At 70.6% G+C, this 226,091-nt stretch carries 201 protein-coding genes, 1 tRNA gene, 3 rRNA genes, 3 pseudogenes and 1 riboswitch (2 of these 209 running past the window's edge); of the genes and pseudogenes, 70 read left to right on the forward strand and 138 right to left on the reverse strand.

From position 1 onward, the window contains the following. Positions 1-444, forward strand: partial view of a tyrosine-type recombinase/integrase gene (locus ACSHXN_RS18090; protein WP_438303365.1) — the 3' end only. Its footprint begins 924 nt before the window's first position; only the last 444 of its 1,368 coding nucleotides appear in the window; its start codon lies beyond the left edge, outside the window; it ends in the stop codon at positions 442-444. Between the two features lie 163 nt (positions 445-607). On the opposite strand, the gene ACSHXN_RS18095 is transcribed toward ACSHXN_RS18090, so the two are convergent. Next, a tRNA-Tyr gene (locus ACSHXN_RS18095) sits at positions 608-689 on the reverse strand. 221 nt (positions 690-910) lie between these two features. Between ACSHXN_RS18095 and ACSHXN_RS18100 the strand changes: the two genes are divergently transcribed. Next, positions 911-1,399, forward strand: a complete 489-nt coding sequence (locus ACSHXN_RS18100; RefSeq protein WP_059133361.1) for a YajQ family cyclic di-GMP-binding protein — start codon at positions 911-913, stop codon at positions 1,397-1,399. A gap of 82 nt (positions 1,400-1,481) precedes the next feature. On the opposite strand, the gene ACSHXN_RS18105 is transcribed toward ACSHXN_RS18100, so the two are convergent. Beyond that, positions 1,482-1,748 (reverse strand): GlsB/YeaQ/YmgE family stress response membrane protein, encoded by a 267-nt coding sequence (locus ACSHXN_RS18105; RefSeq protein ID WP_059133360.1) that lies wholly within the window; start codon positions 1,746-1,748, stop codon positions 1,482-1,484. Positions 1,749-1,831: 83 nt separating this feature from the next. Between ACSHXN_RS18105 and ACSHXN_RS18110 the strand changes: the two are divergent. After that, positions 1,832-2,359, forward strand: a pseudogene (locus ACSHXN_RS18110) (amino acid permease); the annotation flags it as partial. A 298-nt stretch (positions 2,360-2,657) separates the two neighbouring features. Here ACSHXN_RS18110 and ACSHXN_RS18115 read toward each other — a convergent pair. The 13 genes and pseudogenes from ACSHXN_RS18115 to ACSHXN_RS18175 all read right to left on the reverse strand — a co-directional run bounded on the left by ACSHXN_RS18115 (position 2,658) and on the right by ACSHXN_RS18175 (position 15,378). Beyond that, positions 2,658-3,222 (reverse strand): annotated as a pseudogene (locus tag ACSHXN_RS18115) (SMI1/KNR4 family protein). Positions 3,223-3,434: 212 nt separating this feature from the next. Further along, entirely contained in the window at positions 3,435-3,827 is a 393-nt protein-coding gene (locus tag ACSHXN_RS18120; RefSeq protein WP_355136870.1) for a YccF domain-containing protein, read from the reverse strand. Further along, positions 3,824-4,687 (reverse strand): zinc metalloprotease HtpX, encoded by an 864-nt coding sequence (htpX, locus tag ACSHXN_RS18125; protein WP_355136872.1) that lies wholly within the window; start codon positions 4,685-4,687, stop codon positions 3,824-3,826. Before htpX ends, ACSHXN_RS18120 begins: the two co-directional genes overlap by 4 nt. Before the next feature lie 229 nt (positions 4,688-4,916). Next, a complete protein-coding gene (locus ACSHXN_RS18130; RefSeq protein ID WP_438303366.1) occupies positions 4,917-6,416 on the reverse strand; it encodes an NADH-quinone oxidoreductase subunit N in 1,500 nt (499 codons plus the stop codon). Then, positions 6,413-7,987, reverse strand: coding sequence for an NADH-quinone oxidoreductase subunit M (locus ACSHXN_RS18135; RefSeq protein ID WP_355136876.1), 1,575 nt, complete (start codon positions 7,985-7,987; stop codon positions 6,413-6,415). Before ACSHXN_RS18135 ends, ACSHXN_RS18130 begins: the two co-directional genes overlap by 4 nt. A 6-nt stretch (positions 7,988-7,993) precedes the next feature. Then, on the reverse strand, positions 7,994-9,985 hold the full coding sequence (locus tag ACSHXN_RS18140; protein ID WP_356114330.1) for an NADH-quinone oxidoreductase subunit 5 family protein: 1,992 nt from the start codon (positions 9,983-9,985) through the stop codon (positions 7,994-7,996). Next, complete coding sequence (nuoK, locus tag ACSHXN_RS18145; protein WP_355136880.1) at positions 9,982-10,347, reverse strand: NADH-quinone oxidoreductase subunit NuoK; 366 nt, start codon at positions 10,345-10,347, stop codon at positions 9,982-9,984. The genes ACSHXN_RS18140 and nuoK (ACSHXN_RS18145) overlap by 4 nt, the downstream gene beginning before the upstream one ends. After that, positions 10,347-10,976, reverse strand: coding sequence for an NADH-quinone oxidoreductase subunit J family protein (locus tag ACSHXN_RS18150; protein WP_438303368.1), 630 nt, complete (start codon positions 10,974-10,976; stop codon positions 10,347-10,349). Before ACSHXN_RS18150 ends, nuoK (ACSHXN_RS18145) begins: the two co-directional genes overlap by 1 nt. Further along, entirely contained in the window at positions 10,973-11,485 is a 513-nt protein-coding gene (locus tag ACSHXN_RS18155; protein WP_355137031.1) for a 4Fe-4S binding protein, read from the reverse strand. The genes ACSHXN_RS18150 and ACSHXN_RS18155 overlap by 4 nt, the downstream gene beginning before the upstream one ends. A 107-nt stretch (positions 11,486-11,592) precedes the next feature. Continuing rightward, on the reverse strand, positions 11,593-12,561 hold the full coding sequence (locus tag ACSHXN_RS18160; protein WP_438303369.1) for a complex I subunit 1/NuoH family protein: 969 nt from the start codon (positions 12,559-12,561) through the stop codon (positions 11,593-11,595). Next, positions 12,558-14,279 (reverse strand): NADH-quinone oxidoreductase subunit C, encoded by a 1,722-nt coding sequence (locus ACSHXN_RS18165; RefSeq protein ID WP_438303370.1) that lies wholly within the window; start codon positions 14,277-14,279, stop codon positions 12,558-12,560. The genes ACSHXN_RS18160 and ACSHXN_RS18165 overlap by 4 nt, the downstream gene beginning before the upstream one ends. After that, on the reverse strand, positions 14,276-14,950 hold the full coding sequence (locus ACSHXN_RS18170) for an NADH-quinone oxidoreductase subunit B (protein WP_355136888.1): 675 nt from the start codon (positions 14,948-14,950) through the stop codon (positions 14,276-14,278). The genes ACSHXN_RS18165 and ACSHXN_RS18170 overlap by 4 nt, the downstream gene beginning before the upstream one ends. Next, complete coding sequence (locus tag ACSHXN_RS18175; protein ID WP_355137033.1) at positions 14,941-15,378, reverse strand: NADH-quinone oxidoreductase subunit A; 438 nt, start codon at positions 15,376-15,378, stop codon at positions 14,941-14,943. Before ACSHXN_RS18175 ends, ACSHXN_RS18170 begins: the two co-directional genes overlap by 10 nt. A 318-nt stretch (positions 15,379-15,696) precedes the next feature. On the opposite strand from ACSHXN_RS18175, the gene ACSHXN_RS18180 reads away from it, so the two are divergent. From ACSHXN_RS18180 to ACSHXN_RS18200, 5 genes are all read left to right on the forward strand, one after another. Beyond that, positions 15,697-16,926, forward strand: coding sequence for a sensor histidine kinase (locus tag ACSHXN_RS18180; protein WP_355136890.1), 1,230 nt, complete (start codon positions 15,697-15,699; stop codon positions 16,924-16,926). Positions 16,927-17,160: 234 nt separating this feature from the next. Then, positions 17,161-18,513, forward strand: a complete 1,353-nt coding sequence (locus ACSHXN_RS18185; RefSeq protein ID WP_355136892.1) for a sensor histidine kinase — start codon at positions 17,161-17,163, stop codon at positions 18,511-18,513. A gap of 471 nt (positions 18,514-18,984) precedes the next feature. After that, positions 18,985-19,644: a LuxR C-terminal-related transcriptional regulator gene (locus ACSHXN_RS18190; protein WP_308119955.1), complete on the forward strand. Its 660-nt coding sequence runs from the start codon at positions 18,985-18,987 to the stop codon at positions 19,642-19,644. Between the two features lie 265 nt (positions 19,645-19,909). Beyond that, positions 19,910-21,838 carry a 2-oxoacid:acceptor oxidoreductase subunit alpha gene (locus ACSHXN_RS18195; protein ID WP_356114325.1) on the forward strand — a complete coding sequence of 643 codons (1,929 nt, stop codon included), beginning with the start codon at positions 19,910-19,912 and terminating at the stop codon, positions 21,836-21,838. Beyond that, a complete protein-coding gene (locus tag ACSHXN_RS18200; RefSeq protein ID WP_355136896.1) occupies positions 21,831-22,910 on the forward strand; it encodes a 2-oxoacid:ferredoxin oxidoreductase subunit beta in 1,080 nt (359 codons plus the stop codon). Before ACSHXN_RS18195 ends, ACSHXN_RS18200 begins: the two co-directional genes overlap by 8 nt. Before the next feature lie 33 nt (positions 22,911-22,943). On the opposite strand, the gene ACSHXN_RS18205 is transcribed toward ACSHXN_RS18200, so the two are convergent. After that, positions 22,944-23,354, reverse strand: coding sequence for a winged helix-turn-helix transcriptional regulator (locus ACSHXN_RS18205; protein WP_355136898.1), 411 nt, complete (start codon positions 23,352-23,354; stop codon positions 22,944-22,946). Between the two features lie 91 nt (positions 23,355-23,445). Between ACSHXN_RS18205 and ACSHXN_RS18210 the strand changes: the two genes are divergently transcribed. Continuing rightward, positions 23,446-24,300 carry an SDR family oxidoreductase gene (locus ACSHXN_RS18210; protein ID WP_355136900.1) on the forward strand — a complete coding sequence of 285 codons (855 nt, stop codon included), beginning with the start codon at positions 23,446-23,448 and terminating at the stop codon, positions 24,298-24,300. A 191-nt stretch (positions 24,301-24,491) separates the two neighbouring features. Continuing rightward, entirely contained in the window at positions 24,492-25,442 is a 951-nt protein-coding gene (rarD, locus tag ACSHXN_RS18215; protein WP_383358182.1) for an EamA family transporter RarD, read from the forward strand. Positions 25,443-25,515: 73 nt separating this feature from the next. Here rarD and ACSHXN_RS18220 read toward each other — a convergent pair whose 3' ends face one another. After that, entirely contained in the window at positions 25,516-28,062 is a 2,547-nt protein-coding gene (locus ACSHXN_RS18220; protein WP_438303371.1) for a hypothetical protein, read from the reverse strand. Between the two features lie 480 nt (positions 28,063-28,542). Here ACSHXN_RS18220 and ACSHXN_RS18225 point away from each other — a divergent pair, with 480 nt between their 5' ends. From ACSHXN_RS18225 to ACSHXN_RS18235, 3 genes are all read left to right on the forward strand, one after another. Further along, positions 28,543-29,085 (forward strand): hypothetical protein, encoded by a 543-nt coding sequence (locus tag ACSHXN_RS18225; protein WP_355136906.1) that lies wholly within the window; start codon positions 28,543-28,545, stop codon positions 29,083-29,085. Between the two features lie 2 nt (positions 29,086-29,087). After that, entirely contained in the window at positions 29,088-29,624 is a 537-nt protein-coding gene (locus ACSHXN_RS18230) for an NUDIX hydrolase (protein ID WP_356114340.1), read from the forward strand. Positions 29,625-29,693: 69 nt separating this feature from the next. Beyond that, entirely contained in the window at positions 29,694-30,284 is a 591-nt protein-coding gene (locus ACSHXN_RS18235) for a flavodoxin family protein (RefSeq protein ID WP_355136908.1), read from the forward strand. A gap of 3 nt (positions 30,285-30,287) precedes the next feature. On the opposite strand, the gene ACSHXN_RS18240 is transcribed toward ACSHXN_RS18235, so the two are convergent. The 5 genes from ACSHXN_RS18240 to ACSHXN_RS18260 form a co-directional block, all read right to left on the reverse strand. Continuing rightward, the gene (locus ACSHXN_RS18240) at positions 30,288-31,184 is read right to left on the reverse strand and encodes an ABC transporter permease (protein WP_355136910.1); all 897 of its coding nucleotides are present in this window, start codon (positions 31,182-31,184) and stop codon (positions 30,288-30,290) included. Then, positions 31,171-32,169, reverse strand: a complete 999-nt coding sequence (locus tag ACSHXN_RS18245; RefSeq protein ID WP_355801650.1) for an ABC transporter ATP-binding protein — start codon at positions 32,167-32,169, stop codon at positions 31,171-31,173. The genes ACSHXN_RS18240 and ACSHXN_RS18245 overlap by 14 nt, the downstream gene beginning before the upstream one ends. Positions 32,170-32,200: 31 nt before the next feature. After that, entirely contained in the window at positions 32,201-33,448 is a 1,248-nt protein-coding gene (locus tag ACSHXN_RS18250) for a LolA family protein (RefSeq protein ID WP_356114321.1), read from the reverse strand. Positions 33,449-33,739: 291 nt separating this feature from the next. Continuing rightward, positions 33,740-34,120, reverse strand: a complete 381-nt coding sequence (locus ACSHXN_RS18255; RefSeq protein WP_355136916.1) for a DUF3455 domain-containing protein — start codon at positions 34,118-34,120, stop codon at positions 33,740-33,742. 177 nt (positions 34,121-34,297) lie between these two features. Then, positions 34,298-35,308, reverse strand: a complete 1,011-nt coding sequence (locus ACSHXN_RS18260) for a polyprenyl synthetase family protein (protein WP_355136918.1) — start codon at positions 35,306-35,308, stop codon at positions 34,298-34,300. A gap of 462 nt (positions 35,309-35,770) precedes the next feature. On the opposite strand from ACSHXN_RS18260, the gene ACSHXN_RS18265 reads away from it, so the two are divergent. Both ACSHXN_RS18265 and ACSHXN_RS18270 read left to right on the forward strand, forming a co-directional pair. Further along, positions 35,771-37,762, forward strand: coding sequence for a CocE/NonD family hydrolase (locus ACSHXN_RS18265; protein WP_438306477.1), 1,992 nt, complete (start codon positions 35,771-35,773; stop codon positions 37,760-37,762). Positions 37,763-38,112: 350 nt separating this feature from the next. Then, positions 38,113-38,312, forward strand: a riboswitch (cyclic di-AMP (ydaO/yuaA leader). 2 nt (positions 38,313-38,314) lie between these two features. Next, entirely contained in the window at positions 38,315-38,818 is a 504-nt protein-coding gene (locus tag ACSHXN_RS18270) for a transglycosylase SLT domain-containing protein (RefSeq protein ID WP_355136920.1), read from the forward strand. On the opposite strand, the gene ACSHXN_RS18275 is transcribed toward ACSHXN_RS18270, so the two are convergent. The 3 genes from ACSHXN_RS18275 to ACSHXN_RS18285 form a co-directional block, all read right to left on the reverse strand. Further along, the gene (locus ACSHXN_RS18275) at positions 38,812-39,633 is read right to left on the reverse strand and encodes an HAD family hydrolase (RefSeq protein WP_355136922.1); all 822 of its coding nucleotides are present in this window, start codon (positions 39,631-39,633) and stop codon (positions 38,812-38,814) included. The genes ACSHXN_RS18270 and ACSHXN_RS18275 overlap by 7 nt on opposite strands. A gap of 252 nt (positions 39,634-39,885) precedes the next feature. Further along, positions 39,886-41,088, reverse strand: coding sequence for an FAD-dependent oxidoreductase (locus tag ACSHXN_RS18280; RefSeq protein WP_356114320.1), 1,203 nt, complete (start codon positions 41,086-41,088; stop codon positions 39,886-39,888). Positions 41,089-41,145: 57 nt separating this feature from the next. Continuing rightward, positions 41,146-42,393: a carboxylate--amine ligase gene (locus ACSHXN_RS18285; protein ID WP_438306478.1), complete on the reverse strand. Its 1,248-nt coding sequence runs from the start codon at positions 42,391-42,393 to the stop codon at positions 41,146-41,148. Positions 42,394-42,637: 244 nt separating this feature from the next. On the opposite strand from ACSHXN_RS18285, the gene fahA reads away from it, so the two are divergent. Further along, a complete protein-coding gene (gene fahA / locus ACSHXN_RS18290) occupies positions 42,638-43,852 on the forward strand; it encodes a fumarylacetoacetase (protein WP_356294376.1) in 1,215 nt (404 codons plus the stop codon). A 90-nt stretch (positions 43,853-43,942) separates the two neighbouring features. On the opposite strand, the gene recQ is transcribed toward fahA, so the two are convergent. From recQ to ACSHXN_RS18365, 15 genes are all read right to left on the reverse strand, one after another. After that, complete coding sequence (gene recQ, locus ACSHXN_RS18295) at positions 43,943-45,919, reverse strand: DNA helicase RecQ (protein WP_438303372.1); 1,977 nt, start codon at positions 45,917-45,919, stop codon at positions 43,943-43,945. Positions 45,920-46,126: 207 nt separating this feature from the next. Continuing rightward, positions 46,127-47,776: an NADH-quinone oxidoreductase subunit NuoN gene (nuoN, locus tag ACSHXN_RS18300; protein ID WP_355136932.1), complete on the reverse strand. Its 1,650-nt coding sequence runs from the start codon at positions 47,774-47,776 to the stop codon at positions 46,127-46,129. Then, positions 47,773-49,344 (reverse strand): NADH-quinone oxidoreductase subunit M, encoded by a 1,572-nt coding sequence (locus ACSHXN_RS18305; RefSeq protein ID WP_355801635.1) that lies wholly within the window; start codon positions 49,342-49,344, stop codon positions 47,773-47,775. The genes nuoN and ACSHXN_RS18305 overlap by 4 nt, the downstream gene beginning before the upstream one ends. Positions 49,345-49,349: 5 nt before the next feature. Next, positions 49,350-51,245, reverse strand: coding sequence for an NADH-quinone oxidoreductase subunit L (gene nuoL / locus ACSHXN_RS18310; protein WP_355136936.1), 1,896 nt, complete (start codon positions 51,243-51,245; stop codon positions 49,350-49,352). Between the two features lie 14 nt (positions 51,246-51,259). After that, positions 51,260-51,559 (reverse strand): NADH-quinone oxidoreductase subunit NuoK, encoded by a 300-nt coding sequence (gene nuoK, locus ACSHXN_RS18315; RefSeq protein WP_030742982.1) that lies wholly within the window; start codon positions 51,557-51,559, stop codon positions 51,260-51,262. Continuing rightward, on the reverse strand, positions 51,556-52,398 hold the full coding sequence (locus ACSHXN_RS18320; protein WP_355136938.1) for an NADH-quinone oxidoreductase subunit J: 843 nt from the start codon (positions 52,396-52,398) through the stop codon (positions 51,556-51,558). Before ACSHXN_RS18320 ends, nuoK (ACSHXN_RS18315) begins: the two co-directional genes overlap by 4 nt. Beyond that, positions 52,395-52,985 carry an NADH-quinone oxidoreductase subunit NuoI gene (gene nuoI, locus ACSHXN_RS18325; RefSeq protein ID WP_438303373.1) on the reverse strand — a complete coding sequence of 197 codons (591 nt, stop codon included), beginning with the start codon at positions 52,983-52,985 and terminating at the stop codon, positions 52,395-52,397. Before nuoI ends, ACSHXN_RS18320 begins: the two co-directional genes overlap by 4 nt. Then, positions 52,978-54,342, reverse strand: a complete 1,365-nt coding sequence (nuoH, locus tag ACSHXN_RS18330) for an NADH-quinone oxidoreductase subunit NuoH (RefSeq protein WP_355136942.1) — start codon at positions 54,340-54,342, stop codon at positions 52,978-52,980. Before nuoH ends, nuoI begins: the two co-directional genes overlap by 8 nt. Then, positions 54,339-56,843 carry an NADH-quinone oxidoreductase subunit G gene (locus ACSHXN_RS18335; protein WP_355136944.1) on the reverse strand — a complete coding sequence of 835 codons (2,505 nt, stop codon included), beginning with the start codon at positions 56,841-56,843 and terminating at the stop codon, positions 54,339-54,341. The genes nuoH and ACSHXN_RS18335 overlap by 4 nt, the downstream gene beginning before the upstream one ends. Continuing rightward, complete coding sequence (gene nuoF, locus ACSHXN_RS18340; protein WP_355136946.1) at positions 56,840-58,225, reverse strand: NADH-quinone oxidoreductase subunit NuoF; 1,386 nt, start codon at positions 58,223-58,225, stop codon at positions 56,840-56,842. Before nuoF ends, ACSHXN_RS18335 begins: the two co-directional genes overlap by 4 nt. Beyond that, positions 58,225-59,097, reverse strand: coding sequence for an NADH-quinone oxidoreductase subunit NuoE (gene nuoE, locus ACSHXN_RS18345; protein ID WP_355136948.1), 873 nt, complete (start codon positions 59,095-59,097; stop codon positions 58,225-58,227). The genes nuoF and nuoE overlap by 1 nt, the downstream gene beginning before the upstream one ends. After that, a complete protein-coding gene (locus ACSHXN_RS18350) occupies positions 59,094-60,425 on the reverse strand; it encodes an NADH-quinone oxidoreductase subunit D (protein ID WP_355136950.1) in 1,332 nt (443 codons plus the stop codon). Before ACSHXN_RS18350 ends, nuoE begins: the two co-directional genes overlap by 4 nt. Beyond that, complete coding sequence (locus tag ACSHXN_RS18355; RefSeq protein ID WP_355136952.1) at positions 60,422-61,198, reverse strand: NADH-quinone oxidoreductase subunit C; 777 nt, start codon at positions 61,196-61,198, stop codon at positions 60,422-60,424. Before ACSHXN_RS18355 ends, ACSHXN_RS18350 begins: the two co-directional genes overlap by 4 nt. Further along, positions 61,195-61,749 (reverse strand): NuoB/complex I 20 kDa subunit family protein, encoded by a 555-nt coding sequence (locus ACSHXN_RS18360; protein ID WP_055493096.1) that lies wholly within the window; start codon positions 61,747-61,749, stop codon positions 61,195-61,197. Before ACSHXN_RS18360 ends, ACSHXN_RS18355 begins: the two co-directional genes overlap by 4 nt. Positions 61,750-61,762: 13 nt before the next feature. Then, a complete protein-coding gene (locus tag ACSHXN_RS18365; protein ID WP_007383963.1) occupies positions 61,763-62,122 on the reverse strand; it encodes an NADH-quinone oxidoreductase subunit A in 360 nt (119 codons plus the stop codon). Positions 62,123-62,911: 789 nt separating this feature from the next. Between ACSHXN_RS18365 and ACSHXN_RS18370 the strand changes: the two genes are divergently transcribed. Continuing rightward, positions 62,912-63,715, forward strand: coding sequence for a C40 family peptidase (locus tag ACSHXN_RS18370; RefSeq protein WP_355136955.1), 804 nt, complete (start codon positions 62,912-62,914; stop codon positions 63,713-63,715). A 65-nt stretch (positions 63,716-63,780) separates the two neighbouring features. On the opposite strand, the gene ACSHXN_RS18375 is transcribed toward ACSHXN_RS18370, so the two are convergent. Both ACSHXN_RS18375 and ACSHXN_RS18380 read right to left on the reverse strand, forming a co-directional pair. Next, positions 63,781-65,568 carry a hydroxysqualene dehydroxylase gene (locus ACSHXN_RS18375; RefSeq protein ID WP_438303375.1) on the reverse strand — a complete coding sequence of 596 codons (1,788 nt, stop codon included), beginning with the start codon at positions 65,566-65,568 and terminating at the stop codon, positions 63,781-63,783. Between the two features lie 164 nt (positions 65,569-65,732). Next, positions 65,733-67,022, reverse strand: a complete 1,290-nt coding sequence (locus tag ACSHXN_RS18380; RefSeq protein ID WP_355136959.1) for a geranylgeranyl reductase family protein — start codon at positions 67,020-67,022, stop codon at positions 65,733-65,735. 156 nt (positions 67,023-67,178) lie between these two features. On the opposite strand from ACSHXN_RS18380, the gene ACSHXN_RS18385 reads away from it, so the two are divergent. Further along, positions 67,179-67,685, forward strand: a complete 507-nt coding sequence (locus ACSHXN_RS18385; protein ID WP_355136961.1) for a GNAT family N-acetyltransferase — start codon at positions 67,179-67,181, stop codon at positions 67,683-67,685. 129 nt (positions 67,686-67,814) lie between these two features. Next, positions 67,815-68,126 (forward strand): PASTA domain-containing protein, encoded by a 312-nt coding sequence (locus ACSHXN_RS18390; protein ID WP_355136963.1) that lies wholly within the window; start codon positions 67,815-67,817, stop codon positions 68,124-68,126. Positions 68,127-68,178: 52 nt separating this feature from the next. On the opposite strand, the gene ACSHXN_RS18395 is transcribed toward ACSHXN_RS18390, so the two are convergent. From ACSHXN_RS18395 to ACSHXN_RS18420, 6 genes are all read right to left on the reverse strand, one after another. Then, positions 68,179-68,874 carry a demethylmenaquinone methyltransferase gene (locus tag ACSHXN_RS18395; RefSeq protein WP_355136965.1) on the reverse strand — a complete coding sequence of 232 codons (696 nt, stop codon included), beginning with the start codon at positions 68,872-68,874 and terminating at the stop codon, positions 68,179-68,181. 293 nt (positions 68,875-69,167) lie between these two features. Then, complete coding sequence (locus ACSHXN_RS18400; RefSeq protein WP_355136967.1) at positions 69,168-69,818, reverse strand: hypothetical protein; 651 nt, start codon at positions 69,816-69,818, stop codon at positions 69,168-69,170. 7 nt (positions 69,819-69,825) lie between these two features. Beyond that, positions 69,826-71,025, reverse strand: coding sequence for a cyclic dehypoxanthinyl futalosine synthase (gene mqnC / locus ACSHXN_RS18405; protein ID WP_438303376.1), 1,200 nt, complete (start codon positions 71,023-71,025; stop codon positions 69,826-69,828). Between the two features lie 120 nt (positions 71,026-71,145). Further along, a complete protein-coding gene (locus ACSHXN_RS18410) occupies positions 71,146-71,871 on the reverse strand; it encodes a prepilin peptidase (RefSeq protein ID WP_355136971.1) in 726 nt (241 codons plus the stop codon). Between the two features lie 48 nt (positions 71,872-71,919). Continuing rightward, positions 71,920-73,623, reverse strand: coding sequence for a protein kinase domain-containing protein (locus tag ACSHXN_RS18415; RefSeq protein ID WP_438303377.1), 1,704 nt, complete (start codon positions 73,621-73,623; stop codon positions 71,920-71,922). A gap of 93 nt (positions 73,624-73,716) precedes the next feature. Further along, the gene (locus tag ACSHXN_RS18420) at positions 73,717-74,565 is read right to left on the reverse strand and encodes a menaquinone biosynthetic enzyme MqnA/MqnD family protein (RefSeq protein WP_438303378.1); all 849 of its coding nucleotides are present in this window, start codon (positions 74,563-74,565) and stop codon (positions 73,717-73,719) included. Positions 74,566-74,919: 354 nt separating this feature from the next. On the opposite strand from ACSHXN_RS18420, the gene ACSHXN_RS18425 reads away from it, so the two are divergent. Beyond that, a complete protein-coding gene (locus tag ACSHXN_RS18425) occupies positions 74,920-75,123 on the forward strand; it encodes a cold-shock protein (protein ID WP_043442843.1) in 204 nt (67 codons plus the stop codon). 177 nt (positions 75,124-75,300) lie between these two features. On the opposite strand, the gene ACSHXN_RS18430 is transcribed toward ACSHXN_RS18425, so the two are convergent. The 3 genes from ACSHXN_RS18430 to ACSHXN_RS18440 form a co-directional block, all read right to left on the reverse strand. Further along, positions 75,301-76,506: a cytochrome P450 gene (locus tag ACSHXN_RS18430; RefSeq protein WP_355137039.1), complete on the reverse strand. Its 1,206-nt coding sequence runs from the start codon at positions 76,504-76,506 to the stop codon at positions 75,301-75,303. A gap of 390 nt (positions 76,507-76,896) precedes the next feature. Continuing rightward, positions 76,897-78,831, reverse strand: a complete 1,935-nt coding sequence (locus ACSHXN_RS18435; RefSeq protein ID WP_355136977.1) for an AMP-dependent synthetase/ligase — start codon at positions 78,829-78,831, stop codon at positions 76,897-76,899. Between the two features lie 199 nt (positions 78,832-79,030). Further along, positions 79,031-80,320: an acetyl-CoA C-acetyltransferase gene (locus ACSHXN_RS18440; protein ID WP_438303379.1), complete on the reverse strand. Its 1,290-nt coding sequence runs from the start codon at positions 80,318-80,320 to the stop codon at positions 79,031-79,033. A 95-nt stretch (positions 80,321-80,415) separates the two neighbouring features. On the opposite strand from ACSHXN_RS18440, the gene ACSHXN_RS18445 reads away from it, so the two are divergent. Together ACSHXN_RS18445 and ACSHXN_RS18450 are read left to right on the forward strand one after the other, a co-directional pair. Continuing rightward, positions 80,416-81,753, forward strand: a complete 1,338-nt coding sequence (locus ACSHXN_RS18445; protein ID WP_438303380.1) for a 3-oxoacyl-ACP reductase — start codon at positions 80,416-80,418, stop codon at positions 81,751-81,753. A gap of 53 nt (positions 81,754-81,806) precedes the next feature. Next, complete coding sequence (locus ACSHXN_RS18450) at positions 81,807-82,616, forward strand: MaoC family dehydratase (protein ID WP_438303381.1); 810 nt, start codon at positions 81,807-81,809, stop codon at positions 82,614-82,616. A 66-nt stretch (positions 82,617-82,682) separates the two neighbouring features. On the opposite strand, the gene ACSHXN_RS18455 is transcribed toward ACSHXN_RS18450, so the two are convergent. The 6 genes from ACSHXN_RS18455 to ACSHXN_RS18480 all read right to left on the reverse strand — a co-directional run bounded on the left by ACSHXN_RS18455 (position 82,683) and on the right by ACSHXN_RS18480 (position 87,031). Continuing rightward, a complete protein-coding gene (locus tag ACSHXN_RS18455) occupies positions 82,683-83,375 on the reverse strand; it encodes a TetR/AcrR family transcriptional regulator (RefSeq protein WP_355136985.1) in 693 nt (230 codons plus the stop codon). Between the two features lie 43 nt (positions 83,376-83,418). Beyond that, entirely contained in the window at positions 83,419-83,718 is a 300-nt protein-coding gene (locus ACSHXN_RS18460; RefSeq protein ID WP_355136987.1) for a DUF4229 domain-containing protein, read from the reverse strand. A gap of 129 nt (positions 83,719-83,847) precedes the next feature. Further along, a complete protein-coding gene (locus ACSHXN_RS18465; RefSeq protein ID WP_355136989.1) occupies positions 83,848-84,372 on the reverse strand; it encodes a GNAT family N-acetyltransferase in 525 nt (174 codons plus the stop codon). 112 nt (positions 84,373-84,484) lie between these two features. Next, positions 84,485-85,648 carry an aminofutalosine synthase MqnE gene (gene mqnE / locus ACSHXN_RS18470; RefSeq protein WP_059130185.1) on the reverse strand — a complete coding sequence of 388 codons (1,164 nt, stop codon included), beginning with the start codon at positions 85,646-85,648 and terminating at the stop codon, positions 84,485-84,487. Positions 85,649-85,730: 82 nt separating this feature from the next. Beyond that, positions 85,731-86,186, reverse strand: coding sequence for an Lrp/AsnC family transcriptional regulator (locus ACSHXN_RS18475; RefSeq protein ID WP_059130184.1), 456 nt, complete (start codon positions 86,184-86,186; stop codon positions 85,731-85,733). A gap of 152 nt (positions 86,187-86,338) precedes the next feature. After that, positions 86,339-87,031: a UbiX family flavin prenyltransferase gene (locus ACSHXN_RS18480; protein ID WP_355136992.1), complete on the reverse strand. Its 693-nt coding sequence runs from the start codon at positions 87,029-87,031 to the stop codon at positions 86,339-86,341. 88 nt (positions 87,032-87,119) lie between these two features. Here ACSHXN_RS18480 and ACSHXN_RS18485 point away from each other — a divergent pair, with 88 nt between their 5' ends. Further along, positions 87,120-87,710, forward strand: coding sequence for a rhomboid family intramembrane serine protease (locus ACSHXN_RS18485; RefSeq protein WP_438303382.1), 591 nt, complete (start codon positions 87,120-87,122; stop codon positions 87,708-87,710). Positions 87,711-87,757: 47 nt separating this feature from the next. On the opposite strand, the gene mqnP is transcribed toward ACSHXN_RS18485, so the two are convergent. After that, positions 87,758-88,660 carry a menaquinone biosynthesis prenyltransferase MqnP gene (gene mqnP, locus ACSHXN_RS18490; protein WP_355136999.1) on the reverse strand — a complete coding sequence of 301 codons (903 nt, stop codon included), beginning with the start codon at positions 88,658-88,660 and terminating at the stop codon, positions 87,758-87,760. Beyond that, complete coding sequence (locus ACSHXN_RS18495; RefSeq protein ID WP_355137001.1) at positions 88,657-90,114, reverse strand: menaquinone biosynthesis decarboxylase; 1,458 nt, start codon at positions 90,112-90,114, stop codon at positions 88,657-88,659. Before ACSHXN_RS18495 ends, mqnP begins: the two co-directional genes overlap by 4 nt. A gap of 88 nt (positions 90,115-90,202) precedes the next feature. Here ACSHXN_RS18495 and ACSHXN_RS18500 point away from each other — a divergent pair, with 88 nt between their 5' ends. Together ACSHXN_RS18500 and ACSHXN_RS18505 are read left to right on the forward strand one after the other, a co-directional pair. Beyond that, on the forward strand, positions 90,203-90,595 hold the full coding sequence (locus tag ACSHXN_RS18500) for a PLD nuclease N-terminal domain-containing protein (RefSeq protein ID WP_383358156.1): 393 nt from the start codon (positions 90,203-90,205) through the stop codon (positions 90,593-90,595). 143 nt (positions 90,596-90,738) lie between these two features. Continuing rightward, positions 90,739-91,191: a nucleoside deaminase gene (locus ACSHXN_RS18505; RefSeq protein ID WP_355805072.1), complete on the forward strand. Its 453-nt coding sequence runs from the start codon at positions 90,739-90,741 to the stop codon at positions 91,189-91,191. 224 nt (positions 91,192-91,415) lie between these two features. Here ACSHXN_RS18505 and ACSHXN_RS18510 read toward each other — a convergent pair whose 3' ends face one another. The 9 genes from ACSHXN_RS18510 to hemL form a co-directional block, all read right to left on the reverse strand. After that, complete coding sequence (locus tag ACSHXN_RS18510; protein ID WP_355137007.1) at positions 91,416-91,850, reverse strand: SRPBCC domain-containing protein; 435 nt, start codon at positions 91,848-91,850, stop codon at positions 91,416-91,418. A 38-nt stretch (positions 91,851-91,888) separates the two neighbouring features. Further along, complete coding sequence (locus tag ACSHXN_RS18515) at positions 91,889-92,515, reverse strand: CU044_5270 family protein (RefSeq protein ID WP_356114756.1); 627 nt, start codon at positions 92,513-92,515, stop codon at positions 91,889-91,891. Positions 92,516-92,634: 119 nt separating this feature from the next. Beyond that, on the reverse strand, positions 92,635-93,717 hold the full coding sequence (gene ccsB, locus ACSHXN_RS18520) for a c-type cytochrome biogenesis protein CcsB (RefSeq protein WP_355137011.1): 1,083 nt from the start codon (positions 93,715-93,717) through the stop codon (positions 92,635-92,637). Then, positions 93,714-95,510 (reverse strand): cytochrome c biogenesis protein ResB, encoded by a 1,797-nt coding sequence (resB, locus tag ACSHXN_RS18525; RefSeq protein ID WP_355137013.1) that lies wholly within the window; start codon positions 95,508-95,510, stop codon positions 93,714-93,716. Before resB ends, ccsB begins: the two co-directional genes overlap by 4 nt. A 3-nt stretch (positions 95,511-95,513) precedes the next feature. After that, positions 95,514-96,287: a cytochrome c biogenesis CcdA family protein gene (locus ACSHXN_RS18530; RefSeq protein WP_355137015.1), complete on the reverse strand. Its 774-nt coding sequence runs from the start codon at positions 96,285-96,287 to the stop codon at positions 95,514-95,516. Between the two features lies 1 nt (position 96,288). Then, a complete protein-coding gene (locus tag ACSHXN_RS18535) occupies positions 96,289-96,924 on the reverse strand; it encodes a TlpA family protein disulfide reductase (protein ID WP_355137017.1) in 636 nt (211 codons plus the stop codon). Between the two features lie 66 nt (positions 96,925-96,990). Continuing rightward, on the reverse strand, positions 96,991-98,295 hold the full coding sequence (locus ACSHXN_RS18540; RefSeq protein ID WP_356114757.1) for a hypothetical protein: 1,305 nt from the start codon (positions 98,293-98,295) through the stop codon (positions 96,991-96,993). A gap of 222 nt (positions 98,296-98,517) precedes the next feature. Then, positions 98,518-99,192 carry a histidine phosphatase family protein gene (locus ACSHXN_RS18545; RefSeq protein WP_356114758.1) on the reverse strand — a complete coding sequence of 225 codons (675 nt, stop codon included), beginning with the start codon at positions 99,190-99,192 and terminating at the stop codon, positions 98,518-98,520. Continuing rightward, a complete protein-coding gene (gene hemL / locus ACSHXN_RS18550; RefSeq protein ID WP_438303383.1) occupies positions 99,189-100,508 on the reverse strand; it encodes a glutamate-1-semialdehyde 2,1-aminomutase in 1,320 nt (439 codons plus the stop codon). The genes ACSHXN_RS18545 and hemL overlap by 4 nt, the downstream gene beginning before the upstream one ends. 139 nt (positions 100,509-100,647) lie before the next feature. Here hemL and ACSHXN_RS18555 point away from each other — a divergent pair, with 139 nt between their 5' ends. Continuing rightward, the gene (locus ACSHXN_RS18555) at positions 100,648-101,310 is read left to right on the forward strand and encodes a hypothetical protein (RefSeq protein ID WP_355137025.1); all 663 of its coding nucleotides are present in this window, start codon (positions 100,648-100,650) and stop codon (positions 101,308-101,310) included. 135 nt (positions 101,311-101,445) lie between these two features. Here ACSHXN_RS18555 and ACSHXN_RS18560 read toward each other — a convergent pair whose 3' ends face one another. Continuing rightward, positions 101,446-101,859 carry a hypothetical protein gene (locus ACSHXN_RS18560; RefSeq protein WP_355137027.1) on the reverse strand — a complete coding sequence of 138 codons (414 nt, stop codon included), beginning with the start codon at positions 101,857-101,859 and terminating at the stop codon, positions 101,446-101,448. Between the two features lie 521 nt (positions 101,860-102,380). On the opposite strand from ACSHXN_RS18560, the gene ACSHXN_RS18565 reads away from it, so the two are divergent. Further along, positions 102,381-104,336, forward strand: a complete 1,956-nt coding sequence (locus ACSHXN_RS18565; protein ID WP_438303384.1) for an amino acid transporter — start codon at positions 102,381-102,383, stop codon at positions 104,334-104,336. Between the two features lie 186 nt (positions 104,337-104,522). On the opposite strand, the gene ACSHXN_RS18570 is transcribed toward ACSHXN_RS18565, so the two are convergent. The 4 genes from ACSHXN_RS18570 to ACSHXN_RS18585 all read right to left on the reverse strand — a co-directional run bounded on the left by ACSHXN_RS18570 (position 104,523) and on the right by ACSHXN_RS18585 (position 108,977). Continuing rightward, positions 104,523-106,019: a HAMP domain-containing sensor histidine kinase gene (locus ACSHXN_RS18570; RefSeq protein WP_383359003.1), complete on the reverse strand. Its 1,497-nt coding sequence runs from the start codon at positions 106,017-106,019 to the stop codon at positions 104,523-104,525. Positions 106,020-106,078: 59 nt separating this feature from the next. Further along, on the reverse strand, positions 106,079-106,792 hold the full coding sequence (locus tag ACSHXN_RS18575) for a response regulator transcription factor (RefSeq protein WP_355140625.1): 714 nt from the start codon (positions 106,790-106,792) through the stop codon (positions 106,079-106,081). A gap of 386 nt (positions 106,793-107,178) precedes the next feature. Continuing rightward, the gene (locus ACSHXN_RS18580; protein WP_355140626.1) at positions 107,179-107,862 is read right to left on the reverse strand and encodes an FMN reductase; all 684 of its coding nucleotides are present in this window, start codon (positions 107,860-107,862) and stop codon (positions 107,179-107,181) included. After that, positions 107,859-108,977, reverse strand: coding sequence for an LLM class flavin-dependent oxidoreductase (locus ACSHXN_RS18585; protein ID WP_355804479.1), 1,119 nt, complete (start codon positions 108,975-108,977; stop codon positions 107,859-107,861). The genes ACSHXN_RS18580 and ACSHXN_RS18585 overlap by 4 nt, the downstream gene beginning before the upstream one ends. Positions 108,978-109,085: 108 nt before the next feature. On the opposite strand from ACSHXN_RS18585, the gene ACSHXN_RS18590 reads away from it, so the two are divergent. Beyond that, positions 109,086-109,892 carry a helix-turn-helix transcriptional regulator gene (locus ACSHXN_RS18590; RefSeq protein WP_356114679.1) on the forward strand — a complete coding sequence of 269 codons (807 nt, stop codon included), beginning with the start codon at positions 109,086-109,088 and terminating at the stop codon, positions 109,890-109,892. 81 nt (positions 109,893-109,973) lie between these two features. On the opposite strand, the gene ACSHXN_RS18595 is transcribed toward ACSHXN_RS18590, so the two are convergent. Beyond that, on the reverse strand, positions 109,974-110,432 hold the full coding sequence (locus ACSHXN_RS18595) for a hypothetical protein (protein WP_355140629.1): 459 nt from the start codon (positions 110,430-110,432) through the stop codon (positions 109,974-109,976). A 148-nt stretch (positions 110,433-110,580) separates the two neighbouring features. Between ACSHXN_RS18595 and ACSHXN_RS18600 the strand changes: the two genes are divergently transcribed. From ACSHXN_RS18600 to ACSHXN_RS18610, 3 genes are all read left to right on the forward strand, one after another. After that, the gene (locus ACSHXN_RS18600) at positions 110,581-110,919 is read left to right on the forward strand and encodes a YnfA family protein (protein WP_355140630.1); all 339 of its coding nucleotides are present in this window, start codon (positions 110,581-110,583) and stop codon (positions 110,917-110,919) included. 138 nt (positions 110,920-111,057) lie between these two features. Continuing rightward, positions 111,058-111,834, forward strand: a complete 777-nt coding sequence (locus ACSHXN_RS18605; protein ID WP_355140631.1) for an SDR family NAD(P)-dependent oxidoreductase — start codon at positions 111,058-111,060, stop codon at positions 111,832-111,834. Further along, positions 111,831-112,016: a hypothetical protein gene (locus ACSHXN_RS18610; RefSeq protein WP_355140662.1), complete on the forward strand. Its 186-nt coding sequence runs from the start codon at positions 111,831-111,833 to the stop codon at positions 112,014-112,016. Before ACSHXN_RS18605 ends, ACSHXN_RS18610 begins: the two co-directional genes overlap by 4 nt. A gap of 39 nt (positions 112,017-112,055) precedes the next feature. Here the strand turns inward: ACSHXN_RS18610 and ACSHXN_RS18615 are convergent, their stop codons facing one another. Next, the gene (locus ACSHXN_RS18615; RefSeq protein ID WP_356114680.1) at positions 112,056-113,249 is read right to left on the reverse strand and encodes an RtcB family protein; all 1,194 of its coding nucleotides are present in this window, start codon (positions 113,247-113,249) and stop codon (positions 112,056-112,058) included. Between the two features lie 191 nt (positions 113,250-113,440). On the opposite strand from ACSHXN_RS18615, the gene ACSHXN_RS18620 reads away from it, so the two are divergent. The 3 genes from ACSHXN_RS18620 to ACSHXN_RS18630 all read left to right on the forward strand — a co-directional run bounded on the left by ACSHXN_RS18620 (position 113,441) and on the right by ACSHXN_RS18630 (position 116,835). Continuing rightward, positions 113,441-114,283 carry a DUF3558 domain-containing protein gene (locus ACSHXN_RS18620; protein WP_438303385.1) on the forward strand — a complete coding sequence of 281 codons (843 nt, stop codon included), beginning with the start codon at positions 113,441-113,443 and terminating at the stop codon, positions 114,281-114,283. A gap of 124 nt (positions 114,284-114,407) precedes the next feature. After that, on the forward strand, positions 114,408-115,289 hold the full coding sequence (locus ACSHXN_RS18625; RefSeq protein ID WP_356114681.1) for a DUF3558 family protein: 882 nt from the start codon (positions 114,408-114,410) through the stop codon (positions 115,287-115,289). Between the two features lie 193 nt (positions 115,290-115,482). Then, the gene (locus ACSHXN_RS18630; RefSeq protein WP_438306479.1) at positions 115,483-116,835 is read left to right on the forward strand and encodes a DUF2637 domain-containing protein; all 1,353 of its coding nucleotides are present in this window, start codon (positions 115,483-115,485) and stop codon (positions 116,833-116,835) included. A 71-nt stretch (positions 116,836-116,906) separates the two neighbouring features. Here ACSHXN_RS18630 and lysS read toward each other — a convergent pair whose 3' ends face one another. Continuing rightward, positions 116,907-118,649, reverse strand: a complete 1,743-nt coding sequence (gene lysS, locus ACSHXN_RS18635) for a lysine--tRNA ligase (protein WP_355140635.1) — start codon at positions 118,647-118,649, stop codon at positions 116,907-116,909. 223 nt (positions 118,650-118,872) lie between these two features. Here lysS and argS point away from each other — a divergent pair, with 223 nt between their 5' ends. Beyond that, positions 118,873-120,639: an arginine--tRNA ligase gene (argS, locus tag ACSHXN_RS18640; protein WP_438303386.1), complete on the forward strand. Its 1,767-nt coding sequence runs from the start codon at positions 118,873-118,875 to the stop codon at positions 120,637-120,639. Between the two features lie 67 nt (positions 120,640-120,706). Here argS and ACSHXN_RS18645 read toward each other — a convergent pair whose 3' ends face one another. Next, the gene (locus tag ACSHXN_RS18645) at positions 120,707-122,083 is read right to left on the reverse strand and encodes a transcriptional regulator (RefSeq protein ID WP_356114683.1); all 1,377 of its coding nucleotides are present in this window, start codon (positions 122,081-122,083) and stop codon (positions 120,707-120,709) included. A 225-nt stretch (positions 122,084-122,308) separates the two neighbouring features. Between ACSHXN_RS18645 and ACSHXN_RS18650 the strand changes: the two genes are divergently transcribed. Further along, complete coding sequence (locus ACSHXN_RS18650) at positions 122,309-123,073, forward strand: DUF4232 domain-containing protein (protein ID WP_438303387.1); 765 nt, start codon at positions 122,309-122,311, stop codon at positions 123,071-123,073. On the opposite strand, the gene ACSHXN_RS18655 is transcribed toward ACSHXN_RS18650, so the two are convergent. Continuing rightward, positions 123,063-123,485: an ATP-binding protein gene (locus tag ACSHXN_RS18655; protein WP_355140639.1), complete on the reverse strand. Its 423-nt coding sequence runs from the start codon at positions 123,483-123,485 to the stop codon at positions 123,063-123,065. The genes ACSHXN_RS18650 and ACSHXN_RS18655 overlap by 11 nt on opposite strands. 113 nt (positions 123,486-123,598) lie before the next feature. Between ACSHXN_RS18655 and ACSHXN_RS18660 the strand changes: the two genes are divergently transcribed. From ACSHXN_RS18660 to ACSHXN_RS18670, 3 genes are read left to right on the forward strand one after another with little or no spacing between them, the layout of a single operon-like run. Continuing rightward, complete coding sequence (locus tag ACSHXN_RS18660) at positions 123,599-124,426, forward strand: helix-turn-helix domain-containing protein (protein ID WP_356114684.1); 828 nt, start codon at positions 123,599-123,601, stop codon at positions 124,424-124,426. Next, positions 124,423-124,620, forward strand: a complete 198-nt coding sequence (locus tag ACSHXN_RS18665) for a DUF397 domain-containing protein (RefSeq protein WP_356114685.1) — start codon at positions 124,423-124,425, stop codon at positions 124,618-124,620. The genes ACSHXN_RS18660 and ACSHXN_RS18665 overlap by 4 nt, the downstream gene beginning before the upstream one ends. A gap of 35 nt (positions 124,621-124,655) precedes the next feature. Then, positions 124,656-125,474, forward strand: coding sequence for a DUF4253 domain-containing protein (locus ACSHXN_RS18670; RefSeq protein ID WP_355804504.1), 819 nt, complete (start codon positions 124,656-124,658; stop codon positions 125,472-125,474). 10 nt (positions 125,475-125,484) lie between these two features. Here ACSHXN_RS18670 and ACSHXN_RS18675 read toward each other — a convergent pair whose 3' ends face one another. After that, positions 125,485-126,690, reverse strand: coding sequence for a PLP-dependent aminotransferase family protein (locus tag ACSHXN_RS18675; protein ID WP_355140643.1), 1,206 nt, complete (start codon positions 126,688-126,690; stop codon positions 125,485-125,487). 163 nt (positions 126,691-126,853) lie between these two features. On the opposite strand from ACSHXN_RS18675, the gene ACSHXN_RS18680 reads away from it, so the two are divergent. Beyond that, on the forward strand, positions 126,854-127,786 hold the full coding sequence (locus ACSHXN_RS18680; RefSeq protein ID WP_355140644.1) for an aminoglycoside phosphotransferase family protein: 933 nt from the start codon (positions 126,854-126,856) through the stop codon (positions 127,784-127,786). Positions 127,787-127,921: 135 nt separating this feature from the next. Here the strand turns inward: ACSHXN_RS18680 and hemB are convergent, their stop codons facing one another. The 6 genes from hemB to ACSHXN_RS18710 all read right to left on the reverse strand — a co-directional run bounded on the left by hemB (position 127,922) and on the right by ACSHXN_RS18710 (position 134,832). Then, complete coding sequence (gene hemB, locus ACSHXN_RS18685; RefSeq protein ID WP_355140645.1) at positions 127,922-128,914, reverse strand: porphobilinogen synthase; 993 nt, start codon at positions 128,912-128,914, stop codon at positions 127,922-127,924. Between the two features lie 138 nt (positions 128,915-129,052). Continuing rightward, complete coding sequence (locus ACSHXN_RS18690; RefSeq protein ID WP_438303388.1) at positions 129,053-130,759, reverse strand: uroporphyrinogen-III synthase; 1,707 nt, start codon at positions 130,757-130,759, stop codon at positions 129,053-129,055. Further along, positions 130,756-131,721, reverse strand: a complete 966-nt coding sequence (gene hemC / locus ACSHXN_RS18695) for a hydroxymethylbilane synthase (RefSeq protein ID WP_438303389.1) — start codon at positions 131,719-131,721, stop codon at positions 130,756-130,758. The genes ACSHXN_RS18690 and hemC overlap by 4 nt, the downstream gene beginning before the upstream one ends. Further along, on the reverse strand, positions 131,718-133,490 hold the full coding sequence (locus tag ACSHXN_RS18700) for a glutamyl-tRNA reductase (protein WP_356296206.1): 1,773 nt from the start codon (positions 133,488-133,490) through the stop codon (positions 131,718-131,720). Before ACSHXN_RS18700 ends, hemC begins: the two co-directional genes overlap by 4 nt. Beyond that, positions 133,487-134,245, reverse strand: coding sequence for a redox-sensing transcriptional repressor Rex (locus ACSHXN_RS18705; RefSeq protein ID WP_331265841.1), 759 nt, complete (start codon positions 134,243-134,245; stop codon positions 133,487-133,489). Before ACSHXN_RS18705 ends, ACSHXN_RS18700 begins: the two co-directional genes overlap by 4 nt. 311 nt (positions 134,246-134,556) lie before the next feature. Further along, on the reverse strand, positions 134,557-134,832 hold the full coding sequence (locus ACSHXN_RS18710) for a glutaredoxin family protein (protein WP_355140649.1): 276 nt from the start codon (positions 134,830-134,832) through the stop codon (positions 134,557-134,559). Between the two features lie 182 nt (positions 134,833-135,014). Here ACSHXN_RS18710 and ACSHXN_RS18715 point away from each other — a divergent pair, with 182 nt between their 5' ends. From ACSHXN_RS18715 to ACSHXN_RS18725, 3 genes are all read left to right on the forward strand, one after another. Continuing rightward, on the forward strand, positions 135,015-135,941 hold the full coding sequence (locus tag ACSHXN_RS18715) for an HAD family hydrolase (protein WP_355140650.1): 927 nt from the start codon (positions 135,015-135,017) through the stop codon (positions 135,939-135,941). Between the two features lie 662 nt (positions 135,942-136,603). Beyond that, positions 136,604-137,380: an ECF subfamily RNA polymerase sigma factor, BldN family gene (locus tag ACSHXN_RS18720; RefSeq protein WP_355140651.1), complete on the forward strand. Its 777-nt coding sequence runs from the start codon at positions 136,604-136,606 to the stop codon at positions 137,378-137,380. Positions 137,381-137,624: 244 nt separating this feature from the next. Next, positions 137,625-138,875 carry a DUF5667 domain-containing protein gene (locus ACSHXN_RS18725; RefSeq protein WP_355140652.1) on the forward strand — a complete coding sequence of 417 codons (1,251 nt, stop codon included), beginning with the start codon at positions 137,625-137,627 and terminating at the stop codon, positions 138,873-138,875. A 77-nt stretch (positions 138,876-138,952) separates the two neighbouring features. Here the strand turns inward: ACSHXN_RS18725 and ACSHXN_RS18730 are convergent, their stop codons facing one another. The 12 genes from ACSHXN_RS18730 to ACSHXN_RS18785 all read right to left on the reverse strand — a co-directional run bounded on the left by ACSHXN_RS18730 (position 138,953) and on the right by ACSHXN_RS18785 (position 151,983). Next, positions 138,953-139,999, reverse strand: a complete 1,047-nt coding sequence (locus ACSHXN_RS18730) for a lysophospholipid acyltransferase family protein (RefSeq protein WP_355140653.1) — start codon at positions 139,997-139,999, stop codon at positions 138,953-138,955. Between the two features lie 14 nt (positions 140,000-140,013). Continuing rightward, positions 140,014-141,075, reverse strand: coding sequence for an NAD-dependent epimerase/dehydratase family protein (locus ACSHXN_RS18735; RefSeq protein ID WP_355140654.1), 1,062 nt, complete (start codon positions 141,073-141,075; stop codon positions 140,014-140,016). A gap of 325 nt (positions 141,076-141,400) precedes the next feature. Further along, positions 141,401-141,499, reverse strand: a complete 99-nt coding sequence (locus ACSHXN_RS18740; protein ID WP_003948845.1) for a 30S ribosomal protein bS22 — start codon at positions 141,497-141,499, stop codon at positions 141,401-141,403. A 142-nt stretch (positions 141,500-141,641) separates the two neighbouring features. Continuing rightward, the gene (locus tag ACSHXN_RS18745) at positions 141,642-141,854 is read right to left on the reverse strand and encodes a helix-turn-helix domain-containing protein (RefSeq protein WP_004984898.1); all 213 of its coding nucleotides are present in this window, start codon (positions 141,852-141,854) and stop codon (positions 141,642-141,644) included. 129 nt (positions 141,855-141,983) lie between these two features. Then, positions 141,984-142,799, reverse strand: a complete 816-nt coding sequence (locus tag ACSHXN_RS18750; RefSeq protein ID WP_438303390.1) for a phosphatase — start codon at positions 142,797-142,799, stop codon at positions 141,984-141,986. A 124-nt stretch (positions 142,800-142,923) separates the two neighbouring features. Beyond that, positions 142,924-144,096, reverse strand: coding sequence for an acetoin utilization protein AcuC (locus tag ACSHXN_RS18755; RefSeq protein ID WP_355140656.1), 1,173 nt, complete (start codon positions 144,094-144,096; stop codon positions 142,924-142,926). Beyond that, the gene (locus ACSHXN_RS18760; RefSeq protein WP_356296200.1) at positions 144,047-145,258 is read right to left on the reverse strand and encodes an MFS transporter; all 1,212 of its coding nucleotides are present in this window, start codon (positions 145,256-145,258) and stop codon (positions 144,047-144,049) included. The genes ACSHXN_RS18755 and ACSHXN_RS18760 overlap by 50 nt, the downstream gene beginning before the upstream one ends. 66 nt (positions 145,259-145,324) lie before the next feature. Then, a complete protein-coding gene (locus tag ACSHXN_RS18765) occupies positions 145,325-146,026 on the reverse strand; it encodes a VC0807 family protein (protein WP_438303391.1) in 702 nt (233 codons plus the stop codon). Positions 146,027-146,130: 104 nt separating this feature from the next. After that, positions 146,131-146,775, reverse strand: a complete 645-nt coding sequence (locus ACSHXN_RS18770; RefSeq protein WP_355140659.1) for an HAD family hydrolase — start codon at positions 146,773-146,775, stop codon at positions 146,131-146,133. Between the two features lie 71 nt (positions 146,776-146,846). Next, positions 146,847-146,963, reverse strand: a 5S ribosomal RNA gene (gene rrf / locus ACSHXN_RS18775). Positions 146,964-147,052: 89 nt separating this feature from the next. Next, positions 147,053-150,155 (reverse strand): 23S ribosomal RNA (locus tag ACSHXN_RS18780). 304 nt (positions 150,156-150,459) lie between these two features. Beyond that, positions 150,460-151,983, reverse strand: a 16S ribosomal RNA gene (locus ACSHXN_RS18785). The 16S, 23S and 5S rRNA genes sit together here, the layout of an rRNA operon. Before the next feature lie 817 nt (positions 151,984-152,800). On the opposite strand from ACSHXN_RS18785, the gene trpS reads away from it, so the two are divergent. Next, positions 152,801-153,799, forward strand: coding sequence for a tryptophan--tRNA ligase (gene trpS / locus ACSHXN_RS18790; protein WP_356109280.1), 999 nt, complete (start codon positions 152,801-152,803; stop codon positions 153,797-153,799). 45 nt (positions 153,800-153,844) lie between these two features. Here the strand turns inward: trpS and proC are convergent, their stop codons facing one another. The 3 genes from proC to ACSHXN_RS18805 form a co-directional block, all read right to left on the reverse strand. After that, on the reverse strand, positions 153,845-154,654 hold the full coding sequence (gene proC / locus ACSHXN_RS18795; protein WP_355131004.1) for a pyrroline-5-carboxylate reductase: 810 nt from the start codon (positions 154,652-154,654) through the stop codon (positions 153,845-153,847). 118 nt (positions 154,655-154,772) lie between these two features. Next, positions 154,773-155,546, reverse strand: a complete 774-nt coding sequence (locus tag ACSHXN_RS18800; RefSeq protein WP_355131006.1) for an ABC transporter permease — start codon at positions 155,544-155,546, stop codon at positions 154,773-154,775. Further along, positions 155,543-156,355 (reverse strand): ABC transporter ATP-binding protein, encoded by an 813-nt coding sequence (locus tag ACSHXN_RS18805; RefSeq protein WP_438303392.1) that lies wholly within the window; start codon positions 156,353-156,355, stop codon positions 155,543-155,545. The genes ACSHXN_RS18800 and ACSHXN_RS18805 overlap by 4 nt, the downstream gene beginning before the upstream one ends. Before the next feature lie 233 nt (positions 156,356-156,588). Here ACSHXN_RS18805 and ACSHXN_RS18810 point away from each other — a divergent pair. Beyond that, positions 156,589-157,949 (forward strand): annotated as a pseudogene (locus ACSHXN_RS18810) (SulP family inorganic anion transporter). Here ACSHXN_RS18810 and ACSHXN_RS18815 read toward each other — a convergent pair. The 4 genes from ACSHXN_RS18815 to ACSHXN_RS18830 all read right to left on the reverse strand — a co-directional run bounded on the left by ACSHXN_RS18815 (position 157,913) and on the right by ACSHXN_RS18830 (position 159,992). Next, the gene (locus tag ACSHXN_RS18815; RefSeq protein ID WP_355131010.1) at positions 157,913-158,689 is read right to left on the reverse strand and encodes a class I SAM-dependent methyltransferase; all 777 of its coding nucleotides are present in this window, start codon (positions 158,687-158,689) and stop codon (positions 157,913-157,915) included. The pseudogene ACSHXN_RS18810 and the gene ACSHXN_RS18815 overlap by 37 nt on opposite strands. Positions 158,690-158,766: 77 nt before the next feature. Then, positions 158,767-159,258 (reverse strand): EamA/RhaT family transporter, encoded by a 492-nt coding sequence (locus ACSHXN_RS18820; protein ID WP_355131012.1) that lies wholly within the window; start codon positions 159,256-159,258, stop codon positions 158,767-158,769. Between the two features lie 46 nt (positions 159,259-159,304). Further along, on the reverse strand, positions 159,305-159,592 hold the full coding sequence (locus ACSHXN_RS18825) for an SH3 domain-containing protein (RefSeq protein WP_355131014.1): 288 nt from the start codon (positions 159,590-159,592) through the stop codon (positions 159,305-159,307). A 79-nt stretch (positions 159,593-159,671) separates the two neighbouring features. Beyond that, positions 159,672-159,992: an SH3 domain-containing protein gene (locus ACSHXN_RS18830; protein WP_355131016.1), complete on the reverse strand. Its 321-nt coding sequence runs from the start codon at positions 159,990-159,992 to the stop codon at positions 159,672-159,674. Positions 159,993-160,171: 179 nt separating this feature from the next. Between ACSHXN_RS18830 and ACSHXN_RS18835 the strand changes: the two genes are divergently transcribed. Beyond that, entirely contained in the window at positions 160,172-162,256 is a 2,085-nt protein-coding gene (locus ACSHXN_RS18835; protein ID WP_438303393.1) for a serine/threonine-protein kinase, read from the forward strand. Positions 162,257-162,304: 48 nt separating this feature from the next. Here ACSHXN_RS18835 and ilvD read toward each other — a convergent pair whose 3' ends face one another. The 4 genes from ilvD to ACSHXN_RS18855 all read right to left on the reverse strand — a co-directional run bounded on the left by ilvD (position 162,305) and on the right by ACSHXN_RS18855 (position 167,015). Continuing rightward, complete coding sequence (ilvD, locus tag ACSHXN_RS18840) at positions 162,305-164,158, reverse strand: dihydroxy-acid dehydratase (protein WP_355131020.1); 1,854 nt, start codon at positions 164,156-164,158, stop codon at positions 162,305-162,307. Positions 164,159-164,306: 148 nt separating this feature from the next. Further along, positions 164,307-164,936, reverse strand: a complete 630-nt coding sequence (locus ACSHXN_RS18845) for a TetR/AcrR family transcriptional regulator (protein WP_355131022.1) — start codon at positions 164,934-164,936, stop codon at positions 164,307-164,309. A gap of 16 nt (positions 164,937-164,952) precedes the next feature. Beyond that, complete coding sequence (locus ACSHXN_RS18850) at positions 164,953-165,777, reverse strand: sugar phosphate isomerase/epimerase family protein (RefSeq protein WP_355131024.1); 825 nt, start codon at positions 165,775-165,777, stop codon at positions 164,953-164,955. A 305-nt stretch (positions 165,778-166,082) separates the two neighbouring features. Next, positions 166,083-167,015 carry a Ppx/GppA phosphatase family protein gene (locus ACSHXN_RS18855; protein WP_355131026.1) on the reverse strand — a complete coding sequence of 311 codons (933 nt, stop codon included), beginning with the start codon at positions 167,013-167,015 and terminating at the stop codon, positions 166,083-166,085. Positions 167,016-167,086: 71 nt separating this feature from the next. Between ACSHXN_RS18855 and ACSHXN_RS18860 the strand changes: the two genes are divergently transcribed. Continuing rightward, positions 167,087-167,926 carry a hypothetical protein gene (locus ACSHXN_RS18860; protein ID WP_355131028.1) on the forward strand — a complete coding sequence of 280 codons (840 nt, stop codon included), beginning with the start codon at positions 167,087-167,089 and terminating at the stop codon, positions 167,924-167,926. 42 nt (positions 167,927-167,968) lie between these two features. On the opposite strand, the gene ACSHXN_RS18865 is transcribed toward ACSHXN_RS18860, so the two are convergent. After that, positions 167,969-169,708, reverse strand: coding sequence for a BACON domain-containing protein (locus ACSHXN_RS18865; RefSeq protein ID WP_438303395.1), 1,740 nt, complete (start codon positions 169,706-169,708; stop codon positions 167,969-167,971). A 369-nt stretch (positions 169,709-170,077) separates the two neighbouring features. Between ACSHXN_RS18865 and radA the strand changes: the two genes are divergently transcribed. From radA to ACSHXN_RS18880, 3 genes are all read left to right on the forward strand, one after another. After that, positions 170,078-171,487, forward strand: coding sequence for a DNA repair protein RadA (gene radA / locus ACSHXN_RS18870; protein ID WP_355131031.1), 1,410 nt, complete (start codon positions 170,078-170,080; stop codon positions 171,485-171,487). Between the two features lie 82 nt (positions 171,488-171,569). Further along, entirely contained in the window at positions 171,570-172,694 is a 1,125-nt protein-coding gene (disA, locus tag ACSHXN_RS18875) for a DNA integrity scanning diadenylate cyclase DisA (protein WP_355131033.1), read from the forward strand. A 122-nt stretch (positions 172,695-172,816) separates the two neighbouring features. Then, positions 172,817-173,176 (forward strand): DUF6204 family protein, encoded by a 360-nt coding sequence (locus ACSHXN_RS18880; protein ID WP_355131035.1) that lies wholly within the window; start codon positions 172,817-172,819, stop codon positions 173,174-173,176. A 7-nt stretch (positions 173,177-173,183) separates the two neighbouring features. On the opposite strand, the gene ACSHXN_RS18885 is transcribed toward ACSHXN_RS18880, so the two are convergent. Further along, positions 173,184-173,996, reverse strand: coding sequence for a hypothetical protein (locus ACSHXN_RS18885; protein WP_355131037.1), 813 nt, complete (start codon positions 173,994-173,996; stop codon positions 173,184-173,186). A gap of 643 nt (positions 173,997-174,639) precedes the next feature. Between ACSHXN_RS18885 and ACSHXN_RS18890 the strand changes: the two genes are divergently transcribed. The 5 genes from ACSHXN_RS18890 (at position 174,640) to cseC (ending at position 179,238) form a co-directional block, all read left to right on the forward strand. Beyond that, complete coding sequence (locus tag ACSHXN_RS18890; protein ID WP_438303396.1) at positions 174,640-175,590, forward strand: A/G-specific adenine glycosylase; 951 nt, start codon at positions 174,640-174,642, stop codon at positions 175,588-175,590. Positions 175,591-175,983: 393 nt separating this feature from the next. Then, on the forward strand, positions 175,984-176,523 hold the full coding sequence (locus tag ACSHXN_RS18895) for a SigE family RNA polymerase sigma factor (protein WP_059132318.1): 540 nt from the start codon (positions 175,984-175,986) through the stop codon (positions 176,521-176,523). Positions 176,524-176,573: 50 nt separating this feature from the next. After that, on the forward strand, positions 176,574-177,176 hold the full coding sequence (locus ACSHXN_RS18900) for a hypothetical protein (protein ID WP_438303397.1): 603 nt from the start codon (positions 176,574-176,576) through the stop codon (positions 177,174-177,176). A gap of 9 nt (positions 177,177-177,185) precedes the next feature. After that, on the forward strand, positions 177,186-177,890 hold the full coding sequence (gene cseB, locus ACSHXN_RS18905; protein ID WP_355131043.1) for a two-component system response regulator CseB: 705 nt from the start codon (positions 177,186-177,188) through the stop codon (positions 177,888-177,890). Between the two features lie 7 nt (positions 177,891-177,897). Next, positions 177,898-179,238, forward strand: coding sequence for a two-component system sensor histidine kinase CseC (gene cseC / locus ACSHXN_RS18910; RefSeq protein ID WP_355131045.1), 1,341 nt, complete (start codon positions 177,898-177,900; stop codon positions 179,236-179,238). A 37-nt stretch (positions 179,239-179,275) separates the two neighbouring features. On the opposite strand, the gene ACSHXN_RS18915 is transcribed toward cseC, so the two are convergent. The 3 genes from ACSHXN_RS18915 to ACSHXN_RS18925 form a co-directional block, all read right to left on the reverse strand. Continuing rightward, positions 179,276-179,719 (reverse strand): VOC family protein, encoded by a 444-nt coding sequence (locus ACSHXN_RS18915; protein ID WP_383354098.1) that lies wholly within the window; start codon positions 179,717-179,719, stop codon positions 179,276-179,278. Between the two features lie 58 nt (positions 179,720-179,777). Continuing rightward, positions 179,778-180,200, reverse strand: a complete 423-nt coding sequence (locus tag ACSHXN_RS18920) for a helix-turn-helix transcriptional regulator (protein ID WP_355131337.1) — start codon at positions 180,198-180,200, stop codon at positions 179,778-179,780. A gap of 114 nt (positions 180,201-180,314) precedes the next feature. Further along, on the reverse strand, positions 180,315-181,898 hold the full coding sequence (locus ACSHXN_RS18925; RefSeq protein WP_355131049.1) for an MDR family MFS transporter: 1,584 nt from the start codon (positions 181,896-181,898) through the stop codon (positions 180,315-180,317). A 171-nt stretch (positions 181,899-182,069) separates the two neighbouring features. On the opposite strand from ACSHXN_RS18925, the gene ACSHXN_RS18930 reads away from it, so the two are divergent. After that, positions 182,070-182,666, forward strand: a complete 597-nt coding sequence (locus ACSHXN_RS18930) for a TetR/AcrR family transcriptional regulator (RefSeq protein WP_355131051.1) — start codon at positions 182,070-182,072, stop codon at positions 182,664-182,666. 7 nt (positions 182,667-182,673) lie between these two features. Here ACSHXN_RS18930 and ACSHXN_RS18935 read toward each other — a convergent pair whose 3' ends face one another. Both ACSHXN_RS18935 and ACSHXN_RS18940 read right to left on the reverse strand, forming a co-directional pair. Further along, entirely contained in the window at positions 182,674-183,363 is a 690-nt protein-coding gene (locus ACSHXN_RS18935; protein ID WP_059132341.1) for a M23 family metallopeptidase, read from the reverse strand. Positions 183,364-184,186: 823 nt separating this feature from the next. After that, the gene (locus ACSHXN_RS18940) at positions 184,187-186,712 is read right to left on the reverse strand and encodes an ATP-dependent Clp protease ATP-binding subunit (RefSeq protein WP_355131055.1); all 2,526 of its coding nucleotides are present in this window, start codon (positions 186,710-186,712) and stop codon (positions 184,187-184,189) included. A 430-nt stretch (positions 186,713-187,142) separates the two neighbouring features. On the opposite strand from ACSHXN_RS18940, the gene ACSHXN_RS18945 reads away from it, so the two are divergent. Next, positions 187,143-187,736: an SCO3374 family protein gene (locus ACSHXN_RS18945; RefSeq protein ID WP_438303398.1), complete on the forward strand. Its 594-nt coding sequence runs from the start codon at positions 187,143-187,145 to the stop codon at positions 187,734-187,736. Here the strand turns inward: ACSHXN_RS18945 and ACSHXN_RS18950 are convergent. The 10 genes from ACSHXN_RS18950 to ACSHXN_RS18995 all read right to left on the reverse strand — a co-directional run bounded on the left by ACSHXN_RS18950 (position 187,715) and on the right by ACSHXN_RS18995 (position 196,168). Then, positions 187,715-188,053 (reverse strand): histone-like nucleoid-structuring protein Lsr2, encoded by a 339-nt coding sequence (locus tag ACSHXN_RS18950; RefSeq protein WP_331265875.1) that lies wholly within the window; start codon positions 188,051-188,053, stop codon positions 187,715-187,717. The genes ACSHXN_RS18945 and ACSHXN_RS18950 overlap by 22 nt on opposite strands. Before the next feature lie 251 nt (positions 188,054-188,304). Then, positions 188,305-188,838, reverse strand: coding sequence for an amino-acid N-acetyltransferase (locus ACSHXN_RS18955; RefSeq protein WP_115975989.1), 534 nt, complete (start codon positions 188,836-188,838; stop codon positions 188,305-188,307). A gap of 9 nt (positions 188,839-188,847) precedes the next feature. Continuing rightward, positions 188,848-189,360, reverse strand: a complete 513-nt coding sequence (locus tag ACSHXN_RS18960) for a BlaI/MecI/CopY family transcriptional regulator (RefSeq protein WP_438306480.1) — start codon at positions 189,358-189,360, stop codon at positions 188,848-188,850. A gap of 202 nt (positions 189,361-189,562) precedes the next feature. After that, positions 189,563-189,742 carry a hypothetical protein gene (locus tag ACSHXN_RS18965; RefSeq protein ID WP_355131063.1) on the reverse strand — a complete coding sequence of 60 codons (180 nt, stop codon included), beginning with the start codon at positions 189,740-189,742 and terminating at the stop codon, positions 189,563-189,565. Positions 189,743-189,830: 88 nt separating this feature from the next. Further along, positions 189,831-190,484, reverse strand: coding sequence for a hypothetical protein (locus tag ACSHXN_RS18970; RefSeq protein ID WP_356296190.1), 654 nt, complete (start codon positions 190,482-190,484; stop codon positions 189,831-189,833). Positions 190,485-190,697: 213 nt separating this feature from the next. Next, positions 190,698-191,495, reverse strand: a complete 798-nt coding sequence (locus ACSHXN_RS18975; RefSeq protein ID WP_059133668.1) for a type III pantothenate kinase — start codon at positions 191,493-191,495, stop codon at positions 190,698-190,700. 5 nt (positions 191,496-191,500) lie between these two features. Then, entirely contained in the window at positions 191,501-192,478 is a 978-nt protein-coding gene (gene nadC, locus ACSHXN_RS18980) for a carboxylating nicotinate-nucleotide diphosphorylase (RefSeq protein WP_355131067.1), read from the reverse strand. A 5-nt stretch (positions 192,479-192,483) separates the two neighbouring features. Continuing rightward, positions 192,484-194,238, reverse strand: coding sequence for an L-aspartate oxidase (locus tag ACSHXN_RS18985; RefSeq protein WP_355131069.1), 1,755 nt, complete (start codon positions 194,236-194,238; stop codon positions 192,484-192,486). Next, the gene (gene panC / locus ACSHXN_RS18990) at positions 194,235-195,251 is read right to left on the reverse strand and encodes a pantoate--beta-alanine ligase (RefSeq protein ID WP_356296193.1); all 1,017 of its coding nucleotides are present in this window, start codon (positions 195,249-195,251) and stop codon (positions 194,235-194,237) included. The genes ACSHXN_RS18985 and panC overlap by 4 nt, the downstream gene beginning before the upstream one ends. Further along, positions 195,248-196,168: a Rossmann-like and DUF2520 domain-containing protein gene (locus ACSHXN_RS18995; RefSeq protein WP_355131073.1), complete on the reverse strand. Its 921-nt coding sequence runs from the start codon at positions 196,166-196,168 to the stop codon at positions 195,248-195,250. The genes panC and ACSHXN_RS18995 overlap by 4 nt, the downstream gene beginning before the upstream one ends. A 207-nt stretch (positions 196,169-196,375) precedes the next feature. On the opposite strand from ACSHXN_RS18995, the gene ACSHXN_RS19000 reads away from it, so the two are divergent. Then, a complete protein-coding gene (locus ACSHXN_RS19000; protein WP_383354105.1) occupies positions 196,376-197,644 on the forward strand; it encodes a threonine aldolase family protein in 1,269 nt (422 codons plus the stop codon). 434 nt (positions 197,645-198,078) lie between these two features. Continuing rightward, positions 198,079-199,185 carry a DUF5937 family protein gene (locus tag ACSHXN_RS19005; RefSeq protein ID WP_355131076.1) on the forward strand — a complete coding sequence of 369 codons (1,107 nt, stop codon included), beginning with the start codon at positions 198,079-198,081 and terminating at the stop codon, positions 199,183-199,185. Between the two features lie 19 nt (positions 199,186-199,204). Here the strand turns inward: ACSHXN_RS19005 and ACSHXN_RS19010 are convergent, their stop codons facing one another. The 3 genes from ACSHXN_RS19010 to ACSHXN_RS19020 form a co-directional block, all read right to left on the reverse strand. After that, positions 199,205-199,837, reverse strand: coding sequence for an AAA family ATPase (locus ACSHXN_RS19010; RefSeq protein WP_355131078.1), 633 nt, complete (start codon positions 199,835-199,837; stop codon positions 199,205-199,207). Between the two features lie 46 nt (positions 199,838-199,883). After that, a complete protein-coding gene (locus ACSHXN_RS19015; protein ID WP_355131080.1) occupies positions 199,884-200,555 on the reverse strand; it encodes a response regulator transcription factor in 672 nt (223 codons plus the stop codon). A 62-nt stretch (positions 200,556-200,617) separates the two neighbouring features. Continuing rightward, on the reverse strand, positions 200,618-201,823 hold the full coding sequence (locus ACSHXN_RS19020; RefSeq protein ID WP_355131082.1) for a sensor histidine kinase: 1,206 nt from the start codon (positions 201,821-201,823) through the stop codon (positions 200,618-200,620). Positions 201,824-202,051: 228 nt separating this feature from the next. On the opposite strand from ACSHXN_RS19020, the gene ACSHXN_RS19025 reads away from it, so the two are divergent. After that, the gene (locus ACSHXN_RS19025; RefSeq protein ID WP_438303399.1) at positions 202,052-203,077 is read left to right on the forward strand and encodes an SAM-dependent methyltransferase; all 1,026 of its coding nucleotides are present in this window, start codon (positions 202,052-202,054) and stop codon (positions 203,075-203,077) included. Here ACSHXN_RS19025 and ACSHXN_RS19030 read toward each other — a convergent pair. Then, positions 203,042-204,193: an NADH-quinone oxidoreductase subunit D gene (locus tag ACSHXN_RS19030; protein ID WP_355131086.1), complete on the reverse strand. Its 1,152-nt coding sequence runs from the start codon at positions 204,191-204,193 to the stop codon at positions 203,042-203,044. The two genes, ACSHXN_RS19025 and ACSHXN_RS19030, sit on opposite strands and share 36 nt — an antisense overlap. A gap of 31 nt (positions 204,194-204,224) precedes the next feature. Between ACSHXN_RS19030 and ACSHXN_RS19035 the strand changes: the two genes are divergently transcribed. Both ACSHXN_RS19035 and ACSHXN_RS19040 read left to right on the forward strand, forming a co-directional pair. Then, positions 204,225-204,716 carry a PH domain-containing protein gene (locus ACSHXN_RS19035; protein WP_355131088.1) on the forward strand — a complete coding sequence of 164 codons (492 nt, stop codon included), beginning with the start codon at positions 204,225-204,227 and terminating at the stop codon, positions 204,714-204,716. After that, entirely contained in the window at positions 204,713-206,041 is a 1,329-nt protein-coding gene (locus tag ACSHXN_RS19040) for a PH domain-containing protein (RefSeq protein WP_355795203.1), read from the forward strand. Before ACSHXN_RS19035 ends, ACSHXN_RS19040 begins: the two co-directional genes overlap by 4 nt. A gap of 69 nt (positions 206,042-206,110) precedes the next feature. Here the strand turns inward: ACSHXN_RS19040 and ACSHXN_RS19045 are convergent, their stop codons facing one another. Continuing rightward, positions 206,111-207,577: a hypothetical protein gene (locus tag ACSHXN_RS19045; RefSeq protein ID WP_438303401.1), complete on the reverse strand. Its 1,467-nt coding sequence runs from the start codon at positions 207,575-207,577 to the stop codon at positions 206,111-206,113. A gap of 441 nt (positions 207,578-208,018) precedes the next feature. Beyond that, a complete protein-coding gene (locus tag ACSHXN_RS19050) occupies positions 208,019-209,146 on the reverse strand; it encodes an alpha/beta hydrolase (protein WP_438303402.1) in 1,128 nt (375 codons plus the stop codon). 203 nt (positions 209,147-209,349) lie between these two features. On the opposite strand from ACSHXN_RS19050, the gene ACSHXN_RS19055 reads away from it, so the two are divergent. From ACSHXN_RS19055 to ACSHXN_RS19080, 6 genes are all read left to right on the forward strand, one after another. After that, on the forward strand, positions 209,350-211,236 hold the full coding sequence (locus tag ACSHXN_RS19055; RefSeq protein ID WP_355795197.1) for a phosphatidylglycerol lysyltransferase domain-containing protein: 1,887 nt from the start codon (positions 209,350-209,352) through the stop codon (positions 211,234-211,236). Positions 211,237-212,009: 773 nt separating this feature from the next. Further along, on the forward strand, positions 212,010-212,870 hold the full coding sequence (gene folP / locus ACSHXN_RS19060; RefSeq protein WP_355131096.1) for a dihydropteroate synthase: 861 nt from the start codon (positions 212,010-212,012) through the stop codon (positions 212,868-212,870). Next, the gene (locus ACSHXN_RS19065; protein WP_356109235.1) at positions 212,867-213,370 is read left to right on the forward strand and encodes a nuclear transport factor 2 family protein; all 504 of its coding nucleotides are present in this window, start codon (positions 212,867-212,869) and stop codon (positions 213,368-213,370) included. The genes folP and ACSHXN_RS19065 overlap by 4 nt, the downstream gene beginning before the upstream one ends. A 300-nt stretch (positions 213,371-213,670) precedes the next feature. Beyond that, the gene (gene folB, locus ACSHXN_RS19070) at positions 213,671-214,030 is read left to right on the forward strand and encodes a dihydroneopterin aldolase (protein ID WP_355131100.1); all 360 of its coding nucleotides are present in this window, start codon (positions 213,671-213,673) and stop codon (positions 214,028-214,030) included. Continuing rightward, positions 214,027-214,638: a 2-amino-4-hydroxy-6-hydroxymethyldihydropteridine diphosphokinase gene (gene folK, locus ACSHXN_RS19075; protein WP_355131102.1), complete on the forward strand. Its 612-nt coding sequence runs from the start codon at positions 214,027-214,029 to the stop codon at positions 214,636-214,638. The genes folB and folK overlap by 4 nt, the downstream gene beginning before the upstream one ends. A gap of 83 nt (positions 214,639-214,721) precedes the next feature. After that, positions 214,722-215,207 carry a DUF3180 domain-containing protein gene (locus tag ACSHXN_RS19080; protein ID WP_355131104.1) on the forward strand — a complete coding sequence of 162 codons (486 nt, stop codon included), beginning with the start codon at positions 214,722-214,724 and terminating at the stop codon, positions 215,205-215,207. Positions 215,208-215,226: 19 nt separating this feature from the next. Here the strand turns inward: ACSHXN_RS19080 and folE are convergent, their stop codons facing one another. From folE to dacB, 6 genes are all read right to left on the reverse strand, one after another. Beyond that, complete coding sequence (folE, locus tag ACSHXN_RS19085; protein ID WP_059133648.1) at positions 215,227-215,832, reverse strand: GTP cyclohydrolase I FolE; 606 nt, start codon at positions 215,830-215,832, stop codon at positions 215,227-215,229. A 146-nt stretch (positions 215,833-215,978) separates the two neighbouring features. Next, on the reverse strand, positions 215,979-218,003 hold the full coding sequence (gene ftsH / locus ACSHXN_RS19090) for an ATP-dependent zinc metalloprotease FtsH (protein ID WP_355131106.1): 2,025 nt from the start codon (positions 218,001-218,003) through the stop codon (positions 215,979-215,981). Between the two features lie 222 nt (positions 218,004-218,225). Then, positions 218,226-218,786 carry a hypoxanthine phosphoribosyltransferase gene (gene hpt, locus ACSHXN_RS19095; protein WP_059133646.1) on the reverse strand — a complete coding sequence of 187 codons (561 nt, stop codon included), beginning with the start codon at positions 218,784-218,786 and terminating at the stop codon, positions 218,226-218,228. A gap of 233 nt (positions 218,787-219,019) precedes the next feature. Beyond that, a complete protein-coding gene (gene tilS / locus ACSHXN_RS19100) occupies positions 219,020-220,048 on the reverse strand; it encodes a tRNA lysidine(34) synthetase TilS (RefSeq protein ID WP_059133645.1) in 1,029 nt (342 codons plus the stop codon). Between the two features lie 191 nt (positions 220,049-220,239). Next, complete coding sequence (locus tag ACSHXN_RS19105) at positions 220,240-221,364, reverse strand: zinc-dependent metalloprotease (protein WP_355131109.1); 1,125 nt, start codon at positions 221,362-221,364, stop codon at positions 220,240-220,242. Between the two features lie 92 nt (positions 221,365-221,456). Continuing rightward, entirely contained in the window at positions 221,457-223,079 is a 1,623-nt protein-coding gene (gene dacB, locus ACSHXN_RS19110) for a D-alanyl-D-alanine carboxypeptidase/D-alanyl-D-alanine endopeptidase (RefSeq protein WP_356292681.1), read from the reverse strand. A 79-nt stretch (positions 223,080-223,158) separates the two neighbouring features. Here dacB and ACSHXN_RS19115 point away from each other — a divergent pair, with 79 nt between their 5' ends. Further along, positions 223,159-223,650 carry an inorganic diphosphatase gene (locus ACSHXN_RS19115; protein WP_059133642.1) on the forward strand — a complete coding sequence of 164 codons (492 nt, stop codon included), beginning with the start codon at positions 223,159-223,161 and terminating at the stop codon, positions 223,648-223,650. A 129-nt stretch (positions 223,651-223,779) separates the two neighbouring features. Further along, a complete protein-coding gene (locus tag ACSHXN_RS19120; RefSeq protein WP_356292680.1) occupies positions 223,780-225,537 on the forward strand; it encodes a threonine/serine ThrE exporter family protein in 1,758 nt (585 codons plus the stop codon). 46 nt (positions 225,538-225,583) lie between these two features. Here ACSHXN_RS19120 and ACSHXN_RS19125 read toward each other — a convergent pair whose 3' ends face one another. Further along, positions 225,584-226,091, reverse strand: partial view of a VTT domain-containing protein gene (locus ACSHXN_RS19125; RefSeq protein ID WP_438303403.1) — the 3' portion only. The gene runs 692 nt beyond the window's last position; 508 of the gene's 1,200 nt are visible here — the last part of the coding sequence; its start codon lies off the right edge, out of view; it ends in the stop codon at positions 225,584-225,586.

The following is a 226,091-nucleotide window of genomic DNA, read 5'->3' on the forward strand; positions in this document are numbered from 1 at the left end:
TGGACGGACAGCGGTGAGGCTCACGACCGGCGAGGGCTCAAGCATCGGCCCCGGAAGGCGGTCCGCACCGTGCCGATCCCTCCCGATCTCGTGAACCTGCTGCGGTGGCACGTCATGGCGTATGGCGTCGCCCCCGACGGGCGGCTGTTCCGGACGCAGCGGGGCGGGCTCATCCAGGACACCGGATACGGCGAGGTGTGGGCGGAAGCCCGTGCGCGTGCTCTCCCGCCCGCTCAGTACGCGTCGCTGCTGGCGAAGCGTCCATATGATCTTCGCCATGCCGCCGTGTCCACGTGGCTCAGCTCCGGGGTGGAACCGCAGGAGGTGGCCGCACGCGCCGGCCACAGCGTGGCCGTGCTGTTCCGGGTGTACGCGAAGTGCCTGGACGGCGGCGCCGCCACGGCGAACGCCCGAATCGAGCGGGCGCTGAAAAACGGCAGCTAAGGGGCCGAAAGCTGCCCCACGCCTGCCCCACACGGGCTGGTCAGCACCCGAATCAGGGTGAGACACACTGGGAAAAAGCGCCTATAGCGACCAGGCCGCGCCCGAGAACGACGAAAGGGTCTGTGATCAGCATTGCTGCTGGTCACAGACCCTTTCGACTATGTGGCGGCGCCAGGATTCGAACCTGGGAAGGCGAAGCCGGCAGATTTACAGTCTGCTCCCTTTGGCCGCTCGGGCACACCGCCGGGGTTTGCTGCCGTAGGCCCGCTTTTCTGCGGTGCCCCTTGGCAACGACGTAAACGATACCTGATGCGGGGGGGTGCTTCGCCACCGGATAGATCGGCGTCCTGAGGGGCGAGGTGGCTAGGCTTAGCCGGATGCGGCCCGGGATCGACGCCGGGCCGGGCGGCCGCGCTCCCGCACGCCGATACGCACCGATCCATCCCGATACAAGGAGCCACAGGACATGGCCGACTCCAGTTTCGACATCGTCTCGAAGGTCGAGCAGCAGGAGGTCGACAACGCCCTCAACCAGGCCGCCAAGGAGATCTCGCAGCGCTACGACTTCAAGAACGTCGGCGCCTCGATCGCCTGGTCCGGCGACAAGATCCTGATGCAGGCCAACTCCGAGGACCGGGTGAACGCCATCCTCGACGTCTTCCAGTCGAAGCTGGTCAAGCGAGGGGTCTCCCTGAAGTCGCTGGACGCCGGTGAGCCCCAGCTCTCCGGCAAGGAGTACAAGATCTTCGCGTCGATCGAGGAGGGCATCTCCCAGGAGAACGCGAAGAAGGTGGCGAAGATCATCCGTGATGAGGGTCCGAAGGGCGTCAAGGCTCAGGTCCAGGGCGACGAGCTGCGTGTCAGCTCCAAGAGCCGCGACGACCTGCAGGCCGTGATCGCTCTGCTGAAGGGCCAGGACTTCGACTTCGCGCTGCAGTTCGTCAACTACCGGTAGACGACCCGGCAGTACGAGGAAGGGTGGGCACCCCGGCCGGGGTGCCCACCCTTCTGTACCGCTGGCTGCGGCTCGGGGGTGCTCAGCGCCGTGAGTCACCGAACAGGACGCGGTAGATGATCAGCAGCACCAGCGACCCGCCGATCGCGGCCGCCCAGGTGGGGCCGTCGTAGAAGTGCTTGCTGATCGGGTGGTGCAGCCAGCGCGACGAGATCCAGCCGCCGATGAAGGCACCCGCGATGCCGATGAGGGTCGTACCGATGAAACCGCCGGGGTCCTTGCCCGGCAGCAGGAACTTGGCGATGGCGCCCGCCAACAGCCCCAGAACGATCCAGCCGACGATGCCCATGCCGTGAACCTGCCTCTCCGCGCTGTGCCTGTGCTGTGCTCCTGCTCCGGCCAGGCCGTGTTCATTCCTGGACCCTGCCCGTCATGACGGTCGCACTCGCCCCTGCTTTCCGTGTGCGGGCCGTCGTCGGAGAGGACGCCTCCGCCGCAGTGGCCGGTTGCAGCGGGTGGCCGACGGTCCTCGCTTCCGTCGTCGTGGTGTGTCTCGGATCCGGGGCGGCCGACACCGCGCACCTGGACATCGGCGCCTCCGGTGGTGCCGGCGGGGTACTGCAGGCAGCCGTGCTGCTCTTGTTCGCCTTCCCTGGGTGTCCGCGGATCGCCGCCCTCGGCGAAGAGGTCCGGGATCCGGCGCGCACCATCCCGCAGGCGATCCCGCTCGCGCTCGGGGTCACGCTGGCCGTGTGCGCGGCAGTGGCCGTCTCCCTCCTTTCCGTGATGGGTGCCGATGGGTTGAGGCGCGCGGCTGCTCCGCCGGCCGGCGCGGTGCGGGCGGAGGTGCCCGGTCTGGCCCCGGTGGTGCGTGTGGGAGCCGTTTCGGCGGCACTGGGCTCGCTGTCGGTACTGATCCTGGACGCCTCGCGGACCACGCCGGCCATGGCCCGCGACCGCCGTCTGGTGCCGCACCGGGCCGAGCCGGCCGTGGGCGTCGGGGTGGCCGTCCTAGCCTCGACCGTGGGCGTGTGCGGCCTGATCCATTTCGCCTCCTTCGGGGTGCCGGCGTACTGCGCCGTCGCCCATTCCGCTGCCTGGACGCTGCATGCGATGCCGGCATCGCGCGTCGTACCGGCGGGCGGGCTGCTCGGGTGGTGTCGTGTCGGCGTTCGCGCTGCCATGCGCGTCGGTAGGTGTCGAGGCAGCCGTACTGGGCCTGGGTGCGGCGGCCTACGGCACCCGAGGGATGTGCCTGTCACGAGGCGCGCGCCGTGCCCGTGCGTATCGGGAAGTCCGGCCACGGCGGCAGGTCCATGCCGTCGTTGGACTCCTCGTACCAGCCGGTCCCGTCGAGCCAGGTGTGCAGCCAGTCCACCAGGCCGGGGGCGTCCACGTACCAGGCGTGTCCGTCGTTGTCGGCGTTCGGCTCGTAGAGCAGGACGGTGCCCTGCGGGGTACGGCAGTCCACACACGCATACATGCCGCAGCCCCAGTGGGATATCGGCAGGACGCCCTCGGGCCACGGCCGGTCGGGGTCCTTGCGGCCGCTCGCGCGGTTCGCGAGGTACTGCGGGACGGCAGCGGGCTCGCCGGACGGCGGGCCGTCGAGCAGGGGCAACAGACCGTACGACGGGCCGAATCCACCGTCTCCTATCCGCAGATACAGCGTCGCGAGCAGCGGGGGCAGGGAGAAGCCCAGGGCCGCCTCGGCGCGGGTGCGCGGCCTCCTCCACGGGCTCGGGAAGCGAAGCCCAGCCCCACGGCCGGATGGCGCGGGCCTGTTGCGCCACCCTGCCCAGCAACTGCTCGTACTCGGTCATGGCTTCATGATGCAGGCAGCCACCGACAATCGGGCGGCCTGTGGACAACCCGCCCGCTTCACACGGGACGGACATCGATACGTCGTTCGGTGAAGTGGTCCGGCGGTTCCGGGGAAGGCTGCGGCAGGGGCGCGGACGAGGCTGTCGGCAGCCCACCCTTCGCCGTGCTGGCGAGGACGTCGTACGTGCCACGTGCGGGAGCGGGCGGCTCGTCAGCGCGTGGCGAACGGCTCGTCCGTGGACACGATTTCGCGCCCCAGAGGGAGCAGCGAGACCGGGATGAGTTTGAAGTTGGCGATACCGAACGGGATGCCGATGATCGTGACGCACAGGGCGATGCCGGTCACGATGTGGGCGAGGGCCAGCCACCAGCCGGCCAGGATCAGCCACAGGACGTTGCCGATACAGGAGGGCGCACCCGCGTCACGGCGCTCGACCGTCGTATAGCCGAAGGGCCACAACGCGTACACGCCGATGCGGAAGGCCGCGATGCCGAACGGGATGCCGATGATCGTGAGGCACAGCAGCACGCCGGCGAGCAGGTACCCGAGAAACAGCCAGAAGCCGCTCAGGACCAGCCAAATGACGTTCAGGATTGTCTTCACCGGTGACGACCTGCCATCTGTTCGAGCCGGGCGATGCGCTCCGCCATCGGCGGGTGCGTGGAGAACATCTTTGCGAGTCCCTGGCCGGCGCGGAAGGGGTTCGCGATCATCATGTGGCTCGCCGTCTCGAGGCGCGGCTCGGGCGGCAGGGGCAACTGCTGCGTGCCCACTTCCAGCTTGCGCAGGGCGCTCGCGAGTGCCAGCGGATCGCCGGTGAGCTGGGCGCCGGAGGCGTCGGCCTCGTACTCCCTGGAGCGGCTGATGGCGAGCTGGATGAGGGTGGCCGCGAGCGGGCCCAGAAGCATGATCAACAGCAGCCCGAAGATGCCGGGGCCCTCGTCGTCGTCCGAGCGGCCGACCGGGATCAGCCACGCGAAGTTCACCAGGAACATGATCACCGAGGCGAGCGCACCGGCCACGGAGGAGATCAGGATGTCGCGGTTGTAGACGTGGCTCAGCTCATGCCCGATGACACCCCGCAGTTCACGCTCGTCCAGGAGGCGGAGGATGCCATCGGTGCAGCACACGGCGGCGTTGCGCGGATTGCGGCCGGTCGCGAAGGCGTTCGGCGCCTCTGTCGGCGAGATGTACAGGCGGGGCATGGGCTGACGGGCCTCGGTCGAGAGCTCACGGACCATGCGGTACAGAGCGGGGGCCTCGAACTCGCTCACCGGGCGCGCGCGCATCGCGCGTAGAGCCAGTTTGTCGCTGTTCCAGTACGCGTACGCGTTCGTGCCGATCGCTACGAGGACCGCGACGATCAGGCCCGTACGCCCGAAGAGGCTGCCGATGACGATGATGAGTGCGGACAGTCCCCCGAGGAGTACTGCGGTCCTGAGCCCGTTGTGCCGGCGGTGCACGGTACGCCCTCCAAGTGGTGCGGCAGGGGAACCCTTTGTCTGCGAATGCTGTTGACTCCACTTCTCAGTGGACCCTCCCGCACTGGTCAACGCCAGGCGGGGAGCTCAAGTTCCCTTGTGCGTGCATCGGAGCGTGTGAGCCGTCCGGGTGAACGGCGACGCCCTGCACGCGCGTGTGCAGGGCGTCGCGTACAGGGCATCCGTCACAAAAGGCCGGTGGCCGCATCCGTCAGAAAAGTCCGGCGGCCGAGAAGCGCAGCACGAGCTGGGGCGCTCCGGACAGGGCGACGCCCAGCACGGCGGTCAGGGCGATGGCGGCCGTGAGCGGGGCGGGCACCCGGTGCTTCTCGGGCTCACCGTCGGGAGCGCGGAAGAGCAGGGCCGTCCACTGCAGGTAGTAGAAGAGCGCGATCACCACGTTGACGGCCATCACCACGGCGAGCCACCCCAGGCCCGCGTCGACGGCCGCGGAGAAGACGGTGACCTTGGCGAAGAGGCCGATGATGCCGGGCGGGAGGCCGGCCAGACAGAGCAGGAAGAACGCCAGGAAGAGGGCGGCGAGCGGGTTGGAGGCGTACAGGCCGCGGTAGTCGGTGATGCGGTTCAGAGTCCTCGTACGGCCCACGAGCGCGGCCACCGCGAAGGCGCCGAGGTTCACCGCCGCGTACATCAGGGCGTACGCCACCGTGGAGCCGATCGCCTTCTGGGCGTCCTTGGAGTAGCCGGCCGCCGCGATCGGCACCAGGAGGTAGCCGGCCTGGCCGACGGAGGACCAGGCCAGCAGGCGTACGGCGCTGTACGCGCGCGTGGCCTGCTGCCGCAGCGCGCCGACGTTGCCGACGGTCATGGTGAGGCAGGCCAGCGCGGCGAGTGCCGGGCCCCAGACGGCGGAGTAGGACGGCAGGGCGACGACGGTGACGAGGATGAGGCCGGAGAAGCCGACCGCCTTCCCCACCACCGACAGATAGGCCGCGACCGGCAGGGGCGCGCCGACGTAGGTGTCGGGGACCCAGAAGTGGAACGGGACGGCGGCGGTCTTGAAGGCGAAGCCCACGAGGGTGAGGACCACACCCGTCTGGGCGAGAACGTGCAGCTGGCCGTCCACGTGCTGGATCCGGTCGGCGATCTGCGTGAGGTAGAGCGAGCCCGTGGACGCGTAGACGAAGCTGATGCCCATGAGGCTGACCGCGGTGGCTGTGACGGACGACAGGAAGAACTTCAGGGCCGCCTCGGAGGACCTCTTGTCGCCGTATCGCAGGCCGACGAGGGCGAAGGCGGGCAGGGAGGCGACCTCGAGGGCGACGACGAGCGTCGCCAGGTCGCGGGAGGCGGGCAGCAGGGCGGCGCCGGCCGCGGAGGACAGCAGCAGGAACCAGAACTCCCCCTCGGGGATCCGCCTCTCGGCGTCCTCGAGGGCGGTGACGGACAGAAGGGCCGCGAGAAGGGCGCCGCCGAGCACGAGGAACTGGATGACGAGGGTGAAACGGTCCGCCGTGTAACTGCACAGGTGCGGGTCGCCGGACATGCAGAAGGTGGCCCGGTCGCCGTCAAGGAGCGGCAGCAGCATGAGCGCCGCGACCGCGAGGCCCGCCACGGAGACCCAGCCGAGGAGGGCCTTCCTCCGTGCATCGAGGAAGAGGTCCGCGACAAGGACGACGAGCCCGACGACGGCCGCGATGGTGGGCGGCGCGACGGCCAGCCAGTCGACGGACTGGACGAGGGAGCTCATCGGGTGCCTCCTGCGAGGAGTTGCTGCACGGCCGGGTCGGTCAGTCCGAGGAGGGCCCTGGGCCACAGGCCGGCGGCGACGGTGAGGGCGACGAGCGGCGTCCAGGCCGCGAGTTCGTACGTGTGTACGTCGGCGAGCTGCGGGGCGTCCTGCGGGGTGGCGCCCATGCACACCCTCCGCACCACGATGAGCATGTACGCGGCGGTCAGCAGGGTGCCGAACGCGGCGATCGACATGAATGTCAGGAACGCCGGGCGGCTGAGGTCCGCGGCGGGCTTGAACGCGCCGAACATCGCGAGCATCTCGCCCCAGAAGCCGGCCAGCCCCGGCAGGCCCAGCGACGCGACCGCGCCGAAGGCGAGCAGACCGCCGAGGCGGGGCGCCTTGCCGTAGAGGGCGGCGCCGGACTTCTCGGCGAGGGTGTCGAGGTCGGTGGTGCCGGTGCGGTCCTTCAGCGCGCCGACCAGGAAGAACAGCAGACCGGTGATGAGGCCGTGGGCGATGTTGGCGAAGAGCGCGCCGTTCACGCCGGTCGGGGTCGTCGACGCGATCCCGAGCAGTACGAAGCCCATGTGGCCGACGGAGGAGTAGGCGATGAGCCGCTTGAGGTCGCCCTTCGCTCCGCGCTTGGCCAGGGCCAGGCAGGCCAGGGACCCGTACACGATCCCGACGACGGCGAACGCGGCGAGGTACGGCGCGAAGGTGTGGAATCCGTCGGGCGCGATCGGCAGGAGGATTCGGACGAACCCATACGTACCCATCTTCAGCAGGACACCGGCCAGCAGCACCGAACCGACGGTCGGCGCGGAGGTGTGGGCGTCCGGCAGCCAGCTGTGCAGCGGCCACATAGGCGTCTTGACCGCGAGCCCGATCCCGATCGCCAGAACGGCGATGACCTGCACGGATACGGTGAGTGACCGGCCGTTGTCAGTGGCGAGTGCCACCATGTCGAACGTGCCCGCCTTGAGCCCGATCAGGAGCAGGCCGAGCAGCATGACGACGGAGCCGAGCAGCGTGAAGAGGATGAACCTCCAGGCCGCCCGGGTCCGCCCCTCGCCGCCCCAGCGGGCGATGAGGAAGTACATCGGGATGAGCACCATCTCGAACGCGAGGAAGAACAGCAGCAGATCGAGGACGGCGAAGGTCGCGAGGGTGCCGGACTCGAGGACGAGCACCAAGGCGACGAAGGCCTTCGGGGACGGACCCGCAGGCATCTTGAAGTACGAGTAGAGCGCGCAGAGGAAGGTCAGCAGCGCGGTCAGGACCAGAAGGGGGAGGGAGATGCCGTCGATGCCGAGGTGGATCCGCACATCGAGTGCGGGGATCCAGCTGATGTCGGTGGTGGCCTGCATCTTCGACGGCTGGTCGTGGTCGAAGCCGAGCGCCAGGACGATCGCCGCGATGAGCACGACACCGGTGACGGTCACGCCGTGCCGCAGCACGGCCTGCTCGGGCGACTTCCCCTTCAGCCCCGGCGGGGCCGGCAGAAGGGCGGCGAGCGCGCCGATGAGCGGCACGCCGACGATGAATGCCAGAAGGAACTGCATCACGGACTCGCTGATATCGATCACGCCTGCTCACGCTCCCGTGGCGACGAGGAGGGCGGCCACCGCCAGGACGACGGTGCCGGCGAGCAGCGCGCTCACATAGGTCTGCACATTGCCGGTCTGGGCGCGCCGTACCGCGGCCCCCAGCAGGCGGGGTAGGGCGCCGGCGCCGCGTACGTAGGTCTCGACGACCTCACGGTCGAGGAACCGGACGAGGCTGGCCCCCGCCCTGACCGGACGGACGAAGAGCGCGTCGTACACGGCGTCCAGGTGGAAACCGACGGCGGCATGGCGGTGCAGCGGGCCGAGCAGGAGACGGCCCGGGTCCGCGGGGTCGTGTGCGTAGGCGACCGCTCCGTACGCGGGCTCGTGGCTCGCGATGGCCTCGGCCTCGACCAGACCCGCGTCCGCCTCGGGGTGGGCCGCGACCGCTCCCAGGGGAACGCGGCCGGCGAGCGCGGTGGTGTGGCGCCAGGCTCCGTAGGTCACGAGTCCGCCGACCAGGGCGAGGCCCGTGCCGAGGACGGAGGTGATCAGCGTCGGCGTCAGGTCACGGCTGTCGAACCAGTCGGGGAGTACGCCGTAGGTCAGTCCGAAGGCCAGCGACGGAACGGCGAGCACCCACAGCACGGCGTTCATGACGAAAGGCTGCCTGCCGTGGTCCGGCGCCTCGGCACCGTGGCCCCGGAAGGCGAGCAGCCACAAGCGGGTCGCGTACGAGGCGGTGAGCAGCGCCGTGAACAGGCCGACCAGAAGGACGATCCAACCCGCGGCACCGGGGGCGTGCTCGGTGTGCCCCGTGGCGACGTGCTCGGCGGCACCGAGCACGGACTCCTTGGAGAAGAAGCCGGCGAAAGGCGGGATCGCGGCGAGAGCGAGCAGTGCCACGGTCATCGTCCAGTAGGCGTCGGGGACGCGGGCGCGCAGGTCCTTCATGCGGGACATGGCGGCCAGCGAGTTGGTGCCGGCGGCGTGGATGATCACGCCGGCCGCGAGGAAGAGCAGCGCCTTGAAGGCGCCGTGGGACAGGAGGTGGAAGACGGCGGCCCCGCGCTCGCCGACGGCGAGGGCACCGGTCATGTAGCCGAGCTGGCCGATCGTCGAGTAGGCGAGCACGCGCTTGATGTCGTCCTGGGCGAGCGCGGCGAACCCCGAGCCGGCCATCGTCACCGCGGCCATGACGGCGAGGACGACCATCGCGGCCGAGGATGCCTGGAACACCGGAAGGAGGCGGGCGATGAAGTAGATACCCGCCGCGACCATGGTCGCGGCGTGGATCAGCGCGGAGACGGGTGTCGGGCCGGCCATCGCGTCGGGGAGCCAGGTGTGCAGCGGGAACTGCGCCGACTTGCCCGCCACACCGGCCAGGAGCAGCAGCGCGATCAGGGTCGGGTGGTGCAGGCCGCCGCCGGCGACGGTGTCCAGGATCTTCGTGATGCGGAAGGAGCCGGCGTCGGTCCCGAGCGCGAACAGACCGATGAGGAAGGGGACGTCGCCGAGCTTGGTGACCAGGAAGGCCTTGATGGAGGCAGCACGTGCCTCCGGGGTCTCCCAGTAGTGACCGACCAGGAAGTAGGAGCAGATGCCCATGACTTCCCAGCCCACCAGCAGCACGATCAGGTCGCCCGAGTAGACGACCAGGAGCATCGCGGAGGTGAACAGGGAGACGAGAGCGGCGTACGAGGGGTAGCGCGGGTCGTCGCGCAGATAGCCCGTCGAGTAGATCTGCACGCACGAGGCGACGAGGCCCACCAGGACGGCGACGAGTGCGGCGAATCCGTCGATGTGCAGCGCGAGCTCGATCGGGACGGAGCCGGTGGGCGTGAGTTCGGTGGCGGAGTCGACGGCCCGGCCGCCGCCCTGACGTGCCGCGACCAGCACGGCCAGTACGAACGCCGCGAGGGTCGGCAGGACGGCGACCGGGCGGACGAAGCCGGGGGCGGTGCGGCCGAGCAGCAGCCCGGCTGCGGCACCGAGGAAGGGAAGGAGAGGGACGAGGACGGCGAGGGTGGTCGTGGTCACGCGGTGGCCTCAGCCTTCTCAGCCTCGGGGGCGTCGCTTTCGTGGCCCTCGGCGGTGTCGCGGAGTCTGTCGATGTCCGAGGTGCCGCGGTTGCGGTGGACGGCGAGGACGATCGCCAGGCCGATGCCGATCTCGGCGGCGGCGATGGCGATGGTGAACAGGGTCAGCGCCTGGCCGGAGTGCAGCGTCTCGCGGGCGGTCCTGTTCAGCCAGACGTCGAAGGCGACGAGGTTGAGATTGACGGCGTTGAGCATCAGCTCGACCGACATCAGGACGAGGATCGCGTTGCGGCGGGCGAGCACGCCGTACAGGCCCGTCGAGAAGAGGAGGACGGAGAGGACGGCGGGATAGACGAGGTGCATCAGCGGACGTCCTCCTTCTCGCTCCGGCTGCCCGGGACGGCCGGGGCGCCCGTGGTGGAGGCCGCCGCGTCCGCCTTCGCCTTGCGGGAGAGGACGATCGCGCCGACCAGGGCGGCGAGGAGGAGAACGGAGAGGGCCTCGAAGGGGAGTACCCAGTTCTGGAACAGGCTGGCGCCCGTCACCTTGGTGGAACCCGAGGGTGCGCCGCCGAGGTCGATCCAGGTCGTGCGGAACGCGTCGACGACCACCCAGACGAGGGCGGCCGCGGCCGCGACGGCGACGGCGAGCGCGGCCCAGCGGTTGCCGGAGTCGGCGTCCGGTGAGCGGCCGATGGGTGCCTTGGTGAGCATCAGCCCGAACAGAAGGAGGACGACCACGGAACCGACGTAGATGAGGACCTGCATCCACGCGATGAACTCGGCGGTGAGCAGCAGGTACTCGACGGCGAGGCCGCCGAGGGTCACCACGAGCCACAGGGCGGCGTGCACCAGCTGCCTGGTGGTGACGGTGACGAGTGCGGCGCCGAAGGTCACCAGCCCGACGAGGAGGAAGGCGATCTCGGCGCCGGTCGGGGAGAGGAAGCCGTGCGGTGCGGCGGCCGTGGTCGCCAGTGCGGCGGCGGGGCTCACGACGGTCCCTCCTGGGGGTCGGTGGGCTCGGTCGGCTCGGCCTGCGCGGCGGCCAGCTTCTCGGCGGTCTTGCGAGCGGCGGCGATCTCCTTGGGCTCCTCGGCACCGGGGTCGAGGGCGGGCGGGGCCGGCACGGTCCACATCCACTCGCGGAGCTTGTCGCGCTCGTGGGTGAGGTCACGGATGTCGGTCTCGGCGTACTCGAACTCCGGGGACCAGAAGAGGGCGTCGAAGGGGCACACCTCGATGCAGATACCGCAGTACATGCAGAGGGAGAAGTCGATGGCGAAGCGGTCGAGCACGTTGCGGCTGCGCTCCCGGCCACCCGGGGCCGCCGCCGGGACCGTCTCCTTGTGGGAGTCGATGTAGATGCACCAGTCCGGGCACTCGCGGGCGCACAGCATGCAGACCGTGCAGTTCTCCTCGAACAGGCCGATGACGCCGCGGCTGCGCGGCGGAAGGGCGGGCTGCGTGTCCGGGTACTGCTCGGTGACGGACTTCTTCGTCATCGTGCGCAGGGTGACGGCCAGGCCCTTGGCGAGACCGGAGCCCGGGACGGACCGGCGGGGCCGCTCGGAGGGCGTCGTCGCGGAGTGGTCGGGCGACGGGCGGGACACTAGGAGATCACCACCTTGACGATGCCGGTGAGGGCGATCTGAGCGAGGGAGAGGGGGACGAGGAGGGTCCAGGAGAGCTTCTGGAGCTGGTCCTCCCGCAGGCGGGGGTAGGTGACGCGCAGCCAGATGACCACGAACGCGAGGACCGCGGTCTTCAGCAGGGTCCAGACCCAGCCGAGGCCGTCCGCGCCCCAGGGGCCGTGCCAGCCGCCCAGGAAGAGAACGGTGGTCAGGCCGCACAGGACGATGATTCCGGCGTACTCCGCGAGCAGGAACAGGGCAAATCGGAGCCCCGTGTACTCGGTGTACGCGCCGAAGATGATCTCCGAGTCGGCGACGGGCATGTCGAAGGGCGGGCGCTGCAGTTCCGCGAGACCGGCGACGAAGAAGACGATCGCGCCGACGATCTGCCAGGGCAGCCACCACCAATGGAAGGCGTCGACGATGCCGGGGAGGGAGACGGTGCCCGCCGCCATCGCCACCGAGGCGGCGGCGAGCAGCATCGGGAGTTCGTAGGCCAGGAGCTGCGCGGCGGTGCGCAGACCGCCCAGGAGGGAGAACTTGTTGGCGGAGGCCCAGCCGGCCATGAGCGAGCCGAGGACGCCCACACCCATGACGGCGAGGACGAAGAAGATGCCCGCGTCGACCACCTGCCCGACCGCGCCCTCGCCCGGGCCGATCGGGATGGCGAGGAGGACGAGGAGGTACGGCAGGAGGGCGACGGCGGGGGCCAGTTGGAAGACGCGTCGGTCCGCGCCCGCCGGGACGACGTCCTCCTTCTGCGCGAACTTCACTCCGTCGGCGACGAGTTGCGCCCACCCGTGGAAACCGCCCGCGTACATCGGGCCGAGTCGGCCCTGCATATGGGCCATGACCTTGTGCTCGGTCTGGCCGACGATCAGGGGGAAGGTGAGAAAGACGACGAACACGACCAGGAGTCGCAGGCCGACGTCGAGAGCGCCGTTCACCGCGTGCCTCCGGTGGGGTCGTCGGGAGTGGGGGGTTCGTCGGAGTTCGGTGACGGGGACGGGGACGGCGATTCGGAGGGCGGATCGTCCGGGCGACGGGTTTCGCCACCGGCCGCCTCGGTCCCGGCCCCCGCTTCGGGCGTGGCCTCGGTTTTCGGCTCGGTCGCACCTTCGGCCTTCGCGTCGACCTCGGCCTTCGGCCTGGTCGCATCATGGGCCTCGGGGACGGCATCGTCCCCAGGCCCTGCCTTGGCCTCGGCTTCGGCGTCGCCCCTCGGCCCTGCCTTGGCTTCGGGTGCGGACTCCTGTTTCGGCGCGGCCTCGCCTTGCGGCGCGCGCGTGCCGTCCGATGCGGTCCGGGCCTCGGCCTGCTGCCCGGTCCGGGCCTCGGCTTCCCGCCCGGCCGCAGCCACGTCCTCGGCCTTCTGCCAGGCCGCGCCCTCCGCCTTCGGCTCGGCGTCAGTCTCCGGCTCGGCCCCCGCTCCGGCCTCGGCCGCGGTCCCTGCCGAGGCCGTGCCCTCGGCCGCCTCCCCCAGGTCCGCCGTGTCCGTGGTGTCGGCCCTGTCCGCCGCATCCGCCGTATCCGTGGCGTCCGCCGTATCCGTGGCGTCCGCCGTATCCGTGGCGTCCGCGCTGTCCTCCCCGGCGGGCCGTTCCGGCGCGGAGGTGGGCTGCGAAGGCTCGTCGAACGCCGGACGGGCGTGGTGCCAGGGGGCGTCCGAGCTGCGCGCCGCGGTGGACGGTTCGGGGGTCGCGCCTGTGTCCGGGGCTTCGGAGGCGCCCGCACGCTGCGAGGCCGATCCTCCGGATGCACTGCGATTACGCCGGGCACCGGCCGCCGGTCCGGCAGCGGCACCCTCCGTCCCGGCCGCCTGCGCACGCTGTGAAGCCGAGCCCTCCGACGCGCTCCGCGCCCGACGCGGACCAGCCGCAGGACTCGGGGAACCGGCACCCGCCTCAGCCTCACGCTGCGAAGCCGAACCCTCCGACGCACTCCGCGCCCGACGGGGCTGGGGCGCGGGCTGCGTGGGCTCGCTCGCGGCGGGGGCCTGGGTCGCGGAGCCCTCCGCTGCCGTGCGAGTGCGGCGGGCGGGGCGGTCGCCGGTCGTACGTCCGGCGGCACGGGCCGTACGGGCGGGGGCCGGGGGAAGCTGTCCCTTGAGCGGTCCCCACTCGTTCGGGTCGGGCACCCCGGGGGGCAGCATCTGGCGGCGCCTGGGGCCGCCGTGGTCGGACTCGCCCGGTTCCTTCGCGCCGGGCCAGGCCTTGGCGACCCGGGCCGCCAGGACGAAGTCCTTGCGCAGCGGGTGCCCCTCGAAACCCTCGGGCAGGAGGAGGTGGTCCAGCCCCGGGTGGCCTTCGAAGGCGACGCCGAACATCTCGTGGGTCTCGCGTTCGTGCCAGGCGGCGCCCGCATAGACGTCGACGGCGGAGGGGAGGACCGGGGCGTCGTGCGGGACCGTCGTGCGGACGAGCAGACGGCGGACCGGTGTCAGGGCCACGACGTGGGCCGAGACGCGCATGCCCGTGCCGGGGTCGTCGACCGCGCTCAGCCAGTCGAAGAACGTGCAGCCCAGGTCGTCGCGGGCCACCCGCAGCGCCGAGATCCAGTCTGCGGCGGGTACGTCGACCGTCAGGACCTCGTACGACTCCTCGACCGTGGCCTCCGCGCCGAAGAGGTCCTCCACGGGCGCGGGCAGCCAGCCGCCCCCGGTCATCGTGCCACCCCCGGGCCGGCCCCCTCGTCCGCGGCCGGCCCGCCCGCGGACGTCGCCGCGGCCGGTGGCTCGACCAGGCCGCTCTGCAGGGCCGCGGCGGACGGCCGCGTCGAGCCGTACCGCTCCCCCAGCGACTCGCGCGCGATCTTCTCCTGGAGTTTGAGGATGCCCTGGAGCAGCGCCTCGGGCCGCGGCGGGCAGCCGGGGACGTAGACGTCCACCGGGATGATCTGGTCGACGCCCTTGGTGACGGAGTACGAGTCCCAGTAGGGGCCGCCGCAGTTCGAGCAGGCGCCGAAGGAGATGACGTACTTCGGCTCGGGCATCTGCTCGTACAGTCGTTTGACGGCCGGGGCCATCTTGTCCGTGACCGTGCCGGACACCACCATCAGGTCCGCCTGGCGGGGGCCGGGCGCGAACGGGATCACTCCCAGGCGGATGAAGTCGTGACGGGCCATCGAGGCGGCGATGAACTCGATCGCGCAGCAGGCGAGACCGAAGTTGAAGACCCACAGCGAGTAGCGGCGACCCCAGTTCAGGATCACCTTCATCGGCTCCGGAGCGAGCCGGGAGAGCACGCCGAGCCTGCCCCTGCCTTCGGCTGAAAGGACCTCGGGCTCCGGCAGCAGCACCGGCTCCGCGGCCGACGGGGTCGAGGGGTTCACGTCCATGTGAGGACGCCCTTCTTGTATGCGTAGAGCAGTCCCACGGCCAGGAAGCCGAGGAAGATGAACATCTCCACGAGCGTCGTCGCGCCGTAGCCGGGGGCGGCGAAGACCGTCGCCCAGGGGAACAGGAAGATCGAGTCGACCGCGAAGATCACGTACAGGAACGCGTAGACGTAGTAGCGGACCTGGGTGTGCGCCCAGCCCTCGCCGACGGGGTCGACGCCGCACTCGTACGTCAGGAGTTTCTCGGGTGTGGGCACGACGGGCCGCAGCAGGCGGCCCGCGCCGAAGGCGACGGCGACGAACAGCACGCCGACGACGGCGAGCAGCCCGACGACGGAGTAGGACTGGAAGTAGTCCGCCGCGACGACGTTCCCGGTGTGCACGGCACTCGCCGTGCTTCCGCTCCCCACGTTCCCGGTCTCCGCCATGACAGCGACGGCGGTCGGATCCGGCACGTCAGCCCCTCACTCCCTGGCCCCGTGACTCTGATGAACCGTGTGTTCGACGATCTGTACGCACGGGAGTCTAGGCCCTGCTAAAGAAAGGGTAAGCAGCCCGTCGCACCCCGAGAAGCGCGGTGCTCCGCTCGCGGCTTGGATCCCGTGCCCCGGGCAGGGCTCCGCTCTCTCCGCCGCGGAAGCCGTGGGGGTGGGGTTTGCCCCACTAGGCCTCGGCGGTCCGCCTCATGGCGTTCCCGGGGGCCGGGTTGGCAGGCTGGCGGACATGACCGAACGAGGCCGGAAGACATGACCGAACGCATCACGAGCTCCGGCGCCCCGCACGGCAGGCGCCCGCCGCCCCTTTCCACCGATTCGGACGGGGAGCGGCCGCCACCTGCGCGCATGGCCCTGGGCGGGCACACCTGGCGGGAGATCGCGCATCTGCTGGCCAATCTGCCGGTGTCACTGGTGGGCTTCACCTACGTGGTGACGGTGCTGTCCACAGGTGTGGGGATGACGGCCACCGTGATCGGCCTGCCGCTCCTGGCCCTCGGACTGCTGGGCGCACGGCAGCTGGGCAAGCTGGAGCGGGCGCGGGCCAGGGCGCTGCTCGGGGTGCGGGTGGAGGAGCCGAGCCCCCTGCCGTTGCGCAGGGGCGGCGGGACGCTCCAGCGGATGTGGCTGGCGTTGAAGGACCCGGTGGGCTGGCGGACGGTCCTGTACGAATTCATCCGGCTGCCCTGGGGGATCGCGACCTTCACGGTGACGTTGGTGTCGCTGTTCGTCCTGTGGCCGGTGCTGCCGTTCATCACCCGCGGGCTGACGAACGTGGACCGCGCCATGGTGCGCGCACTGCTGTCCCCCTCGGACGAACTGGAGCGGCGGATCGCGGAACTGGAGTCCGACCGCGGGGTGGTCGTCGACACCGCGGCGGCGGATCTGCGGCGCATCGAGCGCGATCTCCACGACGGGGCACAGGCCCGCCTCGTGAACCTGGCGATGGGGCTCGGCCTGGCCAAGGAGAAGCTGCTGGAGGACCCGGACTCCGCGGCGGCGATGGTCGCGGAGGCGCACGGCGAGGTGAAGCTCGCGCTGCAGGAGCTGCGGGACCTCGCGCGCGGCATCCATCCTGCGGTGCTCACCGACCGCGGTCTGGACGCGGCGCTGTCGGCGGTCGCCACGCGCTGCACCGTGCCCGTGAAGGTGACCGTCGATCTGGAGGCGAGACCGGCCGCGGCGATCGAGGGCATCGCCTACTTCACGGTCTCGGAGCTGCTGCAGAACATCAGCAAGCACAGCGGGGCGAAGGCCGCCTCGGTCGACGTCTGGCGGACCGACGAACGGCTGCTCATCCAGGTGCACGACGACGGCCGGGGCGGCGCAAGCCTCGACGCCGGCAGCGGTATGGCGGGGCTCGCGGAGCGGCTCGGCGCGGTCGACGGCCTGTTCGTCGTCGACTCCCCGGTGGGCGGCCCGACGACCGTCACGGCGGAGCTGCCGTGGCGGGGCCGGGAGCACGAGGGGCGGCGCGGCTGAGAGGCCGGTGCACGGGGACGGCGGGGCGGTCGTGCGCGGGAGCGTACGGCCGCCCCGGCGTATCGGGGTCCTGGGAGGACCGGATGTGCGGGGTGGGGAAAACCCCCGGTCCAAGACGCCGACGCGCTCCATGGCCGGGCGGGCACCGGGACACCAGGGTGGAGGTACGAACCTGCGGCGGGCCGAGCGGGCCCGCCGCGCAGGGGTGGATGACGAGGAGAACGGACGACGCCGATGGCCACGCAGTACGGGCAGGGGTACGGAGAATGGGACGGCCCCGGATCGGGCGCTGCAGAGGGGCGGAAGTACCGGCTTCCCCTGGCGCTGCGGGCGCCGATCGAGGGACGCAGCTGGGGCGAGTTCTGCTACCTGCTGCTGAGCCTGCCGATCGGCATCATGATGTTCACCTACAGCGTCACGATGTTCTCGCTCGGAGCGGGGCTGCTGGTGACGTTCCTCGGGATCCCGGTGCTCGCGGCGGCGCTCGCGGGAGCCCGTGGGTTCGGTGCGCTGGAGCGGGCCCGGGCGCGAGGGCTGCTGGGGCTCGAGGTGGCCGACCCCGAGCCGCTGCGGCTGAAGCGACGCGGCGCGATGGCCTGGGTCGGGGCGATGCTCAGGAGCGGGACGTCGTGGCGGCACATGCTCTACACGGTGCTCCAGTTCCCGTGGGCGGTGTTCTCGTTCACTGTCGGGGTCACCTTCTGGGTCTGCGGATGGTCCCTGCTGACGTATCCGCTGTGGTTCTGGGTGTTCCCGCTGTACCTCGGGCAGAACGGCATACAGCTCTACGGCGACGAGACGCACCACGTCTATGTGGACAACCCGTTCGAGATCACGGTGACCGCGCTGCTGGGGCTGCTGATCACGCTGGCCACGCCGTGGATCGTGCGGGGGCTGACGACCGTGGACCGGGTGCTGGTGCACGGGCTGCTCGGGCCCTCGCGGCTGGCGGCGCGGATGGTGGAGCTGGAGTCGGACCGCGGGGTCGTGGTCGACACGGCGGCGGCGGACCTGCGGCGCATCGAGCGGGATCTGCACGACGGGGCCCAGGCCCGCCTGGTGGCGCTGGCCATGGACCTGGGACTGGCGAAGGAGAAGCTGACCGAGGATCCGCAGGCGGCGGCGCGGATGGTGGACGAGGCGCACGGAGAGGTGAAGACGGCGCTGCAGGAGCTGCGGGACCTCGCCCGCGGCATCCATCCGGCGGTGCTCACGGACCGGGGGCTGGACGCGGCGCTGTCGGCGGTGGCCTCGCGGTGCACCGTACCGGTTCAGGTGGACGTGGACCTCGCGTCACGGCCGGCGCCGGCGATCGAGGGCATCGCCTACTTCACCGTGTCGGAGCTGCTGCAGAACGTCAGCAAGCACTCCCGGGCGACACGGGCGACGGTGGACGTGTGGCGGGTGGAGGACCGGCTGCTGTTGCAGGTCGCCGACGACGGGATCGGGGGTGCGGACACCTCCGCGGGGTCGGGGCTGGCCGGGCTGGCCGGCCGCCTCGATGCCGTGGACGGGGTGCTGGTGGTGGATTCCCCGGCCGGGGGGCCGACCCGGATCACCGCCGAACTGCCGTGGCGGTCGGCCTGACGGCGGCCGGGCGTCGCCCCTGACGCGCCGCCCCCGTCCGTGCGGCGGGGGCGGCGCGGCGCGGCTCGTCACCCGGACGGCTCATCGGGCCTTCGGACGGCCGCCGCCCGTGATGTACGGGACGCCCGGCGCCCCTGCCGCACGGAACCGACCCAGCCGCGCCCCGTCCCGACCGCGCAGGACGTCGGCACGACCGTCCCGCGCACCCCGCCGGCGCCTTGCCCGCCGGCCCGGGCGGAACCCCGCCCCCATGGGACCCGGTCCCTCCCCGTTCCTCCCCCGGTGCAGACTCCCCAGGCCCGCCGGGCGGAACACGGCCGGTTCAGTTGTCCACAGGCCCCGGTGAGAATGCGTGGACGGCGCAATACTGAGGTGCCGAGGGGCGGCCTCACGACGCGGGCCGCCCAGGACACCGCCGGTACACACGGCTGGAGACGAAGGGCACGGGGGCCGAGGATCGTGGAGGACAGGGTGCGGGTGGTCATCGCCGAGGATTCAGTGCTGCTCAGAGAGGGCCTGACGCGGCTGCTGACCGATCGCGGGCATGAGGTCGTCGCCGGTGTCGGTGACGGCGAGGCGCTGATCAAGACCATCACCGAGCTGGCGGACCGCGGCGAGCTGCCCGATGTCGTGGTCGCCGATGTGCGGATGCCGCCGACCCATACGGACGAGGGGGTCAGGGCGGCGGTCCAGCTCCGCAAGGCGCACACGGGGCTCGGCGTGCTGGTGCTGTCCCAGTACGTCGAGGAGCGGTACGCCACCGAGCTGCTGGCCGGTTCCAGTCGCGGGGTCGGTTATCTGCTCAAGGACCGGGTCGCGGAGGTGCGCGAGTTCGTGGACGCCGTGGTGCGGGTGGCCCAGGGGGGTACGGCGCTGGACCCGGAGGTGGTCGCACAACTGCTCGGACGCAGCCGCAAGCAGGACGTGCTGGCCGCGCTCACACCGCGGGAGCGTGAGGTCCTAGGACTGATGGCCGAGGGCAGGACGAACTCCGCGATCGCCCGGCAGCTCGTCGTGAGCGACGGAGCCGTCGAGAAGCACGTCAGCAACATCTTCCTGAAGCTCGGTCTGTCACAGAGTGACGGGGATCACCGGCGTGTTCTGGCCGTCCTCACCTACCTCAACTCCTGATCGACTGACACTGTGTCACGAAGCCGGAACCGGCAGTGCCGGGTACTCCGGAAGCACCAGTACCAAAGGATGAACAAGGAGCGTCTTCAAAAGCATCGCCGGGGGGCTGGAAAATCATGACAAGTCAGGGCGTCGGATCGTCTCGCCATGATGTCCATCATGCGAGAGACCGAGGGAAGGCGACCCTTACCGACGTAGGGTTGATCCTGGGAAGGCCGGTGGGCCGGCCCCTCCCGGTCAGCCGCCTCGAGGGAGGTCCAGTTCAGTGACCAGCCAGGTCAGCAGTCCAGCGGAGCAGGCAGACGGAGCCGTCGTAGGGGAACAGCGCAAACCGGCGGGCGCGAAGGATGTGCAGAGGCTCGACCGGGTGATCATCCGTTTCGCGGGGGATTCCGGTGACGGGATGCAGTTGACGGGTGACCGTTTCACGTCGGAGACGGCGTCGTTCGGGAACGACCTGTCGACGCTGCCGAACTTTCCCGCCGAGATCCGTGCTCCGGCAGGCACGTTGCCGGGTGTCTCCTCGTTCCAGCTGCACTTCGCCGACCATGACATCCTCACGCCGGGCGACGCACCGAACGTGCTGGTGGCGATGAACCCGGCCGCGTTGAAGGCGAACGTGGGCGATCTGCCGCGGGGCGCGGAGATCATCGTCAACACGGACGAGTTCACCAAGCGGGCGATGCTGAAGGTCGGCTACGACACCAGCCCCCTGCAGGACGGTTCACTGGAGGGCTACCAGGTCCATCCGGTGCCGCTGACCACGCTGACCGTGGAGGCGCTCAAGGAGTTCGACCTCAGCCGCAAGGAGGCCGAGCGCAGCAAGAACATGTTCGCGTTGGGTCTGCTGTCGTGGATGTATCACCGGCCCACCGAGGGCACGGAGAGCTTCCTGCGGGCGAAGTTCGCGAAGAAGCCGGACATCGCGGCGGCCAACATCGCCGCGTTCCGGGCGGGCTGGAACTTCGGTGAGACCACGGAGGACTTCGCGGTCTCCTACGAGGTCGCCCCGGCCACGGCGGCGTTCCCGGTGGGCACCTACCGCAACATCTCGGGGAACCTGGCGCTGGCCTACGGGCTGATCGCGGCGTCCCGGCAGGCGGACCTGCCGCTGTTCCTGGGCTCGTATCCGATCACACCCGCCTCGGACATCCTGCACGAGTTGTCCCGGCACAAGAATTTCGGGGTGCGTACCTTCCAGGCGGAGGACGAGATCGCCGGGATCGGGGCCGCGCTGGGCGCGGCGTTCGGCGGGTCGCTGGCGGTGACCACGACGTCAGGTCCGGGGGTGGCGCTCAAGAGCGAGACGATCGGTCTGGCCGTCTCCCTGGAGTTGCCGCTGCTGGTGGTGGACATCCAGCGCGGTGGCCCCTCGACGGGGCTGCCGACCAAGACCGAGCAGGCCGACCTGCTGCAGGCGATGTACGGCCGCAACGGCGAGGCCCCCGTCGCGGTGATCGCCCCGTGCACCCCGGGGGACTGCTTCGACGCGGCGCTGGAGGCGGCCCGGATCGCGCTGGCCTACCGCACCCCCGTCTTCCTGCTGTCCGACGGCTACCTGGCCAACGGCTCCGAGCCCTGGCGCATCCCCGACCTGGAGGAACTGCCGGACCTGCGGGTGCAGTTCGCGCAGGGCCCCAACCACACCCTGGCCGATGGCACCGAGGTGTTCTGGCCCTACCGGCGCGACCCGCAGACCCTGGCCCGCCCCTGGGCGATCCCCGGAACCCCCGGCCTGGAACACCGCATCGGCGGGATCGAGAAGCAGGACGGCACCGGCAACATCTCCTACGACCCCGCCAACCACGACTTCATGGTGCGCACCCGCCAAGCCAAGATCGACGGCATCACCGTGCCCGACCTCGACGTCGACGACCCCCACCACGCCCGCACCCTGGTCCTGGGCTGGGGCTCCACCTACGGCCCCATCACCGCCGCCGTCCGCCGGCTGCGCACCGGCGGCCAGTCCATCGCCCAGGCCCACCTGCGCCACCTCAACCCCTTCCCCGCCAACCTCGGTGACGTCCTGCACCACTACGACACCGTCGTCGTCCCCGAGATGAACCTCGGCCAGCTCGCCACCCTCATCCGGGCCACCTACCTCGTCGACGCCCGCTCCTACACCCAGGTCAACGGCATGCCCTTCAAAGCCGAACAACTCGCCACGGCTCTCAAGGAGGCCATCGATGGCTGAGACGTCCACGGAAGGCACCGGCACGATCGAGGCGCTCTCCCTCGTCCCCAAGGCCGTGGCCCGGCAGACCATGAAGGACTTCAAGTCCGACCAGGAAGTACGGTGGTGCCCCGGCTGCGGCGACTACGCCGTCCTGGCCGCCGTCCAGGGCTTCATGCCCGAACTCGGCCTGGCCAAAGAGAACATCGTGTTCATCTCCGGCATCGGATGCTCCTCCCGATTCCCGTACTACATGAACACCTACGGCATGCACTCCATCCACGGGCGCGCACCCGCCATCGCCACCGGCCTGGCCACCTCCCGCCGCGACCTGTCCGTCTGGGTCGTCACCGGCGACGGCGACGCCCTGTCCATCGGCGGCAACCACCTCATCCACGCCCTGCGCCGCAACGTCAACCTCAAAATCCTGCTCTTCAACAACCGCATCTACGGCCTCACCAAGGGCCAGTACTCCCCCACCTCCGAGACCGGCAAAATCACCAAATCCACCCCCATGGGCTCCCTCGACGCCCCCTTCAACCCCATCTCACTCGCCCTCGGAGCCGAAGCCACCTTCGTCGCCCGCACCATCGACTCCGACCGCAGACACCTCACCGACGTGCTGCGCCAAGCCGCCGCCCACCCCGGCACCGCCCTCGTCGAGATCTACCAGAACTGCAACATCTTCAACGACGGCGCCTTCGACACCCTCAAGGACAAGCAGACCGCCGACGAAGCCGTCATCCGCCTCGAACACGGCCGGCCCATCCGCTTCGGGCCCGACCACAGCCACGGCGTCGTGCGCGACCCCCACACCGGCGACCTCAAAACCGTCACCGTCACCCCCGACAACGAAGCCGACATCCTCATCCACGACGCCCACGCCACCACCCCCACCACCGCTTTCGCCCTCTCCCGCCTCGCCGACCCCAACACCCTCCACCACACCCCCATCGGTGTCCTGCGCTCCATCCACCGCCCCGTCTACGACACGCAGATGGCCGACCAGCTCGACACCGCCATCGAGCACAACGGCAAGGGCGACCTCACCACCCTCCTCCACGGCAGCGACACCTGGACCGTGGTCGGCTAGGACGTCACGGGATCAGGCGGGACATCAGGCAACTCACGAGGCCCGGGCTTTCAGTGCCCGGGCCTCGTCGTACGCCCGGCGGGCCTCCTCGACGTCGGACATGCGTTCCTGCGTCCACAGCGACAGGGCCCGCACCTGCTCGGCGGCCTCACGTCCCAGGTCGGTGAGGGAGTAGTCGACCCTCGGCGGGATCACCGGCTTGGCGTCGCGGTGGACCAGGCCGTCGCGTTCCAGGATCTGGAGCGTCTGCGTGAGCATCTTCTCGCTGACGCGGGCCACCTTCCCGATCGCCCGCCGCAGCTCGCTGAAGCGGTGCGGCCGGTCGAGGAGCTCGATCAGCACCAGGACGCCCCAGCGGCTGGTGACATGTTCGAGCACAAGTCGATAGGGGCACCGCGCTGCATCGGTGTCGCCTGCGCCGGCGACCTCACTACTTACTGCCATGCCAGTACCTTACTTGAAGGTGGGTACTTTCCAATGGTTAGTACCCCTCCTAGGGTGAGTGCTACACGCACCCCACAAGGAGATCCGAACCATGAGCATCGTCGTCACCGGAGCCACCGGGCATCTCGGCCGTCATGTCGTCGAGCAGTTGCTGGAGAAGGTTCCGGCCGACCAGATCACCGCGGTCGTCCGTACCCCCGAGAAGGCCGCCGACTTCGCGGCGCGCGGCGTACGGATCGCGGTCGCCGACTACAACTCCCCCGAGACCTTCGACGGCCTCTTCTCCGCGGCGGACAAAGTGCTGCTCATCTCCAGCAGCGAGGTCGACAAGGACCGTGTCGCCCAGCACAAGGTCGTTCTCGGGGCGGCCCAGGCGGCCGGCGTGGCGCTCCTCGCCTACACCAGCGCGCCGGGCACCCTGACATCCGCCCTCGCCGACGACCACCGCGCCACCGAGGAGGCAGTCCTCGCCTCCGGTGTGCCGTATGTGCTGCTGCGCAACGGCTGGTACCACGAGAACTACACCGAGCAGCTCGCCCCCGTGCTGGAGCACGGTGCCGTCGTGCACGCCGCGGGCGAGGGCCGGCTCACCTCCGCCGGCCGCGCCGACTACGCAGCGGCCGCCGTCGCGGTGCTGACCGGCGAGGGGCACGAGAACAAGACGTACGAGCTGAGCGGCGACGAGGCATGGGGCTTCGCCGAGTTCGCGGCCGAGGTGGCACGGCACTCCGGCAAGGAGATCGCCTACACCCCCGTCTCCGTCGAGGCCTACACCGGCATCCTCACCGGGGCCGGGCTTCCGGAATTCGCCGCCGCGATCTTCGCGGGTGTGGACGTGTCCATCGAGAAGGGCGAGCTGGCCGTCCTCACCGGCGACCTTTCGCGGCTGACCGGCCGCCCGGCCATCACCATCGCCGAGTCGATCGCCGCCGCCCTCAAGGGCTGATTCAGCGGCCCCGGGCACACGGTCCTCGCCTGTCATGACCGTATGGCGATACGGGCATGACAGGCGGGGGCGCTCGCGCTACCTTCGTGGATGCTGCACGGGAGCAGTCGCGCGAGAAGGAGGGGCCCGTGGCCGAGAAGTCGAAGATCGAACAGCGGGCAGGTCTGCTGAACGGCTTCGCGGCGTATGGGATGTGGGGGCTCGTCCCCCTCTTCTGGCCGCTGCTGAAGCCCGCCGGAGCGATGGAGATCCTCGCCCACCGGATGGTCTGGTCCCTGGTCATCGTGATCGCCACGCTGCTGGTCATGCGGCGCTGGGCCTGGGCGGGCGAGCTGCTGCGCCGGCCGCGCAGGCTGGGGCTGGTGACGATAGCCGCGGCGGTCATCACCGTGAACTGGGGCGTCTACATCTGGGCCGTCAACAGCGGCCACGTCGTGGAGGCCTCGCTCGGCTACTTCATCAACCCGCTCGTCACCATCGCGATGGGCGTACTGATCCTGAAGGAGCGGCTTCGGCCCGTCCAGTGGGCGGCGGTCGGGGTCGGCTTCGCCGCCGTGGTGGTCCTGGCGGTCGGTTACGGTCAGCCGCCGTGGATCTCGTTGTGCCTTGCCTTCTCCTTCGCCACATACGGCCTGGTGAAGAAGAAGGTCAGCCTGGGCGGCATCGAGTCGCTGGCGGCGGAGACCGCCGTGCAGTTCGTGCCCGCGCTGGTGTATCTGCTGTGGCTCTCGTCGCACGGATCGACCTTCACCGCCCACGGCTCCGGGCACGCGGCGCTGCTCGCCGCGACCGGCGTGGTCACCGCGCTGCCCCTCGTCTGCTTCGGCGCCGCCGCGATCCGCGTGCCGCTGTCCACGCTGGGACTGCTCCAGTACCTGGCACCGGTCTTCCAGTTCCTGCTGGGCATCCTCTACTTCCACGAGGCGATGCCGCCCGAGCGCTGGGCCGGCTTCGCGCTGGTCTGGATCGCGCTGGTGCTGCTGACCTGGGACGCGCTGCGCACGGCGCACCGGACGGCCCGCACGCTCAGGGCGGGGCTCGAGACATCCGGTGCGGTCGTGGCCACCGGAACGGTGGGCGCCACGCCCGGGGCGGACGACGTGGTGGCGGGTTCCGACCAGCCGGTTCAGGCCCGGCCGTAGACCGGGACCGTCCCGTCGTCTGCCTGCCGATGTGCGGGGGCCAGGGCCGTCAGCGGCTCAGGCCCCCTTCGGTTCACCGGGGGTGGGGCGGTTCGCCGCCGGCGGCGACGCGGGCCCGATCGGCGAGTCGGCCCATCCGGTTGCGGGCCTGTTCGAGCTGGTCGAGGTCGTCGGCGGCGGGCCCCTCGGAGGCGGCGAGTTCGCTCCAGACGGCGATCAGGTCACGGCCGAGATGCAGCCCCTGGATCGGGTCGCGGACGGCACGCCAGGCGGCGGCCGCGCTCTGCACGTTCCCGTACGCGCCCCGCGAGTCGCCCAGCCGGTGGCGGAGCCGGGCCAGCTCCAGCGAGAGATGGAAGGAACGCAGGACGTCGGTGGCCAGGTAGGCGATGTAGGCGGTGAGTTCGCGCAGGCGCAGAACGTCGGGATGGTCGTCGCCGAGACTCGCGGACGCCTCGGCGACGGTCCGCTCGGCCAGGGCGGCGGCCTCCTCGATACGGCCCTGCTTGACCGCGGCGTTGATCCGGGCCATGGGCTCCGCGATCGGCCCGCCCGCACCGTCGGGCGGCACGGCACCGGAGTCGGGGGCGAGCACCGCCTCGGCCATCGAGTCGAACTCCCGCACGGGGGGCTCCTTGGCCTCCTCCTCGACCTCGGCGACCGGAACGGTTTTCGGGGGCGCGGTGGGTTTCCAGTCGGGAGCGGAGTAGCGGTCCGGTTCGGAATCCGCGTCCGTGGCGGGAGGCGCGAGCACCTCAGGGGTCTCCACGGACGAGGGAGCGGCGGCGGGCCAGGCGGGCGGGGGCGCGGCGGCGGACGGCGAGGGCGCGCCCGTCGTTGCGCGCCGGGAGAGCGGCGGCGGAGCCGGGGTGGCCTGCGACGAGGACGGCGCGAGGGGCCCGGCGGGGATCACCGGCGGCGGGCCGAACGTCCCCGTGGGCGCGGAGACGGTGCCGGGGGCCTGCGCCGCGGGTGCCGGTTCCGGGCCGGTCGACGTCGGCCGGCCCCGGTCGGCGACTCCCGCCGGCAGCGCCTGAGCGGGCCCGGACTCGGCACTGATCAGCGCGGCGTCCTCGGGAACGGCCCGCAGGACGAAGGTGGAGACGGTCCCTCCGGGACGCGCCTGCGCGACGTCCCGGCCGGCCTCGCGGGATTCCGGCCGAGGAGCGGGGCCCTGGCCGGACGAGGGTGCGGCGGCCGGCGGCCGGGGGGCGGAGGACGACGAGCGGACCGACGACGCGGCCGCCGCGGACGCGGGCCGGCCGGGCGGGACGGGACCGGTGGCCTGCGCGACGTCCCGGCCGGCCTCGCGGGATTCCGGCCGAGGAGCGGGGCCCTGGCCGGACGAGGGTGCGGCGGCCGGCGGCCGGAGGGCGGAGGACGACGAGCGGACCGACGACGCGGCCGCCGCGGACGCGGGCCGGCCGGGCGGGACGGGACCGGTGGCCTGCGCCGTCGCCGGCGCGGCCGGGGCGGCCGGGGCGGCCGGGGCGGGCTGAGGACCGGGCGCGGGCACCGACGGCACAGCCGGCGGCAGCACCGGCCGATCGGGCGAGACGGGCGCCGAGGCCCAGACCACCGCCGGGGGAGCCTGGGCGGGCTGCGGAGCCGTGGATGCCGACGCCCCGGTCCCCGCGGGCGCCACGGGCGGCGCCGTCGGCGTGGTCGGACGCATCGCGGGGACGGGCGGTGGCACCGACGGCGAGCCGGAGCTGGAAGTGGCGGGGCGTACGGGACGGGAGCCTGCCGACTCCGGTCCGGCGCCCGGAGCGGACGTACCGGCCCCGCCACCCGACGACCGCACACCCGCCACACCCACCGGAGGCACAGGACCCGATCCCGTCGACTCCGAAGCAACACCCGGAACGGACGTACCGGCCCCGCCACCCGACGACCGCACACCCGCCACACCCACCGGAGGCACAGGACCCGATCCCGTCGACTCCGAAGCAACACCCGGAACGGACGTACCGGCCCCGCCACCCGACGACCGCACACCCGGCGCGCCCACCGGAGGCACAGGACCCGATCCCGTCGACTCCGAAGCAACACCCGGAACGGACGTACCGGCCCCGCCACCCGACGACCGCACACCCGCCACACCCACCGGAGGCACAGGACCCGATCCCGTCGGAGGATGCGGTGCCGACGGTCCGCTCGGCTCACGTACCGCCGTCAGTGGGAACGTCGGGGCCGAGGCGCCCGGCGCCGGCTGCTCGGCGTCCACCGGCCGCCGGTCGTGCGTGGGCTCGTCACGGCGCGGGGCCTGCGGCGCATCCGCCGTCCCGGTCGTACCCATCTGCACCGGCTCCGCCGCGTACTCGCTCGACCCGTCCACGTAGACCCGGATCACGACGACGTAGCCGATCCGTTCGTCGTGGACCGTCGCGACGACGGGGCGGCCCGTGGCGAGGGCACGCCGATGGAGGTGGTCCAGGACGACCTCCTGGGCCTCCTCGCCCGGCCGCACGGACACCGGAGCCCCGCCCACGGTCGTCTCCGCGCCGGGCGCCATCGGCACCCGGACCTCGATCGGCGCCGTCCCGGTCTCGGCACCGCCCTCGGACACGGCCCCCGAAGCGGAGCGCCCCCGCTTCTGATCGCGGCTGAGTCGAGTCATCATTCCCTCACTCGGGTCGGTCGGTGGAGGAAAGGGTGGCGGAGGCGGAGGAAGCAGTCGTCGCTGCGTCCCCCACAAGGCGCTCACAGGCGCCCAGCGTACGCGGACCGGCCGTCGTAGGGGCGACGCCGTGCCCGGCCGCCCGCACGGTTCCGGCATCCCGCTGCTCCGCCGCGTCCCGGTCGGCGCTCGCGCGCGCCCGTCCCCCCGGCGTCCCGTCAACGGCCGTGCCCGCACCACCGGTTCGGCCCGGCCCGGCCTTCTTCACCGCGATCCTGGCCCCGTTCGACATCGGCCCCCCAGGCCTCCGGCTCCGGACATGCGTACGGAGACGTACCTACGCACCAGAGTCTGCCGTTCCCGTCCCCCCGCGCGCGTCACCGCAGCGTCACAAGCTCGTCCCAGGTACCGCCGGCCCGTTACCCGATGCGCGTACCGACGTGAAGATCGGGGTGCGGCGAGCGAACGAGGAGCGTGGCGATGCACGGGATCGCACAACAGGGGCCCTCCGGGCCCGGGATCTGGCTTCGCGGGCCGGTGGCCGACACCGGGCCCTGGCCGGAGGGCGCCCAAGGCATCGCAGGCCCACGGACGTTCGCGTGGATGGCCACCCACGGCGGCGCCGGGGCGTCCACCCTCGCCACCGTGTTCGGCGGCTTCGACGCGGGCCGCGACTGGCCACGCCCGGCGCAGGGCGAACCGTCCTCGGTGCTCCTGGTCGCCCGCACCCATGCGACGGGCCTGCGGGCCGCACTCGGGTTCCTCGACGCCTTCCGGCGCGGCGAGGCGCCGCCCGGCCTCGATCTCGACGCCGTCGTGCTGGTCGCGGACGCACCCGGCCGGCTGCCCCGCCCGCTCGGCCGGCACGTCACGCTGCTGGAGTCGCTGATCGACGTCTACCGCGTGCCGTGGGTACCGGCCTGGCGCACCGGCGACCCGGCCGGCGGACCTCCTCGCGGGTGCGAGCAACTGGCCCGGCTGACAGGAGTGTTCGCACGCACCGGTGCCCGACGGGAGCGATGAGCGTGCAGTGGGCCGTGCACGGGGAGCGCGCGCTGTACGACACGCCCTGGGTGCGCTTGCGCGCCCTGGAGGTGGAACAGCCCGACGGGGAACGCTGCGAGTACCACGTCGTCCGGTTGCGCGACGTCGCCGTCACCGCGGCCGTCGACGAGGGTCAGCGCGTGCTGATGATGTGGCGCCACCGCTTCGTCACCGGCACCTGGGCCTGGGAGTTGCCCATGGGGCTCGTCGAGGACGGCGAGGAGCCCGTCGCCGCGGCCGCGCGCGAGCTGGAGGAGGAGACGGGCCTGCGCGCCGGTTCGCTCAGGCCGCTCGTCCGCGCGGAGCCCGCGGCCGGGATCACCGACTCCCGCCACTTCGTCTTCCGCACGGACGACGCCGTGCACGTCGGCGAACCGGTCGAGCGCAACGAGTCGGACCGCCTGGAGTGGATCGCGTTGCCTCGGGTGCGCGCCATGATCCAGCGAGGGGAGATCGTCAGCAGCGCGACATTGGTCGCGGTGATGGCCCTCCTGCTCGACGTCACGATGGACAGCTAGTGCGCATGCATTTAATGTATGTGCATGTAATGGCCCGTCAGGGCTCGGGTGTGCATCCAGGGGGGTCTCATGAGCCGGCGTTTCCTCTTCGTCCTCGGCAGCTCACGCGGCGGCGGCAACACGGAGCTGCTGGCCCGCCGCGCCGCCGAGCACCTGCCCGCCGACGTCCCGCAGGAGTGGATCGGGCTCGCGGAGCACCCCCTCCCCGACTTCGAGGACCTGCGGCACGCCGACGACCACCGCCGCCCCACCGAGGGCACCGTCGCCCTGCTGCTCGACGCCACGCTCGCGGCGACGGACATCGTGATCGCGTCGCCGCTGTACTGGTACTCGGTGTCCGCGCACACCAAGCGCTACCTGGACCACTGGTCGGGCTGGCTGCGGACCCCCGGCCTCGAGTTCAGGAAGGAGATGGCGGGGCGCACTCTTTGGGGCGTCACCGCGCTCGCCCACGAGGAACGGGAGGTCGCCGATCCCCTCGTCGGCGCACTCGGCAACACGGCCGCCTATATGCGCATGCGGTTCGGCGGCGTACTGCTCGGAAACGGCAGCAGGCCCGGGGACGTGCTGAGGGACACCGACGCCCTGGACCGTGCCGGGACGTTCTTCGCGCAGGACACGCCACTCGCCCGCTTCCCGTACGAGACGGCGCTCGTGTGAGCCCTACGCGGTGATGTCCTTGGCGGTGAAGCGCGCCCACGCAGCCGAGCCGAAGACGGCCGCGTAGAGGGCCTGCAGGCCCAGGTTGCGGGTCAGGTCGTGCCAGTAGACCGGCTCGCGCATCAGGTCGGCGAAGGACAGCCAGTAGTGCGAGAAGAAGTACGGCTGCAGGGCGTGCAACTGCGGTATCTGGTCGAGGATCTGGACCGTGATCAGCAGGCCGACCGTCGTCGCCATCGCCGCGATGCCGCTGTTGGTGAGGGTCGAGACGAACAGACCCAGGGCCGCCACGCCCATCAGCGACACGGCGACGACCAGCGCGATCAGCAGGGCCCGGGCCAGACCGTCGGCGAAGCTGATGCGGGTGCCCGAGATCGTCGTCAGATCGCCCAGCGGAAAGAGCAAGGCGCCCATCGCGAGCGCCGAGAGCGCGACGACCAGGGTGGCGACGACGCAGAAGGCCATCGTGGTCGCGTATTTGGTGAGCAGCAGCCGGGTGCGGCCGGCGGGCGCGACGAGGAGGTAGCGCAGCGTCCCGGAGTTCGCCTCGCCGGCGATCGCATCCCCCGCGACCACTCCGACCGCCATCGGCAGGAAGAACGGCAGGGTGGCGGCGAGCGCCGTGAAGACCAGGAACAGCCCGTTGTTGGTGATCTGCGTGATGAACGCCGGGCCGCCCCCACCGCCCTGTCCGCCGGCACCGGAGCCGTCACTCGTCTCGATCTTGACGGCGATCCCGACGAGGATCGGCACACCGGCCAGCACGGCGAGCAGGGCGAGCGTGCGCCAGCGCCGGAAGGTCGTCACCAGCTCACTGCGCAGCAGGCCGAAGGTCCACAGCGGACTCGGCCGCCGGAAGTCCGCGGCCCGCGCCACCGCGACCCGCTCACCCTGCGACATCGAAGCCCTCTCCCGTCAGCGCCACGAACGCGTCCTCCAACGAGGCCCGCTCCACTCCGAAGCCGCGGACACGGACCCCGGCGGCGACCAACGCGGCGTTCACCTCGCCCAGTTCATGGTCCGGAGGCTCGCCCGTCACTCTGCCCTCCTCGACCGCCACGTCGGCCACACCCTGCTCCTTCAGGGCACGGGCGGCGTCCGTCACGTCCGGAGTCGTCACGACCAGCCGTCCGCGCGCTCCGGCGGCCAGGTCCGCCACCGCGCCCTGCGTGATCAACCGTCCCTGGGCCATCACCGCGGCGTGCGTGCAGACCTGCTCGATCTCGTCGAGCAGGTGGGAGGAGAGGAAGACGGTCGTACCGTCGGACGCCAGTTCGCGCACCAGGGAGCGGATCTCGCGCATGCCCTGGGGGTCGAGGCCGTTGGTCGGCTCGTCCAGGACGAGGAGTCTGCGGGGCTGGAGCAGCGCGGCCGCCAGTCCCAGGCGCTGCTTCATGCCCAAGGAGTACGCCTTGGCCTTCTTGCCGCCCGCCGCCGTGAGGCCCACCCGGTCCAGCGCGGCCGCGACCCGTGCACGCCTGGTGCGCGGGTCGGCGGTGGGGTCGGCGGCGTCAAGGCGCAGGAGGTTGTCGCGGCCGGAGAGGAAGCCGTACAGGGCCGGGCCCTCGATGAGGGCGCCGACCTGCGGGAGCACGGTGCGCGAGGCCCGCGGCATGGGCCGCCCCAGCACGCGCGCCGTGCCCGAGGTGGGTGCGATCAGGCCCATCAGCATGCGGATGGTGGTGGTCTTGCCGGAGCCGTTCGGTCCGAGGAAGCCGAAGACGCTCCCGGCCGGAACGGTCAGATCGAGCCCGTCGACGGCGAGCTGCCCGCCGCGGTAGCGCTTGGTGAGGGCGCGGGTGGCGATGACCGGGGCGTCCGGGTCGCCCGGCGCCGTCCCCGGCGCCGTTTCCGCCCCCGCTTCCGCGGTGGACAGCTCCTCCATGGGCTCTCCTGTCCGTACCGTCCGTGCGGAACTACTTGCCGGCGTCCGCCGCCTTCACCAGCGCGTCCTTGGTCACCGCGCCGACGTAGACCTTGCCGTCGTCCGTCATCAGTGCGTTGACCAGACGGGTCGAGAAGACCGTGCCCGAGCCGAACTTGCCCTTCACCTGGTCGCCGAGGGAGCCCAGGAACCCGGCGGCCGCGCCGCCGTCGGACGCGGCACCCGAGGGCACCCCGCCCTTGCTGCCCGTGTCGAACACGGCGATCGCGTTCCAGCCCTCGCCGATGGTCTTCGGCCCGGTGCCCTCGGCGCCCTTCTCCATCCCCTTGGGCAGGGCCTTCTCCATGCCCTTGGGCTGGACCTTCCCCTCGTGCGCCTTCATCTCGTCGCCCTGGGTGACCTTCGTGCCCCTGGGAGGCGTGAAGTCGAAGGTCGAAGCGGCCGGCCTGGCGAACGAGACCTCCGTGAAGCCCACGTCCACGACGGCCGCGCCGCCCGACGCCGGGGTCAGCGTGAACTTCAGCGGCATCCCGGTCTTGGCGTCCACCGCGATGCTGATCGCGCCGACCGTGGTGCCCGACTGCTTGGGCCTGATCAGCAGCTTGTAGGCGTCCCGGCCCGCGACCTGGGCCGTGCCGTCGACCGTCACCGAGGTGGTCTTGTCGCCCGCCTTCAGTGCCTCTTCCGCGAAGTCCTTCGGCGTGGCGGGCACCTCCTCGGGTGCCGCCGTCGATCCGTGGCGGTCGCCCGCACCGGTCGCGTGGTACGCCTGGTTGGAGGCGCTGTCGTAGGCCCAGACGTCGTCGCCGTTGCGGATGACGCTGTACTCGGCGGCCTTCTCGATGAGCGAGAGCTTCTGCTTGTTGTCGCCGTCGGCCGCGACGCGCAGCGTGTGCGTGCCGGAGGCCAGTTCGAGCAGCTTGGAGCTCGGATCTGCGGCCGAGCCGTCCTTGTCGCCCGCGCCCTGGGAGAGTGCACCCGAGGCAAGGCTGTCCTGGAGGCCGCCCAGGTTCGGCAGGCCGAGGTCCGTGCTGATCTTCACCGTGCCGGACATCTGCTGGACGTCCGACTCGGCGATCTTCTTGACGAGCTGCTGGGCGCTGATCTTGGGCAGGTCGGGGTCGCCGGAGCCGGCGAACGCCGGGACGAGCCCGATGGTCGCCGCCGCCACTCCCACCACCGCTGCGGGGACCACGTACCGTGCGGCCGTGCGCCGCCCGTCGCGTACGTCCTCGGCCTCCCCTGCGGGTGCGCTGTCGTCGGATTCGTACGGTGCCATGTCTGCCTAACCTCCGTCGTCGGCGGCCATCAACCGTCCGAGCACTCTCCACCCGAGTTCTCGACTTCCCTCGAGCGGGGAGGTGCCACCACCCCTGTGCCGCCATTCTCACCCGAACTCCTGTGAGGTGGTGTCTCCCATCTGACCAAATCGAACGGGGAGAAGCGTCAGCCCGCGGACTCAAGTCCGCGTAATCCTGGGGTATGACATGCCGGGGCGGCGTCTCGTCCGACCCGTAGGGGTCGGACGAGACGCCGCGTTCCGGGAGTCCCGGGTTGCCGGATCCGCGGATCAGTGCTGTACGAAGACGTAGTCCGCCCGGTAGCGGACGCCCACGACCGTCCCCGGGGTGCGGGAGCCCGTCGGTGCCGCACCGCCGACCGTGTTCGGCCGCAGGATCTCGGCGGTGTCCGCGAGCAGTCCGTGGCGCCGGCCGGACCGGGCGGCCTTCAGGTCGAGTGCGGGGGTGTTCCCGTCGCCGTTCGGGGTCTTGGTCAGGACCGTGCCGGTGACGGCGCTGCGGTCGGGCGCGACCCGCTGCGGCGTACCGGAGCCGGGCTTCACGAAGGAGTGCAGGATGCGGCCGCCGAGCAGGGCGGCCACATCGCGCTGCGCGAAGGCGTGGCCACCGCCGGCGGCCGGCTTGCACTCGTGGAGCGCGTGATCGGACATCTCCCCGTATCCGGGCCGGCGCCCCTGCGCCGGCTTCCGGGCAGGGATGCGGACCGGTTCCGAGCCCGGACTCCATCCAGGCTTGTGACCTGAATCACACTTTTGGAACGCCTGACAGGGCGATCACGAATGTGCCAGGCGTATCACAGAAGGCCGGAACGACTCCGGCCCGGCCCGTCAGCCGGCGCGGTGCACCACCGCGTCGCACAGCTCGGTCAGCGCCGCCTTCGCGCCGCACTCCGGCAGCGGGGCCAAGGCCGAGCGGGCGTCCTCCGCGTAGCGGATCGTGTCACGCCGGGCCTGCTCCAGGGCCGGGTGGACACGGAGGCGGGCGAGGGCCTCCGCGTGACGGGCGTCGTCGGTGAGGTCCGAGTCCAGCAACTCGCACAGGGCGATGTCCTCGGGCAGGCCCAGGCGCTCCACACGCTCACGCAGGCGCAGGACCGGAAGGGTGGGGACACCCTCGCGCAGGTCCGTCCCGGGCGTCTTCCCGGACTCGTGCGAGTCGGAGGCGATGTCCAGCACGTCGTCGGCCAGCTGGAACGCCACGCCGAGCCGCTCGCCGTACTGGGTCAGCACGTCCACGACCGTCTCGTCGGCGCCCGACATCATCGCCCCGAACCGGCAGGCCACCGCCACCAGTGAGCCCGTCTTGCCGCCGAGGACGTCGAGGTAGTGCTCCACCGGGTCGCGGCCGTCCCGGGGGCCGGCCGTCTCCAGGATCTGACCGGTGACCAGCCGCTCGAAGGCCTCCGCCTGGATGCGGACCGCCTCCGGGCCGAGATCGGCCAGGATGTGCGACGCCCTCGCGAAGAGGAAGTCACCGGTGAGGACCGCGACGGAGTTGCCCCAGCGGCTGTTGGCGCTGTCCACGCCGCGCCGCACCTCGGCCTCGTCCATCACGTCGTCGTGGTACAGCGTCGCGAGATGGGTCAGTTCCACGACCACGGCCGAGGGCACGATCCCGGGTGCGTACGGATCGCCGAACTGCGCCGAGAGGGTCACGAGCAGCGGCCTGAAACGCTTCCCACCCGCATGGACGAGATGCTGCGCCGCCTTCGTGATGAAGGGCACCTCGCTCTTGGTGGCCTCGAGCAACCCCTCCTCGACAGCCGCCAATCCGGCCTGGACATCGGCTTCCAGAGCCTGGTCCCGCACGCTCAGCCCGAACGGCCCGACGACGGTCACGTGGGGTCTCCTGTCTGCTGACGTCTGCTGACGATCACACGGTTGGTCTCAAGGACGGTCACTTCGTCGATGACGTTGTCTGCCGACCCGACTCATCGAGTTTGTCGATCTGTCGTTGCCATCACTCAAGTCAGCGTATCCGGTCACGTTTCGATCACTGCGAGCGCCCACAGTTCCAGGCCGGGCGGTATCGGATCACGAGCGGTATGTTCGTGATCAGGCGATACGAACATCCATTCATCCACAAACCGGAAAAGCACCTCCCGCAGCAGGTACCGGCCCCTCATCTCCTCTCGTGTACCCCGGCGGACGCGTCCCATCGGACTCGACGACCCGGGTCGCGGGGCACCGGCCGCCGTCACCCGGGCGGGCGCAGACACGCGGGTGCCCTCCTCACGTCCCCGTAACCGCAACACGGACCGGTCCGCTGCGGACGTCGTCGAGGAGTTCGAGGCCATGCGCATGCACATCCGTACCTCCTTCCCTCACGAAACGACTCACGACGACTTCTGGATCCCACTCCGGGACGGCACCCGTCTGTATGCGCGCGCATGGCGACCGCGGACCGAGGAGCCCGTCCCCGCCCTGCTCGAGTACGTCCCCTGCCGGCTCACCGACTCGACGGCCGCCCGCGACTGGCAGCGGCACCCGTGGTACGCGGGCCACGGCTATGCCTCCGTGCGCGTGGACGCGCGCGGGCACGGCAACTCGGACGGCGCGCCGACCGCCGCGCATGCGGCGATCGCCCTGTCGGACGGGGTCGAGGTGCTCGACTGGCTGGCCGCACAGCCCTGGTGCGACGGCAGCGTGGGCCTGTTCGGCATCGGGCGGGGCGGCTTCACCTCGCTGCGGCTCGCCGCCCTCGCACCGGCCCCGCTCGGGGCGGTCGTCGCGGTCTGCCCCACCGACGACCGCCCCGGCAACGACGTGTACGACGTGGGTCGTTCCGTCCTGGCGGCGGGCCTGCCCGCCCGGTCGGCGGCACTGCTCGCCCTCGCGGCCCGTCCGCCCGACCCGGCGTACGTGGGCACGGTGTGGCGGGACGTCTGGACCCGGCGCCTTCAAGGGCTGGACCCGCTCGTGGACTCCTGGCCGGTACAGCCGGAGCGCGGGGAGGCCCGGCAGCCCGACGGCGCTCCCGCCGACCATGACGGGCTGCGGGCGCCGGTGCTCGCCGTGAGCGGCTGGTTCGACCCGTACCGGGACACCGTGCTCGGGATCCTGGAGCATCTCCCCGCCGATCGCGTCCGCGGCCTGATCGGGCCCTGGTCGCACCACTATCCGGACCACGGGCTGCCCGGACCGGCGATCGGCTTCCTCCAGGAGACGCTCCGCTGGTGGGACCACTGGCTCAAGGGCGAGGACACGGGGATCATGACGGAGCCGCTGCTGCGGGCCTACATCACGGATCCGCACCCCCCGGCGACGAGCTACGACGTACTGCCGGGCCGATGGGTCGGCGAGCCGTCCTGGCCGTCGCCGAACGTCAGCCGTGTCCCGTACGCGCTCCAGGGCGCTCCGGTGCTCGTACGGTCCCCGATGCACACCGGTCTCGACGCGGGCCGCTTCGTCCCGCGGGGGGACGACGCGGACCTGCCGCCCGACCAGCGCGAGGAGGACGCGAGATCGGCATGCTTCGAGTTCGCGGCGACCGAGGAGACCTGGGTGCTGGGGCGACCCCGGGTGCGGCTGCGGATCGCCTGCCCGGTGGAGCACGGCCAGGTGGCCGTCCGGCTGTGCGACGTGGCGCCCGACGGGTCGTCGACGCTGGTCACCCGGGGCACCCTCAATCTGTCGGCGCGCCGGGGTCCCGGTCGGGCGGTCCCCTGGATCCCCGGGGCGGCCGAGGACGTGGAGTTCGAACTGAGCGGCATCGGCCACGCCTTCGGTCCCGGCCACCGCATCCGCCTCGCCGTCTCCTCCGCGTACTGGCCCTGGCTGTGGCCGCAGCCGGAGTCGGCGGCCGGCTTCGCGCTGCACCCGACCGGCAGCGCGCTGGAACTTCCGGTTCGTGTACGGGAGTCGGGAGCGGGCATCACCTTCGAGGAGCCCGAGCAGTCCGCGCCGCTCGGCGTCAGCGCCGCAACCGTGCTCGACGAACCGCGTCCGGAGCGCCTGTCGGTGCGGGACATGGCCAAGGGCGAATGGCTCCTGGTGGTCGACCCGCGCCGCAACGGCACCCAGGTGTATCCGGACGGCTTCGAAGTGACCGAGGACGCGCTGGAGGCGTACACCGTCGAGGACGCGGATCCGTCGACCGCCCGCATCCGCTGCGACTGGTCGATCCGGCTGCACCGCCCGGAGCGGGGATGGGACGCGAGGGTGGAGGCCCACTCCGAGATCACCTGCACCGCCGCCGACTTCGTCACCTCGAACGAGATCGTCTGCAAGGACGGCTACGACATGGTGTTCCACCGGACATGGCAGAGGCGGATCCCTCGCACGACGGACTAGCCGTCGCTCGACATCGCTCCCCACATTCACCCTTTGTGTAGTGAAATGCCCGAATTGCCCAAGCGTGAGCTTCGGGCAAGCAGGCAGGGCAGGCATTTCCTTAAATCGGGACATATAGCGCAAAACAACCCGTCACCCCTTGAGGCGGTCAGGGTGAAATGGGTCACTTGCCCGCTGTTGTGACCCTTCGAGGCGCCTCCATCAACGGGCCATTCGCAACAAGCGAGTTGAGCCCGCTCCAGCAAAGTGGATCAAACCGCCTATTCCCGATCACCAGGGTCAATTCGGTCAGGAAGTGATTTCCAGGCTTGTTCCTGACATGTGCGTTCGCATACCTTCCATTCGACCCGAGCGGAACGCCGAATCCTGCCACCGCTCGAGAAGCCTTCGACCCCATAACGGCAGGAGCGGGGGACCCAGGTAGGCCGCCGAACCGGACATCGCACCGGAACGGCTCGGGGTAAAGCCGTGCCTCGGCAGCGAGGACACGGCCGGGCACCTCCCCGCCCGAACCCGACAGCTCACCTCGCAGGCGACGGAGAGGAATGCAACGTGTCCGCTTTCGCCCTGCCCACACGCCGTCGAAACCGCAACTCCAAGGCCTCCCGCCTCACCCGCACTCTCGCAGTCGCGGGTACCGGAGCAGCCGTTCTCGCCCTCCCCATCCTGGGTGCGACCTGCGCCTCCGCCGCCCCCTCGGCGGCTCCGGCCAAGGTCACCAGCGCTGCGTCCCGCGCCGGTTCCCTGGACAGCTGGATCCGCCAGTCCCTGGCGATCATGGCCGAGCGCGGAATCCCCGGCAGCTACAACGGCATCTACCGCAACGTGATGCGCGAGTCGTCCGGCAACCCGCGCGCCATCAACCTCTGGGACTCCAACGCCCGCAAGGGCATCCCGTCCAAGGGACTCCTGCAGGTCATCGACCCGACCTTCCGGACCTACCACGTGCCGGGTACCGCGTTCGACCCGTACGACCCGGTCGCGAACATCACGGCCGCGTGCAACTACGCCGCCCACCGCTACGGCTCGATCGACAACGTCTACAGCGCCTACTGAGATCGGCCTTCAGGGAACAGTCGCTCGAGGACGACGGCGATGCCGTCGTCCTCGTTCGACATCGTGATCTCGTCGGCTACCGCCTTCAGTTCGGGGTGGGCGTTGGCCATCGCGACGCCGTACGCCGCCCACTCGAACATCGGGATGTCGTTCGGCATGTCACCGAAGGCGACGGTGTCCGAAGGACTCAGGTCCAGGAAGCCGGCGGCCAGCGCGAGCCCCGTCGCCTTGGTGACGCCGCACGGCTGGAGTTCGACGGTGCCCGGCCCCGACATGGTGACCGTCGCCAGGGACCCCACGGCTCCCCGGGCCACCGTCGCCAACTCGTCGTCCGACAGGGCGTGATGACGCAGCAGCACCTTGCTGATGGGCGCGCACCACAGGTCGTCGCGGCGATCGACCCGCACCGCGGGAAGTGTGGGGTGCGGCATCAGATAGCCGGGCTCGATGAGTGTGAGCCCGTCCACTCCGTCCTGGTCGACGGCCGCGTACACCTGCCCCACCTCGGCCTCGATCTTGCCCAGCGCGGTCTCGGCCAACTCCCGGTCCAGGGTGACCGAGAACAGCAGCCGGTCCGCGCCGGCGTCGTACACCTGCGCGCCCTGTCCGCACACCGCGAGCCCCTTGCTGCCGAGGTCCTCGAGCAGCGGCCGCACCCTGGGCGCCGGGCGGCCCGTCACCACCAGGTGCTGGGCGCCGCCCGCGGCGGCCCGCCGCAGAGCGTCCCTTGACCGGTCGGAGAGCGTGTCGTCACCACGGAGCAGCGTTCCGTCCAGATCAGTGGCGATGAGTGAGTACGTGAGGGGTGCGGCCATGATCAGAGAATACGGATGGAAACGCACCCGCGGTTCAGCGTGAACCGGACCACGACCGGTATCCCGTGCACGGCGTGCCGCACTCAAAAGCCGCCCCGCACCACCGGCGTCCGGCATCTCCCCACGTGGGCCCGACTCCGGTGCGCCGGGCGGCACTTCGCCGAAGCGGGCCCTCGTGCCGCATGCGGTCCGGGCCGCGGTACACCGTCCGGATCGGCGGGGACGCGACGGTGTCGCGCCCCCGCACTCCGGTCAGGCGTGGGCCGCCGCCAGATGCTTCGCCAGCCGCGGGGACGCGAACTCCGTCCCGCACACGAAGCGCATCACCGGGCCGTACGAGGCCGCAGCCGGGAGGCCCGTGAAGTACAGGCCGGGGACGGAGGACACATATCCCGCGCCGAGCCTCGGAGCGCCCCGGCTCACCGCGAGCCGGGTGCGCAACTCGTGCCCCAGGAAGTCCATCGCGGCGATGTCCACGCGGTAGCCGGTGGCGGCGATGACATGGTCGGCGGTCAGTTCCTCCGTACCGCCCGCATGGGTCCGGACCGTCAGGGCCGGGCTGCCGTCGGACGCGGAAGCGCCGACGACGCCGGCGACCTCACACACCTCGACCTTGCCGTCGAAGCGGTCCTTCAACCACCAGGCGCCGAGCGGACCGAGAACGCGGCGGACCAGGTAGTGGCGGGTCGGTTCGGGCAGGAAGCGGTACGGGTGCGGGTAATAGGTCAGCGCCCACAGCGACCAGGCGCGGCCGAAGGGTGATTCGGGTCGCAGCCTGGGCTGGTTCCACGGAGGGGCGCCGAAGGCGACCCTGCCGTGACCGCGTGAGACCACACGCACCCGCGCACCAGCCTCCGCCGCCAGCGCCGCCGTTTCCAGCGCGGACTGCCCCGCCCCGATGACCGTCAGCTCCTTGCCGGAGAACCGGGTCAGATCGTGGTGCTGGGAACTGTGGGAGAACGGGCCCGTGGGCGTGGGCCCGTCCGCCGTGGCCCCCGCCAGCTCCGGCGGCAGATGCGCGAGCCCCGACAGGCCCGTCGCCACCACGACCGCCCGGGCGGCGAACGTCTCGCCCGAGTCGAGCTTCAACTCGAAGCCGCCGCCCGGCCGCCGGTCCACGGAGACCACCCGGACCTGCTCGAGTTCGGGCACCAGCTTCTCCTGGAACCACCGCCCGTACGCGATGAACGTCTCGACGGGGACGATGTCCTCGTCCGTCACCAGCCGTGGGATGCCGGCGGCGTCGCAGTAGTCGACCAGGTTGTGCCCGCGCTGGGGGGCGTCGAGGTTCGAGGCGGCCGGGGTGGACTTGAGGAGCATGCCCTCCGGCATGTGGTCGCGCCAGCTCACCATGGGGTCGCCGAAGACGCGTACCGGGATTCCGCGCGCCCGCAGATGGGCGGCGGTGGACAAACCGAACGGCCCGGCGCCGATGATTGCTACCGGTTGAATCACGAAGTCCCTCCCCAGGACGCTACGTGCCTACTTCGTGGTGGAGACGGCCGAGCGGGGCTAACCGCCCGGACTCGTGGTGCTGCCGCGGCGATGGGTCCGCCACAGCTGATACAGGTGCTTCGCGCCCGGCCGCACGAAGCGAGCGAGCATCGTGAAGAACGGCCGCACGTCGTCACGCGCCAGCCAGGCGAGCTCCGTACCGCTCGCACGGGCCGGTGCGTGCGGCGTCGTATAACCGCTGCGGCGGTACGCGAGCAGAGCGGGCAGGTCGATGTTCTCCACGATGTAGCGGTGACCGGCGCGCTGTTCCCCCTCCGGTACGGCGCGGCCGGTCAGGTCCAGGTGCATGGCGCGGACGACGTCCACCCCCGACTCGTTCTCGAAGAGCCGGAACTGCGCGCCCATGCGCGGGTTGAAGTCGAGCAGTTTGTACCGGCCGTCGCGGCGGTCGAAGCGCAGGTCGAGGTCGATGATGCCGGTGAAGCCGATCTGCTTGATGAAACGCGCGGCGAGGTCGGCGAGTTCGGGATTGTCGACGACGTACGCATTGGCCGTCATGCCCGCGTGCGGCGGCCACGAGCGGACCTTGACCCCGGTGAACAGGGCGAGCGGCGTCGAGTCCTGGTCGAAGTACGCGTGCACGATCCAGTCCTCGGCCTCCTCTCGCGGCAGGTATTCCTGGAGGATCACTCCGGGGTGCTCGCCCCAGTCGCGGGCGAGCGTCAGCAGGCCCTCACGGGTGGCGATCCTGGTCGTCCCGTTCACGGCGGGCTGCGAGCGGCGCACGAACGCCTCGCGGTTCTTGGCCACGAGCGGGAAGCGCGCCTTCTCGGCGAAGGCGACGATGTCGTCGTAGGACTGCGGGAAGGCGGCCGCGGGACTCGGGATGCCGTGTTCCACGCACAGTTCGTGCAGCCCCTGCTTGCTGGCCAGACGGCGCGGGAGTTTGGCATCCACCTTCGGGAAGAGGAAGGGGCCGCCCAGGACGTCCTGGTGCTCCGCGATCAGGACCGCGGCCTCCTCGTCGGTGGGGACGAGCACCGTCGGCCGGCCGATGCTGCGGCCGATCCGCAGCAGGCCCTCCACCAGCCGCTCGGGTTCCTCCGTGCCGGTGGTCGGCCACACGAAGGAACGCCGCAGATAGCGCGAGAGGGCGGCCGGTGTGTAGCGGTCCTCGGTGATCGCGTACATCGGTATGCCGAGCCGGCCCAGGCTGCGGATGGCACCCACCCCGCCGTGGTGCAGCGGATAGTCGCCGAACTTCACGATGAGCCCAGGTACGTCGCGGTCCGCGTCGAACGGCACGCCGGCGGTACTCCTGGCCACGGGTCCCCCCACGTGTCCCCCCTATGGACCGGACCCACCCCGTCCGTGTCCCCCAAAGGACGCTAAGCCGGAATTGGCCCCTCCGACAAGGCTTATCCGGACATTGCGAACTCTTTAGACATCGCCCGGACAGGCTTCTCACCCGTAACGTGTGCGGCGACCACATGGATCACACCCCCATGCACGGCACACCCTGAAGTGCACGAAAGCGAGGCAGCATCCGATGCCCCCCTTCGACGTTCCCGAGGGCGACCCCTTCGGCCCGCACAACCTTCCCTATGGCGTGTTCTCACCGTCCGGCTCCGACGAGCGGAGCGTCGGCGTCCGGCTGGGCGACCACGTGCTCGACGCGGGCGCGGCGGCGCACGCTCTCGGCTCCCCGTACGCCTCGCTGCTGGCCCGGCCGTCGCTGGGCCCGCTGCTGGCCGCCGGTCGTACCGCCTGGTCCGACGTGCGCCGGGCGCTGACCGCTTGGGTGACGGTGCCCGCGCACCGGGAGACCGTCGAGCCCCTTCTGCACCCGCTCTCCGAGGTGACGCTGCATCTGCCCTTCGAGGTCGCGGACTACGTCGACTTCTACTCCTCCGAGAACCACTCCCGTAACGTCGGGCAGATCTTCCGTCCGGACGCGGCGGACTCCCTGACCCCCAACTGGAAGCACCTGCCCATCGGTTACCACGGCCGGGCGGGGACGGTGGTGGTGTCGGGCACGGACGTCGTACGTCCGCGGGGCCAGCGCAAGGCCCCCACCGACCCGGCGCCGGTCTTCGGGCCCTCGGTCCGCCTGGACATCGAGGCCGAGGTGGGATTCGTGGTGGGCGTGCCCTCGCAGCTGGGCGAGTCCGTGCCGTTGTCGGCCTTCCGCGACCACGTGTTCGGGCTGTGCCTGCTCAACGACTGGTCGGCTCGGGACATCCAGGCATGGGAGTACGTGCCGCTCGGGCCGTTCCTCGGAAAGTCGTTCGCCACGTCCGTCTCGGCCTGGATCACCCCGCTGGACGCGCTGGAGGAGGCGCGGACGGCGCCGCCGGAGCGCACACACCCGCTGCTGCCGTACCTGGACGACGCACAGGAGGAACCGGCCGGCTACGACCTGCGCATCTCCGTCGCGATCAACGGCCATGTGGTCTCCGAGCCGCCCTTCTCCACGATGTACTGGACGGCGGCCCAGCAGCTGGCGCACATGACCGTGAACGGTGCCTCCCTGCGGACGGGCGACCTCTACGGCTCGGGCACCGTGAGCGGGCCGACGGAGGGTGAGCGGGGCTCGCTCCTCGAACTGACCTGGAACGGACGCGACCCGCTCGAGCTCCCGGACGGCAAGCGGGCGTTTCTGGAGGACGGGGACGTGGTGACGCTGACGGCCTGGGCGCCGGGACCGGACGGGACCCGGGTGGGGCTCGGGGAGGTCACCGGCCGGGTGGTACCGAGTCCCTGAACGAGCCTTTGAGTCACACCGGCCGCCCATGAGTCGCGGTGCTCCTCGTGGGCGGCCGGACCCGGGGGAACCGCTGCCTGCGTCGCGCTTCTAGGCCCAGTCCTCCGGCTCGGGCTCGTCCTCAGGCTCCGGCCACTCGGGATCCGGAGCCGCGTCCGGTACCGGGCCGCCGTCCCCGGCGCCTGAGCCGGGACCGGCGAGCACCGCGAGCACCCCCTCGCCGTACGTGACGAGTTTCTTCTCCCCCACCCCGCTGATCGTGCCGAGCTCCGCCACCGACTTCGGACGGACGGCGGCGATCTCGCGGAGCGTCGCGTCGTGGAAGATCACGTATGCCGGGACGCCCTGTTCCCTGGCCTGAGCGGCGCGCCAGGAACGCAGGGCCTCGAAGACGGGCAGCAGCTCCGGTGCCAGCTCGACCGCGGCCTTCGGGGACCGCTCCCCCTTCGATGCGGCGGACCGCGCGACCGTGGGCTTCGGCGGCTCCTTGCGCAGCGGCACCTCGCGCTCCCGCCCCAGCACCGCCCCGCTCGCCTCGGTCAGCACCAGCGTCCCGTACTCGCCCTCGACCGCGAGCAGGCTCTGCGCCAGCAACTGCCGGATCACGCCCCGCCATTCGCCCTCGGTCAGCTCCTCACCGATGCCGAACACCGACAACTGGTCGTGGTCGAACTGGATCACCTTCGCCGTGCGCCGCCCCAGCAGGATGTCGACGATCTGCAGCGCGCCGAACTTCTGGCGTCGCTCCCGGTCCAGCCGCCACACCGTGGACAGCACCTTCTGCGCCGCGACGGTCCCGTCCCAGGTCTCGGGCGGCGTCAGGCACGTGTCGCAGTTGCCGCAGCCGCCCGGCTCCGGATCCTGGCCGAAGTAGGAGAGCAGCCCGCCGCGGCGGCACTCGGCCGTCTCGCACAGTGCCAGCATCGCGTCCAGGTGCGCCTGGGCCCGGCGGCGGAACGCCTCGTCGCCCTCACCGGACTGGATCAGCTTGCGCTGCTGTACGACGTCGTTCAGCCCGTAGGCCATCCAGGCCGTCGACGGCAGTCCGTCGCGACCCGCCCGGCCAGTCTCCTGGTAGTAGCCCTCGATCGACTTCGGCAGGTCCAGATGGGCGACGAACCGCACGTCCGGCTTGTCGATGCCCATCCCGAACGCGATCGTCGCGACCACCACCAGGCCGTCCTCGCGGAGGAAACGGGCCTGGTGCGCCGCGCGGGTGCCCGCGTCCAGGCCCGCGTGGTACGGCACCGCCTCGACGCCGTTGCGGGTCAGGAACTCCGCGGTCTTCTCCACCGAGTTCCGCGAGAGGCAGTACACGATGCCCGCGTCACCCGGGTGCTCCTCACGCAGGAACGCCAGCAGCTGCTTCCTGGGGTCGGCCTTGGGGACGATCCGGTACTGGATGTTGGGCCGGTCGAAGCTCGCCACGAAGTGGCGGGCCCCGGGCATGTCCAGCCGCTGGGTGATCTCCTGGTGGGTGGAGTGCGTCGCGGTCGCCGTGAGAGCGATGCGCGGGACGTCCGGCCAGCGCTCGCCGAGCACGGACAACGCGAGGTAGTCGGGCCGGAAGTCGTGGCCCCACTGGGACACGCAGTGCGCCTCGTCGATCGCGAACACCGAGATCTTGCCGCGCGAGAGCAGATCGAGGCTGGACTCCAGACGCAGCCGCTCCGGCGCCAGGTAGAGCAGGTCGAGCTCACCGGCCAGGAACTCCGCCTCCACCACACGCCGCTCGTCGAAGTCCTGGGTGGAGTTGACGAAGCCGGCACGCACACCCAGCGCCCGCAGCGCGTCCACCTGGTCCTGCATCAGCGCGATCAGCGGGGACACCACCACGCCCGTACCCGGTCTGACCAGGGCCGGGATCTGGTAGCACAGCGACTTGCCGCCGCCGGTCGGCATGAGCACAACGGCGTCACCGCCGGCCACCACATGCTCGATGATCACTCCCTGATCACCGCGGAAGGTCTCGTAGCCGAAGACCCGGTGCAGCGCGGCCTGCGCCTCGCTTCCGCCACCCGGCGCCGGAATCACGCCCGCCTCGGTCATCACACCTGTCCCGTCCATCGCCCGTCCCCCGTGCGTCGTCCCTCGACCACGACGTCCACCATAGGGGGCCGCGCCGACAGGCTCCGGAGTTGTCCACAGGTTCCCCGTCCACCCGGGTCGACGGCTCCTTGATCGTTCACTGGGGACGCAGCGGCCCGGCCGTCACAGCACGACGACCCGGCACCCCCCGAGCGGGCACCGGGCCGTCCTGTGCGGCGGGGCTCGTCAGCGGACGAACACGCCCGCCTGGTTCGCCAGATCCAGGAAGTACTGGGGCGCCACACCCAGGACCAGCGTGACCGCCACGCCCACCGCGATCGCCGTCGTCGTCAGCGCCGAGGGCACCGCAACGGTCGGGCCCTCGGGATGCGGCTCGCTGAAGAACATCAGCACGATCACACGGATGTAGAAGAACGCGGCGATCGCCGACGAGATCACGCCGATCACCACGAGCGGCATCGCCCCGCCCTCGGCCGCCGCCTTGAACACGGCGAACTTCCCCGCGAACCCTGAGGTCAGCGGGATGCCCGCGAAGGCCAGCAGGAACACCGCGAACACGGCCGCGACCAGCGGCGACCTGCGCCCGAGCCCCGCCCACTTGGACAGGTGCGTCGCCTCGCCGCCCGCGTCGCGGACGAGCGTCACGACGGCGAAGGCGCCGATCGTCACGAACGAGTACGCGGCCAGGTAGAAGAGAACCGAGGACACTCCGTCCCGTGACGTCGCGATGACACCGGCGAGGATGAAGCCCGCATGCGCGATGGACGAGTAGGCCAGCAGCCGCTTGATGTCGGTCTGCGTGATCGCGACGATCGCACCGCCCAGCATGGTGACGATCGCGACCGCCCACATCACCGGCCGCCAGTCCCAGCGCATGCCCGGCAGGACCACGTACAGCAGCCGCAGCAGGGCGCCGAACGCCGCCACCTTGGTCGCCGCGGCCATGAAGCCGGTCACCGGGGTGGGCGCGCCCTGGTACACGTCCGGCGTCCACATGTGGAACGGAACCGCGCCCACCTTGAACAGCAGCCCCATCACGACCATCGCGGCGCCGATCAGCAGCAGGGCGTCGTTGCCCATGGTGCCCGCGAGTGCCGGGTCGACATTGGTGACCGTGCCGTCGACGACCTGCGCGATCCTCGCGTAGGACACCGAGCCCGCGTACCCGTAGAGCAGTGCGATGCCGAACAGGGTGAACGCGGAGGCGAAGGCCCCGAGCAGGAAGTACTTGACCGCGGCCTCCTGTGACATCAGCCGCTTGCGGCGGGCCAGGGCGCACAGCAGGTACAGCGGCAGCGAGAAGACCTCCAGGGCGACGAACAGCGTCAGCAGGTCGTTCGCCGAGGGGAAGACGAGCATGCCGCTGACCGCGAACAGCAGCAGCGGGAACGCCTCCGTCGTGGTGAACCCCGCCTTCACGGCGGCCTTTTCGCTGTCGCTGCCCGGCACGGAGGCCGCCTGCGCGGCGAAGGAGTCGACCCTGTTGCCGTGCGCCAGCGGGTCCAGATGCCGTTCGGCGAAGGTGAACACCCCGAGCAGGCCGGCCAGCAGGATCGTCCCCTGAAGGAAGAGGGACGGCCCGTCGACCGCGATCGCGCCCATGGCCGCGATGTGTGCCTTCGTGGTGCCGTAGCCACCGGCCGCGAGCGCCACCACCGCGGCGAACGCGGCGGCGAGCGTGACGGCCGAGAGGAACGCCTGCGCGTAGTAGCGGGACTTGCGCGGGACGAACGCCTCGATCAGCACACCGATGAGCGCTCCACCGATGACGATCAGGGTCGGGGACAACTGTCCGTATTCGATCTTCGGCGTCTCGATCTTCGAGATCGGATCGGCCGCGGTTGTCCACAGGCTGTGGACGGCTGCTGCGCTCACTTGGCCGCCTCCACCTCGGGCTTGGGATCGGTCTGGTGTACGTCGGACATGGTCTGCTTGACCGCCGGGTTCACGATGTCGGCGACCGGCTTCGGGTAGACACCCAGGAAGATCAACAGCACGATCAGCGGGGCGACCACCAGGACCTCACGCACGCGCAGGTCCGGCATCTCGGCGACCTCCGGCTTCACCGGGCCCGTCATCGTCCGCTGGTAGAGGACGAGGGTGTAGAGCGCGGCGAGCACGATGCCGAAGGTGGCGATGATGCCGATCACCGGATGGCGGCTGAAGGTGCCGACCAGGACCAGGAACTCACTGACGAACGGTGCGAGTCCGGGCAGGGACAGCGTCGCCAGACCACCGATCAGGAAGGTGCCGGCGAGCACGGGGGCCACCTTCTGCACGCCTCCGTAGTCCGCGATCAGGCGCGAGCCGCGACGCGAGATCAGGAAGCCCGCCACCAGCATCAGGGCGGCGGTCGAGATCCCGTGGTTGACCATGTAGAGGGTCGCGCCCGACTGGCCCTGGCTGGTCATCGCGAAGATGCCCATGATGATGAAGCCGAAGTGCGAGATGGACGCGTAGGCCACCAGCCGCTTGATGTCACGCTGGCCGACGGCGAGCAGAGCGCCGTAGACGATGCTGATGAGCGCCAGGACGAGGATGACGGGCGTCGCCCACTTGCTGGCCTCCGGGAACAGCTGGAGGCAGAAGCGGAGCATCGCGAAGGTGCCCACCTTGTCGACGACCGCCGTGATCAGCACGGCGACCGGGGCGGTGGCCTCCCCCATCGCGTTGGGCAGCCAGGTGTGCACCGGCCACAGCGGCGCCTTCACCGCGAAGGCGAAGAAGAAGCCGAGGAACAGCCAGCGCTCGGTGCTCGTCGCCATGTGGAGCGAGCCGTTGGCCCGGGCCTGCACGATCTCCTGCAGTGAGAAGGTCCCCGCCTGCGCATAGAGGCCGATCACGGCGGCCAGCATGATCAGACCGCCGACCAGGTTGTACAGAAGGAACTTCACGGCGGCGTACGACCGCTGGGTGGACGCCACCTTCTCGCCGTGCTCGTGGGCACGGTCCCCGAAGCCGCCGATGAGGAAGTACATCGGGATGAGCATGGCTTCGAAGAAGATGTAGAAGAGGAAGACGTCGGTGGCCTCGAAGGAGAGGATCACCATCGCCTCGACCGCCAGGATCAGGGCGAAGAAGCCCTGAGTCGGCCGCCAGCGGCGACTGCCGGTCTCCAGCGTGTCGGCGTCGTGCCAGCCCGCCAGGATCACGAACGGGATCAGCAGGGCGGTCAGCGCGAGGAGCGCCACCGCGATGCCGTCCACGCCGAGTTCGTACCGCACCCCGAAGTCCTTGATCCAGGCGTGGGACTCGGTGAGCTGGTAACGGGAGCCGCCCGGTTCGAAGCGCACCACGACCAGGGCGGCGAGCACGAGCGTGGCGAGCGAGACGACGAGCGCCAGCCACTTCGCGGCGGTGCGCTGCGCGGCCGGTACCGCGGCCGTGGCGATCGCCCCCGCGGCCGGGAGCACCACCGTCGCTGTCAGGAGAGGAAAGGACATCGCTATCAGACCGCCCTCATCAGCAGGGTCAGGGCGACGAGCACCGCCGCACCGCCGAACATCGAGACCGCGTACGACCGTGCGTAGCCGTTCTGCAGTCGGCGCAACCGACCGGACAGGCCGCCCACGGAGGCCGCTGTGCCGTTGACGACGCCGTCGACCACCGTGTGGTCCATGTACACCAGGGAACGCGTGAGGTGCTCACCGCCGCGGACGAGGACGACGTGGTTGAAGTCGTCCTGGAGCAGGTCGCGCCGGGCGGCCCGGGTGAGCAGCGAACCGCGCGGGGCGGCGACCGGGACGGGACGGCGGCCGTACTGGACGTAGGCGATGCCGGCGCCCACGAGCAGCACCACCAGGGTCGCCCCCGTGACCACTGCGGCACTGACGGGCGGGTGGCCCTCCTGGTGTCCGGTGACGGGCTCCAGCCAGTGCAGGAAGCGGTCCCCGAAGGAGAAGATCCCGCCCGCGAAGACCGACCCGAAGGCCAGCACGATCATCGGGATCGTCATGGACCTGGGCGACTCGTGCGGATGCGGCTCGTGGCCGTGCTCGTCCGGCTGCCAGCGCTTCTCACCGAAGAAGGTCATGATCATCACGCGTGTCATGTAGTACGCGGTGATGGCCGCGCCCAGCAGGGCCGCGCCACCGAGGATCCAGCCCTCGGCACCGCCCTTGGCGAAGGCCGCCTCAATGATCTTGTCCTTGGAGAAGAAGCCGGAAAGGCCGGGGAAGCCGATGATGGCGAGGTAGCCGAGGCCGAAGGTGACGAACGTGACCGGCATGTACTTCCGCAGGCCGCCGTACTTGCGCATGTCGACCTCGTCGTTCATGCCGTGCATGACCGAACCGGCGCCGAGGAACAGCCCGGCCTTGAAGAAGCCGTGCGTCACCAGGTGCATGATCGCGAAGACGTAACCGATCGGGCCGAGGCCCGCGGCGAGCACCATGTAACCGATCTGCGACATGGTCGAGCCGGCCAGCGCCTTCTTGATGTCGTCCTTCGCACAACCGACGATCGCACCGAAGAGGAGCGTGACGGCACCGACCACGGTGACGACCAGTTGGGCGTCGGGCGCTGCGTTGAAGACGGCGCCGGAGCGGACGATCAGATACACGCCCGCGGTCACCATCGTGGCGGCGTGGATGAGGGCGGAGACCGGGGTCGGGCCCTCCATCGCGTCCCCGAGCCAGGACTGCAGCGGCACCTGCGCCGACTTTCCGCACGCGGCGAGCAGCAGCATCAGGGCGATGGCGGTGAGCTTGCCCTCGCCGGCCCCGCTCACGTCCGCGAAGACCGGCCCGAAGGCGAAGGTCCCGAAGGTCGTGAACATCAGCATGATGGCGATCGACAGGCCCATGTCGCCGACGCGGTTGACGAGGAACGCCTTCTTCGCGGCGGTCGCCGCGCTGGGCTTGTGCTGCCAGAAGCCGATCAGCAGGTACGAGGCGAGACCGACGCCCTCCCAGCCGACGTACAGCAGCAGGTAGTTGTCGGCAAGGACGAGCAGCAGCATCGCTGCGAGGAACAGGTTCAGATAGCCGAAGAAGCGGCGCCGGCGCTCGTCGTGCTCCATGTACCCGACCGAGTACAGATGGATGAGCGAGCCGACACCGGTGATCAGCAGGACGAACGTCATCGACAGCTGGTCGAGCCGGAAGGTGACGTCTGCCTGGAAGCCGGACACCGGGATCCAGCTGAACAGGTGCTGCGTCACGGTCCGGTGGTCGGCGGCCTTCCCCAGCATGTCGGCGAAGAGGAGGGCGCCGAACACGAAGGAGAGGCCCGCGAGCAGCGTGCCGATCCAGTGGCCGACCGCGTCCAGCCTTCTGCCGCCGCACAGCAGGACGGCCGCTCCGAGCAGAGGCGCCGCGATCAGCAGCGCAATCAGGTTCTCCACGATTCAGCGACCCCTTACAGCTTCATCAGGCTGGCGTCGTCGACCGAGGCCGAGTGGCGGGTACGGAACAGCGACACGATGATCGCCAGCCCGACCACGACCTCCGCGGCGGCGACGACCATCGTGAAGAAGGCGATGATCTGGCCGTCGAGATTGCCGTGCATCCGGGAGAAGGTGACGAACGCGAGGTTGCAGGCGTTGAGCATCAGCTCGACGCACATGAACACCACGATCGCGTTCCGCCGGATCAGCACGCCGGTGGCGCCGATCGTGAACAGCAGGGCGGCGAGATAGAGGTAGTTGACCGGGTTCACTTCGACGCCTCCTCGGTCCTCTTCAGGGCCGGTCCCTCGTCCTCGGCCCGTTCCAGGCGCTCCGCGGCACGCTGCTCCAGGGCCTTCAGATCGGCGATCGCCTGGTCGGACACGTCACGGATCTGACCGCGGTCGCGCAGCGTCTTGTTGACGGTCAGCTCGGACGGAGTGCCGTCCGGCAGGAGACCGGCGATGTCCACCGCGTTGTGCCGGGCGTAGACGCCGGGGGCGGGCAGCGGGGGAAGGTGCTTGCCCTCGCGTACGCGCTGCTCGGCCAGCTCACGCTGGGTCTTGGCGCGCTCGGTGCGCTCGCGGTGCGTGAGCACCATGGCGCCGACCGCGGCCGTGATGAGGAGGACGCCGGTGATCTCGAAGGCGAACACGTACTTGGTGAAGATGAGGGCCGCCAGGCCCTCGACATTGCCGTTCGCGTTCGCCTTGCCGAGGCCGTTGAAGTCCTGCAGGGAGGCGTTGGCGATGCCGGCGAGCAGCAGCACGCCGAAGCCGAGCCCGCAGACAAGGGCCAGCCAGCGCTGTCCCTTGATGGTCTCCTTCAGGGAGTCCGCCGCGGTGACACCGACGAGCATCACCACGAACAGGAACAGCATCATGATCGCGCCGGTGTAGACGACGATCTGCACGATGCCCAGGAAGTAGGCGCCGTTGGCGAGATAGAACACCGCCAGCACGATCATGGTGCCGGCGAGGCACAGCGCGCTGTGCACGGCCTTCTTCATGAACACGGTGCACAGGGCGCCGATCACCGCGACCGTACCGAGGACCCAGAACTGGAAGGCCTCACCGGTGGAGGTGGTGTAGGCGGCGAGCTGCGGGCTCATGCCTCAGCCCCCTTTTCTCCCTTGGACACGGCCACTTGGCGCTCCGTGCCGGGAGCGGCCTCCGTGACCAGGCCCCGGTAGTAGTCCTGCTCGTCCATCCCGGGGTGGATCGCGTGCGGCGAGTCGACCATGCCCTCTTCGAGACCGGCGAGCAGCTGCTCCTTGGTGTAGATGAGGTTCGCGCGGCTGGAGTCCGCCAGCTCGAACTCGTTCGTCATCGTGAGCGCGCGTGTGGGGCACGCCTCGATGCACAGGCCGCACAGAATGCAGCGGGCGTAGTTGATCTGGTAGACCCGCCCGTACCGCTCACCGGGCGAGTAACGCTCCTCGTCGGTGTTGTCCGCGCCCTCCACGTAGATCGCGTCGGCGGGGCAGGCCCACGCGCACAGCTCACAGCCGACGCACTTCTCCAGGCCGTCCGGATGGCGGTTGAGCTGGTGCCGTCCGTGGAACCGCGGAGCCGTGGTCTTCTTCTGCTCCGGGTACTGCTCGGTCAGCCGCTTCTTGAACATGGCCTTGAAGGTCACGCCGAAGCCGGCCACGGGGTTCTGGAAACCGGGCTTGGTCTCCTTGGGTTCCTCAGCCATCGGACGCCTCCTTTCCATCCGTAGATCCGTCACTGACAGTGTCCGACCCGCCACTGACAATCAGCTCCCGCTCCCTGCGCGGGCGGCGGCGGGGAACGGGCGGAAGGGTCTGCCCCGGCAGCGGCGGTACGGGGAATCCGCCCGCCATGGGATCGAAGGCGGCGGGCTCCTCGGCGGGCTGCGCCGGTTCCTTCGCCTTCTCGCGGAACATGTCGATCACGAACGACAGCAGCAGCAGCGCGAGGACGCCGCCTGCCACGTACAGGGCGATGTCGCTGAAGGCGTAGTGCTCGTTGCGCAGCACCCGCACGGTCGCGACGAGCATCAGCCAGACCACGGAGACCGGGATGAGGACCTTCCACCCGAGCTTCATCAGCTGGTCGTAGCGGACGCGCGGGAGCGTGCCGCGCAGCCAGATGAAGAAGAACAGCAGCAGCTGCACCTTGATCACGAACCACAGCAGCGGCCACCAGCCGTGGTTCGCACCGGCCCAGAAGGTGCTGATCGGCCAGGGCGCCCGCCAGCCCCCGAGGAAGAGCGTGGTCGACACGGCGGAGACCGTCACCATGTTCACGTACTCGGCGAGCATGAACATCGCGAACTTGATCGACGAGTACTCGGTGTTGAAGCCACCGACCAGGTCGCCCTCGGACTCCGGCATGTCGAAGGGGGCGCGGTTGGTCTCACCGACCATCGTGACGATGTAGATGATGAACGAGACCGGCAGCAGCAGGATGAACCAGCGGTCGTGCTGCTGCTCGACGATCCTCGACGTCGACATCGATCCCGAGTAGAGGAACACGGAGGCGAAGGCGGCACCCATGGCGATCTCGTAGGAGATCATCTGGGCGCAGGAGCGCAGCCCGCCGAGGAGCGGGTAGGTGGATCCGGAACTCCAGCCCGCAAGCACGATGCCGTAGATGCCGACCGAGGCGACCGCGAGGATGTAGAGCATCGCGATCGGCAGGTCGGTCAGCTGCATCGCGGTGCGATGGCCGAAGATCGAGATCTCGTTGCCCGAGGGCCCGAAGGGGATCACCGCGATCGCCATGAAGGCCGGGATGGCCGCGACGATCGGCGCGAGGACGTAGACCACCTTGTCCGCGCGTTTGACGATGACGTCTTCCTTCAGCATCAGCTTCACGCCGTCGGCGAGCGACTGGAGCATGCCCCAGGGGCCGTGCCGGTTGGGGCCGATGCGCAGCTGCATCCAGGCGACGACCTTGCGCTCCCAGACGATGGAGAACAGCACGGTCACCATCAGGAAGGCGAAGCAGAAGACCGCCTTGATGACGACCAGCCACCACGGGTCGTGGCCGAACATGGAGAGGTCTTCAGCGGCGAGGTACGGGCTCATGCCTCCACCTCCTTGGGAGCGTCGGCGGAAACCGTCGCCGGGCCGATGTGGACGAGGGTGCCGGGCAGCGCCCCGGTGTCGGAGCCGACGCCGCCGCCCGTGGAGTTCAGCGGAAGCCAGACGACCCGGTCGGGCATCTCGGTGATCTGCAGCGGGAGTTCCACGGTCCCTGCGGGGCCGGTCACGGCCAGGAGGTCGCCGTCCTTGATGCCCGCCTCGGCGGCCGTGGCCGCGGACACACGCGCGCGTGCCGCGTGCCGTGTGCCGGCGAGGGCGTCGTCGCCTTCCTGAAGGCGGCCCTGGTCGAGCAGCAGCCGGTGGCCGGCGAGCACGGCCTCCCCGGCGGCGGGTCGCGCCAATTGCCCGCCGATCTCCAGGGGGTTGTCCGCGCGGGGGCCGTCCCACGCCCCGAGCCGGTCCAGCTCCGTACGCAGCGTGTGCAGATCCGGAAGCCCCAGGTGGACGTCCATGGCGTCGGAGAGCATCTGGAGCACACGCACATCGGTGGGTGCCAGGCGGCGGGACATCTGGTCGGGCTTGAGCGCGGCGTCGAACAAGCGGGCGCGGCCCTCCCAGTTGAGGAAGGTCCCCGCCTTCTCGGCGACCGCCGCGACGGGCAGCACCACGTCCGCGCGCTCGGTGACCTCACCGGGGCGCAGTTCGAGCGAGACCAGGAAGTCCACCGCGGAGAGCGCCTCACGCGCGCGTGCCGGGTCGGGCAGGTCGGCGACCTCGACACCGGCGACCACGAGGGCCCCCAGCTCGCCGGTGGCCGCGGCCTCGATGATCCGGCCCGTGTCCCGGCCGTAGCGGTGCGGGAGTTCGGCGACGCCCCAGGCGGCCGCGACCTCCTCCCGCGCACGCGGGTCGGTGGCCGGGCGTCCGCCCGGCAGCAGCGACGGAAGCGCGCCCACCTCGACGGCGCCGCGCTCCCCGGCCCGGCGCGGGATCCACACCAGGTCGGCTCCGGTCGCGGCCGCGGTGCGGACGGCGGCGGTCAGTCCGCCCGCCACACCGGCGAGGCGCTCGCCGACGACGATCACCGCGCCCTCGGTGCGCAGGGCCTCGGCGGCGCGTACGCCGTCCTCCTCCAGACCGACCTTGCCGGCCAGCGCGTCCAGCCACTCGGTCTCGGTACCGGGCGCGGCGGGCAGCAGCGTGCCGCCCGCCTTCTCCAGGCCCCTGGTGGCGTGCGTGGCGAGCGAGAAGACCTGCTGCCCGTGCCCGCGCCAGGCCTTGCGCAGCCGCAGGAAGACGCCGGGCGCCTCCTCCTCCGACTCGAACCCGACGAGCAGGACGGCGGGCGCCTTCTCGAGGGAGGTGTACGTGACCCCCGTGCCGTCCAGGTCGCGACCGCGTCCGGCGATCCGGGCGGCCAGGAAGTCGGCCTCCTCGGCGCTGTGCACCCGCGCGCGGAAGTCGATGTCGTTCGTCTCGAGGGCCACCCGCGCGAACTTGCTGTACGCGTAGGCGTCCTCGACGGTGAGCCGGCCGCCGGTCAGCACTCCGGCCCGGCCCCGCGCGGCCAGCAGACCCCGGGCCGCCGCCTCCAGCGCCTCGGGCCAGGACGAAGGCTCCAGTTCACCCGACTCGCCCCGCACCAGCGGCGTCTGCAGCCGGTCCCTCATCTGCGCGTACCGGAAGCCGAACCGCCCCTTGTCGCAGATCCACTCCTCGTTGACCTCGGGGTCGTTCGCCGCGAGGCGCCGCATGACCTTGCCGCGGCGGTGGTCCGTCCGGGTCGCGCAGCCGCCGGAGCAGTGCTCGCACACGGACGGCGACGAGACCAGGTCGAAGGGCCGGGAGCGGAACCGGTACGCCGCCGACGTGAGCGCGCCCACCGGGCAGATCTGGATGGTGTTCCCGGAGAAGTACGACTCGAAGGGGTCGCCCTCGCCGGTGCCGACCTGCTGGAGCGCGCCCCGTTCGAGCAGCTCGATCATCGGGTCGCCCGCGATCTGGTTGGAGAACCGGGTGCAGCGGGCGCACAGAACGCACCGCTCCCGGTCCAGCAGCACCTGGGTGGAGATCGGGACGGGCTTCTCGTAGGTGCGCTTCCTGCCCTCGAAGCGGGACTCGGCGCTGCCGTGCGACATCGCCTGGTTCTGCAGCGGGCACTCGCCGCCCTTGTCGCAGACCGGGCAGTCCAGGGGGTGGTTGATGAGCAGGAGCTCCATCACACCCTTCTGGGCCTTCTCGGCGACCGGCGACGTGAGATGGGTCTTCACGACCATCCCGTCCGTGCAGGTGATCGTGCAGGAGGCCATGGGCTTGCGCTGGCCCTCGACCTCGACGATGCACTGGCGGCAGGCGCCGACCGGGTCGAGGAGGGGATGGTCGCAGAAGCGGGGCACCTCGATGCCGAGCTGCTCGGCGGCGCGGATGACCAGGGTGCCCTTAGGCACGCTGATCTCGATGCCGTCGATCGTCAGCGTCACGAGGTCCTCCGGCGGGACCGCCGCTTCTCCCCCTCCCGAGGGAGCGCTGGTGGTCACGGTCATGCGGTCACCTCCGTGGGCTTGTCAGCCCAGGCCGTGGACTTGGCCGGGTCGAAGGGGCAGCCCCGGCCCGTGATGTGCTCCTCGTACTCCTCGCGGAAGTACTTGAGGGAGGAGAAGATCGGCGAGGCGGCGCCGTCGCCGAGGGCGCAGAAGGACTTGCCGTTGATGTTGTCGGCGATGTCGGCGAGCTTGTCGAGGTCGGACATGCTCCCCTTGCCCGCCTCGATGTCGCGCAGCAACTGGACGAGCCAGTAGGTGCCTTCGCGGCAGGGTGTGCACTTGCCGCAGGACTCGTGGGCGTAGAACTCGGTCCAGCGGGTGACGGCGCGGACCACGCAGGTCGTCTCGTCGAAGCACTGCAGGGCCTTGGTGCCGAGCATGGAACCGGCGGCGCCGACGCCCTCGTAGTCGAGCGGGACGTCGAGGTGCTCGTCGGTGAACATGGGGGTCGAGGAACCGCCCGGTGTCCAGAACTTGAGGCGGTGGCCGGCCCGCATCCCGCCGCTCATGTCGAGCAGCTGGCGCAGGGTGACGCCGAGCGGGGCCTCGTACTGGCCCGGGTTCGTGACATGGCCGCTGAGCGAGTAGAGCGTGAAGCCCGGGGACTTCTCGCTGCCCATCGAGCGGAACCACTCCTTGCCCCGGTGCAGGATCGCGGGAACGGATGCGATCGACTCGACGTTGTTCACCACGGTCGGGCACGCGTAGAGGCCCGCGACCGCGGGGAAGGGAGGACGCAGTCGTGGCTGGCCCCTGCGGCCTTCGAGCGAGTCGAGCAGTGCGGTCTCCTCACCGCAGATGTACGCGCCGGCGCCCGCGTGCACGGTGAGTTCGAGGTCGAGTCCGCTGCCCTGGATGTCCTTGCCGAGGTAGCCCGCCGCGTAGGCCTCCGCCACGGCAGCGTGCAACCGCCGCAGCACGGGGACGACTTCGCCGCGCAGATAGATGAAGGCGTGCGACGACCGGATCGCGTAGCACGCGATGACGATGCCCTCGATGAGACTGTGCGGGTTGGCGAACAGGAGCGGGATGTCCTTGCAGGTCCCGGGCTCCGATTCGTCGGCGTTGACGACCAGGTAGTGGGGCTTGCCGTCTCCCTGGGGGATGAACTGCCACTTCATCCCCGTCGGGAAGCCTGCGCCGCCGCGCCCGCGCAGCCCCGAGTCCTTGACGTACGCGATCACGTCGTCCGGCGACATGGCGAGGGCCTTGCGCAGCCCTTCGTACCCTTCGTGCCTCCGGTAGACGTCCAGCGTCCAGGGCTTCTCCTCGTCCCAGAAGGCGGACAGAACGGGCGACAGCAGCTTCTCGGGGCTGACCTCTCCCCCGCCCTCGAACTTGCCCGGGCGGGCGGTCCCCCCGTCCTCGGTGGTCACTGTCATCACTCCCCCTCCTCCGTGACGGGACCCGCCGGGTGGGCCGGGTCGGAGGCCGATGTGTCCTGCGGCGCGTCGTGCGAGCCGAGGTGCTCGGCCGGAGACGGCTCGTGCACGGACCCCGGTCGCGGCTCGTCGTGCGGTCCGCCGTCGCGCGGGTGCACCACGCGCGCGGTGGGGGTCTCGCCCTTGGACAGCCGGAGCCCGACCAGCGAGGCGGGGCCCGCGCCGCCGCTCGCGTCGACGGCACCCTGCCGTTCGTCGGGGAAACCGGCCAGCATCCGGGCGGTCTCCTTGAAGGTGCACAGGGGCGCGCCGCGGGTGGGTTCGACCTGCCGTCCCGCCCGCAGGTCGTCGACGAGGCTCCTGGCGCTCTCGGGGGTCTGGTTGTCGAAGAACTCCCAGTTGACCATCACGACCGGCGCGTAGTCGCAGGCCGCGTTGCACTCGATGTGCTCCAGGGTGACCTTGCCGTCGCCGGTGGTCTCGCCGTTGCCGACGCCCAGGTGCTCCTGGAGGGCGGAGAAGATCGCGTCACCGCCCATCACGGCGCACAGCGTGTTGGTGCAGACACCCACCTGGTAGTCCCCGGAGGGCCTGCGCCGGTACATGGTGTAGAAGGTCGCGACCGCGGTGACCTCGGCCGTGGTCAGGCCGAGCATGTCCGCGCAGAACTGCATTCCGGTGCGTGTGACATGCCCCTCCTCCGACTGCACGAGGTGCAGCATCGGCAGCAGGGCGGAGCGCGAGTCCGGGTAGCGCTCGACGATGTCGCGCGCGTCCCGCTCGAGCCGGGCCCGCACGTCGTCCGGGTAGTCGGGCGCGGGCAGCTCGGGCATCCCGAGGCTGATGCCGCGCTCCGAGGAACTGGTGGTCACCGGTCGACGCCTCCCATCACGGGGTCGATGGACGCGACGGCGACGATCACGTCGGCGACCTGGCCGCCCTCGCACATCGCCGCCATGGCCTGCAGGTTGGTGAAGGACGGGTCCCGGAAGTGGACCCGGTAGGGGCGGGTGCCGCCGTCGGACACGACGTGCACCCCGAGTTCGCCCTTGGGCGACTCGACCGCCGCGTACGCCTGTCCCGGCGGGACCCGGAATCCCTCGGTCACCAGCTTGAAGTGGTGGATCAGGGCCTCCATGGAGGTGCCCATGATCTTCTTGATGTGGTCGAGGGAGTTGCCGAGCCCGTCCGGCCCGAGGGCCAGCTGCGCGGGCCAGGCGATCTTCTTGTCGGCGACCATGACCGGTCCGGGCTGCAGCCGGTCAAGGCACTGCTCGACGATCGCGAGCGACTGGCGCATCTCCTCGAGACGGACGAGGAAACGGCCGTAGGCGTCGCTGGTGTCCGCGGTCGGGATCTCGAAGTCGTAGGTCTCGTAACCGCAGTAGGGCTGGGCCTTGCGCAGGTCGTGCGGCAGCCCGGCGGAGCGCAGGATCGGGCCGGTGGCGCCGAGGGCCATGCAGCCGGCCAGATCGAGATAGCCGATGTCCTGCATACGCGCCTTGAAGATGGGGTTCCCGGTGGCGAGTTTGTCGTACTCCGGGAGGTTCTTCTTCATCTTCTTCACGAACTCGCGGATCTGGTCCACCGCGCCCGGCGGCAGGTCCTGGGCGAGTCCGCCCGGGCGGATATAGGCGTGGTTCATCCGCAGACCGGTGATCAGCTCGTAGATGTCGAGGATCAGTTCCCGGTCACGGAAGCCGTAGATCATGATCGTGGTGGCGCCGAGCTCCATGCCCCCGGTGGCGATGCACACCAGGTGGGAGGACAACCGGTTGAGCTCCATCAGGAGCACTCGGATGATCGTGGCGCGGTCCGGTACCTCGTCCTCGATGCCGAGGAGCTTCTCGACCGCGAGACAGTACGCCGTCTCGTTGAAGAACGGCGTGAGGTAGTCCATGCGCGTCACGAACGTGGTGCCCTGCGTCCACGTGCGGTACTCGAGGTTCTTCTCGATACCGGTGTGGAGATAGCCGATGCCGCAGCGGGCCTCGGTGACGGTCTCGCCCTCGATCTCCAGGATGAGCCGGAGCACGCCGTGCGTGGACGGGTGCTGCGGGCCCATGTTGACGATGAGGCGTTCGTCGTCGGCGCGGGCCGCGGACTGGACGACCTCGTCCCAGTCGCCGCCGGTGACCGTGTAGACGGTGCCTTCGGTCGTCTCGCGCGCGGAGGCGGAGGACGGAGTCTGCGTGCTCATGAGTACGACCTCCGCTGGTCCGGAGCCGGGATCTGGGCGCCCTTGTACTCGACGGGGATTCCGCCGAGGGGATAGTCCTTGCGCTGCGGGAACCCCTGCCAGTCGTCGGGCATCATGATCCGCGTCAGCGCCGGGTGGCCGTCGAAGATCAGGCCGAAGAAGTCGTACGTCTCGCGCTCGTGCCAGTCGTTCGTGGGATAGACGGGGACGAGCGACGGGACGTGCGGGTCGGCGTCGGGCGCGCTGACCTCCAGGCGGATCAGCCGGTTGTGGGTGATCGAGCGCAGGTGGTAGACGGCGTGCAGTTCGCGGCCCTTGTCGCCGGGATAGTGCACTCCGCTCACGCCCGTGCACAGTTCGAAGCGGAGCGCCGGGTCGTCACGCAGGGTCTGGGCGACGGCGACCAGGTACTCGCGTTCGATGTGGAAGGTCACCTCGCCCCGGTCGACGACGGTCTTCTCGATGGCGTTGCCGGGGACGAGGCCCTGCTCCTCGAGTGCGCCCTCGAGTTCGTCGGCGACCTCGTCGAACCAGCCTCCGTAGGGCCGCGTCGCGGCGCCGGGGAGACGGACGGAGCGGACCAGGCCACCGTATCCGGAGGTGTCTCCGCCGTTGTTGGCGCCGAACATGCCCCGCTGGACGCGGATCTCCTCGCCGTGGTCGCCGCGCATCCCCGGCAGGTTCGCGGCGCCGAGGTCCTTCTCGGGGTTGACGCCGTTGCCGTTCGCGCCGTCGCCCGGCGTGTTCGCGCCGTTGCTCTTCGCATCGCTCATCGCAGCAGCCCCTTCATCTCGATCGTCGGGAGTGCCTTGAGCGCCGCTTCCTCCGCCTCACGGGCCGCCTCCTCGGCGTTGACGCCGAGCTTCGAGGTCTGGATCTTGTGGTGGAGCTTGAGGATCGCGTCCATCAGCATCTCGGGCCGCGGCGGACAGCCCGGCAGATAGATGTCGACGGGGACGATGTGATCCACGCCCTGGACGATCGCGTAGTTGTTGAACATGCCGCCCGAGGAGGCGCAGACCCCCATGGAGATCACCCACTTGGGGCTCGGCATCTGGTCGTAGACCTGCCGGAGGACCGGCGCCATCTTCTGGCTGACACGGCCCGCGACGATCATCAGGTCCGCCTGCCGGGGCGAGCCGCGGAAGACCTCCATGCCGAAGCGCGCCAGGTCGTAGCGGCCCGCGCCGGTGGTCATCATCTCGATGGCACAGCAGGCGAGGCCGAAGGTGGCGGGGAAGACCGACGCCTTGCGCACCCAGCCCGCGGCCTGCTCGACGGTGGTGAGAAGGAAACCGCTCGGCAGCTTTTCTTCGAGTCCCATGACTAATGGCCCCTCAGTCCCATTCCAGGCCGCCGCGCCGCCATACGTACGCGTACGCGACGAAGACGGTGAGCACGAAGAGCAGCATCTCCACGAGCCCGAAAACGCCGAGGGCGTCGAAGGTGACGGCCCACGGATAGAGGAAGACGATCTCGATGTCGAAGACGATGAAGAGCATCGCCGTCAGGTAGTACTTGATCGGGAAGCGCCCGCCACCGGCCGGCGTGGGGGTCGGTTCGATACCGCACTCGTACGCCTCGAGCTTGGCGCGGTTGTACCGCTTCGGACCGATCAGCGTGGCCATGACCACGGAGAAGATCGCAAAGCCTGCCCCGAGGGCTCCCAGTACGAGGATGGGCGCATACGCGTTCACCGCTCCTCGCTCCTCTCAGTCGGCACTGACTGCTGGCGGTTGTGCCGGGTTCACGGCCACCCCACCTGTCCCACGAACCCCACTCGCCCCAGCGAAGATCGCGTACATGTGAAGCAGGTCACAAGCCCAACTGCCCCGCATCTTATGCCCGCCGGTATGTGATCTGCGACACGGGGGTCATCACGTACTTTGTGATCTCCACCACCAGGCGAAGGATCATGAAGTCGGATGAGCGGTGATCTTCGTACGCGAAGCAGTCGAGCGATCACCAAGAGGTGACATTTTCGCTCGTCGTCGCTGGTCGGAGCCGTCTCGCACTATCAAACGGGAGTCGCTCGAAGCAAATTCGCCCTGGGCACGATCCCTTGATAGTGGACTCCGTTCACACGTCAGTGGGAGGCGTGTGGACGGATGTGGACGTGTGCACGCGTTCACGAGCCGGGGGCAGACCTCGAGGGGAACGGGGTGGTGCGCATGTGGATGGACGCGGAGGGCACCCCTCGCGCACGGGACGCCGCCGCAGCGGTGACCGTTCCGTGACCTGCACCACATCGGCAGATGATCCGATAAGCGGGGCTTGGCCACCCGGGCCGACCGATGGTAGGCGCAGAGCAATCCGGACGTAACGACGAAAGGCCGTGATCACAGGCTTGATCACCACTGTCCACAATGTCCGTTACGGCGTCAATAAGGATTGACGCGAAGGATATTTGAGGTGTCGATTGAACAACTGTGGCGCACCACACGTTTCTTGAAGGTATGGAGGAGCCCCTGATACCGCTTGTACTCATGTCCCACACCGCTCACATACGCAGCCACCGGAAGTCCCGCAACCGCAGCGCGTCGACGATCGCGATGCGGGCCGGGGTTGCCGGGGGCGTCCTCGGTCTGGCCGCCGCCGGAGCTTCGGCCACGGCGAACGCCGCCGAGCCGGTGACGCAGACGCTCGAACTGCCCACCCTGACCAGCGACCTGGCCCAGCAGGTCGCGCAGTCCGCGGCCGCCACCCAGCAGGCCGCGGCCAACTACCAGTTGCAGGCCGAGCGTGATGCGGCCGCCGCAAAGGCCGCAAAGCAGGCAAAGGCGGACCTCGCCGAGGCCAAGAAGAAGGCCGCGGAGGCCAAGCGCAAGGCCGAGGCCGCGCGCAAGTCCGCGGCGGCCGCCGCCTCGCGCAGCGCCGAGCGCACCGTCCTCACCGCCGCGTCGAACAGCACCGCGACGAGCACCTCCACGGCGACCGGTTCGGCCGCCGCGGTCATCGCCTTCGTCAAGGCGCAGATCGGCGACTCGTACGTCATGGGCGGCACCGGCCCCAACTCGTGGGACTGCTCCGGTCTCGTGCAGGCCGCGTTCAAGCAGGTCGGCGTCAGCCTCCCGCGCGTCTCCCAGGGCCAGTCGACCGCCGGCACCCAGGTCTCGCTCAGCAATCTGCAGCCGGGCGACATCCTCTACTGGGGCGGTGCGGGCAGCGCGTACCACGTCGGCGTGTACGTCGGCGACGGCATGTTCGTCGGCGCGCAGAACCCCTCCACCGGTGTGGTGGAGAAGCCGCTGTCGTACGACCCGCCGTCCGGCGCGGTCCGGGTGCTCTGAACGAGCTGCCGGGAAGTCGTGGGGAGTGAAGGGCCGCAGCCGCTCGGGGGCAGCGGCCCTCCTCCTCATCCGAGGTCGAAGGTGTTCGGCAGGCCGAGCCGGTAGCGCACCTCGTCGACGCGCTTGAGGGGCTCCATCTCCGGCGGTCGGTACAGCTCCCAGATCCGGCACCGTTCCGCCTCGGAACCGTCCCGGTCGAGCAGCGCGTTGACGGCGCGGCGCGCCGACTCGTTGGCGCCTTCCATCGTCGCCAGGTCCACATCGGTGCGGACGTAGTCGCCGGCGAGGAAGAAGTTCGGCACGGCGGTCCTCGCCGACGGGCGGTTGTAGAGCGTGCCCGTGGGATGGATCAGGAGTGGCTCGCGGTTCTGCGGATCGGGGCCGCCGAGCCCCGTCACGGCCGGATCCATGAACCAGCCGAGCCGGTCGGCGTCCGTCAGCACCGTCTTGCCCGAGTCGTTCAGCGCGTCCTTCAGCTGCGCCCAGCACTCCTCGACGATCTCCTCGCGTGTGCACTCACGGGCCTTCTTGCCGTACAGGATGCCCGGCTTGTCCCACTCCGAGACGATCACGGACAGGCAGTCGTGGGCGCGCCCGTCGCCGTAGTCCTCCGAGAAGTTCCGGACGTCCCAGAACTGCGCCTGCCCGATCCCCGTCACCGACCAGGGTGAGTCGAGGCAGTTGATGTGCCCATGGACGACGGGCGTCGGCGTGCGCAGGTAGAACTGCACACCGGTCATCCAGTCCGTCTGCAGCGCGTCGCACCGGGCGAGCTGCGGGTCGGCCGCGCGCAGGGCGGCACCCCAGGTGCGCCGGGCGTGCTCCACGGGCATGGCCGAGACGTAGCGGTCGGCCGTGACGGTGCGTTCGCCGCCGCCGTCACGGGCCGCGACCCTGACACCGCTGACCTGCCCGCCCTCGTACAGCACCTCCCGCACCTCCGTGCCGAGCACGAACCCGACGCCCAGCGAGCGCAGGTGCGCGGACCAGGGGTCGATCCACGCCTCGCTCGTCGGGGCGTCGAGCACCCGGTCGATGTCCGCGTCGCCGTCCATGCCCCGGCCGAGCAGACCCCACAGCAGCAGCGCCTCGATGATGACGCGGCCGACGGTACGGGTGGAGGCGATCTCGGCACGGGTGGCGACGAGGTTGCGCGTCTGTCCGACGCCGAGGAGGGTGCCGTACTCCTCGCTCATCCGCTCGGCGCGGATGAAGTCCCACCAGGTGGTCTTCTCCCACTGGTCCTCCCGGCGCGCGTCACAGCTGGTGAGGTGGACGAGGACGCGGTCGGCGAAGTAGGCGGCCTCGTCCGCGGGCAGCCGGCTGCCCAGGTCGAGGACGGAGAGGATCTGGTCGCGGAGCCACGACGGCGTGATGTCGCCCGGCGCGGGCGGCGTGGTGACCCGCCGCAGCGGGAAGTGGAGATCCGGACGGCCCGCCTCGCGGGCGAAGAGCGCCTCGGTGCCGCCGCGGAGGTTGTCGTGGACACCGTTCGCGTTGCCGGGGAAGGGGATGCGGCGCAGGGTGTCCGGCAGGTTCCGGTAGAAGCCCGGGAAGAAGCGGAAGCCGTGTTCGCCGGGCAGCGGTCTGCGACCGCCCGTGCCCGTTCCGGGGACGTCCATCGAGCGGGCCTTGCCGCCGAGCACGTCGTAGTACTCGTAGACGGTCACGGTGTAGCCGCGTTCGGCGAGTTCCTGGGCGGCGCTGAGTCCGGAGACGCCGCCGCCGAGGACGGCGACCTGCCGGCCGGTGGAGGCGGCGGCGGTGTCCGGCCATAACGCGAAGGCCCCCACCGCACTCCCGGCGCCCGCCAGGAACCGTCTGCGGGTCGTTCCCTGGTGTTCTGTTGTCATGGATACGGGAGGGTAGGGAGGGCGGGCACCACGACGACAGGGCCCGGTCGGGTCACCCACCGCATCCTCACAACCGTGCAGGATTCACCCGAAAGGGAACACAGGCGTGACGACGGGTGCCGGACCGGTTCCCATGGCCGTCCGGCACCCCCCGTACCGCGGGGTCAGGCCTTCGGAGCCACCTTCGACAGACCGTTGATGACCCGGTCCATCGCGTCGCCGCCGGTCGGGTCGGTCAGGTTGGCGAGGAGCTTCAGCGTGAACTTCATCAGCAGCGGATGGGTCAGGCCCCGCTGTGCCGCGACCTTCATCACCTTCGGGTTGCCGATCAGCTTCACAAAGGCGCGGCCCAGCGTGTAGTAACCGCCGTAGGTGTCCTTGAGGATCTTCGGGTAGTTCTGCAGGGCCATCTCGCGCTGGGCGGGGGTCGCGCGGGCCAGGGCCTGGACGATGACGTCCGCCGCGATCTGGCCCGACTCCATGGCGTACGCGATGCCCTCGCCGTTGAAGGGGTTCACCAGGCCGCCCGCGTCGCCGACGAGCAACAGGCCCTTGGTGTAGTGCGGCTGGCGGTTGAAGGCCATGGGGAGGGCCGCGCCGCGGATCGGGCCCGTCATGTTCTCGGGGGTGTAGCCCCAGTCCTCGGGCATCGAGGCGCACCAGGCCTTCAGCACCTCGCGCCAGTCCAGCTCCTTGAAGGCGGCGGAGGTGTTCAGGACGCCCAGGCCGACGTTCGAGGTGCCGTCGCCCATGCCGAAGATCCAGCCGTAGCCCGGCAGGAGCCGCTCCTGGCCGCCGCGCCGGTCCCAGAGCTCAAGCCAGGACTCCAGGTAGTCGTCGTCGTGGCGGGGGGAGGTGAAGTAGGTGCGCACCGCGACGCCCATGGGGCGGTCCTCACGGCGGTGCAGGCCCATCGCCAGCGACAGGCGCGTGGAGTTGCCGTCGGCGGCCACCACCAGCGGGGCGTGGAAGGTCACCTCGCGCTTGTCCTCGCCCAGCTTGGCATGCACGCCGGTGATACGGCCGGTGCGGTCGTCGACGACGGGCGCGCCCACGTTGCACCGCTCGTACAAGCGCGCGCCGGCCTTCTGCGCCTGTCGCGCCAGTTGCTCGTCGAAATCGTCGCGCTTGCGGACCAGACCGTAGTTCGGGTACGAGGCGAGGTCGGGCCAGTCCAGCTGGAGCCGCACCCCGCCGCCGATGATGCGCAGGCCCTTGTTGCGCAGCCAGCCGGCCTCCTCGGAGATGTCGATGCCCATCGCCACGAGCTGCTTGGTGGCACGGGGCGTGAGGCCGTCGCCGCACACCTTCTCGCGCGGGAACGCGGTCTTCTCCAGCAGCAGGACGTCGAGCCCGGCCTTCGCCAGGTAGTAGGCGGTGGTGGAACCGGCTGGTCCGGCCCCGACGACGATCACATCGGCGGTGTGTTCGGTAAGGGGCTGGGGCTCGGTCACGGCGGGTCTCCCCAAGGCTCGACGACGGCAACGGCGACTCGCGCACCGGCAGCGGCGAATGCGCCGACATCATCGGCGAAAACGGTGTGCTGACGGGCACGGGACATGGGCAGTCTATTCAGCGGTATCGATCCCCCGGCTGAAGGGCTGCCCTCCGTGAACCGAGCTCTCCCCGACGTGCTGCTCCGCGTTCCCAGCGACGAGGACGCCTTCGCCTGGCACAGGGTCTTCGACGACCCCGAGGTCATGAAGTTCCACGGCGGCCGGGCCGCCGAGCTGTCCGTGTACGAGGAGCTGACCGCACGCCAGCGCAGACACGACGCCGAGCGCGGCTTCTGCCTGTGGACCATGCTCGACGACTCGGGCGAGGTCATCGGTTTCACGGGCGCGCAGCCGTGGCCCGGCGGGTGGGGCCCGGAGGGCGAGATCGAGATCGGCTGGCGGCTCGGGCGGGCCCACTGGGGCAGGGGCTATGCCACCGCGGCGGCGCACGCCACGCTGGAGCGCCTGCGGGCGGCGGGCGTGCCCCGGGTCGTGGCGATGGTCCTGCCCGCCAACGAGCGGTCCGTCGCGGTGACCCGGCGCCTGGGCATGGAGCTGGCCGAGGTGTTCACGCACCCCACCCTGGGCGGACCGGCGCACTGCTACCGACTCGATCTGTGACGTTCGGTAGTCGACTGTTGCAGAAAGGCACGTGGCGCTTCCGGGTGGCACCCTCGGCCGGTTACCCTTCCAGTACCGCTGGGGGTGACATCTGTGCGCATAACACCCAAACCACACGAAACGCCCGAAGTGCGTGTGCCGCGGCTGGTCGGCCTGATGGCGATGGACGCGCGCGAGGCCGCCGCGAAGCAGGGCGTGCTGCTGGCCGCACCCGATCGGCCGGAATTCCATCTCATCGTCGTCGACTACGTCGTCCGTCAGTACCCCTTGCCCGGTGCCGAGGTTCCGCGCGGTGCGGTGGTCACCGTGTGGTTCGACCTCGGCGAGGGTGAGGGCGGCGGGGGCGCCGGGGTCCGCGAGCCACGGCTGCCCATTCCGCCACCGGGCGGACTGCGCCGTGAACTCGACGAGCCGGGCAGTGCCTTCGAGGTGCTCAGGTGACCTGACGCCGCCCTGCGCGAGGTCGGATCCGGGGTTCTCGGCGCGGGGAGTCTCAGATCTCCTTGAAGCCGCGGTGCAGCGCCACGATCCCGCCCGTGAGGTTCCGCCACGCCACCGACGACCAGCCCGCCGTGCGCAGCCGCTCGGCCAGGGCTGGCTGGTCGGGCCAGGCGCGGATGGACTCGGCGAGGTAGACGTACGCATCGGGGTTGGACGACACCGCCCGGGCCACCGGCGGAAGCGCGCGCATCAGGTACTCGGTGTAGACCGTGCGGAAGGGGGCCCAGGTCGGGTGTGAGAACTCGCAGATCACGACCCGCCCGCCGGGCTTGGTCACCCGGTGGAGCTCGCGCAGCGCCGCTTCCGTGTCCTGCACGTTCCGCAGTCCGAAGGAGATCGTCACCGCGTCGAAGACGTCGTCCTTGAACGGCAGCCGTGTCGCGTCGCCGGCCGTGAACGGCATCCAGGGAAGCCGCTTCTTGCCGACCTGGAGCATCCCGAGCGAGAAGTCGCAGGGGACGACGTACGCTCCCGTGCGCGTGAAGGGAAGGGACGACGTCGCCGTACCGGCGGCGAGGTCCAGGACCTTCTGCGCGGGGCGCGCGTCCACGGCCCTCGCGACCTCCTTGCGCCAGACCCGGTCCTGTCCGAGCGACAGCAGGTCGTTCGTCAGGTCGTACCGTTCCGCCACGTCGTCGAACATCGAGGCGACTTCGTGCGGCTGCTTGTCCAGGGATGCGCGGGTCACGGTCTCCATTGTGGCAGTACGGGGTGGCCGGGCCCGAGGCACCCGGCCCGTACACCGGGCATCCCGGTCCGGTGGCATGACCGAACCCGTCGAAGAGGGCGCCGGGGGACGTGCACGGCACCACGTGCTGCACCTGTCCCGGCCCGTGCAGGAGGTCCGGCCCGCTCCGGCGACTGCGTCGCGCCCGCGGGGCGGCGGCCGGCGAGCCGTTCGAACCGCGGCTCGGCGGTCAACGGCACGGGGGCGAAGCGGGGTTCGGACACCTCGCCCGGCGCCGCTGACGGGCCGGCCCGTCAGCGGCGCCGGTACACGAGCCGCCCTGCGAGGACCGTCGCCACACAGGTCCCCGCTCCGCGCCCGGCCAGCGCGGCCTCGTCCGGGACGTCGAACACGGCGAACGTCGCGTCCCGGTCCGCCACGCCCTCGGGCGGAAGCGGCGAGGCCATCGCCTCCGCCGGGCTCCGTCCGGCCAGCGGGTCGAGGGACGGCGGGCCCGCGGGACGCTCCGAGCGCTCCTGCCGCCGCAGCCCCGCGCGGTCCACGGCGTCCACCACGGCGGGCCGCGACAGCCGGCCGGCCACGGCGACGGTTCCGTGCGCCAGCATCCGCTGCACCCCGCGCCGCGCGCTCGCGCCCCAGCGTGTGTCGCCGACCGCCAGAGCCGCGAGGGCCCCACCCGTGATCGGCTCGGTGCCCAGCTCGTCGGCCTCGCGCGGATCGGGGTGGTATGCGGCCTCCAGCAGCTCGGGCCCGCACGGATTCAGCAGCCCGGGCGTGAGGAGTCCCGGCCAGCGCCGCACCCGGGCCGTCGGGTGTGCCGCCGCCAGTTCCTCGTACGCGCCGACGCCCGCGCAGCGTCTGCCGTCGACGAGCACCGCGCCACCGGGCACGGGAGGCCGCCGGTCCCCCGTGATCAGGAGGCCGGCGGCATGGATCGTCAGCACGCGCGGGCTAGTTGGAGGCGAGAAGCTTCAGTTCGGGATGGGCGGTTCCGCCCTCGATCGCCGTCGACGAGATATGGGACATGACGCGCTCGTCGACCGGGTCGTCCGCCGGGTCGTCGTGGACGGCGAGGTGCTCGTACGTCGTCGAACGCTGGGCCGGGACGCGCCCTGCCCGGCGGATCAGGTCGATGATCTCGAGCCGGTTGGACCGGTGCTTGGCCCCCGCGGACGAGACCACGTTCTCCTCGAGCATGATCGAGCCGAGGTCGTCCGCGCCGTAGTGCAGGGACAGCTGACCGACCTCCTTGCCGGTGGTCAGCCACGAACCCTGGATGTGCTGGACGTTGTCGAGGAACACGCGGGCGATCGCGATCATCCGCAGGTACTCGAAGAGGGTGGCCTGGGTGCGGCCCTTCAGATGGTTGTTCTCGGGCTGGTAGGTGTACGGGATGAAGGCCCGGAAACCGCCCGTGCGGTCCTGCACGTCACGGATCATCCGCAGGTGCTCGATGCGCTCGGCGTTGGTCTCGCCGGTGCCCATGAGCATGGTGGACGTGGACTCGACGCCCAGGTTGTGCGCGGTCTCCATGATCTCCAGCCAGCGCTCGCCGCTCTCCTTGAGCGGGGCGATCGCCTTGCGCGGCCGCTCGGGGAGGAGTTCGGCACCGGCACCGGCGAAGGAGTCCAGCCCGGCGGCGTGGATGCGCGTGATGGCCTCCTCCACCGAGACGCCGGAGATCCGCGCCATGTGCTCGACCTCGGAGGCCCCCAGGCTGTGGATGACCAGCTGCGGGAAGGCGTCCTTGATGGCGCGGAAGTGCTTCTCGTAGTACTCGACGCCGTAGTCCGGGTGGTGTCCGCCCTGGAACATGATCTGCGTGCCGCCCAGCTCGACGGTCTCCGCGCAGCGGCGCAGGATGTCGTCGAGGTCGCGGCTCCAGCCCTTGGCGGTGTCCTTGGGAGCCGCGTAGAAGGCGCAGAACCTGCACGCCGTCACACAGACGTTCGTGTAGTTGATGTTGCGCTCGATGATGTACGTCGCGATGTGCTCGATACCGGCGTACTTGCGGCGGCGCACGGCGTCCGCCGCGGCACCCAGCGCATGCAGCGGGGCGTCGCGGTAGAGGGCGAACGCTTCTTCGGGAGTGATCCGCCCACCGGCGGCGGCGCGGTCGAGGACGGACTGAAGGTCGGCCTTCTCGGTCACCGGGCGTCCCTTTCGTAAGGGTGAGGAAATCGGGCGCGAGGCCCATTCGAAGCAAGGGGGTGGTGGGAGACGGGTGGGCGGACCGAACCAGCCTACGCCAGCGGTTTCGCGGGCCCCGCGTCAGGCCGCGTACGCCCCGATCAGCAGCCCGACGAAGGTACCGGCGATGAGGAACGGCCCGAACGGGATCGCTGTCCGGCGCCCGGCCCGGCGGGCGAGGACGAGCCCGAGGCCGTACAGCCCGCCGAAGAGGAATCCGGCGAACGTCCCGAGCACCACGGTGGGCAGGCCGTACCAGCCGAGCACCGCCCCGAGCCCCGGCGCGAGTTTGACGTCGCCGAACCCCATGCCGTTCGGGTTGACGAGGAAGAGCAGGAAGTACGCGACGCCGAGCACGAGCGCGCCGAGGAGCGCTGAGGGCCACCTCCCCGCGTGCTCGGGCAGGGCCGCGGCGGCACCGAGCAGAAGCGGGGCGAGTCCGGCCAGCGGCAGGGTGAGGACGTCCGGCAGCCGCTGCACCCGGAAGTCCACGATCGTCAGCAGGACGCCGACGGGGGCGATCAGCAGCCAGACGAGCAGTTCGGGACGCGTACCCGTGGCGAGCGCGAGCACCGCGCAGACCAGCGCGGTGGCCCCGCACACGAGCGCGGTCCCGGGGCCGTACGGCCGTCCGTCCGCGCACCGCGCCGGGCCGACCCAGCCGCCGATCGGATGCCCGTCGGGACACCGGTCCCGCCAGGGCTGCTCGGGCTCGACGGAGAGCCGGTAGGCGACCCGGGGCACCAGGACCCCGGCCGCCGCACCCCACAGCACGGCGCCGACGGTCACCCAGAGGTCCAGATCCACGCCGACAGGGTAAGCGCCGGAGCCCGCCCGACTCCGGCGAACCGTGGGTCAGCCGACCTTCGCCAGGCGCGAGGTCGGGTTGCCGGCGTCCGGGTTGTCCGTCTCGTACTGGAGGTCGGCGCCGGCCGGCGTCAGCCGCACCTCGTGCCGTCCGGTGGTGCACGTCGGCGGGTTGGAGGACTCCTTGGCCACGCTCGTGGCGACGAGCTGACGGTCTGTGACCCGCTTGAGGAGGAGTACGTCGTCGCAGGTGCCGCCGAGTTGGTCGGTGGACCGGAAGAGCCCGATCTCCTCACCCACCCCGGCCTGTTCGATGGTGACGCGGAAGGTGCCCGCGGGCAGGGTGCCCCCGAGGGCCGTCGCGGCGCCCTCCCATGAACCGAGGTAGGCGGCGGGCACACCGGAACCGCCGGTGCCCGGGGTGGCCGAACCATGGGTGGGCGCGCCCCCGGCCGCGGTGTCCTTGTCCGTGTCGTCCTTGTCGAACATCCCGAGGAGAAACGCCGAACCGACCGTCACCGCGGCCAGCGCGCCCGCGACCGCCAGCGCGATGGTGCAGCTCATGCGCCGGCCGCGACCGCCGGTTCCCGGCACGGAGGTGGTGGCGAGGCTGACGGAGAGTCTCCCGGGGCCGTCGGCGGCGGAGGGCACGGCGTCCTGCGGCTCCTGCCGTACGCCCGGCCGTGGCACGTGGGTGGAGGGCGCGCCGGAAGCGGTCATCACGGGCGGCGGGCCGAAGACCCCCGCGGGCACGGGCGCTTCGGACCCGGCCGGGGCCACGTCCATGCGTGCACCGGCCGCCGACGGCACGGCCGTCGGTGCCCCACCGGATCGGGCCGGCCCCGAAGGAGCCGCCTCCGCCTCCAGGTTCAGCAACTGCACGGCCTTGCGGCTGACCTGTTCCACCAGCGGGCCGGGCAGCCAGCCCCCGGACACCAGGCGTGCCGCGCCCTGCGGGGCGAGGTGTCGGGCCACCTCCGCAGGAGCGGGACGCTCCGCCGGGTCCTTGGCGAGGCACACGGCCACCAGTTCGCGCAACTCGTCGTCGAGGCCGTCGAGTTGCGGCTCCTCGTGGACGACCTTGTACAGCAGTGCCGCGGACGAGTCACCGGGGAAGGGCGGCCGCCCCGTCGCCGCGTAGGCCAGTACCGCGCCCAGTGAGAAGACGTCCGCCGCTCCCGCGACGCCCTTGCCGAGGATCTGCTCGGGCGACATGTAGCCGGGCGAGCCGATGGAGACGCCCGTGGAAGTGATGGACGCCGTGCCGTCGATGGCGCGCGCGATGCCGAAGTCGATGAGGACCGGGCCGTCCAGGGTCAGCAGGACGTTCGAAGGCTTCACGTCCCGGTGGACCAGGCCGAGCGCGTGCACCGCCACGAGGGCCTCCGCGAGCCCCGCGCCCAGCGCCCGCACCCCCGGGAGCGGCAGCGGGCCGGCGTCCGTCACCGCCGAGGTCAGGGAGGGACCCGCCGCGTACCCGGTGGCCACCCACGGCACCGGCGCGTCCGGGTCCGCGTCCAGGACCGGTGCCGTCCAGGCACCGCCGACCCGCCGCGCGGCGTCCACCTCGCGGCGGAACCGGGCACGGAACTCCTCGTCCAGCGCGAAGTGCGGATGCACGACCTTGACCGCGACCGTGCGCCCGCCGGCGCTGCGCCCCAGGTAGACGCGGCCCATTCCGCCCGAGCCGAGTCTGCCGAGCAGCCGGTAGGGCCCCACGACGGCGGGTTCCCCGGCCTCCAGAGGCTGCATGCCCTCCACCCCTCCCCCGTACGACTCCCAGCAGCGTAGACCCCGGGGGCGTACGGACGGTGTCCTGCGTCCCGGGAGCCAGGAACAACTTCCCTACGGCTGGAGGAGCTTCACCTTCACGTCCGGCGGGAAGCCGGTCGTCGGCCCGACCCGCCGCGCGAACTCGGCGACGGCGGCCAGCTGGGCGTCGCCGAAGCGGAAGTCGAGCGTCGTGAAGTACTGCTCCAGGACCCGCTCGTCGAAGGACTCCCAGCGGGCCGCCTGCTCCGCGACCTTGCCGACCTCGTCCAGCGAGAGGTTGCGGGAGGCGAGGAAGGCCTCGTGGACCTGGCGGGTGATGAGGGGCTCCCGGTCCAGGTAGTCGCGCCGTGCGGCCCACACCGCGAAGACGAACGGCAGCCCCGTCCACTCCTTCCACAGCGTGCCGAGGTCGTGCACGGCGAGGCCGTAGCGCGGCCCGTCGTGGAGGTTCGCGCGCAGTGCGGCGTCGCCGATCAGCACCGCCGCTTCGGCCTCCTGCATCATCAGGCTGAGGTCGGGCGGGCAGGTGTAGTAGTCCGGCGTCACCCCGTACCGCTCGGCGAGCAGGAGCTGGGCGAGGCGTACGGAGGTCCGCGAGGTGGAGCCGAGGGCGACCCTGGCGCCGTCCAGCTGCTCCAGGGGCACCTGGGAGACGATCACGCAGGACATCACCGGTCCGTCGCAGCCGACCGCGATGTCGGGGAAGGCGACCAGGTCGTCTGCGTTCTTGAGGAACTCGACGAGGGTGACGGGCCCGATGTCGAGGTCACCCCGCACCAGCTGCTCGCTGAGCTTCTCGGGGGTGTCCTTGGTCAGCTCGAAGTCCAGAAGGGTGCCGGTTCTCGCGAGCCCCCAGTAGAGGGGCAGGCAGTTCAGGAACTGGATGTGGCCGACGCGCGGCCGGGTGCGAGAATTGTCCACATCGCGAGACTAGACCCCATGCGGTACCGTGACGGCCCCAGGGTCCCCGAAGGGCCTCGTGAACCGCCTGGACCGCTGTTGTCCACCTTTGGGACTACCATGTGATGCGGCGACGTCAATCCGCCCTCCACCCCGCTGGAACGTTCGGGTGAAGCGATCTTGACCTCTGTTGCTTTCGGCTGCCCCCGTGCTAGGCTCGCCGCAAGTTGCAGTTTGGTTTCCTTGCAGTACAGAGCCTGCGGAGCATGTGACCGCGGGCTCTCGTCGTTTTCAGAGACGTGCAGTTGTGCGGCGCTTAGTTTTCACACTTGCAGGTTCTGGAGCAGGGCAACCCTTTGGGCCCAAGGAGGGCTTATGGCTACCGGAACCGTGAAGTGGTTCAACGCCGAAAAGGGCTTTGGCTTCATCGCCCAAGAAGGCGGCGGCCCCGACGTCTTCGTCCACTACTCCGCGATCAACGCGAACGGCTTCCGCTCGCTTGAGGAGAACCAGCAGGTGAGCTTCGACGTGACCCAGGGCCCGAAGGGCCCGCAGGCGGAGAACGTCACCGCCATCTGAGTCACCGGTCTCGGAGATTCGGTCTTCGGTTCCAGGCCTTCGGCTCATCGAGTCCGATCGCTTCGATCCGGAACGGACAGCAGTACCCAAGGAGCCCCGTGCGCCGCTCGGCGCAAGGGGCTCCTGCTTTTTCGGTCGGTAGCCCTGGGCAGCACGTGATAGGGCCGTGCCGCGCAGTCACCAGGTCACGGGCAGCTCGAGCGGGAAGCGGCGGATCGTCTCCGTGTCCCAGCGCACGTCCTCCGGCGGCACCGCGAGCCGGAGGTTCGGGAACCGTTCCACCAGCCGCCCGACGGCCACCTCCAGTTCCGCCATGGCGAGCGGGACAGCGATGCACCGGTGCCCGCCCCAGCCGAAGGTCATGTGCGGCGCGGACGGACGCTCCGGATCGATCACGTCCGGATCCAGGTAGCGCTCGGAGTCCCGGTTCGCGGTCAGGTACGACACATGGACGAAGTCACCCGCCCGGATGAGCACGCCGTCGAACTCCACGTCCTCGAGGGCCACCCGGGGAATGCCGACCCCCTTGCGGAACGGGATGATGCGGAGCATCTCGTTCAGGACGTCCGTCAGGGTCTCGGGCCGGCTTCTGAGGTGCTTCATCAGCTCGGGCCGGGTCAGCAGGAGGTAGGAGATGTTGCTGATCTGGCAGGTGGCGGTGTCCTGACCGCTGAGCACGAGCGTCAGCGCCATGACCGCCAGCTCCTGGTCGTCGAACACGTCCTCGCCGTCCTTGGCCGCGGCCAGCGCGCTGATCAGGTCCTTGCCCGGGGTGCGCCGCCGCTCCTGGATCAGTTCGCCGAAGTACTCCCGCAACCGGGCCTTGGCGTTCGCGGCCGTCTCGCGCCCGTCCTGGCCCGTGGCGAGCAGCTGGTGGGCGTACTCCTGCATCCGGGGCCAGTCCTCCCGGGGGATCCCGAGGACGTCGTAGATCGTCTGCTGGGGAAGCCGGTTCGACAGGTGCTGGACCAGATCCGCCGGCGGCCCCTGTTCGGCCATCTCGTCGAGCAGCGTGTCCGCGAGCCGGACGATCTTCCGGCGCATCAGCTCCACATGCCGCTTGGCGAAGGCCTGCGACGCCAGTCGGCGCAGCCGGGTACTGTGCGGCGGGTCCATCACATTGATCGACTCCGGGGAGACGATGGGCTCCGGCGTCAGCCGCGGATAGTCGAACCCCATGATCCCCGCGCGGCTGAAGCGCTGGTCGGTGGTCACCTGCCGCACTCCCTCGAATCCGGTGACCAGCCAGGCGTCGGCGTCGCCGTACGGCAGCCGGATGCGGGTGATGGATTCGCGAGCCATGAGCGCCGCGAGCGTGGGATCGAACTCCAGTGCCGTGCTGAAGTCGAACGGACAGGTGATTGCTTCGCCGCTTGAGGTCATGGCGCAGTACTCCCTTTCCAGCCGCTTTCGCCGCTGTTCCATGCATACGCCCTTTCGTGCGACGCGGCTGTCGGGATACCTCCACATGTGCGATCCGGGCCTGCCGCTCACGGCACCGCAGGCGAGGAGGTCGGCAGGGCCGGTCGACGGCGCCGGACACGGCACCGCCCCGATGGCGTGCACGGCGACGCGCGGGCTCCGGGCGGGTGCGTCCACCTCGGCCACGGCCCGGCTTCGACGTCACTCGGGGTACTGCGGAAGCCGGTCGCCGCCCGCCGTGCGGCCCCCCGGCCGGACGCAGACGCAACGGACCGCCGGAACTACGGCCGAGCGGGTGAATCGGCCGTCGGCCGATACCGCCGCGCGGCGCGGGCCGTGCGGCCGGGACCGCTACCTGTACAGCTCGTCCACCTGCGCGGCGAAGTCCCGCATGATCACCGCGCGGCGCAGTTTCATCGACGGGGTCAGGTGGCCGGCCCGTTCGGTGAAGTCCACGGGGAGGACGGCGAAGCGGCGGATGGACTCGGGGCGGGAGACCATCTTGTTGGCCTCGTCGACCGCCCGCTGCAGCACCGCGAGCAACTCCGGGTCGTCCACCAGCAGTTCCGCCGGCACCGGGTGCTTGCCGTTCATCTGGCGCCAGTGGACGATGCCCTCCGGGTCCAGGGTGAGCAGGGCGCTGACGAAGGGGCGGCGGTCGCCGAGAACCAGGCACTGGGAGATGAGCGGGTGGGACCGCAGCCAGTTCTCCAGGGGCGCCGGAGCCACGTTCTTCCCCCCGGCGGTGATCAGGATCTCCTTCTTCCGCCCGGTGATCGTCAGATAGCCGTCGTCGTCCAGGCGCCCGATGTCGCCCGTCGGGAGCCAGCCGTCCGGCGTGGAGGGAACCACCCCGCCCGCATGGGGATCCCAGTAGCCCCGGAACACCTGGCCGCCGAGGACCAGCACCTCACCGTCCGCGGCGATCCGCACCTTTGTGCCGGGCAGTGGCCAACCGACCGTGCCCAGACGGGGTTTGAGCGGAGGGGTCACCGTGGCCGCACCGGTCGTCTCCGTCAGGCCGTACCCCTCGTAGATCTCTATGCCCGCGCCCGCGTAGAACGCCGCCAGGTCCCGGCCCAAGGGGGAGCCGCCGCAGATGACATGGCGGACCCGGCCGCCCAGGGCATTGCGGATGCGGCGGTAGACGAGCGGGTCGTGGAAGGCGCGGGCCGCCTTCAGGGCCGCGCTCGGGCCGCGACCCGTGCCGTGCTGCCGGGCCTCCTGTGCCTCGCCGTAGCGACGGGCCACGCTCGCCGCGCGGTCGAACAGCGACGCGCGGCCGCCTCGTTCGGCCGTCGCCCGCGCGTTGTTGAAGACCTTCTCCAGCATGTACGGGATCGCCAGCAGGAAGGTCGGCCTGAAGCTCGCCATGTCGGCGATCAGATCCTGCGCCTGCAGGCTCGGCGCATGGCCGAGACGCACCCGCGCACGGATGCAGGCGACCGCCACCATACGACCGAAGACGTGCGACAACGGCAGGAACAACAGCGTGGACGGAACACCGTTGATCTTCGCCTTGAACACCGGGTGGAGCAGTTCGATCGCGTTGTCGACCTCCGCCAGGAAGTTGCCGTGCGACAGGGTGCAGCCCTTGGGCCGGCCCGTGGTGCCCGAGGTGTAGATGAGCGTGGCCAGCGTGTCCGGGCCGAGCATGCCCCGGCGTACGGAGACCTCCTGGTCCGGTACCGCGTCACCCAGTTCGGCCAGGCGCTCGACATGACCCTTCTCCATCACCCACAGGTGACGCAGATCGGGCAGCAGGCTGCGTTCCGGACCGATGGACGCCGCCTGTCCGGCCGTCTCCGTCACCAGGGCCACCGCGCCGGAGTCCTGGAGGATCCAGCGGGTCTGGAAGACCGAGGAGGTGGGGTAGACGGGAACCGTGACCAGGCCGGCCGCCCAGGCCGCGAAGTCGAGCAGCGTCCACTCGTACGTGGTGCGGGCCATGATCGCGATCCGGTCGCCCGGCATCAGGCCCTCGGCGATCAGGCCCTTCGCCAGGGCCAGTACCTGGTCGGCGAACTGAACCGCCGTCACGTCCGTCCAGCCGCCGTCCGGGTCGCGGCGGCTGAGCACCGGGTGGCCGGGCACCGCGCTCGCGTTCTCGAACGGCACGTCGGCGAGCGAGCCGTGCGTGACCGGCGGCACCAGCGGGGGTACGTACGCCTCCCGCACCTCGCCGTTCAGCCGCCGTGTCTCCGGCGCCACGAGCACGGGCCCGCCGTCGTGGTCGAGATCGGCCGGGGCGGTGGGAACGGGCGTGGTCGAGTACGAGATGGGCATGGGGCAGCTCCTCGGGACCGCAGCTGTGCACTGCTCTGCTGCATGAGTACGCAACATGCGCATGCAGACGTTCAGCGGTCGGTGCGACTCGCTGTTACCGCCGGTTGGAACCGCGATCGTACGTCCCCCTCGTGGGGAGTCTGTGCGGGTTCCGGGATGGAACGGCGCCGGGGCTGTGCAGCCTCCTCCCCCACGGCCGTCAGGCGCGTTCGAGGATGGCGGTGACCCCCTGTCCCCCGGCCGCACAGATCGAGATCAGGCCGCGGCCCGTAACGTCGCGTTCGGCGAGAAGTGCCGCGAGCGTCGCGACGATCCGTGCGCCCGTCGCGGCGAAGGGGTGGCCGGTGGCCAGGGACGATCCCGCGACGTTCAGCCGCGCGCGGTCCACCGGGGCGAGTCCCCGCTTCTCCCAGGCGGCCAGCGTCGCCAGCACCTGGGAGGCGAACGCCTCGTGGATCTCGACGAAGTCGAAGTCCTCGATGCCGTGCCCGGTCCTCTCCAGCATGCGCGGGACCGCGTACGCCGGCGCCATCAGCAGTCCGTCCTCGCCTCCCGCCACGTCCCCGCCGACGAAGTCGACGGCCGCGGTCTCGTACGCCGTCAGATACGCCAGAGGCTCGAGTCCGCGCCGGCGTGCCCAGTCCTCGCTCGCGAGCAGCACGAGAGCGGCGCCGTCCGTGAGCGGGGTCGAATTGCCCGCGGTCATCGTCGGGCCGGGTCCGCCGGTGCCGAACACCGGCTTGAGACGGGCCAGTTTCTCCGGTGTCGAGTCGGGGCGCAGGTTCTGGTCGCATTCGAGACCGCGGAAGGGGACCATCAGATCGGCGAGGAGGCCCCGCTCGTACGCCGCCGCCAGCCGCCGGTGGCTCGTGGCCGCCAACTCGTCCTGCGCCTCGCGTGTCACTCCCCAGGCGCGGGCGGTCACCGCCGCGTGCTCGCCCATGGACAGGCCGGTGCGCGGCTCGGCGTTGCGCGGGATGTCGGGAACCAGGTGGCCCGGACGGATCCTCGCCAGCGCCCTGAGCCGGGCGGCGGTCGAGGTGGCCCGTCGGACCTCCAGCAGGATGCGGCGCAGCGCGTCGTTCACGCCGAGGGGCACATCGCTCGCCGTGTCCGCGCCGCCCGCGATCGCGGACTCCGTCTGCCCCAGAGCGATCTTGTTGGCGGCCGCGATCACCGCCTGCAGCCCGGTGCCACAGGCCTGCTGGACGTCGTACGCGGGCGTACGCGCGTCCAGCCCGGAGCCCAGCACCGTCTCCCGGGCGAGGTTGAAGTCGCGGCTGTGTTTGAGTACGGCTCCGGCGACCAACTCGCCGACCGCGCCGGGACCGTCCAGACCGTACCGCGCGACGAGCCCGTCCACCGCCGCCGTCAGCATCTCCCGGTCGGAGGCGGTGGCGTAAGGGCCGTCCGAGCGCGCGAAGGGGATGCGGCTGCCGCCCACGACGGCGACGCGCCGCACCTGCGTGCTGGTGGGGGGACTGCTCATCTCGACCTGCTCCTCATGCCCGACGGGACTTACCCTGGGTAACCTTACTCCAGAGTAAGAGACCGGAAACGGACGAGCGAGCTGGGAGCTGGACCATGGCCGACCGCTATCTGCGCTTCACGAGGACCGCGCCAGGTAGCTTCCTCACCCGGCGGCTGGGCCTTCCGCAACCGGTGGTGCTGCACCGATGGTCCGTCGAACGCCCCACCCTGGGCGGCCCGTTGCTGCACCTCACCGCGGGCGGGTCCACGCTGGACCTGGCGCCGGTACTGGCCCGCACCGGGCTGGCCGCCGGTGCCGAGCGGCCCGCCGCGATCGTCCTCGACGCCACCGGCGTACGGGACGTCGACACGCTCGCCGAGGTGCACACGGCGCTCCACCCCGTCGTACGGTCGGTCGCCGAGAGCGGCCGCGTGGTGGTGCTGGGTTCACCGCCGGACCCCACCGACCACCACCAGGCGGCGGTGCAGCAGGGCCTGGAGGGGTTCACCCGGTCGCTCGGCAAGGAGTTGGGGCGAGGGCGGACCGTCACGCTCGTCCGGCTGGCCGACGCCGAGGCCGCCGAGTCGACGCTGCGCTTCCTGCTCTCACCGAAGTCCGCGTACGTGAGCGGGCAGGTCGTCGAGGTGGGGAGCGGGGACGTCATCGCCCCCGAGGACTGGGCGCGGCCGCTCGCCGGGCGGATCGCGCTGGTCACCGGGGCGGCGCGCGGAATCGGCGAGGCGGTCGCCGGGACGCTGGCGCGGGACGGCGCACACGTGGTGTGCCTGGACGTGCCGGCGGCCGAGGCGGATGCGCGACGGGTGGCCGAGTCGATCGGCGGCACCGCGCTGACGCTCGACATCACGGCTGCCGACGCGGGCGCGCGCATCGCCGACGCGCTGCCCGAAGGGCTGGACGTCCTCGTCCACAACGCGGGGATCACCCGTGACCGCACGCTCGCCAACATGGCGGCGGAGCGCTGGGGTTCGGTGCTCGACGTGAACCTCGCGAGTGTGCTGCGCACGACCGACGTCCTGCTGGCGCGCGGGGTGCTGCGCGGACCCGGTTCGCCCGAGGAGGGGCGGGGCGGCGGGCCCGGAGGCGGGCGGATCGTGGTCACCTCGTCGATCGCCGGGATCGCCGGGAACGTCGGGCAGACGAACTACGCCGCGAGCAAGGCTGGGGTGATCGGGCTCGTGCGGGCGCTGGCACGCGCGCAGGCCGAGCACGGGGTGACGGTGAACGCGGTCGCACCCGGGTTCATCGAGACGCGGATGACCGCGGCGGTCCCGCTGTTCGTCCGGGAGGCGGGGCGCCGGATGAACTCGCTCGGGCAGGGAGGCCTGCCGGTGGACGTGGCCGAGACGGTGGCATGGCTGTCCGGTCCCGGGTCGGGCGCGGTGAACGGGCAGGTCGTACGGGTCTGCGGACAGAGCCTGCTCGGGGCGTGATCCCCCGCCGCGAGCACCTGCGCCCCTTCCTTCCCACATCCCGGAGACCACCCATGCTGCTTCCCGTCCTCCTGCGCGGCGCCCTCCTCTCCCCCTTCAAGCGCCCCGGACCCGATGCCGGCTTCCCCCGCGGCCGACTCTCGCTGCCCGGGTTCCGGGTCGACCCCGCCCGTCTCGCCGCGTACGAGCGCGTCTGCGGATTCCCCGTCGACGCAGGCGCGTTGCCGGTCACCTATCCGCATGTCCTCGGCTTTCCGCTCGCCATGCGGATCATGGCGAGCCGGGAGTTCCCCCTCCCCCTGCTCGGGCTGGTGCACACCTCCGTCGAGGTCACCCGGCGGGAGGACCTCGTCCCGGACGGCACGTACGACATCGGCGTATCGATCAGGGAACTCGTGCCCCATCGGCGCGGCACCGAGGCCGTCGTGGTCACCGAGGTCCGCGCCGGGAACCGGACGGTGTGGGAGTCGACCAGCACCTATCTCGCCCGGCACCGCACCGACGCCCCCGCCGGGGCACGGCCCGTGGACCCACGCCCCCTCCCCGTGTCGGCCGAGTGGCGGCCGGCCGGGGACGTCGGGCGGCGGTACGCGGCGGTCTCCGGGGACCGCAACCCCATTCACCTCCACGCCCTGACCGCCCGCGCCTTCGGCTTCCCGCGCGCCATCGCCCACGGCATGTGGACCCTCGCCCGGTGCCTGGCCGAGCAGCCGGCCCCCGTCGCGGTACGGGTGCGGGCACGGTTCAGGGCGCCGGTCCTGCTGCCGGGCACCGTGACGTACGGGGCCGAGGGCGGACTGTTCGAACTGCGCAGCGGGGAGCGGCTGCATCTGACCGGTGAGACACGTCCACTCGACCGCTGAACGCCCCGCGGGCACCACGCGGGACGTCTCACCGTCGGGGTCGTTCGCCGCGGACTCCGGCCGGGCCTAGGGCCGGTCGGGCTCCGGGGGCGACCAGGACCGGCCCTCCATGAGGTCGCCGAGACCTGCCCACGCGAAGTTCATCAACGTCGTGGCCGCCTGGCGGGCGGAGACACCGGGTGTGGCGTTGGCCCAGGCCGCGAGTGACTCGGCGGCACCGACCAGGGCCTCCGCGAGTCCGGCGGCCTCGCGCTCGGGCAGGTCGGGGTCCCGACGGTCGCCCGGCGTGCCCCCTTCGTTCGAGCAGGGGCTCCCCCTGTCGCGTGCGGCGACCGCGATGAGCCGGGTCACCAACGTGACGATCTCCTTCCGCATCGCCGCGACCTCGACCGCGAACGTCTCGCCGTGCGTACGCGCCTGGAGATGCAGGATCGACCAGCCGTCCGGGTTCTGCGCCGTGTGCGTGAAGAACGCGCGCAGCCCTTCCCAGAGTTGGCGGTCCGCGCCGAGCCCGGGGCGGACGCCCGCGCGCACGGCCTCGGTGAGCGCCGCTGCCTCGCGCCGGATGCAGGCGGTGAAGAGTTCGTCCTTGGAGTTCAGGTAGAGATACACCAACGGCTTGGACACGCCCGCCAGTTCGGCGATCTCGTCCATGGACGCGGCCGTGTAGCCGCGCTGCCCGAAGGTCTGCACGGCGGCGTCGAGCATCTGCCGTTCACGGACCGCCCGCGGCATCCGCCTGGTCTTCACGGAACCCATGTGGGCAAGGGTACGTTCAGCCCGCGAAAACCGGGTCCGGCCTTCAGGAGGCCTGGCTCTGCTTCCTGGCGACGTCGTCGGCCACGTCCTCCTGGGCACGGTTGGCATCGAGGTTGGCCTTCATGCGGTCCACCCGTCCGACGATCTGCACGGAGGCCCGTTCGCGCTCCCCCCGCAGCAGGACGAAGCTGATCGGCGCCGAGACCACCAGGGCGAGCAGCACGATCCAGATGCCGTTGGAGTCGCCGAGGCCGCGCGGGACGAGACCGGAGTAGACGAGGCCCCAGACGACCACGAGGCAGCCCGCGAGGATACCGAGGCGCATCAGTGTGTAGCGGAACATCTCAATCCACTCTTCCGTTCCGTGGAGGTCCTGCCGGCCGGGCGATGCCGACGACGCCACGGGACCTCTCCAAGTGCATCCTCCAGTGAAGCACGCCGGGCACCCGATCTTGCACGGGGGTGCGGCGGCTCAGCCCAGGGGCAGCAGCATGATGATGTCGTCGCGGTCGTCATGGGGTGCCACCCGGATCGCCCCGGGCACGCGGCCGACCTCCTTGTAGCCGCACGAGCCGTAGAAGTGCTCCAGACCGTGACCGCCCCGGCAGGTCAGCCGTATGGCCTCGATCCCCTCGAGGCCGCGGACCGCCTCCGCGGCGGCGGCCAGCAGATCACGCCCGTACCCCTTGCCCTGGTGACGCGGGTGCACCATCACCGTGTAGAGCCACACCCAGTGCTTCATCAGCCGGTGCGTGTTGAAGGTGACGAACGCGGTCGCCGCCACCTGCCCGTCCTCGTCGTGCCCCACCAGCAGCCGGGTACGCCCCTCGGTCATCGCCGCCAGGTGCTTCACCAGCTCCGGGCGTATGTCCTCGCGTGCGACCGGCGGCACGAAACCCACGGATCCGCCGGCGTTGGACACGTCCGTCCACAGGTCGAGGACGCCGTCGCGAAGAGCGGGGGTCATGGCCGGATCGAGCGTGAACGTAAGGGGCATAGGTGGAGAGTAGTTATTACCGGCGCCTGGACTCAAGGCCTTTCGATGTCCTCTGCGCCACACCGGCGAGCCCCGGCCGTGGCCGGGGCTCGGTCGGGTTCGTGAGGGCGGGTCAGACGCGCATGGGCTGCGGCTCGTCGCGCCGGGCCGGGTCCGGGCCGTCGTACTCGCGGATGATCTCGTAGCGCGTGTTCCGCTCGACCGGCCGGAAGCCCGCGTCGCGGATCAGGTCGAGCAGGTCCTCGCGGGTCAGCTTGTTCGGCGTGCCGTAGTTGTCGGCGTCGTGCGTGATCTTGTACTCGACGACCGAGCCGTCCATGTCGTCCGCACCGTGCTGGAGGGCCAGCTGCGCGGTCTGGACGCCGTGCATGACCCAGAACACCTTCACGTGCGGGACGTTGTCGAACAGCAGGCGGGAGACAGCGAAGGTCTTGAGCGCCTCCGCGCCCGTCGCCATCTGCGTCCGCGCCTGAAGCCGGTTGCGGATCTTGCCGTCCTTCATGTCCACGAAGTCGTGCTGGTAGCGCAGGGGGATGAAGACCTGGAACCCGCCGGTCTCGTCCTGGAGTTCACGCAGCCGCAGGACGTGGTCCACGCGGTGCCGCGGCTCCTCGATGTGGCCGTACAGCATCGTGCACGGGGTCTTCAGACCCTTCTCGTGCGCCAGACGGTGGATCCGCGACCAGTCCTCCCAGTGGGTCCTGTGGTCGACGATGTGCTGCCGGACCTCCCAGTCGAAGATCTCGGCGCCACCGCCGGTCAGCGACTCCAGGCCGGCGTCGATCAGCTCGTCCAGGATCTCGGAGGCCGAGAGACCGGAGATCGTCTCGAAGTGGTGGATCTCCGTCGCCGTGAACGCCTTCAGCGAGACGTCCGGCAGCGCGGCCTTCAGCTCGCGCAGCGACCGCGGGTAGTAGCGCCACGGCAGGTTCGGGTGCAGGCCGTTGACGATGTGCAGTTCGGTGAGGTTGTCCGACTCCATCGCCTTGGCGAGGCGGACGGCCTCCTCGATGCGCATCGTGTACGCGTCCTTCTCACCGGGCTTGCGCTGGAAGGAGCAGTACGCGCAGGACGCGGTGCACACGTTCGTCATGTTGAGATGACGATTGACGTTGAAGTGGACCACGTCGCCGTTCTTGCGGGTCCGCACCTCGTGCGCGAGACCGCCGAGCCAGGCGAGGTCGTCCGACTCGTACAGCGCGATGCCGTCCTCGCGGGTCAGCCGCTCACCGGCCCGGACCTTGTCCTCCAGCTCCCGCTTGAGCCCGACATCCATGCTTCTGCCTCTCCCTCGACAAACCCCCCCAACGGTACCCCCGGCCTCCGGGCGGCCGACGCCCCCGTCCGGTACCGCGCGCCTACTGCTGTTCGGGCAGCTCGCCCACCCGGTTCTCCCACTTCGTGGACAGCACGATGGTCGTGCGCGTACGGGAGACGCCCTTGGTGCCGGACAGCCGGCGGATCGTCTTCTCCAGGCCGTCCACGTCCGACGCGCGCACCTTGAGCATGAACGAGTCGTCGCCGGCGATGAACCAGCAGTCCTCGATCTCCTGAAGGTCCTTCAGCCGGTGCGCCACGTCCTCGTGGTCGGCTGCGTCGGAGAGCGAGATGCCGATCAGGGCGGTGACGCCGAGGCCGAGGGAGGCGGCGTCGACCGTGGCGCGGTAGCCGGTGATGACGCCGGCCGCCTCCAGGCGGTTGATCCGGTCGGTGACACTGGGCCCGGAGAGGCCCACGAGCCGGCCGAGCTCGGCATAGGAGGCCCTGCCGTTCTCGCGCAGGGCCTGGATGAGCTGCCTGTCAACGGCATCCATAGATCCGCAGCCTTTCATTGTTCGGCGTTACCGCAAGTTTACGTATGGAACCAAGGCGCGCAGGATCCGACCCCTGAGAATCTCTCACAGGATGCGCGACGGGCCGACGCCCCGGCGCGCCACCGGGAAACGCGCCCCCACCGCTCGGGCGCCTACTCGTCGGGGCGGGAGCCACCCCCGAGCTCACCCTGCCAGCGGCGGTACAGCCGGTGCGGCACCCCCGCCGCGTCCAGCACCCGCCCCGCGACGAAGTCGACGAGGTCCTGGATGTGCGTGGCGCCCGCGTAGAACGCCGGCGACGCGGGCACCACGACCGCGCCCGCCTCGTCCAGCGCCACGAGTTGCTTGAGGGTCTGTCCGCTGAGCGGAGTCTCCCGCACGGCGACGACGAGCGGCCGCCGTTCCTTGAGCGTGACGCTCGCGGACCGCTGCAGAAGGTCCTTGGAGAGCCCGAGTGCCACACCCGCCACACAGGCCGTGGACGCGGGCACGATCAGCATCCCTTTCGCCGGGTACGAACCGGAGGACGGCCCGGCGGCCAGATCACCGGCGCTCCAGTACCGCACACGGTCGCCCTCGACGCCCACCGCGAACGTCCCCGGTTTGCCGTCGGCACCCCGGCCCAGCCACTCCCGCAGGTCGTCCCGCCAGTGCGCGTCCCGGAAGGCGATGCCCGTCTCGTCGAGCAGCGTGAGCCGCGAGGCGCGGGAGACGACCAGATCGACGCTCTCGCCCGCGGCGAGGAGAGCACGCAGCACGGCCGCGGCATACGGAGTGCCGGAGGCGCCGGAAACCCCTACGATCCAAGGCGTACGCGGCGTCTCTCCTGGCTTGACTGGGTTCACGACACCGAGCCTATCCGGCGCCGCGGGGCGGGATCCGGTCAAGGGGGCCGAGGCCGATCCCGAGGGGGCGGACGAAGGGTGGGGTGCCATGTCGAGCACGGAGCCGCAGTGGTCGCAGGCTGACCGCGCGAAGGCGGCGGCCAAGCTGATGGCGGGCTGGGTGGCGCTGCTGTGGCTGCTCGAAGTGATCGACGTGACCACCGGCCATGCTCTGGACGACTTCGGCATCGTTCCCCGCAGGGCCTCCGAACTGGTCGACGTCGTTCCGGCCGCCTTCGTCCACTTCGGCTTCGCCCATGTCGCGTCGAACAGCGTGCCGCTGCTGGTGCTCGGCTTCCTCGCGGCCCTGGGCGGTCTGCGCCGGTTCGCCGCGATCTGCGCGCTGATCACCGTGGCGGACGGTCTGGGTGTCTGGCTCGTGTCCCCGGCGCACACCAATACGGCGGGCGCCTCCGGCCTGGTCTTCGGGCTGTTCGGCTTTCTGGTGGCCACCGGCATCGTCGAGCGCCGCCCGCTCGGCATCCTGGTCGGTCTGCTGGTCGCCGCGATCTGGGGAGGCTCGATCCTGCTGGGTCTCTCCCCCGCGCAGACGCACATCAGCTGGCAGGGCCATCTCATCGGCCTGGCGGCGGGCGTCGCGGCGGCGTTCCTGTTCCGCCGCCGTACGGCGACGCCGTAGCGGGGCGGCAGGGTGCGGGATGCCCACCCGGGCCGCCCGCACCGGCCTCACACGCTCAGGCCGCGCACCAGGAGATCCAGCAGCGCGCACACGAACAGGGCGATCCCGATGAACCCGTTGACGCTGAAGAAGGCGCGGTTCACACGGCTCAGGTCGTGCGGCCGGACGATCGTGTGCTCGTAGACGAAGGCGCCCGCCACGATCACCAGGCCGAGCCAGAAGAAGGCACCGGCACCGGTGACGACGGCGTACCAGACGAACAGCGCCGTGGTCACCGTGTGGCAGGCGCGGGCCCCCCAGATCGCCGCCGGGACGCCGAAACGGGCCGGCACCGACATGACGCCGATCTCCCGGTCCGTCGCCACGTCCTGGCAGGCGTAGATCAGGTCGAAGCCGCCGATCCAGACGCCGACGGCGAGGCCGAGGATCACCGCGTCCCAGTCCCAGGTGCCGCTGATCGCCAGCCAGCCGCCGACCGGACCCATCGCCTGCGCCAGGCCCAGGATGGCCTGCGGGAAGTTGGTGAACCTCTTGCCGTAGGGGTACACCACCATCGGGATCACCGCGATGGGGGCGAGCGCCAGGCACAGGGGGTTGAGCAGGGCCGCGGCGCCCAGGAAGAAGACCAGCGCGACCAGCGCGCCCGTCCAGGCGTGCCGCACCGACATCGCACCGGTGACCAGCTCGCGGTGGGCCGTGCGCGGATTGCGTGCGTCGATCTCGCGGTCGATGACCCGGTTCGCCGCCATGGCGAAGGTGCGCAACCCCACCATGGCCACGGTGACGAGGAACAACCGTCCCCAGTGGATGTTCCTGTCCCACTGGAACATCGCGGTCAGCGCGGCGATGTACGCGAAGGGCAGGGCGAACACGGAGTGCTCGATCATCACCAGGCGCAGGAACGCCTTGGTGCGTCCCGGCTGCGGGATCGCGGCGGAGGCGCTGCTCACAGGCCGTACTCCTTCCAGCGGCTCGTCACCTTCGCCGCCGTCTCCGGGTCGGACAGGACCATCTCGGGCCAGCCGCCGTCCCTCGTGTAGCCCTCCTCGGGCCATTTCCTCGTTGCGTCGATGCCCGCCTTGCCGCCCCAGAACTGCTGGTAGGAGGCATGGTCGAGATGGTCGACCGGGCCTTCGACGACCGTGAGGTCGCGGGAGTAGTCGGTGTTGCCGAGCGCCCGCCAGGCGACCTCGTGCAGATCGTGCACGTCGCAGTCGGAGTCCACGACGACGATCAGCTTGGTCAGGGACATCATGTGCGCCCCCCAGACGGCGTGCATCACCTTCTGGGCGTGCTTCGGGTACTTCTTGTCGATCGAGACGATCGCGCAGTTGTGGAAGCCGCCCGCCTCCGGCAGGTGGTAGTCCACGATGTCCGGCACGATGATCTTGAGCAGGGGCAGGAAGAACCGTTCGGTGGCACGGCCGAGGGGCCCGTCCTCCGTCGGGGGGCGGCCCACCACGATCGACTGGAGCAGCGGCCGGCGGCGCATGGTCACGCAGTCGATCCGCAGGGCGGGGAAGGGCTCCTGCGGCGTGTAGAAGCCGGTGTGGTCGCCGAACGGGCCCTCGGGGAGCGTCTCGCCGGGCTCCAGCCAGCCCTCCAGGACGACCTCGGCGTTCGCCGGCACCTGGAGCGGGACCGTCTTGCAGTCCACCATCTCGATCCGCCTGCCCGCGACGAACCCGGCGAAGAGGTACTCGTCGATGTCCCCGGGGAGCGGCGCGGTGGAGGCGTACGTCACGGCGGGCGGGCACCCGAAGGCGATCGCGACCGGCAGCTTCTCACCGCGCCTCGCCGCCACCTGGTAGTGGTTGCGGCTGTCCTTGTGGATCTGCCAGTGCATCCCGATGGTGCGCCGGTCGTGTCGCTGGAGGCGGTACAGGCCGAGGTTGCGGACCCCGGTCTCCGGGTCCTTGGTGTGGGTCAGCCCGAGGTTGAAGAAGGAGCCCCCGTCGTCGGGCCAGGTGAACAGGGCCGGCAGGGCGTCGAGGTCGACGTCGTCGCCGCGCAGAACGACCTCCTGCACCGGCGCGTTGTCGGATTTGACCTTCTTCGGCGGTACGTGGGCCATCGCTCCGAGCTTGCCGAAGGCCTCGCGCACACCGACGAACCCGTGCGGCAGTTCGGGCTTGAGCAGTCCGCCGATCCTGTCGGAGATGTCGCCGTACGACTTCAGGCCGAGGGCCTTCAACAGCCGCCGGTCGGTGCCGAACACGTTCATGGCGAGCGGCATGCTCGAGCCGCGCACGTTCTCGAAGAGGAGCGCGGGCCCACCGGACTTCTGCACCCGGTCGACGATCTCCCCGACCTCCAGATACGGGTCGACCTCGGCTTTGATGCGCTTGAGGTCTCCCTCGCGCTCCAGCGCCCGGAGCAGGGACCGAAGATCGTCGTAAGCCATGCGATCCAGTATCCGGCACCCGCTAACCTTGCCCCGTCACCGGGGCCCTCTCACGCTCCGTCGCCGACTCCTGGGGGATCGCACCACCATGTTCAGGTATCTGCCCTACCTGCTGGTCCTGGCGCTGTGGATATACGCCTTCATCGACTGCCTGAACACACCCGAGGAAGAGATCCGGGGGCTGCCCAAGGTGGTCTGGGTCATCATCATCCTGCTCTTCGGCGAAGTACTGGTGGGCCCGATCGCCTGGCTCGTCGCCGGCAAGGTGCGCCACTCCCCGGTGAACGGCTCCACCCCCTCCGAGTGGCACCGCAACCATCGCATGGACTGGGTCGCGCCCGACGACAACCCGGCGTTCCTCACGTCCTTGAAGGAGGAGAACAAGAAGGACGAGGCGCTCCTGAAGGACTGGGAGGCCGACCTGCGCCGCCGCGAGGAGGAACTGCGGCGTCGTGAGCACGGCGAGGGCTCCAAGGACTGAGCCCGGGGGACCGGGCGCCGGAGACCGGCAACTCCCCCGCGCGCAGGTGACGTACCGCGGCTGACGGGCCCGGTGCAGCCGAGGCGGCGGACGTCCGCCTTCCCCACGTTGCCCGGACGATACGGCGGGCGGAGAGTGAAGGCATGGACCGGGCACAGGCACACGAGTGGCTCGCCACCGCCGTCGCGGAGGCCCGCACCGGCCTGGCCGAGGGCGGCATCCCCATCGGTGCCGCGCTGTACGGCGCGGACGGCGTGCTCCTCGGCCGCGGCCGCAACCGCCGTGTCCAGGACGGCGACCCGTCCCTGCACGCGGAGACGTCCGCCTTCCGTGCGGCGGGCCGCCGGCCCTCCTACCGGGGCACGACGATGGTGACCACTCTGTCCCCCTGCTGGTACTGCAGCGGCCTGGTCCGCCAGTTCGGCATCTCCCGGATCGTCGTCGGCGAGGCGACCACGTTCGTCGGCGGTCACGACTGGCTGGCGGAACACGGGGTGGAGGTGGTCCTCCTCGACGACCCCGGGTGCAGGGCGTTGCTGCATGCGTTCATCGACAGGAACCCGGCGCTGTGGAACGAGGACATCGGACGCGGCTGAGCCCCGTGTCGCCACCACCGGTCCGTCCGTGGCGGAAGCGGCCTCGGCGCGCGCATCGGCGCCCGGGGCGTCGGTGTGCCGGAGCCCGGTCGGTTGCGCATCGGCCCGCACCGGGCTCCGGCAGCGTCACCGTCCTCGGCCCACGCGCGGGCAGGGGCGGTCCCCTGTCCTCATGGACGAATACGTCCGGCAGGACGCGCCGTCCGACCTGGCGGCGCTCCGCGTCAACGCCGGTGATCCGACGGCCGATCGGCCCCGTCGCCCTCCACCTGGGCGAGCAGGCGCTCGAAGCGCTGCCGCCAGCCAGGGTCCCGGTCGTCGCCGGTCTCGTGGGTGAATCGCACCGTCGTGCCCTGCGGCCTGCCCGGTTCCAGATGGAAGCGGATGCGGCCGCGGTCCTCCACCGTGTATTCGGCGACCCGTTCCACGTCCCATGCCGTGATTCGGCCCCGGGCCGTGCCGTCGGGCAGCCGGAGTCCCACCGCGCCGCCGAGCCGCGGTTCGAACGGCTCGGCGGCGGCCAGCCACTGCCGCAGACCGGCGGCAGTGGCCAGAGCGCGCCAGACCTCCTCCACGGGCCGGGACAGGTGCAGCACGTAGTGCCGTACGTGCAGGTCCCCCCGGTGCTCGGCGGTGCCCTCTTCGATGGGATCGGTCATGACACCAGCCTGGCGCGCGACCGGGGGATCCGCACGTGTTACGGGCGCTCGCCCGCCTTGTCGACGACCGTCCGCTCCAGAATGGCGCTGCCGCCCGTGACCTGGTCCTTCGCATCGAGCTGCCGTTCCCCGAGGAAGGCGTAGGTCTTCGGATCGAAGATCAGCCGGTCGCTCCCGTCGCCGCTCCCCCGGGTGACCGCGACGCCCTCCCGGCCCGCCGAGTCCTTGACGTGCCGGACCAGCGTGACGCCGGGGATCCTGGCCGCGGCCCGGTACAGCGCGGCGCTCACCTCCGGCGGCATCAGGGACTCACGGATCAGATCACCGAGCAGGACGAAGGCGGCGTAGTCCTGGTCCGGGCGCTCCTTGTCCACCTCGCCCGCGCCGACCTCGTAGAGCCGGTCACGCATCTCGTCGGGGTCGGTCGGCAGCTTCGACAGCGCACGGTGGTCGGCGGCTCTCCCGCCGCCCGGAGAGGTGGGCTCCGGCGTCACGTGCTCGTTCCCCTGCCGGTCCTCCTTCAGCAGCCCCGGGTGGCGGCCGTCCACCGACAGCCGGATCTCACGGTCGTGCACGGGGTCGAGCCCGGCGGGCCCGGCGCCGGCGCGGATCGGACCGTGCGTACGCGTCGAAGAGCTCTCCGAACGCGCCGGGATCGCCCGCACGGATGCGTGGCCTCAGGTGCGTGTCCACGTCTCTCGCCTGTCCGTACGACGAAGGCCGGTTCCGGTGACGTGGGTCACCGGAACCGGCCTCCGTGGCAGGGAGCTCACGCGGCAGGGGCTTACACGCCCGCGTACGAGTGCTTGCCGCTCACGAAGATGTTCACGCCGTAGTAGTTGAACAGCCAGCACCCGAAGGCGATGAGCGCGATGTAGGCCGCCTTGCGGCCCTTCCAGCCGGCCGTGGAACGGGCGTGCAGGTAACAGGCGTACGCGACCCAGGTGATGAAGGCCCAGGTCTCCTTCGGGTCCCAGCCCCAGTAGCGGCCCCAGGCGGACTCGGCCCAGATGGCACCCGCGATGATCGTGAACGTCCACAGGGGGAAGACCGCCGCGTTCACGCGGTAGGCGAACTTGTCGAGGGACGACGAGGCGGGCAGCCGCTCCAGCACCGAGGTGGCGAAGGTGCCGGGCTTGCCGCCGGCGGCGAGCTTGCTCTCGTAGGAGTCCTTGAACAGGTAGAGGATCGTGCCGACCGCGCCGACGTAGAAGACCGCGCCGCAGAGGATCGCGGTGGACACGTGGATGTACAGCCAGTACGAGTGCAGGGCCGGGACGAGCTGGTCGCTGGCGGTGTACAGGACGGTGACGGCGAGACCGAGGTCGAGCAGGACGGTGGTGACCAGGAACAGGCCCAGCCACCGCACGTTCTTCTTCAGGGCCAGCAGCACCAGATACACACCCACGGCGACCGTGGAGAAGGTGATGTTGAACTCGTACATGTTGCCCCACGGAGCCCGCTGCACGGAGGCCGCGCGGGCGACGACGCCGGCGAGTTCGACGACGAAGGCCAGCACGGTGAGCGACACGGCGACGCGGCCGAAGAGGTCGCCCTGCTCGTCACCTCCGTGGGCGCCGGGGCCGTCCGGTACGTCACGGGCACCGGCCGCGGAGCGGGTGACGACCTTGGGCCGCTCGAGCACCGCGGTGCCCCCGGCCTTCCTGACCGTGACGGCGGGCGCCTGCGCCCTCTTCACGCCGTCGGTGGTGAGCGCGTTGGCCGTACGGGCGACCCTGCTGCGGCTGCCGAAGAGCCATTCGGCGATGTACGCGAAGAAGGCCAGGGTGTAGACGGCCATCGCGGAGTAGATCAGCGTATTGCTGAGCTGCGCGAGGTGTTCGTTGGTGGCGGTGGCGAAGGTCACTTCTTCTGGGCCCCTTCAGCGGCAGGTACGGGGGTTGTGGCGCCCGGCTCCTGATCGGGGTCGGCGTCTTTCTCGTCGGTCCTCGTGGGTGCCCGGTCGTGCACGAGCGCGGCCAGATCGCCCAGTTCCTCGGGCAGTTTCGCGGACTCGCTGCGGCCGAGGCCCGCCATCTCGACGACGGTCACACCGTCGGCGCCCGTGGTGGCGCGCACCCAGACGCGGCGGCGGTGGATGAACAGGGAGCCGGCCAGTCCGAAGATCGCGGCGATCGCACCGCCGAGCGCCCAGCCGTTGCCCGGCTGCTGCACGACCTGGAAGCCGGCCCACTCCTTGATGTCCTTGTCGAACGTGATGGAGCCGTTGCCCCCGGGCAGCGTCATGGTCTCGCCGGGCAGCAGCCGGACCGCGAGGATGTTGCCCTTGGCGTCCTTGAACTGCTTCAGGTTCTTGGTGTTCAGCTGGTACACGTTCTGCGGGATGCCCGCATTGACGCCCAGGTCCCCGTGGTACGCGTTGAGCATGAGCACCGGGTAGTCGAGTGCCGGGAACTGCGAGAACATCGTGCCCTTGCCGACGCCCGCGAAGGTCGGCACGAAGACCGCCTTGAAGCCGAGCTGGTCGTGCACCCCCTGGGCGTTGCGGTAGCCGTCGTAGACCTTGACGGCGCCCTGCGAGGTCGCGTTCGAGTCGAGGGGCAGCAGTGGCACGGCGCCCTGGAAGACGACGTTGCCCTTGCCGTCCCGGACGGTGACGGTCGGGGCGTACCCGTGGCTGACGAGATACACCTTCGCGTCGCCGATGTTCAGCGGCTCGTTGACCCTGATGGTGGTCTTCTTGTCCTTGCCGTAGGCGCCCACGCTGTACGTGATGCCCGCCTCGTACGTACGCGGGGTGCCCCTGTTCGGGCCGTTGCGCTCGTACGTGCCGGTGAACTCGTTCAGTCTGAAGCTGAACGGCACCAGGTCGTCGTCGGTGAACAGGCTGCCGGACTTGAAGTCGTCGTACTGCGTGAGCGTGTTGGAGAACCCGTCGCCCTCGACGACCAGCTTGTTGCCCTCGGACTTGTAGAGCTGTCCCCAGGCGAAGGCGATCAGCAGCACGATGAGGGCGACGTGGAAGGCGAGATTTCCGGCTTCGCGCAGATAGCCCTTCTCGGCGGCGACCGCGTCCCCGGCCATGTGCGCGCGGAAGCGGCGTCGCTTGAGGACCTTCAGTGCGGCCTCGCGTACCTGCTCGGGGTCGGCGTCGGTGCGCCAGGTCGCATAGGCGGGCAGCCGGGTCAGCCGCTTGGGCGCGCCCGGCGGGCGGCCCTTCAGCTGGCCCACGAACTGCCAGGTGCGCGGCACGATGCAGCCGATGAGCGAGATGAACAGCAGGATGTAGATCGCCGAGAACCACACCGAGCTGTACACGTGGAACAGCCCGAGCTTCTCGTAGACCGGCCCCAGTGTCGTGTGGCTGTCCATGAAGTCCTGCACCTTGAGCGCGTCGGTGCCGGACTGCGGGATCAGCGAACCGGGGATCGCCCCGAGCGAGAGCAGGAACAGCAGGAGCAGCGCGACCCGCATGGAGGTCAACTGCCGCCAGAACCACCGGCCCCAGCCGATGATCTCGCGTGCGGTCCAGCTGACCCAGCCCTGGAGTCCGGGGGCGCGGGAGCCGCCGAACGAGCCGGGCACGGCCGTCTCGGTGGGCGCGGTGGACAGTTGCGAGCCGGCCTCGCCGAGGTCGGCCTCGGAGCCGTTCGCGGGGCTCTCGTCGCTGTGCACGTCGGTGCTCCGTGTGTCGCTCATGGATCAGATCCCCACCGTGAAGCCGTTGGACCAGCTCTGCATCTGCTGGACGATGCCGTCCCAGGCGCCCGTCAGCAGCAACAGGCCGGTCACGATCATCATGGTGCCGCCGATCCGCATCACCCAGACGTAGTGGCGCTTGACCCATCCGAAGGCGCCGAGCGCCTTGCGGAAGGCCACGGCGGCGAGGACGAAGGGCACGCCCAGACCGAGGCAGTAGGCGACGGTCAGTATGGCCCCGCGTCCGGCGCTCGCCTGGTCGGAGGAGAGCGCCAGCACGGAGGCGAGGGTGGGACCGATGCACGGAGTCCAGCCGATGCCGAACAACGCGCCGAGGAGGGGTGCGCCCACCAGGCCGGTGGTCGGCCGCCTGTGGAAGCGGAACTCGCGCTGGGTGAGCCAGGGCATCAGCCCCATGAAGAACACGCCCAGCAGGATCATCAGGGCGCCGAGCACCTTGGACAGGGTGCCGTTGTGCTCCTGAAGGGTCTGGCCGAAGTAGCCGAACAGTGCGCCGCTGGAGACGAACACGGCCGTGAAGCCGAGCACGAACAGGGAGGCACCCGCGACCATCCGGCCGCGCCGGGCCTCGGCGAGGTCGGTGCCCGTGACACCGGTCACGTAGGAGAGGTAGCCCGGGACGAGCGGCAGGACACACGGGGAGAAGAAAGAGACGAGGCCGCCGAGGAGGGCGACGGGCAGCGCGACCAGAAGCGCCCCGTTGAGGACGGTCTGGTTCGGGTCGGTGGCCGCGGCGAGCGTGGACACTGCGCTCACGTCACTTCTCCGCGACGACCGGGGCGAGCATCCCGCGCAGTTTGTCCTCGCTGAGGGCCTGGAGCGTGCGCGCGGCGACCTTCCCCTCGCGGTCGATGACCAGTGTGGAGGGGATCGCCTGCGGGTTGAGCGTGCCCTTCGCGAAGCGGAGCATCAGCTTGCCGGTCGGGTCGTACAGGCTCGGATAGGTGACCCCGTACTGTTTCTCGAAGGCACGGGCCGGCTGTGTGCTGGTGTCACGGGTGTTGATGCCGACGAACTGGACGCCCTTGCCCTCCATGTCCTTGGCGACCTTGACGAAGTTCGACGCCTCGGCGCGGCACGGCGGGCACCAGGAGCCCCAGACGTTGATGACGACGACCTTGCCCTTGTAGTCGGCGACGTCGAGCTGCTTGCCGTCGATCGTGGTGCCGGACAGATCCGGGGCGGCGGCCCGCTCGCCCTGCTTGACGGTCGCGATGCCGTCCTTGCCGGTGATGAAGTTGGTGTTGCCGGAGCCCCCGGACGTGCCGCCGGATCCACAGGCCGACAGGACGAGCGCGGCGACGGCGGCTCCGGCGGTGGCCAGGGCGGCGCGTCGACGGCTGCGGCCACGCGTGTGGTTCAGGCGCTGGGGGGTGCGGCGGGCGGCACTCATGTGAAAAGTTTCGCATGTCCGATCCGGGGATCTTGCGCACCCCCCTTGCGGGTGGAAAACCGCATTTCAGGCGGCGTTCGACGGGGTACTCGAGGCATCCGCCCCGGCGTCCGGGAGGAACGCCTTCCAGCCACCCGCCGGCTGCTGTCCCACGTCCAGGGCCTGCAGCTTGCGCACGGTCTCGGGCTTCTGGACGTCGAGCCAGTCCGTGAACTGCCGGAAGGACACGAGCCGTACGTCGCCGCCCTTCTCCTTCTCGCGCGCGATGTACTTGAACGCCTCTTCGACGGCGTCCATGTATATGCCGCCGTTCCAGTGCTCGAAGTGGTTGCCTATGAAGTAGGGCGCGCGGTTCGTCTCATATGCCCGCTTGAATCCGTTTATGTAGGCGTTCGCCGCCTGAGTGCGCCAGCCCGGGTAATTGTACGAGGGCGCCTGTGTCGTCCTGATCGACTGGTTGGCGAGCATGTTGTAGTCCATCGACAGGACTTCGAAGGTGTGTCCGGGGAACGGGATCAGCTGGAGCGGGAAGTCCCACAGTCCCTGCCGCTTCACCGGCCAGCGCTGCCGGCCGCCGGGCGAGGAGGCGTCGTAGCGCCAGCCCAGCTCGCGGGCCGTCGGCAGCAGGTTGTCCTGGCCGAGGAGGCAGGGCGTGCGACCGCCGATCAGTTCCTTGTCGTAGTCGAAGGGCAGCGCCGGCAGGTCCGTGAAGCCGGTGTTGGTGCGCCACTCCTTGACGAAGGACTTGGCCTGGTCGATCTCGCTGCGCCACTGCTTGGGCGTCCAGTTCCCGACCGTGCCGAAGCCGGAGCAGAAGTGGCCGTTGAAGTGGGTGCCTATCTCATGGCCCTCGAGCCAGGCACGGTGGACGTTCTCCAGGGTGGCGCGCACGTGCGCGTCCGTCAGATAACCGATGTCGGAGGCGCCCGGCGCGTTGTTCGGAGGCAGGTACAGACGCTTCTTCGACTCGGGCAGCAGATAGAGCCCGGAGAGGAAGAAGGTCATGTGGGCGCCGTGCTCCTTGGCGAGGTCCAGGAAGCGCGGGAAAAGACCGTTGCCGACCTCGCCGGCGCCGTCCCAGGAGAAGACGACGAACTGCGGCGGCGCCTCACCCGGTTCCAGGGGCCGCGGCTCGTCCGGCTGGTTCGGCTGGTTGCCGGTGTCGGAGGTGGAACCGTCGCCGAGGGGACGCGCGGTGGCGGTGGGCCTGGGGCTCGGGCGGGAACTCCCGGCGTCGACGGAGCCCCCCTTGCCGGAACCGCGCCCCGGGCCGGAACCGTCACGCGATGGGGAGCCGCACGCGGCCAGTCCCATGGCGGCCGCCGCACCGGCACCGAGTCCCATCAATCCCCGGCGGCTTATCTCCCGCATCCCGTCCTCGTCTCATAGCGCGCTCTCAGCGGTCACACAGTGAGAGGGTGCGACGGAGACGAAGGTTCCGCTCAAGCCGCTGGTGTGTCGCAGATTTTACGAAGATACGACTGGATGACGGACTTGGGTACGACTTGTGACGAAACGTACGTCCTGGTGTAGAGCGTGCGCCCGACGGCGCACGCCTCCACCACCCGGCCCCGGTCGGGGCCGCCGTACGGCTCAGGCCCCGAAGGCCTTGTCCTTGCCCTTCACGGGCTTGGCCCCGGCCAGCAGATGGGCGGGAACCAGGTCCCGGGCCGGCTCGGTGTAGCCGACCGACACGATCTTGTCGCCCTGGTACGTGAACGTGGTCAGCGAGGCGAGCGTGCACTGCCGTTTGCGCGGATCGTGCCACAGGCGCCGCTTCTCCACGAAACTGCGCACGATCCAGATCGGCAGCTGATGGCTGACGCAGACGGCCTCGTGCCCGCGCGCCGCGTCCTTGGCGGCGTCCAGCGCCCCGATCATCCGCACGACCTGCTCCACATAAGGCTCGCCCCAGGACGGCTTGAACGGGTTGACGAGGTGCTTCCAGTTCTCCGGCCGCCGCAGCGCGCCGTCCCCGACACCGAAGGTCTTGCCCTGGAAGACGTTCTCGGCCTCGATGAGCCGCTCGTCGGCGGCGAGGTCGAGCCCGTGCGCCTTGGCGATCGGGGTGGCCGTCTCCTGCGCCCGCTCCAGCGGGGAGGCGACGACATGGGTGATGTCACGGGAGGACAGGTGCTCGGCGACCCGCTCCGCCATCTGCCGCCCCAGCTCGGACAGGTGGTAGCCGGGGAGCCGCCCGTACAGGACGCCGTCCGGGTTGGCGACCTCCCCGTGACGCATCAGGTGGACGACGGTGATGTCACTCATGCTGCCGTGGCCTCCGCTGTTGCACGGGCCGCCGCGGGAAGGGCGTCGGCGATCCGCTGGATCGCGCGCTCGTCGTGGGCGGTGGAGACGAACCAGGATTCGAAGGACGAGGGTGGCAGATAGACACCCTGCGAGAGAAGGGAGTGGAAGAAGGCCGTGAACCGGAACGACTCCTGGCTCTTGGCGTCCTCGTAGTTGTGCACCGGGCGATCGGTGAAGAACACGGAGAACATGTTGGACGCGCTCTGGAGCCGGTGCTCCACGCCTTCCTTGGTCAGCGCGTCGGTGACGAGCGTACGGATCTCGGCGGAGACCGCGTCGACGGTGTCGTACGCGGCGTCGTCGAGCAGCCGCAGCTGGGCGAGGCCGGCGGCGGTGGCGACCGGATTCCCGGAGAGGGTGCCCGCCTGGTAGACGGGTCCGGCCGGGGCGAGGTGCGCCATGACGTCCGCACGTCCGCCGAAGGCCGCGGCGGGGAACCCTCCGCCCATGACCTTGCCGAAGGTCATGAGGTCGGGCTCGACCCCGTCGATGCCGTACCAGCCGGCCCTGCTGGTGCGGAATCCGGTCATGACCTCGTCGGAGATGTACAGGGCGCCGTTCTCCCGGCAGAGGTCCTTCAGCCCCTGGTTGAACCCGGGCAGCGGCGGCACGACGCCCATGTTCCCGGGAGAGGCCTCGGTGATCACGCAGGCGATCTCTCCGGGGTGCGCGGAGAAGGCGGCGCGGACGGCCTCGAGGTCGTTGTACGGGAGAACGACGGTGTCCCCGGCCTGGGCGCCGGTGACTCCGGGGGTGTCGGGCAGGGCGAACGTGGCCACTCCGGACCCGGCGGCCGCCAGCAGCGAATCGACGTGCCCGTGATAACACCCGGCGAATTTGATCACCTTGGCGCGGCGGGTGAATCCGCGGGCCAGCCGGATCGCCGACATCGTGGCTTCCGTCCCGCTGGAGACGAGCCGTACCTGTGCCACGGGCGCCACCCGGGCGACGATCTCCTCGGCGAGCGCGACCTCGCCCTCACCGGGCGTGCCGAAGGAGGTACCGCGCAAGACCGCCTCCTGCACGGCGGCGATCACCTCCGGGTGGGAATGCCCGAGAATCATGGGCCCCCAGGAACAAACAAGATCAACATATTCGCGCCCGTCGGCATCGGTCAGATAGGGACCACTACCGGACACCATGAACCGGGGCGTACCGCCCACGGCGCGGAAGGCGCGCACCGGAGAGTTCACGCCGCCGGGCGTGACGGCCGACGCGCGCTCGAAAAGAGTCTGCGAAACTGGGGCTTCGTACGGATAGCTCACACAAGCCATGGTGTCAGAGCCCGCAAAGATCCCGCGGAGAGGTGTTTGAACGCACGTTTCGGCGAGCGGCCGTGGGGGAGGTCACTGACACGATGATCGGGTTGCGCGGCGGGGGCCACGCGTCCTAGAAAAGCACTCGGGTGGAGATATGCATCGCGGTGGCGGACTGGGCGAGGGGACCGATGACCTCGGTCCTCGGCGTGCCCGGCAGGGAAGGCACCGGCGCGACGCGGAAGAGACGAGCGAGAGACGCCAGGCGCAGAGCGCGCAGGGCGGACCTGAGCGGATCGACCGGCTGTCACGTATGGATGACATGGACCATGCGAACCGTAGGGTTGATCGACTCGGGTCTGGGAGCGGGAATGGTGGCCGGGTGGGGGTGACGTACAAATACTTCGGTGCGCCGGACGGCGCCACCGCGGCCCGGGTCCCGATCTCGATGCGTCCCGAGGAGCTCGGCGGCGACGAGCTCGGCATGGGCGGCATGTTCACCAAGATCAAGCCGGAGACCATGGCGGCGATGGTCCTCACGGGCATCGAGGGCGTCCCGCTGCACAAGGTCCCGCCGCTGGAACTGGTGGTCCTGCACCCCGATTACGCGGTGGTCAAGCTCCCCATGACGGTCGTGGACCCCCTGCGCGGCATAGGCGAGGAGGCGGTGGGCGCCGCGGCGTTCATCTGGTCGACGGTCCCCGACCGGGGCGGGCCGCGGGACGCGTTCAACGTCTACCAACTGCTGCACGAGTGGCAGGATTTCAGCCATCGCCTGCACGAGGCGGGGCATCAGCCGTACTGCCTGGTGTGGCCCTGATCCGGGGCTCCTGAACATCCCGCCCCGACGCCGGGCCTGACGGTGCCGGTCCACGGAGGAGGGGCGCCCCGATGACGGGACGCCCCTCGACCTCGTGGCGTCACTTCACGGTGACGAACACCGTGCCGTGTGGCGTCACTTCACGCTGACGATCACCGTCGGCGAAACCGTCGTGCCATGGCTCACCCGGAACCTCTCCGAGCCCCTGGTGGTGAGCTTCGTGGCCATGAAGGTGTAGTTGTTGGCCTGGTCGACCTTGACGGTCTTGACGGTCACCCACCTGGTGCCGTCGTACCGCTGGAGCGACAGGGCGTCACCTATCTTCAGACCCGTCGCGGCGCCCGTGAACGTCACCGACTCACCGGACTGGAGTTCGGTCCTGGAGGCGTTGACGCTGATCGAGACCATCGTCGCGGCCTTCACCGTGGTCACGCTGTGCTGTGTCGCCGGGGCGGCGAAAGCGCCGGCAGCACCGGTGGCCAGCAGCGCGACGGACAGCGCACCAACGGGGAGCAGACGGGCGGAACGGGTGCGAAGTGAGGACTTCACGGTTGTCTCCTGTACTGTGACGGATCCCCCACTGACGGATTCCCCCACCTTGCGCGCACCACTGAGGCTTCCACGGAGCCGAGCGGGCGGCGACCCGTCTGTCACTGGATTGCAGTAACGAGACCGGCCCGAAGATCGCCACTTTAAGTGATTTCTCCAGGTCGTTCGGGTAATCGTGACGCCCGACTTTCTTACGTCGGTTTCACTTCACAGCGGCCGCCGACGCCCTCGGCGCGAGCGTGCGGGCCGCCTTCTGCACCTCGACGGATCCATACGCCGCAGGTCGGCGCCGGTGCTCGCCCGCCACGGAGGCCAACTGGGCCGCACCCGAGGGCGGTTGTCGCCGCCACGGAACACGCCTCGGGTCACGGCGGCCGGCGGGGCGCATGCCGCCGGTCCCGGCCCACCGCACCTCGGATGACGCCATCCGGGCGCTGTCCGCAGGCCCCCGGATCGGACTCTGCCTACGCTGGAATTCGGTCTCTTCGTCGGCCGGAACCGTACGCCAGGAGAGCGCGCCGATGGCCACCACCGATCACCCACCGCCCGCGAGCCGGCTGCGGGCGTGGATGCTGGAGGGGCTGTCCGACATGGGCAGGGGCTCCGCGCAGCAGCCGCCCACCGAACCCGAACCCCCGCACAAGGGCCAGCCCTGGTGGCGGGTGATGTGCCTGACCGGCGTCGACTACTTCTCGACCCTCGGCTACCAGCCCGGCATCGCCGCCCTCGCCGCCGGACTCCTCTCCCCCATCGCCACCGTCGTCCTCGTGATCGTCACCCTCGCCGGCGCCCTCCCGGTCTACCGCCGCGTCGCCAAGGAAAGCCCCCACGGCCAGGGCTCGATCGCCATGCTCGAACGACTGCTCTCCTTCTGGAAGGGCAAGCTCTTCGTCCTGACCCTGCTCGGCTTCGCCGCCACCGACTTCCTGATCACCATCACCCTCTCGGCCGCCGACGCCTCCACCCACCTCATCGAGAACCCCCACCTCACCAGCACCCTCCACGGCCACCAGATGGTCATCACCCTGCTCCTGATCGCCCTGCTGGGCGGGGTGTTCCTCAAAGGCTTCCTCGAAGCCATCGGCGTCGCCTTCACCCTGGTCGGCATCTACCTCGCACTCAACGCCGTGGTCGTCGTCGTCGGCCTGTGGCACGTCGCCACCGCCGGCCACGTCGTCACCGACTGGACCGGCGCACTGACCACCGAACACGGCAACGTCTTCGTCATGGTCGGCCTGGCACTGATCGTCTTCCCCAAACTCGCCCTCGGCCTGTCCGGCTTCGAGACCGGCGTCGCCGTCATGCCCCACGTCCAGGGCGACCCCGACGACACCGAGGAAAAACCCACCGGCCGCATCCGCGACACCCGGAAGCTGTTGACCACGGCGGCCGTCATCATGAGCGGTTTCCTCATCACGACCAGCTTCATCACCACCCTGCTGATCCCGGAGAGGGAGTTCCGGTCGGGGGGCGCCGCCAACGGCCGTGCGCTGGCCTATCTGGCGCACGAGTACCTGGGCAACGCCTTCGGCACCGTCTACGACGTCTCGACCATCGCGATCCTGTGGTTCGCGGGCGCCTCCGCGATGGCCGGACTGCTCAACCTGATGCCCCGCTATCTGCCCCGCTACGGCATGGCCCCGCACTGGGCGCGCGCCGTGCGGCCCATGGTCATCGTCTTCATCCTGGTCGCGTTCCTGGTCACCTGGATCTTCGACGCCGACGTGGACGCGCAGGGCGGCGCCTACGCCACCGGCGTGCTGGTGCTGATCAGCTCCGCCGCGATCGCGGTGACCATCGCCGCCCGCAAGGCCGGCCAGCGCAACTGGACCGTCGTCTTCGCGGTGATCTCGGCCGTCTTCCTCTACACCACCGTCGTGAACGTCATCGAGCGCCCGGACGGTGTGAAGATCGGCGCCTGTTTCATCGCCGGCATCATGCTCCTCTCCCTGCTGTCCCGGCTGGCCCGTGCCTTCGAGCTGCGGGTGACCAGCGTGACCCTGGACACCATGGCGGAACGGTTCGTCCGCGACATCGCCAGCCGCAAGATCCGGTTCATCGCCAACGAGCCCGGCAGCAGGGACGCCGCCGAGTACCGCGACAAGATCGAGCAGATCCGGGCCGACCACGACCTCCCTCAGCAGGAGGACTTCGTCTTCCTCGAGGTGACGGTCGGCGACCCCTCCGAGTTCGAGACGTGCCTGACCGTGCGCGGCGAGGTGCTGCACGGCCGCTATCGCGTACTGACCCTCGAGTCGTCCTCGATCCCGAACGCCCTCGCCGCGCTGCTGCTGCACGTCCGCGAGACCACCGGCTGCACCCCGCACATCTACTTCGAGTGGACCGAGGGCGACCCCTTCCGCAACTTCCTCCGCTTCTTCCTCTTCGGCCAGGGCGAGGTGGCACCGGTGACCCGCGAGGTGCTGCGCGAGGCCGAACCCGAGCGCCGGCGCCGGCCCCGGGTGCACGTCGGCTGAGCGGGCTCAGGCGGTCGCGGCCGCCGCCACGAACAGCCGCTTCGCCATGCCGATGTGCTCATGGACGGCGACGGCGGGGGTGTTGTCGGCGTCCACCATGAGGACGGCGCGGCCGTGCCGCCGCACCCCGCCCGGCCCCCTGGGCGGCCCGGACGAGATGGGTGCCCGGATCGGCCGGCCGCCCTGTCACCGGCCCCGGGCCCGCCCGCAGCCGACCGTGAACCCGATGATCGAACCGCCGCCCTCGCGCCGGCACGCGAACGCCCCTCCCCCGTGCGACGTGGCCACCTCCTGCACGATCGACAGGCCGAGGCCCGAGCCGGGCAGGCTTCTCGCATCCGCGGCGCGGTAGAAGCGGTCGAAGATGCGCATCAGGTCGCCGTCCTGGATTCCCGGCCCGCGGTCGAGGACCTCCACGCGCACGCTGCCCGGCGGCGCCCCGGTGTCCGGCTCGTCGGAGTCCTCCAGCTGGGGCGGGTGCTGGGTGCCCGTGACGACGATCTCGATGGGCGCCTCGCCGCCCCGGTCGAACTTCGCGGCGTTCTCCAGCAGATTGGACACCGCCCGCTGCAGAGCCGTGAGCCGTCCGTCGACCGTCGTGTCACCGCTGACCCGGACGCGGATCTCGCGGCCCGTGCGGCGGCGCACGATCGTCGCCGCGTCCTCGGCGACGTCGGCGAGCATGAGCCGCTGCACCGGCTCCGTGTCCGACTGGCCGGCCGCCAGGTCGACCAGTTCGTTGACCAGGTCGGTCAGCTCGCGTGACTCCTGGGCGAGGTCCGCGACGAGTTCCTCGCGCGCGGCGGACGGCAGCTCGTCGATCCGGCGCAGCAGCGAGATGTTCGTCCGCAGGGAGGTCAGCGGGGTACGCAGTTCGTGGCCCGCGTCCTGCACCAGGCGCCGCTGGTCGTCCTCGGACTGGGCCAGGCGCCCCAGCATGCGGTCGAACGAGCGGCCGAGCCGGGCCACCTCGTCGTTCCCGGTGACCGGCACCTGGATGCCGAGCTGCCGGGTGCGCGCCACGTCCTCGGCCGCACCGGCCAGCCGCACAAGACGCCCGGTGATCCGCCGGGCCAGCCACCAGCCGAACAGCCCGGCGGCGATCACCACCGCGCCCATCAGCAGGGCGGTGCGCTGCTGAAGGCTGCGCAGCAGGTCCTCGGTGCTGCTCAGTTCCTGGGCGACCTGCACCGCGCCCTGGCCGCGGCCCAGCGCGACGGTGGCGACGCGGTAGACATCGCCGTCGACGTCGACACTCTTGTGTTCCACCAGCCTGGCCGCGGTGGCGGCCCTGGCGATCCGCTGGTCCTCGGTGCCGACGGGCAGCGCCGGGTTGGAGTGGTCCACGACCACTCCGCCGGGCCCGAGCACCTGCACGACCGTGCGGCTGGGCCGGATGATGTCGTCGCGCGGGGTGTCGTGGTCCTTGTCGGACATGGCGAAGTCGTCCGGCATCAGCTGCTTCTGGCGGACCTGGCCCTGCAGATCGGCGACGACCTGGGCGAAGACGGTCTGCTGGTCGACCCGTACGAGGCGGGCGGCGGCGTCGTAGCTCAGGAAGCCGACGAGGACGGTGACTCCGGCGGCCACGGCCGCGAACGACACGGTGAAGGTGGTCCGCAGCGAGGACACCTGCCGCAGTCTGGACCGCAGTCGGAGCCTGCGGCGCAGCCCGCGCGGCAGGCGCTGCCACAGGCCTGTCCCGGCACCGGTGTCGACGTCCTGGCGGGATGGTGGAGGCACTAGTCCTCCCTCAGCACATACCCCACGCCACGCACCGTGTGGATGAGCGCCGGGGCCCCCGGCTCGTCGAGCTTGCGCCGCAGATAACCCACGTAGACGGCGAGGTTCTTGGATCCGGGCCCGAAGTCGTAGCCCCAGATGCGGTCGTAGATGGTGGCGTGGTCGAGCACGATCCCGGCGTTGCGCGCGAGCAGCTCCAGCAGGTCGAACTCGGTCCTGGTGAGCTCGAGCTCGCGCTCGCCCCGCCAGGCGCGGCGGGCCTGCACGTCCATCCGCAGCCCCGCGACGGACAGCTGACCGGTGGGGATCCTCTTCTCCTCCTCCTTGGGCACCTCGAAGGAGGTTCCGTTGGTGCGGCGGAGCAGGGCGCGCAGCCGGGCGAAGACCTCCTCGACGTCGAACGGCTTGACGACGTAGTCGTCGGCGCCCGCGTCCAGGCCCGCGATCCGGTCGGCGGTCTCCACCAGCGCGGTGAGCATCAGGATCGGGGTGCGGTCGCCCTCGGCGCGCAGCACCCGGCACACCTGGAGTCCGTCGATGCCGGGCATCATCACATCGAGAACGAGCACGTCGGGCTGGGTCCGGTGGGCCTGAGCGAGAGCCTCGACCCCGTCGGCCACCGCGGTCACCTCGTAACCCTCGAGCGTCAGTGCGCGTTCCAGGGCGTGTCGGATGGCGCGGTCGTCCTCGGCGAGCAGCACTGTCTGGGTCACCCCACCAGTCTGCCAAGGCCAGAGCGGTGCTCTGCCGGTCAGCCGGGGAGCGAGCGTCCTTCTTACCCGCCTCTCACCGCTGCGTGCGTGGCGATTTACCTGCCGGGGCCACTGTGTCGGCCAGGTCACGTCGCACACACCGCGACGTCGGCCGACGTACGCAGCGGAAGTCTCGGCGCGGCGCCGTCCAGGACGCCGGCCCGGAGCCCACCCGGCCCGCCGTCCCAGGGCACGGCCGGGTGATGGGACCGCGCGGCCGGCCCGGAAACCCCCCGGTCCGGTAGCAGGCCGACGCGGAAGGGGTGGGCCGGAAACGGTAGACGGTGGCGGCCCACCCCTCACCCACCCGGGGAGCGGGCGTACGGACCCGCCCCGGTCCGCCCGGCTCAGCGGTGCAGTGCGGCCAGCTGGTCCTCGAAGGGGATCACCTGGAAGCCGTGCGAGCGGGTGACGGCGGCGCCCGGGGCGGGCGCGCCGTCCGCCCGGGCCTCGCGGTCCGGCCCGGCGGGCTTCGGCGGGGAACCGTCCGGTTCGCGGACGGCCGCGGTCAGCGGCGCGGTATCCGCGCCCATCAGCCGCACCAGTTCGCCCGCCCCGCGGTCGATCCGCTCGGCCAGCCCCTCGGCGCCCCAGTCCTCGGAGGCCGCGTACACACCGGTGGGGACTACCACGGCCCGCAGGTACGAGAAGAGCGGACGCAGGGCGTGGTCGAGGACCAGCGAGTGCCGGGCGCTGCCTCCGGTCGCCGCGATCAGGACCGGCTTGCCGGCCAGCGCGTCCTTGTCGAGCACGTCGAAGAACGACTTGAACAGTCCGCTGTACGACGCCGAGAACACCGGTGTGACGACGATGAGCCCGTCGGCCTCCGTCACCGCGTCCAGCGCCTCGGCGAGCGCACGCCCCGGGAAGCCGTTGGTGAAGTTGTGCGCGATCTCCACGGCGAGGTCGCGCAGCTCCACGACCCGGATGTCGACGGGGGTGTGCCGGTCCACGGCGGCGGCCAGCCGGTCGGCGAGCAGCCGCGTGGACGACGGGACGCTCAGCCCCGCCGAGACGACCACGAGTTTCATGCGACGTCCACCTCCTGGGAAACGTCCTCGGCGCCCTTGCGGGCCTCCTCGGCGGCGAGCAGCGACTGGTGCGTGGGGGCGTCCGGGACGTTCGCCGGGCGATTCTTCGCGAACTCCTCGCGCAGCACCGGGACGACCTGTTCGCCCAGCATGTCGAGCTGTTCCAGCACGGTCTTCAGGGGGAGACCCGCGTGGTCCATCAGGAACAGCTGGCGCTGGTAGTCGCCGGCGTACTCGCGGAAGGCCAGGGTCTTCTCGATCACCTGCTGCGGCGAGCCGACGGTCAACGGGGTCTGGTCGGTGAAGTCCTCCAGGGACGGCCCGTGCCCGTAGACCGGCGCGTTGTCGAAGTACGGCCGGAACTCGCGCACGGCGTCCTGCGAGTTCTTCCGCATGAACACCTGTCCGCCGAGACCGACGATGGCCTGCTCCGCCGTGCCGTGCCCGTAGTGGGCGTAGCGCTCCCGGTAGAGCTCGACCATGCGCTTGGTGTGGTCGGCCGGCCAGAAGATGTTGTTGTGGAAGAACCCGTCGCCGTAGTACGCGGCCTGCTCGGCGATCTCCGGGGAGCGGATGGAGCCGTGCCAGACGAACGGCGGCACACCGTCCAGCGGGCGGGGCGTGGAGGTGAAGCCCTGCAGCGGGGTGCGGAAGCGGCCCTCCCAGTTCACCACGTCCTCGCGCCACAGCCGGTGCAGCAGCGCGTAGTTCTCGATGGCGAGGTTGATGCCCTGACGGATGTCCTGCCCGAACCACGGGTAGACCGGGCCGGTGTTGCCGCGCCCCATGATCAGGTCCACCCGGCCGTCCGCGAGCTGCTGGAGCATCGCGAAGTCCTCGGCGATCTTCACCGGGTCGTTGGTGGTGATGAGCGTGGTGGAGGTGGACAGGAGCAGCCTCTCCGTCCTCGCGGCTATGTAGCCGAGCATCGTCGTCGGCGAGGACGGCACGAACGGCGGGTTGTGGTGCTCGCCGGTCGCGAAGACGTCGAGTCCGACCTCCTCGGCCTTGAGCGCGATGGCGACCATGGCCTTGATCCGCTCGCGCTCGGTCGGCGTCCGTCCCGTGGTCGGGTCCATGGTGACGTCGCCCACGCTGAAGATCCCGAACTGCATACCCGCTCACACCCTCCAAGTTTGTTGATGCTTCAACTATACCTTGGGAACGGCGTGGCCCCCGCAGCTATTCCGCCCGCTGTCGGTCTGCGCTTCTACGATCCCTGTATGGCCGCCCCACGCCGTGACACACGAGGCATCGTCGACGCCGCGGAACTCTTCTCCCGGGTCACCTTCCGCCGCCACGAGCCGGCCGCACCCCTGCGCCCGTATCTCGAGCACTACTGGCTGATCGACTGGGACCTCCCGGAGCCGTACGCCTCCCACGTCGTCCCGCACCCCTCCGTGAACGTCGTCTTCCAGCAGCACGGCGACGAGGCGCCCTGGGGCGAGGTGGCGGGCATCGGCCTGGCGCTGTTCACACAGAAGCTCCGGGGCAGGGGCCGGGTGTGCGGGATCCAGTTCCGCCCGGGCGGCTTCCGCCCCTTCGCGCCCGACCACCCGGTGGCGCACTGGACCGGCCGCCGCGTCCCGCTGCCCGAGGTGTTCCCCGACCCGGATCCCGCGGCCGTCCTCGCCCCGGACGAGGACCACGGCCGCATGGCCGCCCTGGACGCCTTCCTGCTGGGCCTCTGCCCGCACCCCGACCCGCAGGCCGATCTCGCCATGACCCTCGTCGACCGCATCCGCACGGACCGCACGATCCGGCGCGTCGCCGACTTCGCACGGTCGGAGGGCCTGTCCGTGCGGCTTCTGCAGCGCCTGTTCGCGGCCTACGTGGGCGTGGGCCCGAAGTGGGTCGTCCTGCGCTACCGCATCCACGAGGCCCTGGAGCGCGCGGAGACCGAGCACGCGGTGGACTGGGCGGGCCTGGCCGCGGATCTGGGCTACGCGGACCAGGCCCACCTGGTCCGGGACTTCACGGCGACAGTGGGGGTGCCGCCGACGGCGTACGTCCACCATCGCACCCCGTGAGAGGCACAGGGCCGGGTCCTGATCGCCGACGCGGCGCGGGTGAGCCCGTGCGGGAGAGGAACGAGGCCTCTTCCACGGCCGTCAGAAGGTGTACCGGTCCCCGGTGGCGAGGACCAGGACCTGCTGGCGGCGCTTGCCCGGATCGCGGACCATCTCGTCGTCGCCCCACACCGAGTCGATCTCCAGGCGCACCTCGTCGGTCGCCGTGTCGGCGAGGCGCAGGCGCAGATGGATCTCCCGCCCCTTGCCGTGCGCGGTGAGCTCGCCCGTGCTGCACACCACCGTGCTCACGTCGTGGCGGGCACAGCCCGCCGGCAGCTGCTGCACCTTCGCCAGCGGCTTGGACCAGTGCAGCCGGACCGTGGCCTCCTCGATGCCCGGACCGAGGTTCGTCGGGGTGAGCCGGACGTTCACCTCACCGCGCCCCATGGCCACGTACCCGTGGTAGGCGACGTCCACCTCGGAGCCCAGAGCCGTCGCGGGCATGGCCGCGCCCACCACCACGGCCGCACCCAGTGCGCCCGACATCCACTTCCTCATCGCCACTTCCTCCGCATCGGCCCGGACATCACGGCATGTATCCCACCTGGACGGCACGGCAGACACCGCCGGGCAGGTGACCGGCGCCGCGCGGTGCCGCCCGCGGCTCCCGTACGGCGTACCCGGGGCGTCGTGCGAGGGTGACGGCATGCTGATTCTGCGATCCGCCGCTCTCTTCGTCGTCGCCGCGCTCTTCGAGATCGGCGGCGCGTGGCTGGTGTGGCAGGGCGTGCGTGAACATCGCGGCTGGATGTGGATCGGCTCGGGCGTGATGGCCCTCGGTGTCTACGGCTTCGTCGCCACGCTCCAGCCGGACGCGCACTTCGGCCGCATCCTCGCCGCGTACGGAGGTGTCTTCGTGGCCGGCTCGCTGGCCTGGGGAATGGTCGCCGACGGCTACCGACCGGACCGCTGGGACGTGACGGGCGCGCTGATCTGCCTCGCCGGAATGGCCGTGATCATGTGGGCCCCACGGGGCCACCACTGACCGCCGGTCGGGCACCGGGGCGGCCGCCTCCAGGGCGCCCCGCCGGGCCTGTGCCCCGGCCACCTATCCTGGGCAGAGGTCGCCCGTACGCCCGTACACGGACCGCAGGACCGAGCCCGCCGCCCGAGGAGCCGCCCCATGACCGCCGCCGTACCCCCCGCCGCCTCCCGCATCGCCGTGGTCACCGGGGCGAGCAGCGGCATCGGCGCCGCAACGGCCCGGCAGCTCGCCGGGGCGGGCTACCGCGTTGTCCTCACCGCCCGCCGCAAGGACCGGATCGAGGCGCTGGCGGAGGAGCTCACGGCGGCCGGCCACTCGGTGACGGCGTACGCGCTGGACGTGACGGACCGCGCCGCGGTCGACGAGTTCGCGTCGGCGTTCAGGACGATCGGCGTCCTGGTGAACAACGCCGGCGGCGCGCTCGGCGCCGACCCGGTCGCGACCGGTGACCCCGAGCAGTGGCGCCGGATGTACGAGACGAACGTCCTCGGCACGCTGAACGTCACCCAGGCCCTGCTCCCCGCCCTGACGGCGAGCGGGGACGGCACGGTGGTGGTCGTCTCCTCCACTGCCGGTCACGGCACGTACGAGGGCGGCGCGGGCTATGTCGCCGCCAAGCACGCCGAGCACGTCCTGGCCGAGACCCTGCGCCTGGAGATCGTGGGCACGCCGGTGCGGGTGATCGAGGTCGCCCCCGGCATGGTGCGGACGGAGGAGTTCGCGCTGACCCGCTTCGACGGGGACGCCGAGAAGGCGGCGAAGGTCTACGAGGGGGTCGCCGAGCCCCTGACGGCCGACGACGTGGCGGACACGATCACCTGGGCGGTCACCCGCCCCAGCCACGTCAACATCGACCTGCTGGTGGTACGCCCGCGGGCTCAGGCATCGAACACGAAGGTGCACCGGGAGCGATGACAGCGATGACAGAGGAATCGACGCCGGCCCCGGCCGACGAGCCGGATCACGCCGGGGAGCGGGAACGCCTCTCCCTGGAGAAGAAGCGCGAGCGCTTCGTCTGGTACTACCTCGCGTACTTCCTCTTCGGCATCCATCTCGTGGCCTTCGTGATGATCTACGCGGTGCGGCACGCGAAGTGAACCACCGAAGGCCCCCGGCGACCGGGGGCCTTCGCGACGTCAGCCCTTCACGCAGACGACCTGCTTGAGCTTGGCCACGACCTCCACGAGGTCGCTCTGCTGCTCGATGACCTGCTCGATGGGCTTGTAGGCACCGGGGATCTCGTCCACGACGCCGGAGTCCTTGCGGCACTCCACGCCCTGGGTCTGGTCCTGAAGGTCCTTCGTGGTGAAGCGGCGCTTGGCCGCGCTGCGGCTCATGCGCCGACCCGCGCCGTGCGACGCCGAGTTGAAGGACTTCTCGTTGCCGAAGCCCTTCACGATGTACGAGCCGGTGCCCATCGAGCCCGGGATGATCCCGAACTCTCCGGAGCCCGCGCGGATCGCACCCTTGCGGGTCACCAGCAGGTCCATGCCCTCGTACCGCTCCTCCGCCACGTAGTTGTGGTGACAGGAGATCTCCGGCTCGAACGTCGGCTTCGCCTTCTTGAACTCCTTGCGGATCACGTCCTTCAGCAGCGCCATCATCAGCGTGCGGTTGTACTTCGCGTACTCCTGCGCCCAGTACAGGTCGTTGCGGTACGCCGCCATCTGCGGGGTGTCCGCGACGAACACGGCGAGATCGCGGTCGACGAGGCCCTGGTTGTGCGGGAGCCTCTGGGCCACGCCGATGTGGTGCTCGGCCAGTTCCTTGCCGATGTTGCGGGAACCGGAGTGCAGCATCAGCCACACGGCACCGGTCGTGTCCGTGCACACCTCGACGAAGTGGTTGCCGCCGCCGAGCGTGCCCATCTGCTTGGTGGCGCGCTCCGCGCGGAACCTCACCGCCTCGGCCACTGCGTCGAACCGCCCCCAGAAGTGGTCCCATCCGGAGGTGGGCACCCCGTGGAAGCTGCCGGGGTCGACGGGCTCGTCGTGCATCCCCCGGCCGACCGGGATCGCCTGCTCGATCTTCGACCGCAGACGGGACAGGTCACCCGGAAGGTCGTTCACCGTCAGCGACGTGCGCACCGCCGACATGCCGCAGCCGATGTCCACCCCGACCGCAGCCGGACACACCGCGTCCCGCATGGCGATGACGGAGCCGACCGTCGCCCCCTTGCCGTAGTGGACGTCCGGCATGACCGCCAGTCCCTTGATCCACGGCAGAGTCGCGACGTTCTGCAACTGCTGCATCGCGGCGCCCTCGACCGACGCCGGGTCCGTCCACATACGGATCGGGACCTTCGCGCCCGGTACCTCTACATACGACATCGCTTACTCAACCCCCCGAAAGGCACCACAAGTCTTTTAACGCAAAAACCGTCACCAAGGTCGACGTATAGGACAACGGACCGGCGTTCACGGCAGTGCGTGCGATACACATTGTCTCCAGGGGTCCGCCCCACGCGGCAACCGATTAACCAGCGGACACACACCGCAGGACCGTCGAGAGGAGCCTCACCGTGCAGCGGAAGGCGTACGCACCGGGCGCCGTCGTGCTGCTCGCGGCCCTGCTGGCCGCCTGCACCGGCAGTTCCGGCAACGGCGATGCGGCGGAGGACTCCAAGGCGGGCGGCGTCACCGCGAGCGCGACGGCCGCGCAGCCCGGCAAGTACCGCACCCTCTCCGACGCCTGCGGCACGGTGGACCACGACATCCTCGACTCGCTCCTGCCGGGCATCAAGCAGACGGCGGACCAGGAGCAGCGGGACAAGTCGTACCAGGGCGAGGCCGTCCCCACGTACAACAACGACCGCCGCTCCGGCTGCCGCTGGAAGGCCGAGTCGACCGGCGCCACGGACCGTCTGTACGTCGACCTCGAGCGCGTGGTGTCGTACGACAACGCGGTCTCCGACGACAATCGCGCCCACGACGTCTACTTCATGAAGGAAGAGGCCGCGAACCTCCCGGAGCCGATCTCGGGGGCGGCCGGCGGTTCCGCGAACGACGGACCGGCGCCGACCACGAGTGCCCCGCCGAGCGCCGGCGTCACGCCCTCCGGGACGGCCACGGCCTCGCCCCCGGCGTCCGCGTCCGCCCCCGCCTCCGGGAGCCCGTCGGCCACCGGGACCGCGGCCGACCTGCGGCCCCGCACACTCGACGACCTCGGGGACGAGGCGTTCCTCGACGACCGGCTGAGCACCGCCGAGCAGCGCACCGTGACTGTGGTGTTCCGCACGTCCAACGTGATCGTGACCATCGAGTACGACGAGCAGCCGAGCGGCACCGCTCAGGCGCCGGACAGCAAGGACATGCAGGACAGGGCCCGGAAACTGGCTCGTCAGCTGGCCGGTTCGCTCGGCTGACGAGGGCTCCGGAGCAGCCCGGGCAAAGGAACCGATCCCGAACCGCATGCGTCCCCACCGCGTACCGTGGCCCCTCGGACCCGATCCGACCGCACGATCCACGAGCGTCATGAGTGAAGGAACCATGCACCGACCTGCACAGCGAGACCATCGAGATCAGCACGATCAGGGGGAGCGTCAGCCGGGCCGCCGGAACGCCCGCCTCGGCCGACTCCTCGTCTGCGCGGCCGCCGTTCCGGCGGTGCTCGTCGTCGCCGGCTGCTCCTCCTCGGACTCCGGCTCCGCCGCGGGCGAAGACGCCGCGCAGCAGCAGACCCCGGCCGCGAAGCCGTCACAGAGCGCCTCGGCCAATGCCGTACAGCCGGCCGCGTACTCGACGCTGCCCGAAGCCTGTGCCGTCCTGTCCGGCGCGACATTGGGCGATTTGGTGCCGAAGGGGACGAAGTCCGGCAAGGAGGGCACTACGGACGACACCGCGACGCGTGCCAGCTGCTCCTGGAGCAGCCTTCAGAACAACGGCGTCAAGGGCTCCCAGTTCCGCTGGCTCAACGTCTCCATGCTGCGCTTCGAGTCGAACGCCACGCGCGGCGCGGGCGACAAGCTCGCCAAGGACTACTACGGCCGGCAGGTGCAGGACGCCCAGTCCGTCGACGGCTCGAAGAACACCAAGCCCGAGCAGCTCACCGGGGTGGGCGACCAGGGGACCGCAATACGCTACGACCTGAAGAAGAAGGAAGGCACCTTCAAGCAGCAGACGGTCGTGGCACGCGTGGAGAACGTCGTCATCACCGTCGACTACAACGGCGCGGGCCTGGCCGGCGACACGACACCGAGCGCCGACGACCTGACCAAGGCCGCGGAGAAGGCCGCCAAGGAGGCCGTGTCCGCGGTGACGGCGGCGAACCACGACGGCGGAGCCTCGCCTTCGAAGCCGGCGTCCGAAAGCCCTTCCGGGAGCGCGTCGAAGGGCGCGTCCCCCTCCGCGTCCGCGTCCAAGAAGAACTGAGCGGATCCCGGAAAATCGGCCGGGCCGTCGAACACATGGTGCCACCAGGGAAGTTACCGAAATCCGGTCCCGTCGGGACCGGGCTCTCGACGGACCGGCCACCCATGCGCCGCACGCGTATGCCACCCTGTTGCGCGCAACAACACGCATGGGGAGGGGAGTAGAGGTGGCCGCGCCACTGCAGCTGACACGGATGCACCGGATTCTCATCGGTGTGGTCGTGTCAGGGGCCGTCATCATCGCCGGGATCGGCTTCGCGGGCTCCTACGCGGCCGTACGCGAGCTGGCCATCAAGAAGGGCTTCGGGAACTTCGCCTACGTCTTCCCGATCGGTATCGACGCGGGCATCTGCGTCCTGCTGGCCCTGGACCTGCTGCTGACCTGGATCCGCATCCCCTTCCCGCTCCTGCGCCAGACGGCGTGGCTGCTGACGGCGGCGACGATCGCGTTCAACGGCGCGGCGGCCTGGCCGGACCCGCTGGGTGTGGGTATGCACGCGGTGATCCCCGTGCTGTTCGTGGTCGCCGTCGAGGCGGCCCGCCACGCGATCGGCCGGATCGCGGACATCACGGCGGACAAGCACATGGAGGGCGTCCGCCTGACCCGCTGGCTGCTCTCCCCCATACCCACGTTCCTGCTCTGGCGCCGGATGAAGCTGTGGGAGCTCCGCTCCTACGACCAGGTCATCAAGCTGGAACAGGAACGTCTCGTCTACCAGGCCCGCCTGCGCTCCCGCTTCGGCCGCGCCTGGCGCCGCAAGGCGCCGGTGGAGTCGCTCATGCCTCTGCGGCTGGCGAAGTACGGCGTCCCGCTGATGAACACCGCCCCCGCGGGCCTGGCGGCGGCCGGGATAGAACCGGCCCTCATACCCCCGTCGCCGGAGCCGGCCGCGGCTCCCGCGAGTCGAGCCGTGGAGACCGGGCCCGTCCCCCAGCAGGCGGCGCCTCCCGGCGAGCCGCGCCCCGAGCTCGAGGGCCGGCAGCACCCCGAACAGTCCGTCCGGGCGGAGGACCCCGAGCAGAGCCCCTGGTTCAACGCCCAGCAGCAGCCGCCGGACTACCACGGCGGATACGACCCGGGCTACGAGCCGGAACCTCCCTACGCCGGCGAGGAAGAGCACTGGCAGTTCTACGAGGGGCAGCAGCCGGCGGAGCAGTACCAGAACCCCGCCCAGGAGATCCCGGAGCAGTACCGGAACCAGATCCCCGAGCAGTACCCGAGCCCGTTTCCGGACCAGTACCAGAACCCCGTCCCGGAGCAGCCCCGGGAACCCTCTCCGGAGGACACCGGGAGCTTCCCCATCCCCGTCACCGGCAACCGCGTGCGCGAGCTCGGCGAGGGCGGCGGCACGCCGGAGCCCGACGAGGAGTCGTACTACCAGGTCTTCAAGCAGTCGATCAACGGCAGCTATCCGACACCGCGCGAGTTCATCGACAACGTCGAGGCGGAGTTCCGCAAGAGCCTCACCTCGGACGAGGCCAAGCGCCTGGTCAGCCGCTTCACGAACCGCCATACCGCGGAACTCGAAGAGGACCACATCGCCTGACGCCCCGGCGCGTACGACGACGGGGGCGCCCGGTGCCATCACCGAGCGCCCCCGTCGTCGTACGGCAGGTCCTACTCCCCGAGCAGCGTGCGCACCCGGTCCTGTCCCACCGCGAGCAGCAGGGTGGGCAGCCGCGGGCCGGTGTCACGGCTCACGAGCAGGTGGTACAGCAGCGCGAAGAACGATCGCTGCGCGGTCTTGATCTCCGGCGGCAGCTCCTTGGGCGTCGCGTCGGCGGAGAACCCTGCCTGCACCTTGGGCACGCCGTACACGAGGTGGGTGAGCCCGTCCAGGGACCAGTGCTCCGCGAGGCCCTCGAGCAGCAGCCGCAGCGACTGCTGCCCCTGCTCGTCGAGGGACTTCAGCAGTTCGACGTCGGGCTCGGCGCGGACGATGGTGCGCTGGTCGGCCGGCACCTGGGTGTTGATCCAGGCCTCGGCCCTGTCGTACCGCGGCCGGACCTCGTCGACCGAGGTGAGCGGGTTGGCCGGGTCGAGGTCGGACAGGATGCGCAGTACCTGGTCCTGCTGACCGGCGGTGATGTCGGCGACGGACGCCAGCGTGCGGTAGGGCAGCGGGCGCGGGGTGGCGGGCAGCGGGCCTGCTGCCGTGCCGGTGGCCCGGGTGTATCCGGCCACGTCGCCCGGCAGCGCGGAGTCGTCGGCGACCTTGAGCGCCAGCTTGTCCCACTCGTCGTAGAGCCGCTGGATCTCCTGGTCGAAGGCGATCTTGAAGGACTGGTTGGGCCTGCGCCGGGCGTAGAGCCAGCGCAGCAGCTGGGGCTCCATGATCCGCAGCGCGTCGGCCGGCGTCGGCACCCCGCCCTTGCTGCTGGACATCTTGGCCATGCCGCTGATGCCCACGAAGGCGTACATGGGGCCGATGGGCCGCTCGCCGCCGAAGATCCCGACGATCTGCCCGCCGACCTGGAAGCTGGACCCCGGGGAGGAGTGGTCGACGCCCGAGGGCTCGAACACGACGCCCTCGTAGGCCCACCGCATGGGCCAGTCGACCTTCCAGACCAGCTTGCCGCGGTTGAACTCGCTCAGCCGCACCGTCTCGGTGAACCCGCAGTCCGAGCACGAGTACGTCAGCTCGGTGGTGTCGTCGTCGTACGCCGTCACGGTGGTGAAGTCCTTGCCGCACCGGCCGCAGTAGGGCTTGTACGGGAAGTACCCGGCGGAACCGGAGCTGCCGTCGTCCTCGCCGGCCGCACCGGAGCCCTCGGCGGCCTCGAGCTCGGCCTCGTCGACGGGCTTCTGCTGCTGCTTGGCGGCGGCCTTGGGCTTGGTGCGGTACTGCGCGAGGACGGCGTCGATCTCGCCGCGGTGCTTCATCGCGAAGAGGACCTGCTCGCGATAGGCGCCGGAGGTGTACTGCGCCGTCTGGCTGATGCCTTCGTGCTCCACGCCCAGTTCGGCCAGCGACTCGATCATCGCGGCCTTGAAGTGCTCGGCCCAGTTCGGATGGGCCGAGCCCTTGGGGGCGGGCACGGACGTCAGCGGCTTGCCGATGTGCTCGGCCCAGGACTCGTCGACGCCCGGCACCCCGAAGGGCACCTTGCGGTAGCGGTCGTAGTCGTCCCACGACAGGACGTGGCGCACCGTGTACCCGCGCCGCCGGATCTCGTCGGCGACGAGATGGGGCGTCATGACCTCCCGCAGGTTCCCCAGGTGGATGGGGCCCGACGGGGAGAGTCCGGACGCGACGACGACCGGTTTGCCCGGGGCCCGACGCTCCGACTCCTCGATGACCTCATCCGCGAAACGGGAGACCCAGTCGGTGGTCTCGGTGCTCTGAGCCACGATCGGCACGTCCTTCTTTCTCCATGGGCAGCCGGTACGGTCGCACGGCTGACCGCTCCATTGTCCCAGGCGGGGCCGCCACGACGAAAACGGCTTTTCACGGCCCCGCCACACCCTCGGTGACGCCCGGACGCAGGCGGGCGTGCGGCCCGCGAACGGAAAAATCGCTTTGCCCCGCATGGGATACTGGCCGTGTCCATCTATACGCACGAGGAGAACGGCACCCACTCCTATGGCCTCGGTCACGTCCCTCACCGACTCCGTCCAGCAGCGCCTCGCGAACGCCCTCTCGGCCGCCCTGCCCGAGGCCGCCGACGCGGACCCGCTGCTGCGACGAAGCGATCGGGCGGACTACCAGGCCAACGGGATCCTGGCACTGGCGAAGAAGGCGAAGGCGAACCCGCGCGAGCTGGCGACCCAGGTCGTGGACAAGGTCGTCACGGGTGACCTGATCAAGGACGTCGAGGTCTCCGGGCCCGGCTTCCTCAACATCACGGTCACCGACAAGGCGATCACCGAGAACCTCGCCGCCCGGGCCGCCGACCCCGACGGCCGCCTCGGCGTGCCTCCCGCCGAGAACGCGGGCACCACGGTCATCGACTACGCCCAGCCGAACGTGGCCAAGGAGATGCACGTCGGCCACCTGCGTTCCGCGGTGATCGGCGACTCCGTGGTCAAGCTCCTGGAGTTCACCGGCGAGACGGTCGTCAGGCGCCACCACATCGGCGACTGGGGCACCCAGTTCGGCATGCTCATCCAGTACCTGGACGAGCACCCGCACGAGCTGGACCACAGGGCCGCCGAGGTCACCGGCGAAGAGGCGATGTCGAACCTCGACCGGCTCTACAAGGCGGCCCGCAGGCTCTTCGACTCGGACGAGGAGTTCAAGACGCGGGCCCGGCGCCGGGTGGTCGATCTCCAGGCCGGCGACGCGCGCACGCTCGCCATGTGGCAGAAGTTCGTCGACGAGTCGAAGATCTACTTCTTCTCGGTCTTCGACAAGCTGGACATGGAGATCCGCGACCCCGACATCGTCGGCGAGTCCGGCTACAACGACATGCTCGAGGAGACGTGCCGCCTGCTGGAGGAGTCCGGTGTGGCGGTCCGCTCCGAGGGCGCCCTGTGCGTCTTCTTCGACGACGTCAAGGGCCCGGACGGCAAGCCGGTGCCACTGATCGTGCGGAAGTCGGACGGCGGCTACGGCTACGCGGCCACGGACCTCTCCGCGATCCGCGACCGCGTCTTCAACCTCAAGGCGAACTCGATCATCTACGTCGTGGACGCCCGCCAGTCGCTGCACTTCAAGATGGTCTTCGAGACCGCGCGGCGGGCCGGCTGGCTGAACGACGACGTGAAGGCGTACCAGCTCGCCTTCGGCACGGTCCTCGGCAAGGACGGCAAGCCGTTCAAGACCCGTGAGGGCGAGACGGTCCGCCTGGTCGACCTTCTCGACGAGGCGATCGAGCGCGCCTCCGCCGTCGTGCGGGAGAAGGCGCAGGACCTGTCCGAGGAGGAGATCGCCGAGCGCGGGTCCCAGGTGGGCATCGGCGCGGTGAAGTACGCGGACCTGTCGACGTCGGCGAGCCGGGACTACAAGTTCGACCTCGACCAGATGGTGTCGCTGAACGGCGACACGTCCGTCTACCTCCAGTACGCCTACGCCCGTATCCAGTCGATCCTGCGGAAGGCCGGCGAGGTGCGCCCGGCCGCGCACCCCGAGCTGGAACTGGCCGACGCCGAGCGCGAACTGGGCCTGCACGTGGACCAGTTCGCGGAGACGGTGGCGGAGGCCGCCCGCGAGTACGCGCCGCACAAGCTGGCGGCGTATCTGTACCAGTTGGCCTCGCTCTTCACGTCCTTCTACGACAAGTGCCCCGTCATCAAGCCAGCGCCGCCGAAGGACATCGCGGAGAACCGCCTGTTCCTGTCCGACGTCACGGCCCGCACCCTGCACGAGGGCATGGCGCTGCTGGGCATCAGGACGCCCGAGCGGCTCTGACACCGCGCCGCCGTCAGGAAGAGCCCCGCACCCCGGGCCGGTGCCCGGGATGCGGGGCTCTCCTGCGTCAGCCGCCCTGCCGGGTGATCCACCCAGCGCCGCCGAGCGGGAAGTCGTAGCCCGGCCGTCCCGTGTCCCCGCTCGTCCGGAACGGCTTGCCGTGGTCGTCGATCCGGACGGTGCCGTGCCGTGCACCGCTGGACCACTCCAGTTCCAGATACCAGCGCACATCGTGCGCGGCGCTGCGGGCCAGGACGTGGAAGACCTCGGGATCGGACTCGCTCACCTTGAACGGGAAGTCGCGCCGGCCCTGCGCGGGCACCGCGGACGGACGGCCCGCGTCCAGGTCCACGCCGAACGCCTGCGTTCCCACACCGCCGCCGCAACCGACGGCCATGGAGTAGTCGTTCCAGGCCAGGGGCGCGTCCGACGAGACCACCCGGACCCTCAGGTCCTCCAGCACCACGGTCCGGCTGCCGGTGCCCTGGACCGTGAGGGAGACGTACTGCTCCCCGGACGACACCGCGCCGAGGGCGGACACCCAGCCCGGGGCGTCCTGTTCGGTGGGCGGTGGCGGCACCTGCTGCGCCGAACGGTCGATCAGATAGTGCTGGCTGCACTGGTCTTCCCAGGCGTACGGGCGGGTGTTGACCGTCAGCGGGACGGCCGGGGCCGCGTCTGCCCGGCCGGTCGCCGGGGGGCTCGAGTCCGGCGAGCCGGCAGCCGGTTCGGGGCTCCGGCCCGCGTCGGCCGCCGCGTTCGCTCGGTCGCCGGACCGCGACGGCGCGGGAGCCGTCGGGCCCGCGGTGCCGAGGCCGACCGCCGTGCCGCGCCCGCCCACGGTCGACGACGCGCCCGGCGGACTCGGGACGCCGCTCCCCGCGGTGCCGGAGAAGGGGTTCCACGCGAGCGTGGCGGCGCCCAGGACCGCGAGGGCACCGACCGGGACGAGCACCGCGGAGCGGATGCGCCGACGGGTGCCGGAACGCGCGCCCGTGACCGGCTCCTCGTGGACGACCCCTTGATCGTCCTGCGGCGCCGGCTCCATGGCGGCGCCGGACCCGGCTGCTCCGGCACCCCCGGCCCCCGGTTCCGCGTTGTTTCCCGCCGAGTCCTCGCCCGCCCGCTCCTGCCCCGGCCCGGCGTCCGCGCCCGGCTCGGCGGGGCGCGCGGCCTGTACGGCGGCCGTCCTGCCCTTCCTCTCCCGCACGGCGTCGGCCAGCACCCATCGGCGGTGCAACTCGACCAGTTCTTCGGGTGACGCCTTGCACAACCGGGCCAGCCGCTCCACGGGCGCGTAGTCGGTCGGCACGACATCCCCGTTGCAGTAGCGGTGCAGCGTCGACGTGCTCATGTGGAGCCGCTTGGCCAGCAGCCCGTAACTCAGTCCGGAACGCTCCTTCAACTCCCGCAGCGACTGCCCGAACGCGTCTGCCGCATCCACCCCCGACACCGTTCCTCCGCTTCCCACGTCCCGTCCCTGCATCCCAGAGACACCTCGTTCCCCCAGCTCAGAGCTACTGCGGGCGTTCCAGTGTCCCTGATGGTCAGCCGGTCGTAGCGGCTGGGACACATCGCCCCGCAGGCTTCAGGCCATCCAAGCACGCCGCTCCCGCCGACCGGCCCGGCGGCGTGCGTCATCCCGGAACCGCGAACGAGGTATCCAGCCATGCGCACCTTCCGCACCGCCCGCCCCCGCACCGCACTGCTCGCCACCACCACGGCCGCGCTCGCCGTTCTGGCCCTGACGGCGTGCCAGAGCGGCATGGGCACGCAGGACGAGGGCAAGGCGCCGTCGACGCCGACCGTGTCCTCCGCCGCGCACAGCCCCGCCGCACAGAACACCGGGTACTCGCAGGCCGGTTCGGGCTCCGGGTCGTCGACCGCGCAGGGGTCGGACGCGGCGTCCCACACGGGCACGGGGACCGGCACGGGCAAGGAGGCCGGCGCGGGTTCCGCGGGCGGCGGCTCCGGCTCCGGCAAGGGCAGCGGGACGACGAGCACGTCCCCTGTCCTGTGCAACGGCGCCAACACCCGTGTCACCGCCCAGGAGGTGTCCCGTCCTGTCGACCACATGCTGATCACCGCCACGAACACCGGCTCGCGGCCGTGCGCCCTGACGTACTACCCCTTCCTGCGGTTCGACGAGATGCAGTGGGCGCCCGGGGCGTTCGAGGAGAGCCGACCGCAGGCCGTCACCACACTCGCCCCCGGTGAGTCCGGCTACGCGGGTGTCCGTCTCTCCGCCGCCGACGGCAGCGGGGAGAACGGCACCACGGGGCACAAGCTGACCGTCCTCTTCCAGGGGCGCACCCCGCGCAGCGACGCCGGACCCACGGCCGAGGTGAAGCTGCCCGCCAAGGGCGTCCACTACGACAGCCGGCTGACCGCCACGTACTGGCAGACGACCGCGGCCGACGCCCTCACCTGGTGAGGTCCCCGGGTGGTGGGGAGGCGAACTCGCACCACACCACCTTGCCGAGTTCCCGCTCGCCGACACCCCACTTGTCGGCGAGCGCGGCGACCAGCAGCAGCCCGCGGCCGCCCTCGCCGGCCTCGTCGAGGACACGGGGGACGCCTGGCCCGCTGTCGTGCACCTCCACCCGCAGCAAGGCACCGTCGTACCGCAGGAAGAGACGGAAGTGACGGCCGGGCGGTACCCCGTGCAGCAGCGCGTTGGTCGCCAGTTCGCTCACACACAGCAGGATGTCGTCGCTGCGCCCGGCCTCGGCGAGGCTCCAGCCGGTCAGTGTCTCCTGGGCGAACCGCCGGGCGGCGGGAACGGATCGGCGTTCGCGCCGGAAGAACCGCTCGCGCAGGGGCGGGAGTTGGATCGTCTCGTTCACGGGACGAGTGTTGCGGAGGGTGACTACCTTTGATCACAGGGTGAGCCCGTACGGATTTTTTGTACGGGTTCGTTCGGGGTCGCGTACGGGCAGGCGTGGGGAGTTGGTCCAGCATGAACTCCAGGAAGCTTCCGCGGAAGAAGAACTTCTCGGCGATGAAGATGCTGGGTGTGCAGCTCGGCACGGCACGGCGGGCGGCGGGCCTGACCCAACGGGCCCTCGGGGAACGGCTGATGCTCGACGAGGAGACCATCGCGTCGATCGAGCAGGGCCGACGTCCGCTGAAGCCCGACCTGGCCGCGTCGCTGGACGAACTCCTGGGGACCAAAGGCATGTTGTCGGCCGGGGTGGCGAACCTTCCGGAGATTGACCAGTTCCCGATGTGGGCGGAGCTCTATGTGCAGCACGAGCGTGAGGCCATCTCATTGTCCTGGTACGACGCTCTGGTCGTCCCCGGCCTGCTCCAGACCGAGGCTTACGCCCGGGCGCTGCTGGCCGGTCGTGTCCCGCCTTACGAGGACGATGAGTTGGAGACAAAACTCGCCGCACGCATCGGCCGCCAGGAGCTCCTGCATCGCAAGGTGCCGCCGACGCTCAGCTTTGTCGTCTGGGAGCCCGCGCTGCGCACGCCCACGGGCGGGCGCGAGACGCATCACGAGCAGCTGCGGCACCTGGGCGAGCAATCCCGCCTACCCGGTCTGTCGCTCCAGGTCCTGCCGCTGGACCGTACGTCGCACGCCGGCGATGCAGGCTCGTTCACCCTGCTCGAGACAGCGGATCACCAGCACCTCGCCTACGCCGAATCTCAACGCGGCAGCCAATGGGTCTCCGATCCGAACGAGGTGTCCATCCTGGCGCGCAAGTATGCGATGCTGCGGACGCAGGCCCTCACCATCGAGGACTCAAGAAGCTTGCTGGGCCGTCTGCTAGGAGAACAATGAACACCGCACTTAAGTGGTTCAAGTCGACCTACAGCAGCAGCGAAGGCGGCCAGTGCCTCGAAGTCGCGTTCGCAGGCGATGAGTTCGGTCCCGCCCGCACGGTCCACGTCCGCGACTCCAAGAACCCCACCGGGCCCGTCTTCACCGCCTCTCCGGAGGCCTGGGCCGCGTTCACGGACTACGCGACCCGCTAGAGCCGTTGTCAGTGGCTGCCCCTACAGTCACCGGCATGGCGACACTTCCCAATCCGCTGCCCCGGTTGGCGGCCGATCCGAGCGGGCGCGCGCTCGGGCTTGAACTCCCGCCCGGGAGTCTGATCGACGCGACCGACGACGGGCCGTGGCACGAGCCGCTGCTGTGGCATGCCGGGCGCACCGCGTCCTCCGGCAACTGGGCGCGGCTGGGTTCGCCCGGGGCGCGGGCGGGCCTCCTCCCGGTGCTCGTCGACGTCGGCGGCACCCAGGGCGGGCCCGAGGAATGGGAGTTGATGCCGGGCGAGATGTCGTACCCCGGCGATCACGACGCCGAGGAGGTGCTGGCCGAGTTCTGGGGCGACGAGGACGCCGACGACGAACTCGTCGAGATGCTCGCTCCCTTCGGCCCGCAGTGGCCGGGACTCGCCGCCGCCCCCCGGCTGACGGCCGACCCCGACGCGCGCGCCGCCGAGGTCGCCGACTCCCTGCTGGAGGAGGGCTCCTGGTTCAAGGAGCCGCGCCTCGCCCTGGTCCCGGCCCGTCGTTCCGCCGACATACCCGCGGCCATCGGCTGGGGCGGGCCCCTGAACCACGAGAACGACACGGCCCGTCTGTGTGCCGTGCTCCGCTCCTGGGAGGACCGCTTCGGCATACGGGTCGTCGCGCTCACCTTCGACCAGCTCGTGCTGTCGGTCGCAGCGGCGCCGACCACCGCCGCCGAGGCGGAGGAGGTGGCCGCCGAACACTTCGCCTTCTGCCCGGACAACATCACCCAGGGGCACCGCAACACACTGCGGGAGTACGCCGAACACGACGTCCTGGGCCGGCGGATCTGGTCCTTCTGGTGGGACTGACCCGCTCGCCCTAGCGCAGTGCCCTCCCCAGGCGCCGCAGTCCCTCGGCGATCTCCTCCGGGGTGTGCGTGACGAAGCACAGCCGCATCGTCGACCGATCCGGTGCGCCCGCGTAGAAGGGCGCACCGGGGACGTACGCCACGTCCCGTTCGACCACGCGAGGCAGCAGGGCCGTCGTGTCGTACGCCTCGGGAAGACGGGCCCACAGGAACATGCCGCCCTCGGGACGGTTCCAGACCGATCCCTCCGGCAGCGCATCCGGAAGTCCGGCGAGCATGGCGTCCCGTCGCTCGCGGTAGGCGGCGGCCACCCGGACCACATGCCCGTCCAGATCACGGTCGCCCAGGTAGCGGGCCGCGGCCAACTGGTTGACGGTCGGCGTGTGCAGGTCGGCGGCCTGTTTCGCGACCGCGCACGCCCGCCGCAGGGCCGCCGGTGCCCGCAGCCAGCCGAGCCGCAGACCCGGCGCCATGACCTTGGAGAAGGAACCGAGCAGCACACTGCGGTCGCCCGCGTCCTCGTAGGAGGAGATCCAGGGCACGCGCTCGCCCTCGAAACGGAGTTCGCCGTACGGGTCGTCCTCGACGATCCACAACCCGTGCCGGGCGGCGACCCGCGCGACCGCGGCACGGCGGTCGGCCGGCAGGGTGCGGCCGGTGGGGTTCTGGAAGGTGGGGACCGTGTAGAGCAGCTTGGGGCGCTCCCCCACCACCAGTTCCTCCAGAGCGCCCGGATCGATCCCGTCCGCGTCGCCGGGCACGGGGACGATCCGGGCACCGGCGAAACCGAACACCTGAAGGGCCGCGAGATAGCAGGGGCTTTCGACGAGGACCGTGTCACCGGGGTCCAGCAGGGCCGTCGCGAGCAGGGACAGCGCCTGCTGCGAGCCGGTCGTGACGAGCAGGTCGTCGGCGGCCGTGGCCAGGCCGCGCACGGAGGTGCGGTCCGCGAGCGCGGCCCTGAGCCCGGGCTCGCCCTCCGTCGTGGAGTACTGCAGCGCCTGCCGCGCGGCCCCGGTGAGCACGGCGTGGAAGGCGGCGGCCACGCCCTCCGAGTCGAAGAGACCGGGAGCGGGCAGTCCACCCGCGAAGTTGACGACGTCGGGACGAGCGGTGACGGCGAGGATGTCCCGTACGGGAGAGCCGCCGACGGAGGCGACCCGGGCGGCGAACGCGGGCGGCGGCGAACTGGTGATCGCACTGTTGATGAAGGTCACGGCGGCGGCTCCTTGTGTGACACCGGCGCCCGCACGGCGAGGAACCCCCGTCGGCACACCGCTCGAACCCGTCTCGCTTCGCGCGCCCGGGGGCATGGCTGCCCCATGCAACAACCTCGTATCGTCATGCGGACGACCGTTCTTGGGCTCTAGCATGCGGCCCATGCTGCCCAGCGTGGACACGATCGACGAGTTGGAAGCGATGGTCTCGGACGAGTCGGTGCTGCGCCCGGCCGCACTCGACGTCTGCGACCGTCTCGGGCTCGTCGGGCTGCCGTTGCGGCGCTTCGACGACGGTTCGCTCCCCGTGTACGCGGTCGGCGGCGATCTGGTACTGAAGCTGTATCCACGGTTCGAGACGGCGGAAGCGATCAGGGAAGCGCGGGTGCTGGCCCACCTCTGGGGTCACCTTCCGCTGCCCACCCCGCGGTTGCACGCCACGGACGAGTACGCCAACGGCTGGCGGTTCGTACTGATGTCCCGGCTGCCCGGCCTGAGCCTCGCCGAGGCCTGGCCCCGTCTCACAGCGGCCGAACGGGACCGGATCGTCACGGAGTCGGCCGAGACGCTCGCCGCCCTGCACGCGATGAACCATGCGCCGCTGACGGACGTCCTGGGCCCTACGGACTGGGGTGCGTTCCTGGACCGGCAGCGCGCCCGGGCCACGGAGCACCACACGGTCAACGGCGTGAGAGAACCCTGGCTGAGCCTGATCCCCGAGTTCCTGGACTCGGTTCCGCTGCCCGCGTCGACCGACCTGGTCCTGCTCCACACCGAGTTCATGCCGGAGCACCTGACCATCGACATGCGCGACGGCCGCCGGCTGACCGGACTCTTCGACTTCGAGCCCGCGATGATCGGCGACCCCGCGTACGACTTCGTGAACGCGGGCCTGTTCGTCACGCGCGGCGACCCGCGCCAGTTCCGTCGCTTCTACGAGGCCTACGGGCGCTCACCGCACGACCCGTACCAACTGCTCGCGTACACGCTGCTGCACGTGTACAGCGACCTCCCCTTCTGTCTGCAGGAGCTTCCGTCCCCTTCCGAACCGCGCATCGACGCGCTCGCCGAGCTGTGGTTCGGCACGAAGGGATGACCGGCGCCGGGTGATCCGGTCCGGGTGCGGACTCCTCGCCCCGCCCGCGAAGGACGCCACACCGCGTGCCTCCCCGGTGCTCTCCCCCACGCGCGCCCCCGACGGCCCCCGCGACCGAGCCGAGGGCGGGTGGGGCTAGCGCAGTTGCCGTGCGACCTCGGTGGCCCAGTACGTGAGGATGGAACGCGCCCCGGCCCGCTTGATGCCGGTCAGGGTCTCGAGGATCGCGCGGTCGCGATCGACCCAGCCCTTCTCCGCGGCGGCCTCGATCATCGCGTACTCACCGGAGATCTGATAGGCGGCGACGGGCACGTCGACCGCGTCCGCCACCTTCGCCAGGATGTCGAGGTAGGGGCCGGCCGGCTTGACCATCACCATGTCGGCGCCCTCCTCCAGGTCGAGGGCGAGTTCCCGCAGGGACTCCCGCCAGTTCGCGGGGTCCTGCTGGTAGGTCTTGCGGTCGCCCCTCAGGGACGAGGCGACGGCCTCGCGGAACGGGCCGTAGAAGGCGGAGGAGTACTTGACGGTGTAGGCGAGGATCGCGACGTCCTCGCGCCCGATCTGGTCCAGCGCGTCCCGGACGACCCCGATCTGGCCGTCCATCATGCCGCTGGGTCCGACGACATGCGCACCGGCGTCGGCCTGCACCTGTGCCATCTCGGCGTACCGCTCGAGGGTGGCGTCGTTGTCGACCCGCCCCTGGGCGTCGAGCACACCGCAGTGGCCGTGGTCGGTGACCTCGTCCAGGCACAGGTCGGACATGACGAGGAGGTCGTCCCCGACCTCGGCACGCACATCGGCGATGGCGACCTGGAGGATCCCTTCCGGGTCGGTCCCCGGCGTGCCCACGGCGTCCTTCTTCGAGTCCTCAGGCACACCGAAGAGCATGATCCCGGAGATCCCCGCCTCCGCCGCCTCCACGGCCGCCTTCTTGAGGCTGTCCCGCGTGTGCTGCACGACGCCGGGCATCGTCGAGACCGGCACGGGCTCGGTGATGCCCTCCCGCACGAACGCCGGGAGGATGAAGTCGGCCGGGTGCAGCCGGGTCTCGGCGACCATGCGGCGCATGACGGGGGTGGTGCGCATACGGCGGGGACGCGTACCGGGGAAGGATCCGTACTTCGTCATGCCGTCTACGCTACGCCCGGCCGGGGCGAGCCTTTGCCGACGCTATGTCGGGCTATGGGCCCCCGCCCGACGCCGACACACCTCAGGGGTGCTCCGCGAACCGGAGCACCCCTGAGGCGCAAGAACCGACCGGCCGGATCAGGTGGTCGACCTGCGCCGCCGCGCCCCCGGGCGCCGCTCGCTGGGACGCGTCACCGGGTCCCCGGCCTCCAGGGCGGCCGCACGCCGCTTCAGGCCGAAGTCCGCCAGCGCCTGGGCCAGCTTGTGGACGGACGGCTCCGGAGCCATGACGTCCACCCGCAGCCCGTGCTCCTCCGCCGTCTTCGCCGTGGCGGGACCGATACAGGCGATGACCGTCACATTGTGGGGCTTGCCCGCGATACCGACCAGGTTCCGGACCGTGGAGGACGACGTGAACAGGACCGCGTCGAAGCCACCGCCCTTGATCGCCTCCCGGGTCTCGGCCGGCGGGGGCGAGGCGCGGACCGTGCGGTACGCGGTGACGTCGTCCACCTCCCAGCCGAGCTCGATCAGACCGGCCACCAGCGTCTCCGTGGCGATGTCGGCACGCGGCAGGAACACCCGGTCGATCGGGTCGAACACCGGGTCGTAGGGCGGCCAGTCCTCCAGCAGGCCGGCGGCGGACTGCTCCCCGCTCGGCACCAGGTCCGGCTTCACGCCGAAGGCCACCAGCGCGTTCGCCGTCTGCTCGCCGACCGCGGCCACCTTGATGCCCGCGAAGGCGCGCGCGTCGAGCCCGTACTCCTCGAACTTCTCCCGGACGGCCTTCACCGCGTTGACCGACGTGAACGCGATCCACTCGTACCGGCCCGTCACCAGGCCCTTGACCGCCCGCTCCATCTGCTGGGGCGTGCGCGGGGGCTCGACCGCGATCGTCGGCACCTCGTGCGGCACAGCGCCGTACGACCGCAGTTGGTCGGAGAGCGTCACCGCCTGCTCCTTCGTACGCGGGACGAGGACCTTCCAGCCGAACAGCGGCTTGGACTCGAACCACGACAACTGGTCGCGCTGGGCGGCGGCGGAACGCTCACCGACCACGGCTATCACCGGACGGCCGCCCTCGGGAGACGGCAGCACCTTCGCCTGCTTCAGCGTCTGCGCGATGGAGCCGAGCGTCGCGGTCCAGGTGCGCTGCCGGGTGGTCGTACCGGCGACGGTCACGGTCAGCGGCGTGTCCGGCTTGCGGCCCGCGGCCACCAGCTCGCCGGCGGCGGCCGCCACCGAGTCCAGGGTCGTGGAGACCACGACAGTGCCGTCGGAGGCACCGACCTCGGTCCAGCAGCGGTCCGAGGCGGTCCTGGCGTCCACGAACCGTACGTCCGTGCCCTGTGCGTCCCGCAGCGGCACACCCGCGTACGCAGGCACACCCACGGCGGTGGCGATACCCGGCACGACCTCGAACGGAACGCCGCCCGCGGCGCACGCCAGCATCTCGCCGGTCGCGTAGACGTCCAGGCCGGGGTCCCCCGTCACCGCACGGACGACCCGCCTGCCGCCCCTCGCGGCCTCCATGACAAGATGTGCGGCATCCCTCGACGCAGGGACACCAGCGGCTGTCGACTCAGCGTCAACGACCGCTAGTTGAGGCGTGCTCGTGCCCGGATGCGTACCCCTGGCGGGGTCCGGGCCCGTGGTGACGACGGCGACGCCCGATCTGGCATGCGCGCGCACAACGGCGAGCACGTCCTGCTCGCCGACGATGACGTCCGCGTTCGCCAGCGCCTCGACGGCGCGCAGTGTGAGAAGTCCCGGATCTCCGGGTCCGGCACCGAGGAAGGTGACGTATCCGGGTTCAGGGCCGGCGGGAAGGGTGGTGGGGCTCAATGTGCTCGCTCCCCCATCAGACCGGCCGCGCCCTGGGCAAGCATCTCGGCAGCGAGTTCGCGACCGAGCGTCATCGCCTGGTCGTGCGTCTCGGGCACGGGACCGGTGGTGGACAGCTGCACCAGCGACCGGCCGTCGGGGGTCCCGACGACGCCGCGCAGGCGCATTTCCTTGACAATCTGCCCGTCGGCCAGCAGGTCGGCCAGTGCGCCCACCGGGGCGCTGCAGCCGGCCTCCAGGGCGGCGAGCAGGGACCGCTCGGCGGTCACGGCGACCCGGGTGAAGGGGTCGTCGAGCCGGGCGAGCGTGGCGATCAGGGCCGCGTTGTCGGCGGCACATTCGATCGCCAGTGCCCCCTGGCCGGGGGCGGGCAGAACCGTGTCGACCGACAGGAAGTCGGTCGCCTCGTCTATCCGGCCGATGCGGGTCAGTCCGGCGGCGGCGAGGACCACGGCGTCCAGCTCGCCGTCACGGACGTATCCGATCCGGGTGTCGACATTGCCGCGGATCGGCACGGTCTCGATGTCGAGGCCGTGGCTGCGCGCGTAGGCGTTCAGCTGCGCCATGCGGCGCGGCGAACCGGTGCCGATGCGCGCACCGCGGGGCAGGTCGGTGAACTTCAGGGCGTCACGCGCGACCATCACGTCGCGCGGGTCCTCCCGCACGGGGACGGCCGCCAGCACCAGCTCCTCGGGGTGCGCGGTCGGCAGGTCCTTGAGCGAGTGCACCGCGAAGTCCACCTCGCCCCTGTGCAGCGCGTCGCGCAGCGCCGTCACGAACACACCCGTGCCGCCGATCTGGGCGAGGTGCTCGCGGGAGGTGTCGCCGTACGTCGTGATCTCCACGAGCTCCACGGGCCGTCCGGTCATGCGGCTCACGGCGTCCGCTACCTGCCCGGACTGGGCCATGGCCAGCTTGCTGCGCCTGGTCCCGAGCCTCAATGGCTCGCGTGGCTCACTCATGCTCGCCCTCGGTTCTTGGCGTTCTCGGTGTTCTCGGTGTCCGCGGCCCGGGAGACGGAGGCGACCGTCTCGGGGTCGAGGTCGAAGAGGGTGCGCAGCGCGTCCGCGTACCCGGCGCCGCCGGGCTCGGCGGCCAGCTGCTTGACCCGTACGGTCGGCGCGTGCAGGAGCTTGTCCACCACGCGCCGCACGGTCTGGGTGATCTCGGCCCGGTGCTTGTCGTCGAGCTCCGGGAGCCGCCCTTCCAGGCGCGCGATCTCGTTCGCCACCACGTCGGCGGCCATCGTGCGGAGCGCGACGACGGTCGGCGTGATGTGCGCCGCGCGCTGGGCGGCGTCGAACGCGGTGACCTCGTCGGAGACGATCCGCCGCACCTGATCGACGTCGGCGGCCATGGGCGCGTCGGCGGAGGCCTCGGCGAGCGACTCGATGTCGACCAGGCGCATCCCGGGCAGGCGGTGCACGGCCGCGTCGACGTCCCGCGGCATCGCGAGGTCGAGGATCGACAGCACGGGTGCCGGCCGGGGGGCCGGCAGGACGGGCTCGGGACGCCGGCGCTCGGGGATCCGGCCGGCCGTCGCCGCGGTGGCGGCGAGTGCGGTGATGAGTTCGGCCTCGGCCTCGGGGTCGACTCCGCCGGCCGGACGGCCGCTGCGCTCCTTGTCGCCCTTGTCGACCCAGGCCGCGTGCTGCTCGAGCTCGGCGGCGCCCATCCCGGCGACGGCCGCCTCGCCCAGCACGGAGAACCCGGCGGTGCCCTGCACGGCCGACAGGTCGAGCGGGCAGCCGTCCTCGGCGCCGAGGCTCGTGGGAGGAAGTTCGTCGCCCGCCCCGGCCGAATCCGCCGGTGCCTCGGCGGCACCGACCGACCCGGCGCCCGCGAGGGGAGCCGGGATCACGGGTGCGAGGGGGGCGGAAGAGCCGTCCACGCGCCCCTCCAGCGCCTTTGCGACCGCCTGGGCCGTGAGGACCAGCCCGGTCGCGCCCGTGCAGGAGACCACGACGTCGGCACGTGTCAGCTCGTCCGGCACCGTGTCCATCGGTACCGCACGTGCCGGCACGTCCGTGCCGTCGTCCTCCGTCAGGATCTGCGCGAGTCGCCGGGCACGCTCGAGCGTCCGGTTGGCGATGACGACCTCGCTCACCCCGGCGCGGGCGAGGGTCGCGGCGGCCAGGGAGGACATCGAGCCGGCGCCGATCACGAGGGCGCGCTTGCCCGACGCCCAGGTCTCCACCGGCCTACCGTCAGCCAACTGCTCGAGGCCGAAGGTCACCAGCGACTGGCCCGCCCGGTCGATGCCCGTCTCGGAGTGGGCGCGCTTCCCGACCCGCAGCGACTGCTGGAACAGGTCGTTCAGCAGCCGTCCGGCCGTGTGCTGCTCCTGCGAGACGGCCAGGGAGTCCTTGATCTGGCCGAGGATCTGGCCCTCGCCGACGACCATCGAGTCCAGACCGCAGGCCACCGAGAACAGATGGTGGACGGCCCGGTCCTCGTAGTGCACGTAGAGGTGCGGGGTGAGCTCGTCGAGGCCGACCCCGCTGTGCTGGGCGAGCAGGGTGGACAGCTCGGCGACACCGGCGTGGAACTTGTCCACGTCGGCGTACAGCTCGATGCGGTTGCAGGTGGCGAGTACCGCGGCCTCGGCGGCCGGCTCGGCGGCGACCGTGTCCTGGAGCAGCTTGGACTGGGCGTCCGCGCTCAGCGCGGCCCGCTCCAGGACGCTGACGGGAGCGCTCCGGTGGCTCAGCCCTACGACGAGGAGACTCATGCCGGCATCACGGCGGGGACGTCCCCGTCGGGTCCCTGGTCGGCGGAGTCGGTGGCCGCCGCGGCGGTCGGCAGGCCGTCGGGCAGGGCCTCCTCGCCCGCCTTGCGCTGCTCGTGGAAGGCGAGGATCTGCAGCTCGATGGAGAGGTCCACCTTGCGCACGTCGACACCGTCCGGGACGGACAGCACAGTCGGCGCGAAGTTCAGGATGGAGGTCACACCCGCCGCCACGAGCCGGTCGCAGACCTGCTGGGCGGCGCCCGCGGGGGTGGCGATGACACCGATGGACACGCCGTTGTCCTCGATGATCTTTTCCAGGTCGTCCGTGTGCTGCACGGGAATGCCGGCGACGGGCTTTCCGGCCATCGCCGGGTCGGCGTCGATGAGCGCCGCGACCCGGAAACCGCGCGAGGCGAACCCGCCGTAGTTGGCCAGCGCCGCGCCGAGGTTACCGATACCGACGATCACAACCGGCCAGTCCTGGGTCAGGCCCAGCTCACGGGAGATCTGGTACACGAGATACTCGACGTCGTAGCCCACGCCCCGGGTCCCGTAGGAGCCGAGGTAGGAGAAGTCCTTGCGCAGCTTCGCGGAGTTGACGCCCGCGGCGGCGGCCAGCTCCTCGGAGGAGACCGTGGGTACCGAGCGCTCCGACAGTGCGGTCAGGGCTCGGAGGTACAGCGGAAGCCTGGCGACGGTGGCCTCGGGAATCCCTCGGCTGCGGGTCGCCGGTCGGTGAGTTCGGCCAGTTGCCACGGTGCTCCTGCGGGTAGCGCGGGGCTGCAGGCGGTCATGCGTCCCCGGACCGCCCCGTCGAATGCAGGCTATGTCTTTGTGAACGCGTGCACAAAGATGGTGTCCGATTTGCCCGGCCAACGTGACCGGGGTCACGCACACCCGGCGCATGGGTACGGAACCGGCACACAGACCCCGCCGTTCCTTGCGATCTGGGGGCAAAACCGCACACTCTCCTCAACGATCCACGCCCCCGAGACCATTCGCCATCGATCCTAAGCGACTTTCCGGATCAGTTGGACTACTCAGTCAGGTCACGCGGGCGCCGGGTCCTAGGCCAGGGCCTTGCGCAGGCGCTCCTCGTTCACACGCCAGAACGTGTGCTGCTCGCCGTCGACCAGTACGACGGGGATCTGCTCCCAGTACCGGCGATTGAGCTCCTCGTCCTCGGTGATGTCCTTCCGCTCCCAGGACACGCCGAGCTCTCCGCAGACCTTCTCGACGACGATCTGTGCGTCGTCGCACAGATGGCAGCCGGGCTTGCGGATGAGGGTCACGATCCGGTCGCGGGGGTCCTGGCCGGTGCTGCGTCGAAAGATGGGACTCATGTCGGCCATTCTCGCCCCGCAGGGCGGGAGGCGGAGCCCCAGCGCCATAACCCGGCACCCCGGGCCGCCGGCCCGCCGCCACGCCGACGGCAGCACTTCTTTAACGACACGGTCGCGGAGAGTTCACAGCCTCCAAACCTCTCGACTCCGGAACCACCGAACAGACTGGCTATGCTCACGACATGGCCGCTCTCGGATGGCTCACTCCCCGTAGGCGCTCCGCCACGGCGCGGAGCGTTTTGGCAGGCGAGGCCTCGGCGGAGGCCGCGCGCAAGTCCTCGCAGGACACCGCGCCGCAGGACGTCTCCGACCAGGAGCCGGACTTTCCGGTGCTCGGGGACGACAAGGCCGCGGCGTTCTTCGACCTGGACAACACCGTGATGCAGGGCGCCGCCCTGTTCCACTTCGGCCGGGGCCTGTACAAGCGGAAGTTCTTCGAGACGCGCGACCTGGCCAAGTTCGCCTGGCAGCAGGCGTGGTTCCGGCTGGCCGGGGTGGAGGACCCCGAGCACATGCAGGACGCCCGCGACTCGGCGCTCTCGATCGTCAAGGGCCACCGCGTCTCCGAGCTGATGTCGATCGGCGAGGAGATCTACGACGAGTACATGGCGGAGCGGATCTGGCCGGGGACCCGGGCGCTGGCACAGGCGCACCTGGACGCGGGCCAGAGGGTGTGGCTGGTCACCGCCGCACCCGTGGAGATCGCCACGGTCATCGCGCGCCGCCTGGGCCTGACCGGGGCGCTCGGCACGGTGGCGGAGTCGGTCGAGGGCGTGTACACGGGCAAGCTGGTGGGCGAGCCGCTGCACGGACCGGCGAAGGCGGAGGCGGTACGCGCGCTGGCGACGGCGGAGGGCCTGGACCTCTCACGCTGCGCGGCGTACAGCGACTCCCACAACGACATCCCGATGCTCTCGCTGGTGGGCCACCCCTACGCGATCAACCCGGACACGAAGCTGCGCAAACACGCCCGCGCCCAGGACTGGCGCCTGCGCGACTACCGCACCGCCCGCAAGGCGGCGAAGGTCGGCCTTCCCGCGGCGGCCGGCGTGGGCGCGGTGGCGGGCGGCACGGCGGCGGCCATCGCACTGCACCGCCGCCGCCGCTGAACGACGCACCCCGCGGAACCGCACCGCACCGCCGCGCAGGCACCGGACAGGTGCGCGCCGGGCGACCACTCCACCCCCGGCACGGGACACGTGTGCACCGGGCGACCACGCCTCCGACTGCACCGAACGAGTGTGCAGCGGGGGACCACTCCTCCTGCGGGGGCGGATCGGGCGGGCGCCCACGACAGCGACCCGTACACCCTTCCCCGCCGGCCCGGGCGGGCAGCGGTGCCGACGGTGCCGGGCGCCTCGGCGCGCCCATGTGACTGTGCGTGACGGCGGACCGGTCGGACGGACCGGCGCGATCCCGTCCGTACCTGGCGGCAGTTGTCCACTCACGCGCCTCGCCCGGGCCGCGGGCACAGTTCCGGGGTCATACCCCCGCACCCTCCCCACCACACCGCCTTCGCTCATCCGGCCACAACACGCCCCGCACCGAGACGGAAGACGGACTCATCCGATCAACAAGTGGTCACTCTGCGGCACTTGAGTGGGCGTCAATCGGTTACAGAAGCGACGTAATCGATTGTTTGAGCAACTGGGTGTAGCGCCGCCTGTACTAAGCGTTATTCTCCTCAGACGCAATCCGGCACCTCTCCGTCGCTACGACGGGTGAACGGTTCCGTACTGCACGTGATGGAAGCTCTGCCTCTGGGAGTCTCGTGTACCCACACGTCGGGGTTGACGCCTCGGGCCTGGCTACGCTGCGCGCAACGGTCCTCGACCTGTTGCGCGGCTTCGTCCCCACCGCGTACGCCGCGCCCGCTTTCGCCACCGCCGCACCGATCGGCCCGTGCTACGCACTGGCCGACGGCAGCGCTGCGGTCGGTGGCCGACGGGGCCGCTCCGGCTCGGCCGCCACCACCACACGCCGCCCCGCTGCGGACAGTGACAGCGCCCGCATGATGGACCTCGTGGAGCGCGCCCAGGCCGGCGAGGCCGATGCGTTCGGGCGCCTGTACGACCAGTACAGCGACACCGTGTACCGGTACATCTACTACCGGGTGGGCGGCAGGGCGACCGCCGAGGACCTCACCAGCGAGACCTTCCTGCGCGCCCTGCGCCGGATCGGCACCTTCACCTGGCAGGGCCGCGACTTCGGCGCCTGGCTCGTCACGATCGCGCGCAACCTCGTCGCCGACCACTTCAAGTCGAGCCGCTTCCGGCTCGAAGTCACCACCGGGGAGATGCTCGACGCCAACGAGGTCGAGCGGTCCCCCGAGGACTCCGTCCTCGAGTCCCTCTCGAACGCCGCGCTGCTCGACGCCGTGCGCCGGCTCAACCCCCAGCAGCAGGAGTGCGTGACGCTCCGCTTCCTCCAGGGCCTCTCCGTCGCCGAGACCGCCCGGGTGATGGGGAAGAACGAGGGCGCGATCAAGACCCTCCAGTACCGGGCCGTCCGCACCCTGGCCCGGCTGCTGCCCGAAGACGCCCGCTGAACCCGCACGCTCCGCACACGCTCGGCAACGCTCAACTCACCCTGCGTACACGGCCTTTGAGTTCGCGGTCCGATCATCCGCCGTCCGTAACCCAAGTGCCGAGCCGCTCGTTGTGCGGGATACAGGCTCCCTGTAGTCACCCCTGACCGTCCCCCGGCCACCCGATCGTGTGGATGTGGTCAGTGCGTGCAACCCTCAGGATCCCCTGGGGAGTCGACCGTCATGATGAGAGGAGGTGCCGCCAGTGATCGCGAACGTATCGGCGCACCGGCGGGCGAACGCCTTCGCCCAGGCCTTGGAGGACCAGTCCGACGACCGGGGCACGGCGGCAGAGCCGCCCGGAGGTTCGGCTCCGGCCCCGGCTGCTGCGGAACGGACCGAGCAGGCCTGCCTGTTGGCCCTCGCGACCCGACTCGACGAGCTGCCGAGGCCGGAGCTCGACCCCGAGGTGAAGGTCGTCCAGCGCGCGCGGTTGGTCGCCGCGATGGAGGCCATGCTTCAGGAGGGCACGGCCCTGGGGGGCGAAGCGGCGGACCCTTCGGTGCCCGGCCAGAAGGGCAGCGTGGCGACGGGGCCGCGGTCCCACCGGGCTCGCGGCGCCCACCGGGCAAGCCCGTTGGGGAAGTTCCGCCCGCGCACACGGCTCACCAAGGGCCTCGCCGCCGGCGGGCTGGGTGTCGGAGTGGCCGCCGCGTCCTTCGGCGGAGTGGCCGCTGCCAGTTCCGACGCGCTGCCGGGTGACTCGCTCTACGGCCTCAAACGCGGCATCGAGGACGTCAAACTCGGCATGGCCGAAGGGGACAACAACCGCGGACGGCTCTATCTCGACCAGGCCTCCACCCGGTTGAACGAGGCCCGTCGGCTGATGGAGCGCGGCCGTACCGGGCAGCTCGACCACGAGTCCGTGGGCGAGATCCGGCGCACCCTGTCCGGCATGCAGCACGACGCCTCCGAAGGTCACCGTCTGCTGCACGAGGCGTACGAGCGGGACGGTTCCCTCGCCCCGATCCAGACCCTCTCCACCTTCTCCCAGTCGCACCGCGAGGCGTGGGGCGCTCTGCGCGACCGGCTTCCGGTCCAACTCGGCGACGTCAGTCAGCAGGTGACGTCGGTCTTCGACGCCATAGACCAGGAGGTCGCCCCGCTGCAGTCACTGCTGCCGCAGGCGCCGTCCCAGGGCGGCTCCGGCCGGCCCCGCAGCTCCGCTCCGGGCGCCACCGACTCCGCCGGCACGGACGCACCCGCGCCCAGCGCCACCGGCGGCTCCGCCTCCGGCAGCCGCAGTGGCGACACGCCCGAGCCGTCCGCCTCCCAGAGCGGCAGTGACGGCCTGCTCGGCGGCAACACGGGCGGTCTGCTGGACCCGCCGAAGGACACCGGCAGCAGCTCCCCGTCGTCGAGCAAGAGCCCCTCGTCGGGGACGAACGTGACGCTGCCGCCGCTGCTCCCCGGTCTTCTGCCCGGCCTGGGGATCGACAGCGAGGAGAACAGGTAGGGCCCGTAGCGACACACACGACGGGGCGCCCCTGATAACAGGGGCGCCCCGTCGTCGTATCCGGCACACCGGCAGGATCAGAAGAACACCGAGCGGCGCTGCACGAGCAGCTTGTACAGCGTGTGCTGGATCTGCTCCCTGACCTGGTCCGTCAGGTTGAACATGAGCATCGGGTCCTCGGCGGCCTCCGGCGGATAGCCGTCCGTGAGGATCGGCTCGCCGAACTGGATCGTCCACTTCGTCGGCAGCGGGATCGCACCCAGCGGACCCAGCCACGGGAAGGTCGGAGTGATCGGGAAATACGGGAAGCCCAGCAGCCGGGCCAGGGTCTTCGCGTTCCCGATCATCGGGTAGATCTCCTCGGCCCCGACGATCGAGCACGGGATGATCGGGGTGCCTGCGCGCAGGGCGGTGGAGACGAAACCACCGCGGCCGAAGCGCTGCAGCTTGTAGCGCTCGCTGAACGGCTTGCCGATGCCTTTGAAGCCCTCCGGCATCACACCGACCAGCTCCCCGCGCTCGAGCAGGCGCTCGGCGTCCTCCGCGCACGCGAGGGTGTGCCCCGCCTTGCGGGCCAGTTCGTTGATCACCGGGAGGACAAAGACCAAGTCGGCCGCGAGAAGCCTGAGATGGCGGCCCGCCGGGTGGTTGTCGTGCACGGCGACCTGCATCATCAGGCCGTCCAGCGGAAGCGTGCCGGAGTGATTGGCGACGATCAGCGCCCCGCCCTTGGCGGGGATGTTCTCGACGCCCTTCACCTCGACGCGGAAGTACTTCTCGTACACCGGCCGCAGCAGCGACATCAGGACCTGGTCGGTGAGCTCCTCGTCGTAGCCGAAGTCGTCGACCTCGTACTCGCCCGTGAGACGGCGGCGCAGGAAGGCCAGCCCCCCGGCGATACGTCGCTCCAGCCCGCCCTCCCTGGGGGCGGCCTGCGGCTTTTCCTCAGGCGTCACAGGAACATCATCCTGCGGAATCTCCCTGCCGGGCAGAGGCTGCACCTCGCGGACCGACGCGGGTTCGCCCTTGCGCCGGTTCCCCGCGCTCCGGCGGCGCTGCGGCCGCTGCGCGGCAGCCCCGCGGGACCGGTCGTCGTCGAACGGAATGACCTTGGCGTCCGCCATTGTTGATGCGCTCCTCAGTTGGCGCTCTGCGTCGGGAGGTGGCCACCGCCCAGGACGGGCAGTGCGGCGATCCGGTCCATGGCCCCCGCGAGGGCCTGCGGCGGCAGCAGTCCGGGGCCACGGCTGTGGACGAAGTCCGCGAACGTCTCCGCAGTGGTGTACTTGGGCTCGTACCCCAGTGTCCCGCGCATCTGCTCCGTCTCCACCACCCGCCCGTGGGTGAGCAGCCGGATCTGTTCGGGGGAGAAGTCCGTCATGCCCAGGGTGCGCATCGCCGAGCCGACCCAGGTGACCGCCGGCAGCAGCAGGGGGACCGTCGGCCGTCCGAGGCGCCGGGCGCACTGCGACAGCAGCAGCACCCCCTCGCCGGCCACGTTGAACGTGCCGCTGTTGAGCGTGCCGCGCTGCGGCTCGTGCGAACCGATACGCAGCACCTCGATCACGTCGTCCTCGTGCACGAACTGCAACCGCGGGTCGTAACCGAGGACGGTGGGCAGCACAGGCAGCGAGAAGTACGAGGCGAGCGGCGAGTCGGCCATCGGGCCGAGGATGTTGGCGAAGCGCAGGACGCAGACCGCCACATCGGGCCGGCGCCGCGCGAAGCCGCGCACATACCCCTCGACCTCGACGGTGTCCTTGGCGAAGCCCCCGCTGGGCAGGGACTTGGGCGGGGTCGTCTCGGTGAAGACGGCCGGATCGCGGGGTGCGGACCCGTACACGTTCGTGCTGGACTTCACGACCAGCCGCTTGACCGTCGGGGACTTCTGGCAGGCGCCGAGCAACTGCATCGTGCCGATGACGTTGGTCTCCTTGACCGTGGTCCGGCTGCCGCTGCCCAGCGGGGTGCCGGTCACGTCCATGTGGACGACCGTGTCGACGGAGTGCTCCGCGAGCACCCGGGCGATGGTGGGCTGGCGGATGTCGGCCCGGATGAATTCGGCGGCGCCCAAATGGTGCTCGGGCGGGACCGCGTCCACCGCGATGACGCGGTCGACCTCCGGGTCACGCTGGATCCGTCGTACGAACCGGCCGCCGAGTCGGCGGGCCACCCCGGTCACGAGCACGACCTTGCCCAAGATCAGCGCCTCTCTTCCCTCGCGTCCAGTCGTGGACGTCGCTCTGCCCGTCAGCCTGCCGCTTTCCCCGTATGCGGCCAACTTAGCGGTTCGATGTTGCGCTGTGATGGCCACCCGATGCACGAAGTGACGACACCTGCGAACGTACAACCGGGACCGAGCCATGTGATCCACGGACATACGCACAGCCGGACCCGGCCACCGGATGGCATGCCGGGACTCCAGCGGCGCGTCGCCCGAAGACGACAAGAGCCCCCCACCGATGGTGGGGGGCCAAGGCGCAGACGTATGCGCGGAGCAAGGGCGCCCCTTTCGGGGCCGCGCCTTACTTCTTGTTGCGACGCTGAACGCGCGTCCGCTTGAGCAGCTTGCGGTGCTTCTTCTTGGCCATCCGCTTGCGCCGCTTCTTGATAACAGAGCCCACGACTACCCTCGCTCACTTCTCATCACTCGGTGCTGGGCGCCATGGGCCCATACGACCTACGAGGGGCTAGCCTACCCGCCCGAGCGCTGAGGTCGTAATCGAGGTGACCCGGGAGGCCCCAGGGGACCTCGCCGGGCCGCCGTCAGGCCGTCTCCACCCCCACGTAGCTCTCGCGGAGGTACTCGTGAACCGCTTGCTCCGGCACCCGGAAGGACCTCCCCACCCGGATCGCCGGCAGGTGACCGCTGTGCACCAGCCGGTACACGGTCATCTTCGACACTCGCATCACCGAGGCGACTTCCGCCACGGTCAGGAACTGAACCTCGTTCAGAGGCCTCTCGCCAGCTGCAGCCATGACACACCTGAACCTTCCGCACTCGACGGCCACCGGCTTCCCCTTCCGGTGACTCTTCGTCGCTGCGTGCTCACTCCCCAATGTAGGTGCGTGTGGTGCGAGTGGGGAAGAGGGGATGGCATCGGCGGCCTACTGTGACAGACACGCTCGATTGAGTACATAGCGAGTAAGCGGTCGGTAGTAATCAGACCGCACAGCGTCATCAAGTGGAACGACGACGGACACACGCCCCTCTGCCTCCCCGACGAAGAGCGCAGGATCGTCCGTATCCGCCAGACCGATGGCCTCGAACCCCAGCTGACCTGCCCCGCAGACCCAGCCGTGGTCTCCGATCACCAACTCCGGCAACGGCCCGCCGGACTCCGCGGCCGCGGCGAGGGCGGTGCGAACCGGCAGCGGCGAGTGCGAGTGCGCGCCGGGCTCACAACCGGCGCCTTCGGCCCCCGGTTTCCGTACGAGGGCGACTCCCCGTACGTAATCAAGGTTGTACGTGCGTAGACCGAACCGGGTCGTTATGTCGACACGGCGACCCTGCGCAGGGGTGAGGACAGTACATCCCGCCGCCGACAGCGCGTCCGCGATCGCGGCGTAGAAGTCGAGCAGTCGGTGCGGATGACCGGTGCCGAGAAGGACCGTGCCCCTGTGCCGCGCCGCCTCTTTGATCCGCTGGGCGAAGGCGTCCAGACCCTCCAGCGTGCGTTCCGGGTCGATCACATCATGCCCGGAGGTGCACCGGGGATCGGCCGAGACACCGCACTTGTCCGCCATCAGTTCGACCAGATCCCGTTGCCCCCACGACCATTCGGGATCGAGTCCGATCAGTAAACGGGGATCGCGGGCCGCGAAGAGCCGGTAACTGCGCAGGCTCTCCTCACGCGACGTGGCCACGGGGCCGGCGAGCCGGGCGGCCAGCAGATGTGCACGCAGTGCTCCGGTGCTCAACACGTCAGCGATGCTGGCCCATCACCGCCCCTCGCGCGTACAGAACGGGGGAAACACCCCACAGTCGGCGTAATCGTGCGACCCTTCCCCTCGCCTGCGCTCCGCGCCCCGTGGGAGAGGCCAACCGCTAGGCGAGCAGCCCCCGCAACGGGAACGCCGCCTTGCGCGCCGCGATCACCGCCTGGTCGAGACGGTCGGCGGGGTCGTATCCCGACGCCCAGTCCGCGTAGGCCACCGGCCACCGGCCGTCCGTCATCCGCCCCGGCGCCAACTGGCGGGTGCGGGCGAAGACTTCCTGCCGCCAGCTGTCGGGGATCACGGTCTCCGGCTCGATCGGCCGCCCGGCCGCGATGGCCACCAGATGCGTCCACGACCGCGGCACGACGTCCACCACCGCGTATCCGCCGCCGCCCAGCGCGATCCAGCGTCCGTCCGCGTACTCGTGTGCCAGGTCGTGGCATGCGACCTGCACGGCACGCTGCGCGTCCAGCGACACGGCGAGGTGGGCGAGCGGGTCCTCGAAGTGGGTGTCCGCGCCGTGCTGGGTCACCAGCACCTGCGGCCGGAAGTCCGCGACCAGTTCGGGCACGACGGCGTGGAAGGCCCGCACCCACCCGGCGTCTCCCGTCCCGGCGGGCAGCGCCAGATTCACCGCACTGCCCTCCGCGGTCGGGGAACCGGTCTCCTCGGGCCACCCGGTCTGCGGGAAAAGGGTCCGCGGATGCTCGTGCAGCGAGATGGTCAGAACCCGCGGATCGTCCCAGAACGCCGCCTGCACCCCGTCCCCGTGGTGCACGTCCACGTCCACATAGGCGATCCGCTCGGCTCCCAGTTCGAGCAGCCGGGCGATGGCGAGCGAGGCGTCGTTGTAGATGCAGAACCCGGAGGCACCGCCCGGCATCGCGTGGTGCAGGCCGCCCGCGAAGTTCACCGCGTGCAGCGCGTCCCCCCGCCACACGGACTCGGCGGCCCCGACCGACTGACCCGCGATCAGTGCGGACACCTCGTGCATCCCGGCGAATGCGGGATCGTCCAGGGTGCCGAGACCGTAGGCGCCGTCGGCCGACGCCGGGTCCGCCGACGCCGCCTTGACGGCGTCCACGTAGTCCTCGCGGTGCACGAGTCGCAGCGTCGAGTCGCCGGCGGGCTTCGCCGCGACCACCTCGATGTCCCTGTCCAGCCCGAAGGCGTCGACGAGTTTCCTGGTCAGCGCGAGTCTGACCGGATCCATCGGATGCTCGGGTCCGAAGTCATAGCCCGTTACCGCCTCGTCCCACATCAGCTGTGCTCGGCCGCTCATGCCCGTCACCGTATCGGTCCGGACCCGTCCCGAACGAGCGGGCGTACACCAGCGTCACCAGGACCAACACCATCGGCACGAGCATGGCGCCCCGATAGCTCCACGCATCCCCGAGCGCGCCCACAAGGGGCGAACCGACAAGGAAGCCCACATAGTTGAAGATGTTCAGGCGTGCGATCGCCGTGTCCGAAGCCCCGGGGAACAGCCGGCCGGCGGCCGCGAACGTCTGCGGCACGAGGACGCACAGTCCAAGACCCAGCAGGGTGAATCCCAGCATCCCGACCCACGCCCCGGGTGCCCCCGCCACCACGGCGAACCCGGCCGCCGCCACCAGCGCACCCAGCCGGACCACCGCCACGGCGCCGAACCGGCGCACCCCGAAGTCCCCGATGGACCGCCCGAGCAGCGTGGTCACCATGTAGACGTTGTACGGAACCGTCGCCAGCTGCTCCGAGCTGCCCAGCGTGTCCTGCAGGTACTTGGCGCTCCAGTTGGAGACGGTCGAGTCGCCGATGTACGCGAAGGTCATCACCAGGCACAGCGGAAGCAGCAGCCGGAAGACCACCGGGCCGGCCTCGGCCTCCGGAACGTCCCCATCGGGACCGTCCCCGTCGACGTACCACCGGCTGACCAGGAACGTCGCGGGCAGCAGCACAGCCACCACCGGCAGATACGACACCCACAAGGCCAGATGCCAGTGCGCGCCCGCCCAGGCGAGCGAGGCGCCGATGATCCCGCCGAGGCTGTAGGCGGCGTGGAAGCCGAGCATGATGCTGCGCCCGTACGTCCGTTGAAGGCTCACCCCGAGCATGTTCATCGAGGCGTCCAGGGCACCCACGGCCAGTCCGAAGGCGGCCAGCGAGACGGCCAGTTCGGCCACATGGCCCCCGGACCCCACGCCCAGCAGAGCGAGCAGCACCACGGGCTGCGACCAGCGCAGCAGCCGGCTCGGCCGTATGCGCTTGACGAGCTGCTCGGTCGTGACACTGCCGACACCCGCGAGGATCGGCACCGCGGCGAGGAAGACGGGAAGCAGGGCGTCGGAGACCCCGTACCGGTCCTGGATGGCAGGGATCCGCGTCACCAGCAGGGCGAAGGTCGCGCCCTGCGCGAAGAAACTGAACGCCAGCGAGGCCCTACCGCGCCGCAGCACATCGGTCATGGCGGCGAGCGTAGGGCCCCGGTTTACCGGTGGGTAGATCCAGTGAAAGATGATTTTTGTTCAGCTTCACCTGGCGGCAGCGAGTGCCAGGGGACGCTCCGCGGCGTTCTGGGCCTTCACCTCGGCGACGAGCATGTGCGCCATCGGCCCGGCGGCGAGAGCACCGCTGACCACGAACCCGATCACCATCGCGACGGCCGGGACGACCGACCCCAGCCACACCATCGTGTCCACCGGCAGTGTGTAGACGCCGACCACCCGCACCACGCACTCGACGAGCAGCACCACACCCCACACGACCGAGAACACCCGCTCGGCCCGGCGGAACGCCGGGGACCCGCTCTGCAGCCGGCCCCAGGCTGCCTCCCTGTCCGCGGCGCCCTTCACCAGCCAGGGCTTCATGCCCGCCGTCATCATCGGCTTGCCCATGGCCACGGAGACCAGGATCCCGATTCCGATGGCGCTGCTCACCCCGCTGTCCTTGGCGAGCATCAGTCGCGGGTCGCCCGCGACGAAGCTCAGCAGCAGTCCGACGACGTTCACGAAGAGGATGAGCGCGGCGAACGCGTTGATGGTGCGCTCTTCGACCACGCCCCACACCGTGCGTACGGCCGGGACGACGCTGCTGAGGCCGAGGGCCATCAGCGTGCTCGTCCCGAACGCGTCCTTGAACAGGTAGTACGAACCGATCGGCACCGCCACGTCCATGATCAGCGGAATGAAGTTCTGCTTCTTGCTCCGGCCCTGGGAAACCGAGTTCGTCGTCATGCCCTCAGCTTCGCGGCCGGGGCGGGTCCGCCGGTAGAAACGATCGTCCGGAGCCCGGCGTGACAAATGTCAGTGCCGCCCGGTGGCCGGAATCACGGCGGCTCTCATCGGAGCAGGTCAGCCAACTCCGCCATGGTGGAGAACAGTTGTGTGGCACCCACGAGCCTGTCGGCAGGCGTCATGGCGGTGAACCCGTACACGTCCATCCCGGCGGCGACCGCGGCCCGGACACCGAGGGGGCTGTCCTCCACGACGAGGCAGTCGCCCGGCGCGGCCCCCATCCGTTCCGCGGCGTGGAGGAACAGATCGGGTGCCGGCTTCCCTCGCCCGACGTCCTGGGAACTGAAGATCCGCCCGTCGTCGAACCAGCGGTCCAGCCCCGTAGTACGGTGCCCCACTCGGATCCGCTCGTGGCTCCCGGAGGAGGCCACACAGTACGGCACCCCGTCGGCGGACAGTTTCTCCAGCACGTCCACCACTCCGGGCACGGGCTTCAACTCCTGCTCGAACGCGGCGAAGACACGTGCGTGGAAGACATCGTCGAAGTCGGACGGCAGCCGTTCGCCCGTCCGCTCCTGTATCAGGTCGTGAACCCGGTGCATCGCGGATCCCATGAAGTCCCGGATGGAGTCCTCGTACGACGTCGGATGCCCGATCTCGGTCAGATAGCCGGCCAGGAGCCGATTGGAGATGGGCTCACTGTCGACGAGGACACCGTCGTTGTCGAAGATGACGAGGTCATAGCGCATGGGTACGAGCCTAAACGGTCCGGAAATGCGGAAAACCCCGTACCAACGGTACGGGGTTTCCCTCACAATTTGTTCGGCGGTGTCCTACTCTCCCACAGGGTCCCCCCTGCAGTACCATCGGCGCTGAAAGGCTTAGCTTCCGGGTTCGGAATGTAACCGGGCGTTTCCCTCACGCTATGACCACCGAAACACTACGAAACAGAACGCCACACCACCCGAAAAAATCCGGGCGGGGCTGTTCGTGGTTTCAGAACCAACACAGTGGACGCGAGCCTCTATGGACAAGCCCTCGGCCTATTAGTACCGGTCACCTCCACACGTTACCGTGCTTCCAGATCCGGCCTATCAACCCAGTCGTCTACTGGGAGCCTTACCCCATCAAGTGGGTGGGAGTCCTCATCTCGAAGCAGGCTTCCCGCTTAGATGCTTTCAGCGGTTATCCCTCCCGAACGTAGCCAACCAGCCATGCCCTTGGCAGAACAACTGGCACACCAGAGGTTCGTCCGTCCCGGTCCTCTCGTACTAGGGACAGCCCTTCTCAAGACTCCTACGCGCACAGCGGATAGGGACCGAACTGTCTCACGACGTTCTAAACCCAGCTCGCGTACCGCTTTAATGGGCGAACAGCCCAACCCTTGGGACCGACTCCAGCCCCAGGATGCGACGAGCCGACATCGAGGTGCCAAACCATCCCGTCGATATGGACTCTTGGGGAAGATCAGCCTGTTATCCCCGGGGTACCTTTTATCCGTTGAGCGACGGCGCTTCCACAAGCCACCGCCGGATCACTAGTCCCGACTTTCGTCCCTGCTCGACCCGTCGGTCTCACAGTCAAGCTCCCTTGTGCACTTACACTCAACACCTGATTGCCAACCAGGCTGAGGGAACCTTTGGGCGCCTCCGTTACCCTTTAGGAGGCAACCGCCCCAGTTAAACTACCCATCAGACACTGTCCCCGATCCGGATCACGGACCCGGGTTAGACATCCAGCACGACCAGACTGGTATTTCAACGACGACTCCACCTGAACTGGCGTCCAAGCTTCAAAGTCTCCCAGCTATCCTACACAAGCCGAACCGAACACCAATATCAAACTGTAGTAAAGGTCCCGGGGTCTTTCCGTCCTGCTGCGCGAAACGAGCATCTTTACTCGTAGTGCAATTTCACCGGGCCTATGGTTGAGACAGTCGAGAAGTCGTTACGCCATTCGTGCAGGTCGGAACTTACCCGACAAGGAATTTCGCTACCTTAGGATGGTTATAGTTACCACCGCCGTTTACTGGCGCTTAAGTTCTCAGCTTCGCCCACCCGAAAGTGAGCTAACCGGTCCCCTTAACGTTCCAGCACCGGGCAGGCGTCAGTCCGTATACATCGCCTTACGGCTTCGCACGGACCTGTGTTTTTAGTAAACAGTCGCTTCTCGCTGGTCTCTGCGGCCACCCCCAGCTCGAGCAGCAAGTGCTCTCACCAAGCGTGGCCCCCCTTCTCCCGAAGTTACGGGGGCATTTTGCCGAGTTCCTTAACCATAGTTCACCCGAACGCCTCGGTATTCTCTACCAGACCACCTGAGTCGGTTTAGGGTACGGGCCGCCATGAAACTCGCTAGAGGCTTTTCTCGACAGCATAGGATCATCCACTTCACCACAATCGGCTCGGCATCAGGTCTCAGACTATTGCCAGGCGGATTTACCTACCTGACGTCCTACACCCTTACCCCGGGACAACCACCGCCCGGGATGGACTACCTTCCTGCGTCACCCCATCACTCACCTACTACCACCTTGGGCCGGCGGCTCCACCACTCCCCTTTGCCCGAAGGCTCCGGGGCGGCTTCACGGCCTTAGCATTAATGGGCTCGATGTTTGACGCTTCACAGCGGGTACCGGAATATCAACCGGTTATCCATCGACTACGCCTGTCGGCCTCGCCTTAGGTCCCGACTTACCCTGGGCAGATCAGCTTGACCCAGGAACCCTTAGTCAATCGGCGCACACGTTTCCCACGTGTGAATCGCTACTCATGCCTGCATTCTCACTCGTCAACCGTCCACAACTACCTTCCGGTGCTGCTTCACCCGGCAGACGACGCTCCCCTACCCATCACAACACCCGTTAGGGCTATATGCTGCAATGACACGACTTCGGCGGTACGCTTGAGCCCCGCTACATTGTCGGCGCGGAATCACTAGACCAGTGAGCTATTACGCACTCTTTCAAGGGTGGCTGCTTCTAAGCCAACCTCCTGGTTGTCTGTGCGACTCCACATCCTTTCCCACTTAGCGTACGCTTAGGGGCCTTAGTCGATGCTCTGGGCTGTTTCCCTCTCGACCATGGAGCTTATCCCCCACAGTCTCACTGCCGCGCTCTCACTTACCGGCATTCGGAGTTTGGCTAAGGTCAGTAACCCGGTAGGGCCCATCGCCTATCCAGTGCTCTACCTCCGGCAAGAAACACACGACGCTGCACCTAAATGCATTTCGGGGAGAACCAGCTATCACGGAGTTTGATTGGCCTTTCACCCCTAACCACAGGTCATCCCCCAGGTTTTCAACCCTGGTGGGTTCGGTCCTCCACGAAGTCTTACCTCCGCTTCAACCTGCCCATGGCTAGATCACTCCGCTTCGGGTCTTGAGCGTGCTACTCATACGCCCTATTCGGACTCGCTTTCGCTACGGCTACCCCACACGGGTTAACCTCGCAACACACCGCAAACTCGCAGGCTCATTCTTCAAAAGGCACGCAGTCACACCAAAGTGCTCCCACGGCTTGTAGGCACACGGTTTCAGGTACTATTTCACTCCCCTCCCGGGGTACTTTTCACCATTCCCTCACGGTACTATCCGCTATCGGTCACCAGGGAATATTTAGGCTTAGCGGGTGGTCCCGCCAGATTCACACGGGATTTCTCGGGCCCCGTGCTACTTGGGTATCTTCCAAACGAGCCGCTGACGTTTCGACTACGGGGGTCTTACCCTCTACGCCGGACCTTTCGCATGTCCTTCGTCTACATCAACGGTTTCTGACTCGCCCCACGGCCGGCAGACCGCAGAAGAAAGAACCCACAACCCCGCACACGCAACCCCTGCCGGGTCTCACACGTATACGGTTTGGCCTCATCCGGTTTCGCTCGCCACTACTCCCGGAATCACGGTTGTTTTCTCTTCCTGAGGGTACTGAGATGTTTCACTTCCCCTCGTTCCCTCCACACTGCCTATGAGTTCAGCAGCGGGTGACAGCCCATGACGACTGCCGGGTTTCCCCATTCGGAAACCCCCGGATCAAAGCCTGGTTGACGACTCCCCGGGGACTATCGCGGCCTCCCACGTCCTTCATCGGTTCCTGGTGCCAAGGCATCCACCGTGCGCCCTTAAAAACTTGGCCACAGATGCTCGCGTCCACTGTGCAGTTCTCAAACAACGACCAACCACCCATCACCCCGGACCAAAATCCGAGTTCACTGGGGCCGGCGCCGAAGGACGACCAAACGGCCGCACCCTCAGACACCCAACAGCGTGCCCGACACACTCGCCGACAAGATCCGCGTTCCACGCCGAAGCAGTACTAACGCCCTCATCCATCCGAAGTGTGCCGAATAGTCAACGTTCCACCCATGAGCAACCAGCATCGAACGTTCGCCGATGTACTGGCCTCTGACCAACCGAAGTCGGTGAGAAGTGCTCCTTAGAAAGGAGGTGATCCAGCCGCACCTTCCGGTACGGCTACCTTGTTACGACTTCGTCCCAATCGCCAGTCCCACCTTCGACAGCTCCCTCCCCGAGGGGTTGGGCCACCGGCTTCGGGTGTTACCGACTTTCGTGACGTGACGGGCGGTGTGTACAAGGCCCGGGAACGTATTCACCGCAGCAATGCTGATCTGCGATTACTAGCGACTCCGACTTCATGGGGTCGAGTTGCAGACCCCAATCCGAACTGAGACCGGCTTTTTGAGATTCGCTCCACCTCACGGTATCGCAGCTCATTGTACCGGCCATTGTAGCACGTGTGCAGCCCAAGACATAAGGGGCATGATGACTTGACGTCGTCCCCACCTTCCTCCGAGTTGACCCCGGCGGTCTCCCGTGAGTCCCCAGCACCACAAGGGCCTGCTGGCAACACGGGACAAGGGTTGCGCTCGTTGCGGGACTTAACCCAACATCTCACGACACGAGCTGACGACAGCCATGCACCACCTGTACACCGACCACAAGGGGGCACCCATCTCTGGATGTTTCCGGTGTATGTCAAGCCTTGGTAAGGTTCTTCGCGTTGCGTCGAATTAAGCCACATGCTCCGCCGCTTGTGCGGGCCCCCGTCAATTCCTTTGAGTTTTAGCCTTGCGGCCGTACTCCCCAGGCGGGGCACTTAATGCGTTAGCTGCGGCACCGACGACGTGGAATGTCGCCAACACCTAGTGCCCACCGTTTACGGCGTGGACTACCAGGGTATCTAATCCTGTTCGCTCCCCACGCTTTCGCTCCTCAGCGTCAGTAATGGCCCAGAGATCCGCCTTCGCCACCGGTGTTCCTCCTGATATCTGCGCATTTCACCGCTACACCAGGAATTCCGATCTCCCCTACCACACTCTAGCCTGCCCGTATCGACTGCAGACCCGGAGTTAAGCCCCGGGCTTTCACAATCGACGCGACAAGCCGCCTACGAGCTCTTTACGCCCAATAATTCCGGACAACGCTTGCGCCCTACGTATTACCGCGGCTGCTGGCACGTAGTTAGCCGGCGCTTCTTCTGCAGGTACCGTCACTCTCGCTTCTTCCCTGCTGAAAGAGGTTTACAACCCGAAGGCCGTCATCCCTCACGCGGCGTCGCTGCATCAGGCTTGCGCCCATTGTGCAATATTCCCCACTGCTGCCTCCCGTAGGAGTCTGGGCCGTGTCTCAGTCCCAGTGTGGCCGGTCGCCCTCTCAGGCCGGCTACCCGTCGTCGCCTTGGTGAGCCGTTACCTCACCAACAAGCTGATAGGCCGCGGGCTCATCCTGCACCGCCGGAGCTTTCCAACCTCCCAGATGCCCGGGAGGCTCGTATCCGGTATTAGACCCCGTTTCCAGGGCTTGTCCCAGAGTGCAGGGCAGATTGCCCACGTGTTACTCACCCGTTCGCCACTAATCCACCCCGAAGGGCTTCATCGTTCGACTTGCATGTGTTAAGCACGCCGCCAGCGTTCGTCCTGAGCCAGGATCAAACTCTCCGTGAATGTTTACCGGATATCCGGTCGAACACCACGAGAGCGGGACCAGGAGGAGGAATAATCCCCCCGGTCCACAGCATCCTCGCTGTGTTATTTCAAAGGAACCTCGCCCCAGCACATGCTGGAGACGGGGTATCAACATATCTGGCGTTGACTTTTGGCACGCTGTTGAGTTCTCAAGGAACGGACGCTTCCTTCGTACTCACCCTCTCGGGCTTTCCTCCGGGCGCTTCCCTTCGTGTTTCCGACTCTATCAGACCATTTCGCGATCCGATTTCCTCGGTGCTTTCCGGCCTTTCGGCCTTCCGGCGTTGTCGACTCTATCAGATCCCTCAGTTCCCTTCGGGGCCTGACTCCCAGTCAACCGGGATTGTCTTCCCTGCCTCTCGGCCGTTCCGACGAGTGAGACTTTAGCGGATTCCTGCCGTCCGAGCTAATCGGGGGCTGCGCCCTCACCTGAGCTCGAACGCGGATTCCTCATTCCGAAAATACACATGCCAATACACACGACGACGTATCGCCGATAATCGGTGGGTACCTGCGGAGTGGCTGTCCGGGGACCGACCTTGATCGGCGCTCACGTCGGACAACCCGAAGAACTTTACGGATCGGGCTGGCGCGTGTCAACCCCCGGCATCCCTGCCCCGTAGGGCGTACTCTCTGACCCATGACTTCGCGTACGTGCAACCAGCAGTGGTGGGCCGCCTGACGGCGGCCGAACTCACGTATGCGTTCAACGGCCGCCGCCTCGGCGGCCGTTCTCGTATCTCCCTCCGGAGGATCGGCCGGCCGGTCGAGGCGGCCCCTACCAGGAGGTGAAGAGATGACACGGGTCTTCAGCGGGATCAAGCCGACCGGACATCTGACGCTGGGGAACTACCTCGGCGCCATGCGCCGGTGGGCCGAGGTGGACCAGCACCAGGCCGACGCGCTCTTCTGCGTCGTGGATCTGCACGCCCTGACCGTGGACCACGATCCGGCACGGGTGCGCAGGCTCAGTCGGCAGGCCGCGACGCTGCTGCTCGCCGCCGGACTCGATCCGCAGCGGTGCACCGTGTTCGTCCAGAGCCACGTGGACGAGCACGCCCGGCTGTCGTATCTGCTCGAGTGCGTGGCCACCGACGGCGAGATGCGGCGGATGATCCAGTACAAGGAGAAGGCCGCGCGCGAGCGGGAGCGGGGTGGCAGCGTCCGGCTGTCGTTGCTGACGTATCCCGTGCTGATGGCGGCGGACATCCTGGCGTACGGGACCGACGAGGTGCCCGTGGGTGACGACCAGGCCCAGCATGTGGAGCTGGCCCGGGACCTGGCGGTGCGGTTCAACCAGCGCTACGGGCACACGTTCGTGGTGCCCAGGGCCACCCATCCGAAGGTCGCGGCGCGGGTGATGAACCTGCAGGACCCGACGTCCAAGATGGGCAAGTCCGAGGACTCGGGACCGGGGATCGTCTATCTGCTCGACGAACCCGATGTGGTGCGCAAGAAAGTCATGCGAGCCGTCACCGACAGCGCTTCGGACGTCGTCTACGACCGGGAGGCCCGGCCGGGCCCGGCGAACCTGCTGGAGATCCTGGCGGCGTGCGAAGGCCGCAGCCCGGAGGAGCTGAGCGGTGCCTACACGTCCTACGGCGCTTTGAAGAAGGACACCGCGGAGGCCGTGGTCGAGGTGCTGCGGCCGGTTCAGGAACGGCACCGGGCCCTGTGCGCGGACCCGGGACACGTGGACCAGGTGCTGCGGACCGGGGCGGAACGGGCCAGAGGGATGGCCCGGCCGCTGGTGGACACGGCCTACCGGGCGATCGGACTGCTGCCGGCGGTCTGAAGGTCGGGTGCCCACCACCGGGTCCCCGGCGGTGGGCATGCGACGTCAGTTGTTGCCGGAGGCCAGTTCGCGGCTGCGGTCGCGGGCGGCTTCGAGCGCGGCGATGAGTGCGGCCCGCACCCCGTGGTTCTCCAGTTCGCGGATCGCGTTGATCGTCGTGCCCGCGGGGGAGGTGACGTTCTCACGGAGCTTGACGGGGTGCTCGCCGCTGTCGCGCAGCATCACCGCCGCACCGATCGCGGACTGGACGATCAGTTCGTGGGCCTTGTCGCGGGGCAGACCGAGCAGGATGCCGGCGTCCGTCATGGCCTCGACCAGATAGAAGAAGTACGCCGGACCCGAGCCGGACAGCGCGGTGCAGGCGTCCTGCTGGGTCTCCGGGACGCGGAGCGTCTTGCCGACGGCGCCGAAGATCTCCTCGGTGTGGGCGAGATGCGCCTCGGTGGCGTGGCTTCCGGCCGAGATGACGGACATGGCCTCGTCGACGAGGGCGGGCGTGTTCGTCATGACGCGCACGACCGGGGTGCCGGCGGCCAGCCGTGCCTCGAAGAAGGAGGTGGGGATGCCGGCGGCACCGCTGATGACCAGACGGTCGGTGGGGACGTGCGGGGCGAGTTCGTCGAGGAGCGTGCCCATGTCCTGGGGCTTGACCGTGAGGATGAGCGTGTCGGCACTCTTCGCGGCCTCGGCGTTGGTGACCGGGGTGACGCCGTAGCGGCTGCGGAGTTCCCCGGCCCGTTCCTTGCGGCGGGCCGTGACGAGGAGGTCGGCGGGCGTCCAGCCGCCCCGGATCATGCCGCTGAGCAGCGCTTCGCCGATCTTTCCGGTGCCGAGGACTGCGACTTTCTGGGTCATGGTGCGAGTGCCCTCCGGGGGTTGCGTCGTCCGGGTTCATCCTCGCACCGGGTGCGGCGGCCCGGCTCGATCGTCCGGTGGGCGGACTGCCGTGCCGGGCCGCCGTCGCGGCCCCCGCTCACTGCGACCGTCGCCGCAGCGTCGCCGCCCCCAGCCCCAGGACCAGCAGCGCGCACCCCGCCACCACCAGTGCGTCGCGGACGAACGTCGCCGTCATGTCCGTGTGCCCGAGGACCTCGTTCATGCCGTCCACCGCGTACGACATGGGCAGGACGTCGGAGACGGCCTCCAGGACCGGGTGCATGGCGGAACGGGGTGTGAACAGTCCGCAGAGCAGCAGCTGAGGGAAGATCACCGCGGGCATGAACTGGACCGCCTGGAACTCCGAGGCCGCGAAGGCGGAGACGAACAGGCCCAGCGCCGTGCCCAGGAGGGCGTCCAGGAGGGCCACCAGGAGCAGGAGCCAGGGGGAACCGGTGACGTCCAGGCCCAGGAACCAGACCGCGAGGCCCGTGGCCAGGGCGGACTGGACGACGGCCACGGTGCCGAAGGCGAGCGCGTAACCCGCGATCAGGTCGGCCTTGCCGAGCGGCATCGCGAGGAGCCGTTCCAGGGTGCCGGAGGTGCGTTCACGCAGGGTCGCGATCGAGGTCACCAGGAACATCGTGATGAGCGGGAAGATGCCGAGGAGCGAGGCGCCGATCGCGTCGAACGTGCGCGGGCTGCCGTCGAAGACGTAGCGCAGCAGCAACAGCATCAGGCACGGGATGACGATCATCAGTGCGATGGTGCGCGGATCGTGGCGCAGCTGGCGCAGGACCCGGACGGCCGTCGCCGTCGTACGCGAGAAGGTCAGGGCACTCACGTTCGGCCGCGGTGTCGTGGTGGTCATCGGACCGTTTCCTTTCCGGCGGCCGTCTTCGCCGCCGCCTCGTCGACCAGGTGGAGAAACGCCTCTTCGACCGTGTCCGTGCCGGTCCGGGTCCGCAGGGCGTCCGGGGTGCCCTGCGCGAGGATCTCGCCCTCGCGCATCAGCAGGAGTCGGTGGCAGCGTTCGGCCTCGTCCATGACATGGGACGAGACGAGGAGCGTGGCGCCGCGTTCGGCCGCGATGCTGTGGAAGAGGGCCCAGAGGTCGCGGCGCAGCACCGGGTCGAGGCCCACCGTCGGTTCGTCCAGGACCAGCAGCTCCGGGGTGCCCAGGAGCGCGACCGCGAGGGAGACGCGGCTGCGCTGGCCTCCGGAGAGGTTGCCGGCGAGGGCGTCGGCGTGCGAGCCGAGGTCCACGTCGGCGATGGCCCGGGTGACCTTCTCGTGGCGGCGGGCGGCGGCGGCGCGTCCGGGGTCGAGGATCGCGGCGAAGTACTCGAGGTTCTGCCGGACGGTCAGGTCGCCGTAGACCGAGGGGGCTTGGGTGACATAGCCGATACGGGACCGCAGAAGGGCGTCGCCGGCGGGGCGGTCGAGGACCTCCAGGGTGCCGGTCACCTTGGCCTGGGTTCCGACGACGGCGCGCATGAGCGTCGACTTGCCGCACCCGGAGGGGCCGAGCAGGCCGGTGATCCGGCCGCGGGGGACGGTGAAGCCGAGGCCGCGCAGGACCGTACGGGGGCCGCGTACGACGGTGAGGTGTTCGGCCCGGACGGCCGGGCCGGACTCGGGCTCCGGGTCGCCGGGCGGGCGCGGAGGACTGATATTCATCACTCGATGAATATTGCGCGCGGTGATGGTGACCGTCAAGCCCGTTGTGTGGGACGGCGCAAGCGCTCGGCGGGGTGATCGGAGCCGGTCATATGCCGCGCAGGTCCGTCGTGCCCTCCCCCGGCGCGGCACCCAGGCGCGACGCCGTCGGCCGGAGGTGCCGTCGTCATGCGCCGTGGCGTACCCAAGCCGATCCGTCCGCGTCCCTCGTCGTGTTCCTCGTGGCGCCCCCCATGTGCATCGGGGTCGCCGTGGCATCCGGAGTACCGGCCGAACCGGGACTGGTGACCGGAGTGGTCGGCGCACTGATGGCCGGCGCGTTGCCCGGCAGCAGCCTGCAGGTCAGCGGGCCCACGGCCGGGCTGACCGGCTCGTGTACAAGGCCGTTCAGTCGTACGGCCTTGATGTGCTCGGAGTACTCGTGCGCGGCTCCGGGCTGGTGCAACTGGCCCTCGGCGCAGGGCGGCTGGGACGGTGGTTCCGAGCGGTGTCCGCAGCCGTCGTCCAGGGGGTGCTCGCCGGGATCGGACTGGTGCTGGCCGCCGGGCAGGTGTACGCACTGGGTGACGTGCGCCCGCGAGCAGGCTCGCCACACTGACCGGACTGGTCGCCCTCCCACAGCACCTCGACCCGGCGGCGCTTGCGGTCGGTGCAGCGACCGTGCTCGTCCTGATGCTCTGGCCACGATGGCGGCGCGGAGCCCGTGCCGTGCCGGTGCCCTTGCTCGCGGTGGGGCCGGCGGCGACCGTGACCGCGGTCCTCGAACTCCGGTGCACCGCGTCGAGGTCCGTGCCTGCTGGCTGCCGTACGGCCGCCGCCGCCCGAAAGTCTCGGCCGGCTCACGGAAGTGGGCGTCCTCGGGGCGGTGGCCGCCTTCGCGCTCATCGCGTCCGCGGAATCGCCGTTCGGTGCGGCGGCGGTGGACCGGTTGCACCGCGGGAAACGGGCCGACCACGACCGGGAGTTGATGGCACGGGGGTGGGGATCGCGGTCCACGGCCTGCCGGGCACCCTGCCGATGACCGCCGTGATCGTCCACAGTGCCGCGAACGTGCGCGCCGACCCGCGGACCGAGGCGTCACGGGTGCTGCAAGGCGCGTGCTGCTCGTCTTCACCGCACTCCTGCCCCGGGCGCTCGGGGTGATCCCGGTGGCCGCGCTCGCGGACTGCGCGTGCACGCCGGATGCGCACTCGTGCCGCTGCGCGAGACGGGCGTGCTGTGGCGGGCGCACCGCGGGGAGGCGGTCGTCGTCCTCACCGTGACAGCGGTCGCGATCGTGGTCGGCAACCTCTTCGAAGGTGTGCCGATCGGGCCGGTGCCGGACGTCACCAAGACGGCGTGGGACATCAGCCATGTGCAGGCGGAGACCGAGGACCTGAGGGCCGAGGGGATCGTCGTACGGGTACGGGGGCACGCCGCATTCCCGCGGCTGCCGAAACCGTCGGACGCGCCGGGGACGCTGCCGCGGGACCGGGACGTACGGGTGGAACCGGACAGGCTCGGGCACCTGGACCACGCGTGTGCGGCGGCGCTCGAGGGATGGGCCGCCGCGCGCGGTCAGGACGCGTCGGCGACCACGAGGAACACGTCGTAGACCTCCTCGACGACGCCGTCCGGGAACGTCTCGAGGAGGCGTTCCCGCTCCTCGGTGAGAAACGCGTCCGCACGCTCCTTGCCGAGGACGAGGAAGATCGAGTGGCTGCCCACGTTGGCCAGATGGGTGTCGACGGACACCTTGCGGCTCCAGCGGACGACACGGTGGGTGTGGCGCGGGATCCCGGGGGCACCCTCGAAAGCGGCTTCCGTACGCGTGCCGCCCGCGCCGCTCTTGGAGGCGTGTTCGGCGCCGAAGTACCGCCTGATCCGGTCGGCCTGGGCGGCGATCCACGGCACGTCCTGCGCGTCCATGTTCCACCACAGCGCGAGGGCCCCGCCCGGCCGCAGCACCCGCAGGGCCTCGGGCACCGAGCGGGCCGGGTCGGTCCAGTGCCAGGCCTGGGCGTAGGTGAGGAAGTCGGCGGACGAAGTGGCGAGCGGGAGGGCGTTGCCGTCGCCGCGCAGGAGGGGGACGCCGGGGAGGCCGCGGCGGAACTCGGCCGCCATGCCGTCGCCGGGCTCCACGGCGACCACGTCCGCACCACGCGCATGCAGGAGACCGGTCGCGATACCGGTGCCCGCCCCGATGTCGACGACACGCGCGCCGGCGAGAGGACGGCCGGCGAGCTCTTCCAGGGTGTCGAAGAGGGCGGGCGGGTAGGACGGCCGGTTCGCGGCGTACTGGGCCGCCGCGGCGTCGAAGGAGCGGGCTCGGGTGGCGTGGGAGGAGACGGTCATACGTCCATCCTGACGGGCCATGGGGATCGGGACGGCGGGTTCGGCGGCGGGTTCCGGAGCAGGTGACGCCCGACGGGTCAGGAACGGCGCTTGCGCGACGGGTTGCCCGTGCGCCGGGACGACCGCTTCTCGTGCTCGGCGCGGGCCTTCTCGTACTCGTCCCGGTGCAGCTTCTCACCGGGGGCCTCGGTCAGGGAGCGGAGGAAGTACGCGAGCAGGGAGCCGACGAAACCGATGGCCAGCAGACCGCGGAGCGATGCCTGGCGCTCCGGGTCGGGACGCCGGCTGAAGGACCCCCAGGTGTGGTTGAAGGCCAGTGCGCTGCACGCCGCGAACATCAGCACGACCAGCACGGTCACCGCCGAGCCGATGTCGGCGATCTCCAGGCCCTGGTAGGCGAAGCGCAGCACGAGGCAGGACACGGCGGCGGCCACGAGCGAGCCGGCGGACACGGCCGCACGGCGGGCCGCGTAGCCGTCGTCGTGGTTCAGCCAGGTCGTGCCGAAGAAACGCAGGGACTCGGGGCGGGGGCCCTTGGGCGTGTCCGGGGTGCCGTTCTCGTCGCTCACGCGTCGATTATCACTCCGGGCGCGGGAGGGCCCCCACCCTTTGCAGTCAGCCGCAACGCACGGCGACGTATCCGTCGCTTCCTGTGTTCACGTAGGCGTCGGAGACGTACTGGCCGCTGTCGATGTTGTCCCAGATGTTCGACGTGCCGTAGTAACCCGACACCGTCGTACCCGGCGACTGGCAGAAGATCGCGACCTTGGCGCCCGCCGGCAACTGGCCCACGACGCTGTAGCCCGTACCCGGACCACTGCGGACATTGAGCTGGACGCCCGGGGCGACGGGGTAGTAGCGCAGTGCGTCGGCCGTGGCAGAAGCCGGAGACCCCAAGGCCATGAGGAAGGCTCCGGTGGCTCCGGCCAGGAGGAGGAACCTTCGTCTCCCAGATGTCATGCGTACCCTCTCGATTCCGGATTCAGGCGCAGCGCGAGGCTATGTAGCCGTCGCTGCCGGTGTGCACGTAGGTGTCCGAGACGTATTCGCCGTTGCTGACGTTGTCCCAGATGTTCGACGTGCCGTAGTAGCCCGACACCGTCGTACCCGGCGACTGGCAGTAGACCGGGACCTGCGCGCCCTCGGCCAGGACACGGACGATGGGGTAACCGGTACCCGGACCGCTGCGGACGTTGAGCCGAACACCCGGTGCCACCGCGTAGTAGCGCACGGCCGCGGCCTTCGTGACGGCCTCGGCCGAGTCGACGCCGCCCTCGGCCTCTTCAACACGGTCAACAGACATGGAAAACCTCCCCCGTTGGACCCCATGAATGCCATGGGGTCCCGTTGATTCCCTTGAATCACGCCGTGAAACACACGTATGCAATTCGCACGCGGAGGCTAGCAAGCCGCCTCTGTCTCGTACGAGTCATCGACTAGGCTCCGTGCGACGCGCGCGAAAGAACAGCACGGGGGTGGTCCATGTCGCCACAGCGCAACACCGGACCGGGCCCGGAAGCGGAACTTCCCGAGTACGCCGGGCACTACCGCCTGGAGTCCTGCCTGGGCTCCGGGGGCATGGGCGTGGTGCACCTGGCCCGGGGCACCACGGGGATGAAGCTCGCGGTGAAGGTCGTGCACGCCGACTTCGCCAAGGACCCCGAGTTCAGAGGCCGCTTCCGGCAGGAGGTGGCCGCGGCCCGCAGGGTGAGCGGTGCCTTCACCGCGCCGGTCGTCGACGCCGACCCGGAGGCCGAACGGCCGTGGATGGCCACGCTGTACATCCCCGGCCCGACCCTGTCGGATCATGTGAAGCGGAACGGCCCCATGCCCGCGGCGCAGTTGCGTCGGCTGATGGCGGGCCTCGCCGAGGCGCTGCGCGACATCCACCGTGTCGGAGTCGTGCACCGCGATCTCAAGCCGAGCAACGTCCTGCTCGCCGAGGACGGGCCGAAGGTCATCGACTTCGGCATCTCCCGGCCGAAGGACAGCGAGCTGCGGACCGAGACCGGCAAGTTGATCGGCACCCCTCCCTTCATGGCTCCCGAGCAGTTCCGGCGGCCCCGTGAAGTCGGGTCCGCAGCCGATGTTTTCGCCCTCGGGTCCGTGATCGTGCACGCGGCGACGGGCCGCGGCCCGTTCGACTCGGACAGCCCGTACGTCGTCGCGTACCAGGTCGTGCACGACGACCCGGACCTGACCGGTGTGCCGAAGGATCTCGCGCCACTGGTGCTGCGATGCCTCGCGAAGGAGCCCGAGGACCGACCCACCCCCGACGAGCTGATGCGGGAACTGAGGTCGACTGCGGCCTCGTACGACACGCAGGCGTTCATACCGGCACCACGGACCGTCGAGACGCCGGGTCCCGAGCCCGTGGCCGAGAAGCCGAAGCGGCGTTCCGCGTTCCGCAGGCGGACGGCCGTGGCGATGGGAGCGCTCGTCCTGCTCGCGGGCAGCACCTTCGCCGCCGCCCACATGCTCGACGACGGCCGCCCCACGGCTGCCCGGACCGGTCCTCGGACCACGACGTCCGACTTCACACCGTGGGAGGCGAAGCCGGTGTCCGACGGATCGGGGGCGCCTCGCTGTTCGTATGGAGAAAGGAAACTGCTCTGCGCGCAGGGCGACACGGTCTTCGCCCTCTCCCCCTCCGACGGCACCCTGCTGTGGCGGCGCTCCCTCAGCGAGGGCGGTCCGCAAGGACCTCCCGTCCTGTCGGGTGGGCTCGTGCATCTGACGAGAACCGACGACCGGCCCTCGGAGGCACTGGATCCCGGCTCGGGGCGGACCCGCTGGAAGCAGCGAGTGCCGGCGCAGAGCGCACTTGAGTACGTCGGCGGCATGTTGCTGCTCAGCCGAGCTGACGGAGCGGTAACCGGCGTGGACAGCGCCACGGGCGAGACGACGTGGACCCGGCACATCCGGAGCTACACCCTGCCGTCCCTCTCCTCGTTCGCCGGGGACCCACTGGCGTACGCCACCAGTACCTCCGACGACGGCACACACACGCAGGTCACCGCTCTGGATCCCGGCACGGGTGCCGTGCGCTGGGAGGCGCGGCTGAAGGGGAACCTGGAGCCCGTCGGAGCGCGGGACGGATCGGTCCTCCTCCTGTCCATCGGGAAGTTCCAGGACGCAGAGGCCGTCGTCCGCTACGCCCCGGACTCCGAGGTGACGCGTCGGGTGCCTCTGGCCGGCCGCCCCTTGGAGGTCCAGGCAACCGTGCAGGGGAACGTCGTCTATCTCCTGGCGTCAGGCGGTTCACTGGTGGCCGTCGACATCGAAGCGGGCAAGGAACTGTGGCGCCTCGAGACGAACGTGAGCCTCGGATCGGCGCCGGTCGCCGACGGCACCCATGTGTACCTGACCGCCGCCGACGGACGGCTGCTTGCCGTCGACGCTCACGACGGAAGACTCGTCGGGCAGACCCCGCCGAGGATGGGTACGGACTCGGACAAGGTCGCGGCGGACCTGACCCGGCCCGTGATCACCGACCGCCACGTCTACGCCTCCGCCCCCGACGGCACCGTCTTCGCCGTGGACGGACGCGATCCGTCGCGCTGGTGACATGGCGAAGGGCCGCCCCCGAGGGGGCGGCCCTTCGGCAGTGAGCCCTCAGCCCAGCTTGCTCACATCCCGCACAGCGCCCTTGTCCGCGCTCGTCGCCATCGCGGCGTAGGCGCGGAGCGCGGCCGAGACCTTGCGGTCGCGGTTCGCGGGGGCGTAGACGCCGTCCAGGGCGTCACGGCGGGTGGTCAGCTCCTCGTCGGACACGAGGAGTTCGATCGTGCGATTCGGGATGTCGATACGGATCCGGTCGCCGTCCCGGACCAGGGCGATGGTGCCGCCCGAGGCCGCCTCCGGGGACGCGTGGCCGATCGACAGACCCGACGTGCCGCCGGAGAAGCGGCCGTCGGTGATCAGCGCGCAGGCCTTCCCGAGGCCCCGGCCCTTCAGGTACGAGGTCGGGTACAGCATCTCCTGCATGCCCGGGCCGCCCTTCGGGCCCTCGTACCGGATGACGACGACGTCACCCTCCTTGACCTGCTGGGTCAGGATCTTCTGAACGGCCTCCTCCTGCGACTCGCAGACGACCGCGGGCCCCTCGAAGGTCCAGATCGACTCGTCGACACCCGCCGTCTTGACCACAGCGCCGTCGACCGCGAGGTTGCCCCTGAGGACCGCCAGACCGCCGTCCTTGGAGTAGGCGTGCTCGGCCGAGCGAATGCAGCCGCCCTCCGCGTCCTCGTCCAGGGACTCCCAGCGCTCCGACTGGGAGAACGCCTCGGCGGAACGCACACAGCCGGGCGCCGCGTGCCACAGCTCCACCGCCTCCTGGGAGGGGGAGCCGCCGCGGACGTCCCAGGTCTTGAGCCAGTCCGCGAGGGACGGGCTGTGGACCGCGTGGACGTCCTCGTTCAGCAGGCCCGCGCGGTGCAGCTCGCCGAGGAGGGCCGGGATGCCGCCGGCGCGGTGCACGTCCTCCATGTAGTACGTGCGGTCCTTGGCGACGTTCGGGGCCACCTTCGCCAGGCAGGGCACCCGGCGCGAGACCTCGTCGATCTCCGTCAGGCCGAACGTCACGCCGGCCTCCTGGGCCGCCGCCAGCAGGTGCAGGATCGTGTTGGTGGAACCGCCCATCGCGATGTCGAGCGCCATCGCGTTCTCGAAGGCGGAGAACGTGGCGATGTTGCGGGGCAGGACCGTCTCGTCGTCGTGCTCGTAGTAGCGGCGGGTGAGGTCCATCACGGTGCGGGCCGCGTCCTCGTACAGCGCCCGGCGGGCGGTGTGGGTGGCGAGGACCGAGCCGTTGCCCGGCAGGGACAGTCCGATGGCCTCGGTCAGGCAGTTCATCGAGTTGGCCGTGAACATGCCGGAACAGGAGCCGCACGTCGGACAGGCGTTCTCCTCGATACGGAGGATGTCCTCGTCGGAGATCTTGTCGTTGGCGGCGTCGGCGATCGCGTCGATCAGGTCGAGGGTGCGGACCGTGCCGTCGACCAGGGTGGCGCGGCCGGACTCCATCGGGCCGCCGGAGACGAAGACCGTCGGGATGTTCAGGCGCAGGGCCGCCATCAGCATGCCCGGGGTGATCTTGTCGCAGTTGGAGATGCAGACCAGGGCGTCGGCGCAGTGTGCCTCGACCATGTACTCCACGCTGTCCGCGATCAGGTCGCGCGAGGGGAGGGAGTAGAGCATGCCTCCGTGGCCCATGGCGATGCCGTCGTCGACCGCGATGGTGTTGAACTCGCGCGGGATGCCGCCCGCCTCCCTGATCGCCTCGCTGACGATCCGGCCGACCGGCTGGAGGTGGGTGTGGCCCGGCACGAACTCCGTGAAGGAGTTGGCGACGGCGATGATCGGCTTCCGTCCGATGTCCGCACCGGGTACACCGGAGGCCCGCATAAGGGCGCGGGCGCCCGCCATGTTGCGGCCGTGGGTGACTGTGCGGGACCTCAGCTCGGGCATCGTCGCTCGTTCCTTCGGAGAGTTCTGACTTCTGTCGAGCGTACGCCGGTGCTCCAAGGGCCGGACTGAAGTGTCCGGAATACGGGATGCGCGTCTCGGTCGACCGGGGCCCGGTGCACCCCCTGCGCCGGGGTGCGCCGAGCGCGCGTCAGGGGTTGGTCAGATGGCCCTGCACGACCGGAGCCACCCGCGCCACCAGTTGTTCCAGATCCGCGGACGCCAGCGGCTCCACCTTGATCACGTATCGCAGCATCGCGAGCCCCACCAGTTGCGCGGCCGCCAGTTCGGCGCGCAGCTCCGGGTCCGGGACGTCGAGCCGGCCCGCGATGCGCCTCAGCAGCTGTGCGGCGACCAGACGGCGGAAGACGGCGGCCGCCGTGTCGTTGTTCACGGCCGACCTGACGATCGCCAGCAGCGGCGTACGGGTCGTGGGGTTCTCCCAGATGCCGAGGATGAAGCGGGTCAGCCGTTCGCCGACGCCCTCCGGCGGCCCGTCCGCGAACGCCTCGGGCGCCTCCAGGGCGGGCGCGAAGGCGACCTCGATGGCGGCCTCGAAGACCTGTTCCTTGGTGCCGAAGTAGTGGTGCACCAGGGCGGAGTCCACCCCGGCCGCCTTGGCGATGCCGCGCACGGAGGTCTTCTCGTAGCCGCGCTCGGAGAACTCCTCGCGGGCCGACTCCAGGATGCGGTCACGGGTGGCGGGCGCCGCCGCCGTCTCCGTACGACTGGGCCGTCCCCTGCCGCGGCGCACGCGTCCCGCTCCGGTCGCCTCGGTCACCGGCCGAGCACCTCGCTCATCCTCGGGGCACCTTCACGGCCGACGCCAGGTGCAGACGCGTGAAGGCGAGGGCCTCGGCGAGGTCGGCCTCGCGCTCGGCGGCCGACATGGCCCGGCGGGTGTTGACCTCGATGACGACGTGCCCGTCGAAGCCGGTGAGCGCGAGGCGCTCGAGGACCTCCGCACACGGCTGGACACCGCGGCCGGGGACCAGGTGCTCGTCCTTGTTGGAACCGTTGCCGTCGGCGAGGTGGACGTGGCCGAGGCGCTCGCCCATGCGGTCGAGCATCTCCAGGGCGTCGGTGCGGGCCGTCGCGGTGTGGCTGAGATCGATGGTGAAGTGACGGTAGTCGTCCCTCGTCACGTCCCAGTCGGGGGCGTACGCGAGCATCTCGCGGTCGCGGTAGCGCCAGGGATACATGTTCTCGACGGCGAACCGCACATCGGTCTCGTTCGCCATGCGCCAGACGCCGTCGACGAAGTCGCGGGCGTACTGCCGCTGCCACCGGAAGGGCGGGTGGACGACGACCGTGCCGGCGCCGAGCCGCTCCGCGGCCGCGCGGGCCCGCTGCAGCTTGATCCACGGATCGGTGGACCACACACGTTGCGTGATCAGCAGACAGGGGGCGTGGACGGCGAGAACGGGGATCCGGTGGTAGTCGCTGAGCCGGCGCAGCGCATCGATGTCCTGGCTGACGGGATCGGTCCACACCATGATCTCGACCCCGTCGTACCCGAGGCGCGCCGCGATCTCGAAGGCCGTCGCGGTCGACTCCGGATAGACGGAGGCCGTCGACAGGGCGACCTTCGCATCCGGGATGCGCACCACTGGATCTGCCACGAGGGACAGGGTACGGGGCGGCGCATTGACATGGAGGGCCGCTCGGGGGCCGGGGGACTGTGGGAAGGCGCACAGCGGCCGGATGTCGCCGCTGCCCGTACCGTGCGCCCCTCGGGCGCTCCGGCCGGACCGCCCGAGGGCATCAAGAGCGGAGACGGCGGGAACCCTTCGCCGGCCCGAAGTCCTGCCGGCGGGCTCCCCTCGGCCGCCCCGGCTTCGGGCGGACAACGGGAGCCGGCCGACCGGTCCAGGCCGTCGGCACATGCTCGAAGCGGTCCACGCCGCCGGCACATGCTCGAAGCGGTCTACGCCGCCGGCATGTGGTCGAGCCGCCGCAGGATCACGCCCTCCCGGAGGGCCCACGGACAGATCTCGACGGTCTCCACCCCGAACAGGTCCATCGCGCCCTCGGCGACCAGCGCCCCGGCGAGGAGCTGGCCCGCACGGCCGTCGGAGACGCCCGGGAGGTCCGCGCGCTCCTCGGCCGTCATCCCGGCGAGCCGCGGTACCCACGCCTCCAGGGACTGCCGCTTCAGATCACGCTGCACATACAGGCCCTCGGCGGACCGGGCCGCCCCGGCGAGACGGGCGAGCTGCTTGAACGTCTTGGACGTGGCCACCACATGGTCGGGCGCACCGAAGCGGCTGAACTCGCCGACGGTCCGCGCGATCTCGGTCCGCACATGGCGGCGCAGCGCCTTCACATCGGCCGGGTCCGGCGGATCGCCCGGCAGCCAGCCCGCCGTGAGCCGCCCGGCCCCCAGCGGCAGCGACACCGCGGCGTCGGGCTCCTCGTCGATTCCGTAGGCGATCTCCAGCGAGCCGCCGCCGATGTCGAGGACCAGCAGCTTGCCCGCCGACCAGCCGAACCAGCGGCGGGCGGCGAGAAAGGTCAGCCGCGCCTCCTCCTCGCCCGTCAGCACCTGCAGCTCGACACCGGTGGCGTCCTTGACCCGGGCCAGGACCTCGTCCACGTTGCTGGCCTCGCGCACCGCGGAGGTCGCGAACGGCAGGATCTCCACGACACCTTTGTCCTCGGCCGCCTGGAGGGCGTCGAGGATCACCGCGATGAGCTTGTCCACACCGTCATGTCCGATGGCCCCGCCGCCGTCGAGGAGTTGGGCGAGCCGCAGATCGGCCTTGTGCGAGTGCGCGGGCAGCGGGCGCGCGCCCGGGTGGGCATCCACCACCAGCAGATGCACCGTGTTCGAACCCACGTCGAGGACACCGAGTCTCATGTACGGAACGCTACTGCCAGTGCGACGGTCCGCCGTCCCCGATGCGGGCCGGAGCCACTTACCCTGGATGCGTGCCAAAGACGAAAAAGGCGAAGTCCGACAAATCCTCCAAGGGCTCGAAGGATTCGCAGGCGAAGGCGTCCAGGAAGGTCCCGAAGGTGAGCGATGAGAAGGGACTCGACTTCGCACGCGCATGGGTGGAGTTTCCGGATCCGGCCGACAACGAGCAGGTCTTCCGGTGCGATCTGACATGGCTGACCTCTCGCTGGAACTGCATCTTCGGGAGCGGCTGCCAGGGCATCCAGGCGGGCCGCGCGGATGACGGGTGCTGCACGCTCGGCGCGCACTTCTCGGACGAGGACGACGAGAAGCGGGTGGCCGAGCACGTGGCACGACTCACGCCGGAGATCTGGCAGAACCATGACGTGGGCATGGAGACCGGCTGGGTCGCGGAGGACGACGAGGGCTCCCGGCAGACCCGGCCCTACCAGGGATCGTGCATCTTCCAGAACCGGCCCGGGTTCCCCGGCGGCGCCGGCTGCTCGCTGCACATCCTCGCGCTGCGGGAGGGCCGCGAACCGCTGGAGACCAAACCGGACGTCTGCTGGCAGCTGCCGGTCCGGCGGACGTACCAGTGGATCGAACGACCCGACGACACCCGGGTGCTCCAGGTGTCCATCGGCGAGTACGACCGCCGTGGCTGGGGTCCGGGCGGCCACGACCTGCACTGGTGGTGCACCTCGGCCACATCGGCGCACGGCGCGGGCGACCCGGTGTACGTCTCGTACCGGGCCGAGCTGACCGAGATGATGGGCAAGGCGGGGTACGACCGGCTGGCCGAACTGTGCGAACAGCGTCTGGCCTCGCAGTTGCCGCTGGTGGCGCCGCACCCCGCGGATCCGCTGGGCTGAGGCCGGCGGCCCGTCGCCCCGCTCACCCACGGTGACGGGCGTCTAGGAGGACGGGCTCGGCATGCCGCTGTCGGTGGGCGGCGGCGGGGTCGAGGCCGGAGGGTCGGTGGGCGTCGGATCCGTGGAGGACGGGGGATCCGACGGGGTCGGCTCGCTCGTCGTGGGGTCCGGGTCGCTCGACGGCGGATCGCTCGGCGGGGGGACGGACGGCCCCGGGGGATCCGGGGTGGGGCGGGGTCCGGGCGGGCCCGCGGTCCCGTACCCGTCGATCGTGACCACCGCGCCCGCGGGGGCCACGGCCACGCGGGCGTGCCAGGAGCCGGCGGGCTCGCGGAGATGGTCCACGTGCACTCGGACAGTGAACGATTCTCCTGGCGCGAGCGTGCCGGAAGACCGGTTCATGTAGAGCCAGGAGGCCTTCGTGGACACGGACCAGCGAACCGGCGCGTCGCCGGACGCCGTCAGCGTGATGAGGGTGGTGGTGCCGTCGCTGTGGGCGGCCACCTTCAGCTGTCCCTCGCCTGGCGCGCCCTTCCTCACCCCGATGACCTCGACCGAGACGTCCGGCGCACGGCCGTCCCTGCCGAAGGGCGCGCCGGGCCGCGCGCTGGCGTTGCCCGCGTTCTCGTAGCCGCCGTCGCCCTCGCCGCCGAGGGTGTCGGTGCCGTGCGCCTCCCGCGCGGTGGCCGGGCGTCCGTCGGCCCCCTCACCGGTGAGGGGGCCGCGGTAGGCGGCCCACAGGGCGATGACGGGGGCCGCGATCACGGTGGCGACCACGGTCGTCGTGACGGCACGCGCGCGCAGGCGGTCGCGGCGGGCCGCGTGGTCCTTGGGGTCCATGGGGAAGCCGCGCCGGTCGAAGCGGGGAGCGCCGCCCCGCGTGCGGGCAGTGTGTGCCACCGCGGCACGAAGGGCGGCGCGGGGCGCCTCGAGGACGGGGAGCGCCGCGGGCGTCACGCTCGTGCCGGGCCAACCGCCGGGCGCCGCGCGCTCTGCGGTACGGCGGCAGCGCGGGCAGTCGTCGACGTGCCGGACGAGTTCACGGCGCAGGGTGGCGCTGAGCACCAGGCGGTGGTCGCCGGTGAGGCGGGCGACGCTCGGACAGGTGCCGGTCTCGACGACGGCGAGGGCGGCGCGGGTGCGCTCGACCTCGCAGGCGGCGGAGGCGAGGAGTTCCCGGGCGACGGCGAGGTCCATGCCGAGGACGGCGGCGACCTCCGCAGCGGCGAGCCGATGGCGTACGGCGAGCTCCAGCGCCTCGCGCTGCTCCGGGGTGGTGCCTGCGGCCTCCGGCCAGGCGAGCCGGGCGAGCTCCCGGCGGCGCTCCTCCTCGGTCTCCTCGGAGACGGGCGCGGCGCCGATCGCCTCGGCGGCGCGCCGGTCGGCGGAGTCCTTGTGCCCGCGGGGTCCGCCGTCGCGCCCGACGGCATGGCCGGGCTGTCGGCGCCGCCGCGCCTCGGCGAGCCGGCGCAGACAGGACCAGCGGGCCAGGGCGTACAGCCAGGCCCGGCAGTCGTCGGAGGACTGCGGAGCGCGCGTGCCGCGGCGCTCGGCGAGCGCCAGCGCGTCCGCCAGGGCTGCGGTCGCCGCGTCGTGATCGCACAACACGGACAGGCAGTACGTGAACAAGCCGTCCAGGTGGGCGTCGTAAGGCCCGGGCGGCCGCTGTGCCGGGGTGCGCGTGTGCGCCCCGCGAGGCGCCCTGCCCCGCTTGCGCGAGTCCCTTCGCGCCGGGTGCGCGCCGCCGGCGTGTGTGGAGGTCTCCGGCCTGCTGCTCATCACCTGTGCGACCGTAGGCGCCCACAGGTGGCGCCTTCTTCCTCCTTGAGCACTTTTACTCCGTACGGGTGAAACGATCCCTCATACAGGGACCGGAATGGCCTATTCCGCGACGGCGGACCCGTCGGCGGACCGGTGCGCAGACATGCCGTGCGGCAGGCCCCTCGGGGACGACCTGCGTCACATCCGAGCCCGCCGCGCCCCTCGGCACGCCGTGACGTGCGACGCGCCGAGTACGGGTCGCGGTGGTCGGGTCGCGGTGGTCGGGTCGGCGCCTGCGGGTGCGGGATCCGTCGCCGTCCACCCGGCCCTGCCGAGGGGGGCGACCCGGCGGTGCCCGCGATGTCAGAGGGCCCCGCTACGGTTCCGTCCATGGCTGCCCGTACGAAGACCACCAAGGACCGGCCGTCCTATCGCTGCACCGAGTGCGGCTGGCAGACGGCCAAATGGCTCGGCCGCTGCCCCGAGTGCCAGGCCTGGGGCACGATCGAGGAGTACGGCACGCCCGCCGTGCGGACGACGGCGCCGGGCCGGGTGACGAGTTCCGCGCTGCCCATCGGCCAGGTCGACGGACGGCGGGCGACCGCCCGCAGCACCGGCGTGCCCGAACTGGACCGCGTCCTCGGCGGCGGACTCGTGCCCGGCGCGGTCGTGCTGCTCGCCGGCGAGCCCGGGGTCGGCAAGTCCACGCTCCTGCTCGACGTCGCGGCCAAGGCGGCGAGCGACGAGCACCGCACGCTGTATGTGACCGGCGAGGAGTCGGCGAGCCAGGTGCGCCTGCGCGCCGACCGCATCGGGGCCATCGACGACCACCTCTACCTCGCCGCGGAGACCGATCTCGCCGCGGTCCTCGGTCACTTGGACGCGGTCAAGCCCTCGCTGCTGATCCTCGACTCGGTACAGACCGTCGCCTCCCCCGAGATCGACGGTGCGCCCGGCGGCATGGCCCAGGTGCGCGAGGTGGCCGGAGCACTCATCCGCGCCTCCAAGGAACGCGGCATGTCCACCCTGCTCGTGGGCCATGTCACCAAGGACGGGGCGATCGCGGGCCCGCGACTGCTCGAGCACCTGGTGGACGTCGTGCTGCACTTCGAGGGAGACCGGCACGCGCGCCTGCGCCTCGTCCGCGGCGTCAAGAACCGCTACGGCGCGACGGACGAGGTCGGCTGCTTCGAGCTGCACGACGAGGGCATCACCGGCCTCGCCGACCCCAGCGGCCTCTTCCTGACCCGCCGGGACGAGCCGGTCCCCGGCACCTGCCTGACCGTCACGCTGGAGGGCCGCCGGCCCCTGGTGGCGGAGGTCCAGGCGCTGACCGTCGACTCGCAGATCCCCTCCCCGCGGCGCACGACGTCCGGCTTGGAGACCTCACGCGTCTCGATGATGCTGGCCGTCCTGGAGCAGCGGGGCCGCATCAGCGCCCTGGGCAAGCGGGACATCTACTCCGCGACCGTCGGCGGGGTGAAACTCTCCGAGCCGGCCGCCGACCTGGCGGTGGCCCTGGCCCTGGCGAGCGCCGCGAGCGACACCCCCCTGCCGAAGAACCTGGTGGCGATCGGCGAAGTGGGACTCGCGGGCGAGGTCAGACGGGTCACCGGGGTCCAGCGGCGACTGGCCGAAGCACACCGTCTGGGGTTCACGCACGCGCTCGTACCGGGCGATCCCGGAAAGGTCCCACCCGGCATGAAGGTGCTGGAAGTGGGGGACATAGGGGACGCCCTGCGGGTCCTTCCGCGCTCCCGTCGCCGAGAGGCCCCGCGGGAGGAGGAGGACCGCCGGTAGACTTTGCCCTGGTCTCGCCCGTCCGTACGAACCGAGTGTGCGACACGGGAGCGCCTGAAGAACCTGCGACCGGAGGAGTGCAGTGGCAGCCAACGACCGGGCGGCAGCTCCCGGAAAGTCCGGCGGGAGCTCCGGTACCGAGGGCCTGATGCGCGCTTCGCTGAGCGCCGTGGCGCCCGGCACGGCCCTGCGTGACGGCCTCGAGCGCGTCCTCCGGGGCAACACCGGCGGCCTCATCGTGCTCGGCTCGGACAGGACCGTCGAGACGATGTGCACGGGCGGTTTTGTCCTCGATGTCGAGTTCACGGCCACCCGGCTCCGGGAGCTCTGCAAGCTGGACGGGGCCCTCGTCCTCTCCTCGGACCTGTCGAAGATCCTGCGGGCCGGTGTGCAGCTGGTGCCGGACCCGACGATCCCCACGGAGGAGACCGGCACCCGCCACCGCACCGCGGACCGGGTGAGCAAGCAGGTCGGCTTCCCCGTGGTCTCCGTGTCCCAGTCGATGCGCCTGATCGCGCTGTACGTCGACGGGCAGCGCCGGGTCCTGGAGGACTCGGCGGCGATCCTGTCCCGCGCGAACCAGGCCCTGGCCACCCTGGAGCGGTACAAGCTCCGCCTGGACGAGGTGGCGGGCACGCTGTCCGCGCTGGAGATCGAGGACCTGGTGACGGTCCGGGACGTCTCGGCGGTGTCCCAGCGACTGGAAATGGTCCGCCGTATCGCCACCGAAATCGCCGAATACGTGGTCGAACTCGGCACGGACGGCCGCCTTCTCGCCCTGCAACTGGACGAGTTGATCGCCGGGGTGGAACCCGAGCGGGAGCTGGTGGTGCGCGACTACGTACCGGAGCCCACCGCGAAGCGCTCCCGCACGGTGGAGGAGGCGCTCTCCGAGCTGGACGCGCTGACCCACGCCGAGCTTCTCGAACTGCCCACGGTGGCCCGCGCCTTGGGGTACACCGGTTCCCCCGAGACCCTGGACTCTGCGGTGTCTCCCCGTGGTTTCCGTCTGCTGGCGAAGGTCCCGCGGCTGCCCGGCGCCATCATCGAGCGCCTGGTGGAGCACTTCGGCGGCCTGCAGAAGCTGCTCGCGGCGAGTGTGGACGACCTGCAGACGGTGGACGGCGTCGGCGAGGCCCGGGCCCGCAGTGTGCGCGAGGGGCTGTCGCGCCTCGCGGAGTCGTCCATCCTCGAGCGTTACGTCTAGCCTGCGGCCGCACGGCGCCCACCGGCAGCCCGCACGTTCCCGCGACGGCCCCGCCCCGAGGTTCGGCGGCCGGCCGGAAAACCCGGTGGAGACGCACCGCGCACCGCGTCTACGTTCGAGGGATGAGCACTCGCACCTTCCGTGTCACGGTCCGCGGCGTCTTCGACGGACTCGACGACGGACAACGAGCAGAACTCCTCGCACAAGCCGCGGAGCACGACGTGCTGCGCGCGGCCTTCACCCCGGAGGGCCACCTCAGCTACGACATGGCCGCCCGCCCCGCCTTCACCTTCCGGTTCCTGGACTCGGGTGAGGCCGAGGAGGACATCCTGACCGCGACGGAACGCGCCGAGAAGTCCGCCAGGGCCTGGCTCGACGAACACGGCTACGGCTACAAGAGCCTCCGCTCCAAGGCCGAGGACCTCTCCCAGGCACCGCTCGGCAAGCGCCGCCGCAGGGCGATGAACCGGTCGTCGTCCTGACCCGCGCTCAGTCCTTCGAGAGCACGAACGAGGTCTGGGCCTTCGGGAACCCGGAGGCCCGAGCCTCCACGAGGTAGGTGCCCGCCGAAGCCGAACCGGCCGGTGGCGTCGCACAGTTCGGGGCGCTGGACTTGCGGTCCCACTTCACCGTGTACGTCACCTCGTTGTTCGCGGGCACACGGAACAGCACGCTCCCGGATCCGCTCGGACAGTCGGCCGAGGACCAGACGCCGTCGTCGCTGCCGGTCTGGGTGATGGTCAACACCGCGTTCTTGGGGCCGAGATCGACCTTGCAGTCGCTTCCGGAGGAGTTCTTGGCGATCAGCTCGAACGTGGGGGTCTCGCCGGGGGCGTAGGAGTTGCGGGAGCTCTTCAGCGTCAACTGCACGGATCCCGGTGAACAGTTGGGCAGCGAGGAACCCGAACCGGCGGGCAGCTGACCACCGGTGGAACCGCCGCCGCCCGAGCCCCCGTCCGATCCGCCGGACCCGGCGCCCGCTCCACCGGAGTCCCCGGACCCCGAGCCACCGGACCCCGAGCCACCGGACGACTCGTCCGAACCCCCACCGCCGCTCGACTCGTCCCGCCCGCCCGGGTGTTGGCTGATCGCCGGCCCGCTGCCCGAAGGGCCCGGCGTGATGGAGGACGTGGGGTGCTTGCCGTTGGACCCGTCCGCGCCGTTCTTGCCGCCGCCACCGCCGGAGGTGACCACCCACGCGACGAGCAGCGCCAACAGGGCCAGCACGGACAGCAGTACGGCCCTCCGTCGCCAGTAGATGGAGGAGGGAAGCGGCCCGACCGGATTGCGCAGAGATCCCACGGCGCAAACTGTACGAGAGATCCGCCGCGGGCCTTGCGCCACCCGCCCCATAAACCCAACTTTCCCATGATCATTACGTGTCGTGGGACAGTGGGGCGTACGTCCGCACCGGGCCCGGGCACTCTCCGTGCGTCGGGAGCGGTGACGGCGTACCCGGCGACAGGCCGCCGGCCCGGAGCCCGTGCGCGACCACGAACAGCGGGCAGCGGGCAGCGGGCAGCGGGCAGCGGGACGGCACCTCCCGGCACGACGGCCGCACACGCAGTGGGAGAAACCCGGCTCGGGCACGGCACCCGCACCGGCCGGACAGCCCACAACCGCCACCCGCGCCACCGAACCTCCACCGCACCACGGCCGCACACGAGGACGAGGCGACCGCACGACGGCCCGGCCCCCGAACCTGCCGGCAGGCCCATCCCGCCCACCCCGCCGAACCGCCTCGCGCCGCCCGGACGACCCGGCCCCCGAACCGGCCCTCATCCCCGGACGGACCACGGCCACCGGGGTCATCTCCGAACACCCGTACCCAAGGGGTACAGGTGCGCTCCATCCCGCCATCACGGGGGCGCCCACCGACACAACCACTCCGACCCGGCCCGGTCGCCCACCGCGCCGCCCCTCCCGTGGCAGGATCGACAGCGTCATGACTGCACCCACCACCCCCACTCCCCCCCCCGCCCAGACCGACGACACCTCCGACGCCCCCACCGGCCGAGCCCCCGGCGGGGCACTGCACGGCCCGGTCATCGCCTGGTTCGACGAGCATGCCCGCGATCTCCCCTGGCGGCGCTCCGAGGCCGGACCGTGGGGCGTGATGGTCAGTGAGTTCATGCTGCAGCAGACGCCGGTCAACCGCGTGCTGCCCGTCTACGAGCAGTGGCTCATCCGCTGGCCGCGCCCGGCCGACCTGGCCAAGGAACCACCCGGCGAGGCCGTCCGCGCCTGGGGCCGCCTGGGCTATCCGCGTCGCGCCCTGCGCCTGCACGGCGCCGCCGTGGCCATAACGGAACGGCACGGCGGCGACGTACCGACCGAACACGCCCAGCTGCTGGCCCTGCCCGGCATCGGTGAGTACACGGCCGCGGCCGTGGCCTCCTTCGCCTATGGACAGCGCCATGCGGTCCTGGACACCAATGTGCGCCGCGTGCTCGCCCGCGCGGTCACCGGCATGCAGTACCCGCCCAACGCCACCACCGCCGCCGAGCGCAGGCTCGCCCGTGAGCTCCTGCCCGAGGACGAGCGCACGGCGTCCCGCTGGGCGGCCGCGTCCATGGAACTGGGCGCGCTGATCTGCACCGCGAAGAACGAGGCCTGCCACCGCTGCCCGATCGCCGCGCAGTGCGCCTGGCAGCTGGCCGGGAAGCCGGAGCACGACGGTCCCCCGCGCCGCGGCCAGACGTACGCGGGGACGGACCGTCAGGTGCGCGGACGGCTGCTGGCCGTGCTGCGCGAGGCCGTCACCCCGGTCCCTCAGTCGATCCTCGACCGGGTCTGGGACGAGCCGGTGCAGCGGGCCCGTGCCCTGGACGGCCTGGTGTCCGACGGACTGGTGGAGCCGCTGCCCGGCGGTCTCTACCGTCTTCCGCTCACCTGACCCCGTACCGTCCGGGCGCGCGCCTCATCCGCCGCGCCCGGACGGTCCACCCGCGTCCGGCACTCGACCGCTCCACCGCCGTCGGCGCGCCATGTCACGTCGCCCGCCTCGCCACATCACCGCTGTCTTACACCTCCAAGGTGGACAATTCACCCCATAACCTCCCCAACTGCCCGCCGGCCCAACGCTGTTCCCCCGTCCGTTACACAACCGACGGACAGCCGAGGGCTCTCCGCAGGCTGCCTCGCACAACCCCGTGACAACTCCTCCGTAGCTTCATAGACATGCCGCCGAAAGGGCGGCACACGGACGACACGGGTTGAGCAGAACCGGCACCCGGCTGTGGGACGCAGCCGATGGAGACGTCGGACACGGGGAACGGAGGCGGTTGGAATGGCGCAGGGCGAGGTGCTCGAGTTCGAGGAGTACGTCCGTACCCGGCAGGACGCGCTGCTGCGCAGCGCCCGCCGGCTGGTTCCCGACCCGACCGACGCGCAGGACCTGCTGCAGACGGCGCTGGTGCGCACCTACGGCCGCTGGGACGGCATCGCCGACAAGCGTCTGGCGGACGCCTATCTGCGCCGCGTCATGATCAACACACGTACCGAGTGGTGGCGCGCCCGCCGGCTCGAGGAGGTCCCCACCGAGCAGCTCCCGGACGCGTCCGTCGACGACTCCACCGAGCAGCACGCCGACCGGGCCCTGCTGATGGACGTCCTGAAGGTGCTCGCTCCGAAGCAGCGCAGTGTCGTCGTGCTGCGACACTGGGAGCAGATGTCCACGGAGGAGACGGCCGCCGCTCTCGGCATGTCGGCCGGTACCGTCAAGAGCACGCTGCACCGGGCGCTCGCCCGGCTCCGGGAGGAGCTGGAGGCGCGCGATCTGGACGCACGCGCACTGGAGCGTGAGGAGCGGGAGCGTTGCGCGGCCTAGACACGGGCGTCATGGAGCCCGGAAGAGCCCGGAGAGCGACGATCGCGGCAATGGCCGCGATCGCCGCCGTCGGGCTTTTCGTCTCCGGCTGCGCAACCGGCGGCACCGGAGCCCGGGACGAGGGTCCGGCGGGCAGCGACGCGGTGGTCCCGAGCGCCGCTCCCTCCCCCTCCGCCTCCCGCTCCCCGGCCGCCAAGGAGCCGACGCGGCTGGACGTCGTGCGGATGGTCAAGGCCGACCCCAAGGTCGCGAAGGCGGTCAAGGACGACCTGAAGCCGTGTGTGGCCGACGAGTACCCGATCGACGTGTCCTACGGCGACCTGACCCGCGGTACCGCGAACGACATCGTGGTCAACGTGATGACCTGCGGCGACGCCGTCGGCGTCGGCTCGTATGTGTACCGCATGGAGAACCGCGGGTACCAGAATGTGTTCAAGGCCGAGGAGCCGCCGGTCTACGCCGAGATAGACCGTGGAGACCTGGTGGTGACCCAGCAGATCTACGAGAAGAGCGACCCGGTGTCGTATCCCTCCAGCGAGGATGTGATCACGTACAGCTGGAGGGGCAACCACTTCGCCTTCGTGACCAGCACACGCAACGAGTACAGCAATGCGGTGGGCGACGGCGACACGCCGGCCCCCGCCGGGAACTGAGAGCAGCGGATGGCAGAGCAGACCCACGTCCTGTTCGTCGAGGACGACGACGTCATCCGCGAGGCCACCCAACTCGCCCTGGAACGGGACGGCTTCGCGGTCACCGCCATGCCCGACGGACTGTCCGGCCTGGAGGCCTTCCGCACCCGCCGCCCGGACATCGCCCTGCTGGACGTGATGGTCCCCGGTCTGGACGGCGTCAGCCTGTGCCGCCGCATCCGCGACGAGTCGACCGTGCCGGTGATCATGGTGTCCGCCCGCGCCGACTCGATCGACGTCGTGCTCGGGCTGGAGGCCGGAGCCGACGACTATGTGACCAAGCCGTTCGACGGCGCCGTGCTGGTCGCACGCATCCGCGCCGTGCTGCGCCGGTTCGGGCACGCGAGCGGCGCCGACCGCGGGTCCGACGGCACATCGGCACAGGACGGCGGGATGCTCAGCTTCGGTGAGCTGGAGATCGACACCGAGGGCATGGAGGTACGGCGCTCGGGGCAGCCGGTGGCACTCACGCCGACCGAGATGCGGTTGCTGCTGGAGTTCTCGTCGGCGCCCGGCACGGTGCTCTCGCGCGACAAGCTGCTGGAACGCGTCTGGGACTACGGCTGGGGCGGTGACACCCGGGTCGTCGACGTCCATGTGCAGCGGCTGCGCACAAAGATCGGCCAAGACCGGATCGAGACGGTCCGGGGCTTCGGCTACAAGCTGAAGGCCTGAGCAGGGGATGCGCGGTTCACTTCGACGCCTGATCCCGGACGACGCCATACGGACGGGCCTCAGATGGAAGCTCAGTGCGGCGATCGCCCTGGTCGGCGCGCTGGTGGCGATAGCGCTGAGCCTGGTCGTGCACAATGCGGCGCGCGTCTCGATGCTCGACAACTCGCGCGATCTCGCCGACGAACGCATCCAGGTGGCCCAGCGGATGTACGAATCCGGGCGCGCCCAGTCCTTCGGGGTCAAGGTCGACGACCCGGCCATCCCGCGGGACCTGCTGGAGAAGGTGGCCGAGGGCCGGCGTGCCACCTACGTCTCCGAGGGCCCTCACGGTGTGCCGGACATCTGGGCCGCGGTACCGCTCAAGGACGGGCGGGTGCTGTCCCTGCACACCCGCTTCACCGACCGCAGCGCCGATGTGATGAAGGACCTCGACCAGGCGCTGTTCATCGGATCCATCGCGGTCGTCCTCGGCGGCTCGGCGCTCGGTGTGCTCATCGGCGGGCAGTTGTCCGGGCGGCTGCGCAAGGCGGCGGCCGCGGCGAACCGGGTGGCCGCGGGGGAGACCGACGTCCGTGTCCGGGACGCCATCGGCGGAGTCGTACGTGACGAGACCGACGATCTGGCGCGCGCGGTGGACGCGATGGCGGACGCACTCCAGCAGCGTCTGGAGGCGGAGCGCCGGGTCACGGCGGACATCGCCCACGAGCTGCGTACGCCCGTCACGGGCCTGCTCACCGCGGCGGAGCTCCTTCCGCCGGGGCGCCCCACCGAGCTGGTGCTGGACCGCGCACAGGCGATGCGCACCCTGGTGGAGGACGTCCTGGAGGTGGCCCGGCTGGACGGGGCCTCCGAGCGGGCCGAACTGCACGACATCATGCTCGGCGAGTTCGTGGCCCGGCGGGTGGCGGCGAAGGACCCGGACGCCGAGGTCCGGGTGATCCACGAGTCGGAGGTCACCACGGACCCGCGCCGTCTGGAGCGTGTGCTGTTCAACCTGCTGGCGAACGCGGCCCGGCACGGCAAGCCGCCGATCGAGGTTTCGGTCGAGGGCCGGGTGATCCGGGTCCGGGACCACGGCACGGGCTTCCCTGAGGAACTGCTCTCGGACGGTCCGCAGCGCTTCCGCACGGGCCGCGCGGACCGCTCGGGCACCGGCTACGGCCTGGGGCTGACGATCGCGGCGGGCCAGGCGCGGGTGCTGGGCGCGCGCCTGACCTTCCGCAACATCCGGCCCACCGGAGCCCCGGAGCACATGGCGGCCGAGGGCGCGGTCGCCGTGCTCTGGCTGCCGGAGCACGCGCCGACGAACACCGGCAGCTTCCCGATGCTGCCGCTGTCCGGAGGCTGACACACCCACCGGGCTGCGGCGGACCTCGCGGGCGCCGTCAGGCCCAGTCCTTGTCCATGTCGAGGCCACCCTCCCGGCGCTGGGTGAAGGAGAACCAGTTGCCGGAGTCGTCCCGGAAGAGCGCCTCGGTGCCGTACGGCCGCTCCTGCGGTTCCTGGAGGAACTCCACGCCGCGGTCCTTGAGCCTCTTGTAGTCACCGTGGATGTCGTCGGTGGCCAGCACCCCGGCGCCGAGCGCGCCCTTGGCCACGAGCTTCTTCATCATCTCGGCGGACTCGGGGTCCATCGCGGGCGGACCGGGCACCATGAGCGTCAACTCGACATCGGGCTGGTCGGGGGCGCCGACCGTGATCCAGCGCATGCCGCCCTCCCCCATGGTCATGTCCGCGCGGACCTCGAGGCCGAGCTTCTGCGTGTAGAACTCCTTGGCCCGGTCCTGGTCGAGGACCCAGACGGTCGTGATGGCGAGGCCTTTGATCATGGCATGCTCCCGAAGGCGGGTGGTTTCTTCTGCGCCCCCACGGTAGGCACCGGGGGCGTCAGGGCGCTTCTCCGGAATTGCGGTCCCGCGCGCCGGGCCCGGGACGGAACCCTCCGGCCCAGAGCATCGCGTAGCAGCCCGGTATGAGCGCGGCCCCGCGGTCCACGTGCTTGGTCCGGTACTCGCTGGGGGTGAGGCCCGTCCAGGCCTTGAAACGGGCGGAGAACGTGCCGACGCTGCTGAATCCCACGAGGTGGCAGATCTCGGTCACGGTCAGGTTCGCGGTGCGCAGAAGGTCCTCGGCCCGCTCGATCCGCCGGTGCGTCAGATACTGGCCGGGCGTCTCGCCGTACGCCGCCTTGAACGCCCGGATGAAGTGATACCTCGAATACCCGGCATGCGCGGCGACGGCGTCGAGATCCAGGTCCGGATCGGCCCAGTCCCGGTCCATCGCGTCCTTGGCGAGCCGTAGCTGCCGCATCCTGTCCACGGCTTCGATGCTGCCACGGAGCACCGACATCGCCTCGTGCGCGGACGGAGGAAGGCCCCCGGGGCGGACGGCGCCGGGGGCCTTCGGGACCGGAGTCCGCGCGTGTCAGACGGCCTCTGCCACCGCCGGCTGCGCATCCGCGGCGTCCCCAGCCGCGGCCCCGGCCTGCTTGTCGTGCCCCGCGCCGCGCAGCGGGACCTCCTTCACGAACACCGCGGCCAGCAGCGCCGCCACCGCCACCACCGAGCCCAGCAGGAACGCGGAGTGCGTACCCGCCGAGACGGCGTGCTGATAGGCCTCGCGGGCGGCCTCCGGCAGCTTCTGCAGGCTCTTCGCGTCCAGCTGCGCGGACTGTTCGGTGACCTTCGACCCGAGTGCGCCCGCCCGCTCGGACATCACGTGCTGCACCCGGTTGTTGAACAGAGCGCCCATGATCGCGACGCCGAACGAGGAGCCGAGGGTCCGGGCGAGGGTCGTGGTCGACGAGGCCACACCCATGTCCCGCATCTCGACGCTGTTCTGCGCCACCAGCATGGTGATCTGCATCAGGCAGCCCATGCCGGCGCCCAGGACGGCCATGTACACACCCGAGGTGAAGCGGCTCGTCTCCGTGTCCATCCGGGAGAGCAGGAACAGACCCGCGATCATCAGCACACTGCCGGCCACGGGGAAGACCTTGTACCGGCCGCTGTTGGTGGTGACCCGCCCCGCGACCATCGACACGACGAGCATCGCGCCCAGCATGGGCAGGAGCAGCAGCCCGGAGTTGGTGGCGGACGCGCCCTGGACCGCCTGCTGGTACAGCGGGAGGAAGAGCACCGCGCCGAACATCACGAACCCGGTGATGAAACCGATCACGGACATCAGCGAGAAGTTGCGGCCGCGGAAGATGTGCAGCGGGACGACCGGCTCGGCGGCCTTCATCTGCCAGAACACGAACCCGATCAGGGTGGCGACGCCGATCCCGGTCAGCTCCATGATCCGCGCCGAGGTCCAGGCGTACTCGCTGCCGCCCCAGGTGGTCACCAGCACGATCGAGGTGATGCCGACGGTCAGCAGCCCGGCGCCTAGGTAGTCGACGCGGGCCTTGGTGCGCTTCCTGGGCAGGTGCAGTACGGCACTGACGGCGATCAGGGCCACCACGCCGAGCGGCAGGTTGATGTAGAAGGCCCAGCGCCAGCCCCAGTGGTCGGTGATGGTGCCGCCGACCAGAGGCCCACCGATCATGGCGAGCGCCATGATGCCGGCCATCATGCCCTGGTACTTGCCGCGCTCCCGCGGCGGGATCAGGTCGCCGATGATCGCCATGACACCGACCATGAGGCCACCGGCGCCGAGGCCCTGCACGGCACGGAAGCCGATGAGCTCGCCCATGTTCTGGGCCATGCCGCTGAGCGCCGAGCCGACCAGGAAGATCACGATCGACGTCATGAAGGAGCCCTTGCGCCCGTACATGTCGCCGAGCTTGCCCCACAGCGGCGTGGAGGCGGCGGTCGCGAGCGTGTACGCGGTCACCACCCATGCCAGGTGCTGCAGACCGCCGAGCTCGCCCACGATGGTCGGCATCGCGGTGCCCACGATCATGTTGTCGAGCATCGCGAGCAGCATCGCGATCATGAGCGCCAGCAGGACGACCCGCACGCTCCGTGGCTGCTTCTCGGCTTCCGCCGGTACCGCGCTGTCCGCCATCTTCCCCACTCCCCTGAGCACTGCGTGCCGTCGACCACTTACTTGCCGCCCGGCTAGTTCACTACACTGAGGGAAGGTAGTCCCGTAACTAGCCGGGCGTCAAGTAAGTTTCGGTGGGCCTGCCTGCCGACGGCGCATTGGGTTTTCCGGGAGCGCGAGGAGTTACGAGGGATGGGCGGCACCACCATGGACGGCACCAAGCGGCAGCGGCGCGGAGACACCCGCCAGCGCATCCAGGACGTGGCCCTCGAACTCTTCGCCGAGCAGGGCTACGAGAAGACGTCACTGCGCGAGATCGCCGAGCGGCTGGACGTCACCAAGGCCGCGCTCTACTACCACTTCAAGACCAAGGAAGAGATCCTGGTCAGCATCTTCGAGGACCTGTCCCGGCCGATCGACGAACTGATCGAGTGGGGCAAGGCGCAGCCGCACGGACTGGAGACCAAGCAGGAGGTCCTGCGCCGCTACAGCGAGGCGCTCGCCGGGGCGACCCCCCTCTTCCGCTTCATGCAGGAGAACCAGGCCACCGTCCGGGAACTGAGCATCGGCAGCCAGTTCAAGGACCGCATGCTGGAGATGCGCGACATCCTCAGGGACCCCGACGCGTCACTGACCGACCAGGTCCGCTGCATCAGTGCGCTGTTCACGATGCACGCGGGGATGTTCGTCCTGCAGGAGATGGAGGGCGACCCCGTGGACAAGCGCAAGGCCGTCCTCGAGGTCGCCATCGATCTGGTGACTCAGGCGCACTCGGGCACGCCCTCGTAGGGACGGGTCAGAGACCGACGCCCTTGGACCGCAGGTAGGCGACCGGGTCGACGGCGGAGCCGTAGTTCGGGGTCGTGCGGATCTCGAAGTGCAGGTGGGGCCCGCTGGAGTTGCCGGTGTTGCCGGAGAGCGCGATGTGCTCACCCCGGGTGACCGACTCACCCACGCGGACGTCGATCCGCGAGAGGTGGGCGTACTGGCTGTACATGCCGTTCGGATGCCTGATGACGATGGCATTGCCGTACGCCGGCCCGTCACCCGCGCCGTTCGGGCCGGCCTTGACGACCGTGCCGCTGAACGCCGAGGCGACACCCGTACCGCTCGGGACGGCGAAGTCCTGGCCGCTGTGGGTGGACTGCCACATGCCGCCGGCCTGGTTGAAGCTCGCGGACAGCGTGTAGTGCTTGACCGGACCCATCCAGGCGCCCGGCCGCATGGGAGCGGTGCGGGCGGGCTTCTTGGCCTCGGCAGGGCGGGCGGGAGCCTTCGCCTCGGCAGGACGGACGGGGGCCTTCTTCGCGTCGGCGGGGACCTTGGCCGCCACGGCTTCGGTGGCGGCCTTGCCCTCGGTGGCGCCGGCCGCGACCGCGACCCCGACTCCCAACACGGCCGAGGCCCCCACGCCGGCAGCCATTGCGGCCACTCGGGTGCGGAATCGGAACGTACGGGACGGCAGGGTCAGGGTGCGCTTCACCATCGGTACCTCGGAGGTCGGGGACTTGACCATCTCTTGGTAACCGCAGCACCGACCGAGACCAAAATGGCTGATCTACGACGATAGCTCGTACTCACCAGCAAAGAATCGGTAAGCTTGACAGATGGTTCCGATATCGGGCAATCGTCTGACTGGGGAGATTTCCGCATTCACACCCCGAAAAAGAGTGAGGAAAGTCCCTTTTGTCCGGAAACATGCCCGACTATGGCGCCTAGTACCGGCCAAACCCCTTGTGCGGCATGTCACCGGAGCCGTCCGCCGGGCCGACCATCCGTCACAGATCGGCTACGGCTGACGGGACGGTTTTCGGCGGCCGGGACAACCCCCGGCCCGGAACTCGATTCCCCCCCTTCCGTCCGGCCGGGTGAAGCCGTCCCGCCGCCCCGCCGCCCGTGCCCGTATCGCCGCGGCGATACGGGAAACACCGGGCGCCCGGCGCACGCGCGGGCGCCCGTGTCACGGTCCCCGGCCGCACCGGAGCATGCGTCGTGCCACCTCCCATCGGACCGGCCGTGGCAGACGGGCACCGCGCCCTGGATCCGCCCTCCCGACGCCTGGGACCAGCGCATCCCCGTCTCCGCGTAACCGGCACGGTTCCCCGCGCGGCCGCCCGGCAGCGGCCCGACGGCGGTGCCCTGGGCGCGCTGCGGCACGGCCCGCCGGACCCCGTCCAGGAGCCGGGCCGCCCCCCTGGTCCGGCTCTCTTTGTGGCCGTGCCGCCGGCGAAAGGCCGCGGGAAGCGCAAAAAGGGCTGCCCCGGGACCGAAGTCCCGGGGCAGCCCCGGCGGCGAAACCCGCTGAGGGGTTACGCCTCCTTGCTCAGGTTCGGGCCCGCGCCACCGGCCGCCTGCTCGATCGGCGGAACGTCCGGCAGTGCCGACTTCTCCTCACCGCGGAAGGTGAAGGTCTGGGTGTCGCCCTCGCCCTCCGTGTCCACGACCACGATGTGGCCGGGACGCAGCTCCCCGAAGAGGATCTTCTCGGACAGCGTGTCCTCGATCTCGCGCTGGATCGTGCGGCGCAGCGGCCGGGCGCCCAGCACGGGGTCGTAGCCCTTCTTCGCCAGCAGCTCCTTGGCGGACTGGGCGAGCTCGAGGCCCATGTCCCGGTCCTTGAGCCGCTCGTCGACCTTGCCGATCATCAGGTCGACGATCGCCAGGATGTCGGCCTGGGTCAGCTGCGGGAAGACGACCACGTCGTCCACACGGTTGAGGAACTCGGGCCGGAAGTGCTGCTTCAGCTCGTCCGACACCTTGTTCTTCATGCGCTCGTAGTTGCTCTTCGTGTCGCCGGCGGCGGCGAAGCCCAGGTTGAAGCCCTTGGAGATGTCCCGGGTGCCGAGGTTGGTCGTCATGATGATGACCGTGTTCTTGAAGTCCACGACCCGGCCCTGGGAGTCGGTCAGACGACCGTCCTCCAGGATCTGCAGCAGCGAGTTGAAGATGTCCGGGTGGGCCTTCTCGACCTCGTCGAAGAGGACCACCGAGAACGGCTTGCGCCGCACCTTCTCCGTCAGCTGACCGCCCTCCTCGTAGCCCACATAGCCGGGGGGCGAACCGAAGAGGCGGGAGACCGTGTGCTTCTCGCTGAACTCCGACATGTCGAGGGAGATCAGCGCGTCCTCGTCACCGAACAGGAACTCCGCCAGCGCCTTGGACAGCTCGGTCTTACCGACACCGGACGGGCCCGCGAAGATGAACGAACCACCCGGACGCTTCGGGTCCTTCAGGCCCGCACGCGTACGGCGGATCGCCTTGGAGAGCGCCTTGACGGCGTCCACCTGGCCGATGACCCGCTTGTGGAGCTCGTCCTCCATGCGGAGCAGGCGGCTGGACTCCTCCTCGGTGAGCTTGAAGACCGGGATGCCCGTGGCCGTGGCCAGGACCTCGGCGATCAGCTCGCCGTCGACCTCGGCGACGACGTCCATGTCGCCGGCCTTCCACTCCTTCTCCCGCTTGGCCTTCGCTGCCAGCAGCTGCTTCTCCTTGTCGCGGAGAGACGCCGCCTTCTCGAAGTCCTGGGAGTCGATGGCCGACTCCTTGTCCCGGCGGACGGCCGCGATCTTCTCGTCGAACTCGCGGAGGTCCGGCGGCGCGGTCATCCGGCGGATGCGCATCCGGGAACCGGCCTCGTCGATCAGGTCGATCGCCTTGTCCGGCAGGAAGCGGTCCGAGATGTACCGGTCGGCCAGGGTGGCGGCCTGGACCAGCGCCTCGTCCGTGATGGACACGCGGTGGTGGGCCTCGTAACGGTCCCGCAGGCCCTTGAGGATCTCGATCGTGTGCGGCAGGGACGGCTCCGCGACCTGGATGGGCTGGAAGCGGCGCTCCAGGGCCGCGTCCTTCTCCAGGTGCTTGCGGTACTCGTCGAGGGTGGTCGCACCGATGGTCTGCAGCTCACCGCGGGCCAGCATCGGCTTCAGGATGGAGGCCGCGTCGATGGCGCCCTCGGCGGCACCCGCACCGACCAGCGTGTGCAGCTCGTCGATGAACAGGATGATGTCGCCGCGGGTGCGGATCTCCTTGAGCACCTTCTTCAGGCGCTCCTCGAAGTCACCGCGGTAGCGGGAGCCGGCGACCAGCGCGCCCAGGTCGAGGGTGTAGAGGTGCTTGTCCTTGAGGGTCTCGGGCACCTCGCCCTTGACGATGGCCTGCGCCAGACCCTCGACGACCGCCGTCTTGCCGACGCCGGGCTCGCCGATGAGCACCGGGTTGTTCTTGGTCCGGCGGGACAGCACCTGCATGACCCGCTCGATCTCCTTCTCGCGCCCGATGACCGGGTCGAGCTTGGACTCGCGAGCGGCCTGGGTGAGATTCCGGCCGAACTGGTCCAGGACGAGGGAGGTCGAGGGGGTGCCCTCGGCCGGTCCGCCGGCGGTGGCGGTCTCCTTGCCCTGGTAGCCCGACAGCAGCTGGATGACCTGCTGGCGGACACGGTTGAGGTCTGCGCCCAGCTTGACCAGGACCTGGGCGGCGACGCCCTCGCCCTCACGGATCAGGCCGAGCAGGATGTGCTCCGTGCCGATGTAGTTGTGGCCCAGCTGAAGAGCCTCGCGGAGCGACAGCTCCAGGACCTTCTTGGCACGGGGGGTGAAGGGAATGTGACCTGAGGGCGCCTGCTGGCCCTGGCCGATGATCTCCTCCACCTGCTGGCGGACCGCCTCGAGCGAAATCCCGAGGCTCTCCAGGGCCTTAGCGGCGACACCCTCACCCTCGTGGATCAGGCCCAGGAGGATGTGCTCGGTGCCGATGTAGTTGTGGTTGAGCATCCGGGCTTCTTCCTGAGCCAGGACGACAACCCGCCGCGCGCGGTCGGTGAACCTCTCGAACATCGTTAATCGCTCCTCAGAGCGGTCAGGCAGTGAGGGGACGCTCCCCTCGCTGTCCTTCCGCAGCTTAGTCCCGCAAGCGGGGACCGCTCATTCCAACTGCCGACACCGTCCTTGGCCTCCTGACCCCGAACGCCGACATCTGCTCCAACCCGATGGTGCGAGACGATGTTCCCGCAGGCCAGGCAGTCACTCCACTCACCAGTACGCCTGTGGCGAACGCGAGACGGCCTTTTCTGCGGGTCGCCCCCTCCCACTAGGGATGTCTTACCCGTACGCACTGACACTCCATGCCGCGCGCACCGGTTCCCTCCGCTACGGGCGAACATCCTTGCGCCGCCGAACACCCCCGCATGCCCCTTTTTTCGGCACTCTGCGCACTGAGTTCGACACACAGCGTAACCCTGAACGGACTTCCGCTGTTGCTCCCGGCATGGTCCACACGGTGCCTCTCCCCCGAAGACCGCCCGACCCGAGCAGTGCGGTGCGCGACTGGTACGAGCAGGGGATGGGCTGGGCGACACTGCCCGGGGAGCCGGTGCGGCTGGCGACCGGGGTGCGCTTCGACGTCCTGGAGGTGCCCGCGGAAGCCGGGTCGGCCGTACTGCGGCATCTGGGGCCGGCCTCGCCGGTGGCGCGGCAGGGGGGCCGGCTGCGGCTGCTGGTGGCCGCGGGCAGTGCGGAGGAGTTGCCCGGGCTGCTCGAATGGCTGGAATGGGGCGCGCTGGCCCTGGATCTCACGGCGATCGGTGCGGGCGGGCACATGGAGGCTCCGCTGCCGCCGGGTCCGGCCGGCACCCCGAGAGCCCGGCCGCTCCCCCCGGGCCGGAACGAGTCACAGGGGGCCGCCGTGTGGCTGCGGCCCCCCGAGCCGGGGTGCGAGGTGGAACCTCTGCTGCCGACGCTGTCGGCCGTACGGGGCGGTGAGGGCGCCCCCGATCTGGTGCGTCTGGTCGACACGATGGCGACACAGTGCCACCGGGTCCGGCTGCTGCGCTCGTGCGCTCAGCCGTTCGCCTTCTCGTAGGCCTCGCGGATGCTCGCGGGGACGCGGCCGCGGTCGTTGACCTCGAGACCGTTCTCCTTCGCCCAGGCGCGGATCTGCGCGGTGTCCTGGCTGCCACCGGAAGCTGCGGCGCGAGCCTTGCCGCGTCCGCCCGACGCACGGCCTCCGGTACGACGGCCACCCTTCACATAGGGGTCGAGAAGGCCGCGGAGCTTGTCCGCGTTGGAGGTGGTGAGATCGATCTCGTACGTCTTGCCGTCCAGCGCGAACGTGACGGTCTCGTCCGCCTCGCCACCGTCGAGGTCGTCGACAAGAAGGACCTGAACCTTCTGTGCCACCGGATTTCCTTTCATCGATAACTTCAGGGCCGAGGATGCGCGGCATGTGCCGCCTGAATCGCGTCCCCTGTTATATGCAGTACTGCAGTACGTCGGAAAGCAAACCGCTTTTGCTGGAAAAACACAAACCCTAGGGGAGAGCCCGACCGCGCGCTCCGGAGACGGAAAGATGCGCGTTTCGGACATAGGGAACCCGGGCAAGGTCGTCGGGCTGAAGCGCGGCTGAATAGTCGACGGCGATCCCTTGGCGATCACAGATGCAGAAGCATCCGACTGTTGCCCAAGGTGTTCGGTTTCACTCGTTCGAGACCGAGGAACTCCGCCACACCCTCGTCATAGGAACGCATCAGCTCCGCGTACACATCGGTGTCCACAGGCGTCTCACCGATCTCCACGAAGCCGTGCTTCCCGAAGAAGTCCACTTCGAAGGTGAGACAGAAAACGCGGCGAACGCCGAGCCAGCGGGCGGTTTGCAGCAACTTCTCCAGCAACTGATGCCCGGCGCCCAGCCCCCTGGCCACGGGGTTCACGGCGAGAGTGCGGACTTCCGCAAGGTCTTCCCACATCACGTGCAGGGCGCCGCAGCCCACGACCTCGCCGTTGTCGTCGCGTTCCGCCACCCAGAACTCCTGGATGTCCTCGTAAAGCGTCACCGTCGCTTTGTCGAGCAGGATGCCGCGCCGGACGTAGGCGTCGAGGAGGAGCCGAACGGCCGGGACATCGCTCGTCCTGGCCCGTCGAACGGTGATGGCTTTTGCGGTGACTTCGGGGCGCTCTGCTGCCATGACCGGACGCTATCGCCCGGTGGGGTCCTCGGTGGCGTCGGGGTTCTTCTCGTCCCGCATCTCGGCGGGGTTCTTGCCGGGGTTCCCCCCGGGCTTCTCGCCCTCGCTCCCCGCGGGAGGACCCGGGGGCGCAGGGGATTCGGCGGATTCCGCCTCCGCGGGGGCGGTTTCGGTGCCAGAGGGCTCCCAACTGCTCTCCGGGCCCTGCACGATCCGTACCGCGTCCCTCAGCGCCTGCCGCTGTTCGTCACTCATCATGCCGAAGAAGGCGACGAGTGCGGCGGCCGGGTTGTCGCTCTGCGTCCAGGCGTCGTTCATCAGTGCGGCCGCGTAGGCGGCACGGGTGGAGACCGCCTCATATCGATAGGCGCGGCCTTCCGCCTCCCGGCGCACCCAGCCCTTCTGATGGAGATTGTCCAAAACGGTCATGACCGTGGTGTACGCGATGGAGCGTTCCTGCTGAAGGTCTTCCAGGACTTCTCGAACGGTCACCGGGCGGTTCCACTTCCACACCCGCGTCATGACCGCGTCTTCGAGTTCTCCCAATGGGCGAGGCACGTTCAGCACAATAGTGGGAGATGTCCCCCATGGCCCGCCGAACAAGCCCTTGAGCGACGAAGACCTACAAAAACGGCGTACGACTCGAAACCGTACGAGTCGTACGCCGGACGACAGAAGAGGACCCGTGGTGCGCGGGTGCCGCTCGGGCGGGCCCCGGGGCGGGTCAGACCTCGGCGTCGCGGGTGCCCTTGCTGACGCCCTCCGCGCGGGCGAGCGCCGCGTCGACGGCCGCGTCCTCCTTGGCCTTGTTGGCGCCGCCCTGGGTCTTCACGATCACCCTGATGAGCCCGACGAAGAAGACGGCCATGACGACCGGGGGCACGAGCGCGGAGACGTAGTCCATGCGTCCAGAGTAGCCAGGGCCCGTCCCATGTATCCCGGTCGGGTCGGTGTCGCACGGATCGGGGCAGGTACGGCACCCTCGGCGCGCGCTAGCCGACGGCGAGCTCCCGCTCCGCGTGCGGGGGCCCCGGCTTGCGCTTGGGCGGGAAGACCTCACCGGGGGTCGGGATGGGGCGCGTGGGGCGCGGCGACTGCGGGTCGGGACGCGGGGCGGGCTTCTCGGGCCGTTCAGCGGGCTTCTCCGCGGGCTTGCGGGCCGGCTTCTCGGCCGGTTCGTCGGCGCTCGCACGGCCGCCCGGGAGGGCCGTGAGGCGGGCCCGAGAGGCGGGAATGGCCGCCCGGGGCGGGACGAGGTGGGCACGCACGTCACGGTCGGCGAGGGTCCGGCAGCGGTCGAGGAGGGCCGCGGCGGCGGGGGTGCCACGCAGTGCGCGCAGGGCGGCGAGATCGTCCGGAACCGGGCGGTAGCCCGCACGCAGGGCATCCTCCAGCAGGGCCAGATAGCCGGTGGAGGCACCGGGAAGGGCGGCCCGGTAGCGCACGAGGTCCGCCAGCAGGAAGGCCCTCAGTCGGGCACCCTCCCGCACCGCCTCGTCGACGGAATCGGCGAGGCGGAGGCAGTCCTTGACGTCCTCGGCGGAAGCGGTGCGGGGGTGGAGGGCGAGGGCGAGGGCACGGCGGAGCACACGCAGCTCCTCCGCGCCGAACGCCAGGCCGCCACGGGATCCGTATGGCGTGGGCATGCGGCGACGCTACCGCTAATCGGACAAAATCGACCTAAAGGGGTGCCGTGTCGCTCTCCATTCCCTCAGGTGGGGGCGGGTACCGCCCTTCACCGCGGTAAGGAGTGCACACGGTCGGGGGCGGACGCGGCGCGGCCACGCGGCGGAACCGCGCACGGCACCGCTCCGCGTCCGTGCAGGGGCGCGAGCGCCCCACCCCCGTGACGGGCCGCCCTACATGCGTGACACGTTGCGTTCGTACACCAGCCGCAGGCCGATCAGCGTCAGCCAGGGCTCGTGTTCGTCGATCGCCGCGGCCTCGCCCAGCACCATCGGGGCCAGGCCGCCCGTCGCGATGACCGTGACGTCGTCCGGATCGTCCGCCAGCTCCCGGGCCATCCGGCTCACCACGCCGTCGACCTGTCCCGCGAAGCCGTACACGATGCCCGCCTGCATGGCCTCGACCGTGTTCTTGCCGATCACCGCGCGCGGCCGGGCCAGTTCGATCTTGCGGAGCTGGGCGCCCCGGACGCCCAGGGCCTCCACGGAGATCTCGATACCGGGGGCGATCACACCACCGGTGTACTCGCCGCGCGCGGACACCGCGTCGAACGTCGTCGCCGTGCCGAAGTCCACGACGATCGCCGGACCTCCGTAGAGCTCGACCGCCGCCACCGCGTTGATGATGCGGTCGGCCCCGACCTCCTTCGGGTTGTCCATCAGGATCGGGACGCCCGTCTTGATGCCGGGTTCCACCAGGACCGCGGGGACGTCGCCGTAGTAGCGGCGGGTGACCTCGCGCAGCTCGTGCAGCACGGACGGGACCGTGGAGCAGATCGCGATGCCGTCGATGCCGTCGCCCAGTTCCTCACCGAGGAGGGGGTGCATGCCCATGAGCCCCTGGAGGAGCACCGCCAGCTCGTCCGCCGTGCGGCGCGCGTCCGTGGAGATGCGCCAGTGTTCGACGATGTCCTCGCCGTCGAACAGACCCAGAACCGTGTGCGTGTTGCCTACGTCGATGGTCAGCAGCATGGCGCCTACTCCGCCGCTCTCAGGTCCAGGCCGATGTCCAGGATCGGGGACGAGTGGGTCAGCGCCCCCACCGCCAGGAAGTCGACGCCCGTGTCCGCGTACGCCCTGGCGTTCTGCAGGGTGAGCCGTCCCGATGCCTCGAGGAGGGCCCGGCCGTCGACGATGGCCACCGCCTCCTCGCACTCGCCCGGGGTGAAGTTGTCCAGCAGGATCAGGTCGGCGCCCGCGTCGACGACCTCGCGCAGCTGGTGCAGGGTGTCGACCTCGACCTCGATGGCCACGTCCGGGAACATCTCGCGGACCGCCTGGAATGCCTGCGCCACTCCGCCGGCGGCCACGACGTGGTTGTCCTTCACCAGCGCCGCGTCCGACAGCGACATGCGGTGGTTGACGCCGCCGCCGCAGCGGACCGCGAACTTCTCCAGGGCCCGCAGACCCGGCGTCGTCTTGCGGGTGTCCCGTACGCGCGTCCCGGTGCCCTCCAGGGCGTCCGCCCACGCGCGCGTCGCCGTCGCGATGCCGGACAGCCGGCACAGGAGGTTCAGCGCGCTGCGCTCGGCGGTGAGCAGATCGCGGGTGAGTGCGGTGACCGTCAGCAGCTTCTGACCGGCCTCCACCCGCTCTCCGTCGTCCACATGGCGCTCGACCTCGAACTCCTCGGAGCAGACCACCGAGATGACCGCCTCGGCCACTCTCAGGCCTGCCGCGACGCCCGCCTCGCGCGCGGTGAAGTCGCCCGTGGCGATCGCGTCCTCGGGGATCGTCGCGACCGTGGTCACGTCCACGCCGTGCGCCAGGTCCTCCTGGATGGCGACGTTGGCGATGTCCTCGACCTCCAGCGGGTCGAGCCCGGCGTCGGCCAGGATCTGGGCGAGCGCGGGGTCCAGCCCGCACTCCAGGTACTCCTCGTCGCCGTCCGCGCCGCAGGCACAGCCGTCGCCGCAGCCGCCGCTCGGGACGAGGGGAAGGTCGGGGGTGCTCACTTCTGTCACTGCTCCTGGGAACGCATGGCGGTGCCCGCTGCCCGGACCGGGCCGAGGGCTTGGGGGAGGGTCGGGGGGAAGTCTGCGGTGTCGGTGGTGCGTACGGCCAGCGTCCGGTCCGGGTTCAGCGTCACGACGATGTGCCGGTGCCAGTCGGTGTCGTCACGGTCGGCGTGGTCCTCGCGCCAGTGGCAGCCGCGGGTCTCCGCACGCAGCAGCGCCCCGGCGACCAGGACCCGGGCGACGCACAGGAGGTTGGTGGCCTCCCAGGTGTCGACGCCCGGCTCGGAGGTCTTGCCGTTCTCCTCGAGGGCGTCGCGCGCGTCGCTGTGCAGCCGCTGGAGACGGTCGCTCGCCTCCTGGAGCGAGCGCGCGGACCTGAGTACTCCGGCGCCGTCCGTCATGATCCGCTGAATGGCGAAGCGGTCCTCCGGGGCGAGCAGCGGATGCGCGGGCTTCTCCGGGTGCGGGACCGGTTCGGGCACGCGCGCGTGCAGCCCGCCCTCCGTCCGGCCGCGCGCGATGTCCGCCGCGATGCGCTCGGCGTAGACGAGGCCCTCCAGAAGGGAGTTGGAGGCGAGCCGGTTCGCGCCGTGGACGCCCGTGCAGGCGACCTCGCCGCACGCGTACAGGCCCGGCACGGTCGTCCTGCCCCGGGAGTCGGTGCGCACGCCGCCGGAGGCGTAGTGGGCGGCCGGAGCGACCGGGACGGGAGCGGTGACGGGGTCGATGCCGTGGGCGCGGCAGGCGGCGAGGATCGTCGGGAAACGGTGCTCCCACATCTCGGCGCCGAAGTGCCGGGCGTCGAGGAACATGTGCTCCGCGCCCTGCTCCTGCATACGGCGCGTGATGCCCTTGGCGACGATGTCCCTGGGCGCCAGCTCGGCCAGCTCGTGCTGCCCGACCATGAAGCGCACGCCGTCCGCGTCCACGAGATGGGCGCCCTCCCCGCGCACCGCCTCGGAGACCAGCGGCTGCTGGCCCTCCGCGTCCGGGCCGAGGAAGAGCACCGTCGGGTGGAACTGCACGAATTCGAGGTCGCTGACCTCGGCCCCGGCCCGCAGAGCGAGCGCCACGCCGTCGCCCGTCGACACCGAGGGGTTGGTGGTCGCGGAGAAGACCTGACCCATCCCACCGGTCGCGAGGATCACGGCGGGGGCGAGGACGGCGCCGACGCCGTCGTGCTGGCCCTCGCCCATGACGTGCAGGGTCACACCCGCGGTGCGGCCCTCGGCGTCCGTCAGCAGATCGAGCACCAGCGCGTTCTCGATCGTGCGCAGCCCGCGCGCGCGTACGGCCTCGACCAGCGCCCGGGAGATCTCGGCGCCGGTCGCGTCACCGCCGGCGTGCGCGATACGGCGGCGGTGGTGGCCGCCCTCGCGGGCGAGCTCGATGCCGCCCTCGCCGTCGGTGTCGAAGTGGGCGCCGGTGGAGATGAGCCGGCGCACCGCGTCCGGGCCCTCGGTGACCAGGATGCGCACCGCCTCCTCGTCGCACAGGCCCGCCCCCGCCACCAGCGTGTCCTCCAGGTGCTGTTCGGGGGTGTCGCCCTCCCCCAGGGCCGCCGCGATGCCGCCCTGCGCCCAGCGGGTGGAGCCGTCGTCCAGGCGGGCCTTGGTGACCACGACCGTCCTCAGTCCCGCCGCCTCGCAGCGCAGGGCCGCGGTGAGGCCGGCGACCCCGGAACCGACGACCACGACGTCCGCGGGGATGGACCAGCCCGGTTCGGGTGCGTGCAGTCGTATGCCTGTACTCGTCACGAGGCGGCTCCGTAGGGGTCGACGGGCTCGGGTGCTCCGAAGGAGAGAGGGAGGTTGTCGATCAGCCGGGTCGTCCCGACCCGGGCGGCGACGGCGAGGACCGCCTCGCCGGTGAAGTCGTCGGAGATCTCGGTGAAGTCCGAGGGATCGACCAGGGCCAGGTAGTCCAGGACCAGCGGCGGGTCCAGATGGGCCGCCTCGTCGAGGACGAGCCGGGCGGCGGCACGCACCGCGGAGGGACCACCGGGCACGGCCTTCGCGACCGCGTGCGCGTCGGCGGCGGCACGCGACTCGCCCAGTGCGCTCAGCGCCTCGGCGCGCGCGTGCGTGGAGGGCACCTCGCGGGCACGCGCGCGCAGCGCCTCCTGCGCGGCGTGCCGGTCCCGGCCCGCGAACAGGGCGCGGGAGAGGGTGAGGGCGGTGTACCGCTCGTCGGGCGCCAGGTAGCGGTTGCGGCTGGACAGCGCCAGGCCGTCGTCCTCGCGCACGGTGGGCACCCCGACGATCTCCACGCCGAAGTTCAGGTCGCGCACCATCCGGCGGATCAGGGCGAGCTGCTGGGCGTCCTTCTGCCCGTACAGGGCCACGTCGGGACGGGTGAGATGCAGAAGCTTGGCGACGACGGTGAGCATGCCGTCGAAGTGGCCGGGGCGGGAAGCACCTTCGAGCCGCTCCCCCATGGGCCCCGCCGAGATCCGTATCCGGGGCTCGCCACCGGGGTAGACCTCGTCCACGGAGGGGGCGAACACCACGTCCGCGCCGGCCTGCTCGGCGATCTTCAGATCGGCGTCCAGGGTGCGGGGGTAGCGGTCGAGGTCCTCCCCCGCGCCGAACTGCAGCGGATTGACGAAGACGGTGACGACGACCTCGCCCTCGTCCCCGGCGATCGACCGGGCGTCGCGGATCAGGGTGGCATGGCCCTCGTGCAGTGCGCCCATGGTCATCACGACGGTACGACGGCCGTGCCGCACGCGCGCGTGCAGTTCGTCGGCGGTGTGCAGCAGGGTGGTCATCGGGCGCTCCCCTCGGTCCCGTCGGCGAGTACCCCGAGCAGGTCCTCCGCCAGCTCGGGCTTGAGCAGGCCGTGGCCCAGGGCCCGGTCGGCGGTCGCACGGGCCATCGCCAGATAGCCGGCGACGGTGCCCGGGGAGTGCTTGCGCAACTCGGCGACGTGCGCGGCGACCGTGCCCGCGTCGCCGCGCGCGACCGGGCCGGTCAGGGCCGCGTCGCCGGAGCGCAGGGCGTTGTCGAGGGCGGCGCCGAGCAGCGGGCCGAGCATGCGGTCGGGGGCTTCGACGCCCGCCGAGCGCAGCAGCTCCATGGACTGGGCGACCAGCGTGACCAGGTGGTTGGCGCCGAGGGCCAGGGCCGCGTGATAGAGGGGCCGCATGTCCTCGGCGATCCACTCCGGCTCGCCGCCCATCTCGATCACGAGCGCCTCGGCGGCCAGCCGCAGCTCCTCGGGCGCCGTGACCCCGAAGGAGCACCCGGCCAGGCGCTGGACGTCCACCGGGGTGCCGGTGAAGGTCATCGCGGGATGGAGGGCGAGCGGCAGCGCCCCGGCCCGCAGGGCGGGGTCGAGCACCTTGGCGCCGTACCGTCCGGAGGTGTGCACGAGCAGGTGGCCGGGCCGTACGGCTCCGGTCTCGGCCAGCCCCTCCACGAGCCGGGGCAGCGCGTCGTCCGGCACGGTCAGCAGGACCAGGTCGGCACGCTCCAGGACGTCCGCGGGCGGGACCACCGGCACGTCCGGAAGCATCGCCGCGGCCCGCCTGCGGGAGGTGTCGGAGACACCGGAGACGGCGACCGGGCGGTGCCCGGCGAGCTGCAGCGACGCGGCGAGGGCGGGCCCGACACGGCCGGCGCCGACCACGCCCACGGTGAGCCGCGCGGGGCGGTCCCTCGGGTCCGGCTGTTGGAATGTACTCACTCGACGGTGGCCTTCCCGTTCCAGTCCGCTCCGGGTACCGGACGATTTCTCGTCATGTTAACGCGATTGGCTCCCGGGCCGTTCGGGCCGTCCACAGCCTGTGGGTTTTCGCAGGTCGTGCGCGTCGAGGAAATCGGGGGTGACCGGCGGCGCCGGCGCACGGCATGATCCCGGCGTGAGGACGAGGTGACGAGGGCGGACGGGGACATGACGCAGACGACGGACGGGAGCCGGGTTCCGGCGGCAGGGCAGGGGCAGGACGGACCGGGGCCGGCCCCCGCTCCCGACGGACGGGAGGAGCGGTCGACGCCGGCCGCCGACGAGCCGGGGCGCCTGCGCGCGCGCCGGGCCGCCGCGCTGAGGAGCGCGGACCACGTGCTGGCACGTCCGGGCGGCCTGGGGACGCTCCGCGAACGGCTGGCGCTGCTGGACGGCGTGCAGGACCTGTACGACCTGGACGAGACCGCGGACATCTACGGCTCCGGAGTCGTCGAGGCACTGGAGACGAAGGTCGCCGGGCTGCTAGGCAAGGAGGCCGCCGCCTTCTTCCCGACGGGCACGATGGCCCAGCAGGTGGCCCTGCGCTGCTGGGCGGGACGCACCGGCAACCCCACCGTGGCCCTGCACGCGCTCGCCCACCCCGAAGTGCACGAGCGGAAGGCGCTCAGCGAGGTCAGCGCCTTGCGCCCGGTCCAGGTGACGAGCGAGCCCCGGCAGCCGACCGCCGACGAGGTCCGCGACTTCGAGGAGCCGTTCGGCGCTCTGATGCTGGAGCTCCCCCTCAGGGACGCGGGTTTTGTGCTGCCGACCTTCGCAGAGCTGACCGAGGTCGTCCGGGCCGCGCGCGAGCGGGACGCGGTGGTGCACTTCGACGGCGCGCGCCTGTGGGAGACCGAAGTCCACTTCGGCCGCCCGCTCGACGAGATCGCGGAGCTCGCGGACAGCGTCTATGTGTCGTTCTACAAGTCCCTCGACGGGTTCGGCGGCGCGGCGGTGGCAGGCCCCAGGACGTTCGTGGAGGAGGCGAAGACCTGGCGGCACCGCTACGGAGGCCTTGTCTTCCAGCAGTTCCCCACGGTGCTGTCGGCCCTCGCCGGCCTGGAGCGTCAGCTGCCCCGCCTGCCGGAGTACGTGCGGCACGCGCGCGTGGTCGCCGCGGCGCTGCGCGAGGGGTTCGCCGCGGCCGGGCTGCCGTGGGCCCGGGTGTTCCCCGAGGAGCCGCACACCCATGAGTTCCAGGTCTGGCTGCCCGGCGACCCGGACGCCCTTGCGGAGGCCGCCGCACGGCAGGGCGAGGAGACCGGCAGGCTCCTGTTCGCGGGCGCCTGGCACCGCGGCGGCCCGGGCCTCGCCTTCACGGAGGTCTCCGTACGGGCCGAGGGTCTGGCCTGGACGGCGGACGACGTGAGGGCGGCGGTGAGCGACTTCGTGGAGCGGCTGCCGACGGCCGGGAGCCGGGCGCCGAGGCGCCGGTGACGCAAGCGCGGACGGGACGACCGGGGCACCGCACGTCCCGGCGCGGTTCGGGCCCCGGGCGGTACGGATGTGCACGGCGGCCTTGCCGCCACCCGGTCAGGGCCGCCCGCAGCCGTCCTCGCGCGGGACGGCCCGCGAGGACGGCGCGGAACCGGCGCCGGTCGTGCAGTTCGCGCACGGGCCACCGGTCGTGGGCACCGGGCGGGGGCGGGGCGGGCTCGCCGCGCTGCGCAGCGACGGCTGGTGTCGAGCAGATATTGCCGGGTGACGCTCATTGGCGGATCGCCTCTTCGGGGGTGACGACAGGGATCCGTAGGCTCCGCGGCCGCCCCGGGGGCATCAGGTCGACTGCCGTCGGGGCGCGGCGTCGCGACGATTGACGAGCACCGTCAAGCGAGGGCCGCGATGTCGGTGACACGGTGCACCATGAGGTCATGAGCGTGGACATCGACATCACCGGGCTGCGGCCGGAGCAGATCGCCGTGGTGGCCTCACCCCTGGCCGAGCTCGGGATGGCCCTCCACGCGCTGTCCGAGCCCGGTCACCATCCCGGGCTCCAGGGCTGGGCGACCACGGTGACCGCCGGCCTCGACTCGCATCTCGCCGACCGGATGTCCGAAGCCGACTTCCTGTGGCGCACCACGTACTCGGACCTCTTCCTGCCGTACGCGGGCCTACCCGGTCGGTGCACGCTCCCCGGTGCCGGCCTCGCCGAGGACCTGGACCTGCTGGACAAGCTCAGCGACGAGCAGTTCGTGGACGCGGCGCTCGAGTTCACCTGCGCACTGCCGTACAGCGTGCCCGGTCCCGCCGCGCTCGCCGACGCGGAAGCCCGCCGCCGCGCCCTGGAACTGGCCGCCGCCCGCGGACCGCAGCAGCTGCGCTTCACCGAGCGGCTGCTGGCCGACCCGCCGCGGACCCGGGCCTGGCTCCGGCAGTTCCTGGAGGACTGCGACGCGGCCTTCTTCGCCGACACCTGGTCCCGGCTGCGGCACCAGCTCGCGGCGGACGCCCGCCACAAGACGGACCTGCTGCGCCGCAAGGGCCTGGCCGAGGCACTGACCTCGGTGTCCTCCGCGGTGACCCTCGACGAGGCCGGGGCCCGGATCGTCGTCGACAAGCTCGGCAGCGGCCGCAGCGCCACGATGGACGGCGGCCTGCTGCTCGTCCCGACCAGCCTGGGCCGGCCGCATCTGATGGTGCTGCACCGCTATGGCTGGCAGCCCGTGCTGCACTACCCGGTCAGCCACCCGGAGCCAGCCGCCCCGCCGTCGGTGGAGCAGCTGACCCTGCGGCTGGCGGCCCTGTCCCACCCGATGCGGATGCGCATGTGCCGCAGTCTGGCCCGCAGCGCCTTCACGACGGGCGAGCTGGCCCAGATCCACGGCATGACGGCACCCGAGATATCCCGGCACCTCAGCGCCCTGAAGAAGGCGGGCCTGCTCACCACCCGCCGCCGCGGCCGGTACGTCCTGCACCAGCTGGACGTGTCCGCGGTGGCCCGGCTGGGGAGTGACTTCCTGGAGGGACTTCTGCGATAGCCGCCGCGCGACGGGACACTCAGTCGAAGCGGATGTGCCGGAGCCCGACCTTCGCCTGCCGCAGCCGGGTGCGCAGGGCCCCGTCGTTGTTGGGCCTGAGCGTGAGCCCGGCCAGCACGGCGATCCGGTCCGCCGTCTTCGGCACCGTGGAGTGGTCCGTCCACAGGTGCTCGGCGAACTCCGGTTCACGCAGCCGCTCCAGGCAGTGGTCCAGCTGCTGGACGGCCCAGCTCTCCCCGCGCAGCGTGGATCCCTTGCCGGCGACGTACTGCAGGACGTGCCCGAAGCCGCGCTCCCGGAGCCGTTCCAGCACGGTCTCGCGCTGTGCGAGCAGTGCGAAGTGCCGTACGTCGTGGCCCAGTTCGCGCAGTCGCCCGATCGTCTCCGCGAAGTAGTCCGGGTCCGTGACCGTCATGGGGACGATGACCGCACCCTCGTGCTCGGTCAGCGCCAGGTCGAGCACCTCGACCACGCCCTGCCGCCAGGACGCCAGGTCCTGGAAGTTCCCGCGCAGTTCGGGCGGCAGCATGCGGCGCAGTCCGAATCCGGCGTCCTCCGGATCGCAGATGACGCTGCCGGGCAGACGCCTGCGTATCTCGTGTGCGGTCTGTGTCTTGCCGCCCCCGAAGGGGCCGTTGATCCACAGGAGCATGCGCCGACCCTAGTGGTCGCCGGTGCCCCGGCGACCACACGGTGGCTCAACCGTGTCCGCCCGCCCGTACGAGACCGGTCTCGTACGCGAGGACGACCACCTGCACCCGGTCCCTGAGCCCCAGTTTCGTCAGGATGCGCCCGACATGGGTCTTCACGGTCGCCTCCGACAGCACGAGCCGGGCCGCGATCTCCCCGTTCGACAGGCCCTGCGCGACCAGCACCATGACCTCGCGTTCGCGGTCGGTGAGCCGTTCCAGCTCCTTGTGCCGCGGCTCGGTGGTGCCGCCCGGCAGCATCGGCGCGAACCGGTCGAGAAGTCGGCGTGTGGTGGACGGAGCGACCACGGCGTCCCCGCTGTGCACCGCGCGGATGGCGGCGAGCAGTTCACCCGGCGGCACGTCCTTGAGCATGAACCCGGAGGCGCCCGCCTTCAGCCCGGAGAACGCGTACTCGTCGAGGTCGAAGGTGGTCAGGATCAGCACCTTCGGGGGGTTGGACTCCGAGCAGATGCGGCGGGTGGTCTCCACCCCGTCCAGTTTCGGCATGCGCACATCCATCAGAACCACGTCCACCTCGGTGGCGCGCAGCACCTGAAGGGCCTCGACACCGTCGCCCGCCTCCGCGACGACCTCCATGTCCGGCTGGGCGGCCAGCACCATCCGGAACCCGGTGCGCAGCAGCACCTGGTCGTCGACGAGCATCACGCGGATCGGCATGGGGGTCCTCCGGTCGGACTTCAGCGGGTCGGGTCGTGGGCGGGCGGTCGCGGGTGCACGTGTCAATGGGCCGGTTTGAGCGGCAGCAGGACGCTGATGCGGAAGCCTCCCCCGGGGCGGGGGCCCGCGTCCAGGGTCCCGCCGACCATGCCCACCCGCTCGCGCATGCCGATCAGGCCGTGGCCCTGCCCGTCGGCGCCGCCCTCCTCGTACAGCTCGTGCGGGGCGCCCTTGCCGTCGTCCTCGACGAGCAGCCCGAGGCCGTCGTCGAAATAGACCAGGCGCACACTGGCGCCCGCGTTGGGCCCCCCGTGCTTGCGCGTGTTGGTGAGCGCCTCCTGGACGATGCGGTACGCCGTGAGCTCCACGCCGCTGGGCAGCGGACGCGGGGTGCCCTCCACCTTGAAGTCCACGGGCAGGCCCGCGCTGCGGCACTGCTCGACGAGCTCGTCGATCTGCTCGACGTCGGGTTGGGGAACGTACTCCCCGGCCTCCTTGTGCTCGCCGGTGCGCAGCACGCCGAGCAGGCGGCGCATCTCGGCGAGGGCCTGCCGGCCCGTCCCCGAGATCGTCTCCAGCGCCTTCTTCGCCTGGTCGGGGGCCGTGTCGAGGACGTACGCCGCGCCGTCCGCCTGCACCACCATCACCGAGACGTTGTGGGCGACCACGTCGTGCAGCTCGCGGGCGATACGGGCGCGCTCCGCCGCGACCGCGACCTTGGACTGCGCCTCGCGCTCCTTCTCCAGCCGGGCGGCGCGTTCCTCCAGCTGGGCGAGGTACGCGCGGCGGGTGCGCAGCGAGTCCCCGAGCACCCAGGCGAGGGCGAAGGGCACGGTCTTGAAGACGGCTATCGCGATATTGCCCAGGACGCTCGTGCGCTCCTCCGGCCAGCGCACCTGGGCCATGGTCCCGGCCACCAGGCCGGCGACCAGGCCGGCGCGTGAGGCCCAGGCGGCGCCGTCCGCGGCGACCGTGTAGATGATCACCAGCATGGCGAAGTCGGCGATGATCGCCTGCTGGTCGAGGACCAGCTGCGCCAGCCCCATCGCCGCGGCCACGAGAAGCATCTTCTCGGGCATACGGCGGCGCAGCGCGACGACCGTGCAGAGCACGGCGGACACCGCGAGCGCGACGGGGAGCGATCCGTGGTAGTTCGGCGCCCCGTCGAGGTTCGTCACGCTCACGCAGGAGAGCCCGAACAGGACGACGGCCCAGAAGCCGTCGACCCACGTCGGGTGCCTGCGGAGGAAGTCATAGAGGCGCTGCACGTGACCCAGCGTAGGGAAGCGCACTGCGTGCATGGGTCAACCGGAGGGTCGATCCCGGGCGGACACGTGTACTCCGCAAGGTGGATGCTCCGTGATCCCGGACGGCTGGAGATGCGCGGATACCGGACGGCCGGAGGTGCGCGCGCCCGGGGCGCGGGCCGCGCGCGCCGGGCGGCTACGGCCCCACCGGTGTCCGCGCCCCGCCCGCACCCGGCCTAGCCTGGCCCGGTGGCACACGAGGGCGACGGCGAGTGGCGTGGATGGCGGGCGGCTGCCGAGGAGGCGCTGTACGGGGCTGACGGGTTCTACCGGCGGCCCGAGGGACCGGCGGGGCACTTCCGTACCTCCGTGCACGCCTCACCGCTCTTCGCCGGCGCCGTGGCCCGGCTGCTGTGCCGGGTCGACGAGGCCCTGGGCCGTCCCGCCGTGCTGACGTTCGTGGACATGGCGGCCGGCCGGGGCGAGCTGGTCACCGGCGTCCTCGACGCGCTGCCCCCGGAGGTGGCCGCCCGCACGCGCGCGTGCGCCGTGGACGTCACCGGCCGCCCCGACGGCCTCGGTCCCGGGATCGAGTGGCTCGACGAGCCCCCGCAGCGGATCACCGGGCTGCTGTTCGCCAACGAGTGGCTCGACAATGTGCCGCTCGAGGTCGTGGAGGCGGGACCCGACGGGGCGGCCCGGCTGGTCCTCGTACGGGAGGACGGCACCGAGCGCCTCGGGGAGCCCGTGCAGGGCGCGCAGGCCGACTGGCTGGAGCGCTGGTGGCCGCTGTCCGCCGAGGGGTGCCGCGCCGAGATCGGCCTCCCCCGGGACACCGCCTGGTCCGCCGCGGTCGCCACGGTGGACCGTGGGCTCGCCGTCGCCGTCGACTACGCGCACCGCGAGGACGCCCGGCCGCCCTTCGGGACGCTCACCGGCTTCCGCGGGGGCCGGGAGACCGCCCCCGTGCCCGACGGGTCCTGCGACATCACCGCACATGTGGCACTGGACGCGTGCGCCCTGCCCGGGGCTCGGCTGCTGACCCAGCGGGCGGCCCTGCACGCTCTCGGGATCTCCGGCGCACGCCCCCCGCTCACGCTCGCCTCGACGCATCCGACGGCCTATGTGCACGCCCTCGCCCAGGCCGGGGCGGCCGCCGAGCTCACCGCGTCCGGGGGCCTCGGCGACTTCGGCTGGCTGCTCCAGCCCGTCGGGCTCCCGGGCGCCTCTCTCGGGGGGCTACTTGTCGATGTCCCCGACCACGAAGAACATTGACCCCAGGATGGCCACCATGTCGGCGACCAGCGTCCCCGGCAGCAGCTCGGTGAGCACCTGGATGTTGTTGTACGACGCGGAGCGCAGCTTCAGCCGGTACGGCGTCTTGTCGCCCTTGCTGACCAGGTAGTAGCCGTTGATGCCGAGCGGGTTCTCGGTCCAGGCGTAGGTGTGGCCCTCGGGAGCCTTGAGCACCTTGGGCAGCCGCTGGTTGATCGGACCCGGCGGCAGCTCGGCCAGCCGGTCCAGACAGGCGTCGGCCAGGTCGAGCGCGTTGTGCGTCTGCTCCAGAAGGCACTCGAAGCGGGCCAGGCAGTCACCCTCCTGGCGGGTGACCACCTTCAGTGTGCCCTGAAGCTCCGGGTAGGCCAGGTACGGCTCGTCACGGCGCAGGTCGAAGTCCACACCGGAGGCGCGCGCGATCGGCCCGCTCACCCCGTACGCGTGCACGGCCCGCGGTGCGAGGACGCCGACCCCGCGCGTGCGGCCCCGGAAGATCTCGTTGCCGAGCACGAGGTCGTCGAACCGGTCCATGCGCGAGCGCACATCGGCGACGACGGTACGGGCGCGTTCCGTCCAGCCCGCGGGCAGATCCTCCTTCAGGCCGCCCACCCGGTTGAACATGTAGTGCATGCGCCCGCCGGAGATCTCCTCCATGACGTGCTGGAGTTCCTCGCGCTCGGAGAAGGCGTAGAAGATCGGGGTGATCCCGCCCAGTTCCAGCGGGTACGAGCCGAGGAACATCAGATGGTTCAGGACCCGGTTGAGCTCCGCGAGGAGTGTGCGCATCCACACCGCGCGCTCGGGGACCTCCATGCCGAGCATCCGCTCCACGGCGAGCACCACGCCCAGCTCGTTCGAGAAGGCGGACAGCCAGTCGTGGCGGTTGGCGAGCATGACGATCTGGCGGTAGTCGCGCGCTTCGAACAGCTTCTCCGCACCGCGGTGCATATAGCCGATGACCGGCTCCGCATGAATGATCCGCTCTCCGTCCAGCACGAGCCGCAACCGCAGCACACCGTGCGTGGAGGGATGCTGGGGCCCGATGTTGAGCACCATGTCGGTGCTCTCCGCGGCGCCGCCGATCCCGACCATGGTCTCCGTCGTAGGAGTCATGGACACAGTCTCTCGTACGTACGCTTGCGGCATGGAGATGGGGAGTGTGGGGACGGCCGCCGAGCCCGCCTGGACCGGGCTGCCGCCGGGACTGCTGCGGATGCGGCGGCTGCTGCTGGTGGTGTGGCTGGGACTGCTGACCGCGGCCGTGGGACTGCTCCTGGGGATGTTCGCCGGGCCGGTCTGGGCGCTCCTCGCGCTGCTGCCGCTGGCGCTGCTGCTGTCGGGCTGGGTCATGCTGGGCCGCAACTGGCGGTCCTGGCGCTACGCCGAACGGGCCGACGACCTGCTGATCAGCCGGGGCGTGCTGTGGCGGGAGGAGACGGTGGTGCCGTACGGGCGCATGCAGCTCGTCGAGGTCACCTCCGGACCCGTGGAGCGGCATTTCGGGCTGGCGAGCGTGCAGCTGCACACGGCCGCGGCGGCGACGGACGCCACCATTCCGGGCCTGGAACCGGCCGAGGCGGAACGCCTGCGGGACCGGCTGACCGTGCTCGGCGAGGCCCGGTCGGCGGGGCTGTGAGCACGCCCGCGGCAGAGCCCGCCATACCCCGCCCGCAGGAGGCGACCGAGCGGCGGCTGCACCCCGTGACCCCGCTGCGGCGCGCCTGGGCGCCGGTCACCGTGGTCGTCGGCTGGGCCGTGCACGATCCGGGCCAGGCACAGGAGCAGCTGACGAAGCTGACCGCGGCCACACTCCTCGCAGGTCTCGCCGCACTCGTCCTGGCCGCCGCCCTGTACGGCTTTCTGACCTGGTGGTTCACACACTTCGCGGTGACCGAGACCGAACTGCGCATCCGCACGGGCCTGTTGTTCCGCCGCACGGCACACATACGTCTGGACCGGCTGCAGGCCGTCGACGTCACCCGGCCGCTGCTCGCCCGCATCGCCGGCGTCGCCAAGCTGAAACTGGACGTCATAGGCACCGCCAAGAAGGACGAACTCGCCTATCTCGGCGAGGCCGAGGCCCGGCGGCTGCGGGCCGAACTCCTCGCCCGTGCGGCCGGTTTCGCCCCCGAGACGGCGCACGAGGTGGGCGAGGCACCGGCCCGCACGCTGCTGCACGTGCCGCCGCGCATGCTGGCGGTCTCCCTGCTGCTCACCGGTGCGACATGGGGCCCGCTGGTGGCCGCGCTCGTCGTGCCGACGGTGCTGTGGTTCGTCACCCACAGCCTGTGGACGGTCTTCGCCGTCGGGGTACCGCTCGCCGGCGCCGCCACGCGGAGCGCGGGCCGGTTCGCCGGCTCCTACGACTGGACGGTGGGCGAGTCGCCGGACGGGCTCCGCATCGACCACGGTCTGCTCGACCGCGCCCACGAGACCGTGCCGCCGGGCCGGGTGCAGGCCGTACGCATCGTGGAACCGCTGCTGTGGCGGCGGCGCGGCTGGGTGCACGTCAGGCTGGACGTGGCCGGCTCCTCCAACTCCGTGCTCGTACCGGTCGCCCCGCGCGAGGCAGCCGAGGCGGTGATCGCCCGGGTGCTGCCCGGGGTGACCGTGCCGTCGTCGCTGTCCCGGCCGCCGCGCCGCGCGGGCTGGTGCGTCCCGTTCTGGTGGCGCGGCCAGGGACTGGCCGTCACGGACACGGTCTTCGCCGCCCGGCGCGGCCTGCTGCGCCGCAGTCTGTCCCTGGTCCCCCATGCGAAGGTGCAGAGCGTACGGCTCACGCGGGGGCCCTGGGAGCGGCTTCTGAGGGTCGCCGACATCCATGTCGACACCGGTGCCAACAAGACGGTGACGGCGCGCCTGCGGGACGTCGAGGAGGCGCAGGCGCTGTTGTACGCCCAGGCGGACCGGTCGCGCACGGGGCGCCGTGACGCCGGGCCGGACCGGTGGATGGCCTCCTAGACGAAGGCGGGGACGGCGAAGGGCGGCGGCACATCGTGTGCCGCCGCCCTTCGCACGGGACGATCTGCCTCAGGACGCCGCGGTGCGCAGCCCCTGGACGTCGATCTGCTCCGTCTCGTCGTGCGCGGTCAGGTCGATGACCTGGCCGACGGCGCGTGCCTGCGGGTCCGCGGGCTTGAACCCGGACTCCGACTCCGCCTTGTGCATCGCGAGCGCCTCCTGGCCGACGACGTCCGCGAGGTCCTCGTTCTGCACCGCGTCCAGGGTCGCCCGCGACTTCTGCGTACCGAAGAAGTCGAAACCGCCCTCGACGGTCGCGCGGCGCCGCGGGGTCGGCGGCACCACGGCCACGGCGGTGGGCACCGTGAAGTGCCCGGTGCTGTGCGCGGGCTTCTTGGCGGACGGCTGGGGCTGCTGGGCGGTCGGGGCGGCGGCCTGCTCGGGCACCGTGCCCGCCGAGGACGTCCCCTCGCTCCCGCCCTGTCCGGCGGAGCCCGCCTCCTTGGCCGCGGCCTCGGGCGCCACGGGCTCGGCAGGGGTCCGCTTCCGGCCGCCGCCGTTGCCGGGGCCGCCCTTCTCGGGGGAGGTCTCCGTGCCGGCCGACGTCTTCCGGGCGGTCCCGGGCGTGCTGCCGGTGTCGCCCCCGTCCGCGGCGGCGCCCGCCTCGGCCGCCTCACCGTCCTCGGTGGAGGCCGCCTCACCGTCCTCGGCGGCGGTCGCCTGCACGGCGTCGCCGTCCGCCTCGGCGGCGTCCTTCTCCGCCTCCTCGGCGGGCTCCGGCGACGAGGACGCGGCCGCGTCCGCCGGCGCCATGTCGTCGTCCTTCGTCAGCCGCGCCAGCGCCGAGCCGGCCCGCATGAAGAGCGAGGACCCGTCGGGCGAGAACACCCCCGCGGCCGAGGGCTCCGCACCGGAGTCCTCCGCCGTCCCGTCCTGGGCCGTCCCGTCCTCGGCCGGGGCGGTGACGTCCTCGTGGTCCCTGGCATCCGCACCGGCGGGCTCGCTCCGGTCGGCGTCGTCGGGCGCCTCCTGCCCACCGGACGCCTCCGAGTCGCCCGCCGGCAGCTCCGGTGCGGGCACCGTCGACTCGATCGCCAGCAGACGGCGCCCTTCCAGGGCGGTCGCACGCTCCGTCTCCGCCGTGGCGTACCGGCGCAGCAGGGCGGCGTGCTCGTTGCGAAGATTGGCCAGTTCCGTGCGCTTGGCCCGGAGGCGCTGCTCCAGTTTGGTGCGCAGTTCGCGCGACTCCTCCAGGTCGGTCTCCAGTTCGGCGACCCGTTCCTCGTGGTGCCACTCGTCGCTCGCCCGCGCGCGCGTGAGGTCGGCGACGTGTTTACCCGCGGCCACATCCCAGCGGCGCATGACGACGGCGCCCACGACCATCGTCGCCGCAGCGCCCGCGGCCAGCCCACGGAGCACCAACGGCTCCGTGAACAACCAGGGGCCCGCGGCGCACACGACCGCGACGCCGGCGATCACCGAGGGGGGCAGCAGCCTGTGCAAGGGCGGGGAATGGCGGTGACGTCCACGTGGCATGGCCAGAAACTTACCGCGCGTAGGCGAATGATGGTGCCCCGCCCGGTAAAAACACAGCCACACCGATACCTTCACCCCGCCTGCCGGCGCCGGAAAAAGCGATGAGCCGCCCTCCCGCGTCCGGGCGCCCCGAATCCGGCACCCGCTTCGGGCCCCGATACACCCAGGTCGCCCGGGTATCGGAGCGGGCCCCCCGCCCCCGTACGGTGCGCCGGGGCCTTCCGCCGAATCAGCCGCCACGGCGGTACAAGATCATTTCTCGGCGGACCGCTTTTGCGATCTTCGAGCCCGGTTCCCCTCCCCGGAAAGGGATGTGACGGCTCACCGCCCGGCGAATGCCACGGCCGCTCGGCGACAACGCACAAGGACGAGCACGTACGGCGGAGCCGGCCTCCTGCGCATGGCCCCGAATTCCGGTCGGCGCCCCGCGCATTCACCCGCTCAGCGATCACCGAGCCGTCCGCTCAGCCACTGCAGTGCCGACGGGATCTCCCGCCGCCAGGTGTTGAAGTTGTGGCCACCGCTGTCGAGCAGGATCGACGAGATCCGGGTCGGCTTCCTGGTCTGCACCTGCCGTATGAACGCGAGCGTGGACCGGTAGTCCTTCTCGCCGGCCTTGCTGCTGGTGACGAGCAGCGAAGTGTCGGGCGCGGCCAGCCGTTTGAGGCACCACCCCAGGTCGGCACGGTCGCGCAGGTCCTTGTTCCCGCGGAAGAGGTCGCCCGTGGTCGGGTCGATCGGCGCCCGGTAGTACGGCGACAGGCCCGCGCCCGCGGCGTACACGTCAGGATGGTGCATCGCCAGCTTCAGCGCGCAGTAGCCGCCCGTGGAATCGCCGATAACGCCCCAACTGCGCGGCCTCCCACCTATCCGGTAGTGGTCCGTCACCGCGTCGGGGAGGTCCTTCGCGAAGAACGACTCGGTCTGCGGGCCGCCCGGGACGTCCACGCACTCCGTGTCGCGCGGCGGAGCCACGGTCGGTCGCAGCATCACCAGGATCATCGGCTGCATCCTGCCGTCCCCGGCCAGTTCGTGCGCCGTCTGCGGGTAGTGCAGCCCCTTGATGAGCGCCTCGGCCGTGCCCGGGTAGCCGGTGAGCACGACGGCCGCGGGGAACGTCCGGGTGCGGTACCGCGCCTGGAAGTACTCAGGCGGCAGATACACGTACGCGGGAGAGGCGATGCGGGTCGTCCGGCCGACGATCTCGACCTTCTGGATCTGGCCGCCGATCTCCGGACGAGAGCCGCCGGGAACGGTCACCTCCTGGGTGCCGAGCACCTGGAGCGGACCACCGCCCACCCCCGCCGTCCCGTGGTCGACGACCACACCCTGCCCGTTCTCCCGGCCGAACAGATCGGTCCAGGTGGCGTAGAACCCGAAGGCCTGGTTGGCGGCCAGGCCGATCGACGCGAAGACCATGAGCTGGGTGGCGAACAGCAGAGCGACCCGTCCCCCGACGGCACGCCAACCGGGCCGCGCCAGCCTGGGCCAGTGCCAGACCGTACCGACGAACAGCGCCAGTGCGAGCACGACGACCAGTACCAGCATTTTGTTGCTCGTGAGACCCATGGGCCCTTCCCGCCTGCGCCTTCCGGCCCTTGACCGCCCCCTGTGCTTGGCGAGGGCTTGCCCCGGACTTTCCTTCGGCTTTGAACCGGCTTTGTGATGGGGAGTGAACCTCTCTCCCCACGACACCGTCCTAGAGGGCGCAATGTCGCCGGATGCCCGGATCGGCACCGGACTCCAGTTCTCTCGCACACATACGGGATGCGATGTCTGTCAGGATAGATGGGGAAAAGTCGGGCCAGGTTCCGGAGCGATCGCGCGGAGCACGGCGCATACTCCGCGGCCCTCGCCCGGAGGCCGTCCCCGCGCTGATCGCCCGGGCCTGCATGCTCGTGGGGTTCCTGGACATCGCCGCGGGTGTGTTCCCGCGCTTCCGGCACAGCCGTATGCACCGCATGGCCGAGGTGCTGCCCGGCTCGCTCGGCCCGTTCGCGGCGGCCCTGTCGCTGAGTGCCGGCGTCCTGCTGCTGCTCCTCGCGCACGGGCTGCGCCGGCGCAAGCGCCGGGCCTGGCGCGCCGCCGTGATACTGCTTCCCGCGGGCGCCGTGGCGGAGTACGTCTACCGCCATTCGGTCATCGGCGTCGTCATCTCGGTGGCGCTGCTGCTGCCGCTGCTGCGTCACCGAAGTGAGTTCGCCGCCCTGCCCGACCCCCGCAGCCGCTGGCGCGCGCTCGCCAACTTCGTGCTCATGGGCGCCGGTTCGCTCTCCCTCGGCCTGATCATCGTCAGCGTCCACCCGCACCGCCTGGTGGGCGACCCGAGCGTGTCCGACCGCATCGAGCACGTCCTGTACGGCATGTTCGGCTTCGAGGGTCCGGTCGACTACACCGGCAACACCTCCTGGACGGTGGGCTTCTCGCTCGGTGCCCTCGGCCTGCTGACCGCGGTCACGACGATCTATCTGGCCCTTCGCCCCGAACATCCGGCCGCCCGGCTGACCGACGACGACGAGGCACGGCTGCGCGCCCTGCTGGACAAGCACGGCGACCGCGACTCGCTCGGCCACTTCGCGCTCCGCCGCGACAAGGCCGTCGTCTTCTCGCCGAGCGGCAAGGCGGCGGTGACCTACCGCGTCGTGTCGGGCGTGATGCTGGCCAGCGGCGACCCGATCGGCGACGTCGAGGCCTGGCCGGGCGCCATCGAACGGTTCATGGACGAGGCCAGGGCGCATTCCTGGACCCCGGCCGTCATGGGCTGCTCGGAGACGGGCGGCGAGGTGTGGACCCGGGAGACCGGCCTGGACGCCCTCGAACTGGGCGACGAGGCGGTGGTGGACGTCGCGGATTTCTCCCTCTCCGGGCGCGCGATGCGCAACGTGCGCCAGATGGTCAAGCGCATCGAGCGCGCGGGATACGAGACCCGGGTGCGGCGTATCCGTGACCTCGGTGAGGGCGAACTGGAGCGCATACGGCGGGCCGCCGAGAACTGGCGCGGCACCGACACCGAGCGCGGCTTCTCCATGGCCCTCGGCCGCATCGGCGATCCCGCAGACGGCGACTGCCTGATCGCCACGGCGCACCGGATCGACGGGGCGTCGCGAAGTGCCTCGGGCCGCGCCCCGGACGGACGGGCGGACGACGAGACCGGACCGTACGGCGATCTCAAGGCGGTCCTCCACTTCGTCCCGTGGGGCACCGATGGGATCTCCCTGGACCTGATGCGCCGCGACCGCGCGGCGGACCCGGGCATGAACGAACTGCTGATCGTGGCCGCGCTCCAGGCCGCCCCGAAGTTCGGCATCAGGCGTGTCTCCCTGAACTTCGCGATGTTCCGCTCGGCGCTGGCCCGCGGCGAGAAGATCGGTGCGGGCCCGGTGCTGCGGGCGTGGCGGGGACTGCTGGTCTTCCTCTCCCGGTGGTTCCAGATCGAGTCCCTGTACAAGTTCAACGCGAAGTTCCAGCCCCGCTGGGAGCCGCGCTTCGTGGTGTACGCGTCCTCCCGCGACCTGCCGCGCATCGGCCTCGCGGCCATGCAGGCGGAGGGCTTCGTGAATGTCGCCCTCCCCCGCTTCCTGCGCCGCACGGCTCGGGCTCCCCGCCCGTGCGCCCACGGGCTCACGGACCGCGGCATGGGCGCGGCGAGCGGCGCCTGACCGCACGGGCACGGCGCGCACCGCCCCGGGCTGCGCGCCGGTCCCGTGCCGCCCTCGCGAGCCGTCCCCCGCGAGGACGGCCGCATCGCCACCGACCCGACGGCGGCAGGGCCGTACACACCCGTTCCGCCGAGAACCCGCACCGCGTTGGGGCACGCGGCGGCTAAGGCCGGTGGGCCGCACCGGCACGGCGCAAGGCGAGCGCCGCACCGGCACCGCGCACGCCACGCACCGACTGCCCGCCCCCACCGACAGGCGCGAGCCGCGCAAGCAGCACCGGCCCCGTGCCGCCCTCGCAGGCCGTCCCCCACGAGGACGGCCGCAGCGCCACCGACCCGACGGCGGCAGGACCGTACACACCCGCATCGAGCCGAGGCACGCGGCGGCCCAGGCCCGTAGACCGCACCGGCACCGCGCACGGCGCGCACCGGCACAGGCTGCCCGCCCCACCGACAGGCGCGAGCCGCGCAAGCAGCACCGGCCCCGTGCCGCCCTCGCAGGCCGTCCCCCACGAGGACGGCCGCAGCGCCACCGACCCGACGGCGGCAGGACCGTACACACCCGTACCGCCGAGAACCCGCACCGCGCCGGGGCACGCGGCGGCTCAGGCCGGTCGACCGCACCCGCTTCCGCCCGCCGGGCGGCGGCGCCCGGCGGACACCCCGCCGGCGGCCCGCCGTTCCCGCCCCGCCCGCGCGGCCCTCGGCGGACCGCTCGCTCCTCGACCGCCCCGTGAACCGAACGCGGCAGCGCCGGGGGCCTACGCTGAACGTATGAGCACGAAGACCGGGCGGGGCCACGTGGCAGGCCTTCCGACATGGGACCGCTGCGCGGTCATGGGGGTCGTGAACGTCACCCCCGACTCCTTCTCCGACGGCGGCCGGTGGTTCGACACCACCGCCGCCGTCAAGCACGGCCTCGACCTGGTCACCGAGGGTGCCGATCTCGTCGACGTGGGCGGCGAGTCCACCCGTCCCGGCGCCACCCGCGTGGACGAGGCGGAGGAGCTCAGGCGTGTCATCCCCGTCGTGCGCGGCCTCGCCTCCGAGGGCGTCACGATCTCCGTCGACACCGTGCGCGCCTCCGTCGCCGAAAAGGCCCTCGCCGCCGGGGCGGCCCTCGTCAACGACGTCAGCGGCGGCCTCGCGGACCCGGCCATGATCCCGGTCGTCGCGGCGGCGGGCGCCCCCTTCGTGGTCATGCACTGGCGCGGCTTCCTGGAGGGCGGCAACGTCACCGGCGTCTACGAGGACGTGGTCGGCGAAGTCGTCGACGAACTGCGGGCGCGTGTGGAGGCCGTCCTGGAAGGCGGTGTAGCCCCCGACCGGATCGTGGTCGACCCCGGCCTCGGCTTCTCCAAGGAGGCCGAGCACGATCTGGCCCTGCTCGCCCATCTGGACCGGCTGCACCGCCTCGGTCACCCGCTGCTCGTGGCCGCCTCGCGCAAGCGTTTCCTGGGCCGCGTACTGGCCGGCCCCGGGGGCGCACCGCCACCCGCCCGCGAACGCGATGCCGCCACCGCCGCCGTCTCCGCGCTCGCCTCGCACGCCGGCGCATGGGCCGTGCGCGTCCATGAGGTACGCGCGACGGCGGACGCCGTACGCGTCGCACGCGCCATCGAAGGAGCCCGGTGAGCACTGCCCACACGGATGTGGAACAGGTCGAACAGGCCAACACCACCTTCTACGAGACGATGGAGCGGGGGGACTTCGAAGAGTTGTCGTCGCTGTGGCTCGCACCCTCCGACCTCGGCGTCGACGAGCAGTACCACGACCCGGCCGACGTCGGTGTCATCTCCTGTGTGCACCCCGGCTGGCCGGTGCTGACCGGCCGCGGTGAGGTCCTCAGGTCCTACGCACTGATCATGGCGAACACCGAGTACATCCAGTTCTTCCTCACGGACGTCCATGTCTCCGTGACCGGTGACACCGCACTGGTCACCTGTACCGAGAACATCCTCAGCGGTGGCCCCGCGCCGGACGACAGCGACGAGCTGGGCCCGCTCGTCGGACAGCTCGTGGTGGCCACGAACCTGTTCCGCCGCACTCCCGACGGCTGGAAGCTCTGGTCGCACCACGCCTCCCCCGTCCTGACCGAAAGCGACGACGAGGAGGAGGACGACTCCCCCGCATAAGGCGCCTTCTTCGCACAGGCGGACGACTCTCCCCGCATCAGGGGGGTGGGCAGGCCCGCCGGAGTGGGTAGGCGGCTGATAGTGGTTGGAATCACCTCCTCCGAGGTATGGGCGGCTACCGACTCGTGAGCCACCCTGTTCCCCAGGGGAAACACCGGATGAACCCTCCTGACCATCGCGCGGGCGTACGCCCCCGCGACCGTGGGACGTCAGTGTCCGCAGGTAGATTCGTTCGGGACCGGTGTGCCGACCGCACTCGGTGAATGCCTGCCGCTGTCGACGATTGCAGGAGTGATTCGCGTGGATCGTGTCGCGTTGCGCGGCCTGAAGGCCCGTGGGCACCACGGCGTGTTCCCCAGGGAACGCGAGGAGGGCCAGACCTTCATCGTGGACCTCGTTCTGGGCCTGGACACACGGCCCGCCGCGGCCGACGACGACCTGACGAAGACCGTGCACTACGGCGTCGTGGCGGAGGAGGTCGTCGCCCTGGTGGAAGGGGAGCCCGTCGACCTGATCGAGACGCTCGCCGAGCGCATCGCCTTCTCCTGTCTCAAGCACGCACCGGTCCGGGAGGTCGAGGTCTGCGTCCACAAACCGGACGCCCCGATCACGGTCCCCTTCGACGATGTGACCGTCACCATCACGCGGAGCCGAGTATGAGCGCCTTCTTCACCGGGAGTCAGAGCGACCCGACCGTCCAGCCGGTGCCCGCCTCCGTGGTGGAGCGCGTGGACGCCGCCGACACCACCCTGCAGAACCCCAAGCGTGCGGTGATCGCCCTGGGATCGAACCTGGGCAACCGCCTGGAGACGCTCCAGGGCGCGATCGACGCCCTCGAGGACACCCCGGGCGTTCGCGTCAAGGGTGTCTCGCCCGTGTACGAGACGGAGCCCTGGGGCGTGGCCCCGGGCAGCCAGCCGACGTACTTCAACGCGGTGGTCGTCGTGAAGACCACACTGCCCCCGTCCTCGCTCCTCGAGCGCGCCCACGCCGTGGAGGAGGCCTTCCACCGGGTGCGGGAGGAGCGCTGGGGTGCGCGCACCCTCGACGTCGACATCGTCTCCTACGCGGAGGTCGTCTCCGAGGACCCGGTGCTGACGCTGCCGCACCCGCGCGCCCACGAGCGGGCGTTCGTGCTCGCCCCGTGGCACGACCTGGACCCCGCGGCCCTGCTTCCCGGCCGCGGCCCGGTGGCCGAGCTGCTCACCGTCGTCACCCGAGAGGGCGTCATCGCCCGCGCCGACCTGGAACTCAGGCTGCCCGAGTAGTCGTTAAGGTCTACCGGGCCGGGGATCCCTCCCCGCGCCACCACCGTCCGAGGGGCGGGCGTTCGGGTCGACGAAGGGACATCGTGAAAGAGCTGCGCATCAGGACGCTGGCAGCGGTGTTCGTGGTGGCCGGAGTGCTCTCCTGGGCGGGTGCCCGCCTGTGGAGCTCGGTGGGCACGCTGCCCAAGGTCCCCTTGGCCGCGCCCATCGTTCTCGCCCTGATCGCCGTGGTCCTGATGGCCACGGCGCTCTCGCTCCGCGCCCGTCTCAAGGCCCAGCGGGAGCGCCGCCCCGGCGCCAAGGGCGTCGATCCGCTGATGGCCGCCCGGGCCGTCGTCTTCGGCCAGGCCAGCGCCCTGGTCGCCGCCCTGGTCGCCGGCATGTACGGCGGCACGGGCGTCTTCCTCCTGGAGTCCCTGGACATCCCCACCCGCCGGGATCAGGCCATCTACGCCGGGTTCTCGGTAGTGGCCGGTATCGCCGTCATAGCGGCGGCCTTCTTCCTGGAGCGCGTCTGCAAGCTCCCGGAGGACGACGAGCACAACGACGGTACGGCGCCGGTCTCCTAGGCGCTGCCGGGTACGGAGCTCAGCGCGCCATGATGAGGCTCATCGCCTCGTTGCGCGTGGCGGCGTCCCGCAACTGACCGCGCACGGCGGAGGTCAGCGTCTTCGCGCCGGGCTTGCGGATGCCCCGCATCGACATGCACATGTGCTCGCACTCGACCACGACGATCACACCGCGCGGCTCGAGTATCTCCATCAGCGAGTCGGCGATCTGCGTCGTGAGCCGCTCCTGCACCTGGGGTCGGCGCGCGAACACGTCCACGAGCCGGGCGAGCTTCGAAAGCCCCGTTATCTTGCCGCTCGTGGCGGGGATGTAGCCGACGTGGGCGACGCCTCTGAACGGCACCAGGTGGTGCTCACAGGTCGAGAACACCTCGATGTCCTTCACGAGCACCATCTCGTCGTGACCGAGGTCGAACGTCGTCGTCAGGACGTCCTCGGGCTTCTGCCACAGCCCCCCGAATATCTCCCGGTACGCCCGCGCCACCCGTCCCGGGGTCTCGCGGAGCCCTTCCCGGTCCGGGTCCTCTCCGACGGCGATGAGCAGTTCCCGTACGGCGTTCTCCGCACGCTTCTCGTCGAACTCGCCGATCGTGCCTTCGCCGTCCAGCGTCACCGGGTCGGTCATCTGGTGCCTCGTTCCTGCGCCTGTGACGCGCACGGATCACGCGTCTCATGTGCGGCTCCATGGAAATGCCGCGCCCCCCAGGCTAGAACCCTGGGGGGCGCGGTCGAAATTCCGGGCCTCGACGAGGCCCTCGGGAGGGCGGTGCCTCAGCTCTCCCGGCGGTCCTCCGGAGCCTTCTCCGTGGAGACGGTCTCCGTCGCGTTGGCGATCGCCGGGGTCGCGCCGTTCGCGCCGTTCGTCAGTGCGAGCTCCTTGGGGGAGAGCACCGGCGGGCGGGTGGACGGAGTGCGACGCGAGGAACCGGTCCACGCGGGCCGCGGCGGGCGCTTGACGATGGGGGCGAAGATCTCGGCGATCTCCTCCTTGCCCAGCGTCTCCTTCTCCAGAAGGGCCAGGACGAGGTTGTCGAGGACGTCGCGGTTCTCGACCAGGATCTCCCAGGCCTCGTTGTGCGCGTTCTCGATGAGCTTCTTGACTTCCTCGTCCACCAGCGCGGCGACCTCTTCCGAGTAGTCGCGCTGGTGAGCCATCTCACGTCCGAGGAACGGCTCGGTGTTGTCCCCGCCGAACTTGATCGCGCCGAGGCGCTCGGTCATGCCGTACTGCGTGACCATCGCCCGGGCCGTGGTCGTGGCCTTCTCGATGTCGTTCGCGGCACCCGTCGTCGGGTCGTGGAAGACGAGCTCCTCGGCCGCGCGGCCGCCCAGCATGTAGGCCAGCTGGTCCAGCATCTCGTTGCGGGTCGTGGAGTACTTGTCCTCGTCCGGGAGCACCATCGTGTAGCCGAGGGCACGGCCGCGGGACAGGATCGTGATCTTGTGGACCGGGTCGGAGTTCGGCGAGGCCGCGGCGACCAGGGCGTGGCCGCCCTCGTGGTACGCCGTGATCTTCTTCTCCTTGTCCGACATGATCCGGGTCCGCTTCTGCGGGCCCGCGACCACACGGTCGATCGCCTCGTCCAGCATCTGGTTGTCGACGAGCTTGCGGTCGCTGCGGGCCGTGAGCAGCGCCGCCTCGTTCAGCACGTTCGACAGGTCCGCACCGGTGAAGCCCGGGGTGCGGCGGGCGACGGCCGACAGGTCGACGTCCGGAGCGACCGGCTTGCCCTTCTGGTGGACCTTGAGGATCTCCAGACGGCCCTGCATGTCCGGACGGTCGACCGCGATCTGGCGGTCGAAGCGACCGGGGCGCAGCAGCGCCGGGTCGAGGATGTCGGGGCGGTTCGTGGCGGCGATGAGGATGACGCCGCCCTTCACGTCGAAACCGTCCATCTCGACGAGCAGCTGGTTCAGGGTCTGCTCGCGCTCGTCGTGACCGCCGCCGAGGCCGGCGCCGCGGTGACGGCCGACCGCGTCGATCTCGTCGACGAAGACGATCGCCGGGGCGTTCGCCTTGGCCTGCTCGAACAGGTCACGGACTCGGGAGGCACCGACACCGACGAACATCTCGACGAAGTCGGAACCCGAGATCGAGTAGAAGGGGACGCCCGCCTCGCCGGCCACGGCACGCGCGAGCAGCGTCTTGCCCGTACCGGGAGGACCGTAGAGCAGCACGCCCTTGGGGATCTTGGCGCCGACGGCCTGGAACTTGGCCGGCTCCTGCAGGAACTCCTTGATCTCCTGGAGTTCCTCGACGGCCTCGTCCGCTCCCGCGACGTCCGAGAACGTCGTCTTCGGGGTGTCCTTGGTGATGAGCTTCGCCTTGGACTTCCCGAAGTTCATGACCCGGGAGCCGCCGCCCTGCATCTGGTTCATCAGGAACAGGAAGACGACCACGATGAGAACGAAGGGCAGCAGGGAGAGCAGGATCCCGACGAAGGGGTTCTGCTTGGACGGCGCGACCGTGTAGCCGTCCGGGATCTGCTTGTTCTGGAACTTGTCCTGCAGGGTGTTGGCCAGGGTCACGCCCTGGTCGCCGATGTAGCTCGCCTGGATCTTCGAGCTGCCATCGACCTTCACGCCGTCCTTGAGCGAGACCTTGATGGTCTGCTCGTCGCCTGTGGTCAGCTTGGCCGACTGGACCCTGTTGTCATTGATCGCCGCCACGACCTGGCCGGTGTCCACCGTCTTGTAGCCGCCGGAAGAGCCGACGACCTGCATCAACACGACCACGGCAAGGACGGCCAGCACGATCCACATGACCGGCCCACGGAAGTATCGCTTCACGTCCATCCATACGGAGCGGAGCCGCCCCGTCCCTCCTGCCATAGTGAGTTTGATAAAGACAGTTCTTCTGACGGTACCCCAGGATTGTCACCCGAAGCCGCAGGGGACTGCGGGCATACCGTCCACGCATGCTCCAACGCCGCGCGACCCCCTGGGGTTCCCGAGCCGCTCGAAAGTGCCGGGAACCGGGGGTTCGGCCGTCGTGGAGCACAGCCGAACCCCGGGAGCTCAGCCGCCGTACACGTGGGGGGCGAGCGTACCGACGAACGGGAGGTTGCGGTACTTCTCGGCGTAGTCGAGGCCGTAGCCGACGACGAACTCGTTCGGGATGTCGAAGCCGACCCACTGGACGTCGATGGCGACCTTGGCGGCCTCGGGCTTGCGCAGCAGCGTGCACACCTTGAGGGAGGCGGGCTCGCGCGAGCCGAGGTTGGAGATCAGCCAGGACAGGGTCAGGCCCGAGTCGATGATGTCCTCGACGATCAGGACGTGCCTGCCCTTGATGTCGGTGTCGAGGTCCTTCAGGATCCGGACGACGCCGGAGGACTGGGTGCCCGCGCCGTAGGAGGACACGGCCATCCAGTCCATGGTGAGGGGGGTGGACAGCGCCCGGGCCAGGTCGGCCATGACCATCACCGCGCCCTTGAGGACGCCGACGATCAGCAGGTCCTTGCCCGCGTACTCCGCGTCGATCTTCGCGGCCAGCTCGACCAGCTTCGCGTCGATCTCTTCCTTGGTGATGAGCACCTTCTCGAGGTCGGCACCCATGTCGTTCGCGTCCACCCGCATCACTTTCGGTCGTCCCGCACTTGTCGCCCGCTCGCCCCGGGATGCCGGCGCCGCCCTCGGCGGTCGGCCGTACCCGGTCGTCCGCGCCGCGGCGGCAGCATGTCTGCTGCGCCCCGCGCGGCCTGAGCGCGCTCTCCCTTCGGCAGCGACGCACGCCCTTCGGCCCGCTCGCCCGGCTGACCGGTCGTCCCTCCCGGAGGTGTGACCGCGCGCCTCCCGCAGGCGGCGCGATTTCAGCCTTGCCGAATCACCAGTCTGCCACCCTGGCGCTGGGCGACCACTTTGCCCGGGAGGTTGATGGCTCCCTGGCCCCGCCACCCGGTGATCAGGCGGTCGACTTCCTCGATGTGGCGGGCGAAGAGCGAGCCGGCCGGCGCGCCCGCCTCGATGGCGGCGCGGCGCAGCACCCGGCGGCGCACGGCCGGGGGCAGCGCGTAGAGCTTGGCGCATTCCAGGAGGCCGGAGGCGTCGCGTACGGAGGTCTCCACCTGGCTGGCCCAGGCGTCGAGGGCGTCGGCGTCGTCACGGGAGAGCTGCGCCGTGCGGGCGAGGGCCTCGACGACACCCTTGCCGAGCGCCTTCTCGAGCGCGGGCAGGCCCTCGTGGCGGAGCCGTGAGCGCGTGTAGGCCGGGTCGGTGTTGTGCGGGTCGTCCCAGACGGGCAGCGACTGCTCCATGCAGGCCTTGCGTGCGGTGTGCCGGTCGAGGTGCAGGAAGGGGCGGCGGTAACGGCCGCCGGCCCCCGAGACCGCGGCCATTCCCGACAGGGAGCGGATCCCGGAACCGCGGGCGAGACCGAGCAGGACGGTTTCGGCTTGGTCGTCGCGGGTGTGCCCCAGAAGGATCGCGGCGGCGCCGTGGCGTTCGGCGGCGGCGTCGAGGGCGGCGTAGCGCGCGTCCCTGGCGGCTGCTTCGGGGCCGCCGTCGCGGCCCACGCTCACGGCGATGGACTCGATCGGGGCCAGTCCGAGCTCGCGCATGCGCAGGGCGACTTCCTCCGCGCGCAGGTCGGAGCCGGGCTGCAGACCGTGGTCCACGGTGATGCCGCCGGCGCGGATGCCGAGTTTGGGTGCCTCGAAGGCCAGGGCGGAGGCGAGCGCCATGGAGTCGGCGCCGCCCGAGCACGCCACGAGCACGAGCGGCGCGAACGGACGCTCGTGGACCCGAGCCCTGGTGTGCTCGGTGGACGCCTCGGTGAGGATGTCGTGGAGGACGCGGCGCACCGCCAGGCGTATCGCCGCGACCGCAGGATGGGGACCCATGTCCGGTTCCCTTCTGAAGTTTTCGGGGGGTGTACCCGAAGCCGGTCACTCAGAGTGTGTAAATGGTGACAGAAACGGGCCGTTCCCCGAGCATCGCACGCCTACCCATGCCCCACGGTCCCTCGGACGGGTGATTGGCGAGGCGTTCACCTGCCGAAGGCCTGATTCATTTCCCTACGCTCGCGCGAGGCTCACGAGTCCGCCTTGCGGTGCACCCGCGCGACCCAGTCCGCCGGTTTGGCGATCTCCGCCTTGGTCGGGAGGGTGTTCGGGGAAGTCCACACCCGGTTGAAACCGTCCATGCCGACTTCCTCGACGACCGACCTCACGAACCGCTCGCCGTCCCGGTACTGCCTGAGCTTGGCGTCCAGGCCCAGCAGTTTGCGCAGGGCGAGGTCGAGCCGGGAGGCGCCCTTGGCGCGCCGCTGCTGGAACTTCTCGCGGATCTCCGCGACGGACGGGACCACATCGGGGCCGACGCCGTCCATCACGAAGTCGGCGTGGCCCTCCAGGAGGGACATCACCGCGGTCAGCCGGCCGAGGATCTCGCGCTGGGCGGGTGTCTGGACGAGTTCCACCAACGAGCGCCCGTCGTCGTCCTCCTCGCCCTCGGGGCGGCCGCCGGCGAGCGACTGGGCCGCCTCCCTGATGCGCTCCAGGACCGTCATGGGATCGATCTCGGTCTCCGCCAGGAAGGACTGGATCTCGCCCTCCAGGTGGTCGCGCAGCCAGGGCACCGCGGTGAACTGCGTGCGGTGCGTCTCCTCGTGCAGGCAGACCCAGAGGCGGAAGTCATGGGGGCGCACGTCCAGCTCGCGCTCGACGTGCACGATGTTCGGCGCGACCAGCAGGAGGCGGCCGCCGCCGTTCTCACCCGCGGGCAGTTCGCGGGTGGCGGGCGCGAAGGTCTCGTACTGTCCGAGGACCCGGGAGGACAGGAACGACAGGAGCATGCCCAGTTCCACGCCGGTGACCTTGCCGCCGACGGCGCCGAGCACGGCTCCACCGGGCGTGCCGCCGCGCCGCTCCTGCATCTTGTCCAGCAGGGGCCTGAGGATCTCCCGGAACCCGGCGACGTTCGCCCGGACCCAGCCGGGGCGGTCGACGACGAGCACGGGGGTGTCGTGCACGCCCTCCTCGCCCATCCGGGTAAAGCCCCGGACATGCTCCTCCGAGGACTTCGCGTGCCGGCGCAGCTCCGCGACGACGGCCCGGGCCTCGTCGCGGCTCACCTCGGGGCCCGGCCGTACGAGCCGTGTCGCGGTTGCCACCGCGAGATTCCAGTCGACCATCTGGGCACCACCGATGCTCGTCATGCGTCAACGGTACGTGCTCGTGCCCGAGCACGGAGAGGGTGCGACACCGTCGGGGCCCGGAATCCGGGCCCGTGTGGCCGGTGGTGCGGCTGTCAACGGCAGCCGCAGCCCGCCAGTGCCGCCGCCGTACGGTCCAGTGCCGCTCTGGCCGAGGTCTGGTCCATCGAGCCGTCCGTCAGGAACGCGAACGCCAGCAGGTGCCCGTCGGCGTCGACCACCGTCCCCGCGAGCGTGTTGACGCCGGTCAGGCTGCCCGTCTTGGCGCGTACGACACCGATGCCGGAGCGTTCGGCCGCCTCCTCGTAGCGATCGCTGAGGGTGCCCGTGAACCCGGCCACCGGCAGCCCCGTCAGGACCGGGCGGAGTTCGGGGTGCGCCGGTGAGCCTGCGCTCGCCAGCAGGGACGTCAGCAGGCCGGCGGTGAGCTTGTCCTCGCGGTCGAGACCGCTGCCGTCGTGGAACTGCGCGCCGCCGAGCGGGAGTCCGAGCTTGCGGAGCCGGTCGGTGATGGCGGCCGCGCCCCCGGCGAAGCTCGGCTGCCCGCCGGTGGCGACGGCCGTCTGCCGGGCGAGGGCCTCGGCGATGTCGTTGTCGCTGTTGGTCAGCATCCGCTCGACCACGGCGGACAGCGGCGGGGACTGGACCGAGGCGAGGGTCTGCGCACGGGCCGAGGCCTTCGCGCCGGAGGCGCCGGGGGCCGACGTCCGGACACCGCGCTCGTGCAGCAGGTCCCCGAACGTCCGGGCCGCGTCGGCCGCCGGGTCCGCGCTGCGCGGGGCCGGCCCGCTGCTGGAGTCGTCCGTACGGCCCTCGTCGACCATCAGGGCGGTGACCGGCGCGAGATTGGGGTTGACGCCGATCGGGTGCAGCACCTCGCCGGCGAACAGGGAGGTGTCGTACGAGAGGGTCACCGAGGCCAGGTGGCGCTTCTTGAGCGCCGCGGCGGTCCGGTCGGCGAGGGTGCGCAGGCCGGCCCAGCCCTCGGTCTTCTTGCGGGCGGTCAGGGTCGGGTCGCCGCCCCCCACGAGCACCAGCTTGTCGGTGCCGGGCTCGAGCACGGTGCGTGTGGTGAGGCGGTGGTCGGTGCCGGCCGCGGAGAGCACGGCGACGGCCGTGGCGATCTTCGTGGTGGAGGCGGGGGTCAGCGCCTGGTCGGCACCCTTGTCGTAGAGGTGCCTGCCGGTGGCCACGTCGACGACGGCCGCGGTGCGCCGGGGTCCGAGGGAACCGTCGCCGAGCAGCCGGTCCAGGACGACGTTCAGGGGCTGCCCGAGCGGCGCGGACTTGGTGGTGGCGGCGCCGACTCCGGCCAGCACGGGCGCGGCGCTGGGTGCGGCGACGGGCGCGTCGGACGCCCCGCCGGTACGGCGTCCGTGATCTGTGCCACCCTCGCGGTCCCACGCTGCGGCCCGGTCGCGCTCGGCCGTACGCTGACCCGAGGAGTCCCAGGGACCGGCAGCGGTCGCGGTCCAGACCGCGAGCGCCAGGCCCAGGGTGACGGCGATCGCCGTCACCTGCGGGGTGGTGAGACCTCCGGAACGCGGTGTCACCACCCGGGTGATCCGTGTCACGCGCGGTCTCGCGGCCTCGGTGATCCGTCGCGCACGGGGTTTCACGGCCCTGGCCACGCGCGCGAGACGCGGTTTCACGGCACGCGCGACCCGCGCCACACGCGGTCGCGCGGCCCGCCAGGCCCTCAGCTCCGGCACGACCACCAGCCCCTTTCGCGATCACACACCTGCGTGAGGGACACTTAACCACCAGAACTATGTGTTGATCATGGAGGAGCCACCGGTGGAGTTCGACGTCACGATCGAGATCCCGAAGGGTTCGCGGAACAAGTACGAGGTGGACCACGAGACCGGTCGGATCCGCCTGGACCGTCGACTCTTCACCTCGACCAGCTACCCGGCCGACTACGGCTTCGTCGAGAACACCCTCGGCGAGGACGGGGACCCGCTGGACGCCCTGGTCATCCTGGAGGAGCCGACCTTCCCCGGCTGTCTCATCAAGTGCCGCGCCATCGGCATGTTCCGTATGACGGACGAGGCCGGCGGCGACGACAAGCTGCTGTGCGTGCCGGCTTCCGACCCGCGCGTGGAGCACCTGAGGGACATCCACCACGTCTCCGAGTTCGACCGACTGGAGATCCAGCACTTCTTCGAGGTCTACAAGGACCTGGAGCCCGGTAAGTCCGTCGAGGGCGCCAACTGGGTGGGCCGCGCGGACGCGGAGGCCGAGATCGAACGCTCGTACAAGCGCTTGAAGGAGCAGGGCGGTCACTGACCCCTGCTGCCGTCCTGCGGGCCGCGTGACCCCGATGGGGGTGGCGCGGCCCGTTCGCGTTCGTGCGCATACTGAGGCGTAGGGCGGTAAGCAGGGAGAGCACGACCACGAAAGGCGGGGCGGGAACTGGTGGCGGAGCCGGACGCGGAGGACCGCAAGCCGCGGTCGGACGAGGCGCGGAGCACGTTCACGCCCGCCGGGCGCGGTGCGGGCGATCCGACCAAGGCATCCGGTTTCTCCGGTCCCGAGGGCCCGCGCGCGCCGTCCCCGACCGTCACCGACTCGTCCACGACCTCCGAGTTCGCCGTCCCCGTGGGCCTCGATGTGCCGCATGCGACCGGTACGGAGCCGGAGACGACATCGGAGTTCGCCCTGCCGAAGGGCATGGAGACCCCGCAGTCGCCCGCCGAACCGGAGGGGTCGGCGTTCAGCAGGCCGAGCACGTACACCACCGGGCAGGCGCCGCCCGCGTTCACACCGCCCTCCGGGATCCCCGCGGTCCGGCTGACCAAGGAGGCGCCCTGGCAGGACCGCATGCGCACGATGCTGCGCATGCCGGTGACGGAGCGGCCCGCCCCGGAGCCGGTGCACAAGGACGACGAGTCGGGGCCCGCCGTGCCGCGTGTCCTCGACCTGACGCTCCGTATCGGCGAACTGCTGCTGGCGGGCGGCGAGGGCGCCGAGGACGTGGAGGCGGCCATGTTCGCGGTCTGCCGGTCCTACGGCCTGGACCGCTGCGAGCCCACCGCCACCTTCACACTGCTGTCGATCACGTATCAGCCGTCCCTGGTCGACGACCCCGTGACGGCGTCCAGGACCGTCCGCCGCCGCGGCACCGACTACACGCGTCTCGCGGCCGTGTTCCGGCTCGTGGACGACCTCAGCGACCCCGAGACGGCGGTCTCCCTGGAGGAGGCCTACCGGCGTCTCGCGGAGATCCGCCGCAATCGGCACCCCTACCCCGGCTGGGCACTGACCGGGGCGAACGGGCTGCTCGCCGGTGCGGCGTCGGTGCTGGTCGGCGGCGATGTGATCGTGTTCATCGCGGCCGCGCTGGGCGCGATGCTCGGCGACCGGCTGGCCTGGTTGTGCGCGGGGCGCGGGCTGCCGGAGTTCTACCAGTTCACGGTGGCCGCGATGCCCCCGGCCGCGATCGGTGTCGCGCTCACGGTCGCCCAGGTGGACGTGAAGGCGTCCGCGGTGATCACCGGTGGTCTGTTCGCGCTGCTGCCCGGGCGGGCCCTGGTGGCGGGCGTCCAGGACGGACTGACCGGCTTCTACATCACCGCGGCGGCACGCCTGCTGGAGGTCATGTACTTCTTCGTGGGCATCGTCATCGGCGTCCTGGTGGTCCTGTACTTCGGCGTGAAGCTGGGCGCCCAGCTGAATCCGGACGCGGCCCTCAACCTCTCCGAGCGGCCGGTCGTGCAGATCGGCGCGTCCATGCTGCTGTCCCTGACCTTCGCCGTGCTGCTCCAGCAGGAGCGGTCCACCGTGCTCTGGGTGACCCTCAACGGGGGTGTGGCCTGGACCGTGTACGGGGCGATGCACTATCCGGGCGGGCTCTCGCCGGTCGCCTCCACCGCCGTGGCCGCGGGTCTGGTGGGCCTGTTCGGGCAGCTGCTCTCGCGCTACCGGTTCGCCTCCGCACTGCCGTACACGACCGCTGCCATCGGGCCGCTGCTGCCCGGTTCCGCGACGTACTTCGGGCTGCTGTCGATCGCCCAGAACAACGTGGACAAGGGGCTGGTCTCGCTGGCCAAGGCCGCCTCGCTCGCCATGGCCATCGCGATCGGGGTGAACCTGGGGTCGGAGATCTCGCGGCTGTTCCTGCGCGTGGGCTCCGCCAGGGGACGGCGGGCGGCCAAGCGGACGCGCGGATTCTGAACCCGGGGAGCCGTGCCGGACGGTCCCCCGGGAGCACGCGCGCGCGTCAGTTCTGCGGGTAGCCCTGGCCGTAGGGGTACTGCTGGGGCTGCCCGTACGCCTGGTCGGTGTCGTACGGCTGCTGCTGCGGCCCGCGGCCCTGGTGCGGGGACTGCTGGGCGTACGGACCGCCCTGGTTCTGGTTCTGGTTCTGGTCGTAACCCTGGTGCACGTCGTGGCCCGGTGCCGGGGCGTAGCCCTGGTGTCCGTCGGGGCCCGGGGCCGGGGCGTAGCCCTGGAGTCCCTCGTCATTCCGGTGCGGGTAGCCCTGGCCCGGGTGACCCTGATACGCGTCATGGCCGTGGTACGCGTCGTGGCCCTGGTACGGGTCGTGGCCCTGCCCGGGGTGACCCTGGCCGGGGTGGCCCTGATACGCGTCGTGGCCCTGGTTCGGGTCGTACTGCCGCTGGTTCCGCTGATGGGCCCGGCTCTGGTCGGCGTACGGCGGGTACTGGCCGCGGTCCTGGTGGGCCGGTGCGACGGGGCGCAGCCGGGTGGTCGCGTCGTCCATGACC

The organism is Streptomyces sp. HUAS TT11, from assembly GCF_051553595.1.
GTDB lineage: Bacteria > Actinomycetota > Actinomycetes > Streptomycetales > Streptomycetaceae > Streptomyces.

Excerpts from the sequence above, each read along its gene's own strand:
- ACSHXN_RS18220 (WP_438303371.1), bottom strand. The coding sequence starts at position 28,062 with ATGACTCGACTCAGCCGCGATCAGAAGCGGGGGCGCTCCGCTTCGGGG.
- ACSHXN_RS18165 (WP_438303370.1), bottom strand. The coding sequence starts at position 14,279 with ATGACCGGGGGCGGCTGGCTGCCCGCGCCCGTGGAGGACCTCTTCGGC.
- ACSHXN_RS18415 (WP_438303377.1), bottom strand. The coding sequence starts at position 73,623 with ATGCAGCCTCTGGAGGCCGGGGAACCCGCCGTCGTGGGGCCCTACCGG.
- ACSHXN_RS18830 (WP_355131016.1), bottom strand. The coding sequence starts at position 159,992 with ATGTCTGTTGACCGTGTTGAAGAGGCCGAGGGCGGCGTCGACTCGGCC.
- ACSHXN_RS18650 (WP_438303387.1), top strand. The coding sequence starts at position 122,309 with ATGCGCACCTTCCGCACCGCCCGCCCCCGCACCGCACTGCTCGCCACC.
- ACSHXN_RS18460 (WP_355136987.1), bottom strand. The coding sequence starts at position 83,718 with ATGTTCCGCTACACACTGATGCGCCTCGGTATCCTCGCGGGCTGCCTC.
- ACSHXN_RS18590 (WP_356114679.1), top strand. The coding sequence starts at position 109,086 with ATGGCCGCCCCACGCCGTGACACACGAGGCATCGTCGACGCCGCGGAA.
- ACSHXN_RS18485 (WP_438303382.1), top strand. The coding sequence starts at position 87,120 with ATGTCGAGCACGGAGCCGCAGTGGTCGCAGGCTGACCGCGCGAAGGCG.
- ACSHXN_RS18760 (WP_356296200.1), bottom strand. The coding sequence starts at position 145,258 with ATGACCGATGTGCTGCGGCGCGGTAGGGCCTCGCTGGCGTTCAGTTTC.
- ACSHXN_RS18305 (WP_355801635.1), bottom strand. The coding sequence starts at position 49,344 with ATGTCCTTTCCTCTCCTGACAGCGACGGTGGTGCTCCCGGCCGCGGGG.
- ACSHXN_RS18225 (WP_355136906.1), top strand. The coding sequence starts at position 28,543 with ATGCACGGGATCGCACAACAGGGGCCCTCCGGGCCCGGGATCTGGCTT.
- ACSHXN_RS18505 (WP_355805072.1), top strand. The coding sequence starts at position 90,739 with ATGGACCGGGCACAGGCACACGAGTGGCTCGCCACCGCCGTCGCGGAG.
- ACSHXN_RS18250 (WP_356114321.1), bottom strand. The coding sequence starts at position 33,448 with ATGGCACCGTACGAATCCGACGACAGCGCACCCGCAGGGGAGGCCGAG.
- hemC (WP_438303389.1), bottom strand. The coding sequence starts at position 131,721 with ATGAGTGAGCCACGCGAGCCATTGAGGCTCGGGACCAGGCGCAGCAAG.
- ACSHXN_RS18745 (WP_004984898.1), bottom strand. The coding sequence starts at position 141,854 with ATGGCTGCAGCTGGCGAGAGGCCTCTGAACGAGGTTCAGTTCCTGACC.
- ACSHXN_RS18835 (WP_438303393.1), top strand. The coding sequence starts at position 160,172 with ATGTCGCCACAGCGCAACACCGGACCGGGCCCGGAAGCGGAACTTCCC.
- ACSHXN_RS18945 (WP_438303398.1), top strand. The coding sequence starts at position 187,143 with ATGGTCCACACGGTGCCTCTCCCCCGAAGACCGCCCGACCCGAGCAGT.
- tilS (WP_059133645.1), bottom strand. The coding sequence starts at position 220,048 with ATGGGTCCCCATCCTGCGGTCGCGGCGATACGCCTGGCGGTGCGCCGC.
- ACSHXN_RS18930 (WP_355131051.1), top strand. The coding sequence starts at position 182,070 with ATGGGCGGCACCACCATGGACGGCACCAAGCGGCAGCGGCGCGGAGAC.
- ACSHXN_RS18730 (WP_355140653.1), bottom strand. The coding sequence starts at position 139,999 with ATGGCGGACGCCAAGGTCATTCCGTTCGACGACGACCGGTCCCGCGGG.
- ACSHXN_RS18245 (WP_355801650.1), bottom strand. The coding sequence starts at position 32,169 with ATGGAGGAGCTGTCCACCGCGGAAGCGGGGGCGGAAACGGCGCCGGGG.
- ACSHXN_RS19030 (WP_355131086.1), bottom strand. The coding sequence starts at position 204,193 with ATGACTCCTACGACGGAGACCATGGTCGGGATCGGCGGCGCCGCGGAG.
- ACSHXN_RS18565 (WP_438303384.1), top strand. The coding sequence starts at position 102,381 with ATGGCCACCACCGATCACCCACCGCCCGCGAGCCGGCTGCGGGCGTGG.
- ACSHXN_RS18955 (WP_115975989.1), bottom strand. The coding sequence starts at position 188,838 with ATGGCAGCAGAGCGCCCCGAAGTCACCGCAAAAGCCATCACCGTTCGA.
- ACSHXN_RS18970 (WP_356296190.1), bottom strand. The coding sequence starts at position 190,484 with ATGCCCACGCCATACGGATCCCGTGGCGGCCTGGCGTTCGGCGCGGAG.
- proC (WP_355131004.1), bottom strand. The coding sequence starts at position 154,654 with ATGACCCAGAAAGTCGCAGTCCTCGGCACCGGAAAGATCGGCGAAGCG.
- hpt (WP_059133646.1), bottom strand. The coding sequence starts at position 218,786 with ATGCGGGTGGACGCGAACGACATGGGTGCCGACCTCGAGAAGGTGCTC.
- ACSHXN_RS18925 (WP_355131049.1), bottom strand. The coding sequence starts at position 181,898 with ATGGCGGACAGCGCGGTACCGGCGGAAGCCGAGAAGCAGCCACGGAGC.
- ACSHXN_RS18265 (WP_438306477.1), top strand. The coding sequence starts at position 35,771 with ATGCACATCCGTACCTCCTTCCCTCACGAAACGACTCACGACGACTTC.
- ACSHXN_RS18500 (WP_383358156.1), top strand. The coding sequence starts at position 90,203 with ATGTTCAGGTATCTGCCCTACCTGCTGGTCCTGGCGCTGTGGATATAC.
- nuoI (WP_438303373.1), bottom strand. The coding sequence starts at position 52,985 with ATGGCTGAGGAACCCAAGGAGACCAAGCCCGGTTTCCAGAACCCCGTG.
- resB (WP_355137013.1), bottom strand. The coding sequence starts at position 95,510 with ATGAGCGACACACGGAGCACCGACGTGCACAGCGACGAGAGCCCCGCG.
- ACSHXN_RS18185 (WP_355136892.1), top strand. The coding sequence starts at position 17,161 with ATGGCCACGCAGTACGGGCAGGGGTACGGAGAATGGGACGGCCCCGGA.
- rarD (WP_383358182.1), top strand. The coding sequence starts at position 24,492 with ATGTGGGGGCTCGTCCCCCTCTTCTGGCCGCTGCTGAAGCCCGCCGGA.
- mqnE (WP_059130185.1), bottom strand. The coding sequence starts at position 85,648 with ATGGATGTCGGGCTCAAGCGGGAGCTGGAGGACAAGGTCCGGGCCGGT.
- ACSHXN_RS18555 (WP_355137025.1), top strand. The coding sequence starts at position 100,648 with ATGCATCGCGGTGGCGGACTGGGCGAGGGGACCGATGACCTCGGTCCT.
- ACSHXN_RS18375 (WP_438303375.1), bottom strand. The coding sequence starts at position 65,568 with ATGACAACAGAACACCAGGGAACGACCCGCAGACGGTTCCTGGCGGGC.
- ACSHXN_RS18510 (WP_355137007.1), bottom strand. The coding sequence starts at position 91,850 with ATGACCGATCCCATCGAAGAGGGCACCGCCGAGCACCGGGGGGACCTG.
- ACSHXN_RS18535 (WP_355137017.1), bottom strand. The coding sequence starts at position 96,924 with ATGAGTGCCGCCCGCCGCACCCCCCAGCGCCTGAACCACACGCGTGGC.
- ACSHXN_RS18660 (WP_356114684.1), top strand. The coding sequence starts at position 123,599 with ATGAACTCCAGGAAGCTTCCGCGGAAGAAGAACTTCTCGGCGATGAAG.
- ACSHXN_RS18130 (WP_438303366.1), bottom strand. The coding sequence starts at position 6,416 with ATGAGCTCCCTCGTCCAGTCCGTCGACTGGCTGGCCGTCGCGCCGCCC.
- ACSHXN_RS19055 (WP_355795197.1), top strand. The coding sequence starts at position 209,350 with ATGTCTGTCAGGATAGATGGGGAAAAGTCGGGCCAGGTTCCGGAGCGA.
- ACSHXN_RS18755 (WP_355140656.1), bottom strand. The coding sequence starts at position 144,096 with ATGAGCGGCCGAGCACAGCTGATGTGGGACGAGGCGGTAACGGGCTAT.
- ACSHXN_RS18255 (WP_355136916.1), bottom strand. The coding sequence starts at position 34,120 with ATGTCCGATCACGCGCTCCACGAGTGCAAGCCGGCCGCCGGCGGTGGC.
- ACSHXN_RS18235 (WP_355136908.1), top strand. The coding sequence starts at position 29,694 with ATGAGCCGGCGTTTCCTCTTCGTCCTCGGCAGCTCACGCGGCGGCGGC.
- argS (WP_438303386.1), top strand. The coding sequence starts at position 118,873 with ATGGCCTCGGTCACGTCCCTCACCGACTCCGTCCAGCAGCGCCTCGCG.
- ACSHXN_RS18710 (WP_355140649.1), bottom strand. The coding sequence starts at position 134,832 with ATGAGTCCCATCTTTCGACGCAGCACCGGCCAGGACCCCCGCGACCGG.
- ACSHXN_RS18205 (WP_355136898.1), bottom strand. The coding sequence starts at position 23,354 with ATGGCAGTAAGTAGTGAGGTCGCCGGCGCAGGCGACACCGATGCAGCG.
- ACSHXN_RS18370 (WP_355136955.1), top strand. The coding sequence starts at position 62,912 with ATGTCCCACACCGCTCACATACGCAGCCACCGGAAGTCCCGCAACCGC.
- ACSHXN_RS18855 (WP_355131026.1), bottom strand. The coding sequence starts at position 167,015 with ATGAGACTCGGTGTCCTCGACGTGGGTTCGAACACGGTGCATCTGCTG.
- folE (WP_059133648.1), bottom strand. The coding sequence starts at position 215,832 with ATGACCGACCCGGTGACGCTGGACGGCGAAGGCACGATCGGCGAGTTC.
- ACSHXN_RS18425 (WP_043442843.1), top strand. The coding sequence starts at position 74,920 with ATGGCTACCGGAACCGTGAAGTGGTTCAACGCCGAAAAGGGCTTTGGC.
- ACSHXN_RS18805 (WP_438303392.1), bottom strand. The coding sequence starts at position 156,355 with ATGAATATCAGTCCTCCGCGCCCGCCCGGCGACCCGGAGCCCGAGTCC.
- ACSHXN_RS18350 (WP_355136950.1), bottom strand. The coding sequence starts at position 60,425 with ATGAGCACGCAGACTCCGTCCTCCGCCTCCGCGCGCGAGACGACCGAA.
- cseB (WP_355131043.1), top strand. The coding sequence starts at position 177,186 with ATGGCAGAGCAGACCCACGTCCTGTTCGTCGAGGACGACGACGTCATC.
- ACSHXN_RS18630 (WP_438306479.1), top strand. The coding sequence starts at position 115,483 with ATGCACCGGATTCTCATCGGTGTGGTCGTGTCAGGGGCCGTCATCATC.
- panC (WP_356296193.1), bottom strand. The coding sequence starts at position 195,251 with ATGACCACCCTGCTGCACACCGCCGACGAACTGCACGCGCGCGTGCGG.
- ACSHXN_RS19005 (WP_355131076.1), top strand. The coding sequence starts at position 198,079 with ATGAGCGTGGACATCGACATCACCGGGCTGCGGCCGGAGCAGATCGCC.
- ACSHXN_RS18940 (WP_355131055.1), bottom strand. The coding sequence starts at position 186,712 with ATGTTCGAGAGGTTCACCGACCGCGCGCGGCGGGTTGTCGTCCTGGCT.
- radA (WP_355131031.1), top strand. The coding sequence starts at position 170,078 with ATGGCTGCCCGTACGAAGACCACCAAGGACCGGCCGTCCTATCGCTGC.
- ACSHXN_RS18105 (WP_059133360.1), bottom strand. The coding sequence starts at position 1,748 with ATGGGCATCGTCGGCTGGATCGTTCTGGGGCTGTTGGCGGGCGCCATC.
- ACSHXN_RS18825 (WP_355131014.1), bottom strand. The coding sequence starts at position 159,592 with ATGGCCTTGGGGTCTCCGGCTTCTGCCACGGCCGACGCACTGCGCTAC.
- ACSHXN_RS18880 (WP_355131035.1), top strand. The coding sequence starts at position 172,817 with ATGAGCACTCGCACCTTCCGTGTCACGGTCCGCGGCGTCTTCGACGGA.
- ACSHXN_RS18170 (WP_355136888.1), bottom strand. The coding sequence starts at position 14,950 with ATGGACGTGAACCCCTCGACCCCGTCGGCCGCGGAGCCGGTGCTGCTG.
- ACSHXN_RS18545 (WP_356114758.1), bottom strand. The coding sequence starts at position 99,192 with ATGAGTGACATCACCGTCGTCCACCTGATGCGTCACGGGGAGGTCGCC.
- ACSHXN_RS18665 (WP_356114685.1), top strand. The coding sequence starts at position 124,423 with ATGAACACCGCACTTAAGTGGTTCAAGTCGACCTACAGCAGCAGCGAA.
- ACSHXN_RS18920 (WP_355131337.1), bottom strand. The coding sequence starts at position 180,200 with ATGCGGCAGCTACGGCTCGCCAAGGACGCGATGGACCGGGACTGGGCC.
- ACSHXN_RS18240 (WP_355136910.1), bottom strand. The coding sequence starts at position 31,184 with ATGTCGCAGGGTGAGCGGGTCGCGGTGGCGCGGGCCGCGGACTTCCGG.
- ilvD (WP_355131020.1), bottom strand. The coding sequence starts at position 164,158 with ATGCCCGAGCTGAGGTCCCGCACAGTCACCCACGGCCGCAACATGGCG.
- ACSHXN_RS18440 (WP_438303379.1), bottom strand. The coding sequence starts at position 80,320 with ATGAGCAGTCCCCCCACCAGCACGCAGGTGCGGCGCGTCGCCGTCGTG.
- ACSHXN_RS18965 (WP_355131063.1), bottom strand. The coding sequence starts at position 189,742 with ATGGACTACGTCTCCGCGCTCGTGCCCCCGGTCGTCATGGCCGTCTTC.
- trpS (WP_356109280.1), top strand. The coding sequence starts at position 152,801 with ATGACACGGGTCTTCAGCGGGATCAAGCCGACCGGACATCTGACGCTG.
- ACSHXN_RS18895 (WP_059132318.1), top strand. The coding sequence starts at position 175,984 with ATGGCGCAGGGCGAGGTGCTCGAGTTCGAGGAGTACGTCCGTACCCGG.
- ACSHXN_RS19035 (WP_355131088.1), top strand. The coding sequence starts at position 204,225 with ATGGAGATGGGGAGTGTGGGGACGGCCGCCGAGCCCGCCTGGACCGGG.
- ACSHXN_RS18175 (WP_355137033.1), bottom strand. The coding sequence starts at position 15,378 with ATGGCGGAGACCGGGAACGTGGGGAGCGGAAGCACGGCGAGTGCCGTG.
- ACSHXN_RS19000 (WP_383354105.1), top strand. The coding sequence starts at position 196,376 with ATGACGCAGACGACGGACGGGAGCCGGGTTCCGGCGGCAGGGCAGGGG.
- ACSHXN_RS18800 (WP_355131006.1), bottom strand. The coding sequence starts at position 155,546 with ATGACCACCACGACACCGCGGCCGAACGTGAGTGCCCTGACCTTCTCG.
- ACSHXN_RS18900 (WP_438303397.1), top strand. The coding sequence starts at position 176,574 with ATGGCCGCGATCGCCGCCGTCGGGCTTTTCGTCTCCGGCTGCGCAACC.
- ACSHXN_RS18625 (WP_356114681.1), top strand. The coding sequence starts at position 114,408 with ATGCACCGACCTGCACAGCGAGACCATCGAGATCAGCACGATCAGGGG.
- ACSHXN_RS18610 (WP_355140662.1), top strand. The coding sequence starts at position 111,831 with ATGACAGCGATGACAGAGGAATCGACGCCGGCCCCGGCCGACGAGCCG.
- ACSHXN_RS18455 (WP_355136985.1), bottom strand. The coding sequence starts at position 83,375 with ATGGGTTCCGTGAAGACCAGGCGGATGCCGCGGGCGGTCCGTGAACGG.
- ACSHXN_RS18595 (WP_355140629.1), bottom strand. The coding sequence starts at position 110,432 with ATGAGGAAGTGGATGTCGGGCGCACTGGGTGCGGCCGTGGTGGTGGGC.
- ftsH (WP_355131106.1), bottom strand. The coding sequence starts at position 218,003 with ATGGACGTGAAGCGATACTTCCGTGGGCCGGTCATGTGGATCGTGCTG.
- ACSHXN_RS18360 (WP_055493096.1), bottom strand. The coding sequence starts at position 61,749 with ATGGGACTCGAAGAAAAGCTGCCGAGCGGTTTCCTTCTCACCACCGTC.
- ACSHXN_RS18715 (WP_355140650.1), top strand. The coding sequence starts at position 135,015 with ATGGCCGCTCTCGGATGGCTCACTCCCCGTAGGCGCTCCGCCACGGCG.
- ACSHXN_RS19010 (WP_355131078.1), bottom strand. The coding sequence starts at position 199,837 with ATGCTCCTGTGGATCAACGGCCCCTTCGGGGGCGGCAAGACACAGACC.
- hemL (WP_438303383.1), bottom strand. The coding sequence starts at position 100,508 with ATGGCTTGTGTGAGCTATCCGTACGAAGCCCCAGTTTCGCAGACTCTT.
- ACSHXN_RS19015 (WP_355131080.1), bottom strand. The coding sequence starts at position 200,555 with ATGCCGATCCGCGTGATGCTCGTCGACGACCAGGTGCTGCTGCGCACC.
- ACSHXN_RS19105 (WP_355131109.1), bottom strand. The coding sequence starts at position 221,364 with ATGACGAGCATCGGTGGTGCCCAGATGGTCGACTGGAATCTCGCGGTG.
- ACSHXN_RS18815 (WP_355131010.1), bottom strand. The coding sequence starts at position 158,689 with ATGACCGTCTCCTCCCACGCCACCCGAGCCCGCTCCTTCGACGCCGCG.
- ACSHXN_RS18585 (WP_355804479.1), bottom strand. The coding sequence starts at position 108,977 with ATGCAGTTCGGGATCTTCAGCGTGGGCGACGTCACCATGGACCCGACC.
- ACSHXN_RS18450 (WP_438303381.1), top strand. The coding sequence starts at position 81,807 with ATGCTGCTTCCCGTCCTCCTGCGCGGCGCCCTCCTCTCCCCCTTCAAG.
- ACSHXN_RS18275 (WP_355136922.1), bottom strand. The coding sequence starts at position 39,633 with ATGGCCGCACCCCTCACGTACTCACTCATCGCCACTGATCTGGACGGA.
- fahA (WP_356294376.1), top strand. The coding sequence starts at position 42,638 with ATGCCCCCCTTCGACGTTCCCGAGGGCGACCCCTTCGGCCCGCACAAC.
- ACSHXN_RS18155 (WP_355137031.1), bottom strand. The coding sequence starts at position 11,485 with ATGACGAAGAAGTCCGTCACCGAGCAGTACCCGGACACGCAGCCCGCC.
- ACSHXN_RS18435 (WP_355136977.1), bottom strand. The coding sequence starts at position 78,831 with ATGCCCATCTCGTACTCGACCACGCCCGTTCCCACCGCCCCGGCCGAT.
- nuoH (WP_355136942.1), bottom strand. The coding sequence starts at position 54,342 with ATGAGCCCGTACCTCGCCGCTGAAGACCTCTCCATGTTCGGCCACGAC.
- ACSHXN_RS18180 (WP_355136890.1), top strand. The coding sequence starts at position 15,697 with ATGACCGAACGCATCACGAGCTCCGGCGCCCCGCACGGCAGGCGCCCG.
- recQ (WP_438303372.1), bottom strand. The coding sequence starts at position 45,919 with ATGGACGGGACAGGTGTGATGACCGAGGCGGGCGTGATTCCGGCGCCG.
- ACSHXN_RS18465 (WP_355136989.1), bottom strand. The coding sequence starts at position 84,372 with ATGCCCCTTACGTTCACGCTCGATCCGGCCATGACCCCCGCTCTTCGC.
- cseC (WP_355131045.1), top strand. The coding sequence starts at position 177,898 with ATGCGCGGTTCACTTCGACGCCTGATCCCGGACGACGCCATACGGACG.
- ACSHXN_RS18430 (WP_355137039.1), bottom strand. The coding sequence starts at position 76,506 with ATGACCTCAAGCGGCGAAGCAATCACCTGTCCGTTCGACTTCAGCACG.
- ACSHXN_RS18605 (WP_355140631.1), top strand. The coding sequence starts at position 111,058 with ATGACCGCCGCCGTACCCCCCGCCGCCTCCCGCATCGCCGTGGTCACC.
- ACSHXN_RS18935 (WP_059132341.1), bottom strand. The coding sequence starts at position 183,363 with ATGGTGAAGCGCACCCTGACCCTGCCGTCCCGTACGTTCCGATTCCGC.
- ACSHXN_RS19045 (WP_438303401.1), bottom strand. The coding sequence starts at position 207,577 with ATGCCACGTGGACGTCACCGCCATTCCCCGCCCTTGCACAGGCTGCTG.
- ACSHXN_RS18960 (WP_438306480.1), bottom strand. The coding sequence starts at position 189,360 with ATGACGCGGGTGTGGAAGTGGAACCGCCCGGTGACCGTTCGAGAAGTC.
- ACSHXN_RS18615 (WP_356114680.1), bottom strand. The coding sequence starts at position 113,249 with ATGTCGTATGTAGAGGTACCGGGCGCGAAGGTCCCGATCCGTATGTGG.
- nuoF (WP_355136946.1), bottom strand. The coding sequence starts at position 58,225 with ATGACAGTGACCACCGAGGACGGGGGGACCGCCCGCCCGGGCAAGTTC.
- ACSHXN_RS18915 (WP_383354098.1), bottom strand. The coding sequence starts at position 179,719 with ATGATCAAAGGCCTCGCCATCACGACCGTCTGGGTCCTCGACCAGGAC.
- nuoK (WP_355136880.1), bottom strand. The coding sequence starts at position 10,347 with ATGCACCTCGTCTATCCCGCCGTCCTCTCCGTCCTCCTCTTCTCGACG.
- ACSHXN_RS18890 (WP_438303396.1), top strand. The coding sequence starts at position 174,640 with ATGACTGCACCCACCACCCCCACTCCCCCCCCCGCCCAGACCGACGAC.
- ACSHXN_RS18975 (WP_059133668.1), bottom strand. The coding sequence starts at position 191,495 with ATGCTGCTGACCATCGACGTAGGCAACACGCACACGGTTCTGGGTCTG.
- ACSHXN_RS18495 (WP_355137001.1), bottom strand. The coding sequence starts at position 90,114 with ATGGCTTACGACGATCTTCGGTCCCTGCTCCGGGCGCTGGAGCGCGAG.
- ACSHXN_RS18320 (WP_355136938.1), bottom strand. The coding sequence starts at position 52,398 with ATGAGCCCGCAGCTCGCCGCCTACACCACCTCCACCGGTGAGGCCTTC.
- ACSHXN_RS18445 (WP_438303380.1), top strand. The coding sequence starts at position 80,416 with ATGGCCGACCGCTATCTGCGCTTCACGAGGACCGCGCCAGGTAGCTTC.
- folK (WP_355131102.1), top strand. The coding sequence starts at position 214,027 with ATGAGCGCCTTCTTCACCGGGAGTCAGAGCGACCCGACCGTCCAGCCG.
- ACSHXN_RS18600 (WP_355140630.1), top strand. The coding sequence starts at position 110,581 with ATGCTGATTCTGCGATCCGCCGCTCTCTTCGTCGTCGCCGCGCTCTTC.
- ACSHXN_RS18540 (WP_356114757.1), bottom strand. The coding sequence starts at position 98,295 with ATGCGGGAGATAAGCCGCCGGGGATTGATGGGACTCGGTGCCGGTGCG.
- ACSHXN_RS18100 (WP_059133361.1), top strand. The coding sequence starts at position 911 with ATGGCCGACTCCAGTTTCGACATCGTCTCGAAGGTCGAGCAGCAGGAG.
- ACSHXN_RS18680 (WP_355140644.1), top strand. The coding sequence starts at position 126,854 with ATGCTGCCCAGCGTGGACACGATCGACGAGTTGGAAGCGATGGTCTCG.
- ACSHXN_RS18700 (WP_356296206.1), bottom strand. The coding sequence starts at position 133,490 with ATGAGTCTCCTCGTCGTAGGGCTGAGCCACCGGAGCGCTCCCGTCAGC.
- ACSHXN_RS18765 (WP_438303391.1), bottom strand. The coding sequence starts at position 146,026 with ATGACGACGAACTCGGTTTCCCAGGGCCGGAGCAAGAAGCAGAACTTC.
- ACSHXN_RS18580 (WP_355140626.1), bottom strand. The coding sequence starts at position 107,862 with ATGAAACTCGTGGTCGTCTCGGCGGGGCTGAGCGTCCCGTCGTCCACG.
- ACSHXN_RS18475 (WP_059130184.1), bottom strand. The coding sequence starts at position 86,186 with ATGGATGCCGTTGACAGGCAGCTCATCCAGGCCCTGCGCGAGAACGGC.
- ACSHXN_RS18770 (WP_355140659.1), bottom strand. The coding sequence starts at position 146,775 with ATGCGCTATGACCTCGTCATCTTCGACAACGACGGTGTCCTCGTCGAC.
- ACSHXN_RS18670 (WP_355804504.1), top strand. The coding sequence starts at position 124,656 with ATGGCGACACTTCCCAATCCGCTGCCCCGGTTGGCGGCCGATCCGAGC.
- ACSHXN_RS18355 (WP_355136952.1), bottom strand. The coding sequence starts at position 61,198 with ATGAGCGATGCGAAGAGCAACGGCGCGAACACGCCGGGCGACGGCGCG.
- ACSHXN_RS18210 (WP_355136900.1), top strand. The coding sequence starts at position 23,446 with ATGAGCATCGTCGTCACCGGAGCCACCGGGCATCTCGGCCGTCATGTC.
- ACSHXN_RS18200 (WP_355136896.1), top strand. The coding sequence starts at position 21,831 with ATGGCTGAGACGTCCACGGAAGGCACCGGCACGATCGAGGCGCTCTCC.
- hemB (WP_355140645.1), bottom strand. The coding sequence starts at position 128,914 with ATGACGAAGTACGGATCCTTCCCCGGTACGCGTCCCCGCCGTATGCGC.
- folP (WP_355131096.1), top strand. The coding sequence starts at position 212,010 with ATGAGCACGAAGACCGGGCGGGGCCACGTGGCAGGCCTTCCGACATGG.
- ACSHXN_RS18335 (WP_355136944.1), bottom strand. The coding sequence starts at position 56,843 with ATGACCGTGACCACCAGCGCTCCCTCGGGAGGGGGAGAAGCGGCGGTC.
- ACSHXN_RS19050 (WP_438303402.1), bottom strand. The coding sequence starts at position 209,146 with ATGGGTCTCACGAGCAACAAAATGCTGGTACTGGTCGTCGTGCTCGCA.